170 protein-coding genes, 5 tRNA genes and 12 pseudogenes are annotated in these 205,285 nt (G+C 39.2%); 105 read left to right on the forward strand and 82 right to left on the reverse strand.

The window, feature by feature from the left end:
- Positions 1-809, forward strand: a pseudogene (locus AB1A03_RS05985) (NAD-glutamate dehydrogenase); the annotation flags it as partial.
- A 35-nt stretch (positions 810-844) separates the two neighbouring features.
- Here the strand turns inward: AB1A03_RS05985 and tcdA are convergent.
- Positions 845-1,621 carry a tRNA cyclic N6-threonylcarbamoyladenosine(37) synthase TcdA gene (gene tcdA / locus AB1A03_RS05990; RefSeq protein ID WP_354623711.1) on the reverse strand — a complete coding sequence of 259 codons (777 nt, stop codon included), beginning with the start codon at positions 1,619-1,621 and terminating at the stop codon, positions 845-847.
- A gap of 161 nt (positions 1,622-1,782) precedes the next feature.
- Here tcdA and AB1A03_RS05995 point away from each other — a divergent pair, with 161 nt between their 5' ends.
- The 4 genes from AB1A03_RS05995 (at position 1,783) to AB1A03_RS06010 (ending at position 6,780) form a co-directional block, all read left to right on the forward strand.
- On the forward strand, positions 1,783-3,033 hold the full coding sequence (locus tag AB1A03_RS05995; protein WP_354623713.1) for a TIGR03862 family flavoprotein: 1,251 nt from the start codon (positions 1,783-1,785) through the stop codon (positions 3,031-3,033).
- Positions 3,034-3,114: 81 nt separating this feature from the next.
- Positions 3,115-3,432: a quaternary ammonium compound efflux SMR transporter SugE gene (gene sugE, locus AB1A03_RS06000; RefSeq protein ID WP_354623715.1), complete on the forward strand. Its 318-nt coding sequence runs from the start codon at positions 3,115-3,117 to the stop codon at positions 3,430-3,432.
- Between the two features lie 399 nt (positions 3,433-3,831).
- Complete coding sequence (locus AB1A03_RS06005; protein WP_354623717.1) at positions 3,832-5,934, forward strand: alpha-amylase family glycosyl hydrolase; 2,103 nt, start codon at positions 3,832-3,834, stop codon at positions 5,932-5,934.
- A gap of 234 nt (positions 5,935-6,168) precedes the next feature.
- Positions 6,169-6,780, forward strand: a complete 612-nt coding sequence (locus AB1A03_RS06010; RefSeq protein WP_354623719.1) for a MarC family protein — start codon at positions 6,169-6,171, stop codon at positions 6,778-6,780.
- Positions 6,781-6,838: 58 nt separating this feature from the next.
- Here the strand turns inward: AB1A03_RS06010 and ilvC are convergent, their stop codons facing one another.
- On the reverse strand, positions 6,839-8,320 hold the full coding sequence (ilvC, locus tag AB1A03_RS06015) for a ketol-acid reductoisomerase (protein ID WP_354623721.1): 1,482 nt from the start codon (positions 8,318-8,320) through the stop codon (positions 6,839-6,841).
- 214 nt (positions 8,321-8,534) lie between these two features.
- Between ilvC and sseA the strand changes: the two genes are divergently transcribed.
- The 5 genes from sseA to AB1A03_RS06040 all read left to right on the forward strand — a co-directional run bounded on the left by sseA (position 8,535) and on the right by AB1A03_RS06040 (position 18,526).
- Positions 8,535-9,389, forward strand: coding sequence for a 3-mercaptopyruvate sulfurtransferase (gene sseA / locus AB1A03_RS06020; RefSeq protein ID WP_354623723.1), 855 nt, complete (start codon positions 8,535-8,537; stop codon positions 9,387-9,389).
- Positions 9,390-9,392: 3 nt separating this feature from the next.
- Complete coding sequence (gene ilvY / locus AB1A03_RS06025; RefSeq protein WP_354623725.1) at positions 9,393-10,286, forward strand: HTH-type transcriptional activator IlvY; 894 nt, start codon at positions 9,393-9,395, stop codon at positions 10,284-10,286.
- Positions 10,287-10,861: 575 nt separating this feature from the next.
- Positions 10,862-15,379, forward strand: coding sequence for a glutamate synthase large subunit (gene gltB, locus AB1A03_RS06030; RefSeq protein WP_354623727.1), 4,518 nt, complete (start codon positions 10,862-10,864; stop codon positions 15,377-15,379).
- Entirely contained in the window at positions 15,379-16,848 is a 1,470-nt protein-coding gene (locus tag AB1A03_RS06035) for a glutamate synthase subunit beta (protein ID WP_354623728.1), read from the forward strand. The genes gltB and AB1A03_RS06035 overlap by 1 nt, the downstream gene beginning before the upstream one ends.
- A 106-nt stretch (positions 16,849-16,954) precedes the next feature.
- On the forward strand, positions 16,955-18,526 hold the full coding sequence (locus tag AB1A03_RS06040) for a Na+/H+ antiporter NhaC family protein (RefSeq protein ID WP_354623730.1): 1,572 nt from the start codon (positions 16,955-16,957) through the stop codon (positions 18,524-18,526).
- A 75-nt stretch (positions 18,527-18,601) separates the two neighbouring features.
- Here the strand turns inward: AB1A03_RS06040 and lipA are convergent, their stop codons facing one another.
- From lipA to AB1A03_RS06060, 4 genes are all read right to left on the reverse strand, one after another.
- Positions 18,602-19,570 (reverse strand): lipoyl synthase, encoded by a 969-nt coding sequence (gene lipA / locus AB1A03_RS06045; protein WP_354623731.1) that lies wholly within the window; start codon positions 19,568-19,570, stop codon positions 18,602-18,604.
- A complete protein-coding gene (gene lipB / locus AB1A03_RS06050) occupies positions 19,570-20,211 on the reverse strand; it encodes a lipoyl(octanoyl) transferase LipB (protein WP_354623732.1) in 642 nt (213 codons plus the stop codon). Before lipB ends, lipA begins: the two co-directional genes overlap by 1 nt.
- 15 nt (positions 20,212-20,226) lie before the next feature.
- Entirely contained in the window at positions 20,227-20,496 is a 270-nt protein-coding gene (gene ybeD / locus AB1A03_RS06055) for a DUF493 family protein YbeD (protein ID WP_354623733.1), read from the reverse strand.
- Positions 20,497-20,568: 72 nt separating this feature from the next.
- The gene (locus tag AB1A03_RS06060) at positions 20,569-21,726 is read right to left on the reverse strand and encodes a serine hydrolase (protein ID WP_354623734.1); all 1,158 of its coding nucleotides are present in this window, start codon (positions 21,724-21,726) and stop codon (positions 20,569-20,571) included.
- 519 nt (positions 21,727-22,245) lie between these two features.
- Here AB1A03_RS06060 and AB1A03_RS06065 point away from each other — a divergent pair.
- Together AB1A03_RS06065 and AB1A03_RS06070 are read left to right on the forward strand one after the other, a co-directional pair.
- The gene (locus AB1A03_RS06065) at positions 22,246-22,584 is read left to right on the forward strand and encodes a P-II family nitrogen regulator (protein ID WP_354623735.1); all 339 of its coding nucleotides are present in this window, start codon (positions 22,246-22,248) and stop codon (positions 22,582-22,584) included.
- Between the two features lie 32 nt (positions 22,585-22,616).
- The gene (locus AB1A03_RS06070; RefSeq protein WP_354623736.1) at positions 22,617-23,834 is read left to right on the forward strand and encodes an ammonium transporter AmtB; all 1,218 of its coding nucleotides are present in this window, start codon (positions 22,617-22,619) and stop codon (positions 23,832-23,834) included.
- Between the two features lie 91 nt (positions 23,835-23,925).
- On the opposite strand, the gene glgA is transcribed toward AB1A03_RS06070, so the two are convergent.
- The 4 genes from glgA to rsmC all read right to left on the reverse strand — a co-directional run bounded on the left by glgA (position 23,926) and on the right by rsmC (position 29,142).
- Complete coding sequence (gene glgA, locus AB1A03_RS06075) at positions 23,926-25,398, reverse strand: glycogen synthase GlgA (protein WP_354623737.1); 1,473 nt, start codon at positions 25,396-25,398, stop codon at positions 23,926-23,928.
- 91 nt (positions 25,399-25,489) lie between these two features.
- Positions 25,490-26,713: a glucose-1-phosphate adenylyltransferase gene (gene glgC / locus AB1A03_RS06080; RefSeq protein ID WP_354623738.1), complete on the reverse strand. Its 1,224-nt coding sequence runs from the start codon at positions 26,711-26,713 to the stop codon at positions 25,490-25,492.
- A gap of 63 nt (positions 26,714-26,776) precedes the next feature.
- A complete protein-coding gene (gene glgC, locus AB1A03_RS06085) occupies positions 26,777-28,000 on the reverse strand; it encodes a glucose-1-phosphate adenylyltransferase (protein WP_354623739.1) in 1,224 nt (407 codons plus the stop codon).
- Positions 28,001-28,095: 95 nt separating this feature from the next.
- Positions 28,096-29,142, reverse strand: coding sequence for a 16S rRNA (guanine(1207)-N(2))-methyltransferase RsmC (gene rsmC, locus AB1A03_RS06090; RefSeq protein ID WP_354623740.1), 1,047 nt, complete (start codon positions 29,140-29,142; stop codon positions 28,096-28,098).
- Positions 29,143-29,512: 370 nt separating this feature from the next.
- Here rsmC and AB1A03_RS06095 point away from each other — a divergent pair, with 370 nt between their 5' ends.
- The 10 genes from AB1A03_RS06095 (at position 29,513) to AB1A03_RS06140 (ending at position 38,777) form a co-directional block, all read left to right on the forward strand.
- Positions 29,513-30,388: a hypothetical protein gene (locus AB1A03_RS06095; protein ID WP_354623741.1), complete on the forward strand. Its 876-nt coding sequence runs from the start codon at positions 29,513-29,515 to the stop codon at positions 30,386-30,388.
- Positions 30,385-30,990: a PilN family protein gene (locus AB1A03_RS06100; protein WP_354623742.1), complete on the forward strand. Its 606-nt coding sequence runs from the start codon at positions 30,385-30,387 to the stop codon at positions 30,988-30,990. The genes AB1A03_RS06095 and AB1A03_RS06100 overlap by 4 nt, the downstream gene beginning before the upstream one ends.
- Entirely contained in the window at positions 30,987-31,661 is a 675-nt protein-coding gene (locus AB1A03_RS06105; protein ID WP_354623743.1) for a hypothetical protein, read from the forward strand. The genes AB1A03_RS06100 and AB1A03_RS06105 overlap by 4 nt, the downstream gene beginning before the upstream one ends.
- Entirely contained in the window at positions 31,654-31,977 is a 324-nt protein-coding gene (locus tag AB1A03_RS06110; protein WP_354623744.1) for a hypothetical protein, read from the forward strand. The genes AB1A03_RS06105 and AB1A03_RS06110 overlap by 8 nt, the downstream gene beginning before the upstream one ends.
- Before the next feature lie 28 nt (positions 31,978-32,005).
- The gene (gene mshL / locus AB1A03_RS06115) at positions 32,006-33,679 is read left to right on the forward strand and encodes a pilus (MSHA type) biogenesis protein MshL (RefSeq protein WP_354623746.1); all 1,674 of its coding nucleotides are present in this window, start codon (positions 32,006-32,008) and stop codon (positions 33,677-33,679) included.
- Positions 33,676-34,581 (forward strand): ExeA family protein, encoded by a 906-nt coding sequence (locus tag AB1A03_RS06120; protein ID WP_354623748.1) that lies wholly within the window; start codon positions 33,676-33,678, stop codon positions 34,579-34,581. Before mshL ends, AB1A03_RS06120 begins: the two co-directional genes overlap by 4 nt.
- The gene (locus AB1A03_RS06125; RefSeq protein WP_354623750.1) at positions 34,578-35,036 is read left to right on the forward strand and encodes a hypothetical protein; all 459 of its coding nucleotides are present in this window, start codon (positions 34,578-34,580) and stop codon (positions 35,034-35,036) included. Before AB1A03_RS06120 ends, AB1A03_RS06125 begins: the two co-directional genes overlap by 4 nt.
- Complete coding sequence (locus AB1A03_RS06130; RefSeq protein ID WP_354623751.1) at positions 35,036-35,749, forward strand: tetratricopeptide repeat protein; 714 nt, start codon at positions 35,036-35,038, stop codon at positions 35,747-35,749. Before AB1A03_RS06125 ends, AB1A03_RS06130 begins: the two co-directional genes overlap by 1 nt.
- 155 nt (positions 35,750-35,904) lie before the next feature.
- The gene (locus AB1A03_RS06135) at positions 35,905-37,557 is read left to right on the forward strand and encodes a GspE/PulE family protein (RefSeq protein WP_502945928.1); all 1,653 of its coding nucleotides are present in this window, start codon (positions 35,905-35,907) and stop codon (positions 37,555-37,557) included.
- Positions 37,557-38,777 (forward strand): type II secretion system F family protein, encoded by a 1,221-nt coding sequence (locus AB1A03_RS06140; RefSeq protein ID WP_354623753.1) that lies wholly within the window; start codon positions 37,557-37,559, stop codon positions 38,775-38,777. The genes AB1A03_RS06135 and AB1A03_RS06140 overlap by 1 nt, the downstream gene beginning before the upstream one ends.
- Before the next feature lie 113 nt (positions 38,778-38,890).
- Here the strand turns inward: AB1A03_RS06140 and AB1A03_RS06145 are convergent, their stop codons facing one another.
- Positions 38,891-39,937 carry a CNNM domain-containing protein gene (locus tag AB1A03_RS06145; protein ID WP_354623755.1) on the reverse strand — a complete coding sequence of 349 codons (1,047 nt, stop codon included), beginning with the start codon at positions 39,935-39,937 and terminating at the stop codon, positions 38,891-38,893.
- 193 nt (positions 39,938-40,130) lie between these two features.
- Between AB1A03_RS06145 and AB1A03_RS06150 the strand changes: the two are divergent.
- Together AB1A03_RS06150 and AB1A03_RS06155 are read left to right on the forward strand one after the other, a co-directional pair.
- A pseudogene (locus AB1A03_RS06150) lies at positions 40,131-41,748 on the forward strand (NAD(P)/FAD-dependent oxidoreductase).
- 183 nt (positions 41,749-41,931) lie between these two features.
- Positions 41,932-42,858, forward strand: coding sequence for a D-2-hydroxyacid dehydrogenase (locus AB1A03_RS06155; protein ID WP_354623756.1), 927 nt, complete (start codon positions 41,932-41,934; stop codon positions 42,856-42,858).
- A gap of 59 nt (positions 42,859-42,917) precedes the next feature.
- Here AB1A03_RS06155 and AB1A03_RS06160 read toward each other — a convergent pair whose 3' ends face one another.
- The 7 genes from AB1A03_RS06160 to queF all read right to left on the reverse strand — a co-directional run bounded on the left by AB1A03_RS06160 (position 42,918) and on the right by queF (position 53,298).
- Positions 42,918-44,213, reverse strand: a complete 1,296-nt coding sequence (locus AB1A03_RS06160; RefSeq protein WP_354623758.1) for an NCS2 family permease — start codon at positions 44,211-44,213, stop codon at positions 42,918-42,920.
- Positions 44,214-44,420: 207 nt separating this feature from the next.
- Positions 44,421-46,151: a hypothetical protein gene (locus AB1A03_RS06165; RefSeq protein ID WP_354623760.1), complete on the reverse strand. Its 1,731-nt coding sequence runs from the start codon at positions 46,149-46,151 to the stop codon at positions 44,421-44,423.
- A 167-nt stretch (positions 46,152-46,318) separates the two neighbouring features.
- Positions 46,319-47,104 (reverse strand): flap endonuclease Xni, encoded by a 786-nt coding sequence (gene xni, locus AB1A03_RS06170; RefSeq protein ID WP_354623762.1) that lies wholly within the window; start codon positions 47,102-47,104, stop codon positions 46,319-46,321.
- Between the two features lie 35 nt (positions 47,105-47,139).
- Positions 47,140-48,459: a nucleotide 5'-monophosphate nucleosidase PpnN gene (ppnN, locus tag AB1A03_RS06175; RefSeq protein WP_354623763.1), complete on the reverse strand. Its 1,320-nt coding sequence runs from the start codon at positions 48,457-48,459 to the stop codon at positions 47,140-47,142.
- A gap of 149 nt (positions 48,460-48,608) precedes the next feature.
- A complete protein-coding gene (locus AB1A03_RS06180) occupies positions 48,609-50,075 on the reverse strand; it encodes a GGDEF domain-containing protein (RefSeq protein WP_354623764.1) in 1,467 nt (488 codons plus the stop codon).
- Positions 50,076-50,218: 143 nt separating this feature from the next.
- Positions 50,219-52,408 carry a tetratricopeptide repeat protein gene (locus AB1A03_RS06185; protein WP_354623766.1) on the reverse strand — a complete coding sequence of 730 codons (2,190 nt, stop codon included), beginning with the start codon at positions 52,406-52,408 and terminating at the stop codon, positions 50,219-50,221.
- Positions 52,409-52,440: 32 nt separating this feature from the next.
- Positions 52,441-53,298, reverse strand: coding sequence for an NADPH-dependent 7-cyano-7-deazaguanine reductase QueF (gene queF / locus AB1A03_RS06190; protein ID WP_354623768.1), 858 nt, complete (start codon positions 53,296-53,298; stop codon positions 52,441-52,443).
- Positions 53,299-53,391: 93 nt separating this feature from the next.
- Here queF and syd point away from each other — a divergent pair, with 93 nt between their 5' ends.
- Both syd and add read left to right on the forward strand, forming a co-directional pair.
- On the forward strand, positions 53,392-53,943 hold the full coding sequence (syd, locus tag AB1A03_RS06195) for a SecY-interacting protein (protein WP_354623769.1): 552 nt from the start codon (positions 53,392-53,394) through the stop codon (positions 53,941-53,943).
- 128 nt (positions 53,944-54,071) lie between these two features.
- The gene (add, locus tag AB1A03_RS06200; protein ID WP_354623771.1) at positions 54,072-55,076 is read left to right on the forward strand and encodes an adenosine deaminase; all 1,005 of its coding nucleotides are present in this window, start codon (positions 54,072-54,074) and stop codon (positions 55,074-55,076) included.
- 86 nt (positions 55,077-55,162) lie between these two features.
- Here add and AB1A03_RS06205 read toward each other — a convergent pair whose 3' ends face one another.
- The 5 genes from AB1A03_RS06205 to AB1A03_RS06225 form a co-directional block, all read right to left on the reverse strand.
- Positions 55,163-56,053 carry a hypothetical protein gene (locus tag AB1A03_RS06205; protein WP_354623773.1) on the reverse strand — a complete coding sequence of 297 codons (891 nt, stop codon included), beginning with the start codon at positions 56,051-56,053 and terminating at the stop codon, positions 55,163-55,165.
- 328 nt (positions 56,054-56,381) lie between these two features.
- Positions 56,382-57,221, reverse strand: a complete 840-nt coding sequence (locus AB1A03_RS06210; protein WP_354623775.1) for an ABC transporter ATP-binding protein — start codon at positions 57,219-57,221, stop codon at positions 56,382-56,384.
- 25 nt (positions 57,222-57,246) lie between these two features.
- Positions 57,247-58,242 (reverse strand): ABC transporter permease, encoded by a 996-nt coding sequence (locus AB1A03_RS06215; RefSeq protein ID WP_354623777.1) that lies wholly within the window; start codon positions 58,240-58,242, stop codon positions 57,247-57,249.
- 75 nt (positions 58,243-58,317) lie between these two features.
- Positions 58,318-59,703, reverse strand: coding sequence for a CmpA/NrtA family ABC transporter substrate-binding protein (locus tag AB1A03_RS06220; RefSeq protein WP_354623779.1), 1,386 nt, complete (start codon positions 59,701-59,703; stop codon positions 58,318-58,320).
- 81 nt (positions 59,704-59,784) lie between these two features.
- Positions 59,785-60,411: an ANTAR domain-containing response regulator gene (locus AB1A03_RS06225; RefSeq protein ID WP_354623781.1), complete on the reverse strand. Its 627-nt coding sequence runs from the start codon at positions 60,409-60,411 to the stop codon at positions 59,785-59,787.
- A 294-nt stretch (positions 60,412-60,705) separates the two neighbouring features.
- On the opposite strand from AB1A03_RS06225, the gene AB1A03_RS06230 reads away from it, so the two are divergent.
- Genes AB1A03_RS06230 through AB1A03_RS06240 form a run of 3 tightly spaced genes read left to right on the forward strand, consistent with a single transcriptional unit; the run spans position 60,706 to position 61,713 of the window.
- On the forward strand, positions 60,706-60,834 hold the full coding sequence (locus tag AB1A03_RS06230) for a hypothetical protein (RefSeq protein ID WP_354623782.1): 129 nt from the start codon (positions 60,706-60,708) through the stop codon (positions 60,832-60,834).
- 29 nt (positions 60,835-60,863) lie between these two features.
- Complete coding sequence (locus AB1A03_RS06235; protein WP_354623924.1) at positions 60,864-61,328, forward strand: MarC family protein; 465 nt, start codon at positions 60,864-60,866, stop codon at positions 61,326-61,328.
- Positions 61,329-61,386: 58 nt separating this feature from the next.
- Positions 61,387-61,713, forward strand: a complete 327-nt coding sequence (locus AB1A03_RS06240) for a YqfO family protein (RefSeq protein ID WP_354623784.1) — start codon at positions 61,387-61,389, stop codon at positions 61,711-61,713.
- Here AB1A03_RS06240 and AB1A03_RS06245 read toward each other — a convergent pair.
- The gene (locus AB1A03_RS06245; RefSeq protein ID WP_354623786.1) at positions 61,710-62,189 is read right to left on the reverse strand and encodes a YcxB family protein; all 480 of its coding nucleotides are present in this window, start codon (positions 62,187-62,189) and stop codon (positions 61,710-61,712) included. The two genes, AB1A03_RS06240 and AB1A03_RS06245, sit on opposite strands and share 4 nt — an antisense overlap.
- 94 nt (positions 62,190-62,283) lie before the next feature.
- On the opposite strand from AB1A03_RS06245, the pseudogene AB1A03_RS06250 reads away from it, so the two are divergent.
- Positions 62,284-63,467, forward strand: a pseudogene (locus tag AB1A03_RS06250) (cystathionine beta-lyase).
- Between the two features lie 70 nt (positions 63,468-63,537).
- Here the strand turns inward: AB1A03_RS06250 and AB1A03_RS06255 are convergent.
- Entirely contained in the window at positions 63,538-64,431 is an 894-nt protein-coding gene (locus tag AB1A03_RS06255; protein ID WP_354623787.1) for a glucosaminidase domain-containing protein, read from the reverse strand.
- Positions 64,432-64,675: 244 nt separating this feature from the next.
- On the opposite strand from AB1A03_RS06255, the gene AB1A03_RS06260 reads away from it, so the two are divergent.
- Positions 64,676-65,467, forward strand: a complete 792-nt coding sequence (locus AB1A03_RS06260; RefSeq protein ID WP_354623788.1) for a M48 family metallopeptidase — start codon at positions 64,676-64,678, stop codon at positions 65,465-65,467.
- A gap of 116 nt (positions 65,468-65,583) precedes the next feature.
- Here the strand turns inward: AB1A03_RS06260 and AB1A03_RS06265 are convergent, their stop codons facing one another.
- The 4 genes from AB1A03_RS06265 to AB1A03_RS06280 form a co-directional block, all read right to left on the reverse strand.
- On the reverse strand, positions 65,584-66,861 hold the full coding sequence (locus tag AB1A03_RS06265; RefSeq protein WP_354623789.1) for an outer membrane protein transport protein: 1,278 nt from the start codon (positions 66,859-66,861) through the stop codon (positions 65,584-65,586).
- Positions 66,862-67,111: 250 nt separating this feature from the next.
- On the reverse strand, positions 67,112-68,002 hold the full coding sequence (locus tag AB1A03_RS06270; protein ID WP_354623791.1) for a DMT family transporter: 891 nt from the start codon (positions 68,000-68,002) through the stop codon (positions 67,112-67,114).
- Positions 68,003-68,062: 60 nt separating this feature from the next.
- Entirely contained in the window at positions 68,063-68,815 is a 753-nt protein-coding gene (locus AB1A03_RS06275) for a substrate-binding periplasmic protein (RefSeq protein ID WP_354623793.1), read from the reverse strand.
- A 111-nt stretch (positions 68,816-68,926) separates the two neighbouring features.
- Positions 68,927-70,756 (reverse strand): ABC transporter ATP-binding protein, encoded by a 1,830-nt coding sequence (locus AB1A03_RS06280; protein WP_354623795.1) that lies wholly within the window; start codon positions 70,754-70,756, stop codon positions 68,927-68,929.
- A 266-nt stretch (positions 70,757-71,022) separates the two neighbouring features.
- Between AB1A03_RS06280 and AB1A03_RS06285 the strand changes: the two genes are divergently transcribed.
- From AB1A03_RS06285 to AB1A03_RS06305, 5 genes are read left to right on the forward strand one after another with little or no spacing between them, the layout of a single operon-like run.
- Positions 71,023-71,214 carry a hypothetical protein gene (locus tag AB1A03_RS06285; protein ID WP_354623797.1) on the forward strand — a complete coding sequence of 64 codons (192 nt, stop codon included), beginning with the start codon at positions 71,023-71,025 and terminating at the stop codon, positions 71,212-71,214.
- A 17-nt stretch (positions 71,215-71,231) separates the two neighbouring features.
- On the forward strand, positions 71,232-72,224 hold the full coding sequence (locus tag AB1A03_RS06290) for an adenosine deaminase (RefSeq protein WP_354623799.1): 993 nt from the start codon (positions 71,232-71,234) through the stop codon (positions 72,222-72,224).
- A gap of 42 nt (positions 72,225-72,266) precedes the next feature.
- Positions 72,267-73,307: an acyltransferase gene (locus AB1A03_RS06295; RefSeq protein ID WP_354623801.1), complete on the forward strand. Its 1,041-nt coding sequence runs from the start codon at positions 72,267-72,269 to the stop codon at positions 73,305-73,307.
- 13 nt (positions 73,308-73,320) lie between these two features.
- Complete coding sequence (locus AB1A03_RS06300) at positions 73,321-73,623, forward strand: hypothetical protein (protein ID WP_354623803.1); 303 nt, start codon at positions 73,321-73,323, stop codon at positions 73,621-73,623.
- The gene (locus AB1A03_RS06305; RefSeq protein ID WP_354623805.1) at positions 73,560-74,645 is read left to right on the forward strand and encodes a transglycosylase SLT domain-containing protein; all 1,086 of its coding nucleotides are present in this window, start codon (positions 73,560-73,562) and stop codon (positions 74,643-74,645) included. Before AB1A03_RS06300 ends, AB1A03_RS06305 begins: the two co-directional genes overlap by 64 nt.
- Positions 74,646-74,776: 131 nt before the next feature.
- Here AB1A03_RS06305 and AB1A03_RS06310 read toward each other — a convergent pair whose 3' ends face one another.
- Positions 74,777-75,262, reverse strand: a complete 486-nt coding sequence (locus AB1A03_RS06310; protein WP_354623806.1) for a VOC family protein — start codon at positions 75,260-75,262, stop codon at positions 74,777-74,779.
- A 123-nt stretch (positions 75,263-75,385) separates the two neighbouring features.
- Between AB1A03_RS06310 and AB1A03_RS06315 the strand changes: the two genes are divergently transcribed.
- Positions 75,386-76,288, forward strand: coding sequence for a LysR family transcriptional regulator (locus tag AB1A03_RS06315; RefSeq protein ID WP_354623807.1), 903 nt, complete (start codon positions 75,386-75,388; stop codon positions 76,286-76,288).
- Between the two features lie 73 nt (positions 76,289-76,361).
- Here AB1A03_RS06315 and AB1A03_RS06320 read toward each other — a convergent pair whose 3' ends face one another.
- From AB1A03_RS06320 to cmoA, 5 genes and pseudogenes are all read right to left on the reverse strand, one after another.
- A complete protein-coding gene (locus AB1A03_RS06320; RefSeq protein ID WP_354623808.1) occupies positions 76,362-78,224 on the reverse strand; it encodes a methyl-accepting chemotaxis protein in 1,863 nt (620 codons plus the stop codon).
- 82 nt (positions 78,225-78,306) lie between these two features.
- A complete protein-coding gene (locus AB1A03_RS06325) occupies positions 78,307-78,777 on the reverse strand; it encodes an NUDIX hydrolase (protein WP_354623809.1) in 471 nt (156 codons plus the stop codon).
- Positions 78,702-78,953 carry a hypothetical protein gene (locus AB1A03_RS06330; RefSeq protein ID WP_354623810.1) on the reverse strand — a complete coding sequence of 84 codons (252 nt, stop codon included), beginning with the start codon at positions 78,951-78,953 and terminating at the stop codon, positions 78,702-78,704. Before AB1A03_RS06330 ends, AB1A03_RS06325 begins: the two co-directional genes overlap by 76 nt.
- A complete protein-coding gene (gene cmoB, locus AB1A03_RS06335) occupies positions 78,954-79,940 on the reverse strand; it encodes a tRNA 5-methoxyuridine(34)/uridine 5-oxyacetic acid(34) synthase CmoB (RefSeq protein ID WP_354623811.1) in 987 nt (328 codons plus the stop codon).
- A 2-nt stretch (positions 79,941-79,942) separates the two neighbouring features.
- Positions 79,943-80,678, reverse strand: a pseudogene (gene cmoA, locus AB1A03_RS06340) (carboxy-S-adenosyl-L-methionine synthase CmoA).
- A gap of 157 nt (positions 80,679-80,835) precedes the next feature.
- Here cmoA and aspS point away from each other — a divergent pair.
- From aspS to AB1A03_RS06355, 3 genes are all read left to right on the forward strand, one after another.
- Positions 80,836-82,605 carry an aspartate--tRNA ligase gene (gene aspS / locus AB1A03_RS06345; protein ID WP_354623812.1) on the forward strand — a complete coding sequence of 590 codons (1,770 nt, stop codon included), beginning with the start codon at positions 80,836-80,838 and terminating at the stop codon, positions 82,603-82,605.
- A gap of 202 nt (positions 82,606-82,807) precedes the next feature.
- Positions 82,808-83,296 (forward strand): hypothetical protein, encoded by a 489-nt coding sequence (locus AB1A03_RS06350; protein ID WP_354623813.1) that lies wholly within the window; start codon positions 82,808-82,810, stop codon positions 83,294-83,296.
- Positions 83,297-83,470: 174 nt separating this feature from the next.
- Positions 83,471-84,838, forward strand: coding sequence for a type 1 periplasmic-binding domain-containing protein (locus AB1A03_RS06355; protein ID WP_354623814.1), 1,368 nt, complete (start codon positions 83,471-83,473; stop codon positions 84,836-84,838).
- Positions 84,839-85,095: 257 nt separating this feature from the next.
- Here the strand turns inward: AB1A03_RS06355 and AB1A03_RS06360 are convergent, their stop codons facing one another.
- The 3 genes from AB1A03_RS06360 to xylF are packed head-to-tail and all read right to left on the reverse strand — an operon-like array spanning position 85,096 to position 88,880.
- Positions 85,096-86,268, reverse strand: coding sequence for a sugar ABC transporter permease (locus AB1A03_RS06360; RefSeq protein WP_502945930.1), 1,173 nt, complete (start codon positions 86,266-86,268; stop codon positions 85,096-85,098).
- 38 nt (positions 86,269-86,306) lie between these two features.
- The gene (locus AB1A03_RS06365) at positions 86,307-87,833 is read right to left on the reverse strand and encodes a xylose ABC transporter ATP-binding protein (RefSeq protein ID WP_354623815.1); all 1,527 of its coding nucleotides are present in this window, start codon (positions 87,831-87,833) and stop codon (positions 86,307-86,309) included.
- 51 nt (positions 87,834-87,884) lie between these two features.
- On the reverse strand, positions 87,885-88,880 hold the full coding sequence (gene xylF / locus AB1A03_RS06370; RefSeq protein WP_354623817.1) for a D-xylose ABC transporter substrate-binding protein: 996 nt from the start codon (positions 88,878-88,880) through the stop codon (positions 87,885-87,887).
- A gap of 740 nt (positions 88,881-89,620) precedes the next feature.
- Between xylF and AB1A03_RS06375 the strand changes: the two genes are divergently transcribed.
- Together AB1A03_RS06375 and AB1A03_RS06380 are read left to right on the forward strand one after the other, a co-directional pair.
- Positions 89,621-91,111 (forward strand): L-fucose/L-arabinose isomerase family protein, encoded by a 1,491-nt coding sequence (locus tag AB1A03_RS06375; protein ID WP_354623818.1) that lies wholly within the window; start codon positions 89,621-89,623, stop codon positions 91,109-91,111.
- A gap of 94 nt (positions 91,112-91,205) precedes the next feature.
- Complete coding sequence (locus AB1A03_RS06380; protein WP_354623819.1) at positions 91,206-92,243, forward strand: aldose epimerase family protein; 1,038 nt, start codon at positions 91,206-91,208, stop codon at positions 92,241-92,243.
- 76 nt (positions 92,244-92,319) lie between these two features.
- On the opposite strand, the gene AB1A03_RS06385 is transcribed toward AB1A03_RS06380, so the two are convergent.
- Positions 92,320-93,537: a XylR family transcriptional regulator gene (locus AB1A03_RS06385; protein WP_354623820.1), complete on the reverse strand. Its 1,218-nt coding sequence runs from the start codon at positions 93,535-93,537 to the stop codon at positions 92,320-92,322.
- 522 nt (positions 93,538-94,059) lie between these two features.
- On the opposite strand from AB1A03_RS06385, the gene xylB reads away from it, so the two are divergent.
- From xylB to tkt (AB1A03_RS06400), 3 genes and pseudogenes are all read left to right on the forward strand, one after another.
- On the forward strand, positions 94,060-95,511 hold the full coding sequence (gene xylB, locus AB1A03_RS06390) for a xylulokinase (protein ID WP_354623821.1): 1,452 nt from the start codon (positions 94,060-94,062) through the stop codon (positions 95,509-95,511).
- A 102-nt stretch (positions 95,512-95,613) separates the two neighbouring features.
- A pseudogene (tal, locus tag AB1A03_RS06395) lies at positions 95,614-96,590 on the forward strand (transaldolase).
- Between the two features lie 48 nt (positions 96,591-96,638).
- A pseudogene (gene tkt, locus AB1A03_RS06400) lies at positions 96,639-98,634 on the forward strand (transketolase).
- A gap of 84 nt (positions 98,635-98,718) precedes the next feature.
- Here the strand turns inward: tkt (AB1A03_RS06400) and AB1A03_RS06405 are convergent.
- The 3 genes from AB1A03_RS06405 to AB1A03_RS06415 all read right to left on the reverse strand — a co-directional run bounded on the left by AB1A03_RS06405 (position 98,719) and on the right by AB1A03_RS06415 (position 103,183).
- On the reverse strand, positions 98,719-100,329 hold the full coding sequence (locus AB1A03_RS06405) for a glycoside hydrolase family 43 protein (RefSeq protein ID WP_354623822.1): 1,611 nt from the start codon (positions 100,327-100,329) through the stop codon (positions 98,719-98,721).
- A gap of 314 nt (positions 100,330-100,643) precedes the next feature.
- Positions 100,644-101,690 (reverse strand): glycoside hydrolase family 43 protein, encoded by a 1,047-nt coding sequence (locus tag AB1A03_RS06410; RefSeq protein ID WP_354623823.1) that lies wholly within the window; start codon positions 101,688-101,690, stop codon positions 100,644-100,646.
- Between the two features lie 95 nt (positions 101,691-101,785).
- The gene (locus AB1A03_RS06415; RefSeq protein WP_354623824.1) at positions 101,786-103,183 is read right to left on the reverse strand and encodes a glycoside-pentoside-hexuronide (GPH):cation symporter; all 1,398 of its coding nucleotides are present in this window, start codon (positions 103,181-103,183) and stop codon (positions 101,786-101,788) included.
- 527 nt (positions 103,184-103,710) lie between these two features.
- Between AB1A03_RS06415 and AB1A03_RS06420 the strand changes: the two genes are divergently transcribed.
- The 6 genes and pseudogenes from AB1A03_RS06420 (at position 103,711) to AB1A03_RS06445 (ending at position 111,634) form a co-directional block, all read left to right on the forward strand.
- Positions 103,711-104,808, forward strand: coding sequence for an AraC family transcriptional regulator (locus AB1A03_RS06420; RefSeq protein WP_354623825.1), 1,098 nt, complete (start codon positions 103,711-103,713; stop codon positions 104,806-104,808).
- Positions 104,809-104,993: 185 nt separating this feature from the next.
- A complete protein-coding gene (locus AB1A03_RS06425) occupies positions 104,994-107,369 on the forward strand; it encodes a glycoside hydrolase family 3 N-terminal domain-containing protein (protein WP_354623826.1) in 2,376 nt (791 codons plus the stop codon).
- 426 nt (positions 107,370-107,795) lie between these two features.
- On the forward strand, positions 107,796-108,752 hold the full coding sequence (locus tag AB1A03_RS06430; RefSeq protein ID WP_354623827.1) for a glucokinase: 957 nt from the start codon (positions 107,796-107,798) through the stop codon (positions 108,750-108,752).
- Positions 108,753-108,848: 96 nt separating this feature from the next.
- Complete coding sequence (locus tag AB1A03_RS06435) at positions 108,849-109,877, forward strand: glycoside hydrolase family 3 protein (RefSeq protein WP_354623828.1); 1,029 nt, start codon at positions 108,849-108,851, stop codon at positions 109,875-109,877.
- Between the two features lie 44 nt (positions 109,878-109,921).
- Positions 109,922-109,981, forward strand: a pseudogene (locus tag AB1A03_RS06440) (hypothetical protein); the annotation flags it as partial.
- A gap of 48 nt (positions 109,982-110,029) precedes the next feature.
- On the forward strand, positions 110,030-111,634 hold the full coding sequence (locus AB1A03_RS06445; protein WP_354623829.1) for a glycoside hydrolase family 3 protein: 1,605 nt from the start codon (positions 110,030-110,032) through the stop codon (positions 111,632-111,634).
- A 403-nt stretch (positions 111,635-112,037) separates the two neighbouring features.
- On the opposite strand, the pseudogene AB1A03_RS06450 reads toward AB1A03_RS06445, so the two are convergent.
- A pseudogene (locus AB1A03_RS06450) lies at positions 112,038-113,422 on the reverse strand (carbohydrate porin).
- 1,561 nt (positions 113,423-114,983) lie between these two features.
- Between AB1A03_RS06450 and AB1A03_RS06455 the strand changes: the two are divergent.
- Positions 114,984-116,147, forward strand: a complete 1,164-nt coding sequence (locus tag AB1A03_RS06455; protein ID WP_354623830.1) for a glycoside hydrolase family 5 protein — start codon at positions 114,984-114,986, stop codon at positions 116,145-116,147.
- Positions 116,148-116,404: 257 nt separating this feature from the next.
- On the opposite strand, the gene AB1A03_RS06460 is transcribed toward AB1A03_RS06455, so the two are convergent.
- The 4 genes from AB1A03_RS06460 to AB1A03_RS06475 form a co-directional block, all read right to left on the reverse strand.
- Positions 116,405-117,331: a glycoside hydrolase family 5 protein gene (locus AB1A03_RS06460; protein ID WP_354623831.1), complete on the reverse strand. Its 927-nt coding sequence runs from the start codon at positions 117,329-117,331 to the stop codon at positions 116,405-116,407.
- Entirely contained in the window at positions 117,276-117,716 is a 441-nt protein-coding gene (locus AB1A03_RS06465; protein WP_354623833.1) for a hypothetical protein, read from the reverse strand. The genes AB1A03_RS06460 and AB1A03_RS06465 overlap by 56 nt, the downstream gene beginning before the upstream one ends.
- Before the next feature lie 175 nt (positions 117,717-117,891).
- Positions 117,892-118,866 (reverse strand): glycoside hydrolase family 9 protein, encoded by a 975-nt coding sequence (locus AB1A03_RS06470; RefSeq protein WP_354623835.1) that lies wholly within the window; start codon positions 118,864-118,866, stop codon positions 117,892-117,894.
- Entirely contained in the window at positions 118,797-120,269 is a 1,473-nt protein-coding gene (locus AB1A03_RS06475; protein WP_354623837.1) for a glycoside hydrolase family 9 protein, read from the reverse strand. The genes AB1A03_RS06470 and AB1A03_RS06475 overlap by 70 nt, the downstream gene beginning before the upstream one ends.
- A gap of 756 nt (positions 120,270-121,025) precedes the next feature.
- On the opposite strand from AB1A03_RS06475, the pseudogene AB1A03_RS06480 reads away from it, so the two are divergent.
- From AB1A03_RS06480 to AB1A03_RS06535, 12 genes and pseudogenes are all read left to right on the forward strand, one after another.
- Positions 121,026-122,068: pseudogene (locus AB1A03_RS06480) on the forward strand (aldose epimerase family protein).
- A gap of 53 nt (positions 122,069-122,121) precedes the next feature.
- The gene (locus AB1A03_RS06485) at positions 122,122-123,210 is read left to right on the forward strand and encodes an ABC transporter ATP-binding protein (protein ID WP_354623838.1); all 1,089 of its coding nucleotides are present in this window, start codon (positions 122,122-122,124) and stop codon (positions 123,208-123,210) included.
- Positions 123,211-123,356: 146 nt separating this feature from the next.
- Positions 123,357-123,899, forward strand: coding sequence for a type 1 periplasmic-binding domain-containing protein (locus AB1A03_RS06490; RefSeq protein WP_354623839.1), 543 nt, complete (start codon positions 123,357-123,359; stop codon positions 123,897-123,899).
- Positions 123,853-124,455: a helix-turn-helix transcriptional regulator gene (locus AB1A03_RS06495; protein WP_354623840.1), complete on the forward strand. Its 603-nt coding sequence runs from the start codon at positions 123,853-123,855 to the stop codon at positions 124,453-124,455. Before AB1A03_RS06490 ends, AB1A03_RS06495 begins: the two co-directional genes overlap by 47 nt.
- A 675-nt stretch (positions 124,456-125,130) precedes the next feature.
- Positions 125,131-126,225: an AraC family transcriptional regulator gene (locus AB1A03_RS06500; protein ID WP_354623841.1), complete on the forward strand. Its 1,095-nt coding sequence runs from the start codon at positions 125,131-125,133 to the stop codon at positions 126,223-126,225.
- A gap of 170 nt (positions 126,226-126,395) precedes the next feature.
- Positions 126,396-128,690, forward strand: coding sequence for a glycoside hydrolase family 3 N-terminal domain-containing protein (locus AB1A03_RS06505; RefSeq protein ID WP_354623842.1), 2,295 nt, complete (start codon positions 126,396-126,398; stop codon positions 128,688-128,690).
- Between the two features lie 141 nt (positions 128,691-128,831).
- Positions 128,832-131,345, forward strand: a complete 2,514-nt coding sequence (locus tag AB1A03_RS06510; protein ID WP_354623843.1) for a 1,3-beta-D-glucan phosphorylase, GH149 family — start codon at positions 128,832-128,834, stop codon at positions 131,343-131,345.
- Positions 131,321-132,247 carry a GH149 family glycoside hydrolase gene (locus tag AB1A03_RS06515; RefSeq protein WP_354623844.1) on the forward strand — a complete coding sequence of 309 codons (927 nt, stop codon included), beginning with the start codon at positions 131,321-131,323 and terminating at the stop codon, positions 132,245-132,247. The genes AB1A03_RS06510 and AB1A03_RS06515 overlap by 25 nt, the downstream gene beginning before the upstream one ends.
- A gap of 482 nt (positions 132,248-132,729) precedes the next feature.
- Positions 132,730-133,776 (forward strand): ABC transporter ATP-binding protein, encoded by a 1,047-nt coding sequence (locus tag AB1A03_RS06520; RefSeq protein ID WP_354623845.1) that lies wholly within the window; start codon positions 132,730-132,732, stop codon positions 133,774-133,776.
- Positions 133,777-133,787: 11 nt separating this feature from the next.
- Positions 133,788-135,044, forward strand: a complete 1,257-nt coding sequence (locus AB1A03_RS06525) for an ABC transporter substrate-binding protein (RefSeq protein WP_354623846.1) — start codon at positions 133,788-133,790, stop codon at positions 135,042-135,044.
- 54 nt (positions 135,045-135,098) lie between these two features.
- Entirely contained in the window at positions 135,099-136,082 is a 984-nt protein-coding gene (locus AB1A03_RS06530) for a carbohydrate ABC transporter permease (protein WP_354623847.1), read from the forward strand.
- A complete protein-coding gene (locus AB1A03_RS06535) occupies positions 136,082-136,912 on the forward strand; it encodes a carbohydrate ABC transporter permease (RefSeq protein WP_354623848.1) in 831 nt (276 codons plus the stop codon). The genes AB1A03_RS06530 and AB1A03_RS06535 overlap by 1 nt, the downstream gene beginning before the upstream one ends.
- Positions 136,913-137,867: 955 nt before the next feature.
- On the opposite strand, the gene AB1A03_RS06540 is transcribed toward AB1A03_RS06535, so the two are convergent.
- Positions 137,868-139,043, reverse strand: coding sequence for a hypothetical protein (locus AB1A03_RS06540; RefSeq protein WP_354623850.1), 1,176 nt, complete (start codon positions 139,041-139,043; stop codon positions 137,868-137,870).
- Between the two features lie 833 nt (positions 139,044-139,876).
- On the opposite strand from AB1A03_RS06540, the gene AB1A03_RS06545 reads away from it, so the two are divergent.
- From AB1A03_RS06545 to AB1A03_RS06555, 3 genes are all read left to right on the forward strand, one after another.
- Entirely contained in the window at positions 139,877-142,135 is a 2,259-nt protein-coding gene (locus AB1A03_RS06545; RefSeq protein WP_354623851.1) for an endo-1,4-beta-xylanase, read from the forward strand.
- 156 nt (positions 142,136-142,291) lie between these two features.
- On the forward strand, positions 142,292-143,554 hold the full coding sequence (locus AB1A03_RS06550; protein WP_354623852.1) for a HAMP domain-containing protein: 1,263 nt from the start codon (positions 142,292-142,294) through the stop codon (positions 143,552-143,554).
- A gap of 17 nt (positions 143,555-143,571) precedes the next feature.
- Positions 143,572-144,276 carry a methyl-accepting chemotaxis protein gene (locus AB1A03_RS06555; protein WP_354623854.1) on the forward strand — a complete coding sequence of 235 codons (705 nt, stop codon included), beginning with the start codon at positions 143,572-143,574 and terminating at the stop codon, positions 144,274-144,276.
- 182 nt (positions 144,277-144,458) lie between these two features.
- On the opposite strand, the gene AB1A03_RS06560 is transcribed toward AB1A03_RS06555, so the two are convergent.
- Positions 144,459-145,112, reverse strand: a complete 654-nt coding sequence (locus AB1A03_RS06560) for a hypothetical protein (protein ID WP_354623855.1) — start codon at positions 145,110-145,112, stop codon at positions 144,459-144,461.
- A gap of 513 nt (positions 145,113-145,625) precedes the next feature.
- Here AB1A03_RS06560 and AB1A03_RS06565 point away from each other — a divergent pair.
- The 4 genes from AB1A03_RS06565 to AB1A03_RS06580 all read left to right on the forward strand — a co-directional run bounded on the left by AB1A03_RS06565 (position 145,626) and on the right by AB1A03_RS06580 (position 148,648).
- On the forward strand, positions 145,626-145,889 hold the full coding sequence (locus AB1A03_RS06565; RefSeq protein WP_354623857.1) for a hypothetical protein: 264 nt from the start codon (positions 145,626-145,628) through the stop codon (positions 145,887-145,889).
- Positions 145,890-146,068: 179 nt separating this feature from the next.
- Positions 146,069-147,808: a diguanylate cyclase domain-containing protein gene (locus AB1A03_RS06570; protein ID WP_354623858.1), complete on the forward strand. Its 1,740-nt coding sequence runs from the start codon at positions 146,069-146,071 to the stop codon at positions 147,806-147,808.
- Complete coding sequence (locus AB1A03_RS06575) at positions 147,778-147,993, forward strand: GGDEF domain-containing protein (RefSeq protein WP_354623859.1); 216 nt, start codon at positions 147,778-147,780, stop codon at positions 147,991-147,993. The genes AB1A03_RS06570 and AB1A03_RS06575 overlap by 31 nt, the downstream gene beginning before the upstream one ends.
- A 160-nt stretch (positions 147,994-148,153) precedes the next feature.
- Positions 148,154-148,648 carry a GNAT family N-acetyltransferase gene (locus AB1A03_RS06580; protein ID WP_354623860.1) on the forward strand — a complete coding sequence of 165 codons (495 nt, stop codon included), beginning with the start codon at positions 148,154-148,156 and terminating at the stop codon, positions 148,646-148,648.
- An 83-nt stretch (positions 148,649-148,731) separates the two neighbouring features.
- Here the strand turns inward: AB1A03_RS06580 and AB1A03_RS06585 are convergent.
- The 7 genes from AB1A03_RS06585 to dnaQ all read right to left on the reverse strand — a co-directional run bounded on the left by AB1A03_RS06585 (position 148,732) and on the right by dnaQ (position 151,504).
- A tRNA-Asp gene (locus tag AB1A03_RS06585) sits at positions 148,732-148,808 on the reverse strand.
- A gap of 78 nt (positions 148,809-148,886) precedes the next feature.
- A tRNA-Asp gene (locus AB1A03_RS06590) sits at positions 148,887-148,963 on the reverse strand.
- 76 nt (positions 148,964-149,039) lie between these two features.
- Positions 149,040-149,116 (reverse strand) — tRNA-Asp (locus tag AB1A03_RS06595).
- A 39-nt stretch (positions 149,117-149,155) separates the two neighbouring features.
- Positions 149,156-149,232, reverse strand: a tRNA-Asp gene (locus tag AB1A03_RS06600).
- Between the two features lie 56 nt (positions 149,233-149,288).
- Positions 149,289-149,366: transfer RNA gene (locus tag AB1A03_RS06605), tRNA-Asp, on the reverse strand.
- Between the two features lie 198 nt (positions 149,367-149,564).
- Positions 149,565-150,797 (reverse strand): hypothetical protein, encoded by a 1,233-nt coding sequence (locus AB1A03_RS06610; RefSeq protein WP_354623862.1) that lies wholly within the window; start codon positions 150,795-150,797, stop codon positions 149,565-149,567.
- Positions 150,785-151,504, reverse strand: coding sequence for a DNA polymerase III subunit epsilon (gene dnaQ / locus AB1A03_RS06615; RefSeq protein ID WP_354623863.1), 720 nt, complete (start codon positions 151,502-151,504; stop codon positions 150,785-150,787). Before dnaQ ends, AB1A03_RS06610 begins: the two co-directional genes overlap by 13 nt.
- A 59-nt stretch (positions 151,505-151,563) precedes the next feature.
- On the opposite strand from dnaQ, the gene rnhA reads away from it, so the two are divergent.
- Complete coding sequence (gene rnhA, locus AB1A03_RS06620; protein WP_354623864.1) at positions 151,564-152,025, forward strand: ribonuclease HI; 462 nt, start codon at positions 151,564-151,566, stop codon at positions 152,023-152,025.
- Here rnhA and AB1A03_RS06625 read toward each other — a convergent pair.
- Positions 152,022-152,738 carry a class I SAM-dependent methyltransferase gene (locus AB1A03_RS06625; protein ID WP_354623865.1) on the reverse strand — a complete coding sequence of 239 codons (717 nt, stop codon included), beginning with the start codon at positions 152,736-152,738 and terminating at the stop codon, positions 152,022-152,024. The two genes, rnhA and AB1A03_RS06625, sit on opposite strands and share 4 nt — an antisense overlap.
- Positions 152,739-152,777: 39 nt before the next feature.
- On the opposite strand from AB1A03_RS06625, the gene gloB reads away from it, so the two are divergent.
- Both gloB and AB1A03_RS06635 read left to right on the forward strand, forming a co-directional pair.
- Positions 152,778-153,548, forward strand: coding sequence for a hydroxyacylglutathione hydrolase (gloB, locus tag AB1A03_RS06630; protein WP_354623866.1), 771 nt, complete (start codon positions 152,778-152,780; stop codon positions 153,546-153,548).
- Positions 153,549-153,651: 103 nt separating this feature from the next.
- Entirely contained in the window at positions 153,652-155,277 is a 1,626-nt protein-coding gene (locus tag AB1A03_RS06635; protein WP_354623867.1) for a lytic transglycosylase, read from the forward strand.
- Positions 155,278-155,488: 211 nt separating this feature from the next.
- Here AB1A03_RS06635 and hemB read toward each other — a convergent pair whose 3' ends face one another.
- From hemB to ubiE, 8 genes are all read right to left on the reverse strand, one after another.
- A complete protein-coding gene (gene hemB, locus AB1A03_RS06640; protein WP_354623868.1) occupies positions 155,489-156,499 on the reverse strand; it encodes a porphobilinogen synthase in 1,011 nt (336 codons plus the stop codon).
- An 11-nt stretch (positions 156,500-156,510) separates the two neighbouring features.
- On the reverse strand, positions 156,511-157,296 hold the full coding sequence (locus AB1A03_RS06645; RefSeq protein ID WP_354623869.1) for a TatD family hydrolase: 786 nt from the start codon (positions 157,294-157,296) through the stop codon (positions 156,511-156,513).
- A gap of 10 nt (positions 157,297-157,306) precedes the next feature.
- Positions 157,307-158,083, reverse strand: a complete 777-nt coding sequence (gene tatC / locus AB1A03_RS06650; protein ID WP_354623870.1) for a twin-arginine translocase subunit TatC — start codon at positions 158,081-158,083, stop codon at positions 157,307-157,309.
- Positions 158,080-158,445, reverse strand: coding sequence for a Sec-independent protein translocase protein TatB (tatB, locus tag AB1A03_RS06655; RefSeq protein WP_354623871.1), 366 nt, complete (start codon positions 158,443-158,445; stop codon positions 158,080-158,082). The genes tatC and tatB overlap by 4 nt, the downstream gene beginning before the upstream one ends.
- 25 nt (positions 158,446-158,470) lie before the next feature.
- The gene (gene tatA, locus AB1A03_RS06660) at positions 158,471-158,707 is read right to left on the reverse strand and encodes a Sec-independent protein translocase subunit TatA (RefSeq protein ID WP_354623872.1); all 237 of its coding nucleotides are present in this window, start codon (positions 158,705-158,707) and stop codon (positions 158,471-158,473) included.
- Positions 158,708-158,774: 67 nt separating this feature from the next.
- Positions 158,775-160,415: a ubiquinone biosynthesis regulatory protein kinase UbiB gene (ubiB, locus tag AB1A03_RS06665; RefSeq protein ID WP_354623873.1), complete on the reverse strand. Its 1,641-nt coding sequence runs from the start codon at positions 160,413-160,415 to the stop codon at positions 158,775-158,777.
- The gene (locus AB1A03_RS06670; RefSeq protein WP_354623874.1) at positions 160,408-161,034 is read right to left on the reverse strand and encodes a ubiquinone biosynthesis accessory factor UbiJ; all 627 of its coding nucleotides are present in this window, start codon (positions 161,032-161,034) and stop codon (positions 160,408-160,410) included. Before AB1A03_RS06670 ends, ubiB begins: the two co-directional genes overlap by 8 nt.
- 31 nt (positions 161,035-161,065) lie before the next feature.
- A complete protein-coding gene (ubiE, locus tag AB1A03_RS06675) occupies positions 161,066-161,821 on the reverse strand; it encodes a bifunctional demethylmenaquinone methyltransferase/2-methoxy-6-polyprenyl-1,4-benzoquinol methylase UbiE (protein ID WP_354623875.1) in 756 nt (251 codons plus the stop codon).
- Between the two features lie 287 nt (positions 161,822-162,108).
- Between ubiE and pgi the strand changes: the two genes are divergently transcribed.
- The 4 genes from pgi (at position 162,109) to AB1A03_RS06695 (ending at position 167,067) form a co-directional block, all read left to right on the forward strand.
- Positions 162,109-163,761 (forward strand): glucose-6-phosphate isomerase, encoded by a 1,653-nt coding sequence (gene pgi / locus AB1A03_RS06680; RefSeq protein ID WP_354623876.1) that lies wholly within the window; start codon positions 162,109-162,111, stop codon positions 163,759-163,761.
- Between the two features lie 244 nt (positions 163,762-164,005).
- The gene (locus tag AB1A03_RS06685; protein ID WP_354623877.1) at positions 164,006-165,007 is read left to right on the forward strand and encodes an NAD-dependent epimerase; all 1,002 of its coding nucleotides are present in this window, start codon (positions 164,006-164,008) and stop codon (positions 165,005-165,007) included.
- Positions 165,008-165,124: 117 nt separating this feature from the next.
- Positions 165,125-166,561, forward strand: a complete 1,437-nt coding sequence (locus AB1A03_RS06690) for an LTA synthase family protein (protein WP_354623879.1) — start codon at positions 165,125-165,127, stop codon at positions 166,559-166,561.
- A gap of 38 nt (positions 166,562-166,599) precedes the next feature.
- Positions 166,600-167,067 carry a hypothetical protein gene (locus AB1A03_RS06695; protein ID WP_354623880.1) on the forward strand — a complete coding sequence of 156 codons (468 nt, stop codon included), beginning with the start codon at positions 166,600-166,602 and terminating at the stop codon, positions 167,065-167,067.
- Positions 167,068-167,091: 24 nt separating this feature from the next.
- Here AB1A03_RS06695 and lpcA read toward each other — a convergent pair whose 3' ends face one another.
- The 5 genes from lpcA to AB1A03_RS06720 are packed head-to-tail and all read right to left on the reverse strand — an operon-like array spanning position 167,092 to position 170,640.
- The gene (gene lpcA / locus AB1A03_RS06700) at positions 167,092-167,673 is read right to left on the reverse strand and encodes a D-sedoheptulose 7-phosphate isomerase (protein WP_354623881.1); all 582 of its coding nucleotides are present in this window, start codon (positions 167,671-167,673) and stop codon (positions 167,092-167,094) included.
- A gap of 42 nt (positions 167,674-167,715) precedes the next feature.
- A complete protein-coding gene (locus AB1A03_RS06705; RefSeq protein ID WP_354623882.1) occupies positions 167,716-168,297 on the reverse strand; it encodes a glycosyltransferase in 582 nt (193 codons plus the stop codon).
- Positions 168,294-168,776 carry a glycosyltransferase family protein gene (locus AB1A03_RS06710; RefSeq protein ID WP_354623883.1) on the reverse strand — a complete coding sequence of 161 codons (483 nt, stop codon included), beginning with the start codon at positions 168,774-168,776 and terminating at the stop codon, positions 168,294-168,296. Before AB1A03_RS06710 ends, AB1A03_RS06705 begins: the two co-directional genes overlap by 4 nt.
- An 8-nt stretch (positions 168,777-168,784) precedes the next feature.
- Positions 168,785-169,573, reverse strand: coding sequence for a glycosyltransferase family 2 protein (locus AB1A03_RS06715; protein ID WP_354623884.1), 789 nt, complete (start codon positions 169,571-169,573; stop codon positions 168,785-168,787).
- Positions 169,574-169,581: 8 nt separating this feature from the next.
- Positions 169,582-170,640 (reverse strand): glycosyltransferase family 9 protein, encoded by a 1,059-nt coding sequence (locus tag AB1A03_RS06720; RefSeq protein ID WP_354623886.1) that lies wholly within the window; start codon positions 170,638-170,640, stop codon positions 169,582-169,584.
- Between the two features lie 100 nt (positions 170,641-170,740).
- On the opposite strand from AB1A03_RS06720, the gene AB1A03_RS06725 reads away from it, so the two are divergent.
- Positions 170,741-171,445, forward strand: a complete 705-nt coding sequence (locus tag AB1A03_RS06725; protein WP_354623887.1) for a 3-deoxy-D-manno-octulosonic acid kinase — start codon at positions 170,741-170,743, stop codon at positions 171,443-171,445.
- Here the strand turns inward: AB1A03_RS06725 and waaA are convergent.
- Both waaA and waaF read right to left on the reverse strand, forming a co-directional pair.
- Positions 171,440-172,705 (reverse strand): lipid IV(A) 3-deoxy-D-manno-octulosonic acid transferase, encoded by a 1,266-nt coding sequence (gene waaA, locus AB1A03_RS06730; RefSeq protein ID WP_354623888.1) that lies wholly within the window; start codon positions 172,703-172,705, stop codon positions 171,440-171,442. The two genes, AB1A03_RS06725 and waaA, sit on opposite strands and share 6 nt — an antisense overlap.
- 26 nt (positions 172,706-172,731) lie before the next feature.
- Positions 172,732-173,759 (reverse strand): annotated as a pseudogene (gene waaF / locus AB1A03_RS06735) (lipopolysaccharide heptosyltransferase II).
- 143 nt (positions 173,760-173,902) lie between these two features.
- On the opposite strand from waaF, the gene AB1A03_RS06740 reads away from it, so the two are divergent.
- The 3 genes from AB1A03_RS06740 to AB1A03_RS06750 are packed head-to-tail and all read left to right on the forward strand — an operon-like array spanning position 173,903 to position 176,117.
- Positions 173,903-175,015, forward strand: a complete 1,113-nt coding sequence (locus tag AB1A03_RS06740; protein ID WP_354623889.1) for a glycosyltransferase family 9 protein — start codon at positions 173,903-173,905, stop codon at positions 175,013-175,015.
- On the forward strand, positions 175,012-175,413 hold the full coding sequence (locus AB1A03_RS06745; RefSeq protein WP_354623890.1) for a hypothetical protein: 402 nt from the start codon (positions 175,012-175,014) through the stop codon (positions 175,411-175,413). Before AB1A03_RS06740 ends, AB1A03_RS06745 begins: the two co-directional genes overlap by 4 nt.
- Before the next feature lie 26 nt (positions 175,414-175,439).
- Positions 175,440-176,117 (forward strand): glycosyltransferase, encoded by a 678-nt coding sequence (locus AB1A03_RS06750; protein WP_354623891.1) that lies wholly within the window; start codon positions 175,440-175,442, stop codon positions 176,115-176,117.
- Positions 176,118-176,242: 125 nt separating this feature from the next.
- Here the strand turns inward: AB1A03_RS06750 and AB1A03_RS06755 are convergent, their stop codons facing one another.
- The 5 genes and pseudogenes from AB1A03_RS06755 to rfaD all read right to left on the reverse strand — a co-directional run bounded on the left by AB1A03_RS06755 (position 176,243) and on the right by rfaD (position 180,679).
- Complete coding sequence (locus AB1A03_RS06755) at positions 176,243-177,325, reverse strand: glycosyltransferase family 9 protein (RefSeq protein ID WP_354623892.1); 1,083 nt, start codon at positions 177,323-177,325, stop codon at positions 176,243-176,245.
- Between the two features lie 14 nt (positions 177,326-177,339).
- The gene (locus AB1A03_RS06760) at positions 177,340-177,594 is read right to left on the reverse strand and encodes a glycosyltransferase (RefSeq protein ID WP_354623893.1); all 255 of its coding nucleotides are present in this window, start codon (positions 177,592-177,594) and stop codon (positions 177,340-177,342) included.
- Positions 177,595-177,598: 4 nt separating this feature from the next.
- Entirely contained in the window at positions 177,599-178,426 is an 828-nt protein-coding gene (locus tag AB1A03_RS06765) for a glycosyltransferase family 4 protein (RefSeq protein WP_354623894.1), read from the reverse strand.
- A 3-nt stretch (positions 178,427-178,429) separates the two neighbouring features.
- Positions 178,430-179,638, reverse strand: a complete 1,209-nt coding sequence (locus AB1A03_RS06770; protein WP_354623895.1) for an O-antigen ligase family protein — start codon at positions 179,636-179,638, stop codon at positions 178,430-178,432.
- Between the two features lie 91 nt (positions 179,639-179,729).
- A pseudogene (rfaD, locus tag AB1A03_RS06775) lies at positions 179,730-180,679 on the reverse strand (ADP-glyceromanno-heptose 6-epimerase).
- A 177-nt stretch (positions 180,680-180,856) separates the two neighbouring features.
- Here rfaD and glpE point away from each other — a divergent pair.
- The 8 genes from glpE to AB1A03_RS06815 all read left to right on the forward strand — a co-directional run bounded on the left by glpE (position 180,857) and on the right by AB1A03_RS06815 (position 187,779).
- The gene (glpE, locus tag AB1A03_RS06780; protein WP_354623896.1) at positions 180,857-181,171 is read left to right on the forward strand and encodes a thiosulfate sulfurtransferase GlpE; all 315 of its coding nucleotides are present in this window, start codon (positions 180,857-180,859) and stop codon (positions 181,169-181,171) included.
- 17 nt (positions 181,172-181,188) lie between these two features.
- Positions 181,189-181,539, forward strand: coding sequence for a DUF6572 domain-containing protein (locus tag AB1A03_RS06785; RefSeq protein WP_354623897.1), 351 nt, complete (start codon positions 181,189-181,191; stop codon positions 181,537-181,539).
- Between the two features lie 262 nt (positions 181,540-181,801).
- Positions 181,802-183,790, forward strand: coding sequence for a transketolase (tkt, locus tag AB1A03_RS06790; protein ID WP_354623898.1), 1,989 nt, complete (start codon positions 181,802-181,804; stop codon positions 183,788-183,790).
- A gap of 586 nt (positions 183,791-184,376) precedes the next feature.
- Positions 184,377-184,742, forward strand: a complete 366-nt coding sequence (locus tag AB1A03_RS06795) for a type IV pilin protein (protein WP_354623899.1) — start codon at positions 184,377-184,379, stop codon at positions 184,740-184,742.
- Between the two features lies 1 nt (position 184,743).
- Positions 184,744-185,199, forward strand: a complete 456-nt coding sequence (locus AB1A03_RS06800; RefSeq protein ID WP_354623900.1) for a GspH/FimT family pseudopilin — start codon at positions 184,744-184,746, stop codon at positions 185,197-185,199.
- Positions 185,196-185,609 carry a type IV pilus modification PilV family protein gene (locus AB1A03_RS06805; RefSeq protein ID WP_354623901.1) on the forward strand — a complete coding sequence of 138 codons (414 nt, stop codon included), beginning with the start codon at positions 185,196-185,198 and terminating at the stop codon, positions 185,607-185,609. Before AB1A03_RS06800 ends, AB1A03_RS06805 begins: the two co-directional genes overlap by 4 nt.
- A 5-nt stretch (positions 185,610-185,614) precedes the next feature.
- Positions 185,615-186,190, forward strand: a complete 576-nt coding sequence (locus tag AB1A03_RS06810) for a PilW family protein (protein WP_354623902.1) — start codon at positions 185,615-185,617, stop codon at positions 186,188-186,190.
- 14 nt (positions 186,191-186,204) lie between these two features.
- Positions 186,205-187,779: a DUF7305 domain-containing protein gene (locus AB1A03_RS06815; RefSeq protein WP_354623903.1), complete on the forward strand. Its 1,575-nt coding sequence runs from the start codon at positions 186,205-186,207 to the stop codon at positions 187,777-187,779.
- A gap of 253 nt (positions 187,780-188,032) precedes the next feature.
- On the opposite strand, the gene AB1A03_RS06820 is transcribed toward AB1A03_RS06815, so the two are convergent.
- On the reverse strand, positions 188,033-189,181 hold the full coding sequence (locus tag AB1A03_RS06820; protein ID WP_354623904.1) for a flagellar assembly protein T N-terminal domain-containing protein: 1,149 nt from the start codon (positions 189,179-189,181) through the stop codon (positions 188,033-188,035).
- Positions 189,182-189,335: 154 nt separating this feature from the next.
- On the opposite strand from AB1A03_RS06820, the gene AB1A03_RS06825 reads away from it, so the two are divergent.
- Positions 189,336-190,064: a FlgO family outer membrane protein gene (locus tag AB1A03_RS06825; RefSeq protein ID WP_354623905.1), complete on the forward strand. Its 729-nt coding sequence runs from the start codon at positions 189,336-189,338 to the stop codon at positions 190,062-190,064.
- Between the two features lie 120 nt (positions 190,065-190,184).
- Entirely contained in the window at positions 190,185-190,679 is a 495-nt protein-coding gene (locus AB1A03_RS06830; RefSeq protein ID WP_354623906.1) for an LPP20 family lipoprotein, read from the forward strand.
- Positions 190,680-190,736: 57 nt separating this feature from the next.
- Here AB1A03_RS06830 and AB1A03_RS06835 read toward each other — a convergent pair whose 3' ends face one another.
- The 3 genes from AB1A03_RS06835 to flgA form a co-directional block, all read right to left on the reverse strand.
- Positions 190,737-191,156, reverse strand: a complete 420-nt coding sequence (locus AB1A03_RS06835; RefSeq protein WP_354623907.1) for a flagella synthesis protein FlgN — start codon at positions 191,154-191,156, stop codon at positions 190,737-190,739.
- A 24-nt stretch (positions 191,157-191,180) separates the two neighbouring features.
- Entirely contained in the window at positions 191,181-191,495 is a 315-nt protein-coding gene (gene flgM / locus AB1A03_RS06840) for a flagellar biosynthesis anti-sigma factor FlgM (protein WP_354623908.1), read from the reverse strand.
- A 76-nt stretch (positions 191,496-191,571) separates the two neighbouring features.
- Entirely contained in the window at positions 191,572-192,027 is a 456-nt protein-coding gene (flgA, locus tag AB1A03_RS06845; protein ID WP_354623909.1) for a flagellar basal body P-ring formation chaperone FlgA, read from the reverse strand.
- A 356-nt stretch (positions 192,028-192,383) separates the two neighbouring features.
- On the opposite strand from flgA, the gene AB1A03_RS06850 reads away from it, so the two are divergent.
- The 10 genes from AB1A03_RS06850 (at position 192,384) to AB1A03_RS06895 (ending at position 200,908) form a co-directional block, all read left to right on the forward strand.
- Positions 192,384-193,295 carry a chemotaxis protein gene (locus AB1A03_RS06850; protein WP_354623910.1) on the forward strand — a complete coding sequence of 304 codons (912 nt, stop codon included), beginning with the start codon at positions 192,384-192,386 and terminating at the stop codon, positions 193,293-193,295.
- Between the two features lie 36 nt (positions 193,296-193,331).
- Positions 193,332-194,159, forward strand: a complete 828-nt coding sequence (locus tag AB1A03_RS06855; protein WP_354623911.1) for a CheR family methyltransferase — start codon at positions 193,332-193,334, stop codon at positions 194,157-194,159.
- 230 nt (positions 194,160-194,389) lie between these two features.
- Positions 194,390-194,791 (forward strand): flagellar basal body rod protein FlgB, encoded by a 402-nt coding sequence (gene flgB / locus AB1A03_RS06860; protein WP_354623912.1) that lies wholly within the window; start codon positions 194,390-194,392, stop codon positions 194,789-194,791.
- A gap of 21 nt (positions 194,792-194,812) precedes the next feature.
- Positions 194,813-195,232: a flagellar basal body rod protein FlgC gene (gene flgC, locus AB1A03_RS06865; protein WP_354623913.1), complete on the forward strand. Its 420-nt coding sequence runs from the start codon at positions 194,813-194,815 to the stop codon at positions 195,230-195,232.
- A 10-nt stretch (positions 195,233-195,242) separates the two neighbouring features.
- On the forward strand, positions 195,243-195,941 hold the full coding sequence (locus AB1A03_RS06870) for a flagellar hook assembly protein FlgD (RefSeq protein WP_354623914.1): 699 nt from the start codon (positions 195,243-195,245) through the stop codon (positions 195,939-195,941).
- Between the two features lie 12 nt (positions 195,942-195,953).
- Positions 195,954-197,351 carry a flagellar hook protein FlgE gene (gene flgE, locus AB1A03_RS06875; RefSeq protein ID WP_354623915.1) on the forward strand — a complete coding sequence of 466 codons (1,398 nt, stop codon included), beginning with the start codon at positions 195,954-195,956 and terminating at the stop codon, positions 197,349-197,351.
- Between the two features lie 156 nt (positions 197,352-197,507).
- Positions 197,508-198,254: a flagellar basal body rod protein FlgF gene (locus AB1A03_RS06880; RefSeq protein ID WP_354623917.1), complete on the forward strand. Its 747-nt coding sequence runs from the start codon at positions 197,508-197,510 to the stop codon at positions 198,252-198,254.
- Between the two features lie 56 nt (positions 198,255-198,310).
- Complete coding sequence (gene flgG / locus AB1A03_RS06885; protein ID WP_354623919.1) at positions 198,311-199,099, forward strand: flagellar basal-body rod protein FlgG; 789 nt, start codon at positions 198,311-198,313, stop codon at positions 199,097-199,099.
- 11 nt (positions 199,100-199,110) lie between these two features.
- Positions 199,111-199,782 carry a flagellar basal body L-ring protein FlgH gene (gene flgH, locus AB1A03_RS06890; protein ID WP_354623920.1) on the forward strand — a complete coding sequence of 224 codons (672 nt, stop codon included), beginning with the start codon at positions 199,111-199,113 and terminating at the stop codon, positions 199,780-199,782.
- 25 nt (positions 199,783-199,807) lie between these two features.
- Complete coding sequence (locus AB1A03_RS06895) at positions 199,808-200,908, forward strand: flagellar basal body P-ring protein FlgI (protein WP_354623921.1); 1,101 nt, start codon at positions 199,808-199,810, stop codon at positions 200,906-200,908.
- Positions 200,909-200,977: 69 nt separating this feature from the next.
- On the opposite strand, the pseudogene AB1A03_RS06900 reads toward AB1A03_RS06895, so the two are convergent.
- Positions 200,978-202,297, reverse strand: a pseudogene (locus tag AB1A03_RS06900) (Na+/H+ antiporter family protein).
- A 155-nt stretch (positions 202,298-202,452) separates the two neighbouring features.
- Here AB1A03_RS06900 and flgJ point away from each other — a divergent pair.
- From flgJ to AB1A03_RS06915, 3 genes are all read left to right on the forward strand, one after another.
- Entirely contained in the window at positions 202,453-203,457 is a 1,005-nt protein-coding gene (gene flgJ, locus AB1A03_RS06905; RefSeq protein ID WP_354623922.1) for a flagellar assembly peptidoglycan hydrolase FlgJ, read from the forward strand.
- Entirely contained in the window at positions 203,450-204,250 is an 801-nt protein-coding gene (flgK, locus tag AB1A03_RS06910; protein ID WP_354623923.1) for a flagellar hook-associated protein FlgK, read from the forward strand. The genes flgJ and flgK overlap by 8 nt, the downstream gene beginning before the upstream one ends.
- A 2-nt stretch (positions 204,251-204,252) precedes the next feature.
- A partial coding sequence (locus AB1A03_RS06915; protein WP_502945929.1) for a FlgK family flagellar hook-associated protein occupies positions 204,253-205,285 on the forward strand: 1,033 nt, incomplete at its 3' end.

Raw genomic sequence — 205,285 nt, forward strand, 5'->3', positions numbered from 1 at the left:
CTTTTAATATAATGGGGCCAACCTTTGCGTATCGTATTATGTCTAGCTCGGGCTGTTCATTTTTAGACCTGAGTAAGGCGTGGATTGCTAGTCGGGATATTTTTGTACTTAACAATATTTTGCAGGAGATAGAAGCCTTATATTATAAGGTTGATTGTGCCCTACAGAACGATATGATTTTTAAACTGCAAAGTATGATTTATCGCAGCACGCGTTGGTTGATACGTAATCATCGTGATGAATTAGAGACTGGTAAGTTAATACGTCAATATCAACAGCCCTTGCAATCGGTGGCGGCTAATATTGAAAAAGTCTTAATGGGCAATGTGGTTGATTATCGTATTGCTGCTATTAATCCTCTTTTAGAAGCTTCTGTTCCTGCTTCTTTGGCGGCAAAAATCTCCTGTACGGAGCAGTTTTATGCCTTATTGAGTGTGATTTCTGTGGCGCTAAAACTACAGGTTGATCCCCATTTAGCAGCTAGAGTCTATTTTTATGCATCTTACAAATTGAAGTTATTTGATATTGCTAAACAGCTCAATTTACTGCCCGTTGATAATAATTGGCAATCATTGGCTAAGGAGGCGATGTGTGATGACCTTGAATGGCAACAGCAACGTATTGCGAGGACGTTGTTGACGATGATGAAAGGGGAGGATGTTGAGCAAACCTTTAATGACTGGGAAACGCAGTATGAAAATCTGGCACAACGTTGGTATAAAATGGCAGATTCATTATTGGCGATTAAAGTGCCTGAGTTTAGTATGTGTCAGGTTGCACTGCGTGAATTATTAGACTTAAGTAAGTAGTGGCATGGGCGCTTTAATTTGTTAAAGCGCCTCGTTTATTTACTGGCTATTTTTTTCAGTATAAACGCGCTGCCAACAAAGGCAAAACTGCCCGTTACCATGGTAGATGCCCCGAAGCCACTGGCACAATCCATTTTCATGTTACCATCGGATTCCGATTTCTGATGACAAACTTCACCATTCATATCAGGGTAACTCAACTGCTCCGTGGAAAAAACACAATCAACGCGAAATTTCCGTTTGGGGTTTTTGCTAAAGTTAAAATGGCGGCGTAGCTCTGAACGCACTTTCGCGGCGAGCGGATCTTGAATCGTGCGGGATAAATCGGTAATTTGAATCTGTGTGGGATCTAATTGTCCACCGGCACCACCACAGGTAAGCAAGGGGTATTTATTACGTTTACAGTGGGCAATTAGTGCCACTTTTGCTGGGATGCTATCGATGGCGTCAAAGATATAATCAAATTCACTGGAGAGGTATTCAAAACAGTTCTGTTTGTCGATAAAATCATCGATTAAATTAAGTTTAATCTCGGGGTTAATTAACCGACAGCGAGCGGCCATCGCCTCAATTTTGGTTTCACCAATACTATTGGCGAGCGCATGTATTTGCCTATTGGTATTAGTGACGCAAATATCATCCATATCAATCAAAGTGAGTTGACCAATCCCAGAGCGAGCGAGGGCTTCAACAACCCATGAGCCAACGCCACCGATTCCGATTACACAAACGTGACTCTGTTGAAACTTATTGATAGCTTGTGTGCCGTATAAACGTTGAATGCCGCCAAAGCGATGGTGATAATTAGACATGCTGAACTCCAAAATTAAGCAGGCGCATTATACCTAATGTAGATAAAAATACGAGATATGCAGACGATTTCGTTTTGCTCTCATATTTTCAGTGAAACCAAGTATTGATTCATATACCCTATACCTCAATAGATGAGGATATATTTTAAGCGGGGCAGTCGGTGACGAAACAAAAAGTGGTTGTAGTAGTGGGAGCCGGACCTGCGGGGTTAATGGCTGCTGAAGTGATTAATGCCGCTGGTTATCAAGTACAAGTTTTTGATGCCAAACCAAGTGCCTGCCGTAAGTTTTTATTGGCTGGAGTCGGGGGCATGAATATCACTCATTCTGAGCCCTATGATGAATTTATTAAACGTTATTATGAAAAGTTGCAATGGTTGGATAAAGCGATTAGTGCCTTTGATGCACGCGCTCTGCGTCACTGGATAAAAGGGTTAGGGATTGATACCTTTGTCGGTAGTTCTGGACGTGTATTTCCGAGCGATATGAAAGCCGCTCCGCTGTTACGGAATTGGTTAAAACGATTACGGGAATCAGGCGTCACTTTCAACATGAATCATCGCCTCATTGATATTAAAGGTGAGCTATTATCTTTTCGCCATGCTGGTGATAGTGTCTCTGTGCATGCCGATGCCGTGGTGCTTGCGATGGGCGGAGCAAGTTGGCCAAAATTAGGTTCAGATGGAGCGTGGCAAAGTATGTTGTCTGCCGCCAATGTGCAGATACAACCATTACAGAGCGCTAATTGCGGTTTTTATAGTCAATGGAGCGACCATTTACAAAAAAATCATGCCGGTAGTCCGGTTAAGAATATCGCTTTTCGTTTTAAGACCCTAGCAGGCGAGGATATATATCGTAAGGGCGAATGTATTGTTAGCGAAGATGGTATGGAAGGCAGCTTGGTTTATGCTTTTTCGAAGCATTTGCGTGATGCGATAAATCACCATGGGGCAGCCCATTTGCAACTCGATTTATTACCCGATTTAAGTGAACAACAGATAGTTAAAAAATTGCAGCTTAAGCAGGGGAAAGACTCTTTTAGTAAATATTTAAAACGCTGCTTAGGCATCAGTGGGGTTAAAGCGGCCCTGTTATACGAGAGGTGCAGCAAGGATCAATTACAAGATGCGCAATCCTTAGCTGAGTCGATAAAAAAATTACCGATCACCTTTAATAAAGTAAAAAGTATTGAGCAAGCCATCTCAAGTGCTGGTGGTGTTTGCGAAAGCAGTGTTGACGGCTACTTTATGTTAACGCAATTGCCCGGCGTCTTCTGTGCTGGTGAGATGCTTGATTGGGAAGCGCCAACCGGAGGGTATCTTTTAACGGCCTGTTTTGCGACGGGACGGTTAGCTGGGATGGGGGTGTGTGAATATTTATCGTTAAATTCTCCTGCCGGCATTTCTCTTTAGAGCGATAACGGTGTTGAAGTGAGGACGACCTCACCGCTCTATTTCATCGGGGGACGGCCCAAAACTAATCAAGAGGTATCTATGAGTTGGGTTATTTTATTTGTCGCTGGTCTTTTGGAAATTTGTTGGGCTATTGGGTTGAAGTACACCGATGGTTTTACGAAACTCTGGCCGAGTGTTGCGACGGTAGGTGCGTTAATTGCCAGTTTTCTATTGTTGGGTCTTGCTCTGAAAACATTGCCAGTTGGCACTGCCTATGCAATATGGGTGGGGATTGGTGCCCTTGGAACCGCTATTTTTGGGGTTATATTGTTCGATGAAGCCACTGACGCTTTAAAAATAGTGAGTTTGGGGTTGATTTGTGCGGGTATTGTTGGCCTTAAATTAGCGCATAGCTGAAAAATACTATCTCTGTGCACATGCATATTCGCTTTTGTGGTTGATATGCATGGCAATAGCTGTTTTCCCTTCGCTCGTTAAATCATTTCTACAACAAGCTAGGTAGTGCTATTTTTGCGTGCTTTAGTGGTTGCTTTAGCATGTTGTTTGTTGCGCTAATTATCAAAAATGTAAACGTAACCATTTGAATTTTAAGTGGTAAATTGTCGCTGGTTAATAGCTCATCGACGTTTAAATATGGACTATATTTTTTTTAGAAGTCAGGGTTTGATCACGGTATAGGTAAATGAAAGGCCTTGCTTCTGGTAAATCCATCTGCTCATATTGACAGGATTTTTCACCCCCATATACTCGTGAGAATTTTTTTATTTTTAATGGTTATATTCAGGGGAAGAAATAATGCAATTTGAAAAGTCTTTATTAGCACTGGCGTTAACAACCGTATTGACAGCCTGTGGTGGTGGTGGCGGTGGCGACACTCCCCCAACTCCTCCAACACCTGAATATCAGGCCTATGCATGTGATAGCACGCTATATGAAAAAGCTAATCAACTGCGTATCTATCAAGTGATGAGCGAATCCTTTGTTGATGGCAATGCCAATGCTGATTACAACATGGCTTATGGTAACAGTGAGCATAAAGGTGATATCCAAGGCGTGATTGACTCACTTGATTATATTGAGTCTCTGGGTATGAATGCTATCTGGATGACGCCGATATTCCAATCCGTTGAGTTATCAAGTCAGGATGAGTGGGCAGATCGTCTCGATGGTACTGGTTACTTTGCCTCTAACTATTTTGATGTGGATCCTAAATTTGGTACTAAAGCGGAATTGCAAACCTTAGTCAACGAAGCACATGCACGAGGTATATATGTGATCCTTGATGGTGTTTTTGGTCATTTCAAGACCAACGCCACTGATTACCCTTCACCGACAGGGCTGACCGTTTCGACTAATGGTCCAGGGCAAAGTGCAACTGGCCGACAAGCGGTCTATCCGAATGATTTAGCCTTTTTTAAAGAAGTGGCCAGTTACTGGATCACTGAGTTTGGTATTGATGGTTGGCGTTTAGATCAGGCCTATCAGGTACCTGTTGGTGCGTGGGGAGAATCACGTAAAACGGTTGAAGATGCGGCTAAGAGCGTGACCTATACAATGAAGGGCGAGACTGTTAATCCATTGGGGTATATGGTCGGGGAGATATGGAGTAGTGCCGGTGAGATTGCCAACAATGGTTATGGTAATACTGCGATGCCTGGTCTTTGCTCGAACTTCGATTTCCCAATGCGTTATAGCATTACACAAACCTTAGCTGTAGAAGAGAGTGGTGCGGGTGGGCGTGATGCGACTAACTTAGCTGCTGGTTACGCTACGCATATTGTTTATCCTGATTTTGCGGCGCCGAATGGCTTTTTAACTAATCACGATTTAGTCCGTTTTGGTGACTTATTACAGCGCGGTAATATTGCAGAGCCAGGTACAACGGAGTACTCACAACGTCATAAAGCGGCCTATGCGCTTTTAGCCGCCTATACTGGGCCTATCACCATGTATTACGGTGATGAGATTGGTGATGAAGTGGCTGGTTTTGCGGATCGTGTGGATTGTGCGAATGATAACGGTGCGAATGCGCGTGCCGGATTATGTGATGACCATGTTTCGCGTTCACCTGCTAAGATTGAAGGTATTGCCGCTGTTATCGGTGACACTCCATTCAGTGCTGATGCAGAGCAAAAATCGCTACGCGATTACATTACCGAAGTGATGAATCTTCGTGCAACTCAACCAGCGCTTTATAATGGTGTGCGTACACATCTTAATACAGATCAAGACGCTGTTGTTTATATTGACCATAAACAAGCTGGTAATGATGCGGTACTGTTTGTTTTGAATACGAGCAATAGTGACAAAACAGTGACATTTACTGCTGCTCAATCGGGTAGTGAGGGTGATTTGGTGGATTTGCAAACGGCAGAAGTCATCAAGTCTGTTAGCGATGAATATTCCGTGACATTAGCACCACTACAGGCTCGCTTTTTAGATATTGTCACTCCAAGTGCTGAAGGGCCAAATGTGGGGGATGGCGATAATCTAGTTGGAACGGGGCCATTGGCAGATTGTAATGCCGCCGATGAGGATGAAGTTGGACCTTTAGGTAAAGAGATGTGGATCCGTGGTACTTATACTCCCGATGGTTTCGATGCGACACCAGATAGTCATAAATTTAGCTACAAGGGAGATAATATCTATCAAGTAGTGGTTAATGAGAGTGTCCCTACTGCATTTTCATTTAAATTTGCAGCAGGTGATTGGAGTTCTGAGTTTGCCGTAGCCAATTCGGCTCCCGTTGTTATTGCCAGTGAACAAAACATGACTATAGCTTCAGGACCTGGTACCGAGTCAGCAATTACTATCCCTGTAGCTGGAGATTATGTTTATAGTTTCCGTATCAATGCGAATAATGATGGTGGTGAATTAATGGTCAGTAAGTGTAATTAAACAGCATTAATGTAAACAAGGAGGTTTAACCTCCTTGTTTTTTCTAGCCTTCCTAATATCTCCGTCCTCCTATTGATCAAACCTCCATGTTTTACTGTTAATCATTTCTATTGTTCAGCGTGTGAATTTTTTAAATAATAAAACTGTATATTCAAATCAAATAGCTATATCGTATTGCCGATTTCAGTAATCAATACGTTTTGAAATATTATTTATTGACAAGGATGGTGGCGAATGGAGACAACTTTTCCGATCTTCTCAACAGCAGTACTCATATTTTTTATTCTCGATCCCTTTGGTAATGTCCCTTTACTTTTAAGCATTCTAAAGAATATTGATAAGCAAAGGCATACTCAGATCATTGTGCGAGAAATGCTAATTGGCTTTTTAATTTTGGTTGTTTTCTTGTTTTTTGGCGAACAATTTTTAAGTCTATTCCATCTCGAAACACAGGCAATCACGATTGCAGGTGGGATTATATTTTTCGTGATCTCATTAAAGATGATTTTTCCAAGTCCGCATGGGGGAGATATGTTTGCCACTAAAGTTGGTGATGAGCCCTTGGTCGTCCCTATTGCATTGCCTATGATTGCTGGGCCTGCTGCGTTGGCGACATTATTAGTATTAGCAAAAACCAATGCTGACCATTCCGGTGCACTGTTTATTTCGCTGTTTTTGGCTTGGATTGCCTCTGCGGTAATAATGCTTTCGTCGACTAAACTCTACAAAATTTTAAAGGTGAAAGGCTTGACTGCATTAGAGCGTTTAATGGGGATGTTATTGTTAATTATGTCCGTACAAATGTTTATTAATGGTATTCGAGATCTGTTACCGACCTTTTCTTAATAGACAAAAAAGCCAAGGTAAATACCTTGGCTTGATGATGTGCTAGCGATTGGCTTTATTAAGATGCAGAAACAATCGTTTTCATATCTTTCATGTAACCACGTAGTTTCTTACCAATAATTTCTACTGGATGAGTACGGATAGCTTCATTAACTTCAATTAAACGCGCGTTATCTACAGAGTTAGATTTAACTTGTAGTGCTGAGCCTAAGAATTGTGGGCTCATCGCTTTAACGAAATCAGCAAGTAGTGGTTTAGCAGCATGGTCGAACAGGTAACAACCGTATTCAGCTGTATCAGAGATAACAACGTTCATTTCGTAAAGTTTCTTACGTGCAATGGTATTCGCAATTAACGGTGTTTCATGTAGTGACTCGTAGTATGCAGACTCATCGATAATGCCAGATGCAGTCATCGCTTCAAATGCAAGCTCAACACCCGCTTTGATCATCGCTACTAAGAAGATACCGTGGTCGTAGAACTCTTGCTCGCCAATCTCCATGTCGCCAGCTGGTTGTTTTTCAAAGCCTGTTTCAGCCGTTGCTGCGCGCCATTTAAGTAGGTTTACGTCATCGTTAGCCCAGTCTTCCATCATTGTTTTAGAGAATTCGCCTTCAATGATGTCATCCATGTGCTTGTTAAATAGTGGGCGTAGAATATCTTTAAGCTCTAAAGACATATCAAATGCTTTGATTTTAGCTGGGTTAGATAGACGATCCATCATGTTGGTGATGCCACCATATTTTAGACCTTCAGTAACTGTTTCCCAACCGTATTGGATTAATTTAGATGCGTAAGCTGGCTCTAAACCGTCCGCAACCATTTTTTCAAAGCCTAAGATTGCGCCAGTTTGTAACATACCACATAGGATAGTTTGCTCGCCCATTAGGTCTGATTTAACTTCTGCGATGAAAGAAGACATTAAGACACCAGCGCGGTCACCACCAGTTGCAGATGCATATGCTTTTGCCCATGCAAGACCTTGGCCCTGTGGATCATTTTCTGGATGAACCGCGATCAGTGTTGGTACACCGAAACCACGCTTGTATTCTTCACGTACTTCAGTACCTGGGCATTTTGGTGCGCACATGATAACAGTGATATCTTTACGCACTTGCATGCCTTCTTCAACGATATTGAAACCGTGTGAGTAAGCGAGTGTCGCACCGTCTTTCATCAGAGGCATAACCGCGCCAACTACAGCTGTATGCTGCTTGTCAGGTGTTAGGTTACATAGAAGATCGGCTTGTGGGATTAACTCTTCGTAAGTACCTACAGTGAAACCATTTTCCGTTGCATTTTTCCAAGATTGGCGTTTTTCTGCGATCGCTTCTGCACGTAATGTGTAAGAAACATCAAGGCCTGAGTCACGCATGTTTAAACCTTGGTTTAGACCTTGAGCACCACAACCGATGATCACTACTTTTTTACCTTTTAATGCTTCACAGCCGTCAGCAAATTCGCTGCGATCCATAAAACGACATTGACCTAGTTGGTTTAGTTTTTCACGTAGAGGAAGAGTATTAAAATAGTTAGCCATGTGGTGACACTCCAAAAATTGACAAATAAGGGACAATACGAGTCTAAAATCCTTTTTTAAGGTAGACTTTAATTTTCGACGCTAACTATAGCGCATAAGTGTTGTTGCGCAAAATGATATATTGGCAATGTTATGTTGCGAATTTTGCAATATAATAAGCACAGTTTAGATAAAAGTTTATAAGCCAATGTCATTGGCTTTGTAAGGAATAGATATGTCAGTATTAACATTACCGAGTCCATTGGTGACCGCTGAGTGGTTACAAGTGAATTTTCACTATCCAGAATTAATTATTTTAGATGCGAGTTGGTTTATGCCCAATACCAATCGCGATGGAAAATTAGAGTGGTTTGAGGCACGTATTCCCGGTGCTATCTATTTTGATTTTGATCGTGAAATTTGCGCTCATCATAGTGATTTACCCCACATGATGCCAAATGCAGCTGATTTTCAAACATCGGTACGTCATTTGGGCGTTAATCAAAATAGCATTATTGTTATTTACGATACGTTGGGTATTTTTTCTAGCCCGCGCGTTTGGTGGATGTTTAAAGTGATGGGATTCAATAACGTTGCGGTATTAGATGGCGGTTTGCCTGCATGGCAAAAGCGAGATTTAGCCATTGAAAACGGGCCGCAAAAAGATCCTATTACTGAAGGTGATTTTGTGGCTAATTATCAAAGCCATCTTATCTGTAATGCTGATGAAGTTTTGCAGGCTACAGAAGATGAAAAACAAGCGATCCTTGATGCCCGTTCTGCAAATCGTTTTTATGCAAAGGAAGCAGAGCCTCGAGCGGGAGTGCGTTCTGGACATATTCCCAATAGTAAGAATTTACCTGTGGCGGATATAATTAAAGATCAAAAGATGCAGGATGCCTATCAGTTAGCCTTAATATTTGAAGCAATAGCGCCTAAAAATAAGCGTGTTATTTTTAGTTGCGGTTCTGGGGTGACAGCCTGTATTCTTGCCCTTGCTGCCACTTTAGCCGGCTATCAAGATTTATCTGTTTACGATGGCTCATGGAGTGAATGGGGAAGTCGAGATGATTTACCGGTGGTAAGCTAAGTTGTGGATATACGTACCTTAGAGTTGTACCTGCATCTGGCGAACAGTTTGCACTTCACTAAAACGGCGCAAGAAAAACATGTTAGTCCATCAACCTTAACGCGTTCAATTCAGCGTATAGAGGAAGAAGTTGGTGAGCAGCTGTTACTGCGTGATAACCGTTCCGTCACCTTGACGGAAGCGGGATTGTTATTTAAGCAATATGCATTACAACAAGTCGAACAGTGGCAATTGATTAAACGGACGATTAAACAGAGCAATAGTGAGCTAGAAGGACAAATCAATATCTATTGCTCGGTCACTGCCGCTTATAGCCATTTACCCCCCATTTTAGAGCGTTTTCGCGTACTGCATCCGAAAGTCGAAATAAAATTAACAACGGGAGATAGTGCGGTCGCCGTTGATCATGTTCTTAAGGAGCAAGTTGATTTTGCTATTACTGCCTATCCTGAGCCCTTTCCTGCCCGTTTACACTTTATTAAATTGGCGGAAATTCCACTCTCTATCATAGGTCCAACTATTCCCTGTACCGTTACTCAACAAATAAAAAACAGTGAAATCGATTGGAAAAAAATACCTTTTATTTTACCTGAGCATGGTTCTGTACGACGACGATTTGATAATTGGTATCGCTTATTGAAAGTGGGAAAACCTTTCATTTACGGCAAAGTGGCAGGGCATGAAGCGTTGATCAGTATGGTTGCGCTTGGTTGCGGTGTCGGCATTGCCCCCGATGTCGTGATTGAAAACAGCCCTGTACGGGATCGCGTACAAAGTTTAACAACAAGGCATCGTCTGCAATCTTTTGATTTAGGTTTATGCTGTTATAAAACGCAAATTGAAAAACCTCTGATTAGTGCATTTATTAGCTGCGTTGCAGGCGAATTAAGTCATTAATTTTTAATCATTTAAAAGATAAAAACCGCTCTAAAATGAATTTATATTCACTTTTTCTGTATAAATATTATTGTTCTTTTAGTGGCTTTGTTGTTTAATTGTTAATCTTGAGTCTGGTTGTGGATATAGCTGAGCGCATAACTGTACCGATAAGATCCTGTTGTTTTTGCTTAACTCATTGTTATTTATCTGTTTTTGTTTTTTATTGGCGGTTTTGTAAAAGTTTATTTTAATTTTACAAAAAACTAACATTAAGAATTGTGTGTTAAAAATAAGAAAATTGGATTTTATGCGTTTGAAACGGTAGAATGCCTGCACAGTTACGTCTGCTTGGCTGCTATTAATAAGAAATAATGTATGAGCACTGCGCTTATAGGGATGTTTTGCGTGTTATTTCTTACTAGGGAAATTATTTAAAAGTGCGAATCAGTACGATAAAGTTAGTTTCCTTTACCAAAAAAGTAAAATTGAATTGCCTATTTTTTGTTTATTTAAATAGGTTATGTACAGCACTTTGAATATTAAAACTAAAAGGGTAAAGGTCACTTTACTGTTTTATCTTGAAGGACATGTTTATGACTAATAAAGAGCAAAACGCTCAAGGCCTTTATGTGCCAGAGATGGAGCATGATGCGTGTGGTATCGGCTTCGTCGCTCATTTAAAAAATAGAAAATCACATAAGATCGTGACGCAAGCATTAGATATGCTAGCACGTATGGAACATCGTGGTGGTCAAGGTTGCGATCCTTGTAGTGGTGATGGTGCTGGTATTCTTTTACAAAAACCACATGAGTTTTTAGTAACTGAAGCCCTTAATGTTGGGATTACGTTACCTCAGTTTGATCAATACGGTGTCGGTACGATTCTATTTCCAAAAAATGCTAACCAACGTCATGAATGTCGTGAAATATTAGCCCGAACTGCAGATAGTTTAGGGCTAGAAGTGTTAGGTTATCGTGTTCTTCCTACTGATAATTCAATGATCGGTGCTGATCCACTAAGTAGTGAGCCTCAATTTGAGCATATGTTTGTGACGGGTGGTATTGATATGCCTCCTGCAACACTTGAGCGTAAATTATTTATTTTACGTAACTATGCAACTCGAATCTGTTTACAAGCGGTGACAGGTATCGAAGACAATTTTTATATTAACACCTTTTCATACAAAACCATTGTTTATAAAGGTCAGTTAACCACTGAACAAGTTCCGCAATATTTCCTTGATTTGCAGAACCCAAGTATGGTCACGGCGTTAGCCTTGGTGCATTCTCGTTTCTCTACCAATACTTTCCCGCGTTGGCGCTTAGCGCAACCTTTCCGTTATATTGCACACAATGGTGAAATCAATACAGTTCGCGGTAATATCAACTGGATGAAAGCACGAGAAGCGTTACTTGAAGCTGAATTCTTCACCCGTTCCGAATTAAACATGTTAATGCCTATTTGTACTGAAGGTATGTCGGACTCTGCTAGTTTTGATATGGCATTAGAGCTACTTGTTCTTTCTGGTCGTAGTTTACCTCATGCATTAATGATGATGATCCCTGAAGCTTGGCAAGAAAACAAGAATATGGATCCAACTCGTCGTGCATTCTATCAGTATCATGCCAATTTAATGGAGCCTTGGGATGGCCCCGCTTCAGTTTGTTTCACCGATGGTGTGCAGGTTGGGGCGACACTTGACCGTAATGGTTTACGTCCTTCACGTTACTGTGTGACTAAAGATGACTTTCTGATCATGGCATCGGAAAGTGGTGTTGTTAATATTGAGCCAGAAAACATTAAATCACGCGGTCGTTTACAACCAGGGCGTATTTTTGTTGCTGACCTTGAGCAAGGCCGCATTATTTCAGATGATGAAGTTAAAGGCACGATTGCAGCAAGACAACCCTATGAAACATGGCTTGCTGATAACTTAGTTAAATTAGAGAAACAACCAGCGGCATTAGAGCGTAATTTACAACCTAAAGATGGTCATTTATTACGTCGTTTACAAGCGTTTGGTGTTAGCTCTGAAGAGATAAATGAAATCGTACTGCCGATGCTAGTTGATGGCAAAGAACCGCTTGGTGCGATGGGCGTAGATTGGCCTCTTGCGGTGCTTTCACATCAATCACAGCATCTGTCGCATTACTTTAAACAGCTTTTCGCACAAGTAACCAATCCACCTATCGATCCGATTCGTGAACGTATGGTTATGTCGCTTAATACCTACATAGGTAAAGATCAAAATCTATTATCTGAAACACCGGCGCACTGCCATAAAGTTGAATTAGAATCGCCAGTATTAAGCAATGCAGAATTACAAAAAATCAATGCCTTAGATGATAAACATTTACAGGCAAAAACATTAGAAACCTTATTCCCTGCAACGGGTGAGCCAGGGCGACTAGCGAAATCATTAGATCGTATCTGTCGCTATGCTGAAGATGCTATCCATGATGGCTACTCGATTATTATTCTATCGGATCGTAAGGCAAGCTCAGACCATGCTGCTATTCCTGCGATGCTAGTTACGGGCGCTGTTCATCACTATCTTATTAAGCGCGGTCTACGTGCGCTGTGTGACATTGTTGTCGAAACGGGTGATGTGCGTGAAACGCACCATTTTGCGACGGTCATAGGTTACGGTGCATCTGCGGTAAATGCGTATCTAATTGAAGAGATGATCGTTGATTTACAAGCGAAGAATCGTCTACCAAAAGATAAAAGTGTTGCTGAAATCTTTAAATCTTATAAATACGCAATCGATGCGGGTCTGTTGAAGATCTTCTCGAAAATGGGTATTTCAACGATTCAATCCTATCAAGGTGCGCAAATATTTGAAGCGCTAGGTGTTAGCAAAGCGGTTGTCGATAACTACTTTAAAGGCACCGTGACCCGTATTGGTGGTTTATCCATTGATGATATCGCCACTGAAATTTTAGTGCGTCATCGTTTTGCTTACCCATTACGTGAAGTGCCTGTATCTCGCCTAGACGTTGGTGGTGTTTACCAATGGAAGCAGCGTGGTGAAAAACATCTATTTAACCCAACAACTATCTCATTATTACAGCAGTCAACACGTAGTAAAAACTACCAGCAGTTTAAAGAGTATGCGGCGGCAGTTGATAACCAAGGTGAGAATGCGGCGACATTACGTAGTCAGTTTGATTTTGTTGCTAATGCAAGTGGTCCAATTCCGCTTGACCAAGTTGAATCAGCAGAAAACATTCTCAAACGTTTTGCGACGGGGGCAATGAGCTTTGGTTCTATTTCACACGAAGCACACTCAACGCTTGCTATCGCGATGAACCGTATTGGCGCAAAATCTAACTCCGGTGAAGGTGGTGAAGATCCAATTCGTTTCTTGCCAAAAGAGAATGGTGATTGGGAGCGCTCTGCGATTAAACAGGTGGCTTCTGGCCGTTTTGGTGTGACCTCGTACTATTTAACCAATGCAGCTGAAATACAAATTAAAATGGCACAGGGGGCTAAACCGGGTGAAGGTGGACAACTTCCAGGTCATAAAGTTGATGATTGGATTGGTCGCACGCGCCACTCAACTCCGGGTGTTGGTCTGATTTCACCGCCACCACATCATGATATTTACTCAATTGAAGATTTGGCTCAGCTAATTTTCGATTTGAAAAATGCCAACCGTAAAGGTCGTATTAACGTTAAATTGGTATCAGAAGCGGGTGTTGGTACGATTGCATCGGGTGTTGCTAAGGCAAAAGCGGATGTTATCTTAATTGCTGGATTTGACGGTGGTACGGGTGCTTCACCATTATCATCTATTCGTCATGCCGGTTTACCATGGGAATTAGGTTTATCTGAAGCACATCAAACATTGCTTAAAAATGGCCTGCGTAATCGCGTTGTTTTACAAGCAGATGGACAGATGAAAACACCACGCGACTTAACTATTGCAGCACTGCTTGGTGCTGAAGAGTGGGGCGTTGCAACTGCAGCTCTTGTCGTAGAAGGTTGTATTATGATGCGTAAGTGTCATTTAAATACCTGCCCAGTTGGTATTGCGACACAAAATAAAACATTACGTGAGCGTTTTGATGGCCGTGTAGAAGACGTTGTCACTTTCTTCTCTTACCTCGTTGAAGGTATGCGTGAAAATATGGCAATGCTAGGTTATGCAACGATCAATGAAATGATTGGTCAAACGCAAAATCTAAAAGTGCGTGATAATATTAGCAACTGGAAATACAAAAACTTAAATCTTAGCACTATCTTGTTTAAAGAAACGGCGAAAACTGAAGATGGTATGTATAACCAAATTGCGCAAAATCATAATTTGGAAGCCGTTTTAGACCGTCAATTAATTGCCTTAGCGAAACCTGCTCTGGAAAATGGTGAAGCCGTGTCGGGTGAGTTTGCTATCGTCAATACCGATTGCTCCTGTGGCACTATGCTCTCTAATGAGATTTCGAAAGTCTATAACGACCAAGGTTTACCAAAACCAATGCAAGTTAAATTCACCGGTTCTGCGGGACAATCCTTCGGCTGTTTCCTTGCTAAAGGGGTTGAGTTTACCGTTGAAGGTGATGCCAATGACTACTGGGGTAAAGGTTTATCTGGTGGTCAAATTGTGGTGTACCCTTACCGTAATTCAACGCTTGTTGCGAAAGACAATATCATTGTCGGTAACGTTTGCTTCTACGGTGCAACTTCTGGTGAATCCTACATCAACGGTGTAGCGGGTGAACGTTTCTGTGTGCGTAACTCTGGTGCTGAAGTAGTTGTGGAAGGTGTGGGCGATCACGGTTGTGAATATATGACTGGTGGTATTGCGATTATCCTTGGTGTAACTGGACGTAACTTTGCAGCAGGTATGAGTGGCGGTGTTGCTTACGTTTGGGATCAAGATGGAACATTTGCTAGTAAATGTAATATGGAACTGGTTGATTTAGATCCACTAGAGCAAGCAGATAAAGAGTTAATAATTGCAAAAGTAACGAAGCATTTAACGCTAACCGAGTCGAATGTTGCAGCAGCATTCCTAGATGATGTTGAAGCAAGCTTGGCGAAAATTGTTAAAGTTATGCCGCGTGATTATAAAGCGGTATTAGCGGCTCGAGCGGAAGGAGAAGCATAATGGGTAAACCTACAGGTTTTTTAGAATTAGGTCGTGAATTACCGGGCAAATTGCCAGTACAAGAGCGTCTAAAAAATAATAAAGAGTTCGTATTAAACGACGAGTTTGGTACAAAAATTAATGACCAAGCATCTCGCTGTATGGATTGTGGTGTACCGTTTTGCCATAGTGGCTGCCCTATTGGTAACATTATTCCTGAGTTTAATGATGCAGTGTATCGTGAAAGTTGGCTAGAAGCATGGGATATCCTAAGCTCCACAAATAATTTTCCAGAGTTTACTGGGCGTGTTTGCCCTGCACCTTGTGAATCATCCTGTGTGCTCGGCATTAATCAAGATCCGATTACCATCTGTAACATAGAGAAGACTATCGTAGAAAAAGCCTACGAGAAGGGCTATGTTAAGCCTAAAATCCCGACAGCTCGTACAGGTAAAACTGTCGCTATCATCGGTAGTGGCCCAGCAGGCCTTGCTGCTGCAGAGCAACTAAACAGTGCAGGCCATACGGTAACCGTTTATGAGCGTGATGAAAAAGTAGGTGGCCTATTACGTTTTGGTATCCCTGATTTTAAATTGGGTATGGACGTGATTGACCGTAAAATTGCGGTAATGGAAGCTGCTGGTATCAAAATGGTCGTTAATGCGCATATTGGTGTTGATTTCGATGCCAGAGAGCTGCGTAAACAGTTTGATGTTGTACTACTTACCGGTGGTTCAACGGTGCCGCGTGATCTGCCTATCCCGGGGCGTGATTTAAAAGGCGTCCATTTTGCCATGGAGTTTTTAGGGCAAAATAACCGTCGTGCAAATGCAATGGATCTTAAAACTGAAGAGATTCATGCTGCTGATGATCATGTAGTTGTGATCGGTGGTGGTGATACGGGCTCTGACTGTGTTGGTACCTCTAATCGTCATGGTGCAGCATCTGTTACGCAGGTGGAAATTATGCCAGTACCACCTGAGAAGCGCACAGTGAATATGCCATGGCCTTCATATCCAATGATTTTGAAAACATCAACGTCTCATGAGGAAGGGGTGGATCGTCATTGGTCAATCCTAACAAAAGAGTTCATCGGTGATGAAAATGGCCAGGTTAAAGAGCTTGTGATTGCTGATATTGAGTGGGAAGAGGCACAACCAGGTCAACGTCCTAACTTTAAAGAGATTGAAGGGAGCGTTCGTTCAATACCTTGTACTAAAGCATTCTTGGCAATGGGCTTTTTACACCCAGAACCAACGGGTGTGTTAGCTCAGTTAGCGATTGGACTTGATGAGCGCGGTAATGTTAAAACTAACGATTATCAGACGACTCAAGAAGGTATCTTTGCTGCTGGTGATATGCGCACAGGCCAGTCATTAATTGTGCGTTGTATTAACGAAGGTCGTGAAGCTTCTCGTGCCATTGATGCTTACTTAATGGGTAATACAAATTTAGAAGCAATTAATGATTCTTTAATGCTTATTGATTAGTGAATCAGTTTTAAGCTGTAATTATTTGTTTTTACAGTTTATTTTGTGCTAAGCCTCGATTTATAAAAAGAATCGGGGCTTTTCTTTTTTAAAGGTAAAAAAATAAATGACATTGATAGACTTTACTACATCACCGCTAGCTATTTTGCCAGCTCTTATTGCATTAGGCTTAGCCGTTATTACACGTAGGGTATTAGTATCATTAGGTGTAGGTATCGTTTTAGGTGCTTTGCTATTGGCAGATTTTTCATTAGCTAATGCCGGCACTTATTTATTCAATACCGTCAAAGGTGTGGTCATTGAAGAGGGAGGAATCAACAGCTGGAATATGAGTATTGTTGGCTTTTTACTCCTACTTGGCATGATGACCGCGTTATTAACGCTCTCAGGTGGTACTCGCGCTTTTGCTGATTGGGCGTTAGATCATATTAAAGATAAGCGTGGTGCTTCATTCTTGGCTGCATTTTTAGGGGTATTTATCTTTATCGATGATTATTTTAACAGTCTCGCCGTTGGCTCGATTTCTCGTCCGGTGACCGATAGATTTAATGTATCACGAGCAAAACTTGCTTATATACTTGATTCGACTGCCGCACCGATGTGTATTTTGATGCCTGTTTCAAGTTGGGGGGCATATATCATGACTATTATCAGTGGTATTTTAGTGGCTCATGGGATGACAGAATATTCACCATTGGGTGCTTATATCGCCCTCATTCCAATGAATTTTTATGCTGTTTTTACACTATTAATGGTGTTTGCAGTTATCTATTTTAAGCTTGATATTGGCCTGATGAAAGAGCATGAAATTGAAGCTGAAAAAAGTGGCGCTAAGCATGCTGGGGATAAAAATGCAGCTAATCTTCATGATGAGCTCGGTATTGCGGAAAGTGAAAAAGGTAAAGTAAGCGATCTCATCTATCCTATTTTAGCGTTGATTGCCGGCACCCTGTTTTTTATGCTCTATTCTGGTGGCCAATCTCTCGCCGAAAAAGAAATACCTTTACCATTTTCTGTGTTGGGCGCCTTTGAGAATACCGATGTCGGCTCTTCATTAATATATGGTGGTCTAGTTGGTTTACTCATTACCCTAACAACGACTTTTAAGCAGAAGTTGCCACTAAAAGAGATTGCTTTTGCGGCTTGGATTGGCGCTAAATCGATGTTTGGTGCGATTATTATTCTGTTCTTTGCTTGGTCGATTGGTGCAGTGATTGGCGATATGAAAACTGGTGCGTACTTATCAAGTCTTGTACAAGGGAATATTGGCCTACATTGGTTACCTGTTATTCTGTTTGTCTTGTCGGGCTTAATGGCATTTTCAACGGGCACATCATGGGGGACGTTTGGTATCATGCTGCCGATAGCTGGCGACTTAGCGGGGTCAACGGATTTAACCTTAATGCTACCGATGTTAAGTGCGGTATTAGCTGGCTCTGTTTTTGGTGATCACTGTTCACCGATCTCCGATACGACAATTTTGTCATCCACAGGGGCGCGTTGTCAGCATATTGATCACGTGGCGACGCAATTACCCTATGCGTTAGTAACGGCATTAATCTCTGCGCTTGGCTTTACTATTATCGGTTTTACGGGGTCAATTTTTTATTCACTAATGGCATGCTTTGCTATGTTTGCTGTGACTATTCTAGTAATGAAGGTTGTTGCCAAAAAATAGGTTTATTGCTATGCATAAAAAATCCCCTTAGCTAAGGGGATTTTTTATTTTAAAGCCACTATTTTTAAGTCGCGATTATTTAACTTCTTTGCCTGCTGCTTGCAAGTCTGCATGGTAAGAGGATCTAACAAAGGGGCCGCATGCAGCATGAGTGAATCCGATCGCTTTGGCTTTTTCGCCCAATTCATCAAATTCCGCTGGCGGTACATAGCGTTCAACAGCGAGGTGATGAGGGCTTGGTTGTAAATATTGTCCCAAAGTCAACATGGTGACGCCATGGTTACTCAGATCCGTTATTACTTGTTCAATATCTGCATTGCTCTCGCCTAACCCCATCATTAACCCCGATTTAGTTGGGATCTCTGGATGCTGCTCTTTAAATTTTTGCAGTAAGGTCAATGACCATTTGTAATCAGCACCAGGACGCACTTGTTGATATAAATGTGGTGCGGTTTCTAGATTATGATTAAACACATCTGGTACATCTTTCTCAAAGCAAGCTAATGCTTTATCCATGCGCCCTTTAAAATCAGGAACGAGAATTTCAATTTTTATTTCAGGATTAAGCAGGCGAATCTCGCGAATACAGTCGGCAAAATGTTGTGCCCCTCCATCACGCAGATCATCCCTATCTACGGAGGTGATAACCACATATTTAAGCTTCATATCACGAATGGTTTCAGCCAGTTTCTTGGGTTCTTCGGTATCAACGGCAAGCGGTTTGCCATGACCAACATCGCAGAATGGGCAGCGTCTTGTACAAATATCACCGAGGATCATAAACGTCGCTGTACCGTGATTAAAACACTCATTTAGGTTAGGGCAGGATGCTTCTTCACAAACAGAATGGAGTTTGTTTTTTCGTAGCGCTGCTTTGATCTCATTAACTCGGCTATTATCTGATTTGAGTTTGATTTTCATCCATGAGGGCTTTTTCAATGCAGTGCGACTATCCGTAGGAATCACTTTGATTGGGATATGAGAAAGCTTATCGGCATCACGTAGTTTTTTTCCTGGGGTTAACTGGCTTGGTTTATTGCTCATCAAAAACTCTCTATCTGTGAATAGTTTAATTGTGTGGTTAATTTATCAAGAAGCAGTGGGGCTAACTTATCTACACCTAGCATTATTCCTTCATTGCAACATTGTGTCATCTCTAGCCCGGCATATCCGCAGGGGTTTATTGCAAGAAAAGGGGATAGATCCATATCGATGTTTAATGCTAAACCATGAAAAGAACAGCCTTTACGAATTTTTAATCCAAGCGAGGCAATTTTTTTTCCTTTAACGTAAACACCTGGCGCATCGGGTTTTGCCTCTGCTAACACATGGTAATCAGCTAATAAATCAATAATGCTTTGTTCAATCCCCGATACTAATGTGCGAATATTAAATGCTTTGCGGCGAATATCAATGAGCAAGTAGGCGATGAGTTGCCCTGGGCCATGATAGGTTACTTGCCCCCCTCGGTCGCTTTCTACAATGGGAATGTTAGTTTCTTTTAATAGGTGCTCCGCTTTACCCGCTCTTCCTTGAGTAAATACGGGGGGGTGTTCTACTAGCCATATCTCATCTATGCTGTTTTTATCACGTTGCTCTGTAAACTCACTCATTGCTTGCCATATTTTTTGATATGGCTGTAAACCTAGATAGCGAACGCAAAGTTGTTGATTGATATCAGTCATTTTATAGCACGCAGATTAAAGAATGTAACGAACCAGTTCAAGGCTATTTAATTCAGTATAAATCGTTTCAATATGTTCTTTGCTTGTCACGATAACCGGGATACTTAATGCGTGATAATTACCCTTTGAGCTTGGGGTGACACGTGGAGAATAGTCGCCCGGTGCGTGTTTTTGCAATACAGTCACGACATCATCGATTAATTTAGGATCTGCGACTCCCATAACTTTAAACGCTAAACTACATGGAAATTCTAATAGTTGGTCGAAATTGGTATTTAATGCCATTGGCACCTCCAAAAATAAAAAAGAAAATGAGGTGTATCGCCCCATTTTCTGTATGAATGGTGAAAGTTACTATTAACCAAACCAACCGATAAATAATAATTTAATGTAATCAATGAGGCGACTGAATAATCCACCTTCTTCTACTGTCTCTAAGGCCACTAAGTTATAGCTGGCAATAGACTCGTCATCCACGGAATAGTTTACTTGGCCAACCACATCCCCTTTTTGGATCGGTGCACGTAACTCATCGTTTATAACAAAATCGGCCTTAAGATTTTTAGCTTGGCCTCTTTGTAATGTGATTGTTGTATCAACATTAACCCCTAAGCCGATCATCTCTCTATTCCCCATCCAAACACGTTCAGTGGCAAGTTGATCTCCTGCATTATATGGCGTTAATGTTTCAAAAAATCGGAATCCCCAGTTAAGTAATTTCTTACTTTCAACTTTACGTGCATCTTCAGATTTAGTTCCCATGACGACGCTAATTAAACGCATGCCATCTTTCGTTGCTGAAGAAACTAAGCTATATCCTGCATCGCTGGTGTGACCTGTTTTTATACCGTCAACATTTAAGCTTTTATCCCATAGAAGCCCATTGCGGTTGTATTGTAAGATACCGTTATACTTAAATGATTTCTCGCTGTAAATTTTGTACTCATCAGGCACGTCAGCGATCAATGCTTTGGCGAGTATCGCCATATCATGAGCACTGGTATAATGGTCCTCTGAATGTAAACCGTGGCTATTAACGAAATGTGTATTTGTCATGCCTAATTGCGCTGCCCATGAGTTCATTAGGTCAGCAAAAGCACTTTCACTTCCTGCGATATGTTCAGCCATTGCAACACAGGCATCATTGCCAGATTGTATAATAATACCGCGATTAAGATCTTCAACACTAACTTCTTTACCCACTTCAATAAACATCTTTGAAGAGTCTGGGAAATTTTTAGACCATGCTTTTTCTGAGATGATTACTTTATCTGTCGGATTTAAGTTTCCTGATTTTAACTCTTGACCAATAATGAAACTGGTCATCATTTTAGTCAAGCTTGCTGGGGCTAATCTTTCTTCACCGTTACTTTCTGAGAGTATTTTTCCTGAATCATAATCGATCAACAAATAAGCTTTTGCAGAAATAGCGGGGGCATTTGGAACCACCTGTGGAGCTGCGAACGCATTAAAACTTAATATGCAAGTGATTAACAGTAGGCCTATTTTTTTCATCGGTTTTACCTTTGAATAGTTATATGAATGTCATAAGTGTAAATTAATGGTGATGATAGCAGATGCTTTAGTGTGAGGCTAAATGATTTATCTTTTAGCCTCTCCTCATGATTAAAATAATCTTAGCGGTGTATTTTATGCTATCTATCTATATTTGCCTATGCACTGCAATTGTGCAATTACAATATTAACGAATGTATCAATATAGTAACTGTTTTCATTGAAATTTTTTTGTCTTTATTAAGTTTATTTATTATGCAAATGCATGTTGTTGCTGAATTGTTACTAACTTGGTGCATAACTCTTTTTTGATGGTTCAATATGGTGCGAAATATGATGTTGCATTCCTTTGTTTTTGATTAAGTTGTTGTTATTTAATGGTTTTTAACTTTGGCATGCTATTTGTATTTGTAGTCGTAAGTTATCAATTTTTAGTTATGTGTCAGTTGGGTTGTTCACCATGATGTTTGACTAACACATTTAATGTTCGATTTAATTTTCAATAAAAAAGGAATTATCATGAAAATGTTAACCGCAATAATTAAACCATTTAAATTAGATGAAGTACGCGAAGCAATCATGAATGCAGGTATTGCCGGCGTTACTGTTTCTGAAGTGAAAGGGTTTGGTCGTCAAAAGGGGCATACAGAATTGTACCGTGGCGCAGAATACCAAGTCGATTTTTTACCAAAAGTAAAATTGGAGATAGCGGTAAAAGATGAAGAGGTAGACATCTTAGTGGAAGCAATCACAAGTGCTGCTAATACAGGGAAAGTGGGCGACGGTAAAATATTCATCCAATCACTTGAGCAAGTAGTGCGTATTCGTACCGGTGAGCTCGATGATGAAGCACTTTAATTTAGTTTAAGAATTTAAAGAAGGGAATTATTATGGAAAATACAGTAACAGAACTTAGATTTGCGCTTGATACCTTTTATTTTTTAATATCGGGTGTCTTGGTTATGTGGATGGCTGCGGGATTTGCCATGTTAGAAGCTGGACTTGTTCGCTCTAAAAATACCACTGAGATTTTAACTAAAAATATCGTGCTATATGCTATTGCTTGTACGATGTTTTTATTAGTTGGTTATAACATTATGTATGTTGATAACGCTGCCGGTGGGTGGTTGCCATCATTAGGTGGATTGATTGGCACGCAGGCTGCTGATGCAGACCATTCTCTTGAGTCCGACTTCTTCTTCCAAGTGGTTTTCGTGGCAACGGCGATGTCAATTGTATCGGGTGCCGTGGCTGAGCGTATGAAGCTTTGGGCATTTTTAATCTTCTCTATTTTCTTAACTGGCTTTATTTATCCAATGGAAGGTTACTGGACATGGGGCGGTGGCTTTTTAAGTGAAGCTGGTTTTAGTGATTTTGCTGGTTCAGGTATCGTACATATGGCGGGTGCAGCTGCCGCATTAGCAGCCGTGATCCTACTTGGTGCACGTAAAGGCAAATTTGGTAAGGATGGTTCAATTCACCCAATTCCAGGTTCAAACATGCCACTTGCAACATTAGGTACACTTATTCTATGGATGGGTTGGTTTGGTTTCAACGGTGGTTCGCAACTCGCATTGTCAAATGCTGAAAATGCAACTGCAGTGGGTCTTATCTTTGTTAATACCAATGCAGCAGCAGCAACGGGCGCAATTGCAGCAATGTTGGTCAGTAAAGTAAGATGGGGTAAAGCAGATTTAACTATGATTCTAAATGGTGCATTAGCTGGGTTAGTTGCTATTACGGCGGATCCTCTTTCTCCAACACCTCTATTTTCAGCAGGCATTGGTGCAGTTGCAGGTATCCTAGTTGTATATAGCATTACAATGTTTGATAAATTAAAGTTAGACGATCCAGTGGGTGCATTATCAGTACATGGTGTGTGTGGTCTATTTGGTCTGTTAGTTGTACCGATGAACAATGAAGGTGCATCATTTGCTAGCCAGTTATATGGTGCTGCAGTTATCTTTGGTTTTGTCTTTATTGCTTCTTGGATTGTTTGGGCGATTATCAAAGTAACCATGGGTATCCGCGTTAGCGCAGAAGAAGAAGAAACGGGTATGGATTTACACGATTGTGGTGTTGAAGCTTATCCTGAGTTTACAAAGTAATTAAATAAATAATAATAAACAGGTTATAACTTTTTGCCCCTGACTTATCCTTGAGTCAGGGGCTTTTTCTTTTAATAAATAGGAGTTGCTATTATATCTTATGGGAAAAAAGGGCGTTGTAATAAAGGTGTTGATAATGTCTAGCGGCATCAGACCAATAAAAATGGCTGCGCATCGCCTGTTGTTTTAAACGTTGTAGCTCTTCCGGGTGCTCGATGTAGAGTAGCAATACACGACGTAATAAATTCAACAGTTGATTTGGGTTTATATCATGAAACATAAAACCATTTGCGTTGTCAGGATCTTGGTCATAGTCGATGACGGTATCTTTTAATCCACCTACACCTCGCACGATAGGAAGAGTCCCATACGCTAAGCTGTAGAGTTGGTTTAGACCACAGGGCTCAAAAATGGATGGCATGAGGAAAAAGTCAGCACCGGCTTCTATCATATGTGAAAGCCTATCACTGTAGGCATCAATAAATTTGAATTTATCGGGGTAATGTTTGGCGATTGCGCTTAGGTGGCCTGTAATCCCTGGATCGCCTGAACCTATAATCACCAATTGTACGTTATGTTTTAAAAAGCGATCCAGCATTGGTATTATTAAACCAAAACCTTTTTGATCTGTTAAGCGACATATCATCCCAAATAACGGGTTGTCATTGACAGGCAAACCCACTTTATTTTGTAGCGATTTTTTGCATAATGCTTTGCCTGTGAGATCATCTGCGGAGAAATTATCTGTAATCAAATTGTCGCTTTGAGGGTTCCAATCTAGGTAATCGCAACCATTTAGTATACCTTCAAAATCATGCATACGAGCAATAAAATGTTCTGACATTCCATGCGAACCAAGTACGGTTAATAGTTCACTGGCATAGTTAGGACTAACTGTATTAATTTTATCGCTGTAGGTAACACCGACTTTCAAGTAATTAATATAATTATAATTCTCTAAAACTCGTTCATCCATGCAAGCGCTTATTTCTGGTATTAAGTTAAGTTGAGACTTATCAAAAATACCTTGATAACAGGCGTTATGTGTTGTGAGCACTGTTTTCGTGAAAGTAAAACGAGAGCTATCATGGTAACGCGTTTTTAGTAAATAAGGGACTAAGCCTGTATGCCAATCGTTACAATGGATGATATCGGGGGTATAGTCACACGCTTCGCAAGTTTGCAACGCAGCGAGGGCAAAAAAAGCAAAACGCTCTCCATTATCAGGGTAAGCCTTATTCTCTTCTCCGTATAATCCGAGGCGATCAAAGTAATGCGCGTTATCAATGGCTAATACTTCAATACCATCTAAATGAAGAGACTGTACATTAAATTTAACATCGGGACGACAGGCATCGGTATTTAATGTTAAGGAGTGCCTATGTTGAGCTTCTTCACGATGTTCTATAGTGCCGTAAAAGGGGGTGATGATAGTAACATCATGGCCTAAATCGCGTAATTCAATGGGGAGTGCTTTGGCGACATCTGCTAAACCACCTGTTTTAGAAAAACCGTCTACTTCTGATGAGATGAAAATAATTTTTAATTTTCTATGATTATTCAATGAAAAACTCCTTGGGCAATCGCATTGCCATGTACAATAAGTTTAAGCCCTCAATAGTGATACTATGAAGAGATTGTTTTTGTTAAATTTGTTATGCCGTGATTCTGGCCCCTTTGGGAATAACCACAATGCCTTCATCGGAGACGGTAAAACGCTTTTTATCCTCTTCAAGATTAAAGCCGATATTGATGTTATCGGCAACATGAACATCTTTATCAATGATCACTTTATGGAGCTTACAATTTTTACCAATTCTAATGTCGCCAAGTAAAATTGATTCTGAGATATCGGTATCTTTTTCGACAACACAGTTAAAACCTAAGACAGACTTTGTAATCATCGCCCCGATGATAAAACATCCATCAGAAATAAGCGATTTCCGTATCGAACAATTCGCATCTTCGGCATTTTGAAAATGAGCGGGTGGTAATGCAGGATAATAAGTATGCATTGGCCATTTATGGTTATAAAAGGAGATGGGGGGCGGATATTGGATTAAATCCATATTCGCTTGCCAGTAAGATTCAATGGTGCCGACATCACGCCAATAGGTTTCACCATCTTCTTCTTGTATGGTGTTGTTAGTAAAGTCATAGACAAAGACGTTACCCTGTGGATAAAGATAGGGAATAATATCTTTACCGAAGTCATGGCTAGAATCAGCAATTGCGGCATCACGTTTTAGCTCTTCCTGAAGCGCTTTGGAGTTAAAAACATAATTACCCATTGAGGCAAGCACATGTGTGGGATCATCTGGAATTGTTTTTGCTTCTTGCACCCTCGGTTTCTCAACAAAGCCTATCATGCGGCCATCTTCATCCACTTCAATAATACCAAAATGGTGGGCTTGTTCTTTGGGAAGTTTAATAGCTGAAACAGTCAAAACAGCCTTTTTATTTTCGTGATAGGTGATCTTTTGACGAATATCCATTTTATAAATATGGTCGCTACCAAATACGCAAACTATATCGGCTTCATCGGATTCAATAAATTGTAGGTTTTGATAAATAGCATCAGCAGTACCGCTATACCAATGCTTGCCTATTCGCATTTGTGCCGGTATTGCATCGATAAAGGTATCGGTAAAACTATTTAGCTCCCAAGCATGATGTAAATGTTTATTAAGAGATTGAGATTTGAATTGAGTTAGTACATATATTCTAATTAAATCTGAATTTACAAAATTATTGAGTACACAATCGATTAGGCGATAGCTACCACCAAAAGGTACAGAAGGCTTGGTGCGATATTGTGTAAGCGGATAAAGTCTCGAACCTTCTCCACCCGCTAAAATCATTGAAAGAATTTTTGCCATAATTGCAACCTATATTTAAAGTTAATATACCCATAAAACCTGAGTTAACAGATATCAGCGGGATTAAAAGCCTACTTTACTGTTTTTACCTATCACAATGATCCCATTTTCAGTGACGGTATATTTTTTACGATCTTCCTCTAGGTTTTCACCAATAATGGTACCCGGTGCGATCTCAACGTTTTTATCAAGAATAACTTTAGTTAAACGGCAACCTTGCCCGATTTTCGTGTTACTTAGAAAAATACAGCCGTCAATAGTGGCATCTTGATAGACATGGCTACGGAACCCTAAACAGGAATTTCTAATCGTAGCGCCGTTGATATAAGAGCCTGCTCCAATGAAGGATTGTGTTATATGAGTGACATAATTAGTTGACTCGCTAAATGTTGCGGGAGGCAGAGGTGGATGATAGGTATGCAGTGGCCAATGTTTATTATAAAGTGAAAAAGGTGGATTTGGGCGCAACATATCCATATGAGCCTCCCAATAAGAATCTATCGTGCCGACATCTCGCCAATAGGCGATTGCTGGTTCGTCTTGAATAAAATTATCACTTAATTTGTAAACAAAAACAGCATTATTAGCGAACAGTTTAGGAATGATATCTTTACCGAAGTCATGACTAGAATTGATATTTTTTGCATCTGCGTAGAGCTCTTTCAGTAACGTTTTCGTTTCAAAAATATAGTTACCCATTGAAGCTAAGACATGGTCAGGATCTCCGGGAATTGTTTTAGCATCCTGTACAGCGGGTTTTTCAGCAAAACCGATTACCCGTCCATCTTCATCAATTTCGATAATACCAAAGTGATAGGCTTGTTCCTTGGCAACGCGAATCGCGGAGATAGTGAGGCATCCTCCCTTGTTTTTATGGTGCTCAACCATTTGTTGAACATCCATTTTATAAATATGATCACTCCCAAAAATACAGACGTGTTCAGGTGAATTTTGTTTAATAAAACGTGTATTTTGGTAGATAGCATCAGCTGTACCAATATACCAATTTTTATTAACGCGCTGCTGTGCTGGGATTGGCTCGATAAAACGTTTAGTTATGTTAGAGAGCCGCCACGCTTTACGTAAATGTAAATTTAGAGATTGAGATTTGAATTGCGTAAGCACATAAATTTTTAATAAGTCTGCATTCACAAAATTATTTAATGCGAAGTCAACAATGCGATAATTTCCTGCAAACTGGACTGCTGGTTTCGTTCTTGTCTCTGTCAAAGGGAAAAGGCGAGCGCCTTCCCCACTGGCTAAAATCATTGCCAGAATACCAGCCATAAATATCTCCAAAGTAAAATGGTGAATAAATGTTATTTACCATATAAAAATTAGCAGAAATTCACTAAAGAGATACTTTTACGGATAATATATATCTATTTATTGAAGCTAGTTATTACTTTGAATTTATTATTCTCAGCGATTGTTGTTACCGTTGAAAACACGTTGTTGAGTAGTGGTTCATAACGGAGAAATTTATTGGCTACTATGGACATTCTTCCTCCATTGTTAAGGTGTAAACTTGCCTCTGCAATAAAGGTCTCTGCAGCACTATAATCGGTTTTTTGACCTGAATGAAAAGGGGGATTAGAGAGGAGTAGGTCATATTTATCTGATACATCCGAAAAAACGTTCGATGCAAAAACATTCGCTTGGAGTTTATTTTTAGCTAATGAGAGTTTGGCGCTCTCTATTGCATAAATATTGATATCGACAAGATTTATTTTTAGGTTTGCATGTAGGCTTAATATATAACAAGCTAAAACACCTGCGCCACAACCAAAGTCAAGTACAGTGCCACTCATTTCATTGGGTAAATTCTGTAATAGTAATTCACTGCCTTTATCTAACTCACCATAGCTAAAAACACCGGGTAATGAGCAGATATCGATGCTGACCTCATTAATATTTAGCGTGTATGTTTTGATCCACTGTTGTAGTTCAAAGGGTTTTACTTGATGGGTTAATTCAGCGAATATGATGCTGCAATGACGAGCCGAATCAATGGTATTAACGGTGGGTGAATAGGGGGTTAATAAGGAACCGGCACTTTTTATGCCACACTTTTTTTCACCAACGAGAATAATGGCTGCACCCGGTAGCAAATGGGGCGTTAAATTAGCTAATAGATATTGGCTTTCTTGTTTAGATTTAGGTAAAAAAATCAGTAATAAATCAAATTTTTGATTGCTTTGAAAGTTAGCGCAGAAATGTACTTCTGAACTGTTTAATTTACCTTTTAAGGCCGTATAATACCGATAGTCACTAAAACAAAAAGTGCTGGAATTTGCTAATGTCTGCAGCTGTACTGGATAATCATCATCTATGTTACCGGCTACCAGTATATTTTTATTTTCAAAGAGTGCTTCATTGCGCTGTAATACTTGGCTGGTATTCGAGTAAATTTTATTCGCAGGTGACATTATTTTTCCTATGTGATGAATTCACCAGACTCTCGCAATTATTCCGGTGAAATGGGTATTAGTGACCTATTATACTCGTTATTAGAGAAAATGTATTTATCCACTAATCAGGTACTAGCTCGCAACTCTCCTGCGTTGTAACCATAGAAAAGTGCATCATGTTACGTCTTGCTCTGGTATCCGAACTCAGCGCCTGACAAAGCATCTTGAGGTAACATGGGGATATTAGGTAAATAATAATGGGAGGTGACTCCCTAATTGAAAGGAAACATTATATTTTCGGCACATATCAACGATATTTTAGAAAATCTATGTTCTAATGATTATTTAATAAAGATCAATTATTTTTTGTTGGGAAAGTAAAAGCAAGATGCTTAAAAAGTTTTTTTCTAAAAAATCATCGTCTCAAATTAGCGTATATTTAGGGACGAATAGAGTCGCTATTTGTGGCATGGCAGATGGACGTGTTGATTTGCTTGCACAGGCGCGCGTTGCCACTGATCAAGAATGGGGCGAAGCCTTATCCTCATTAGTACAGCAGCATAAATTACAACATCATCAAGTGCGAGTGGTGTTAAGTCGCGATTTTTATCAAACCTTTGATATAGAAAAACCGAAGGTTGAAGATAGTGAGTTATTAGCCAGTATCCCCTTTGCCATAAAAGATTTGGTATCAGAAAGTATTTTTGATCTTGTTGTTGATTATTATGATATTCCGCTACAACAACATAAAGGCGAGCAAATTACCGTGGTCTGCACGGCGATGAAATTGGTTATTCATATCCGTGATTTACTACTTAAGTGTGAAATGGAATTAAAGGAGATTAGTACCGAAGAGTTATCATTAACGGCACTTTTAAATGTAGAAAACGAAACCAATGCATTACTCTCTGAAGAGAGGAATGCCTTAGTCTTTACCGTCGTTAAAAATGGTCAGCTCTATTTTTCGCACCGAATTCGAGGCTTTAATGATTTATTAGCGCTACCACTTGGTGAGCAGGAGAACGTACTTATCGATGGGTTAAGTTTAGAATTACAGCGCGCGCTTGACTATATTAATTCGCAATTACGTATTGCATCAATAAATCATTTATATGTGGCTTTATCTTGCCCCGATATTAATGCCTTAACCAGCCAATTAGGGGCAAATCTGGCTCGCAAGGTTGAACCCTTTGGTGAAGCGCAACAATATGACTTTAGTAATATTGTTGCCTATGGACTATTGATGGATGAGTTAGGTAAATGAAAACGAAGATTAATCTATACCAACCTAGTTGTTATCCTAAACGCGAAAAAGCGACCTTTAAGCAGTTTTCGTTAGTGGCTGCGTTATGCGTGCTGAGCCTTGTTATTACTCCCTTTATTGTTAATCAGGGAATAGAACATGTGCAAAAGAAATTACGTGTACATGAATCGGTATTAACAGATAAACAGAATGAACTGTCTGCACTTGTGGTTGAGCTACAAAAGAATAGGGCTCCTGAACATAAAGTGCGCAGACAGCTTGCATTACAGCAAGAGATTAATGCTAAGCAGCAATTGTTGGCGAGCTTAGATATCATTGATATTGACGTAATGAGCTTTTCTGTTCTGATGAAAGGGCTATCATTGGCAAGCACCGATGCGGTTAGTATTGATAACTTTTCTATTATTAATGGGCGACTCAATATCTCCGGATATGCAAAACAGAGTGATTCTGTGCCGCTGTGGTTAAGTAAAGTACAAACAACGGATGAGTTATTAGATATTGCCTTTGAGCAGATCAATATATCAGAGAGTGACAACGGCTTTAATTTTATATTAAGTAATATGGTTAAAAAAGAAGATAACAAACGGGGGCAAAAATGATAAAAGCCCACATTAATAAATTAGAAAAAGCATTCAACGCCATAACATTGCGTGAACGGGTGATTATCTTTGCTGGATTGCTTTTTTCTATTTTGGTTATTAACTATTATTGGATCATTGAACCTGCGCAGCTAAAACAGGTGAAAATAGAGAAAACGTTGGCGCTAAGTTATAAAAAAGAGAATGAATTAAACAAAGAGGTTGCAAGAGTAAAAGGTGAATTAAAGAAAGACCCTCTACAGGAGATAAATACGCAAATAGCATTTTCTGAGCGAACATTAGTTAGCTTGGACAAAACTCTTGATGAAAAATTAGTTAAATTTATTCGAGCGCAAAAGATGCCTATTGCATTAACGAAAGTGCTTAGTAAAAGCACTGGCGTTAAGATAGAGTCACTCGTTTCATTGCCTGTTAAAGCGTTCAACGCAGAGAACTCGCAGGCCGGAAGTGATATGACTAAAACTCTACAAAACCCATTTTATAAACATACCTTGGCGGTAACGTTATCGGGTGATTATAACGCTATTTATCGATATCTGGTTAATTTAGAAAATATACCAGAGAAGTTTTATTGGTCGGCTCTTACTTATCAAGTCACTCACTACCCCTTAGCGCAGGTGACGATTGAAATTTATACACTTAGTGATCAACAGGATTTAGTCAGTGGTTAAATATATTTTTTTATTGGCTTGTATGAGCAGTTTCCATCTCAATGCCGAGGAGGTGTTGGTTGACCCAACAACCCCGCTTGATTATAAAGCAAAGGTAGTGAAAAAAGCTGGGCGGCCTGCGTTACCAAGGTTAACTAGTATTTTTATTGGTGAAAACAAGCAGACTGTGATTTTAAATAATAAGCTATATAGCCAAAATCATTGGGTTAATGGTTATCAGATCGTCAAAATTGATCCGGATGCGGTTTTATTACGTTACGCCGAAAAGCTATATAAATTAAATTTATATAGCAACAAAGAGCAATTTATAAAGTAATCGCAATATGTATTATGGAAAATAGAAAATGAAAAAAATGATTTCGATAGGTTGTTGTATTTTATTGTTAACAGCTTGTCAAACAACGAAAAAAAACACCGCGTCAGAGCAGAAACAAATATTACAAGAGGGCATCGATCAGCAAGTTCAAAATCTTGAATTGCCGAGTGATGTTGCCGATGAGCTCTATGCCGATTTATCCGAATTGTCGGAATCGACCTTTGTGGCGGAAAAACGTATCGATATTTCCGCAAGGGATGTTGATGCTGGCGTATTTTTTTCGTCATTAATTCGAGACTCATCCTATAGTGTTGCTATTCATCCGAATGTTAGCGGAAAAATAACCCTCTCTTTAAAACAGGTTACGTTACCCGAGGCGCTTGCCGTCATCGAAGATATGTATGGTTACGAAATTAAGCTTAAAGGTAACGTTTATCATATTTATCCTGTCGGAATGCGTATCGCGAGTTTTACATTGGACTATTTATTTATGAACCGTATGGGGGGGGCTAAAGTTACCGTATTAGCAGGCCATTTAAGTAGTTCGGCTGATAATCAAGATAACGATAATAATAACGATAATAATAATAACAACAATAATAGTGCTAATAACAACTTTACTGGAGACTCTGAAACTGGTGGTGATGAATTTACTGGTGATTTTGCTTCCAGTAGCCTAGATGATGGCACTGAAATTGTGACAGTGACTAGCACCAACTATTGGGCTTACTTAGATAATAAAATAAGAGCTTTATTAGGAGGAAAAACAGGGCGAGATGTTATTGTTAGCCCGATGTCAGGGACGATCACTATCCGAGCATATCCTGATGAAATTCGTAATGTTAAAGAGTTTTTAGAGAACGAAACCGATCACTTAAACCGTCAAGTAATACTTGAGATGCAGCTCATTGAGGTCACATTGAGCGACCGTTATCAACAGGGGGTTTCTTGGCAGAGCGCTAACGCCAGTATTGGCGGGTCCGATTTAGTCTTTGATAGTGTATCTAAGATAGCTGATAACGTGATTCAAACTGCGATTGGTGGGGGGGGCGCTTTGACGGTGAGTAAAGGATCATTTAGCGCGGTTCTTTCACTATTAAAAACACAGGGCGATGTAAATGTGCTCTCCAAACCTCGCATCACGGCAATGAATAATCAAAAAGCGTTAATTAAGATTGGTGGTGATGAATACTTTGTCACCGATGTTTCCACAACAACGGTGACTGGTAATGCGACAACCTCAACCCCGAATATAGAGTTGACGCCATTTTTCTCGGGGATAGCTGTTGATGTCACGCCGAAGATTAATAACGATGATTCGGTTTTATTACATATCCACCCTTCAATTATTGATATTCAAGAACAGAATAAAACCATCGACTTTGGGACTGAACTTGGCTCACTAACGCTTCCTTTAGCGAAAAGTGAAGTGCGGGAGTCGGATACGGTGGTTAAATCAAAATCTGGGGATGTCATTATTATTGGTGGTTTAATGAGCCAGATTGAACAGGATGTCGTCTCTAAAACGCCGATACTTGGTGATATACCTTGGTTAGGTGAATTCTTTACTAATCGAGACAAAAAGAACGAAAAGGTTGAATTAATCATTTTAGTTAAGCCACAAATTGTTAAGCAGAATACCTGGAAACAAGAGTTGGTGAAATCCTCTGAATTGATTGAAAAGTGGTATCCGTCAGAATGATATATTTACAACATTTTGGATTAGCTGAAGTGCCATTTTCTTTAACTGCCGATCCTAATTTTTATATTGATTTTACGCCGCACAAAGAAGCATCAGAAGTGATTGTTACTGCGCTTTCACTGGGCGAAGCGATTTTAAAAATAACCGGAGAGGTTGGCACGGGTAAGACGCTTTTATGTAATAAAATCCAACGTGACCTCGCGGATCAATACATTATCGTGAATATCGACAATCCTTACCTGAGTGCACATGAGTTACGCTCTGCTTTGGCTAATAAAATAGGTGTCGACCCGAGCCATTTGCAGGAACAGTTTCTGTTAACTGGAGAGATTAAAACGCGGTTATTGTATTTACTTGAGCAGGGAAAGAAGGTGTTGGTGCTAGTTGATGAGGCACAGGCGATTCCTGATTCAACGCTTGAAGCGTTGAGATTGTTCTCCAATTTAGAAACGGGGTCGCAAAAATTATTGCAAGTAGTTTTGTTTGCACAACCGGAATTGGATGTTCGATTAGCACAAAGTAATTTACGGCAATTGCGTCAACGGATCTCGTTTTCTTACCAATTACGGGCGCTGTCCGATGATGAGATTGAACGATATATTTCCCAACGTTTACAACAAGCTGGTTATCGTGGTGCGTCATTATTTACTCCTCAAGTATGCCGAAAAATAAGCCGCGCTAGCCGTGGCATCCCGCGTTTAATTAATATTTTATGCCATAAAACATTAATGCTTACCTATGGGCAGCAACATTATAAAATTAACAATAAACTGGTAGCCCAAGCTATTGATGATACTGAAGATGCCTATGCATTAGATAAATTGAATCGTTGGTGGTTGTTGCTAGCCTTCTTTGTCATATTTAATGGTGTTTTATTTTGGTGGTGGAAAGGTGGAATATGAGCATTATTAATCAAATGTATCAAGATTTTGAAAAATCACAGCATGCACAACCCGTATTAAGCGGTATGCCGAAAAAAAATAACAAAAAAAAACTAGCAATCATATTTTTTATTATCCTATTAATCGGCTCATCATTGGGCCTCTCTTATCTTATCTTTACGCAAAATAACGGGTTAGCCGATCCCTCTTTAGTGAGCGCGCCTCCGAGTATTGATGAAGGTAATAATAAGCGATTAGTGGCGCCACCCAGCAATGCTAACGCACCTCTTGAAAGTGTTGAGCAAACATCAGCAATAACGCCCCCCTCCATGAATCAGGTCGCCACGCCAGAAAAAAACAGCCTGCGGTCATTAATAACGTCGCACCTGTCGCACTGGTTGAACCTAAACCTAAACCTAAACCTAAAATTAAACCTCAAGTACAACCTGTTGTCTCAGAGAAAGCAAACACGTTGATGAGTCCACCTGCGAATCCGCCAACCTTGGCTGATAAAAAAGTAACCGCTGTGGCAGTCACTCCGCTAACAACAGAGAGTAGTGAAGAAAGCACCTTTTTAGAGATAAAACCGGCGCAGCTAAGTGCATCAGAATTAGCACAAATTTATTTAAAAGAGGCCGATAAAGCCGAAGCTAAAGGGGACTTGAATTTAGCCGCTAATAAGCGTGAACAGGCACTTTCTGTTCAGCCTGAGCTTAATGAAGTGCGAAAATCCTTAGCGCTTTATTACTATAGTGTTGGGGATGTCTCTAAATCACAACGTTTATTACAACAAGGGGCGCTAACATCTCCACACTATTCCGATTTCAACTTGATATTGTCACGGATGGCGTTAAAAGAGGGAAATGAAGAAAAAGCCTACCGCTATCTGGCGCATAACCCACCCAATGTTGCAGGCCATTTGGATTATTATGTTAGTTTTGCTGTGTTAGCGCTTAAGCTAAAAAAATATGCACAAGCGGAACAATTATATCAGGATTTGCTATCGCAACAGGTTAATAATGGTCGCTGGAGAATGTCATTAGCGATAGCGCAGGATAAACAAATGAAAAGAGAGTTGGCGATTACAAGCTATAATTTTGCGCTATTGCAACATGACTTATCAAGTAAAGCGAAGGATTATATTAATCAACGGTTGCGTTATTTAGATCAACATAGGGGCATGCAATGAAACCTAAATTAAAGAAACGCCTCGGTGATTTACTTGTTGAAGAGCAACTAATTAGCCCATCACAACTAAATGACGCGTTGCAGGAACGCTAAGGCAAATTAGGGCTTAAATTAGGGGCAACGTTAATCCATTTAGGTTATATCAGTGAAGATCAAATGCTGACCTTTTTATCTCGTCAGTTAGATATAAAAATCGTTGATCTAAGCAAAGTCAAAATTGACCATAATGCCGTGCAATTAATTCCTGAAGTACATGCGCGTCGTATGCGTGCTTTAGCGATTCATGATAACGGTAATATGATCACCTTAGTTGTTTCTGATCCTGCCGATTTACATAACTTAGAAGTTTTATCTGGCCTATTAAAGGGGCGTCCCTTTGAGCTATTGATCGCTCGCGAAGATCAAATCATAGAGTCATTTGACCGTGTTTATCGACGTACTAAAGAAATCGCCTCATTCGCCGTAAAACTTAGTGAAGAACATGGTGAAAGTTCCGCATTTGATGCAACTTCAAATTTAGATATGACCGAAGGGTCCGATGCCACAGTTGCAAAACTGATCCAATCTCTGTTTGAAGATGCCGTGCAGGTTGGCGCATCGGATATTCATATCGAACCCGATAAGAAAGTATTGCGTATCAGGCAACGTATTGATGGTGTCTTACAGGAGACGTTATTACCAGAAAATAGTATCGCCAGCGCCTTGATATTACGTTTAAAGTTAATGTCACAATTAGATATTTCGGAAAAACGTTTACCACAAGATGGCCGATTTAATATCAATATTAAAGGGCGCAGTATTGATGTACGTGTTTCAACCATGCCGATTCAAGATGGAGAATCGATGGTTATGCGTTTGCTTGATCAATCGGCAGGGGTGCTATCCTTTGAAGAGATTGGCATACCTGACCATTTACAAGCACGTTTTGAGTTACAGTTGCAGCGTCCAAATGGTTTGATATTAGTAACGGGGCCAACGGGTAGTGGTAAAACGACGACGCTCTATACCGCTCTTAGCACATTAAATTCGCCCGGAAAAAAAATTATTACCGTTGAGGATCCCGTTGAGTATCGTTTAGATCGTGTCAATCAAGTACAGGTCAATAGCAAAATAGGGTTAAATTTTTCAACGGTATTACGTACCGCTCTGCGCCAAGATCCAGATGTTTTATTAGTGGGCGAGATGCGCGATGCGGAAACCATGGAAATTGGTCTACGTGGTGCTTTAACGGGCCATTTAGTGCTTTCAACCTTGCATACCAATGATGCGATTAGTAGCACTCTACGTCTATTAGATATGGGCGCGCCGGGGTATTTAGTCGCCAGTGCATTGCGTGCTGTGATTGCACAACGTTTAGTGCGTCGATTATGTGGTAACTGTAAAGTCTCAGCAGCCCCTGAAGTATCACAACAGATTTTACTTGAACAACTAACGGGTGATGCTCACCAACAATTACAATTCCATTCTGCGATTGGCTGCCAACGTTGCAACTTCACTGGTTATAAGGGGCGAATCGGTGTGTTTGAGTTATTGGAATTAGACGAAGATATGATCTCTGCATTACGTTTAGATGATACCGATGCATTCTCTAAAGCGGCGCAGGTTTCGCCCAATTTTAAATCATTGGCTTTGTCTGCACTCGATTATGCAAAACAGGGGATCACCTCTTTAGAAGAGGTCTTTAAATTGGTCGATCGATTTGAGCGGGGAAAGGCCGTTGACGCAATTTCAGAGCAAGCTAGTACGAGTAGTAATTTAGCGCAGCCAAATAGCATACCTTTAACACTAGATGATGGATTTAAAAATTAATGGCCATCTATAAATACACGGGGCGAGATAGCCAAGGCAACAACGTTAAAGGGGAGATTGAATCTACTTCTAAGGAATCCGCTGCTGATATGATAATGCAAAAGGGGATCTTGCCTAATGCATTAAAAGAGGTTGCGGCTAAAGGCGATGGCCTAGATTTTTCGAAAATTTTTGTATCACAGGTTAAATTAGCGGATCTAATCATTTTCACTCGACAAATATATTCATTAACTAAAGCTGGCATTCCCATTTTACGTGCGCTCAATGGACTTGCTGATTCGAGCCATTCAAAACTGTTAAGTGCGGCTTTACATGATATTTTGCAGCGTATGCGTAATGGTTACTCATTATCTGCAAGCATGAACGCTCACCCACGTGTATTCTCGCAACTGTATATATCGCTGGTGCAAGTTGGCGAGAATACCGGTCAGTTGGATCGCATTTTTTTACAGCTATCGGAATACATCGAACAAGAAGCAGAGACGATTAGAAGGGTTAAAAGCGCCATGCGTTACCCTAGTTTTGTACTGATTGCTTTGTCGGTTGCCATGGTTATTTTGAATATTTATGTTATCCCTGTTTTTGCCAATATGTTTGCAAAATTTAATGCCGAGTTACCTTGGACCACGCAAGTTTTATTAGCGACCTCGGCATTTTTTGTTAATTATTGGTACTACTTACTGTTCGGCTTAATTGCCATATTCATTGCTCTTAAAATCTGGCTAGGATCAGATAAAGGCGGCTATTTATGGGATAAATGGAAACTACGTATTCCCGTTGTGGGCTCTGTGATTGAACGATCTTTGCTAGCTCGCTTTTCACGTAGCTTCGCAATGATGCTAAGTGCTGGAGTGCCGTTAAATAATGCCTTATATTTGATTGCTTTTGCGGTTGATAATGAATATCTCAAAGCTAAAATATTAACCATGCGCGGCAGAATTGAGTCAGGCGAAACGCTATTAAATACCGCTAATGCAGCGGGGCTGTTCACGCCGTTGGTATTGCAAATGATGGCGGTTGGTGAAGAGACGGGGCAAGTTGATGAATTACTTAATGAAGCTGCTGACTTCTATGAGCGCGAAGTGGATTATGAATTAAAAAATATGACCGCGAAAATCGAGCCTATTTTGATCTGTATTGTAGCAGGCATGGTACTGATTTTAGCCTTGGGTATCTTTACCCCAATGTGGGATATGATGGGGGCAATGAAAGGGCGATAACCTTTACTTTCCCCCCTATTGAACAGCGGACTTCAGTCCGCCTTTGCACGATTGTATTGAGCTGCCGAGGGCGTTATTGAGCTGTAATTAAGCTAACTTGATGGCTGTTAATACTACTCTACATCCCCATTTTTTTCTGTGCGTAAGCGTTCTCGATAATTCCCTCTGGCTAACGCCTGTAAGTCGGTTACCGTATCGCTTTCGTCAATAATTTCACGACCTAGTAAGGTCTCAATCGCATCTTCTAGCGATACAATTCCTGCTGTTTGTCCGTATTCGTCTTCAACGAGGAATAAGTGAATATGGTTTTTTATAAACCGATCCAGTAATTTTTGCACCGGTAATTTTTCAGATACTCGCATCAGTGGCACAATATAGTCACTGAGAGGGTGGTCGCCACACCCTGACCGTTCAGCTTCAAATAACTGGTTACGTAATACCATGCCTACAATGTTATCGATATTTTCCCTGTAAATTGGGATACGTGAAAATTGCCGTGTTTCAGCTAAATTGAGCGCCTCTGTAACAGTCATCTCTTGATGTAACATGTGTACAACGGTGCGAGGAGTTAAAATATGTTCAGTCTTGAATTCGCGTAATTTTAACAAATTCGATAAATACTCATTTTCTTGGGCAAACAATGCACCATCTTTATGCCCTAAAGAAGCCAATGCAATGATCTCTTCCCGGGTGATCTCATTTTCTCTATCTTTACTAAATAGTTGAGTGATCCTAGTTGATAGCCAGACTAGAGGGTAAACAAGTTTGATTAACCAAGATATGGTGTAGGCAGCTGGTGTCGCGAGATTACGCCAAAAAGTTGCCCCTAAGGTTTTTGGTATTATTTCTGATAAATATAAAATAGCTAAGGTTAATAACACGGCAATCAGTGTTTCCCATTGTTCTCCAAAAATACGAATTGCTTGGCCGCCAACACCGGCTGCACCGATAGTATGTGCAAAGGTATTTAAAATGAGAATACTTGAAAGTGATTCGTCTAAATTAGTTTTTACCTTAACTAATATTTTACCTGAACGAGAATTATCTGCGGAAATTTGTTCGATATAGCTTGGGGTAATCGAAAGCAACACGGCCTCTAAAATGGAGCATATAAATGAAATGCCAATAGCAATAGATAAGTATAAAATCAACAGTGTCATGTAATATTCCGATAAATGAAAAACTAAACAATATCATTACATCATAGTTGATAGCGTTAATCTAATGGTTTATCAGACATTCCTTGTGCCATATATTATTTACTGATTTCCAGCCCCTCTGTTTTCATTTCATCTTAAGATAACGTAAACTACGCGCTTTATTATTGTGCTCTATTTTTACTCAGGTGACCCCATGATACGTCTCAATCAAGTTAAACTGCCACTGGATCATAGTGAAACGGCTTTGCAGCAATATGTACTCGAGAAGCTTGCTATTTCAGCAGAGCAATTGGTTGATATTCATATTTTCAAACGCGGTTACGATGCACGTCAACGTAATGTAGTGATATTAATTTATACCCTTGATGTTACGTTAAAAAATGTTGATGAAGAGGATATTCTGCAGCGTTTTGCAAAGGATCCAAATGTGCGTTCCTCCCCCGATACCCGTTATCAATATGTGGCTCAAGCCCCTGAAAATATGAGAGAGCGACCGATTGTTGTCGGGATGGGCCCCTGTGGGTTATTTACAGCACTGATTTTAGCGCAGATGGGCTTTAAACCAATTCTTATTGAGCGTGGTAAGTCAGTACATGAGCGTGCCAAAGATACCTTTCGTTTTTGGCGTACTAGCGAGCTCAATACCGAATCAAATGTGCAGTTTGGTGAAGGTGGCGCTGGTACTTTTTCCGATGGTAAGTTATATAGCCAAGTGAAAGATCCCGGTTTCTTAGGTTTAAAAGTAAAACAAGAGTTTGTTGCAGCGGGAGCGCCTGCGGAAATTATCTATGTCAGTAAGCCGCATATTGGTACTTATAAATTAGTCACCATGGTGGAAAAAATGCGCAGTAAGATCATTGCTTTAGGTGGCGAAATTCGTTTTCAAACGCGAGTTGAGGAGCTTAATATTGATGAAAACCGTCAGGTGACAGGGGTAACCCTGAGTGATGGTGAAGTAATTGATTCTCCCTATGTAGTCATGGCAATCGGACATAGCGCCCGCGATACTGTGCAGATGCTCCATGACAAAGGGGTACACCTTGAGGCACAATCTTTCTCGATGGGATTCCGCATCGAGCATAAGCAGGAGATGATTGATAAAGACCGTTTTGGTATCAATGCAGGACATCCTATTTTAGGGGCGGCGGATTATAAACTGGTGCATCATTGTAAGAATGGTCGCTCTGTTTACAGTTTCTGCATGTGCCCCGGTGGTGTTGTTGTTGCGGCAACCTCGGAAAAAGAGGCGGTAGTGACTAATGGAATGAGTCAATACTCACGTAGTGAACGAAATGCGAATAGTGCGATTGTGGTAGGTATTGCGCCGAGTGATTTTAATAATGACCCATTACAGGGGATTGCACTACAGCGTAAGTGGGAGCGTAATGCGTACATTATGGGCGGCAGTAATTATGATGCGCCTGCGCAGATGGTCGGGGACTTTCTAGCGGCAGGTAAAGGTAAGCCCTTTGAAAATGTTGAACCTTCCTATAAACCCAATGTAAAAATGACCGATTTGAGTGAAGCGCTGCCCGAATTTGCGATTGCTGCAATTCGCGAAGCTCTACCCGCTTTTGCTAAAAAAATACGCGGTTTTGATAGTAAAGATGCGATGTTAACGGGGGTCGAAACCAGAACCTCATCACCGGTGCAAATAAAACGCGGTAATGACTTCCAAAGCATTAATACCAAAGGGTTATATCCTGGTGGTGAAGGTGCAGGCTATGCCAGGCGGGATATTATCAGCGGGTATTGATGGTATAAAAATAGCACAAGCTGTCGCCTTAGATATGTTAAAGGAGCACGCCTAGATCCTTTCTGGTAAGAGGGCAACCTCTTACCTTTTTATTTGCATGGATACCCGCGCAACAATTATCAACTTCCCGAACTCGTCCATTTTTATATTCCTACTTTAGCCATAATGTGATGGATACTCGAACCTTTCAATATGCTATTTTATAGCTAGTATTCAACTCATAGGAATAGGAGGAATAATGAAAATAGTCTTACTTGATGCACAAACCCTAGGTGAGTGTGATTTAACTTTATTTACGCAACTGGGTGACTTTAATGCTTATCCGTTGACATCAACAGAGCAACGTTTAGCGCATATTGGTGATAATGAGATTATTATCACCAATAAAGTGGTGATTGATGAACAGGTCATTAAGGCAAACCCACAACTTAAATTGATCTGTATTACTGCGACGGGGACTAATAACGTTGATTTAATTGCCGCCGAAAAAGCCGGTGTTGTGGTTAAAAATGTGGCGGGTTATTCAACGGAAAGTGTCGCGCAATCGACCTTTTCGATGCTTTTTCAATTAGTACATCAAAGTCGTTACTATGATAATTACACGCGCTCTGGTGGGTGGTGTAGCAGTCCCATTTTTACCCACCTGCAGGACTCTTTTTTTGAAATCAAAGGCAAGCGCTGGGGAATTATTGGTTTTGGCGCGATAGGACGTCGAGTTGCAGATATTGCAACAGCCTTTGGTTGCGAGGTCTGTTATTTCTCAACATCAGGGAAAAACAGTCAACAGGCTTATCAGCAAGTTGATTTAGCAACGTTGCTTTCGAGTTGCGATATTATTTCTATCCATGCGCCACTTAATGAACAGACCTTAAATTTAATCGATGCGCAAGCATTGGCGCAAGTGAAAGAAAAAACCATTATTCTTAATTTAGGCCGTGGTGGCATTATCGATGAGTATGCGATGGCAAAGGCGATTGATAATGCTGGGCTATATCATGGTACCGATGTGTTAGCTGAAGAGCCAATGGTAGAAGGACACCCTTATTTATCCGTGCAAGCTAAGGCCCGTTTAGTGATCACGCCGCATATTGCATGGGCAAGTCGAGAGGCAAAGGAGACCTTAATTAAGGCCGTTGCTAATAATATTAAATCGACCTTTATGTAGATAAAAAAAGCCATTTATAGCATGGCTATAAATGGCTTTTTGATACTGAAAATAGTTATTTAACCAGGAAAGAACAGTAATTTAGCGAGGAACAATGCAGCTAAGAACCAAACACTTGCGCTCAGTTCTTTGGCTTTACCGCTGAATACTTTAATCGCAGCGAAGGCGATAAAACCAAGTGAAATACCATTAGCGATAGAGAAGGTTAATGGCATCATCAATGCGATAATGACCACGGGTGCCGCTTCTGTAATATCATCCCAATTGATTGATTTTAGTCCGCCAACCATCAACACTGCGACATATAATAATGCGCCAGCCGTTGCGTAACCTGGGATCATGCCAGCTAGAGGGGCAAAAAACAGTGACGCTAAAAAGAGTAAACCAACGACAACTGCCGTGAGACCTGTACGGCCACCTTCTGCAACACCAGCAATACTTTCAATGTAACTGGTTGTCGTTGATGTACCTAACATTGAGCCTGTAATAGAAGCACCACTATCTGCTAATAGTGCACGGTTTAAACGTGGTAAGTTACCCTGTTTATCGAGTAATTTTGCTTTATCTGCAACCGCAATGAGGGTGCCTGATGTATCAAATAGGTCGACAAATAGGAAGGCAAAGACAACACTTATCATGGCAACATTAAATGCACCAGCGATATCCATTTGCATGAAGGTTGGTGCGATGCTTGGTGGCATAGATATTATACCGGTGTAGTGCACATCTCCAACAATAATACCGATGATTGTAACGGCTAAGATAGCGAGCATAACGCCACCTTTAACTCGAAAATGCATTAATGCAATAACGAGGAAGAAACTTAAAGAAGCAAGTGCTGCCGGTAATGACTTCATATCTCCAAGTGAAACTAATGTCGCTGGATTATCTACCACAATACCTGAATTTTTAAGGGCGATTAATGCTAAAAATAGACCGATACCTGCGGCAATACCTTTACGCATTGGTAGTGGAATTGAATTAATTATCCACTCGCGAATTCTAAATAAGCTTAATACGAGGAAACAGCAACCGGATAGGAATACAGCGCCTAGAGCCACTTGCCATGTATAACCCATATCAAGTACAACGGCATAGGTGAAGAAGGCATTTAAACCCATACCCGGTGCTAGTGCAACAGGGTAGTTTGCATAAAAGCCCATAATAAAACAGCCTAGCGCAGCAGCCAGACAGGTTGCCACAAAGACTGCTCCTGAATCCATGCCCGTTGCAGATAACATTTGTGGATTAACAAAAATGATATAAGCCATGGTTAAAAAGGTGGTAAATCCCGCAACAACTTCCGTTCTTATTGTTGTGCCGTGTTCGCTTAATTTAAAAAATTTATCGAGCATAATATATCCATATTTATAGGGGTAAAATGTAAGCTATGTTTTAAAAGGTTTGTTTAAAAAATGGTCGGATTATAGGGGGATGTGTGAGGATAATCCAGTTATTAAAGTTTTTTTATTTCTCTTACGAGTTATTAGATTAATTAATGAACAATTAACTCGCACTGCATAGCTGATTGATTCGGCTATGCAGTGACGAAATGGGCTAGGTTAATTAGCGGCTTTGCTATTTACTCTGGATTCGAAAATAATACCTTGCGCATTAATATCGAGATTCATTTTCATGCGTGAGTCATAATCCATTAAAAATTCAGCCTCTTCAGGTATGCTTTCTGCCAGTTCTGCTGCAGATATAAGTGGATTAAACATCTTTTTAAAATCGACGGTAACACTATATAACCCATTTGCAGTAAGTTGTTCGGTTGCCAGTGTATCAGCGATTTCATTGCCTTTTTTGCCAGTATAAATAACGATATGTTTCCCTTTAATCGCCAGTTTAGGATCAATATTATACTCCTGCGGAATAGCTACAAATTCTTTTAAGTTTACGGGAGTGCCATTATTTTCAAGTTGGATAGTTTGTAGTTGGGGGATAAACATTTTAAGTGAGTTGAATAACAGCTGAGGTTGATCGGTTGATATTGTGACTAAAGCATCAAGATTTTCCAATATAGGTAATTCTTCTTCCTGATTTAATTGATAATCGATAAGGGCAACACTTAATCCTTTCATGCTATTTACCATAGCAGTTCCCATGCTGACCATGGTGACAGATTCTCCTGCGAGACTAATTTCGCTTTGCACTTGTGCAAGTAATGGACAGGTAAAGCTTGGTGTTTGTAGATCGCTCCAAATGGTATTAAGCGTACTACCCAATTGACTAACATCGATTCCTAAACCCATGGCAAACACATTATTATTGATATCATTTGCAAAGTTTGGAATATATCCTCGCAGACTGTTTAATGCATCAAGAATGACTTGATTCTTACTTTCAATAACCGTTGCGATAGTCACATCAGAGACTTTTTCATTAATGGCTAGTTGTGTATAACCAAATACTGTATTTGGCCAATTATTTGCAATACTCATTAATTCAGAGGCACATTCAGGTGTATGTAATTCAGCGAGGGCGTTTTCTTCCGCAAACTGTTTTTCTAAAGAAGTGATTTGACCCGCAAGTTGATTTGCGTTCTTGGTTGTCATCCCTTTAATTATTTCGACATGGTTAATAAAGCCAACACTCGCACGAGAAAAATCATGTGTTTTAATGATCTGTTCAATTTTGCCTGATTGGGCTAGGGAGTTATCTACTTTTGTTAGCCCAAGTGCTGTTGATAGCAATGTCGCTTCTTGATAAGCACTATTCATTGTTACTGTTAACATGCCATTATTAATCGCAACAATAAGCGCGAGTTTTGCTGGATCATTTGTCTCAGATAAGAGATAAGAACGATAATTTACCTTCTCCAAGGTGCCCATCGTAGAGGTAAAGCCCGTCTCTTGTTCATTTTTATCGAGCAATGCCCATAGCGCTTGTTCATCTTGCACTTCTATTTTAAATACAGGTAGCAGTCCTAACGTATAAAAATAGGCGCGTAATTTATCAGGAAAACCAAATGTTTTTAGCAGTTGTTCGGGATTTTGCAGCCCCATTTGATAACTTTTAAAGAGATTGAGGAAAAAGTTAACACGCGGATCATCATCAGAGTAGAGTGTTTCCATCGCTTGTGGCGAATCGGGTATGTTCATAGCTGGCAGAGAAGCAAGATACTCTTTTAAAGGAAATGGGTCGAGCATGCCTGTAAAAATAGGCGTATCTGCAGGGACATATTCTAAGATATTGTTTACATCGGCTTTAGATGGCGTTTGTTGTTGATTAAAAAGATAAGCACCAGCGCCGGCGGCCGCGACAATAGCGATGAGTAATATTTTTTTCACTGAATTCTCTCTAAGTTATGCATTGGTTGGTGTTGGATATTGCCATGTGACCTCAATATGTTGACTATGCATCTGAGATAACATGGATATATTACTGAAATAATGAAAAATAGTCTTGATTTATATCTATTTGTGACTTTTTGTTGTTGCTGGTTTGTGACAGTGCATCACATTTTTTCTTGATAGCGTAAATCGTGTAAGTTAAAGCCTAGGGTCATGGAGGTTTGCAGCGTTACTAGCTGCTTAGCAAGCAACGCCTGTTGTTGCTGTTGTAAAACTTTTTGGACGCGCTTGTCAGTTGTCTCGAGTGGTTGTTGTAAAATATTTTGTAAACTAGAATAGCTTTGTAACAATGCTAATGCTCCTTTACTACCGACCCCTTCAACGCCTTTAATTGCGCTGCCTGTGATACCTGTGATTGCCCAATAATCACATAACTGTTGACAGGATAACGTCATTTTATTTTTAACGCGTAGCGCATCAGTATAGGTTTGCTGAAAATAGTCATAGATAATGATATGGCTATTTAACAGCTGATAGAAGCCTTTGTCGGTTGATACAATAATGCATTTTTGTTGATTGTAGGCCATTTTATGTGCAAGGGTCGCGATAAGGTCATCCGCTTCATCCTGCTCAGTGACTAATGAGTCGACTCCTATTGCAAAGAATTGATCTTGTATCTGCTGTAAATTATTTTTTAGCAGGGAGGGGATCGGTTTTCGCCCCTGTTTATAGTTCGGATAGAGTTCATGACGCCAACTGTGGCTATGGCTATCAAAAACACAAATAGCATGGCTAGGTTGATGTAACTGTAATAATTTTTTTAATGCGTTACAGGCGGTTACTTCTGTTGCCAAAATGGCAGCTTGTGTTTCTCCATGTTGTTTTTCTTGTACGGCGTAAATGCGCCGCACAAGATTCATTGCATCTATTACAAGTAACGTTGATAGCATCTTTACTTGATAATCTCATAACAGGGGGTGTAAACCTAACCGGGTAATTTCATACGCCCTTGTTTAATAAAACTTTGTAGTAATTTATCAATTTTTTGCATTAGTGCTTTATCTCCTTTTATTTTAAAGGGGCCAAATTGCTCGACAGATTTGATCCCTTCATCTTTAACATTACCGCCTACAATACCTGAGAATAGTCGGCGCAAATTAGCGGCAAGTTGGTCGATAGGCTGATTGGCATCTAATTGAAGATTGGCCATATTTTCATGGTTAGGAATAAATGGGTGCTGAAAAGCATGATCTATTTTTAAAGACCAATTAAATGAGTAAGCATCACCAATGGCACGACGATAATCAGTCACTTTTTGCATGGATCTTTTAATAGTCTGTGCTACCAAGGCTGGGTCGGCTATGATTATTTCATAATGTTGTTGTGCTTCTTCACCGAGCGTATCGCCAATAAATTGATCTATTGCTTTAAAATAGGACTCACTCTCCTTGGGGCCCGTTAATATAATCGAGAAGGGCTGGCGTTTATTTTCAGGGTGCATCATTATCCCTAAAATATATAATAATTCCTCCGCTGTGCCGGGCCCGCCTGGGAAAATAATAATGCTATGAGCGATACGCACAAAGGCTTCTAGGCGCTTTTCAATATCAGGTAAAATAACTAATTCATTGACGATCGGGTTTGGTGGTTCAGCCGCGATAATACCCGGCTCCGTTAGACCAATATAGCGGCCATCATTGACACGCTGTTTTGCATGCCCAACAGCAGCGCCTTTCATTGGGCCTTCCATTGCACCCGGCCCACAACCGGTGCAGATATTAAGTTCTCTTAAGCCTAATTGGCTACCCACTTCTTGAGTGTAATGAAATTCGATATCATTAATTGAATGACCTCCCCAACATGCGATTACGGAAGGTTCTACACCTGCTCGTAAGGTATTGGCATTACGCAAAATAGAAAAGATCAAGCTGGTGGTCTGTGCAGAGTCATGTTCGTTATATTCAGAATGATAAATTTTTGAATTAACATATAAAATATCACGTAATACGGAGAATAAATTTTCTTGTATCCCTTTAATAAGCTCCCCATCGACAAAAGCCTCTTGAGGTGGATTTTTTAATTCAAGTTTCATCCCTCTCTCTTGGCGTAATACTTTGATTTCAAAATCGCTATATTTTTCTAAAATTTCTTTACTGCTATCGGTATGACTACCGGAATTTAATACCGCAAGAGAACAGTTACGAAAAAGTTGATAAATTTCACTGCTTGCACTGTGTGTTAATTGGTTTACTTCAAGCTGAGAAAGTAGTGCCATGCTGCCTACTGGACTGATATGGGAAATCATAATATGGCCTCTGTCTGTGATTAGATTTAATACCTATAGCATAAGCTAAAAAAATTTATTTACATTTTTATATTTAAAGCAATGAGTTATAGGTGCTACATCTTGATAAAAGAAATTGCACTTATTATCCGAATCTAGGGGTAAATAAGTTATGCTTCTTCTTTAAAAGTAATATAACAATCTCTGCCATTATCTTTAGCGTGGAAAAGTGCCTTGTCCGCGCGCTCAAAAGCTGTCTCAATACTATCCCTTTTTGTAAAGCTAGTGCAACCGATGGAAATCGTAATACTGATATTCTCTTTTTTGAATTTAAAGGGAATCGACCGTATTTTCTCACAGAGTTTATCTAATAAGTTCTGTGCTTGTTGCTGATTGGTCTCTGGTAGTAAAAGTACAAATTCATCACCACCGTAGCGAGCAATAAAGTCTGTATTACGCAATGATTTTTGTAGCATTAATGCCACGACACTAATTACTTTATCTCCTGCAACATGGCCAAAGGTATCATTTATTTTCTTAAACTTATCAACATCTATAATAGCGATGCTCAGGTCATTGTTATAACGGGTATAACGATTATATTCTATCGATAAACGTTCGTTCCATGCGGCTCTATTGGGTATTTTTGTTAAGAAGTCTGTTTGTAATTGCTTCTGTTGATCTTTTAGTGTGCGTTGATAATGTTTAGTTTTATTCTGTAGATCTTTTATTTCCCGTGCCATGGTATGAAATTTTTGCAGTACTTGTGCCTGTTTTTGTTCGTCATCCGTAGCTTGTGTTAAGTAACTCATCGTTTCAATATAAGAGATGATACCTGCTTGTAAAGAAGAAAAATCGGTATGTTGTCGGACTTCATGGCTTAATCTATCGACTCGTTTGTGCATTTTTTTGATGCACTGAGATTGATCTGCGAATAATCCATCTGCTTGTTTAAGGTTGTCGGTAAAATCAATATTAAACTTTGTTAGACTGTCGTTAAGCGTGTAAAGAAAATGGCGGGATGAGCGCCGCTCTTCACGCGTGCTATCGATGATAATTTCAATGATACGGATACATGATTCAGGTAATTGCTGTAAGCAGGTACTTTTTTCCATTGTTTGATGGATATGCTTAATTTTATTCAAATAGGCACTGTCGATATCTAAGGAGAGAATGAGTCGTAGTAGTTCTTCATTGAACTCATAAAGTATCTGTTGACTATCAATATGCGGCACAAGGGAACTGCTTTTGTTATTCAATTGATTGATAACGCGTTGATATAGTCTGATTATTTCAGAAAGCTCATTATGGTGGTCAATAATGGTGTAGGGGCATTGAGTATTTTTTGTTTGTGTTAGCTTATTTAGAATAGCATCGGGTAATTCGGGAATTTTTTGTATCTGTAATTGCGATTGAGAAACTAATAAACGTCCCTCTGAGAGGGTTTCTTGTAATGGATATTCTGTTGCATCTAGCTCTTCTAAGCACTCTTTTGCTAGGGCTTGGGTGGTTGCATTAGATGCACTGTTTTGTAATTTATTTAATAAATTTACTTTGTAGCTATCAAAAGATTTGCTTTGTAGAGAGGCTCTTTCTAATAATTTTTTGAGTAAATTGATAACATCCACTGTTAACATAAAGGGTATTCCATTTCTAAAATTAAATTGCAAATATGATTATCAGTAACTTTGCTTATGGGGGCAAGGAACAGTAAATCATATTTACTATTAAAAGCACAATAATTAAATAATTTGTGTGAATCTAAGAGCAATTAAAACAATTAATCCTTTAGAGCTGGCCAGGTAAACGTATAGTCTGGGTGGCTACTATTGATTTTAATCAACCCTTTGTTAATTGCTATTTGCGTTGCATTCCATAAATCGCCATCTAAAAATGCAGGTTGTAGGTTATCAATTGCATAAAGTTCTACCCAGCTATTTTTATGTAAAGTGTGACCAATTTGATTCGCTGCAGACATCGCTAGAATGCTTAGTTTTAAGGTACGATTTGCAGACAGTGCTCTACTTGAATTTTTTAAAAAAGGAAAGGTAACAAGACCACAGGCGATACTATTATCTATCTGATTATCTTCACTAAAAACAGTAAAAAAAGTTTCTATTTGGTCAAATAGTGCTTGTGCTGAACCATATTCCTTTTGCTTACCCACAAACAGTATTTGGTTATCTCGTAATTGAAAAAATGCCATGTTATTGAGAAATTGTTTTTTTATGGCCGCACCAAATCGATGCTCTATTTTAGAAGCTTCATTACTGCCTTTTAATTCATTTAAATTATTTAAAAATGGGAAATTGACCAACATGTAGTAAAGAGGTTCACCGTCGTATAACGTATTGAAATTATTATTTCTTGCATATTGTAAAGGTAATTTAGTGCGTTTATGTATTGCTAATTGTTGCTGCTTGTGGCGATTACTTCTATTGAGATTTTTATTTCTGGTGACGGTATAAAAATATAGAACACTCACTAAAATTAATAGTAGTAATGCACAGTTAGCTAATGTCTTTTGTTCTGAACTAAGCTGCCGTAGGTGTGTATTCTGTGCTTCTAACTGTTCTTGATTTTGAGTTTTTTCAAAAAGTTGCAGCTGTTCGCTAATTTGTAATTGTTGTAATTCTAACAGCCCTTGTTTGATGCGATTCTGTAGCGCATGAAAGTTTTTAAAATGTAAAATGGCGAGCTGTAAATTGCCAGTTAGCTCATAGCTTAACGCTAACATTTCAAAGGCTTGTGCACGTAATGGTAGATATTTGTTATCACTTAGTTGGAGTGCTTTTTCGAGCTGAATAATCGCGAGAGCGGGATCCTTATTCATGATATTTAGCTGTGCAAGAAGTAATAAACACTCTATTTGAAAATGAGTTAGCTTTAAACGTTTAAAGTGGTAGCGTGCATTTTGTAGGTATTTTTGTGCGAGTTGAAACTGTTTAGCATCATTATCTTTTTGCCCATTGGCAAGATAGGTGCGACCTATCTCAAGATAAATATGTGGCAGTAGCGAGTTATGTTTATTTATTTGAACTAATTCAAGGGCATTAAAAAGATAAATGAGAGATTCATTAGTCCCATTTTTTTGTCTTTCTAAAATGGCATATTCGATTAGGCTATCTGCTTGTTTGACATTGTTTTTAGTTTTTAAATAAAATTCGATACGTTGTTTAGCAAAAACCAACGCCGTTGATATGCGATATTGTTTTGCATAAATTTCTACTAAACTTTTTTTTACTAAACCATTCAGTTCTACTAATGTATTTTGTTCTGCTAGTTTATTCGCTTGCATAAACGCTGAATTGGCGAGTTGTGGTTGATTGATTTGATTGTAATAGAGGCCGTAGTAATAGATCAACCAAGCCTTTAACTTGGAGTCATTATTGTCTTTTATGCGTTTTTTTATCTCTTCTAGGGCATTTAATGTATCTTGATATAAATTTTCCTGTAATGATAAATTAACGATGGCAAAGAGTATCTCTATGGTGAGATTAGGCGAATCAGAAAAAGCCCCAGTTTCAAGGTTATTTAGGCTATCATGTAACATTTTTAATAGTGTTGAGTTGGTTAGCTGCGACCTATTTTGTGGTGGTATGGTTAAGGCAATTAAATTTAATATATTGATATTGTCACGAGTAAAACCATTATTTTGTAAAATGGGATGCAATAAGTTAATTGCATCTTCGTAATTTTCTAATTGTGTATAGCAAAATGCCAGTAATTGCACCGCGCCTAGATTGGCTATTTTCTTAGGCACATTGTCATTGTGCTGTGGCCATGAATTTAATTCGAAATATTTTTGTTGGCTAATATAACGCTTGGTTTTTTCTACGCAATTTAATGGATCATTATAACGATCATTACTCGCCTCTCTCAATGGCATACTAACCGATGTTTCTACCAGTTCAAACGCACCTACAGTGAGGCTGATTTGCAATAAAAATAGCGCAAACATTGTGCGCATATATAAGCCAATATATTTCATAACATCCGATTTTATTGTCGTAATAAACGTAGATTATTAACACTTTCGATGCTGTTCGTCGATCGTAATGGGTTGATATCTAAACCACCTCGGCGAGTATAACGCGCATAGACTGAAAGCGAATCTATTTGTGCAAATTTCATGAGGTCGCAGTAAATTCGTTCGACACACTGCTCATGGAATTCATTATGCTGACGAAATGATATTAAGTAACGTAATAATTTTTCTCTATCAAGCTTTTGTCCTGTGTAGCTTATTTCTACACTTCCCCAATCCGGTTGGTTAGTGATTAAACAGTTTGATTTTAAAAGATGTGAATATAATGTTTCTGTCACTATTTGATTACCACCAATGTCCTGCAAGTAGTCACTTGTGAATTGGTAGTTATTAACCGCTATATCCAAATCATCGATGCAATGCCCCTTGAAGGTGCCTAACTTATCCGTAAATTTATCTAAATTGTCATTAATTTCAACACGCACGCTTTTGTTGGCGACCTTTGACAAATCTGTTGTTAATCTTTCTTGCACTTCAGTGAGGCAAGAAAATTGAGTTTGATTAAAGCTATTTAGATAGAGTTTAAAAGATTTTGATTCAATTAAGTTGTCACTATCAAAGGGGATAGTGACAACCGCCGTTGCAACAACCGGTTTACCTTTGCTATTTAACCAAGATAATTCATAAATATTCCATAAATCATAGCCAACAAAGGGTAAATTATCGGCGCTTATTTTTAATTCATCGCGATTCAAACTACGGGGAACTCCCTGTAACAAAGACGCATCATAGTGATCTTTATATTCACTGTTCTTTCCTAGAGAGAGGTTTTGTAATGCGCTACTATTTTTGTAAAGGTGCTTATCGGTCATAATGGGATCGCTTTTTGAAATTTTTCAGCTAATTAAATTGAGTTTGAGTATACAATAATGCCATTGTAAACAAACTATAGAAATATTCGAGCAATGAATACTCCAACTGAGCAACAATTATTGGCACTTTTAGATCGTCAAAAAGCGCTTTGGCAAAGTGAAAAAAAGTGTCTTCCTCAATTGCCCTTTGATGAACAATGGCGATCACCCTGTGAAGTCGGCGAAGAGCAGAACGGTTATATCTCTTGGGCAGCGGTTAAGCGTGACACAAATACGGATTTGCATAATATCGAAGAAGCACTGGGTATCGAGCTTCATCCTACGATCAGCGTTTTCTTTTGTAGCGTCTATGCGGGGGAGTTACCCTGTACCTTTGATGGTCATCCCATTCAATTAATTCAAGTTTGGAATGAAGAGGATTTTAGGTTATTACAGGAGAATATGATTGCTCATTTTATGATGCAAAAACGGTTAAAAAAACCAGCGTCGATGTTTATTGCCAGTTGTAGTGATGAGATGCAGATCATCTCTATTTTAAATGAAACAGGGCAAGTACAGTTAGAGACACTTGGTAAAGGGCAGGAAGCTGTTTTGGCGGAAAATTTGGCTGATTTTTTAGCACAATTAACCCCTGTTATTGAATAACAACAGATTTTGTAATGAATATGCTTCACTCCTGTTAAAAGTAACCGATTAGTTATTTTTACTAGAGACATGCGCAGTCGGTACTCCCTATACTGTAAGTAGCATTTCGCTTTCAGGGAGATAGAATAATGATTACTAAAACACTGCCGTTAACCGATTTACATCGCCATTTAGATGGCAATATTCGTATTAATACCATTTTGGAGTTGGGACAGCACTTTGCATTAGCGTTGCCTGCAAATACTATTGAGGCGCTTCGTCCTCATGTTCAAATTGTTGAAACTCAGCCCGATTTACTTGGATTTCTTGCAAAATTGGATTGGGGGGTAGCGGTATTAGGTGACTTAGATGCGTGTCGTCGTGTTGCCTATGAAAATGTTGAAGATATAAAAAATGCGCAAATTGATTATGCTGAATTGCGTTTTTCGCCTTATTATATGGCGCTTAAACATAACTTGCCCCTTGCCGGTGTTGTTGAAGCCGTTGTCGATGGTGTGCAGGCCGGCTGTCGAGATTTTTCTGTAAAGGCCAATTTAATTGGGATTTTAAGTCGTACCTTCGGTCAACATGCTTGCCAGCAAGAACTCGATGCGTTGTTAACACAAAAAGATAAGTTAGTAGCCATCGATTTGGCGGGGGATGAACTTGGACAGCCGGGGGATTTGTTCACTCAACATTTTCGTCGTGTTCGCGATGCTGGCTTACAGGTTACCGTGCATGCCGGTGAAGCCGCTGGTGCTGCCAGTATTTGGCAAGCGATTACTGAATTGGGGGCGACGCGAATAGGCCATGGTGTTAAGGCGATCGAAGATCTCCGTTTGATGGAGTACTTAGCGACGCAGCAAATAGGTATTGAATCCTGTATCACTTCGAACATACAAACAAGTACGGTAAAAAGTTTTGCCGATCACCCCATCCATCATTTTTTACAGCAGGGGGTGCGAGCTTGTTTAAATACCGATGATCCCGCTGTCGAAGGTATTGAGTTAGCGCATGAGTACCACATAGCATCTAGTAAAGTAGGGTTATCTGAGGGCGCGATTCGTCAAGCGCAGGTCAATGGGTTGGAATTGGCTTTTTTATCTGTTTCTGAGAAACAGGCATTACGGGCAATCGCGGCTAAACGTGGTTAATTTGTTATTGATGGCCATTTTACCTTTGCTACGTCAAGGTGCATAGTCAGCAAGAGCAATAGCCCTATGTTGTAAGTGATTAACGCTTATCTATAGTGACCTCTTGCTCTTGTCTCCGAACTAATGGCTGATGAAGCATCTTGAGGTGATTTAGGGCTCTGTTTTTTTGTGCTAATGCCTGTTTGTAGTTCATCGATATAAATATCAAATTTATCCAATACTATATCTAATGCTGAGGTCGCCAAATTAAAAAAGGCTTCAGCGGATATGTCCACTCTTTCACTTAATATTTTCCTATTGATTGTCTGTAAAAGTTCTTTTAACAATTGTGTATTGAGCGCATGGTTTTGCTGTGTTAAAAATTTATCGATGCAGTTTTGTAGATAATTAAGCTTTATTTTTTGAGAGGGGGAGTAAATTTTAGCCGCTGCGATGCTGGTTCCGATTGCTCGAACTTGTCCGATATGTTCTGCCGTGGTCAGTAATTGTGACCAGAGAAAGTTGGCGTTATCTTTATCACTGGTCAGCAGTTCCTGTAAATGATGATTATCTGCGCACTCTTCTATAAGATTAAGTATATTAATAATTAAGTTGCCATGTTGTCTAAAGTTATGAGAGCTTTCATATTTTGTATAATTAATGGAAAGACGTAACCAGTGATCATTTATGCCGTTCCAAATTTGATTGTCGCTGACCCATCCCTTTTTAATATTTATCTCTTTTATCTGTTTATTTATCGCTTCCTTAATGATATTTATGCGCGGTAATAATGAGCTGTCTCCATGTAAATAGCCCATGGTTAAGCCTCTGTGCTGTTGGATATTAGTCAATAACGCTTTAAAGGTTTTTAACCAGAGCAGCCCCTGTAAATAACGTTGTTTTTGATTTTCCTTTATTTTTCTTTGGTGAAGAAAAAGGGGCAGGAAAGTGACGCTAAAAATTAGCAATAACAATATGGCTATATTAATGAATGACATGGCAATCTCCATCATCGACTATAAATAAGCTGCGTTGGTCTGTGACATCGTCAATATGAATACCAATCTGCGTAACTGTTCGAGCTTATTGGTTAGAATAATAAGTAGCTGGGTTGCATTCAATCGTAATAGTCTGCTATTACTCAATCATGCGCCTTGCTCTCTCTCTTTTCCTTAACAAGCTATGACTACAATATTATCCAGATTGGTATCATCCCCTAATGGTAAGAGAAGGTTTGTTTTGTGCTGCATTTTGCTGCGCAAGTAAGCGAGTGACATTTAACGGCAACTCTAACTAGAATGCTAACCTTGTTTATCACTTAATTGTTTAAGCCGTTGCGCTATTTATTGCCGCTTTTTTTACCGTTGCTGGTTTGATCATTTCGACTTTACGTTGTTTCTCGTATAGGAAGGTTAATACCTCAGAGCGCAGTCGGTTGTATTCGGCGTCCTTAGAAAGGCTCAGTCTGTCTCTTGGGCGTTCCAATTCAACTTGCAATATTTCACCAACCGTTGCCGCAGGCCCATTGCTCATCATGATGATCCGGTCTGAGAGCAGCACTGCTTCATCAACATCATGGGTTATCATTATTACCGTATTATTGAGTTCATTTTGAATTTCCATTAGAGAATCTTGCATGTGCGCCCTTGTTAGTGCGTCTAATGCGCCGAAGGGTTCATCCATAAGTAACACTTCGGGTTGCATTGCTAGCGCGCGAGCAATACCTACTCGTTGCTTCATGCCTCCGGATATTTCACTCGGGCGCTTATCCATAGCATGATCCATATGTACTAGTTTGAGGTTATGCTCTATCCACTCGCGTTTTTCAGACTTGTTCATTTTTCCGGCAAAAACCTCATTAACCGCTAATTCAACATTTTGATATGCTGTTAACCAAGGCAACAGCGAGTGATTTTGAAAAACCACTGCGCGTTCCGGTCCCGGTTCCCTCACTTCTCGACCATTGAGTATGATGCCACCTTTAGATGCTTGATAAAGACCTGCGACGACATTTAGTACCGTGGATTTTCCACAGCCAGAATGGCCAATTAATGAGACAAACTCTCCTTTTTTTATTTGTAAATCAACATCCTTAAGGGCTGTGAAATCGCCAGTCGGTGTTGGGAAAACCATATCAATATGGCTAATATCAAGAAATGCTTTCATTATTATTATCCTTAATGTGAATGCGTTAAACGGTGACCGTCGATTTATCCCAAGATGCCATACGTTGTAATTGCAACATGCCTCTATCGAGAATAAAACCAATGAATCCAATGACAATGACCGCCGCCATAATACGGGCTAATGAATTTGAACTGCCATTTTGGAATTCGTCCCAGACAAACTTTCCTAGCCCTGGATTTTGTGCCAACATTTCGGCGGCAATAAGTACCATCCAAGCAACGCCAAAGGATAAACGCATGCCGGTAAAGATCATTGGTATTGAAGCGGGTAGGACAATTTTTTGAATATGTTTGTGCATCGGTAGACGCAATACACGGCTGACATTTTTTAAATCTTGATCTAGTGTAGATACACCAATCGAAGTGTTAATGACCATTGGCCACAAACTACATAATGTTACCGTCATCATTGAGTTGAGAAATGATTTTGATAACATGGGATCATCGGAAATATACAGCGCACTGACCACCATCGTCACCAACGGTAACCATGCAAGCGGTGATACAGGCTTAAATATTTGTATAATAGGGTTGACCGCTGAGTTTAAGTTTTTACTTAATCCCATTGCAATACCTAATGGAATTGCAATAATTGCTGCGAGTAAAAAGCCACTACTCACGGTAATTAAACTGGTGACGATTTGATCGAAAAAAGTCTCTTTACCCGTGTATTTTCGATCCTTTGCTTGATAGCTTGGATCTTTGGCTATTCTGGCATTATTGCGTACCTCTTGGCGTTGGTAGAACTTTTGTGCTTTTTCTCTTTCCGTTTGATGCTCATCGTATAATGTCTGAAATTGTTGTAAAACAGCCGTTGGGCCAGGAAAATCGCCCAATGATGTGTGAATGTTTTTGGCTGTAATTGTCCATAGTAGTAAAAATATCGTAATACCTAAAAATGGCAGAAGTAGTAACTGACAAACAGACTTAAATAGGCGTTGTAGATTAGCGCTAGAAGATGTCGCTGTGACTAATTTATTGGTCAGTGAGCTAATTGTCATAATAAATCATCCTTTTGGTTAGACCAACATTTGTTAAGCGGTTGGTCTAACTGATTTGCTGTTATTTTGCTGAAATTACAGTTTGTTATCTTTTTTAAGACCAATTTTAAAAGAATCTATGTAAGCATTTGGTGTATTGCCGTCATAAACTAAATTGTCAATAAAGTGTGTTTGTGGTGCTCTAAAACCGGTTTCTGTTTTAAAGTCAGGAAAGTCTTTTGCATCGGCTAACTTCTCCTCAATTAATGATTGTGCTGCTAATTGGTATATATCAGGACGATAAACTTTTTTCGCTAAATCCTTATACCATTGGTCGCTTTTTGCCTCTGAAATTTGTCCCCAGCGACGCATTTGTGTTAGATACCAAATTGCATCGGAATAGTAGGGGTAGGTTGCGTTATAGCGGAAGAATACATTGAAATCTGGTACTGAGCGTTTATCTCCTTTTTCATATTCAAACGTCCCTGTCATGCTGTTAGCGATAACATCATAATCAGCCCCCACGTAATTTGACTGCGATAATATTTTGACCGCTTCAGGGCGATTAGCATTATTGTTATCATCTAACCAAATCGCCGCTCTGATCAGTGCTCGGGTTAAGCGAATGGTGGTATTCGGATATTTTTTAGCAAATTCAGCCGTTACGCCAAACACCTTTTCGGGATTGTTTTTCCATATCTCATAATCGGTAACAACGGGTACGCCAATACCTTTGAATACCGCTTGTTGATTCCAAGGTTCACCGACGCAGTAGCCGTATATTGTGCCCGCTTCTAAAGTGGAAGGCATCTGTGGTGGTGGCGTCACAGAAAGGATTGCATCGGCACTAATGTGGCCACTTGTATCGCCTTTGTGGGGAGCATAGTATCCGGGATTAATGCCACCAGCTGCTAACCAATAACGTAGTTCGTAGTTATGCGTAGAAACGGGAAAAACCATACCCATATTAAAGGGTTTACCCTGTGCTTTGTAAGCATCGACGACAGGCTTTAATGCATCGGCTTTTATCGGATGAACGGGCTTCCCATCAGCTTGCTTGGGGATATGAGGTTTCATTTGAGCCCAAATGTCATTCGATACGGTAATCGCATTACCGTTTAGATCCATGGAGAAGGGCGTAATAATGTCTGCTTGAGTGCCATATCCCATCGTTGCAGCAAGGGGTTGTCCTGCTAGCATATGTGCGCCATCTAGAGTGCCATCAATTAAGCCGTTGAGTAAAACCTTCCAGTTAGCTTGCGCTTCGATAGTGACGTATAGCCCCTCATCTTCAAAGTACCCCTTTTCATAGGCGATGGCGATAGGCGCCATATCGGTGAGCTTGATGAAGCCGAATTTTAGTTCATCTTTTTCTGGCATGCCTAGCTTTTGACTTTGCGCAGTAGCAATCAGCGAAGCTGAAATTGCAAAGCTTATGATTAATTTCTTAAATACAGATTTAATCGGTTTTGTCCCACTCATAGTAAAGTCCTTTTATTCTTATTTAATGTTGTATGATTAATAGTATTGTGGCGAATGTTCTTATTTTTATATTGTCACCTCCTAGTGCTTTATTTTTATCTGTAACAGACCGCTGACTTCAATAACGTTATGCGCAATAACCGCTAAGGATTGCCCATTATCTATTGCCATTTGGCGTAAGTTTTCATCTGCTTGCTGCTCTGATATGTTTTTTTGTTGCATAAGTAATCCTTTTGCTTGTTCTAATAATTTTCGTGTTATCAGCTCTGTCTTGGCCTGCTCTAATGCTTCACGCAGTGCTTGATGTTCTACAAATCGTTGTTGTGCCACTGAGATGATGCTATTGAGGCGATCAGCTGGCACCTTATCGACGATATAACTACTGACGCCTGCTTTTATTGATGCTTGCATTGATAGGGGGCAATCTTTTTCAGCAAAAATAATTACGTTTAATGGCGCTAATTGATGTATTTTTGCCAGTTCATGTAATGTTTTTTGGCTAGGCTGAACAATGTTGAGGAGTAGTAAATCGGGTTCATATTTACTGATCTCCTCATAAAGAGTCGTTTCCCCATGAAGGTGCTTACAAATAACATATCCAGAATTTTCTAGCGTCTGTTTCAAAATAGAGTGATGCGTGAACTGCTCCTCCACCAGCAAAATAGAATTACTTTGATGTTGATGATTTTCTCTATCTGTCTTATTCATTTCATTGCCCATCAATTTAATTAATAAATGCGTAACAATTATTTAACACTCTCTTGTTGGGTTAATAGCAAATCTGATGCCACTTATTTATTTTCTTTAATATCAGTGTGTTGCTTTGTTTTGTGGTTTTTTAGTATAGATAGATGCACCACGGTTAATGATTTTTAATCGAATTGCACCAGAATGGTTAGCATGTGGGAAGTCGGTAAGTTTTTTTAGGGTATTGATTATTTGGCTTTTTTTTTTGTTACTATTATAGTTTTTAACTGTGAACTTTTTATTAGAGGAAAAATGATGAGTGATTTTATAAACCATGCGGTGACGGTTTTTTTGGGTTTTTTTGCAATTATGAATCCAATTGCCAACACTGCGATTTTTGCAGGTTTGGTGGCGAACGAAATCGCCCCGAACAGATTAAAATAGCGATCAAGTCGTTGTTTGTTGCCTTTTTAGTGATTGTTGCATTTGCTGCCCTTGGTAAGGCTATCTTCCATCTTTTTGGGATCACTATGCCAGCCTTACGAATTGCCGGAGGTATTTTGGTCTTCTTGATTGGTTATCATATGTTACAAGGTAGTAATTCTAAAATGCATGATTCAGAGTCAGCCGATGAAGATGATGATATTGCTATTTCACCGCTGGCTGTACCTCTTTTAGCGGGGCCAGGAACAATAGCGACAGCGATGAATTTTGCAGCTTCAAAGGGGATGACTGAAGTTGGGCTGACGATTGCCATGTTTGCCGTGCTTTGTTTGATAACCTTTGTCTGTTTTATGTTTAGTGCCAGAATTGTCGCTGTTCTTGGTAAAGGTGGGTTAAGTATTGCCACTCGTTTAATGGGATTGATTCTTGCTGTTATTGGTATACAGATGCTTTTAGAAGGTATCTCAGGTTTTGTTCATTTTATTAACCTGTAGTATGGTGTTGGTTTACTCTCTCTCATATTAAATGAAATTGTTTATGTAGGGGAATTGTTTGTATCAACTTATTTTTTATGTGCCTAGCACTCATCTTGAGCAAGTTAAAAGCGCGCTTTTTAAGGCTGGGGCTGGAAAAATAGGCCATTATGATTGTTGTGCTTGGCAAACTTTAGGTACTGGTCAATTTAGACCGCTCTCCGCTAGCTCCCCGTTTTTGGGGAACATTGATCAGTTAGAGTGTGTCGCGGAGTATAAAGTCGAAATGGTTTGTGCTAAGGCATCAATAAAAAACGTTTTACAGGCGTTGATTGCTGAGCATCCCTATCAAACACCAGCTTATAGCGTCCACGCTATGATGACCTTAGCGGATTTTGATGATTAATGTTCAGGCTGAGTATGTTCAATAATGAACGCTTTTGCCTGTTCACTGATTGTGCTTTTGGAAATATAATGGCTTCCCCCATTGTTAGCTATTAACAGTAATCCTTTGCTTGTCTCTTCAACGTTAGCAATATCTCCCCAAAGCAGTTGACTGTTATTGTATACACTTTTTATTTCAATGCCTTTATCATCAATAATTAAATGGATAGTATTGCCTGAATTTCTGCTCCATACCTGTCTAGTAAGCCACCACGCTCGTCGATAGCGAAAGCTAAACCACTCTACTATGACCAATGCTAAGAGAAAGTAGCCTAATATATCTTCATCATCAGTGAAAATAAAAATGGCAATAGCCGCAGCAATGAGTAGTGCCATAAATTTATATCGTGGCGTCTTATTTTTGCTAAATGGTAAAGATTCATCATAGCACTCTTGCAGATGTTCGCGGTTGAGTGAAAACTCTGATTGAAAACGCATAGTTAGGCCTTATACTGTTCATCGATTATTTAAATGGTAACATGTTTTTACTAAATAACGCGATGTTAGCAATATTTAAAGGTGGAAGAATAAAATGGAAAAAGAGACAAAAATAGTGAGTCTAGGCCGCGATAAAAAATGGACCAATGGGGCTGTGAATCCGCCTGTATTTAGAGCTTCAACTATTTTATTTGCAAGCATGGAAGAGATGAATTACGCGGCTAAAAATCGTGCCAATGGTGAACCTTTTTACGGACGTCGCGGTGGGCCAACTCACTTTGCCTTCCAGGCTGCAATTTCTGAACTCGAAGGCGGGGTGGAACTGCACTCTACCCATCGGGCAGTGCAGCAATCAGTGCGTCATTATTGAGTTTTTTAAAGTCTGGTGATCATCTATTAATGGTTGATAGTGTTTATGAACCGACTCGTGCGTTATGTGACAATTTATTAGCCGGATTTGGTATTGAAACAACCTATTATGATCCATTGATTGGTGCGGGTATCGTTGATTTAATAAAAGAGAACACCAAGGTGTTATTTTTGGAATCTCCGGGCTCAATTACCATGGAAGTGCAAGATGTACCGACATTAAGTGCGATTGCACATGATCACGATATGGTTGTGATGTTAGATAATACCTGGGCATCACCTATCAATTCTCGCCCCTTTGATATGGGGGTTGATATATCAATTCAAGCTGCAACTAAGTACATTGTTGGGCATTCTGATGTGATGATAGGTACAGCCACTGCCAATGAAAAATGTTGGGATCAACTTCGTGAGAATAGCTATTTGCAAGGGCAATGTACTTCTCCTGATGATGTGTATCTAGCTAGTCGCGGTTTACGCACACTGGCTGTGCGTATGGCGCAACATGAAAAAAATGCACTGCAGGTCGCTAACTGGTTAGCTGAACGACCAGAGGTCGATAGTCTTCGTCACCCCGCTTTTCCTAGTTGCCCAGGACATGAATTCTTTAAACGTGATTTTAGTGCTTCGAATGGGTTATTTTCTTTTATTTTAAAAGAGGGAAATCAACGGGCTGTGACCGCTTTTGTTGAGAATATGAAACACTTTAAAATGGGGTTTTCATGGGGAGGTTATGAAAGTCTTATTTTAGGTGTGTTTGGCATTGATAAATTGCGTAGTGCAACACAATGGGATAGCAGTAAACCTCTTATTCGTTTGCATATTGGCCTTGAAAATGTTGATGATTTAATTGCCGATTTAGAGGCCGCTTTTGTGCGTTTTAATGGTGCATTAAATAACGGTAAATAAAGAGGTAAAGAAGCGTACTTTAGTACGCTTCTATTTGTCGCCATGGGGCGCGTTTATTATAATAGATGACCTATTCGTTAATTAAATGGATAAGTGGCTCTTTAGCTAGATGGGCTTTATCAATTTGTTGCAGTTTGTTATGGCTTATCATAGCTCGTATCCCGTCAATATATGCTTGCCCACGTTCCGAGTAGTTATGCAGCGTACCCGCTAAGAGGTAACCTGTGATCGATTTTTTTTCAGCGCGTAATTTACTGCGTAAAGTGCGTAAGCTTTGATAAGCATTATTGCTGTTAACATTTAGCATATAAGCCTCAACGGAAGCGAGTGGGCTATCAAAACGTGCCACACCATAATTCCCCAGCTCGCTTCTTTGTGCCAGGGGCTTCATCCCTTTACCGGTAAAATCCCATTGACCAAAAAAGGCATTGCCCTCTAGGGTAAAACGAGATGTTGCCCAACCACTCTCTTCAGCGGCTTGTGCCAGCACGAGGGAGGGCGGTAGGATATCAACGCGTTTTAATAATGTTTTACGCGCATTTTCATCGATCTGTTTTGTTTGATCGTCAATCACTTTATATTTTAATGCGAGATCTCTTAGTTTTTCTGAGTTTAATGGACTCGTTTTGACTATTTTTCGTTCAGCTAAAATTTGTTCGTTGGCCATCAATGCAAGTGGTGCCATAAGGCGAAAAAAGACCATTTTTTTCGTTTGTACTGGTAGGTTTTTTGAGCTTTCAGCCCATTTTTCTCCAACGCCTGCAAATGTCATTCTAGGGATTTCATGATTTCCCTCAGTCCATTGCTGATCGGTGTATTGGTATTTATCAAATAAGGTATATAAATCATCTAATGAAGAAATAGGCACATTGATGACTTGTTTATCACTGTTTTCAGAGCAAGCTGTGATAAACAAGCCTCCTGCGATAACTAAAGCAATGCAAGCGAATAGGCGTTTTTTCATAGTATGAGTTCCTCGTTTATAAAAATTATTTTATGGTGAGCTGGATAACATGAGCCATATAATATTCCCAGTGAACGTTATTTGTTTACAAATCATATTAGTTCAAATTTTTTACTATGGCTGCGTCACGAAATGGAGTGGATTATAATTGAATTAGGCGATTTGTGTTTTTTATTTATTAAATAGTTATAATAGCGAATAGGATCAATACTTATTTTACAATACTTATGGAAGGAGTCCCCCTATGCGCCCATTGCGTCCTCTATTTAAATTTTCGTTACTTGCGGTAATATTAGGAGTGGCGGCATGCTCTAGTTCTCCGACGGGGCGGCAGCAAGTTTTACTGTTTTCTGGTAACGATATGTCACAACTTGGAGCACAATCATTCTCTGAGTTAAAAAAACAGGAGAAGATTGAGAGCGATCCTAAAATAAATAAGTATGTACAATGTGTTAGCTACGCAATTACCCGCACGTTGCCTGCACCCAAAGATTTTAACGAGTGGGAGGTGGTGGTATTCGATAGTGAACAAGTTAATGCTTTTGCATTACCAGGGGGGAAAATAGGTGTATATACGGGTCTTCTTAATGTAGCTAAAAATCAAGATCAGTTGGCCACGGTCATTGGCCATGAAATTGCTCATGTCCTTGCTAATCACGGTAACGAAAGGCTATCTCAAAGTCAGGTAGTCGATATGGGGTTACAACTTTCTAGCGCCGCAATGAGCGGAAGTGAATATCAAGGCATGGCGATGGCCGGACTTGGGCTAGGGGCTCAATATGGGATTCTTATGCCCTATGGTCGAGCACAGGAGTCTGAGTCTGATATTCTTGGTTTACGTTTAATGGCTGCAGCCGGGTTTGATCCGCAGCAGAGTGTGGAGTTATGGAAAAATATGGCAGCGGCTTCGGGGGGGAACCAACCCCCTGAGTTACTCTCAACACATCCATCTCATTCCACTCGAATTGAAGATTTACAAAAAGAGATTGCCAAACTTTCTATAACCCCTGTCAAACGTCAAAATTGTCAGCAATAAGATTGTAATGACCATAATATTTGTCAGGTGCTCGCTCAGGTGTTAGAGCGTGTTGTGACACGAGGGGATGCGAGGTTGATAACGATAAATCAACCTCACTCTATTTTTGATTTTAGTTAAAATTGCTGGCTATATTGTAGCGCGAGTAGTATTGCATTGGCATGCGTCGTTGCATGTAAGTCAGATATTTCTACACCGTCACTTTCCGTTGATTCATTTACCTTGACGTCTTTACCCAGTAAGTAAGTTGCACCAAAATCAACATTTGCGTTCTCATCAATATGGTAGCTAACACCTGCTGAGAACCATTGGCGATCTGAGTCCGGTACAGAGACTGATGTGACTTTATTTTGTGCGCTCTGATCGTACATATAGCCGCTACGTAGTGTCCATTTACTGTTTAAGTAATAGGTTGCGCCTAAGGAAAAATGCATGGCATCTTGCCACTCATAATTATTAATTGTCGCAAACTCTTTTGAATCTAGCGTATCGAAGGCAGACCAACCTATCCATTGCACGCTATAGTGGACGGCAAATTGTGTTTGTGGAATATGGTGATAACCAGAAAATTCAGCCATATCCGGTAAGGGTACATAGACGGTATCATTGTGCTGTTCAGCTCCATTATAGCTAACATCCCCCTTGCCATGAACTCTGGGGCTGTAACGATAGGATAAACCGAAACGGTTATTTTCATCGAGTTCAAATACAGTGCCAATATTAAACCCCAAACCGACACCCTCAATATCCGCATCTAGTACTTTTTTGGATTGCAAGATAGAACCATCGATGGGTGAGTATACGTTGAGATTACGTTTCAGTTTGCCTTCGCCATATATGACATCTAATCCTGCGCCAAAGCTCCATTGACTATTTAAACGGTAAGCGCCACTTAGTCCTAAATTGATCGTTTTAAGTTCAGTGTGTCCTCCGTATTCAGAAGCGACAAAAGTATTATTAAACTCAGTCTTTGTGCCAAAGTTTGAGTAAAGATTAACGCCGACTGCAAACCTTTCATCAATAGGTACGATTAAATGGATATTCGGTGCGTATGAAGTATCACCGGCATTGTTATAGTCAGCGCTATCTCGGTAACCAACACCGGGAGCAATGATATGTTGTTGGTTATACGTTGCATCTTTTACTTGAATATCCGTCTTTATCAAATTTAAGCCCAAGGAGAGTGATGTTTTTTTAAATAACATCATTGCCGCGGCGTTTCTTGCCATAACCGAAGCGTTATCGGCAATTACAGCATCACCGGCAAAAGCGCGTCCTAATCCCGTTGCAGACTGGGCATTTAGCTGAAACCCAGCTGCATAAAGAGGTTGAAAGAGAGTGCTTGATAGGGCGGTCATCAGCAAAGATTTTTTAACATATCTGATATTTTGCATTATCCGTTTAATTACCTTCTTTACTTATATTAATATAGTGGGTGGGGGATAGGTGTTGCTGAAAAATAATATAGTCGCTGCTAAACAATAGCTATATTGTAATACTCATGGTGTGTTTAAATGTTAACTTTTTGTGAGTTATTTATAATTTATTTGTTGCTCTCTTTATTCCGATTGCTATTAGAGACGGCTCCAGACTTATTTAGCCTAGATTATTGAGTTTGATAGCGTTATCTGATTGAGGTGAAAGTTACCTTGATTTGTTACTTTTTATTTGTTGAATCAGCAATCCGCTGATAATAAATAGTAAGCCAACAATGGTTGCAGGATAGATGGGCTCTTTAATTATCCAATTTAGTAATAACAAAGAAATAAAGGGAGATATGAAAATTAAGTTACTTATTTGCGCTGTATTTTGTGCATAACGCAACGCCGTTAACCATGCCACGAAAGCAAAACCCATTTCAAATAAACCAATATAAATAGCACCTATCCATCCTTGCCAATCTGGCATGATAAAATCACTCATTAACGGGGTAGCAATGATAATTACTGGTAGAGCAAGTACAAAAGAGAGTAGTAACGATACAATAGGATCTGCGCTATTTTTACTATTTAAAATCCAATACATGGCCCATAATAGCGTACTAAACAGTGCAAGAAAGACCCCTAGTGGGCTGCTGAAATTTAAACTTAATAACTCACCTCTGGTGGCGATAATCATCGCGCCAAAGTAGCCAAGTAGAATTGCTGCAATATCTTTTTTATGTAATTTTTGCCCGAGAAAAGGAACTGCTAAAATGCTCAAGGTTATTGCCCATGTGTAATTTAGCGTTTGCGCTTGTTGTGCAGGCAATAAATCGTAAGCAGCAAATAGGATCAAGTAGTAAAGAAATGGATTAATTAAACCCAGGGTTAAATAGTAAAAGGGCCTCTTTAAGAAGTAATGTTTAACCAGATGGAGTTTATTTTGTAGATAACAGATACAAGTCAATGCCAAAATGGTGGTGCTTGAGGAGACAAGTAGCATCTGTATGGGAGAAAAGTAAGCGAGGGTAAGCTTAAAAGCGCTAGCAACAGTGGACCACATTAACACTGCCGTCAATGCAAAGAGTATCGCTTTTTTTTGATTCTTTATCATGTTTAAGGGCTGCTACATTACAGGTGATATGGATAGGCTAGCATAGTCAAATTGGGTGGATTAATATAAATATTTTTTCTCAATCGCTTTAAACACCCCATTTTCACGTGCTTTTTTCATTGATTGATTAAATTTTTTAAGGAATGCTTTGTGATTACTTTGTTTAGAGAAGCCCAAGTAGTTAGGATTGACAAAAAATTTTTGGGGTGAGATATAAAGCAGCCTTTTCAGGCTAAGCATCTCTGGATTATCATCAAAGACACTATTAAAGGCATGCAAGCCAGGGCTAATAATAGCGAGATCGATGCGCTCTTTAGCGACCAATTTTAAGCGGTGAGCGGGATCGCCATTATCAGCGATAAAAGTGAATACATTATCTTTTATCGCCTGTTCAAATTCATCGCTATACATTGCACTGCGTGATGCAGCCAATTTTTTTTCACTTAAATCATTGATATTTTTGTAATTAAGCGGTGAGTTGATGTGGCTTACTAACAAAATATCTTCATTATACATCACGTCTGAATAATCAATAAGCTGCTCTCGAGCATGAGTAAATGAAAGACCAATTACCCCTCCTTTTCTATCAAGCATATTTTTATAGGCGCGTGCCCATGAGGATAAATGATAGCTGAATTTGCAGTTTATATCTGCACCGATGTAATCCATCATATCAATCAAAATCCCCTTAGCTTGGCCATTTTCTAAGTAGACTTTCGGTTTCATATTTTCATTGGCAAAAATATTCACATGACACGCGAACACGTCTGTTATGGGTAGCAATAAAGATATAAAAATGGCCGGGATTTTCATTGCATCTAATTCTCTAATAAAATTAATTATTTATACTATAGCGCTATAATGTTGCAAATATGTAAAATTTATTTGTATTTTTATGTAAATCTACATTTAATAACTTTAAATTTAGTCAATACCTAAAAAACCGCCAGTTTGATGAGCCCATAATTGGGCATATACGCTATTTTTGTGGATTAGTTCTTCATGGCGGCCTTGTTCAATAATCTTACCATTATCAAGGACAATTAAGCGATCCATCGCGGCAATAGTTGACAAGCGATGTGCAATAGCAATAACTGTTTTCCCCTGCATCAGTTCATACAAACTTTCTTGAATAGCGGCTTCAACCTCTGAATCGAGTGCTGAGGTTGCTTCATCTAATACTAAAATAGGGGCATCTTTAAGTAGCACGCGAGAAATTGCAATACGTTGGCGTTGACCTCCAGAGAGTTTAACGCCTCGCTCACCAACCTGTGCATCATAGCCTTTATTGCCTTCACTATCGGTTAATTCGAGAATGAAATCATGTGCTTGAGCCTGTTTGGTGGCTTTGATCATATCTTCTTCGCTGGCATCTGGGCGTCCGTAGAGAATATTCTCTCGGATGGAGCGATGTAATAGTGAGGTATCCTGGGTGACCATGCCGATTTGAAGACGCAGACTCTCCTGTTGAACCTGTTTGATGTCTTGATTGTCGATGATTATCTGCCCTTGTTCAAGGTCATAAAAACGTAATAGTAAATTGACCAGTGTTGATTTTCCGGCACCTGAGCGTCCGACTAAGCCTATTTTCTCTCCTGCTTTAATGGATAAGTTAAAGTGATCGATGACACCTTTTGCCTCACCATAATGAAAACTGACATTATTAAAGTTTATACGTCCATCAGTAACGGTTAATGGTGGGGCATTGGCTTCGTCCTCAATGATATTGGGTTTAGCCAAGGTAGACATACCATCTGCTACGGTGCCGATGTTTTCAAATAACGCGCTTAATTCCCACATTATCCATTGTGACATACCATTAAGGCGCAGGGCTAAGCTGATAGCGATAGCGATTGCACCAACGGTAATCGCACTTTGCATCCATAGGGCGATTGCAATTGCTGTAATGGAAAATGCCAACAGATAATTGGATATTTGTACGGAGACGCTAATGCCCGTTGCTAAGCGCATCTGTCGATATACTGTTTGCAAGAATTCTTGCATACCCTGTTTGGCGTACTGTGATTCTGAATCCGTATGAGCGAATAATTTTACCGTTGAGATATTAGTATAGCTATCTACTATACGTCCTGTCATCGTTGAACGGGCATCGGCTTGCTCCGTGGAAACCCGTTTTAAACGCGGGATAAAATAATATTGCAGTGCAGCGTATACGATAAACCAAACTAACATGGGAATGGCTAACCGTAGGTCAGCTTTGGCTATCATAACGACCATGGCAATGAAGTAGACAAAAACATAAACGAGGACATCTAATAATTTCATCACGGTTTCACGCACCGCGAGTGAGGTTTGCATCACTTTAGTGGCTATTCTTCCGGCAAAATCATCTTGGTAAAAAGAGACACTTTGCTTAAGCAGATAGCGATGTGCAAACCATCGAATTGACATCGGGTAATTCCCTAATAATACCTGATGCACGACCAGTGCATGTAATAGGGTTAATAGGGGAATGACGACGAGTATTAATATCGTCATTAATAGCAATGTGGAGCCTTCATCCTGTAGTAATGTTTCAGGGTTTTTACTGACTAACCAGTCCACTAATTGCCCCATAAAAGCAAATAAGGAAACTTCAAGAATAGCTAATAAAGCCGACAAAATGCTCATAATGAGCAGTGCTATTTTATAGCCTTTGGTGTAATGCAAACAAAAAGCAATTAAAGTATTGGGGGGCTGTGATGGAGCCTCATCATTGAGTGCTGGCACTAATCTTTCAAAAAACTTAAACATACCTATTCCTTATATTTTTGACACGCTCATTGGATAGCGTGATCTTGTGCCAGTTAACCTTGTTGCTTTTTGGATACTATTATACATAAGTATCTGATCTATCTTGTTGGTTAAAATAATAGATAACAGCATTGCATTCAATCGTAATAGGTTGCTCTTACTCAACCATGCGTCTTGCGCTGTATCATTTATCCTCTACAGGCTATGACCATAATTATGCGAATTAATGGTATTAGAAAGCATAGTATTATAATTAAGGAATAAGAATGACTAAAATAAAACGCACTGTAACTATTTTTTTATCGCTATTGATTATTGGCTGTGGGGCAGAAGAGCCAAAACAAGTGATTATTCCTGATGTACAGTTAGATGCGTTGCAGAAAGCTAAAAATTTACAAAATGATCTACAAAAAATGCAGCGTCAGCAACAAGCTAAATTAACCGAGCAGGGGTTGTGAAAATTGAAAGGATGATTATGCAACAGAATAATTTTGAGTGGATAAATAAATTACCGAAAGTAGAGCTGCATATACACCTTGAAGGTAGTTTAGAACCCGAGTTGATGTTTGCATTAGCTAAACGCAATAATGTCGCCATTCCCTACGCTTCTATTGATGAGGTGAAGTGTGCTTATCAATTTAATAACCTACAAGATTTCTTAGATATTTATTACCAAGGTGCGAATGTCTTAATTGATGAACAAGATTTCTATGATTTAACTTGGGCATATTTACTAAAATGTAAAGAACAAAATGTGATTCATGTGGAGCCGTTTTTTGATCCTCAAACACATACTGCACGTGGCGTTGATTTTGCTACGGTTATCGGTGGTATTGACCGTGCTTTGCAAGATGGAAAAAGCAAACTCGGCATAAGTAGTGAGCTCATTATGTGCTTTTTACGTCATCTTAGCGAAGAAGATGCCTTGGTTACGCTACAGCAAGCCATGCCTTATCTAGATAAAATTATCGCCGTTGGTTTAGATAGTTCGGAAAATGGGCATCCTCCCGAAAAATTTACTCACGTTTTTGCTAAAGCAAGGGGGCTTGGATTATTAGCCGTTGCCCATGCGGGTGAAGAGGGGCCCGCAGAGTACATCTGGAGTGCATTAAATGATTTGCATGTTGCGCGTGTTAATGCCATCAGTGACCCCGTACTGATGACACACTTACGAGAAAAGCAGATCCCATTAACGGTTTGCCCATTATCGAATACTAAATTGAAAGTATTTGCAGATATGGCTGACCACACCATATTACAGATGTTATCCCAATGTATTTGTGTGACGGTTAATTCAGATGATCCTGCCTATTTTGGAGGGTATCTAACAGAAAACTTTATGGCCTTAGCCAATTCTTTAAGCATGACCGAAAAACAGGCTAAACATTTAGTGGTAAACAGTATTAATGGTAGCTTTACTTCTCTTAAAAATAAGCATCAAATGCTTGAGAAGTTGCTAGCCTATTAATAGTTATCAATATTTATCTTAATTTATTTTACAAGGGATCACATGAAGTCAACGAGCTCTTCTATTTTTTATATCGACTTATTGCGCACAATGGCCGCCTTTGCCGTTGTTTCTATTCATGTTTTAGGGCCATTTCGTTATCTATATGGTGATATTCCCGAATCAGATTGGTTAGCTGCGATGGGCATTAATAGTGTCACGCGTTGGGCTGTACCGGTGTTTGTGATGATAAGTGGTGCGCTGTTGTTATCTAGTCAGCGCCCCTTTAACTGCGAAGTATATCTGAGCAAACGTATTTCGAAAGTTGTTATTCCATTTGTTGCTTGGACCTTAATTTATGCTTTTATTGCTGGATTTATGGTAGATGATCTGTTTACTGGGATCTGGTCTAGCGAGATAACGTGGTCGATGATTGCAGCGTCACCCAATGATCCAACGTGGTATCATCTCTGGTTCTTTTATGATTTTATTCCGCTCTATTTTTTAATTCCCTTGTTACAGCCGATATTAAAAAAATTGCCCGAGGAGTTGTACAAATTCATTGTGGTTATTTTTCTGTTACTGTTTTTAATGAAATGGCTGAAAGTAGAAAGTTTTCTGCAAGAAAATCTTATTTTATATACGGGGTACTTGTTGCTCGGGCACTATCTATTTAGCCATGATAACAGTCAAACACGTAAATACTGGTTAATTGCAGGCGTGGCAATGTTGTTATTAAACTTCTTTGGCAGTTGGCAATTAACTATAGATACAGGTGAATATAGTAGTTTTTATATGGGTTATAAAACGCTCAATACAGCGGTTATTGGCGCGATGATCTTTGTCTATGCGCAGCATTATGGGGATAAAATAGAGGGCAAGTTACGTGCCTTGATATCGCTCATTGCTAAATATAGTTTGGGAATTTATCTGCTACATCCAATACTATTAATTCCTGTACGTCATTTAGATAATGGTTTTTATCAATTTTTTCACAGCAATTGGTTGGCGATTCCTCTGCTAACCATTGTGATACTTTTTATCTCTTTGCTATGTACAATGTTGTTAGCAAAAATACCTGTGGTGAAACATCTTTTACCCTAAATAAGGAGATGATATGAAATGGTCTAATTTTCTTTTTTTTAGTAGCGTAGTTATTAGTTGTCCCACATATGCAAATGATCCCTTTGCTGAGTTGGATCAAGAGATGGCCGTTTATGATGATCGCTCTGGTGATTCAGTGGCATTAGAAAAAGAGTTTCAAGCATTTCTTATTGAGCAAGAGAAGCAGTATCAAGCTTGGTTAGTGGCCTATTTAAAGGAATTCGACCAGTTTCAGCAAACATTAGTTAGTAAATGGGGGAAGGGGATGTTTCTCAGTCAGATCGAAACGTTGAATTTAGTGATGACCAAAATGTGAAATCCGTGGTTGACTATGAAAATGAAGAGCTGAGTGTTGCTGTCTTAGTCGATAAAAACCTCTCTCAACAGGAAGTTGAAAAGGTGGTACAGGATAAAATTGAGACCCTGTTACAGGATAAAAAATCGAATATTGCACGTCTTTTTGGTGATCGAGAATTTATTAAAAAAGGCCATGTTACGGTTGATCAAGTGGCATTTTCTGAAAATAAAAAACAACAAGTTAAAGAACGTATCATCAAACAAACCCAAGCGCAGATCCAACAAATTGATAAACAAGCCGATAGAGTTCAACTTGCTAATGATCAAGTTAGCGAAGATAAATCTCAACAAATTGCGATTCAGGAGAAAGCGGAGCTTATCGAGTTAACAAAGCAACGCATGAACAAGGCCGATAGCACTTATCAGGAGGCTCAAAGAAAGAGTAAAAATGACAAGAATATTGCCGTTTATAAAGTGCAGTTACCTAAAAATAGCTTACAAGATAGAGCTAAAAAATATGTAGATATGGCAGAAAAAGAGGGCAAGGCGCGTGATATTTCCCCCGCATTAGTGATGGCGATTATGCATTCTGAGTCGGCCTTCGATCCTCGCGCAACTTCGCCGGTTCCTGCCTATGGATTAATGCAAATCGTGCCTCGAACAGCAGGGCATGATGTTAATCGTTTGCTGCGTAATATTGATAAACCGATGCAAAAAAATGACCTTTATATTCCTGCTGTTAATGTAGAAACGGGGACGGCCTATTTAGATATTTTAGACAAACGTTATTTAAAAGCGATCAAGGATGACCGTAGCCGCCTATATTGCACTATTGCTGCCTATAATACGGGCGCCGGTAATGTCGCACGAGTGTTTAATAAAAATGGCTCGCGCAATATTAATCAAGCGGCGACGGAGATTAATAGATTATCTGCCGATGAAGTTTATAAACAGTTAATCACTAAATTACCCTATGATGAAACAAGGCAGTATTTACGTCGCGTTAACTCTCGTATTGCACTTTATCAAGTGAAAATATAAGAAGGGGCATTGTGTGAGTAAAATCGATGAATGTTCTTAACTTAACAAGAAGAGGGGGCGGGTATCGAGAAAGTCAGATTGAGGCGTAGTTGCCTCAATCTGTTTATTTGTCTTGTTGTTTATGTCAAAGATTACTCATATTCTGCAGCGTAAGTCTCTTCATAGGTGTGTGAGTAAAGCTCAAATAAGTTACCAAATGGGTCTTCTAAGTAAACCATTTTAGCTTGGTTGTTATCATCTTCTGGGTGATAACGCATGATATCCATTCTCACTTTGCCGCCAAACTTTTCAGTTCTTTCGATCGCGCCATGAAAGTCATCAGTTTGTAAACAAAAGTGGAAAATACCTAATCGAGAAAAATCCACCACATGGCGTTCTGCACGCTCTTTCATTTCAAACATCTCAACACCAATACCATCGCTAGTTACTAAGTGTGCGATATTAAAGCCCTTGAAGCCTTCACCAAAAACGGCAATACACATTCTGCCTATTGCAGTTTCACGCTCTTCAGTGACTTTGGTATTTCCCATAACAACTTTAAGGCCAAGCGCTTTAGTGTAAAACTCAACCGCTTTATCCATATCACCTACCATTATACCGACATGATTCATTTTCATAATTTGCTCCAATCTCTGTTATTTAATTTGTAACTTGTTTTGATGGGATAAGTATATGAGATCTGTTTTATTATTTAAAATTATGAATTATAATCATTACTATAATTTTTTGTTATGGTGGAGGTGGCTATTTTAAATCCTAACTGGCTCAATACCTTTGTAACGCTGATTGATACCGGTCACTTTACTAAGAGTGCTGAAAAACTATTTATGACTCAGCCTGGTGTTAGCCAACATATTAATAAGCTTGAAGATGCCTGTGGGCATCCGCTTATTCGCCGTGATAAAAAAAGTTTTGAACTCACTGAGCAAGGCCGCCTAGTTTATGAATACGCAAGGCAGTTAGCAAATAACGAACATCAATTATTGGAAAAGTTAGCCTTTGATGATCCCTTTAGTGGACGTGTCACCATCGCCTGTTCTGGTGCGCTGGCATTGATTCTTTATCCGCTGTTATTGGATTTACAAACCTTGCATCCCCAACTTGTGATTCAGTTAAAAGCAGCACCGAACCAGCAAATATTAAATGAAATACAAAAAGGGCTCATTGATATTGGTATTGTTACCCATATCCCTAATCATAGCCTGTTTGATGTGCAAGAACTTGGTTGCGAGCAGTTATGCTTAGTGTTTCCCGCTAGTGTTGAGTCTGATTGCATTGACGTGAATTTATTAACATCGCTTGGGCTGATTAATCACCCAGATGCTGAACATTATTTGTCGCTTTACGTTGCAAAAAGTCAGGATTCCCATTTTAACACATTGAATATTAGCGCCCTGCCGGTATCTGGTTATATCAATCAAATAAGTCAGATATTGCAACCCGTCGCGAGAGGGCTGGGGTTTACCGTCTTACCAAAAAGTGCCATCGATAGTTTTCAAGATCCTCAACATTTAAAAATATTTGCATCACAAAAGCCGGTTATGGAAGATCTATATTTAGTGAAAAAGAGAAACCGCCTACTGCCAGCTAGATTTAAGACCGTCAATGCAAAGTTACAAGCACATTTTCACTCTCTATTGTAAATGATTTCGATTGCGATGATAAAAAAGCCTCCTAAGTATCATGGCGATATTTTCCCTGGAGGCCCTTTTAAAGTTAGAGCGTAAAGTGTTGCGTTTGTTTAGCTAATACATTTGCTTGCTCGACTAACTCATGGCTAATTTTTTCATTTTGTAATGCCGACTTGCTGGCATCTTGTGCAACATCGCGAATAGATACAACATGTTGATTGACCTCTGCAGCAACGGCACTCTGCTGTTCAATTGCCGTAGCAATCGCAGTATTCATATCTGAAATAACCACAACATCGGCGTTAATCGCATCGAGCATGGCACCCGCCTTGGCTGCTTTCATGCGACTTTCTTCACCTTCATGGTTACATTCACCCATTAATGTGACAATATCATGGGTTCTATTTTGTAATTCAGCAATAATCACTTCTATCTCTTTGGTTGAGGTCTGTGTGCGGCTAGCTAAGGTACGTACCTCATCGGCAACCACGGCAAATCCTCGCCCTTGCTCACCCGCTCGTGCCGCTTCAATAGCGGCGTTTAATGCCAATAAGTTCGTCTGTTCGGCAATGGAGCGTATTACATCGAGGACACTGGCAATATTTTTACCGTCGCGTTCGAGTTCCTGTACCACGGATTCTGATTGTATCAACTTGTCAGATAAGCACTGAATTTGCTGGATGGTTGCATCTACTTCATCTTTACCTTGAATAGTATTCTGATTGGTCTGCTGCGCTTTGTCTGCTGCATCCTGTGTATTTGAAGCGATCTCTTCAATGGTTGATAACATTTCTGTTACCGCCGTAGCAACCATATCTGTCTCTTGCAGCTGTGATTGCACGCCTTTATTGGTCTGGCGAATATTATCGGTGAGAGAGTGGCTTACGTGGGTAACACTGCTGACCGATTGATTAACCGAACTAATTAACCCTTTAAAGTTATTTAATACGTGATTAAAGGCATTCGCTATGGCGGCTAATTCATCATTTGTATTTTTAGATTGGATAGGGGTACTTAAATTATTAGTGTCGGCAATGGTTAGCATGGAACGTTGTATTCCATTAAGTGCAGTGATTATATTATGTACGATGAACCACGTGATAAATGCAATTAATAATATCGATATTATCCCAATGGCATAGGTCATTTGTTTACTTGCAGCCATATAATCGACCGAAGTATCATAAACGTGCTGCTTCACTTTTGCTAATTGTTCATCAAGTAGGTGAACGCTCGTGCGCATCTCGTTTAGTAAACCTTGATTGGCGTTGTAACCGAGCTTTTTTTGCTCTTTAACTAAATCTAAAAAAGCCATTTTGTACAGATCTAAGCTTTTATGTAATGCCTCCTTTTGGTCTTCTAAGGAGGCTGTATATTCAATGATATTGGCTAAATTGTTACTGTTTTCTTCAAATTTTTGTACGTATTTGTCATCAATACGTAACATGTAATCTTTTTCATTGCGGCGTAATTGCAACATAATACTTAATACTTCAAAGTCAATGTTAGCGATTTTCTCTTCAGCATCATGTACGGCGTTTCTTAGTTCGCCATATAAACCCGTAGTTGATGTTAACCCGATAGTTTTTTTCACATTCACAACAGCACTAAACTTTTCTTCATAGGTTGCTAATATAGTCTGAAGTTGTTGTACTTCAGTTGACGCAACGCCAATATCGAGTAATTGGCTAGCTAAAACGCTCAGTTTATCTCTGTTTAAGTTGCTTAATTGTTCAAACTGCTGCTGGTATTGTAGGTCGTTGCGGGCAAGAAAATCTTTCTCATAACGGCGTAATTGCAATATATCATTTTCCACTTCCCCTACACTGGTGACTAAAGCGAGATCTTTTTGCATTGTCGTCGATGATAGGGTTATGAGTAATAGCATTCCTAGCATGGCGATAATTGATATGGAGGCATTTAGTACCAATTTGTGTTTTATAAGCATGTTAAAATCCTAAACAAGTCGCAATTATTGTTAAGTTTAATGTTAATGTTAAAATAATGTTAGCAATTTAAGCGTAAATGTATCAAAGCGCGACATATAAATGGTGTATTGGTTTATATTCGTCTGGAGTATAAAGATTATTGCCATATTTGTTGTTGTAAATTGTGTAAAATTTGTGCGGTTGCCCCCAGATTAATCTATTTTGATAGCGAATACAGAAGGTATAGTGGCGTTGTTTATTGGCGACAAGATGCTGTTTATGGAAGTTTTTACTGTCGAGTAAATAACTAAGTGGTACTTCAAAAACACTACGCACTTCTTGTTTATCAATGCTGAGTTGGTAGTCACTATCAATAAACCCCAAGTAAGGGTTGATAGTAAAACCACTAATGGTGGAGAGAGAGGGTAAGCGTCCGAAAATATCGACTTGCCCTTGTAAAATCCCAATCTCTTCTTCAGTTTCCCGCAATGCGGTATCTAACAGGCTATTATCTGACGCTTCATGCTTGCCACCGGGAAAGCTAATTTGTCCAGGGTGGTGGCGCAGGTGCAAGGCGCGTTGGTAAAGAGGATATTAATCCCCGTTGCGCTATTAACAAAGGGGATTAATACTGCGGCCTGTTTAAAGCCTTTTTGTTGTTTATAAATACTCTTTTTACTGCTGTGTAAATCTGTATCAAGCTGTTGCTTGAATAATATAAAACGATTTAAAAAGGGTTGTTTATCCATTTATGATAACGGCTTAAAGGCTTTTTTAGCGATTAACAGCGCGCGCTTCGGCGCAGGGTGCCCTTCGATGGTTTTACTGGGATCGTCAGGATCTAAATAATCCTGTAGTGATTCGTTGGTCATCCATGCAGTGCTGCGTTGTTCTCCCGTTAGGGTATCGTTAATATCAACAATACGTACATCTTCAAAGCCACATTTTTCTACCCATAATTTAAGTGCTTCTGCGCTGGGTAAAAACCAAATATTACGCATTTTGGCATATCTATCCTGCGGCACTAACACCGAATTTTCATCGCCAGCAATCACTAAGGTTTCTAACACTAATTCGCCGCCTTCAACGAGTTGATCCTGCAATTGAGTAATATGATCCATCGGTGATTTACGATGATATAGTACGCCCATTGAAAAGACCGTATCGAAGGCCGCCAGCTTAGGTAGCTCTTGGATGCCCAGAGGCAGTAGGTGGACATTTTGCTCTTTATTGGCAAAGTGACGTATCGCTTCAAATTGACATAAAAAGAGGTCACTAGGGTCGATGCCAACAACAAACTCCGCACCTTCACCTAGCATGCGCCACATGTGGTAACCACTGCCACAACCTACATCTAATACATAGCGGTATTTAAGTGGGCTAATATGGGGTAAGACGCGATCCCATTTCCAATCACTTCGCCATTCGGTATCAATGTGAATGCCGTGAATAGTAAATGGGCCTTTGCGCCAAGGGTGAAATTTTTGCAGTAGACTCTCTATTTTTTTACTTTCGCCCAGTGCAAGCTCGCCTTCACTACCTATTTCAACTCTCTCTTTGAGTTCGATGGATGCTGTTTTAATAGCGGGAAGTTTATTTAATACGCGTATCCAACCAGCGAGTTTTCCGTGTACGTGGCTGTTTTCCCACTCATGCAGCTGTGTTGGCAGTACACGTAGCCAGTGGCTCAAACGATTTTTTGCAATAATGCTGTAGAAATGACTAAAGTCGATCATAATTACTCTTTAATACTGATAATAGAGCCAAAGTTAAAACATTGGTACCATAGATTGTTGTGTTTAAAACCAGCCTGTTGAAGGCGTTGATAGTGCTGTTCAACGGTCTCTGCGATTAATACATTATCCAATGAGGACCGTTTTTGGCTGATCTCTAGTTCACTATAGCCATGACTACGTTTAAAATCTAAGTGCAGGTCGATTAATAGTTGATGGCTGGTGGCATCCTCAAAGATAAATTTTTCCGATAAGACCAATACCCCACCCGGTAATAACCCCTTATAGATATTACGTAATAATGTTAGCCGTTTCTCAAGTGATAAAAACTGTAGGGTGAAATTGAGCACCACCACGGAAGCATTATTAATGTCGATATTACAAATATCATCACACAGAACAGTAACAGGTGTTTCTGACTTATAGGCGTTAATGTGTTGCTGACAACGTTCAACCATCGCCTGCGAGTTATCGACGGCAATAATTTTACAACCACTTTTATTAGTCAAACCTCGTCGCATCGAGAGTGTTCGCCGCGCCCAATGAACAGCCTAAATCATACAGGTTGCTGTTTTCTATCGCGCAGCGCTGAGTGATCATACCGATCGTTTGGATGATCTTCTCATAGCCCGGGACAGAACGCTTGATCATGTCAGGGAAAACTTGCACAACCTGTTCATTAAAGGTAAATCCACCTATTTGTTCAAGTGGCTGACTATAAATATTGTCTGTTTTACTCATGGGGGTGGCCTATTCGTTTAAAACTGGGTATTTTTAAAGGCGCATTTTACTCAAAATAGCGCAGACGGTCATTTTTTTATTTAGCCGTATGCCTAAAGGTCATTTTCTTTTATAATGCAGCAATTATTTTGTAATGTATTTAAAACAGGAATCGATAATGCGCACTATGTATTGTGGTGAAGTGACCGAAGCAAATATTGGTCAAGAAATTGAGTTAGTGGGTTGGATAAATAAGCAACGTGATTTAGGTGGAGTAACCTTCCTCGATATGCGTGATCGTGCGGGTATTGTGCAGGTCTTTTTTGATGGTGATACGCCAGAAGCAACCGCTATTGCTGCAACAGTACGTAATGAATTTTGTATCAAAATGAAAGGTCAAGTTCGTGCTCGTCCTGAAGGGCAAGTGAACAAAGAGATGACCACAGGTGGTATCGAAATCCGTGGTCTTGAATTAGAGATCTTAAATCGCAGTGAGCCATTACCCCTTGATAGCAACCAACAAAATAGTGAAGAGCAACGTTTACGTTACCGCTATTTAGATTTACGTCGCCCAGAAATGGCTGCACGTATGCAGTTCCGTGCCAAAGTGAGTAGCTTTGTGCGTCGCTTCCTCGATGACAATGGCTTTTTAGATGTTGAAACGCCAATCTTAACCAAAGCCACTCCAGAAGGTGCGCGTGATTATTTAGTGCCAAGTCGTACTCACAAAGGTCAGTTTTTTGCATTACCGCAATCTCCACAGCTCTTTAAACAACTGTTGATGATGTCTGGTTTAGATAAATATTACCAAATCGTTAAATGTTTCCGCGATGAAGATTTACGTGCCGACCGTCAACCTGAATTTACCCAAATCGATATTGAAACGTCATTCATGACGGCAGATCAAGTGATGGATAAAACAGAAGAGATGATCGTTAAGCTGTTCAAAGAGATGCTTGATGTTGATTTAGGCACTTTCCCGAAAATGACCTATGCCGAAGGGATGCGTCGTTTTGGTAGCGATAAGCCAGATTTACGTATCGACTTTGAATTAGTCGATGTAGCAGACCTGTTAACTGAAGTTGAATTCAATGTATTCTCTGGCCCTGCTAACGATCCTCAGAGTCGTGTTGCGGTGATCTGTGTGCCTGGTGGTGCTGCACTGTCACGTAAAAATATTGATGAATACGGCAAATACGTCACCATCTATGGCGCGAAAGGACTGGCATGGATGAAAGTGAACGAAGTCGCAAAAGGGTTGGAAGGGGTGCAATCGCCGATTGCTAAATTCCTATCGGAAGAGATCGTTGCTGAGATCCTCAAACGTAGCAATGCCCAAGATGGCGATATCATCCTATTTGGTGCCGATAAAGCGAATGTTGTGGCTGAAGCCATTGGTGCATTACGTCTTAAAATAGCGGAAGATTTAGGTTTAGTGAAAGATGAGTGGAAACCGCTTTGGATCATTGATTTTCCTATGTTTGAACCATTAGAAGATGGCTCTCTAACACCTTTACATCATCCATTTACCGCACCAATCAATTTAACGGCAGAAGAGTTAGAGGCTAGCCCTGTTGGAGCTATCTCTAATGCCTACGACATGGTATTAAACGGTTGTGAGCTTGGTGGTGGTAGTGTGCGTATTCACAAACAAGATATGCAAGCCGCAATTTTCCGTATCTTAAATATATCCGATGAAGAAGCACAGGATAAATTTGGTTTCCTATTAGAAGCATTACAATTTGGTGCGCCACCACATGCAGGACTTGCATTTGGTTTAGACCGTTTAGTGATGCTAATGACGGGCACAAGCTCAATTCGTGAAGTGATTGCCTTCCCGAAAACCGCGTCAGCAGCTTGTCCACTAACCAATGCACCGGGTGTTGCTAACCCAGCGGCACTTGCAGAGTTAAATATTGCAGTCGTTAAAACAGAAAAAAAAGCGTAAGCAATAACGTTTAGTAGTTTGCTAGGCGTAATCAGTGCTATCAACAAAGCGGCTTAAGGCCGCTTTTTTATTGCGTTGTTATTGGTGATTTTTTACGAAAGTGAGTTCAACAATACAAGATAGTTGTAGCTATACAATCGCGTTGTTGCTAGATTTGTCAGCAAATAAATACTGTGTTTAAGCCACTATCTATGGGTGCTGTATGCCGCTAATTAAAAAATTAATGCTATTTCCGCTCGTATTATCTATGTCATCCTTTGCCGCTGAGCAACAATCTATCAGCAAAAGTTATCTCTATGGAGATTGGCATTGCCAATATGAAGGCGTTGATACTAAAACAAAAATGAAAGCGAAAATTGACTATAAGATCAATTTTATGCGCACAGGGAAGACAAGTGGAGGTGGTTCGCTTTTATTGAGTGTGCCTAATTTTCCTCAATTAGAATATCGTCTTACGGATAACTCAGCGTGGCAGATTAATGGCAGCAAATTAACATTATCCTCGACGGATATTAGCGCTGTTAATGTTAGCCATCCCGAATTAGATAAGTTTTTTAACTTAAAGAAAATTATTCCAAGCAACATCAGCGAATCATCAACAGTAATAACCCTAACTAAAGCGCACCTTAAGGTACAATCTGACTCGGATGGTCGAATTTATAGCTGTAATAAAATAGCCAGCAAAGGGTAACAAAATGACTTCAGTAACTTGGTGTTTTATTGAATGCTATGGCTGGATGTAAATTGTTTTTGGCGTGATCTATAAACATTGATTTAGTTGGATAAGTGTATTGGGTTCATTGATTATACTATGTTAATTTAATTCATGGATGATATGTTGACCTATTTGTTGACGAGAATGTATATGGGAGAGTTTAATGAAATGTATATTGTTCGTACCTCTTTTTTGGTATTTGGTTCTCTGGTTGGTTGTGCAACGCTACATGATGAACTTGTTGAAAACCCGACATTATCCACAGTTCAAAGAGTTGAGCGCATCGCTGTTGAAACTAATTCAGATGTGTTTGATATTGACAATGAGACATGTACCTCTCTGCTTGAATGCGCGGTATATTTAAATGATTATGCACTTGCTGAATGGATAGTAAATAACATTAAGCTCCGACAATATTATATTGCCAGTGAGTGGAAATTTAAAAGCCACATCATCTACGCACCTCTAAGGTACAATCTATCGGATGCAGAAGCCAGCAGGTACTTTAAACTGTTTATTTCACATGGGTTTAATCCCAATGTTTGTGACTATGGCAGTGTCCGCCCCATTACCTTTGCGTTTAGAAAAGGTTATATTGAATCGTTCAAAGTTTTATTGGCTGAATCAGATATTTTATTAAATGGGCAAAAAAAACAACAACTTACTCATTGTGCTGATACAAGCCTCTATATAGATGACCTATTCCGGTTGGATTTTTCAAAAGAGTTACGTAGAGAACTCACAAACGACGCAATATGGAAAGCGACTAAGGGATCACTACTATCATCTATTATTCGAGTATATGACAAGGCGACCCCTTCTCAAGCAGAAATGCTGTTTTTGTTACTCGAAGCAATGAATAATCCTGATCAGATATACATTTATCATAATACATACCGATGTGACCATTACTCTAGCGATTCAGCCCTTGCTTATGCAACTTGCCTATCAAAAAATGAAGTTGTTAACCTCCTTACTGCATATTACTTGAGTACCAATAAATTTACAGACGATTATAGGCAATATGTATTTCGTAGCGCAGACAGCACAATTAAAGCAACACTTTCTGATGCCGAGCTCAGAGCTAAAAACGCTAAGATTGCGCGAGAAAATGAAGCGTACAGAAGAAAGCTTAGGAAGCAGTTTGATAAAGCGTTTAATGAAGAGCCTGCAAGTTATAATCTGAGTGAGTTTCGTTCTGTTTCTGAACAGTTAGGGACGGATAGTTTTTCTAATATCGATGTTAATTCGTCCGCTACTCAAAATAGTAACAAGTTAGTAGATTTTGACTTTCACTTGTATGTCGATTCAGTCGGGGTGAAAGAAAAACCAGAGCAAAAGAAAACATATTTCGTGGGTGAGACCTGCAAAAGGTATCCGTGGGCTTCAACCTGTCAAAATAAGGTAAATAAACCGAATGTTGAAGAGGGCTACTGGGATTGTAATGTATTTGTAAAAGGTAAAAAAACGGCAGAAGAATCGCAAAAATCACAACGAGGCAAGGTTTGTGTAGAATAAAATAAAAAATTGGGATATTCATGGATTTAAAACGTTAAGTTGTTGATTTGTTTTAACCCCATGTTGAGTCTCCCCAAACCTTGAATTCAAGAATATAAAAAAGCCCAAATGAACTGACCCCCAATAGTTGGACAACCAATTACTGAGGGGCTTTTTTATGTCCAAATATAGTCGTGAGTTAAAACTCATCATCGCAAAAGAATGCCTAGGTGGTAACTCATCTAGGAAACTAGCAAATGAATTAACAATATTTTTGATTAACGTTTTTGTTTACTTGCACTGTCCATCCATACTGCTAGTAATAAAACGCCACCTTTGACTATATATTGCCAGAAGGTTGGGACATCCATCATGCTCATTCCGTTATCAAGTGAGGCCATTATAAAAGCGCCAATAACAGCACCCATAACCGTACCAACACCACCAGACATACTGGTGCCCCCGATAACACAGGCCGCAATCGCATCAAGTTCGGCAATATTACCCGCCGAAGGTGAACCTGCCCCTAAACGAGAACTTAATATTAAGGCAGAAACAGCGACTAGGAATCCATTCATTGCATAAACGGCTAACTTAGTGCGTTCGACATTGATGCCGGATAAACGACTTGCTTCAATATTACCACCAATGGCGTAGATACGGCGTCCAAAACGCGATTTTGTTGCCATAAAAGTACCAACAAGTGCGAAGAATATAAGTAATAAAACAGGAGTCGGTACACCACGGTAATCATTAAGTAAGAATATAACCGTTAAAACGGCGATACCCATGATAGCGTTTTTCATTAAAGAGCGCTGCATACTTGGCACTGATAACTCATATTTTTTACGCATACCATTACGCTTCTGTTGCCAGCCAAAATAAGCTGCAAGGCAACCAACACCAATCACTAAGCTAACCATGCTAGGCAGATAACTTTGCCCGATAACACCCATTGCATTTGAAATGGGTGCGACTGTTGTACCATCTGTTATACCAATTAAAATACCTCGAAATGCCAAGTAACCAGCTAAGGTAACAATAAAAGAGGGGACTTTGCGATAAGCAATCCACCAACCATTCCAAGCACCTAAAAGTACACCCGTGGTTAATGTTATGATGATTGTTAAAGGAAGAGGAAAACCAAACCAGACATCTAAAATAGCTGCTATCCCACCTAATAACCCCATTAGTGAACCAACAGAAAGGTCAATTTCGCCACTAATGATGACAAAAACCATCCCTATTGCCAAAATACCCGTGATTGCAGTTTGTCTAAAAAGGTTAGAAATATTTCTGGGTGTTAAATAACTCCATTCTGTCATAATGCTAAAGAAGAGCATGATGAAAATAATAGCGGCAACCATAACGAACATTTGGATATTAATATTTTTTATTCGTTCCATCAGCTTTAAATTATTTGCTGTTTTGATGTTGTTTATTCCACTCATTGGACTTTCCTGTTTGTTTAATTCACTTGAATTTTCCATCACGCTGCCTCTCCTTTTTCTGATAATGCACAATCCATAATTATTTTTTGTGATAAGTTGTTGTTGATTAAATCGCCTTTAATGATTCCTTCGTGCATCACCAATACTCGGTCGCTGATACCAAGCACTTCAGGTAACTCTGAGGAGACCATAATGATACTGAGTCCTGTTTTGACGAGTTGAAACATCAATTTATAAATCTCGTATTTAGCACCGACATCGATACCTCGCGTCGGTTCATCAAGAATTAAGATACTAGGATTGACCATTAAGAATCTTGATAAAATAGCTTTCTGTTGATTACCACCGGATAAACTGCTGATAGCAATTTCCGTGTTGGGGGTTTTTACCGTTAATCTTTTAACGCCTTCTGCAATGGTGTTGGCTTCTAAGGTGTCGTTTAATACTCCTGCTGAGGTAAATTGATCAAGTGCCGCTAAAGACATGTTTTGTCCAACCGACATAACTGGGACAATTCCATTATGTTTTCGGTCTTCAGGAACCATTGCTATACCTGCTTCTAGGGCATCGCGGCTATTTTGAATAAGGAGTTGTTCGCCATTTAAATAAAATTGACCTTCATATTTACCTTGATAACACCCATATAAGCATTCCATTAACTCGGTTCGACCTGCACCAACGAGCCCTGAAATACCGAGAATTTCTCCTTTGCGAAGTTCAAAACTGGCATTTCTTACTTTCGGAATGGATGAGTTTGATTTATCCCAGGCATTGACATTTTTAACCTCAAGTACGACCTCTCCAATGTCATGTTCTTCGCGTGGGAAAAGTTGCTTCATTTCTCGTCCGACCATCATGGTGACAATATCATCGGTTGTCATATTTTTGGCTTCACGAGTTCCAATAGGTACGCCATCTCGAATAACGCAAATGTGATCGGAAATCTCCTTCACTTCACTAAGCTTATGGGAAATATATATACAACTAACGCCTGAGTCTCTAAGCTCTTTTACTAAGGTGAGTAAAATCTCGGTTTCTGATTCGGTGAGGGGGGCTGTCGGTTCATCGAGTACTAAGAGCTTGGCATTTTTAGACATTGCCTTGGCAATTTCAACTAATTGTTGTTGACCTACGCCTAAATCACCAACTTTAGTTTCGGGGGATACTGATAGTTTTACTTTGCTTAATAATGCTTTAGCTTCGTAATGCATTAATTCGAAATCCATCATGCCGAAATTACAGATCTCTAATCCAAGAAAAAGATTTTCGAGAATACTTAACTCTTTTACTAATGTGAGTTCTTGGTGAATAATGGCGATACCTAAATCTTCCGTATCTGATATTTTCTTTGGTTCTATTTTTTTACCTTTGTAAATTATTTCACCTTCATATTCACCGTGAGCGTAAATACCGCAAAGTACTTTCATCAAGGTTGATTTTCCGGATCCATTTTCCCCACATAACGATAAAATTTCACCTTTATCTAATCTAATGCTAACGCCATCCAAGGCTTTTACCGAACCAAAGCATTTTACGATATTACGCATTTCTAGCAGTGGATACATAAATTACTCCTTATAAAAAACGCTAAGTTTTCACTTAGCGTTTTATCTGTTTTATTTGCTATAAAGTTCTTCTTTAGAGTGGAAGCCATCTGCCACGATAGTTTCTTTTATGTTAGTCACATCAACGGCTATCGGCTCTAATAACCAAGCAGGAACGTCCTTCATGCCGTTATTTAATTTCGCGTTTTGTTTTGGAGTATCGCCATTACCTAAGGTTACCGCAATTTCAGCTGCACGCTGTGCTAGTGCAACGATAGGTTTGTATACCGTCATGGTTTGGGTACCAGCAATGATTCTGCGTACTGCTGCTAAGTCAGCATCTTGTCCTGAAATAAATACTTTACCTGCTAGACCTTGTGCTTCTAAAGCTTGAATAGCACCACCTGCAGTAGAGTCATTAGAAGCGACTACAACGTCAATATCGTTATTATTAGCTGTTAGCGCATTTTCCATTATTTTTAATGCATTTTCTGCTAACCAGGCATTAACCCATTGATCACCAACAACTTTGATATCGCCTGAATCAATTTTAGGCTGTAGAATGTTCATTTGTCCTTGACGGAAAAGTTTTGCATTATTATCAGTTGGCGAGCCACCCATTAGGAAATAACGACCAGATGGTTTTGAAGCGAGCATTGATTTTGCTTGCATTTCACCGACTTTCTCATTGTCAAAGGAGAGGTAAAAATCAATGTCTGCATTGTTGATCAGGCGATCGTAAGAAAGTATTTCAATACCATCAATTTTTGCTTCTTTGATTACATTAGAAAGCACCTCTCCGTTTGTAGGTATGATAACCAACACATCAACACCACGAGAGATCATATTTTCAATTTGCGATATTTGTGTTTGTTCATTTCCGTTTGCAGACTGGACGTATACTTTAGCGCCTAATTGTTCTGCTTTCGCCACAAAAATATCTCTATCTTTCTGCCAACGTTCTAAACGAAGATCGTCAATTACCATGCCTATTTTCACTGTTTTAGCAAAGATAGGCGTACTAATACTCATTAAAACTACACATAAGAGGGTGATTATTTTACTCATTATCCTGTCCTTTTGTAATGTTGTATAAATGTTGTCTATTTGTGGTTTACATTCACATGCGCGGTGAATATTTAAACAATATGCCGATCTGTTTATAAAGTCTTTTCATGAATTTTATTTCTCTTTTGTTATTTTTTGTTTATTTGATTTATTGTGATCCTGCGCATGCGTGTGATTGGTAGGTGTTTTATTTAAGAGGTATTACAGAGTCAAAAAGGTTGTCGTATTTATAAACCGGAACGGGAATATGCTCGCGTATTGTATTTTAGGTCAATAGTGAAAAAGTTTGTTTTGATTTAAAATCAATAGCTTAAGTTTTTTTGTAAGCGTGATTCTGTTATTGTCAAATTTCACATTTAAATCAAGCGTTTTATTATTCGTAAAGTTTATATCATCCATTTAAAAAATTAGTGTAAAAATAGAGTGTGGCATGTTAAGCCTTATATATCGGTTTTTTCATTTAGAGAGATGGTTAGATTGAAACATAAACAATTCTTATCAATCACACTCTTAATTATTTTTGATATTTATTCATAAAGGAGTGGAAGGGGATAGCAAACGTTATTTGGGTCATAATGCAACTCACAGCACTATTTTTGTGATCAATGTAATTATTTTCGGCCTATCTTTTAGTAAAACTAAAAAACAGAAATGGTTTGTTATTTTTCACAATATTTTTTTTCTCTACAACTCTTCATAGTGTCTCCAACTTAATTCATTAACACATATTTGGAGCTATTATGATCAATATTCCACAGGTAAAGCTAGGTATCGTAGCCGTTAGCCGTGACTGTTTTCCTATCCGCCTTTCAGAACAACGTCGCCAAGCTGTTGTTGCTTCTTGTGCCGAAAAAGAGATTAGCATTATAGAACTAAGCACTATTATTGAAAACGAAAATGATATGCTTAAAGCGTTAGCTGAAGCAAAAGAGCTTGGGGTAAACTCGCTAGTTATTTACTTAGGTAACTTTGGCCCTGAAGGTCCGTTAACACAAATGGCACAACGTTTTGATGGCCCAGTGATGTTTGTTTCTGCTGCTGAAGAATCAACTGCATGCCTTGCAGATGATCGTGGTGATGCATACTGTGGTATGTTAAACGCATCATACAGCGCAGGTTTACGTAATATCCGTCCTCATATTCCAGAATACCCAGTGGGAACACCATCAGAAGTGGCAACAATGATTGCCGATTTCGTACCAGTTGTACGTACTATTCTTGGCCTTAAAGGGCTTAAAATATTCAGCTTTGGTCCTCGTCCACAAGACTTTGTTGCCTGTAATGCACCAATTAAAGCGTTATTCGACCTTGGTGTTGAGATCATGGAAAACAGTGAACTTGATCTGTATGACCTATATCTACAAGCTGAAGGGCATGCTGATATTCCTGCGATTATTGCAGATATGGAAGCTGAGCTAGGCGATAATAACCCATACCCAGATCTATTGCCTAAACTAGCACAATACGAAGCCGCATTATTAGATTTCCATAAAGCAAATCTTGGTGCATCAAGCTTTGGTGTATTTGCTAATAAATGTTGGCCTTCATTTGAAAAATTCTTTGGGTTTGTGCCTTGTTATGTCAATGCTCGCTTAGCAGACCGTGGTATTCCCGTTGCATGTGAGGTAGATATCTACGGTGCTCTTTCTGAGTACATGATCACTTGTGCAACTAATCAAGCTGCAACCTTACTCGATATCAATAACTCTGTACCAACCGATATGGTTGAAGCAAATGCTGAAATCATGGGCGATTACACTGCAAAAGATCTCTTTATGGGCTTCCATTGTGGTAACACCGCTTCGAGTTGTATGAAAAATTCACAATTGCGTTTCCAAAAAATCATGCACAGCTTAATGGAACCTGGTCAAGAGCCAAATATCACGCGTGGTACGCTTGAAGGTCAAATTAAACCGGGTGAAGTAACATTATTCCGCTTACAATCAACGGCTGATACTAAGCTTCGTGCTTATGTTGCACAGGGGGATATTCTAGACATCGATCCACAATCTTTTGGTTCAATTGCTGTTTTTGCTATTCCAGAAATGCAACGTTTTTACCGCCACGTGTTAATTCAAAAACGTTACCCTCATCATGCTGGTATTGCGTTTGCGAAAGTGGGCAAAACAATGTATCAAGTGCTTAATTTGTTAGGGGTTACCGATATTGATTATAACCAACCGGCATCAGAGCGTTATCCAAATGAGATCCCTTGCACTTTCTTAAACTAAAACTGCAAGACGCTTAAATCGTTTCAATACAGATAGTGCATGCTGCTTGGCACATGCACTTTTTTTATACCATTTATATGCATAGGAGAAAGCTATGCCAGCAGTAACGACTTCAGGAATCATTAAACAGACATGGGGTGATACTCACCTTTATTCATTAAAGAATGCACAGGGTACCCAGGTTGATATTTCATCACTGGGTGCGACTATTGTTAACTTTTTTGTTAATGATAAAAATAATAAGCGCCAGAATATCGTATTAGGTTTCAATCAAGCGCAAGATTATTTAGATACTAAAGCGTATATTGGTAGTGTGGTCGGACCGTGGGCAAACCGTATTGCTGGCGGTAAGTTTCCATTGAACGGAGAAATTATTTCATTAGAATTAAACGAAGGCACTAATCACTTACACGGTGCATCTATTCATATGGATAAGCAAGATTGGTCTGTTGAGTCGTTTTCTGAGCAATCGATTTGCCTTGCATTACGAACAAAAGAAGGCGATTCTGGCTACCCTGCAAATATCAATTTTACCGTTGAGTATGTATTAAACGATGATAATGAATTATCCATTGAGTACAGCGCGACGACGGATAAAGCGGTACCGATCAATGTTACTCAACATACCTACTTTAATTTATCGGGTTGCCATGAAAAAATTGTTGATCACCGTATCTCTATCGATGCAGATCACTACCTGAAAATAGATGATAAATCAATTCCAATGAGCAAAGAGTCAGTGGGAGAAACCGCAATGGATCTTCGTACATCAAAATTGATTCAAGAAGGCTTGCTTGCTGATGAACAGCAAATTAAATTGGTTAATGGTTACGATCACTGTTGGTGTTTAAACCAAGATGATTTTGCACTAGCAGCTCAAGTCAATTGTGACTCTACAGGTTTACAAATGCAGGTTTTCACCGACCAAAATGCAATTCAGTTATATACGGGTAATGCATTACCGGGGGAGATTGGTCGAGAAGGTCAGGCTTATGATGCTTATTATGGGCTATGCCTTGAGACGCAACATTACCCAAACCAAGTAAATATGCCAGACATTGCAGAGCAGTGCATCTATACGCCTGAACGTCCTTATAGTCATAAAACGATGTTTAAAATAGCTGTGAATTAAAAATTCATTCGAATGAATATCGTTAACAGGTGAAAAGCCGTTACACTATTTTAAGTTTAACGGCTTCATTATGTGCTTAGATTAATGAGCGAGCATGATTAACTCGATAGTCTTTTGGCGTCATATTGATATCTTTTTTAAACACAGTATACATGTATTGTAACGATGGATAACCGCACAACCCCGGTATTTCAGCAATCGATATATTCGTTGATGCGAGTAACTCACAAGCACGTTTTAGTTTGGCATTATGGATCTCTTGGTGTACCGAATGGCCGCGCTCTTCTTTAAAGCGAGCTTCAAGGTTAGAACGAGATATCATTAGTGCATCTAATACTTGGTCTACTTTGATGCCGTTAAAGGCATTGTTACGAATGTAGTGCATCGCCTTAATTACATAGGGGTCGTTAACCGCCTGATAATCGCTGCTTTGTCGAGCAAACACCTCTGCAGCAGGTACAATAATACGGGGGTAAACGATATCTGTATCTATGTCATCTTCATGGATTTGTTGTTCATTATCCTTCACTTTTAGTAATTGTTTGTGAAGCATTTTAGCGGCAGCGTAACCCATTTGTTTACACCCTTGGCCCACTGTACTTAATGAGACATGGGTTAAATAACTGGTTAGCTCTTCGTTATCTATGCCTATTATTGCAATATCATCAGGCACCATCAAATCAAGGTGATCACATTGTTGTAATAAATGACGAGCACGAGCATCGGTTACTGCAATAATCCCAACGGGTGTAGGTAAGCTTTGTAGCCATTCGGCGAGGTGCTCCATATCATCTTGCCATGTTTGTGGTGTAGTATGATAGCCGCGATAAATGGAGGCATTATATTCTTCATCGGCAATCAACTGGCTAAATGCTCTTTCTCTTTCAATTGCCCAGCGTGAAGAGTGACTCTCTGGTAATCCGTAGAAAGCGAAATTTTCTAACCCTTTGTCTTTAAGGTGATTAAATGCATTGCTAACTAAACTGACGTTATCCGTTGCGATATAGGGCATAAAAGGATAATCATTCTCATTAGCATAGGAACTGCCAATCCCGACCACAGGGGTTTTTAACTTTGAGAGTAATAATTCTATTTCAGGATTATCTAAATCCGCAATAATGCCGTCACCAACCCAGTCTTGAATATTATCTAGATTGGTACAAAAATCTTCTTCAAAAAAGATATCCCAATGACATTGCGTCGCTTGGAGATACTCTCCAATACCTTGGATTATTTGCCGATCATATGCTTTATTAGCGTTAAATAACAATGTAATACGGTAATTTTTTTTCATAAATAATGCTTTAATTATTTGGGATTGCAAGTGCAATCCATCTTAAATGTTAAGGATAGCGGATCTTTAACGACTTTTTAAAATTAATTAGCTATTTCTATAAAGTAAAGCTTTTCTTCCTGTGCTTACTCTACATAAACAGATGAAAATTAACTGAAAAAGGTCCACAAATACGAGTAATTGGAACAATATTTTAGTTTCTAACATTGAGCGAAATTTAAATAGAAAATTCTGCACTCTACACCTCGCTAATATTCATTTACAGCTACGCCTAAATAGGAGGCTACACTCATCAATAAGCTTAAATGAGGACTCGGGTTAAGAGTTTTTATCAGTAACTATTCTAGTCTCTGTTTGTGATCTAAGACACGTTCACTAAATCAATGAAACAGTGTACTAAAAAACGTAATTGTTAAGACCTACAGCGAGAGCGTATTCTTTGAATTACAAAAAACCCTCAAACGCATATTAATTTTGCTGAATTAAAGCATATTTACTGCATGAATAAAAAAGGAACGTTGTATGTTTATTGGTATTGATCTTGGAACATCTGGAGTTAAGGCTATTTTACTTGACCAGCGTGGTCTTATTTTAGGAACCAAAACCGTTTCAATCTCTATTTCACGACCTGCGCCACTATGGTCTGAGCAAGATCCTCAAGAATGGTGGAGTGCAACAGACCAAGCCATTATCGCGTTATCAAAAGAGATTGATCTCTCTGCCGTTACTGCGATTGGTATAGCGGGACAAATGCATGGTGCAACACTATTAAATAAAACAGGTGAAGTGCTACGTCCTGCCATTTTGTGGAACGATGGCCGTTGTTCGGAAGAGTGCTTAGAGATTGAAAAATTAGTGCCAACGAGTCGCGAAATAACGGGCAATATCATGATGCCTGGATTTACTGCGCCAAAATTAAAGTGGGTACAAAACCACGAGCCAGAATGTTTTGCACAAATAGATAAAGTTTTATTACCAAAAGACTATCTACGTTACTGTATGACTGGAGATTTTGCATCGGATATGTCTGATTCAGCCGGCACAATGTGGTTAGACGTTGCTAAACGTGACTGGAATGATGAACTGTTAACGGCAACGGGGCTAACACGTGCTCAAATGCCTAAATTATATGAAGGTAGCGAGATAACAGGACATTTATCAGAAGACGTTGCAAAGCGCTGGAATATGCCCTGTGTACCTGTTATTGCTGGCGCTGGTGATAATGCCGCTGGCGCGATTGGTGTTGGTCTTACACAACCGGGGCAAGCGATGTTATCGCTAGGCACATCAGGTGTTTATTTCGCGGTTACCGACGGTTTTGCTGCAAATCCAGAATCAGCATTACACACTTTCTGCCATGCTTTACCTGCTTCTTGGCACTCAATGTCAGTTATTTTAAGTGCTGCATCTTGCCTTGATTGGGTTGCTAAATTAACAGGGTCGGAGAGTGTGCCTAAGATGCTTGCTGAGATCGAAGCAGAAGCAAGTGCTGACTCTGATGTTATTTTCCTCCCTTATTTATCGGGTGAGCGTACCCCGCATAATAACCCAGAAGCTAAAGGTGTGTTCTTTGGAATGACGCATGAAACTTCACGACCAGAGTTAACTAAAGCGGTCTTAGAAGGGGTTGCCTTTGCTTTTGCTGATGGCTTAGATGCACTCCATATCACTGGCAATGAACCTGAAGAAATTTCGCTTATTGGTGGTGGTGCACGAAGCCCTTACTGGCGTCAGATGTTAGCTGACGTATTCAATAAAAAGCTTGTCTATCGTGCTGGTGGGGATGTTGGCCCTGCATTGGGCGCCGCACGCCTTGCTCACTTAGGTACAATTGCAAATGCGAAAATAGAAGATGTTTGCCCTGTGCCGGAGTTAATCCAAACACATATTCCGGATAGTCAAAACCATGCAAGTTATGCACTGAAACGACAAAAATTCCAACAACTTTACGTACAGTTGAAAGATCTTTTCTAACTAATATTTTTTGACAGTGCTGATATCGTTGAAATGCACTAAGTTTAATCGCTTAATGATGAATATCAGCCTGCTAAGCAAGAACTTAAAAAGAGTAAATTAATGAATCAATTACAGCAATTACAACAAATGACAACAGTCGTGGCTGATACCGGTGAGGTGGATGCCATTTTAAAATATAAGCCTGAAGATGCAACGACGAACCCATCTTTAATATTAAAAGCGGCACAATTAGAAAGTTATTCTGATCTGATTGATGCGGCAATGGCTTATGCAAAAGAGCAGAGCACAGATAAAGCGCAACAAGTTGTCGATACTTGCGATATGTTAGCAGTTAACATAGGCAAAGAAATATTAAAACAGATCCCTGGTCGTATCTCCACCGAAGTTGATGTTCGCTCTCATACGATACTGAAAAAACAGTACTTAAAGCACGTAAACTTATCAAAATGTATAACGATGCTGGCATCGCTAACGATCGTATTTTAATTAAAATCGCCTCTACTTGGGAAGGCATTCGTGCTGCTGAAATTCTAGAAAAAGAGGGGATCAACTGTAACCTAACACTTTTATTCTCTTTTGCTCAGGCGCGAGCTTGTGCTGAAGCGGGAGTTTACCTTATCTCTCCATTTGTTGGCCGTATCATGGATTGGTATAAAGCTAAAGAGGGGCGTACATTTGAGGCCGTTGAAGATCCTGGTGTGATTTCTGTTACTAATATTTTTAACTACTACAAAGAGCATGGTTACAAGACGGTAGTTATGGGGGCAAGTTTCCGCAACCTTGGTGAAATAACAGAGCTTGCTGGTTGTGACCGTTTAACCATTAGCCCTGCTTTATTACAAGATTTAAGTGAATCCACAGAGCCACTTGTTATAAAACTTGTTGATAACGGTGCGACTAAAGTACAGCCTGAAAAGATTACGCAATCAGAGTTTTTATGGCAGCACCAACAAGATCCTATGGCATTTGAAAAACTAGCCGAAGGTATACGTGGCTTTGCTGTTGATCAAGTTAAGTTAGAAGCGATGATTGAAGATTATTTGCAGCAAGATGTTACCGCAAAGAAATTTGCATAAGTAGACAAACATATAAACTCACAATAACTTAGTGTTAAAAATAGGCATATTATGAACCGAAAAAAACTGGCTAATGCAATTCGTGCATTAAGTATGGATGGCGTACAACAAGCCAATTCAGGTCACCCCGGCGCGCCAATGGGCATGGCTGATATTGCAGAGGTATTATGGCGAGGACATTTAGACCATAATCCACAAAACCCCAATTGGGCAGATCGCGACCGCTTTATTTTATCTAATGGTCATGGCTCGATGTTGATTTACTCTTTACTGCACTTAACGGGTTACGAACTTTCGATCAATGATCTGAAAAATTTCCGTCAACTGCATTCTAAAACACCTGGGCATCCTGAGTATGGCTATGCTCCCGGTATTGAAACAACGACCGGTCCACTAGGGCAGGGGATTGCCAATGCGGTGGGTATGGCAATGGCTGAGCGAGCATTGGCTGCACAGTTTAATAGAGAAGATCATGAGATCGTTGATCATAATACCTATGTGTTCATGGGTGATGGTTGTTTGATGGAGGGCATATCGCATGAAGTTTGCTCTCTCGCAGGCACATTAGGTTTAGGTAAGTTAATCGCATTCTGGGACGACAACGGCATTTCAATTGATGGTGAAGTGGAAGGTTGGTTTACTGATGATACTGTTCAACGTTTTGAATCTTATGGTTGGCATGTTATTCCTTCTGTTGATGGCCATGATGCAGAGGCGGTCAATAAAGCAATTGAAGCGGCTAAAGCTGAAACGGGTAAACCGACACTTATTTGCACTAAAACCATTATTGGTTTTGGTTCTCCAAATAAAGAAGGATCTCACGATTGTCACGGAGCACCACTTGGTAATGATGAGATATTAGCCGCACGTAAAAAATTAAATTGGGAGTATGAATCTTTTGAAATACCGTCGGAAATCTACGCTGAATGGGATGCGAAAAAAGCAGGCGCAGATAAGGAAGCTGCGTGGGATAAGAAATTTTCAGCTTACCAGGCAAAATATCCTGAGTTGGCGTTAGAATTTAAACGTCGTGTAAGTGGTGAACTTCCTAATGATTGGGAAGCAAAAACCAATACAATTATTGCTGATTTACAGGCAACGCCTGCGAATATTGCATCACGTAAAGCATCGCAAAATGCATTAGAAGCCTTTGGACCTATGTTGCCTGAATTTATGGGGGGATCTGCTGATCTTGCACCTTCAAATCTAACCATATGGTCGGGCTCTAAATCATTAACAGCGAATGATTTTTCAGGTAACTATATCCATTATGGTGTACGCGAATTTGGTATGACAGCAATCATGAATGGTATTGCGCTGCACGGTGGCTTTGTCGCATACGGTGCTACCTTCTTAATGTTTATGGAGTATGCTCGTAATGCAATGCGCATGGCTGCTTTGATGAAGGTGCAAAATATTCAAGTGTACACCCATGATTCAATTGGTTTAGGTGAAGATGGGCCTACCCATCAACCTGTCGAGCAGATTGCTTCATTGCGCTTGACACCCAATATGAGCACATGGCGACCGTGTGACCAAGTAGAATCGGCTGTTGCTTGGAAATTAGCGATTGAACGTAAAGATGGCCCTACGGCGTTAATTTTCTCTCGTCAAAACCTTGCGCAACAACCGCGTGATGCCGTGCAGTTAGCGAACATCACTAAAGGTGGTTATATCCTTAAAGATTGTGTCGGCACACCCGATTTAATATTAATTGCAACGGGTTGAAGTTGAGCTAGCAGTTTCTGCTGCGCTAGAGTTAACCGCGAATGGTAAGCAAGTGCGTGTTGTTTCGATGCCTGCGACGGATGTATTTGATAAGCAGGATGCGGCCTACCGTGAATCAGTCTTACCTGCTAATGTGACGGCTCGTATTGCGATTGAAGCTGGTATTGCTGATTTCTGGTATAAATACGTTGGGCTAAACGGGCGTATTGTTGGTATGACAACATTTGGTGAATCAGCACCGGCTGATGAGCTGTTTAAAATGTTTGGTTTTACTGTTGAGAATGTCGTTGAACAAGCAACTCAATTGCTTGCTTAGTAGGTTGATTCCTTAGAATGCTAAAAATAAAACCGATCTTAAGATCGGTTTTATTTTTTCAGGGAAATTTAATAATGAGGCTGGCTAAAATTCTAAATACTCTAAATAATCAAAATCAGCCGCTGTATTTTGACCACTAATATCTGCTGCAAATAATGCAACAAAACTACCTGTGAAACGAAATACATCGGGCCCACCTTCATCAGATAATGGAGTACTATTCAATGCCGGACCGATCCTGTACCAAGTTTTTGCATCAAGAGAATAACTATATTTATACCACTGCTCCTCTAAGGTTAAGCGCATGTATACTTGACTTATATTACCAATGCTAACCTCTTCAGAAAATTCTCTATAATTGTCATTGATATTACCGACAATTTGTAGCACTCTCTCGCCTTCATCTGTTGCGCTCATTTTAAGAAAATAGTGACCATTTCGTGCATAATAGGCGCATAAACCTGCCATCTGATATGGTGTTTCTGGTTTAAATTGCATTTTAGTTTCTGCACGGGCGGAGTGAGATTGAAAACGTCTCGCTATTAAACTTTGTTGATAGCGAGAGGATAAATAATGGCGTCCCTTTAAACGTAAATACCCTGGACGCTCTGTTAACGAAATCCATTTTTCATCAGCAGGTTCGCGCAAGGTTTGATAATCTAAACGTAGCTTTGTATTATCGAAGTCATCAAGGGCATTTTGTACTGGCCATGGACAAAACGGTAAATCTGGCGCAGGCACTTCCACAACGGGTGTTTTGCCGCTGCTCACGTATGGCCAACCATCTTCCCAGTGGGCTTTTTGTAAAGCAGTTTCTCGCCCAAGTGGCGAGTAAAGATTATTGTATACGGGCATAAACTGATAGCCCTCTGGATTGACGATACCACGACTACAAAGGTGGCTTAGGTACCATTCTCCATCTTGAGTTTCCACAAAAAAACCATGCCCTGCACGCTGTAAAGGCGCATCCTCTTGAAAACGACTTGTTAAAATAGGGTTATTGGGGTGTACTTCATAAGGCCCATCTATATTTTTAGAGCGACATACGGTGACTGCATGATCAATACCAGTACCGCCTTCCGCGGTGATTAAGTAATAATAATCACCTTTTTTGAGCATTTGAGGACCTTCAGTACAACCCAATCGAGTGCCCTTAAATATATTTTTTGCTTTGTTGAGTAGTTTGCCTGAGTCGGGATCAAACTGCTGCAGCATAATACCGCCAAAAAAATTTTTATCCGCTCGGCCATCCCAGACCATATTAAGCATATATTTTTTGCCGTCATCATCATGAAATAGAGAAGGATCAAATCCATAATTACCAATAGAAACAGGATCGCTCCAAGGGCCTGTAGGTGCATCTGCAGTCACAACAAAAGAGGGGGTCGCCATCCAATTTCCACCTCGGCATGCATGGACATTAGAAAAACAGAGCCAAAATTTTCCATCTGAGTAAGTCAGTGCAGGAGCATAAACACCTTCAGAATTATCCATGCCTTTCATATCAAGTTGTGATGTACGCGTCAATGCGTGCCCTATTAAGTGCCAATTGATTAAATCTTTGGAGTGATGAATCTGAATACCAGGAAACCACTCAAAGGTAGATGTAGCGATATAATAATCATCACCAACGCGGATGATAGAAGGATCTGGATTGAAGCCTTTTAATATAGGGTTAAATATTTTGTTAGTCATCATTTTCTCGAGTAAGTGAATCCTCACTTTTACTATCAGCTAATGAGTAAATAGTAGAGAGGAATTAATAGATTTTATTACACTTATATAACGCTGTTTACTCATTCAATTCAATTATGAAATTTAGTCACTTAGTTCATCAATCTGTTAAATGTGTGATAACTCTCGTGATTACTCATGACCTGTTTTTAAATAGCAAAGATTTAAACATTGGTAACAATAAAGCAAAGGAGTGCTATGTGCGACATGAGCGAAGCATACGAAAAAGGTGAGTCAGAGCTCACCTTTCTATGTTGATATGGAAAATCAGTAATTTAACCGTAAGGCTTAATGGTTTGTATGCTGTTATCAGGATTATGAGTAAGCTCAGTCATCTTGATATTTCTTAAGTGTGTTTGGCCACCAGAAAGAGAGCTGTCGTGGTAGAAAAGGTACCATTTACCTTCAAATTTAGCGATTGAGTGGTGCGTTGTCCAACCAATAACCGGTTCAAGAATAACCCCTTGGTAGGTAAATGGCCCGTAAGGAGAATCACTTGTTGCATACACTATTTTGTGACTGTCGCCAGTTGAATATGAGAAGTAATAGATACCATTATGTTTGTGCATCCAAGGACCTTCGAAATAACGACGATTGATGTCTCCTGCGCGTAATAAGTCACCATTTTCATCTACAATATCGATTTCACACGGAGCTTCTGCAAGGTCAGTCATGTTCTCTGCAAGCTTAGCAATAATCGGTTTTAATGCGGCTTCATCATCAGCTGGATAAATCTCTTCACCAAATTCACCATTGCGCCAATTTTGTAATTGCCCCCCTGAGATACCACCAAACAATAAATAATATTGGTTATCATCATCTTGGTAAACTGCGGGGTCAATACTAAATGAACCTGCAATATGGGTATCTTCAGGTACAAAAGGACCTTCTGGTTGGTCTGCAACTGCAACTCCGATGTGGAAAATTCCTTGGTAGTTTTTAGCTGGGAAATAGAGATAGTATTTACCATCTTTTTCGGCAGCATCTGGCGCCCACATTTGACGTTCGGCCCATTTCACATTTTTAACATCAAGTACATTGCCATGGTCAGTTACTTTACCATGTGGTCTATCTAGCGAAAATACATGGTAATCACGCATATCAAAGTGATCCCCATCATTGCCCAGTGGTAAATCATTTTCAACGTCGTGAGAAGGGTAGATATAAATCTTATTATTAAATACGTGTGCAGAAGGATCTGCTGTGTACATATGCGTTACTAGCGGTGCTGAAAGAGCATTTGTAGAATGGGTTGCTTCAATTCCTTGAGTAACGGTATTCTGTTCTTCTTGCTGATCGTTGGTTGTGTTGTTGTTATTCATAAACTGCCTCGTTATTTTTGTCTGTAAGCACCTTGAATATAGTGCGGATTAACAATTAGGCTGGTGAGTAACCAGCCCGTTGATATAGGCTCTATTTAGCTAAGCTCTACAGTATGCACTAGTGGTTTCATCCCTTCTTTTTCTTTTGCATCCAATACCAGTAGGGCTTTGATTTTCGCTAGTTTGTCATTATCAAGTGTATAGAACATCATTATCGCAGCTAGTACTGCGAACATAACACCAGGGATAACAGTAAATAATAGGTTGATTACATTAACAACCTCAGGTGTTTGCATCTCTGCGCCACCAACGTATCCAGAGTAAGCAAGAATCCAGCCTACTGATGCACCGCCAATTGCAATACCGAGTTTAATTGCGAAGAGATTCGTTGAGAAGATCATGCCACTTAGTGAACGATTGCTACGCGTTTTTTCATGGTCAACAACATCAGACATCATGCTCCATAGGATTGGCGTTGTACTTGTTTGCACCACACTTAAAGCAATGACTAATGTAAATAATAGCGTTAAATTAGTTGGATCAACAAAGTAAAGGACTGCACATAAGAAACCAGAAAGGGAGATTAAAATACGGTAAACAGTAGGTTTATTGTATTTGCCTAACAGGGGACCGGATGCCAGCGCGCCAATAATGCTGGCTACCATACTAACAACCATGAATATAGTGGCTAAATCTGGGCGACCCATTACATTATTTACATAATACATTGTAGTTGCGCCTTTGAGTACAGCCCCCGTTAATAGTATAACGTTTAGAATGAACAGCACACGCCATTGATTATTTTTCATTAGTAGAGCAAGGTCTTTCCATACAGACTGCTTAATCTCTGTCTCTTCAGGCGTCACATTTTCTTTGGTTGTAGAAAAACAGATAAAGAAGAAAGCAATAGCGGCAAGGCCCATCACACTCATCGCACCAAGATACCCTTTTTGTACATCACCTTGACCAATAATATCGACTAATGGTAGTGCAACCATCGCAACCACTAATCCTCCTGCAGTGCTTAATGCAAAACGGTACGATTGCAGTGATGTTCGCTCTTCTGAGCTGTTGGTCATTGCATTTGCCATCGCACAGTAAGGTACATTGATAGCGGTGTACATCAATGTTAAGAAGATATAAGAAGCGTAAGCGTAAATAATTTTACCAGTTGGGCCTAAATCAGGAGTAAAGAAAGCACACATACATGCCACACCAAATGGAACTGCCATCCACAGAATGTAGGGGCGGTAGCGACCATATTTAGTCTTGGTACGATCAACTAAAGAGCCCATTAGTGGATCTGTAACAGCATCAATAAATCTAACTAGAAGAAACATGGTGCCCATGTGAGCAGGGGATAAACCGTAAATGTCTGTGTAGAAGTAAGCAAGAAATAACATCACTGTCTGCCAGACTAAATTACAGCCTGTATCGCCCAATCCATAGCCGATTTTTTCTTTGATTGATAACTTGATAGTGTTCATTTTCATGTAACTCCGATTAACTTTAGGATGGGATTATTATTCTCGTCACCCCCTTATTTATCAATTAGTGTAAATTGGTAATCTCTTTATGATATTTGGTATGTGTGGTTTTTATCATAACGAGATAGTGCAAAAAAAAACAAAAGCTTTTTAAAATTAATGGTTTATATTTTTTGGAGTTAAAAGCTGAATGATTTTTTATTCGTTATTTTTGGGATGTAGCGCACGTAATGTGCAGTGTGTGAACGTTTGAATATATGCGCTTGGTATTTTATTTGTTATTTTCTTTTGTGAAGTGTTAATTAGATGTTTCTTTTATCATATTTCATAGCTAAATTTATAAGTGCTTCTGCAAAATATTACAATGGCATTGTATTATGAATACTAACCGAGGAGAATAATTGGTTTGTCGTTATATACTATGACAAAATTAGTATAAATTGCATTTAACATGCATTTTTTCACGTGGTTTTAGCTTCATTAACGCTAGCCTTATATTCTTTATTGTATCTTTTAAGCTCGGATCCATCACTATGCATAAGTTGCTTCTATTAATTGACACAATGTTTTATTACGATCGTGAGATACTAAAAGGTATCACCTCAAAAGTTAATGAATATCAACTGAAAATTTCCATTCATATTGAGTCAATAGAAAATGTCGATGATATTTTATCTCAGCAATGGGATTACGTTATTGCAGATTTTGATAAAGCAGATCATCATGAAGTGATTCCTCGTTTAACTGGTAATATACTTCTTTACTCGAGTTATCAGATAGATAATGTACCGCCATTAGTGTCAACATTAGTGAATGATAACGAACATATCTCTTCTTTAGCACTTGGACAGTTCGTACAAAATAATATTAAAAATGTCGCTTTTTATACATATCCTAGTGAGGCTAATAGTGGCTGGGCACTTGAAAGAAAACATTATTTTGAACAACATGCACAGTTAATGGCGCTTAATTACTTTAAAGATGTACGGCAGGCTGTTGCGTTACAACAATATCCTCTCGGTGTCTATTGTGCTTCAGATCGCGCAGCGCGAAAATTGGTTAACTTCTGTGTGACACACAATATTGCTGTTCCCAGTGAGATCTCAATTATCGGCACCGATTATGATGATGCGGAGCGTAAAATGTCGGCGATGCCGTTAAGCTCTATCAATGTCAATCCTTATAACCTAGGGCGACGTTGCATTGAAGTGCTTGTTAAGGCTAAGCGATTTAACAAAATATTAGCAGAGAAGTACCAACCTACTGATTTAATAAATGAATACTCGACCATCGTTGAAGAGAATCAAGATCAAATTGTTAATAATGCGCTATATTATCTGCATAATAATTTTCATTTGAATATTAAGGTGCAGCAGGTTGTAGAATTTTGTAAGACATCACGGAAAACGCTAGATAACCGTTTTATTGCCTGTAAAAATATCACAGTACATCAGTATTTGTCTGACCTAAGAATTGCTAAATCAAAAAAATTATTAAGGATGAGTAGCGATTCCATTGAATCTATTGCACTACAATGTGGTTACCCAAACCTGAGTTATTTATATCAAGTATATAAAAAAAAGTTCGATTATACTCCCTATGAATATCGTCAAGATATCGATTTAATTTAATTTCACCTAAAGCAATATACCGTTATAAATGTTTGATTTTTGTTCGATCATAATGTTCTTTTATTGTGCTATTTGGTTGTTGAATTTAGTTATTTGGCAAACATGATCTAGATTTAATATTCACTTTTTTAAATCATTCATATTACCCCTCACTAAATAATCAATCGACTAATGAGAACCATAATATGAGCATTTATAAAAACCCCAATCATAGCGTTCAAGAGAGACTTGAAGACTTAATGAGTCAAATGACTTTGACTGAAAAAATAGCGCAGTTAGGTGCTCAATGGTTAATTTTAAGTCCTGATGGTGACCATCAAGATCGTGAATTAGAGATGGCTTCCGGGGATGCTCGTAAACCGATTGATGAACGTTTAAAACATGGTTTAGGGCAAATTACACGTCCTCTTGGAACACATACTATTGCAGCAGAAGAGGGTGTTAAAGCGCTTAACTTACTGCAAAAATATTTAGTGGAAGAGACCCGCCTTGGTATACCAGCAATGTCTCATGAGGAGTGTTTAGTTGGCCTTATGGCAAAGGGCGCAACGCTGTTCCCGTCATCACTTAATTATGGTCACACCTGGAATCCTGAGCTTATCGAAGAGATGGGGAGAATTATCGGGGAAGAGGTACGTCAAGTAGGTGCGCATCATGGCTTGGCTCCTGTTCTTGATGTTTCCCGCGACGTGCGCTGGGGTAGAACAGAAGAAACGTTAGGTGAGGATCCATACCATGTTGGTGTACTTGCAACCAGTTATGTGAAGGGGCTGCAAACTGAAAAACGTGATTTATTAGCAACATTAAAACATTACGTTGGACATTCATTCAGTGAAGGTGCGCGTAACCATGCTCCTGTGCACCTTGGATTTAAAGAACTAAATGATACTTTTATGCTGCCATTCGAAATGGCGGTTAAGTTAGCAAATGCAGGCTCAGTTATGCCTGCTTACCATGATATTGATAATGAGCCATGCCATAGCTCAGAATATTTACTGACAACGGTATTGCGTGATCAATGGGACTTTGATGGCTTAATTGTTGCTGATTATGGCGGTATTGAATTACTCGCTTCTCATCACGGCATTGCAGCGGATCGCACAGAAGCGGCTGCTCTCTCTTTTAATGCGGGCCTCGATATTGAATTACCAGATGATGCCTGTTCAAGTTATATTCAAAATGCAATGGATAGAGGGTTGATCTCATTAGAGAAAATTGATGAAATTGTTGCTCGTATATTAAAAGTTAAGTTTGAATTAGGTTTATTCGAAAATCCATACTGTAAAGAAGAGAACATTGAACTTCAAACTGAAGAAGCAAAAAAAGTTGCTTATCAAGTGGCTTCTCAATCAGCGGTTTTAATGGAAAATGATGGTACGTTACCGATTAAAACAGATCAAAAAATAGCCGTAGTGGGACCAACTGCCGACGATCAGCTTGCTCTACTGGGGGGATATAGTTTCCCGATTCACCTTATCCTTAGTAGCATGGATGATGGGGAAAAAGTATCAAAAACCATTTTAGAAGCAGTTAAAGATCAATTTACTGATGTTTCATATCTTAAAGGGTGCGAAATATTAACAGAACGCCACGCAAACGCCCCTGTTTTCCCTGGTGATGTTGATATGGCAATGGGGCAGAAGTTAGAGTCTCCTGTATCAAAAGATACGAGTCAAATTGCAGCAGCTGCAAAGCTGGTTGCAGAAGCCGATATTGCATTAGTTTGTGTTGGTGACTTAGCAGGCTTATTTCAAACAGGTACGATTGGAGAAGGCTCTGATACCGATAGCCTAGATTTGCCTGGTGTACAACAAGCGTTGATTGATGCTGCGATTGCTACTGGCAAGCCAGTTATAATCTTAGTAACAGGTGGTCGTCCCTATAACCTAAATGGCGCTGAAGAAAAAGCTGCTGGTGTGATTTTTGGTTGGGCCCCTGGACAAGAAGGTGCCGATGCAATCATTGATATCATAACTGGTAAAGTAGCGCCATCTGGTCGTTTAACGTTATCTATCCCTAAGAATGCAGGTGCAGTACCTTATTACTACAATCATAAATTAAAGAGTGGTGGAACACCGATTGCTTATCATTTTGGTTCTAAATATAACTTTGGTTACGGGCTAACGTATTCAAGTTTCGACTATAAAAACATATCCATTGATAATCACTCTGTTGATATTAATGGAACGATTAATGTGTCAGTCGAAATTGAAAATACCAGCGCTGTTGACGGCTGTGAGGTTGTTCAATTATATGTTAAAGATAAACTGTGTTCTTTAGTAAGACCTATTCGAGAGTTAAAAGGTTTTGTTAGAGTAGATATCAAAGCAGGTGAAACAGGTATTGTAAATTTCTCATTGCCTGTTGATATGCTTAACTTTACTGACAACATGCATCGTCGTGTAGTTGAGCCCGGTGACTTTGAAATTATGATTGGTCGTTCAGCTACAGATATCGTGTTTAATGAAACCGTAACAGTAACGGGTGAACTTAATGTATTACCTAAATACTGGAAGATGATCTGTGAAACAGAAGTAATGACTGAAAAAAAAGATAGCTAAAACATATAAATAGTCACTCCCGTTTCGGTAATTTTTACTAAGATTGGAGTGACTCATGATAACAAAGTTTAATTTAAGTGGTTAAAGAGACCATCTATCTATTTATTCCAATTGGTATCACCCGAACACTATAATTTTCACCTTACCCTTTCCTCCTTCGTATTGTCTGTAACTGAAAATACAACATATTGAACAGCCCCTCTTTTATATAGCGCAACTATTAATCTGTGCTGCCTAGAAAAGAGAGATACCAAATCTCATATAGAAGATACAAGTTTTCACTATTTAAATGCTCATCGTTCACTGGCATCATTGTTGATAAAATTTAGATGACGTATTTGACTATTACAGTTGTCAACAAAAGGTCACTGGCGCAATAATCAGTGCTTGTAAAAATAATTAAAGTTTACTATTTAGGGGAAAAACATGTTATCAGTCGTTGCTGATGTTGGTGGTACAAATATTAGGCTTGCCGTCTGTAATCTTGACTCAGGAGAGTTGGGGCAGTTAAAAGAATTTGCCTGCCAGGATTTTGCAACACTTGAAGCGGCTCTTGTTTACTATTTTTCTGAATTACAAGGTCAAGTTAAACATCTTTGTATTGGCATTGCTTGTCCTGTTGAGGACGATTATATCGCAATGACTAATTTAAAATGGGCTTTTTCACAAAAGGAACTTAAAGAAAAATTACAATTAACGTCTTTATATTTGCTTAATGACTACACAGCCATTTCATTAGCAGTACCGTTTCTCTCCGCAGAAGAAAAAATTCAGATTGGTGGGGGAAACGCTCAAACAGATGGTCTCACTGCGGTGTTTGGTCCTGGAACGGGGTTGGGCGTATCACACATTGTCAAACTAGAAGGTAAATGGGTGAGCTTGGACGGAGAAGGTGGCCATGTCAGCTTTACAGTTAATACACGAGAGCAATCTGAGGTTTTATTTTTATTACAGGAACAGTTTGGACATGTTTCAGCTGAGCGTATTTTATCTGGGCAAGGGTTAGTAAATTTATACCAAAGTCTTTGCCTCTTGTCTCATCAACCAGCAAAATTTGACCAACCTAAAGAGGTTACGCAAGCTGCATTGGATGGTAGTTGCGTTATTGCGCGAAGAAGTTTGGATGTTTTTTGTCAGGTTATGGGTGGCTTCGCGGGCAATATAGCTTTGAATTTGAACTGTACGGGGGGCGTTTATATTGCCGGAGGTATTGTGCCTCGCTTTATAGACTTTTTTCAATCGAGCGAGTTTAGATATTATTTTGAAGAAAAAGGGCGATTTAAAGACCATCTTTCAACCATTCCTACCTTTTTGATAACTAATGCTAACCCAGGGTTATTGGGGGCAAGTATTTATCTTCGCCAGGAGTTGGCGTTTCTTTAATAGTTCATATTGAGTTTGAATGCATTGTTATAGGCTCATAACGACCTTCGATTTATTGATTTATTACAAATTTTTAATAATAGTAGAGAATAGTATATGCAAACTAAAATGATAAGCTTGGCACAGGAAAAGCTTATTCCCATAAGCCGGCAATTGGCTTGTGAAGGAATAGTCCTTCTTGAGAATCGCAATGCCGTACTTCCTATCAAAAAGGGAGAAAAAATATCCTTATTTGGACGTTGTCAGGTCAATACCTATCGAAGTGGTACGGGATCTGGCGGGGCTGTTAACGTTCATTATGCTGTGAATGCGTTAGAGGGGCTGCGCAGTAATCCTACCATTGACATTAATGAAGAACTGGCTGCTGTCTATGAAGAATGGATCAAAGTAAATCCTTTTGATGATGGAGGTGGTGGTTGGGCTGCTGAACCTTGGTTTCAGCAAGAGATGCCTCTGAATACCGAACTTGTCGAACAAGCTGCGAAAAATTCAGATAAAGCGCTTATTTTCATTGGTCGTACTGCTGGTGAAGATCAAGATAACGCTGATGCTCCAGGTAGTTACCGTTTGACAGAGCAAGAAGAAGCGATGATAACTGGCGTCACAGCTCAGTTTGATAAAGTGATTGTGATCCTTAACATTACTAATATTATGGATATGTCTTGGCTGAATACCATAGATAATAAAGAATCGATTCAGGCGGTTATTTACAGTTGGGCTGCAGGGATGGAAGGTGGGCATGCTCTCGCTGACGTTATCTCCGGAAACGTATCTCCAAGTGGAAGAATGTGCGACACCGTTGCCTATCAGTTATCAGATTATCCTTCATCAGCTTATTTCGGTCGTAAAGATTATAATTGTTATGTTGAAGATATTTATGTCGGATATCGTTATTTCGAGACCTTTAAGCCGCAAGCAGTACAATATGAGTTTGGCGCTGGGCTTTCCTACACCGAATTTAGTCGGGAATTACAGTCCTATTCAATTGAAGGTACGGGTATAGAGCGTATACTTCATTTGGATTTTTCACTGCAAAATATAGGTGAAGAGTACACCAGTAAAGAAGTGCTGCAAGTATATTGCGAAGCGCCACAAGGGCATCTTGGTAAGCCTGTTGAGTACTAGCTGGCTTTGCTAAATCTGAGGCTCTTAAGCCTGGTGATGTACAAATTCTTCGGGTTTCTATTGCACTTAAGTCCCTCGCCTCCTATGACGATAGTGGTGTCACTGGGCATCGATCCTGTTATGTTCTGGAAGAGGGGAGTTACCAGTTTTACGTGGGGGGCAGTGTACGTAAAGCAGTTCCAATTCCCACAACAATAGAGCTAGATGAACTTTTAGTTGTTGAAAATCTAACTGAAGCTTTAGCACCTATCTACCCATTCAAACGCTTGAAACCAGGCGCTCTTAAGGAAGATGGTACTTATGAAGAAACCTATGAAGCTGTACCTCAAAGAGCCATCTCTCTCAAGGAAAGAGTTGAGTCTGCAATGCCTGCTGCTTTGAAGTTAACGGGCTATCAGGGGATTCAACTTAAAGATGTTAAAGAAGGGCAAAATAGTATAGAAGAGTTTGTTGCGCAGATGAGTTGTGAGGAGTTAGCCTCTTTAGTTCGAGGTGAAGGGATGTGTAGCCCTAAAGTTACGCCTGGAACCGCGGCCGCTTTAGGCGGTCTTAGTGATAACCTTTTTCATCTTGGCATTCCTGCTGTTGCGGTAGCTGATGGGCCTTCAGGTATACGTATGGATAGTGGTCACAAGGCAACTCAAGTTCCGATAGGTACTTTGCTTGGATGTACTTGGAACAAAGCACTAAATGAGGAGCTTTTCTTCCTGATTGGTCAAGAGCTTTGTGCTAATAAAATCGATAGTCTTTTAGGCCCTGGCATTAATATTCACAGACACCCGTTGAATGGCCGTAATTTTGAATATTTTTCTGAAGATCCTTTGATGACGGGAGTCATGGGCGCGGCTCAAACTCGCGGCTTAAAAAAAGCAGGAGTATCTGGAACTATTAAGCATTTTGCCGCTAACGATCAGGAGACTGCGCGAGTTGATGTAGACAGTATTGCATCGGAGCGCGCCTTGCGTGAAATTCATCTTAAAGGTTTTGAGATGGCAGTCAAAGAAGGAGAAGCATCTTCTATCATGACCTGTTATAACCCAATAAATGGTCATTGGGGCGCTTCTAATTATGATCTCAATACTTCTATTTTGCGTGGCGAGTGGGGCTTTAGCGGTCTGGTTATGACGGATTGGTGGGCGAAGATGAATGATCCCATTGAGGCCGGAAAAGAAGATAAGAGATTCACTTCTTTTATGATTCGCGCACAGAACGACATTTACATGGTTGTTGAAAATGATGGTGCCGAATCTAATAGTATGAAAGACAATACGTTAGAGGCTTTGCAGCAGGGCACGTTGATGTTAGGTGAATTACAGCGTTCAGCGATAAATATTTGTCGATTTATCATGGCAACTCCTGCTATGGATAGACCACTAGAAGCCTATGATCCGATTAAGACGTTTATCGCACAAAGTAATACTTCTAATGTTGCAGCAAAAGCTATGCAAGATGAACTCGTTATCAATACTAAAGTCAATAAATCAATGATGATAGAAGTGCTTGAAGCTGGTGTGTATCAATTTAGCGGTGTTGGCCATTATGATCGCAACTCTCAGGCACAGTCATCTTGTAGCATCAGTCTTAATGGCGTTTTTGCTATGTCTCTTCCCATGAATGGGACTAGCGGCGAAAGTATTGTTGTAGAGGGACTGGAGGTAAGGCTGGGTAAGGGATACTACGAACTCACCCTCGATTTCGTGAAACCGGGGTTAGCGTTAGAGCGATTGATGTTTACCAAAAAGGAAGCTTTAGATTGAGCAAAGATGAATTGATTCGCATGATTTAGTAACCTAACTTAAAAAGGCAGAATAGTTTAGACTAATCTGCCTTTTTTAGATTAATGGGGAGCTTATACCAATTCCGATAAATAGCTGATTCTATTTTACTGGTTAAAACCACTTACTGCTGCGTTGTAATTTTCGCAAAGGGAATAACCATTTACGTCAAATTACGCCTTGAATTAAGCTGTTTTTCCTACGCGAAATTTAGATCACATACTTACCGGAGTTGGTATTACCACTGTTTGCTCAAGTCCGCCTGTTCTAGCAGAGTATGATTCGTCAACTGAGAGAATCCGAGATGCCAACTCTAACTAGATTTAGAGATCGCCAGATTGAAACGATCTCTATGAATCATACATATATTTACAGTATGAGGGGATTACCACCAAGCTTCAAACATACCACCAAAAGTCGCAGTATCTAAATTAGAAGAATCATAGCTATTATCATCCCTCATTCCGATATACTCATTATCTGCATTCCCAATAGTTGCAAAGAAACGTATCATTGGTCTAGACCATGTTTCAGGCCCGATTGCAATATTTTGTGATATCGTGAATTTCCAAGATTTATTAGTCGCATCTAAATCCCCATAATCAACAACACTGTAGCCAGCTTCTAGCCATGTAGAATGTATATCATTCCATTGGTATGTAGGGCGAACTATCATATTGTAGCTTTCACTATCTTCTATTTTGGTAATGATTGTTCCTTGATCTGAGCCATCACTTACCTTATAGGTACCTTTAGCACCATTTACATCTTGATAAGATGTAAGATACTGTAGGCCAATTTTGTCAGTAAATTTGAAGTTGCCTTCAAGACTAAATAATAGCGCATCGACACCGTCTGCTAAATCAAACGTGCTATTTACTGCATTACTTGAATAACGAACAACCAGGTGTTGATTATGTATCTTTCCTTCAGCAGCTATTTGGTAGGCATTGCTAGAAGTATTTTCAGATCCTTCTTCATCTTTTTTTATTTGATCAGATGAAAAACCGTAGTTGGCATAAAAAGCAAGATTAAGGAATCACCAATTGTAATATTGCTTAATTTACTGGTGATTGCATATCTGCCATTATCTCCAACCATATCATCATCAACTTGTGCCACAGCGGATAAGTCGAATTTCAGCTCATCAATATTTAAATTATAGAAACCAAAGCCCTGTCCATCATGCATCATCCAAAAATAATCATTAATATCAAACTGAGGGCGTTGATGAAAATCACGTCCAGCCCAAACATATAGATCGGGTTGTGATTCAAATATATTTGTAGCACCCGCATACATTTTTTTAACTTGAACACCACCATCATCAGCCCATTCTCTATCAGCCCAATGATCAACCATGAAGACTAAATCCCATTTTGTGTTATTTGCACCTTCAAATACTTTAGCAAATTGGTACTCCCCCCCATTTTGCTCATTACCTAAACGGCCTGTTGCATTACCAAGCGATGAACCGTGGCTTCGAACTGTTTTTGCATCACTATTTTGAAAGTTAGCCCCATAACGAGCATAGCCTGAAAATACGATACCATGTTGAACTGGTGTCTCTGGCGTTAATATTGCGGGTTGTTGATCATCTTTATAATTAATTATTTGTAATTTTTTCTCGAGTTCATCAAGTCGTTTTACAAGAGTATCTATATTCTCTTGCTCGTTAGCTTGGTCAGTATTTTGATCAGCTAACAATGAGGTAGAGGTTAGTGCAGAAAGAATAGCAAGGGTTAAATTTAAATGTTTGATTTTATTCATGTTATGTCCAGTATGATTAATTAGCTTTCGCAATGCTATGAAAGCTATTTCATTTATGTATGTAAAAATTTTAAGCAATGCCTTGAAATGTTAAGAAATATCAAGTTAATTTTTTGAGTGATTAGAAATTCGGGGATAATGCGTTATCGCCTGCTATGCGATCTCTTCCTTCTGTTTTTCAGAATTGGTCGCATTCAAATCATGTAGGTCAATATCATTAAAAGTCACATTTACCTCACAAAATAAAAACTGATATAACATCAATCCCATCATTATCTAGTCATTAATTGTTGTTAAAATGAATGCTGGCTTTTATTTGTTTTGCAATTAAAACAGCTGGTTACTGAAATAAATAGATAGCGTTCACCTCTGTAGTGGTTGTAGCTGCTCTTTCATTCATTTGATATTCCGGAAAGCATAAATATCAACAGGAACAGAATGCTGCTAGCTCACGCATTTATGTTAACCAATAAAGAAGTGGGCATACTTACGGTACAAAACAAATATATTTTATTTATTCATAGTAAGGCTCCTAATTTAATTCAATATACGACTGGTGCGGGATATAACAGCTGACAAAAATGCGCAACTCTAATCAGCCCCAGTTCATTCCTCTTTAGCTGTAGCTTCCAAGTCATTCCCTAGGTTAAGTTATCAGCCCAATTGTGTTTGTTGTAGACCTCTGGACCATTCCATGAATAAAGATCTTTATAATAACTTTCGGATAAGAGGATAGAGTTATCTGCAGAAGTAGAGTCTTCTCTCTTACGCCCGATTAAGTTGTATAATGAAGCTAGTAAATATTAAAAACACCCAATAGCGCGTTTGAAAAATATTCATTATAAATCCTTATAAAGTCATTAATTACAGCATCGAAAACGTTTTCATTCTATTCCAACAATATCAATTAATTAAAAGCGTGTGAATGCTGTAAATTAGTATTGTCGTTGTGATATTTAGTATAAAAATGTTCATAATGACGAGTGTCTAGAATTGAATTAAAAGCAGATAATTGAACGCCCTCTTTTTTCCGTAGCACATTGATTTGGTCACCTAAGTAGAGGTGATATTTTTCATTTCAATAATTTTGTTGGTGGTTGAAATCTGCACTATGGGCAAGTGAAATTTCACTCTAAAGTTTCGATTAGAGTCAGCACAATGAGTTGTTGAGCAGGGCTACTCGGTACGTAAATCAGTAACAGCGATGAACGTCGGTGAATCAGAAAAAAACACCCCGTATTGAAGAAGATAAAACTATGGTTGAGATTCAAAATATATGTCATTTCAGTAAAATAGAAGTATCTTCTTGTACATAGCGGTTTTATCGCAAGGTGCTATTTTCTTTGCCCTTGGGGACGCTAGCTCGAAATTCTACATTTCCTTGAAATACCTGCTTTAAATTAGGCTATTCGTTCCCGTCATTATTAACATTTTTATGCTAAAGGTTACAACGATAATACTAATTTCTATCATTCACACGAGCTCAATTAATTGATATTGTTGTTTAAATAGGATGGAAGTGTTTTCGCTGCTGTAATTAATTACTTTATAAGGATTTATCATGAATATTTTTCGAACACACTATTTGATGGTTTTAATATTTGTGGGTTGCATTTATAATTTAGTCGGTTGTAACGGGGGAGATTCTACTTCTACTTCTGTAGATAATTCAGTCGTCTTATCCGAGAGTTATTATAAAGATCTTTATTCATGGAATGGTCAAGGGGGGCTGCAACAAACGCAATTAGGCCGAGGACTTAACCTAGGAAATTATTTAGAAGCGCCAGCTGAAGGTGAATGGACTGGTGGGCGTTTACTCGTTGAAGAAGACTTACAACGAATTTCTGATGCCGGATTTAAAACTGTACGAATCCCTGTTCGCTGGACTGCTCATACCGAGCTGGAATCTCCTTATGCCATTGATTCTGTATTTATGGAACGTGTAAAAGAAGTTGTTGGCTGGGCAAATAACGAGGGCCTTAAAGTTATCTTAAATGTTCATCACTATGAAGAAATGATGAATGATCCTGAAAATATGCAATCAAAACATGTCTTACGTTTGCAGAGTATATGGCAACAAATTAGCGAACAATTTCCTCTCTATGAATATCCCCGTGACAATCTTATTTTTGAGTTATTAAATGAGCCTAATGGCACCATAGATTACAGTGATTGGAACAATATAATTGCAAAATTGTTAAATGTTATCTGGAGTGATATGGCCACGCAACAAAATAACGGTACAGAGCAGCGAACTGTGATGATTGGCACCGCCAATTGGGGGCATCCAGATGGCTTAACTAAATTATCATTGCCAGATACGGTGAACGCAACTAATACAATTATTACTGTTCATTATTACGAACCTTTCCATTTTACTCATCAAGGCGCTGAATGGGTTGCTGGTGCAGATAAATGGGTTGGCACTCCTTGGCTAGGAACCGCAAGTGAACAAACGCCTTTGATCGCGTTGTTTGATAGAGTAACCACATGGAATAATCAAGCTAATCGTGGCTTTGAAATATTTATGGGGGAATTTGGTGTTTATTCTCAATTCTCAAATCCATTACATCAAAAGGCATGGACGGCATTTATTGCCCGTGAAGCAGAAAAAAGAAATATTAGTTGGGCATATTGGGAATACGCATCCGGTTTTGGTGCCTATGATGCGAGTACGGGGCAATGGCGAGAGCAACTAATTAATGCCCTTATTCCGATACAATAGTTTGTGAATAAATGTATTCAGTAATAACTATATACTGAATATAATAGATTTCCCGCTTGAATAAACAGCCTTAAGTTAGGTCGTTTATTCAAGCGCAGTGTATGTTATGGTGCAAAGATTAAGCGATACCCCTATATTTCAACGTGCAAACTCTCTCATTCATTTTTCCTCCACAAGCTATGACCATAATATTATGTGTACTCCCTATATATTGGCAATGAATAGCTAAAAAGCGCTGTTAAGGCGATATTAATAACTTAATCTGTTGAGGGGGAGGAAGGATTAATTGCTTGAAAAAAATCTTCATGCCACTCTAGTTGAGGCGATCCATTGCGGATATTTTTTTGCGTGAAAGAGATTATTTCATCGTATAAATCAGTCGGGGCTCGTTGGTTATTATTAATGTATGACTTCAATTTATTATAAGCAGTAGTTGAAGGGATGGTCCAAAGGGTTTTGTCATGAGATATTTTCTTAAATGACCAAGGAAAGTAACCCACGAGCTCTTTTTTTGCCCAGCTAGATATGGCAAGTAAGTTATTGTTATCACTTTCGCCAAACTCTCCCAGAATTAATGGAATGTTTAGATTATTGGTGATCTTTTCACGACCAAAGGTATCACTAGCTGGACCATAGTGATGAATTTCATAGACGAGGTTATCATCCCATTGTGAATTGATTCCGGTCTTTTCTTGAACCAAGGGATTCGTCCAATCAATTTTGCTTAAGTCTGAGCTCCACCAGGATGTTTCAGCGACAATAATGTGATTATTGTCAACTTCACGGATCGCATTACGTATCTTAATTAGTGACCCTAGTAGTTCATATTCTCGACCGTCTTGTGGCACCGGTTCATTAAGTAAGTCGTAGCCCCAAATAACGGGTTCTTCTTTATAGCGCAGGGCAATATGCTGCCAAACTTTGCTGGTGATTTGAATATACTCATCTTTATCCCAAAAATAAACACTACTTCTGGGTTGTGTAGCATTTGAGTCTAAGTTATCACAATGGTCCCCTGGATTTTGGTAACCTGGGGCTGCGTGCATGTCGAGCAACACATAAATATCATGTTTACGAGCTGCATTAATTAATAGGTCAAAATATTGAAAACCATCATCGCTTAACTGGTTATTTTTCCAAAACATATTGTAGTGAAATGGCACACGAAGCAGAATTAAAGCCAAGTTGTTTTAACTCCTTTAACGTTTGTTCATTGACATAATTTAGGCGCCATTGATGTTCAAATTCAGCCGATTTATCTGCACTGCCAAATACGGTCGTTAATGAGTTAAGAAACTGTGTATGGGTGCGATATTTATAGTCTCCCATCATCAAATATCCTTCCCATAATAACCAATTTCCTAAGTTAATTCCGTAAAGGTAGAGTGGGTGATTATTTTCATCCAGAATCTTTTTTCCATCGGTGTGCACAAAATGAGGGAAAGAAGGTGTTGATGTTGAGGCCAATGCGGATGTACTCAGCAAAACGCCAAGTAAAGCGCTAGCAAAGCTAAATATAATGGATTTCTTGACTGGGATAATTGGCTTGACCATCTTTTTTTGTCTCATTTGTTTTCGAATATGAGATTAATAGCAACGCCAATTTCGCCTAAAATATAACCTGTAAATGTTCTTGAATTGATATCACTACAAACTAGTTGTTTCGTGTTGGCGGGCATATTAGCCATTTTTGTTGAATCGTTGCCGACCACGATAGGTGGTCGGCGGTGAGTTAAAGCGACGTTTATTGATTTAAACGCTTTTCATCTAAAACTGTTGTTATCCAAACAAGCGGAGAGTTCCAGTTGATGGTTATTTCATTTAGTGTCCACGCTCCAATATCATCAACAAAACACGTTTGTCCAATACATTTACCTTTGATAGTCGCAGCTATTGGGTCAGAAAAGTTTATTGAGTTTGGACCGCCAGACATTGCGCCTGGCGCTGGTTTTGGTGAGTTATTATCCGCTTGGAAAGACCAGAAGCGATGATGAGGGTTTTGAAGAGCATTTTCACCGTACCCTGAGATATACGACTTATCTAGCGGGTTATTACCAAGGATATAATTCATACCATCTGCTGCTGCCTGTAGGTATTTTATATCACCAGTAAAATCTGTTGCATAACTTAAGAAAATACCGTTATTGAGGATTTCAGAATTCGATCCCCATGGGTACTCTTCGCTAGTGTAAGGAATATTATAACCTTCTTCATCAACTGATTTTAGGTAAATATCTGCTGTTTTCTGAATGTTTTTACGTGCTTGTAGAATATCATTTTTTGGTAATTCATTTGGTACTAGTGCTAAACTAAGCGTACCAGCAGAAGCAAGATTACCCCAGTATAAACCATTTGATGACTCTTTATCATCACTTGGAGAAACTAAATATAGTGGCGATGCTTTAATTGCTTTTAAGTATTTGGCTTCACCCGTTGTGATAAATAATTCAGCACCTGCCCAGTAGAACTCATCTGATAAGTCAGTATCCCCATATGGGCCAGATCCTGTGAAGTTATCATAAGCTAATACTTCTGGGTGGGCATTTGCAGCATCCCAAGCTCGTTGTGCAGCCGTTAAACATTGACCAGAAAATGCGGGATCAATATCTTTCCAGATACGCGCACATTGTGCCGCTGTAGCAGCTAGATTTAATGTTGCAGATGTCGTTGGATAAAAAATAGCACGATCCATTGTATCTTTATGTGGTGGTAGTGGCATGCCGTTGATTTTTCGTCGGCTACTTTATGAAAAGCCAAGCCTGATGCGTCAATTTCAGTTAATTTTAATTGATTAAGATTCGCTGATTGATCTCCCTCTGGTACTGTTACTTTTTTACCATTTGGAACTTGCATTGCCATCATGAATTCAACATTCCAACGCACCTCATCTAATAGGTCATTAACGTTGTTATTTGTTTCTGGAATAGTCTGGGTACCGTCCGCAAAAGGAACTTTTGCATCTTTTATCCATAAAGAGCGCTCGTAGAGGTTTAGTAAAGTCCATACACTAATACCACTGTTTACAACATATCGACCGTGATCGCCGGCATCATACCAACCACCAGAAACGTTCAATTCGAAGTCACAACCAGGCCATTTATTACCTTTTGCATCTGTTTTATTGAAACAGGTAACTGTCTCATTAGGATGGCCAGCAGGGCGAGCTAAATCAGCGCGTTGAACATATTCAGGCTTAATTTCAATACCGCTTCGGTTTTGATAAAAATAAGCAAGTGCATCATATTTTAATTCAGTGTAGATATCATCAGCAATGCGGAAAGGGTGGCTAGCTTCCCCATTGACGACAAGTACTATCTCTTTGCTTGGTGTTGTTAATTTGCTGAAATCAGCTTTATGAACAGACTCGCCAGAGCTTTTATTTAAACCGAATACCGTTGTCATACCCGTTAAAATAATTTTTCCGTTAGCATCTTTTATTTGCCATGCAAGAGGTTCTTTTGAATCACTTTTAATTGTTGCTATTTTTTCAGCTTTAGGAAAATAGCCAATTTGGTTTACATGAACTGTTGGTATAATGACTTCTTTTTTGAAGCTTTTTCCTTTTAACGAGACGTCACTAAAACAAATATCAGCTTTTTTTTGTGCACCTAGCTGAAATTGGAATCCGGTTTTAGCATCACTTGGCTCTTTTTGGGTGAAATTAAAGGAATATGTTTTTGCCGTTGGACCAACAGAAATATCTTCATTAAAGTAACCAGTGTAGGGAGCGCCATCATGTTGAATTAATGCTTTAAATTTAGTTTCAACAGAAGAACGTGCGGTGAAGTTGACTTGATATGATTGTCCATTTTCTAGACCGAGACCACCTTGACCTAAAATCACATCCCAATTATTAGAACCTGGCTGTGTAATATTAACACAAGCTTCGCCATTTTTTACTGCTAGTTGACCACCTGAAACCCACCAACTTTCTTCTCCCTTTTTAAATTGAGGGTTTTGTAATAACTCCCCACTCTCACTTTGTTTTGATTGGGAATTATTTGATAATTCTTCTTTTTTTGCTGTAGAACTGTTTCCAGTCGTAACACAGCCAACCACTAAACCCGCTGTTAGAATAGTTGCTATCCCTTGACCTACTATACTTTTTCGATAAATAGTCATGAAAAACTCCGTTATATGATGCGATAAATTTTATCCGAAATAAAAAGCTAAATGGTTAGTTGTTTTATTAACTTCAAATAGTGAGGATATATTTATCCTTTTAGTTATTTTCTTCAATTGTGATATTTGATAACGGAACTCGTCTATTTGGTAATTGTGATTTGCATCTTCGACCAGAAATATGCGAGCGATGAATCTAGTCTATTAGTCTGTCTGAGTGGAAAAGTATAACAATAGCGTGTTTTTATGAAGCTTAAAATATATGTAGTTAAACGATGAAACGTCCAAAGCTAAGAATGTCTCTTAACTGAGCATTTCAGACGCTCTTACTTGCTACAAGGGCAAGAACCCATGTTCGAGAAGTGGATATTAATCCGATTTGCGATTTTACAATTCCCCAAAATGGCCTAAAAACGGTCATTATTCAACCCATAACATAGCCTCACAATGTGGTTATACAAAGCAAAATTATCTTTATCAACGCTATCGAAAGCAATTCAATTATGCGTCGTTCGAGTATTGAAAGAGAGCTCCGTCGTATATTATTTTGTTGAAAGAGGGCAAAAAGAGGGAGATTTTGTAATTATTTTATTGTGATATTTGGTTCATTGATTCACTAATTTTGTAATTGTGCGCCGGATTTAGATTAATTTTTTCGAATCACTCATATTACTACCACTTAAGTTTAAATTTATTAAAAAGGTCCAACAAAATATCATTGTTGTTGCCCTTTGAAATAGGGAGTTAGGAAACGTTATGTTACTCAAAGAGAGGCGGCAAATTAAAAGTAAGCCTTGGGGTGAATACCAATTATATACACTGTCTAATGATAATGGTATCCAAGTTGACATATCAAATTTAGGGGCAACTATCGTTAATTTATATGTTAAAGATAAAGTAGGAGACATAAAAAATATTGTACTGGGATATGACTCTCCTCAAGAATATTTAGATGGTGATGTTTTTCTTGGCTCTGTTGTTGGTCCTTGGGCTAATCGTATTGCACAGGGAAAATTTGAACTCAATGGTGAGCAAATTGTTGTTGATCAAAACGAGGGCCGCAATCATTTGCATGGAGGCTCATGTGCTATCCATAAAAAGAAATGGGTACTGGAAGCGGTATCAGCAACTTCTGTTACCCTAAGAACAAACATTGCTTATCTTGAAGGTGGTTTTCCTGCGACATGGAGATTTACGTCTCATATACGTTGAACAATGATAATGAATTAATGGTTGATTACTTAGCAAATGTTGATCGTGATACCCCTGTTAATTTAACACAACATACCTATTTTAATCTTAATGGTGGAGGTGATGTACTTGATCATTCGCTTACTATTAATGCTGAAAAATACTTCGTAACGGATGATTTTTCTATCCCGGTTGATAAGTGTGCCGTAGAAAATACCGTGATGGATTTCCGTAAACCTAAAAAATTACGTAAAGATGTTCTTGCTCAACCTCGTGAATTAGCGAGAACCAAGGGCTTTGACCATTGTTGGTGTCTTGAGGGAGAAGGCATTCAATTTGCTGCCACTGCGTATAGTGCGAAAAGTGGGCTATTTTTGAGAGTTTATGCGGATCAAAGTGGTCTTCAGTTTTATTCAGGAAACTTTTTAAAGAATGTTACTGGTCGAAATGGCCAAACATACCAGCAATATGCTGGTTTGTGTTTAGAAACTCAGCATTATCCAGATCAAATCAATATGGATACGTATAAAAAGCAATGCATTTATACACCTCAAAGACCTTATAAGCACAAGGTTATATTCCAATTGATATCCAATGAAAATTCATAAAATTTAAACTAAATAATGTTAATTCGATAGACTAAATTAAGGTAGAAATGAGAATGGCTTCAATAGAATTCAAAAATATAGATAAAATTTATCCTGGCAATGTACACGTTGTTAAAAATTTCAATTTAAAAATAAAAGAAGGGGAGTTTATTGTGTTCCTTGGTCCTTCGGGCTGTGGAAAATCAACAACATTACGGATGTTAGCTGGATTGGAAGATATTTCTGGTGGCGATATTATTATTGGTGATGATGTTATTAATGATATGGAGCCTAAAGACAGAAATATTGCAATGGTATTCCAGAGCTATGCTTTATACCCTCATATGACTGTTTACGATAATATCGCATTTTCTTTGAAGCTTTCTGGTTTAAAGAAAGCTGAAATAGAAAAAAAGGTTAGACCTATCACGGATATGCTGCAATTAACTCCATTATTAAACCGTAAACCCAAAGCATTGTCTGGAGGGCAGAGACAACGTGTTGCGATGGGCAGAGCCATGGTACGTACACCAGAGGTGTTTTTATTCGATGAGCCTCTTTCTAATTTAGATGCAAAGCTGCGCAATGCGATGCGCAGTGAAATTAAAGAGCTCCATAGAAAAATAAAGAAAACAACAATTTATGTTACACATGACCAGGTCGAGGCTATGACATTAGCTGATCGAATTGTGGTTTTACATGGTGGGCATATCGCACAAGTTGGTACGCCTGAAGAGATTTATAATAGACCCGCGAATAAATTTGTGGCTGGTTTCATTGGTAGTCCATCAATGAATTTACTCGAAGGTAAAATACAACAAGCGGAAAGTTTATATATTGAAGTTGCGGGTGAAACGCTTCCTTTGCCAACAAACAGTATGCAAGTTCAGAAAAATCAAAATGTATTAATTGGCATACGCCCAAGTGACATACATTTATCTGCAGAGTTACTTGAAGATTCGGTCGCTATTAAAGTGAAAGTGGAAACATTCGAATTATTGGGTGCTAACATACATTTAGAAACACAGTTTGGTAAGTGTATATTGACCGTTGAAACGCTATCCAGTGATTTAATCGAAGAGGGGCAGATAATTGATCTGTATATTGATAAGACAAAAATGCATCTTTTTGATTCACAAACTGAAGAGGTGATCGCGAGATAATTTTGAATGTTTAATATCCAAATTTCTCTAGTTATGAAGTCGTTTGGGTATAAAGAGCGTGTTTTCTTGCTTTCGGTAATTGGCATGCTCTGCTTTATTTTGATCGTGATTAAGTTAATAAATAGATATATTAAATGGATATTAATATGAATAAATTATTATTGTTGATTGATACTAGGTTCTATTATGATCGAGAAATATTAAAAGGTATTAAAGCCAAAATTGACGAATATCAATTAAAATTGACGATTGCTATTGAATCTATCGAACATGCCGATGAGATTTTGTCCGAGCAATGGGATTACGTTATTGCTGATTTTGATAAAGGAGATTGCCACCGAATTATTCCGCGTTTAAATTCTAATGTCCTTATATATTCTAGTTATGCCATTGAACACCCTCCAGAGTCTGTATCGACCTTGGTTAACGATAATGAACAGTTTGCTTGCTTAGCATTAGGACAATTCCTGCAAAATGATATTCATAATGTTGCATTTTACATGGAACCCAGAGAATGCAATGCAGGTTGGGCGAATGAACGAAAACAAACGTTCGATAATCACGCGAATCGGCTCGAATTTAAATATTTTGAAAATGTCAAAGAAGCGATTGCTTCAAGGCAATTTCCTTTAGGGGTTTACTGTGCTTCCGATCGTTCGGCAAAGAAAGTTGGTCAACTTTTGCACTGAAAGAAATATTGCAGTGCCAACGCAGGTTTCTATTATAGGGACAGACTGTGACGATGCTGAACGTTCTATCTCTCCTTTGCCGTTAAGTTCCGTTAACCATGACCCTTATATGTTAGGACAGCGCTGCATGGATGTGCTACTTAAAGCAAAACGATTCAAAAGAGTATTGCATGAGAAGTTTCAGCCTGCTAGTTTAATGAATAAAAAATCAACACAAGAAGAGATAAATCAGGATCACATTGTAAACAAAGCACTTTATTATTTACATAATAATTTTCATTTCAATATAAAAGTTCAACAAGTTCTTGATTATTGTAGAGTATCTCGTAAGACGTTAGATAATCGCTTTATTAAATGTAAAGGGGTAAGCGTACACCAATATTTAGCGACTTTGCGTATTCTTAAGTCTAAAAAACTACTCAGGAATAGTAAAGACTCGATAGAGAGTATCGCCTTACAATGTGGTTACCCTAATCAAAGTTATCTGTATCAAATCTATAGAAAACAATTTGATTACACTCCTTGTGAGTATCGTCAAGGACTTAATGCAATGTAAATTAACGGCCTGGGCATTCAGTTAGTTGAAGGTTTTATTAAAGTCGGGATCAGATTTTACATGATTCAAAGTTTGGGCACTGCAATAAATTAAAAACAGTGTAACTGCTTATTTATACCAACAGATATGTTAATCGAACGATTTGGCAAGGTAAGCAGTTATGGCCATCGCTAATAATTGCTATTAATAATCCTTTAGTTCGAATTAAACGCATCAGGTTATCAATTCACTCCTTAATATCGGTTAATAAAAAACTCAAGCTATTCCCACCAAATGATTTACGTGAAAAATTATATTGCTGTGATGGATGCATCAAAGTAATGGATAATACCAATTAGAAATTTGAATATATCCTTAAACCCCCTTATTCTTGGGTGGCTAACTGTACGGTTACAAACAGCCTTGATGAATCGACCAATATTGATAAAAAGCTCAAGGAATGAATATCAACAAATCAGCTGGAATGTCTTGTTATTTAACAGATTTCTAAAGCTGTTTACTGGTGTTATGGTAACAAAAATGGTTAGAAGATAAGGAGATCAATAGCCTTCTAGTTTGTCGATTTTAGCCTGACAGCACATCTCATAACCATTATTATTCACGTTAATTTATTCATTAAAAATTATTATTGCCTCTATGTAGGCCTCCATTTTACTGACACTGTATGGTATACCTATGACTAAATTATTACTGTTGATCGATACAATGTTTCATTTTGATAGGGAAGTGTTGAAAGGTATAAAATCAAAAGTCGATGAGTATCAATTGAAGTTTACTATCACTATTGACTCGATTGAGCATGCTGAAGATATACTTTCCCAGCATTGGGATTATGTGATTGCAGATTTTGATAAGGGAGATCGCTATAGAGTTATTCCCCGCTTAAATACGAATATTCTGATCTTCTCTGGTTATAGAATACAAAATCCCCCTGAATCTGTGTCAACGTTAGTGAATGATAATGACCACTTTGCTTGCCTAGCATTAGGGCAATTTATGCAAAATGACATTGAGAATGTTGCATTTTATATGGAGCCTCGGGAGTGTAATACGGGATGGGCGACTGAAAGATTAGAGTGCTTTGAGAAACACGCCAATGAATTAGAGTTTAAGTACTTTAATGATATACATGAGGCTATCGCGTTGAGGAAATTTCCTCTAGGCGTTTATTGTGCGACAAATCGCTCGGCAAGAAAGTTAGTTAATTTTTGTATTGAAAGAAATGTAGAAGTGCCAAAGCAAGTCTCGATTATCGGTACGGATTGTGATGATTCAGAGAATGCTATTTCAGCCATTCCATTAAGCTCTGTTAATCATGATCCCTATGAACTTGGGCAACGCTGTGTAGAGGTTTTAGTTAAAGCCAAACGTCTTAAACGAATAGTGCACGAAAAGTATCAGCCTGTGAGTTTAATACATGGAAAGTCAACGATAACCATGGAAAGTCAAAATGATATTGTCAGTAAAGCCCTGTATTATTTGCACAATAATTTTCATATGAATATAAAAGTTCAACAAGTTGTTGATTTTTGCCGGGTATCTCGCAGGACTTTAGAGAATCGTTTCATTGCTTGTAAAGGGGTAAGCGTACATCAATATTTATCAGATTTAAGACTTTCTAAGTCTAAAAAATTACTCAGAAGCAGTCATGACTCAATCGAGAGCATCGCCTTACAATGTGGCTATCCAAATCTAAGTTATTTTTATAAAGTATATCGAAAGCAATTTAATTATACGCCGTTAGAGTATCGAAAGGGAACAATGGCTTAATCTTCTTCTGTGAAAGAGAACCATATAAAAAATTCGTAGCTGCGTCACATTGTGATATCTGGTTGATTGATTCACTGATTTGGCAACTGTGCGCTAGATCCTGATTAAATTTTTTGAAATCGCTCATATTATTGCCACTTTAAGTTTTAATAAAAAAAGGTGCAGCCTGTATGAGTATTTATAAAAACCCGCATTATTCAATTCAAGAAAGATTGGATGATTTAATGAGCCTGATGACTATGGATGAAAAAATTGCCCAGCTAAGTGCTCAGTGGCTACTTTTAAGTCCAACGGGAGAGCATAAAGATCGTGAATTAGAAATGTCTACGGGAGATTCCCGTAAGCCAATTAAAGAGCGCTTAAAGCATGGCTTAGGTCAAATTACTCGCCCTCTTGGTACATATACGATTAGTGCAGATGATGGTGTAAAAGCACTGAATTTGCTTCAGAAATTTCTCGTGGAAGAGACACGTTTAGGCATTCCTGCGATGTCTCATGAAGAGTGTTTAGTGGGGCTTATGGCAAAAGGCGCTACGTTATTTCCTTCGTCACTTAATTATGGTCATACTTGGAATCCTGATCTGATTGAAGAGATGGGCCAAGCAATTGGTAAGGAAGTTCGCCAAGTAGGGGCACATCATGGTTTAGCTCCAGTTCTTGATGTATCACGTGATGTTCGCTGGGGAAGAACAGAAGAGACACTAGGGGAAGATCCCTACCATGTCGGTGTGATTGCTACAAGTTATGTTAAAGGTCTTCAAGGTGATAAACGTGACGTATTAGCGACATTAAAACACTATGTAGGGCATTCATTTAGTGAAGGTGCGCGCAACCACGCTCCGGTACATCTGGGTTTTAAAGAACTCAATGACACATTCTTACTCCCCTTTGAAATGGCCGTTAAATTAGGTAATGCTGGTTCTGTTATGCCTGCTTATCACGATATCGATAATGAACCTTGTCACTCTTCTAAATACTTATTAACAACTGTTTTGCGTGATCAATGGGGATTTGATGGTTTGATTGTAGCCGATTACGGTGGTATTGAATTATTGGTTTCTCATCATGGAATTGCAGCAGATAGAGCTGAAGCCGCTGCACTAGCTTTTAATGCAGGTTTAGATATCGAACTACCGGATGATGCTTGTGCTACTCATATTCAAGACGCGATGGAAAGAGGGCTTATCTCTGAAGCCAAAATTGATGAGATAGTTGCACGTGTTTTAAAAGTTAAATTTGAACTTGGTTTATTTGAAAATCCTTATTGTTCGGAAGATCATATTGAAATTCAGTCACAGCAAGCCATCGATGTTGCCTATAAAGTCGCGTCTCAGTCGATAGTCTTATTAGAAAATGATGGCACTCTGCCACTTAACTCGCAGAAAAAAATAGCCGTTGTTGGGCCAACCGCAGATGATCAGCTGGCTTTACTCGGTGGCTATAGTTTTCCTGTTCATCTTATACTGAGTAGTCTTGGCGATGACGAAAAAGTATCAAAAACGATATTAGAAGCCGTTAAAGATCAATTTGAAAACGTTGAATATATTAAAGGCTGTGAAATATTGACGGAACGTCATGCGAATGCACCGGTTTTTCCTGGTGATGTCGATCTGGCTATGGGGCAAAAAATGGAATCCCCTGTATCGCAAGATATTAGTCAAATATCTGCAGCCGCGGCAGTGATTGCAGATGCTGATATCGCATTAGTTTGCGTAGGAGACTTAGCTGGTTTATTCCAAACGGGTACCATCGGGGAAGGCTCTGATACTGATAGTCTCGATTTACCTGGCGTACAACAAGCGCTAATTGACGCCGCGCTTGAAACAGGTAAACCTGTTGTTATTCTTGTTACAGGCGGCCGTCCATATAACCTCAATGGTGCAGAAGAAAAAGCAGCTGCTGTTATTTTTGGTTGGGCTCCTGGCCAAGAAGGTGCCGATGCAATTGTCGATATAATAACGGGTAAACAGTTGCCATCAGGCCGTTTGACGTTAACTATACCTAAAAATGTTGGGGCGGTACCTTATTACTACAATCATAAATTGAAGAGCAGCGGTACACCGATAGCCTACCACTTTGGTTCAAAATATAATTTTGGATATGGTTTAACCTATACGAATTTCGATTATAAAAATATGTCGATTGAAAACTCAATTGTCGATATTAATGGCGTTATAAAAGTATCGGTTGAAATTGAAAATACGGGGGCTATGGATGGTTGTGAAGTTGTGCAGCTATACGTAAAAGATAAGTTATGTTCTTTAGTCAGACCTATTCGTGAATTAAAAGGTTTTACAAGAGTAGATATTAACGTTGGCGAAACAAAGCAAGTCACCTTTGAATTACCCGTTGATATGCTTAACTTTACGGACAATCAGCATCAACGTGTTGTCGAGCCGGGTGAATTTGAAATTATGATTGGTCGTTGGCAACCGATATTGTATTTACAGAAACCGTCAATGTAACGGGTGAGCTAAAACTATTACCCAAATATTGGAATATGCTATGTAACACGGTTGTCCAATAACACTCGCAATAATTTCCTTCATAAAATTCCAAATAACAAACTGTTATTTGGAATCACCTACTTAAATTCGAGTTTTACCATGAAAAATAACAATAGAGCCAACTTATTGGCAGAGATATCCGGAAAATTTGTTACTGTCGATGGTGATAAATACTATCAAATTAGCAACGCTGACCAGATGAAACCCTTTTTTATTAGTGTGGTATCGGCAAGTGATCACTGGTTATTTATTTCATCGACGGGGAGCTTATCTGCGGGAAGAATTCGCCCTGAAAATGCATTGTTCCCATATAAATCTGTAGATTGCATTCACGAAAGTGCGGAAAATACAGGTAGCAAAACCATTGTGCAAGTGCATACCGAAAATGGTGATAAACGATGGGAACCCTTTAATCTTCAGCATAATAGCCTTTATCAAGTGCAGCGCAATATTTATAAAAATGTGACTGGCGATAAAATTATTTTTGAAGAAATCAACCTAGATTTGGGATTGACTTTTAAATATCAATGGGCAACGAGTGAGCAATTCGGTTTTGTCCGTACCTCTACTGTAGAAAATAATGCTCAACAGGCTGTTGAATTTGAAATCGTTGATGGTATTCAAAATATTTTACCGCCTAATGCACCGCTTGCTGTTATGCAGAATGCAAGTGCGCTACTGGACGCTTACAAATGGAATGAGCTATTACCTAACAGCTCACTGGCAAGCTATAGCTTATACGCAAAATTAAGTGATCGTGCTGAACCTGCCGAATCGTTACTGGCAACAACGGTCTTCAGTATTGTTGATGATTGCCAGTCTATTTTGCTCTCAAGTGAGCAGTTAAGTGCCTTCCGTCAAGGTAACAAAATGTACAATGAAACCTTGCGTCGAGGTTTACGTGGTGCCTATTTTATTAATAAAAATTGTAAGCTTGCTGCTAATCAAAAAGAGAGTTGGCTGATTGTTGCTGATATCGATAAAACCCATAGAGAGATTGTTGAGTTACAACAGAATTTATGCAAAGAGAAAATACAAAAATCGGTCGAAATTAATCATCAAGAATTGCTGATGTTGATGGCTGGCAGTGATGCTTTCCAAAAAACAGCACAAGAAGAAACGACGGTACACCATTATGCCAATGTGCTGTTTAACAATATGCGTGGTGGTGTTGTTGTTGATCAATATTGGGTGGATAAAAATGACTTTGTAAAAACGTTGACGAATGCGAATAGAGTAGTCGCAAAACAACATGCCACCTTTCTTGCGAATTTATCAGATCGCATAGATTATCAGGAGTTGATTGCTTTAGCTGCAAAAGAAAACGATGCTCAATTAGTGCGTCTTTGTCATGAGTATTTGCCCCTAACCTTTGGTCGCCGACATGGTGATCCTAGTCGACCATGGAATCATTTTGAGATAAAACTAAAAGATGAAAAGGGCGACCGTCTACTATCTTATCAAGGTAATTGGCGTGATATTTTTCAGAATTGGGAAGCTCTTGGTTTGAGTTATCCAAACTTTGTGAAATCTTTTATTTCTAAGTTTGTGAACGCATCGACTATTGATGGCTATAATCCTTATCGTATAACCAAAGCGGGTATCGATTGGGAACTCTTAGAATCAGATGATCCGTGGAGTAATATAGGTTATTGGGGCGATCATCAAATTATTTACTTATTGAAGTTTTTAGAGTTATCTAAGAAATACCAGCCACAAGAGTTAACTGCATTGTTAAATACTGAAATATTCAGCTATGCAAATGTGCCTTATGAAATTGGGGAGGCTGAGCAACTATTTATTGATGCTAAAAATACTGTAACTTTCAACGATGAAAAACAAGCGCTAATTGAAGATCGGATTGCACAGCTAGGCAGTGATGGGCGATTGTTGCTAGATGCTAATAATAACGTTTATCTAGTTAACCTAACAGAAAAACTATTGGTACCCTTATTAGCTAAATTGAGCAATTTGGTCATTGATGGTGGTATCTGGTTGAATACACAACGTCCTGAGTGGAATGATGCGAACAATGCAATTGTCGGCACAGGCCTGTCTATGGTTACCTTGTATTACATGCGTCGTTATGTCATTTTTTTACAGGCGTTATTAAAAGACTGTAATGATACGGTGGTTCTTTCCGTAGAGGTAGCGCAGTGGCTGACTGTAACAACGCAAATTATGCAAGAAGCGCATGAAATTCTGAATCAAGGGGTTATCAGCTGTGAAGCACGCAACACCGTACTTCGTAAACTGGTTAGTACGGCTGCAGGTTATCGCGCAATTGTTTATAAAAAAGGTTTTTCAGGCAAAGCAACAGTAGATAACTCATCAATGATAGAACTGCTTGAAACAAGCTTAAAAGTTATAGATGAAAGTATTGAAACTAACTTGCGCAAAGATGGTTTGTACAATGCTTATAATATTATTGATTACACTGAAGATTGTGTGGATATTGATTTTCTTTATCCGATGCTTGAAGGTCAAGTCGCGGTATTATCTGCAGGAGTATTATCGCCTAAACAAGCAATTTCTTTGTTGGATAATCTTTATGCTAGCAACATGTTCCAGAGGATCAGAATACATTTATGCTTTATCCTGATCGTGATTTGACTCGTTTTGAAAATAAAAATCGGATACCTGCACAGCGTGTAAATGGCAATGCTTTGCTTAAAAATATGATCGAAATAGGTGATCGCACTATTATTGAGGTAGATGCACAGGGGGATTACCACTTTAATGCCACCTTTGAAAATGGCCGTTTTTTAGCGGCTGCTCTTAAAAAGAGTGGATCTAAAGATAGTAATGCCATCGCAGATGTATTAACAATTTATGAAGACGTATTTAATCATCAGGCGTTTACAGGCCGTTCAGGGGCAATGTTTGGTTATGAAGGCCTTGGCTCTATTTACTGGCATATGGTCTCAAAATTATTACTTGCTGTGCAGGAAAATTATTTCTCCTCTTATGAACAAGATCCGACGTTTCAGGAAACCAAAAAACTCGCAGAATACTACTATAGAGTGCGTGCTGGTATTGGATTTAATAAAACGCCAGATGTTTATGGTGCGTTCCCGACTGACCCATATTCTCATACCCCTAAGCAGGCGGGGGCTCAACAACCCGGTATGACGGGGCAGGTAAAAGAGGAAATATTAACCCGTTTTGGAGAGTTAGGCCTATTGGTTAAAAATGGTCAAATTTATTTCCAACCATCATTACTTAAACAATCTGAGTTTTTAGTGGACGAGAGTAAATTTGAATTTATTAATATTAATGGTGAGTATGAAACAATATCATTGGCACCCAAATCATTAGCATTTACTTACTGCCAAATACCTTTTATTTATGAGATTGCTAATGCTGCTCAGATAGTGGTGCAAATGACAAATGGTGAAGCGCTTTCGTTAGCGAGTTTAGAGCTAGATACAGAAATGAGTCGTTTGATATTTTCTCGTCGGGGTGATATCAAACAAATACGCATTGCGCTTCAATCAAGCATGTTATTACCATGAAATAGGGCTAATCCATTGACCTATTGAAGGTCTTTGGATTCCTCGCATATTTATTGACAGTTGGCTTTCAGAGATAAATAGTTCTAATTACTAATTGTACTAATTGCAAAATAACTAACTTGAAGTGAAACGCCGTTTCATTTCAAGTTAGCATTCATATTAACAAGCTCAGTAGTCTGGGATATCAGGTCATTATGTTTCCTGTTGGCAGCCCATAACGCATCTCTGTTAGATGTATATACGCCATTATTAGGTAGCCGGCTCTCCAAAACATGCTCTAATATCATCTTGAATGAGCACTTAACAAAACAGAAATAGATCGCTAATCACAGTTGTTACTTCTCATTAAAGGATCTAAATCACAAATTATTATCCGTGGGTAAATACTACAATCAACATGCCAATTATGGTAAAGCTAAACTTCATTTTTAAGCAGACAATAGGTTTATTGCTTAACAACAAAGATTATAAAGGTGATTGGTATGGCATCGGTACAATTCAAAAATTTGGAAAAAAGCTATGGCACTACGCCGGTAGTGAAAAATATTGATTTAGATATTAAGCATGGCGAGTTCATTGTTTTACTTGGGCCATCTGGTTGTGGGAAATCGACCACATTAAGAATGCTTGCAGGCTTAGAAGATATATCTGGAGGTGAAATACTTATAGGAGATCAGGTGGTTAATGATCTTCATCCGATAGAACGAAATATTGCCATGGTATTTCAAAGTTATGCACTTTACCCCCATATGACAGTGGCACAAAATATTAGTTTCAGCCTTGAAAATATGAAAATTGACGCTTCAGAAAGAGAAGCAATGGTAAAAAAAGTAGCTGAGATTCTAGAGCTTACTGAGTTGCTAGATAGAAAACCTAAAGATCTTTCTGGTGGGCAGCGGCAACGTGTTGCAATGGGAAGAGCAATGGTTAGAACGCCAGAGGTGTTCCTATTTGACGAACCATTATCAAACCTTGATGCTAAATTGCGCGGACAAATGCGCAAAGAAATTAAGGCATTACATCACAAAGTTAAAACGACTGTGATTTATGTGACTCATGATCAAGTTGAAGCTATGACATTAGCCGATAGAATCGTGATTCTTAACCAGGGGAAAATTGAACAGGTAGGTACGCCTAAAGAGATTTTTGACTCACCGAAAAATGAATTTGTTGCAAGATTCATTGGTGCACCAGAAATGAATATTTTTCCCCTATTAAACGCGAAGATGCTGAGTGATTTTAACTTTAATTCTTCTTTAGATACTTGTAATTCAATAGGTATAAGACCACAACACCTGCACTTTAATAAAGAAGAGGTTTCTGGTCATGACGTGCTATTTATTGATGTGCATGTCAAAGCGAGTGAATTACTCGGTTCGACTTCACATATAGAATGCGAATATCAAGGCAACAAGCTTATCGTTGACACAGCAAATTTAAATACTTTTGTTAAAGGAAAGGCTCGCCTGTTCTTTAATCAAAGCAAGGTTCATCTTTTTGATGAAAACAACAACATCACTTCAAATTAAGGAAAATAAATATGATTATCTTTAAAAAGAAAGCTATTTTTACTGCTCTATGCGCTAGTTTAGTGACTAGCATGGCGACTGCGGAACAGGTCGAATTGACTATTGCTAGCTTCCCTAATTTTAATAAAGCCGCAGAAGCTGCTGCGCCTTTATTCGAAAAACAGTATCCAAATATTAAGCTGAAGTTTGTTAATATGGCTTACTCTGATCACCATAATGCAATGACAACAGCTATGGCTACAGGAGCTAACTTGCCTGATGTTATGGGCGTTGAAGCCAACTTTATTGGTCGTTTTGCTGAGTCTGGAGGTTTAGAACAACTTAATGCGGCTCCTTATAATGCAGGTGAATTTACGCAAAAGATTGTACCGTTTACATTAGGTCAAGCGACAGACTCCGATGGTGCATTACGTGCTATGCCTGCTGATATCGGTCCCGGTGCACTCTTTTATCGAAAAGATGTGTTAGAAATTGCTGGCGTTACTGAAGAAGAGCTTATAAAGGATTGGGATTCTTTTATCCAAGCTGGGGTTAAAGTTAAAGCGAAAACTGGTAATTATTTAATTGCCAATGCTACTGATATTAAGAATATTTATATTCGCTCAGAGTTAAAAGAAGGAGAGGGTATTTACTTTGATAAAGAGCATAATATTTTAGTAAACACTCCGAGATTTAAAGAAGCATTCAGGTTATCAAAAGTAGCGCGAGATGCAGGTATTGATGGAAAAATTTCACCTTGGACAAACGAATGGACGGAAGGGTTAAAGCGTGGAACGATTTCTGTTCAAATGATGGGCGCATGGTTAGGTGGTCATTTACAAGATTGGATTGCACCTGATGATGCTGGTAAATGGCGTTCAGCAGATCTACCTAATGGATCATTTGCTAGTTGGGGTGGATCATTTTTCGCCATTCCTGCAAAAGCAGAGCATAAAGCAGAAGCTTGGGAATTCATTAAATTTATGTCGACTAATAAAGAAGTTCAATTATTAGCATTTAAAGAGATCAATGCTTTCCCTTCACTAATTGAAGCTCAAACCTGCCCAATGTTTGACGAAGAAATTGCCTACCTTGGTGGTCAAAAAGCGCGTCTTCAATGGAAAAAAGCTGCTTTAAAAATTCCATTTGTTGCAATGGATTGCTATGACGAAGTGGCTCGTCAAATCGTTGATGATGCATTAGAGCAAGTATTAGAGCACGATGCTGATATTGATAAGGTTCTAGCTGATGCTGAGAAGCAAATTAAGCGAAGAGCTCGTCGTCGTTAATTTTTAAAAATAGAGGGTGAGCTATCGTTTGCCCTCTCTTATTAGGTACAGGTTATGACATCTATGACATCTATTAATTCAACCAAAACTACTCCCCCAAAAAGTACCTTTTGGTTACGTAATGGTAATAAAATAGCGCCCTATATTTTTATTAGCCCATTTTTTGTTTTATTTCTTATATTTGGTTTTTTTCCACTTCTATTCTCGTTATATCTTTCGTTTCATAATTGGGAGCCCGCGGCGGGACTCTCTGCTATGGAGTGGATTGGAATAGAAAACTATACATTTGCATTAGGAGATGAGTGGTTTCATAAGTCGATTTATAACACCTTTATTATTGCGTTAAAATCAGGTATACCTCAACATGCAATAGCTATTCCGTTAGCCTTTTTTATTCACACTAGTTTTTCAAGGTGGCGTAATACGGTTATAGGCGTCTATTTTGTCCCTTATATTACCTCTACAGTGGCAATATCATTGGTATTTAGTACTCTGTTTTCGCGTGACTTTGGTATGGTAAATCAAGTACTGACATATTTTGGTAATTTCACCATTGCTGACATTAAAGTGTTTAGCTGGTTATTCCCGGTTGATAATGTTGATTGGGCTAGACCTGAATATACTAAGAATATGATTTCATTTGTTGTATTTTGGCGTTACGTTGGATGGAACACTGTACTTTATTTATCAGCTTTACAAACAATCCCTAAAGATTTGTATGAAGCTGCAATTATTGATGGTGCAAATCGTTATCAACAATTTTGGTATGTTACCTTGCCGCAGCTTAAACCAATGGCTTTCTTCGCCGTGACTTTGAGTATTATTGGTAGTCTGCAGTTATTTGAAGAACCATTTATTATTACAGGTGGTACGGGAGGTATTGATCAGGCGGGTAAAACAGCAGCGATGCATATGTATATAACTGCATTCGTGGAAAGTGATTTTGGTACCGCATCAGCAATTTCATGGATTTTATTTATGATGATTGCAGGATTGACATGGCTGAATCATAAACTATTAGGTGGGAGTAATCATTAATGATTAAGGTAAAAAAAGATCAATTTATAGCCTATATTGTGGTTGGGTTGGGTGCAGTTATAATGCTCGCTCCATTTTATTTTATGTTTGTGTTCGCTTCACATTCAAACTCAGGAATATTATCTGTTCCACCGCCTATATTATTTGGCGATTATATAGTCGAAAACTTTAATAAATTAATTAGTTTTCTACCTTATTTTTGGCATAACTTAGCATTAAGTTTATTTGTTGCAATCGCTGTAACAGCACTTAATTTATTATTCTGTTCACTGGCAGGTTATGCTTTTGCCATGTTTGAATTTAAATTTAAGAACTTTTTGTTTGTTTGTATTATGGCGACTATGTTATTGCCTCCATTCTTAGGGATGATCCCAACAGCGATGATTATGTCGCAAATTGGATGGATGAATGATCCTAAGGCTCTTATTATTCCTGCTGCATGTGGAGCAATGGGTATATTCATGATGCGCCAGTATATCTCAAGCTCCATTCCTAAAGAGTTGGTTGAAGCTGCTCGCATGGATGGATGCCGCGAATTCAAAATTTACTGGAGAGTGATCGTTCCTTTAATAACTCCTGCATTCGGAACACTTGGTCTGATAACTTTCATCGGAACCTGGAACAATTTCATGGGGCCTTTGGTTGTTATGAATGATATGAAAATGTTTACGATTCCATTAGCTTTGCGTTCTTTACAAGGTACTGGACAAGTGCCATGGGGAGCGGTAGCTATTGGTGCGGTAATTGCAGTTCTACCACTTCTTGTTCTGTTTGTTATGACATCAAGACGTTTGATTGATGGCTTAACCTCTGGTGCGGTTAAAGGTTAATATCAATTTCAAATAACAGCCATTTTATGTGACTGTTTTAAAAGAAATAGGGGCTTATTAACAAAGATAGCAAACGCAAACAGCGTCACTGTTTTCTTGTTAGATAAGCCCTATTTATTTGCTTCTCTGTCACCTATAATTATTCTTCTACCGTTATGCTGATGCTGCCAAGCTTGGCTGTAATATCCTGCCACATAACCGTTATTGTATGCTTTTCCTCTTTGATTATGCAGCGATGGATCTTGACGCGTTACAACAATCATTACCAACACAATCGGTACCCTCTCTGTATCTTTTATTCAGATAAAAGAGCGCCCATAAGTCAGCGCATAAACTCATTAAAATACGGTGCTGTTTGATGCTTGCAAAGGTCTGTTATACCAATCCGTTAGACCGATATCGTTGCAATTATATTGCTCTGATGATGTTTGTAGATGTAGCTACTCTCTATTTATGTGTTGACACCATTATTTATCGTAAAGCGATTAGTGGGTAAGCGGCTTGGTAAAAACGGCGCTTGAATAACTTCTGTTTCCCTGATGCGCTATTTCTGTTTGATCATCGAGGCCGTGACAAAAGAAAGTTACTATATCTGGATAATACAGACTTTGCGTTGGGGTATCAGCAAATAGTGTTTATGTGCAAAAGCAGAGTCAGCGATGTCAATAATTGCAATAACGTTTGATAGGAGCGGATTTGTAGTATCGTTTTTTAGATGCCAACCGGCATAAGTGTTTGATTTATTTTCTTGATTAAGATAATAGATAGCGGCGTTGCATTCAATCGTAATAGCCTGCTATTACTTAATCATGCGCCTTGTTTTTTCTCATTTTTCCTCAACCAGCTATAACCATCATATTATGGTATTCATAAAAATAAATTTTTATTTAATTGAGGGTAAAAAAAAGCCTTCGGCAGAGCCGAAGGCTGGTTAATATTTAAAATAATTTACGGTTTATTCTGTTACAGATGCGGTTACTTTTACGTTGTCGATATAAATAATTGCATCCTCAAGTCCAGCGCCATCAGCTGCTGTGAATTCAAGCTTCACCTGATTTATATCTGTACCATCGAAATTAGCTTGAGCATAATAAGCTTGAATCGATTCTGGTGTAATGTTCTGAATAGTAAATGTTTCCCATGTACCATCAGTTTTAGTGGGCTGAGATTCATTAAATAAACCCATAGAATCAGCTCCACCAGTAGCAAAAGCAGTTTTTACTGATAACTGCCCAACTTGTGCTGCAGATACTTTTATATCAAAGGATAAATCAACACCAGCTGTTGCATCGATAGAACTATCAGTGTCGACAAGTATCACATGGTTTGATGAACCTGTATCTAGCCAGTTGATATCCACTTTCATGGTTCCATCATCAAAAGCTTGAGTCCCAGCAGCAGTGCCCCATTCAGTTGTCCAATTCACGGCATCGGTAAATGTATCTTCGAATAATGCACTTGGAGCTGCTGGTGGTGGAGGTGGTGTTGCACCTGTATCTTCTTTGTGTGCGGTGATTTTTACGTTGTCGATATAAATAATCGCATCCTCAAGTCCAGCACCATCAGTTGCTGTGAACTCAAGTTTCACCTGATTTATATTTGTACCATCGAAATTAGCTTGAGCATAATAAGCTTGAATCGATTCTGGCGTAATGTTTGTAATAGTAAATGTTTCCCATGTACCATCTGTTTTGGTGGGATGAGATTCATTAAATAAGCCCATAGAATCAGCTCCACCAGTAGCAAAAGCGGTTTTTACTGATAATTTGCCAACTTGTGCAGCAGTTACTTTTATATCAAAGGTAAAATCTACGCCAGCAGTTGCATCAATAGAACTATCTGTATTAACCAGTATTACATGGTTTGATGAACCTGTATCTAGCCAGTTGATATCCACTTTCATGGTTCCATCATCAAAAGCTTGAGTCCCAGCAGCAGTGCCCCATTCAGTTGTCCAATTCATGGCATCGGTAAACGTGTCTTCGAATAATGCGGGACCTTCAACAGGAGGTAGCTCTACAACAGGAGGCAGATCTACAACTGGAGATGTCGTGTCCTTGTTCTCATTTAAAATACAGCCATTTAACAACAGGCAAACACTTAATAGCGGTACTACTCTACTCTTTTTCATAACTTACCCTCAATAATAATATTACATTTGCAGGAACATCCTTGCCTAACCGCTATAAATATTCTTCTTTTTAATAGCTTAAATCATTCACCTTTTTGGTAAAGAGGGTTATATATTTTGCAGCGTAGTTAGAATTGTGAGCTATGTAGATGATTTGGATAATGACAATATTCAAGCTCGTTTACCAGTGATTTGTGGGTGATATTTGTTTGATATTGCTGGGTGTCATTAAATCGTATTTACTGCGATGTGATCGATATTTTTTATGGTAACCAACACTTAAATTATTTGAACTTAATCGCAATTACTCATGTTGCGGGGAAAATCATAAATTGATTTGCTAAATACGGTAAAGACGATAAAAAACTGCTCGTTCATAGTTGTACATAGTAATTACTAAATAGCTGCATTATTTTAACAATAGCGCCTGATATTTTTATTTCCGTTGATATTAATTGATAGGCAACTTAATGAATACCGGGAAATTAATGAAGCTATGCAATATTGTTGTTATTTTCATCTCATGTGGTTTCCGCTTGAGTATCTAAACATTAGTTTTATAGAGTGATTTTGCCAATTAGAGATGTGAGTAATTTTTGTTATCGAAAATCGAAGCCTATCTGCAATGTGGTAAATTTTTTGATTAGGTTTCGTACATGGAGGTAATCAATAGGTATATCGAAGCATTTTTTTTTATTAGATGCTTTATTTGTTGGTTTTTAATATCAATAAATTTTAATTGTCAGCTTACTGCGAGCCTGAGTAGAAGGTGCGAAGTTGCAAGGCAATTAGAAATTAATTTGATGATCTGATATTTTACATAAGGAATAATAATGAAAAAAGTAATGTTACCCGCTTTGGTTACCATGCTGTTAGTTGGCTGTGTGAGTAGTCAACAAGAGCAAACCGGTAATCAAATTACCACTTCTCCAATAAACGCAGACACACCATTACGAGTCGAAACACCATTAAGAGAGTTGGGAGATAGAGCTAATCTTGCCATTGGCGCAGCGTTCGAAACGCGTCACTTAAACGATCCGCTCTTTAGAGAGACATTAATCCGTGAGTTTTCGCAAATAACACCTGAAAATGAGATGAAATGGTCATATATAGAGCCAAAAAAAGGTGAGTTTGATTTCTCAAAATCTGATCAACTTGTTGATTTTGCAATCGAGCATGGGATGGTGGTCAGAGGGCATACGCTCGTTTGGCATATACAAAACCCAGACTGGCTAGAAAAAGGGAATTGGTCGAAAGATGAGCTAAGCGATATTTTGGAAAATCATATCAGAAATGTGGTTGGTCATTATAAAGGCAAAGTTGCTTATTGGGATGTAGTAAATGAAGCGCTAGATGATAATGGTGGTTTTAGAGATACCATTTGGTATCGTACATTTGGTGAAGATTATATTGAAATGGCTTTTCGCTGGGCTCATGAAGCAGATCCTGACGCACTTTTATTTTATAACGACTATTCCACTGAAGGGATGAACGCTAAGTCGAATGCGGTTTACCGATTAGTAAAAAAATTGGTTGATAAAGGTGTTCCTATTCATGGTGTTGGCACTCAGTTACATTTAACAGTTGATAGTCCAATTAGCGACGCATCAATTGCACGTAATATCGAACGGTTAACAGAAATGCAATTAAGCTTTCACTTTACTGAAGTCGATGTGCGAGTGCGAGATGGTGATGAATACGCATTAGATGAGCAAGCGAAGCGTTATGAAACACTGGCTAAACTTGCTGCATATTACCCTGACGTCGATATGTTTACGATGTGGGGGCTTACGGATAAATATTCTTGGGTGCCGAGTTGGTTTAAGGGGTATGGGCGTGCCTTGATATTTGACGAAAACTATCAGGAAAAACCTGCTTATTGGGCTTTGAAAGACGTGTTAGTTGATGTCGCTGCTAACCAATTTAGTTACGAACCAATGACGGATTTAAGTAAAATACAACGTTTTATACAACCATTTAACGCAAAGCAACTTGCCTCAAATACATTTGATCCTAAACAAGTCGTTTTTTATCCTTTTGCATATAACCAGCTTGATGTGAAGAACCAAACATTGCCTCCACGTAGTTCGATTGATGGTAAATGGGGCGTGGGTTTTTATATGAACAGCTTAATCGGGCAAGTTATTCGTCATGATAATAAAACGGTTACTGATCAAAAAATGGCGCACGAGAATGATAATGTAGAAATCTTTATCCGCATTGGAGAGCAATTCTGGCAACTAAGATCGATTGTTGGACAAGGATTTGCCCCATCAAACTTCCCTGGAAAAATTATGGGCAAGTGGAGTGATGACGGAAAGGTATTTGATTACAGTATTGAATTCACTGATTTTAAAGATTTAGTTGGAGAGACTATTGGTTTTAATATCGCGTTATCTGACAACGATGGCGATACTGAAAGTGGTGGTCGTAATGCGCAGCTTTATCCGCTTACGGGTAATAATATCGGTTGGCAGGGTGAAGAGTTTGGTGAGTTGTTCATGAATGGGCAAAATGCAGTTATAAAAGCGATCCCTGTTTCTACTCCTCCTGCATTTAAAGCTATAAAGTTAGCGACTAAACCGCAAGATGGTAATGATCCTGTCTTTCATGGGTACACTTATTCTTTAGCTTTTAACCAACTTAATCAGCAAGATATGACAATTGCCCCTGGCGATGATTTGAGTGGTAATTGGACTGTTGGTTACCATGAAAACTGGTTGTATGGCGTGGTTAATCGTGTCGATGATATAACGGTTACATCAATGAAGCAGACATACGAAAATGATAATGTCGAAATTTTTCTACAAAGCGGTGATGCTCCGATGACGCAATTCCGTACCGTTATTGGTCAAGACTTTGAATCGAATCATTACGCTAAACATTATCATGCACAATGGAATGAATCTGGCACGCAGCTGTTCTTTGCTATCGAGTTAGAATCCGCTATAAAATCTGGAGACAGTTTTATGTGGAACATTGCACTTTCAGATAACGATGATGGTGAAAAGCGTAAATATCAACTCTATCCTGTAGCGGGTAGTAATATTGCTTATCTAGGAGAAGAATTAACAAAGCTTATTGTTGAGTAATTTCGATTAGAAGTTAAAAAAGGGGGGGACGTCCCCTCCCTTTTTATTACTGGCTTTATTGTATTCAATTAAAAGCAAGTCTTACCTACTCACCGAGAGTTACCGTTAATTGGATCACCAGCTCTTACTCTACTTCTTTTAAGTTAAGGAAAACTAATGAAACATTCAGGTATAACTATTAGTCGTTTGTTGTCGATTATCTTTGTTGTTTTTATTATTACTATTTTGGCATTGGGCTATATGTTTACGGCTCAATTTAATAAGACTAAAGTCGCCATTATGGAAGTTACAGATACAACCTTCCCATTGTTACAGAATGTCAGTCGTATCGACCATTCTATCGGCCTGTTGGAAGGGATTGTTAATCGAGCGCTTTTATCTAATGATGATAATCATATTGAAAATAGTATTAAATTAATCGAAAACTTGAAGTTAGATAAAGTAGATGAAAAAACCAGTAAGATTTCTGATAGCGATCTTGAACTGTTGACTCAACAAGCGTTAGTCCTACTCAAAAATCATAAAAAAGAGTCCCTAGATTCTGTCACCTTTGCGAGTAAAAATTCTGCATTCCAACTAATGTGCCAACGTTTTGGTGTTTTAATTGCTCAAGAGTTTAAGTTTGATCCAAAGGCTCAATCCGAACCATCAACCAATGAACAACTTTTGCTAGACGCTATCCTTGAAGAGGTAATGGCAATGCAAGTCGAATCAACACATACACTTAATCAAGTTGACCTTAATGAAATTGAAAAAACACTTAAAAATAATAAAGAAAGTGCTGAGTTTATCGCCAGTGATTTTGCGGAATATTTGGAATTAAAAGTATCGGATGGCATTCAAGGAAGCTCTGAACTGGCATCAAATCTTTCATGGATTCTCAATGAAGCAAGTGAGACATCGGGGGTATTGGCGTTTTACTTACAGTTACAAAAAATTAAAAAAACAAATATTACTCAGTTGTCACAATTCGAATTGTCGCTAGATACCATAAAAAAAGGCATTATGTTGGCCTCAGAAGAGAGCCAAACTGTCACCGCTTCTCAATTGGCTGATACCGTTAAAGGTATTAATCTTGTCCTCACGAGTAGTAAATTTATTTTGTTAGTCGTATTTTTGCTTTGTTTGGGTATTAGCTTCTGGTTACAAAGGGTAATAAAAAAACCTTTACAACAAATCGTCTCAACATTGCATCGCTTATCTCAAGGTGATTTAACGGTACGCTGCACTTATGATAAGGATAATGAGTTTGGGCTGATTGCTGAAAACCTTAATTTAGCGATAAATAATCAGCAGAAAGTGATTAAGGATATCTCGGCGAAAAGTGAAAAAATAGATAACATCTCTGAAGACAACTTAAATTTGGGAAACAAATTGTATGCGCGTTCCAAAACGCAAAAAGAAGCTGTTCTTCGATAGCTGAAGCCTTAATTGAAATGGATGCAAGTGTTAAAGATATTGCTAATAGAGCAGAGGATGCTTCAGAATCAGTGACAAACATTGATATTAACATTAAAGAATGTGTTGATGTGTCTGAATCAGCTTATAAGCTTAATATAAACCTATCTGATGAACTACAGCAAGCCAAACTGGTTATGCAAAAAGTATTGCAAGGTAGCCACTCTATTTATTCTATTCTCGATGTAATCACGAAGATCACGGAGCAAACTAATTTACTTGCCCTCAATGCAGCAATCGAAGCAGCGAGAGCAGGAGAGAGTGGACGAGGGTTTGCAGTTGTAGCTGATGAAGTGAGAAAGCTTGCTCATAGTACTAAAGACTCTACGGTTGCAGTTAAGAGTGTGATCGAAGAATTACAGAGAGATATCGCATTAGCTGGAAAACAAGTGCAGCTTTGTAATGACAATATGAGCGAAAATGTGCAAAGTTTTAATACAATTCAAAATCAGATCACTCGGGTCAATGAAAGCGTTTCGGTACTCGCACAATTAAATAATGGGATGAGTGTTTCAACAACACAGCAATCCAATGTGTGTAATAATTTAACGCAAGATATGGAAGCTATTTTGTCCGCAGCGGAGGCGACATTAACAGCTACATCTGACGTCAAAGAAATAAGTAATCGTCTTATATCGATTGCCAAAGAGCAGGCCATCGTTATTGAAGTTTTTAAGCATTAACTTGATATAGTTGCTCAGGCTTAATCTGTGCCCCTTGAACAGCCAATTAACGGATTGTTTGATTTTTCCTTACTCCGTTTAATACAGAAGGGGCGCTGACGTTAGTTCGCTTTGCTAATTTACAGTGTAAGTATTAGGCTTTAAAGTGATTACAAAAAAACTATCAATATTAACATTGTAAATTACCCACCGGATCGAATCAGTAATTCTAGATTTGCCGTTGGCATTGGTATTTCTTTCTTTGTTTTTTGCCAATCGACATCAGGAAACTTTTTTTTCATCATGTCGATATCTCTTTCAAAGAAATCATAAATATACCAAGTGCCACCGCTGAGTACTTCTTTTTCTACTCCAAACCATTCGAACATAAAGGTATTGGCGATTAGCCTAAATTCACCTAAATAAAATTTCTCTCCACCGCTAACTTGAAAGGGGACTGAGAAGTCACTCTCTGCAAAATATGTCGTTGAGGCACCAGAAGGCTCAAGTTCATATAGGTTAAAATTATATATTTCATACTTTCCTTCGGGAAGCAATAGGGCAAAACTGGAGCCTGTAACTCTGCTATCGTTGTTGGTCGGAAGATTGTGAAAATCCACAAAGTCACCAGTCAGGTCGGTATAAATTTTGTGGTTTTCCTCCGTCTCAATATTTCTTATATAAAGTCCGTAAGCGGTATAAGCAGGCTGCAATGGATTTCTTGTTATGGTACCAGTTATTAAGCCAGTTGAGCCGCTGATATCTGCATTTGCCAATGTAGTTGGCATAGGGGGCTTGCCTGCACAACCTACCAGAGTAAGCATTAACATGCAGAATATTGATTTCAAAATCAACATAATACTTCCTTGTATCTAATGTAAATAAAGCGTCAAAATATAGTTAACAAGTTTACTTTTCAATCGTTTAACGTAAAGATAAAACATAAATCACAAACAGTGATAACAATCCCTCTAATTGTATGATTTATTCCCCTTAATACATAAGGTGTGTAGATTGAAATTAGGTAAATAAAATATTACGCATATCACCACGCGGGCAGAAGACCGCGTGACAAAAGTATAAATGTCCTCGATCTCATTTTCGCTCAATTTAATCAGCAGCTTAGTGAAAATACATTATCATATAGAATATCAACAAATTGTGAAATGCTGTGTTTTATTTTAAATAATTAGGTTGAAAATGAAAAATTATACAGTGTCGCTATGCAGCTAAGGTGATTTCATGTTTTTTACTAAATTGACGATATATTTGGAAGTTTATGAAGGTAAGGTAAGGTAAAAGCGACTGAATTATACACGGGTCTCTCAGTTGAATCTGCTTGCAGTGGTTTAAGTCATCAGAGAACATTAATGGGGGATTTTTTTAGTGTCGAGAAATGTTTCAAAGAAGTCGTTAGTAAGTTATGCCCCAAAAAGTTTTTCTGCACTCCGCCCATTATCTATATTCATTTATTGGCTAAAAATGAAGGCGGATATACAAATGTTGAAGTTAAAGCATTTACTGAGGCTGGTTTGGGCGCAGGCGGAAGATTTGTGAAGCTCATTGACAGTAAAGCTGTAATTAATAAAGAATTGCTACTTAAAGAGCAATTTTGCGAATTAAAAGGTGCATAACAAACAACAGTTGGTGTCGCGCATCCGATACCTTATTTAGGTGTGGAACAGCATAATGGGTCGTTGCTGCTCTTTATCGTAAATAGTGATTATTGCAAGTTTGGCTATGCTTTTCGCTCTAACTCAGGTTAAAATTTTCTCGGATCACTTTTATTCCCGCATATAATGGACTAATAATCATGCAGAAATCAGTCACTATCCAATCATTGATTTATCGAAATTATCTGAAAAATTCACTTGTGCCGTTATTGCTGATTGAAGTCGTTATTATTGCCCTTTACTTTGCCATTAACTTTTACATGTCAGAAAAAACGCAGCAGGTGTTGCTTAAAGAGGTCTCCCATAACCTGCAAGAGGTAAGCTCACGAGAAGCTAATAATATTAGGAATCAACTACAAGCTATCTCTAATTATGCCCTATTGATACAGCGTGATCAGGAGTCCTTTTTTGCTGATTCCGAGGCATGTTTTTTTCCTTATAATGCTCCTGCATTTTCCACACATGCAAATGGAGCCTACTATAAACTTAAGGATAATGGTGGTAGCAGCGTCTATTATTCGAGTAGCAGTACCTTGGGGGAAGCGCAAAGTCGTAAAGCACACTGCAGTGAGATGTTAGATCCCATTTTGGTCTCCATTGTTGAGACCAGTCCTATCGTCACACAGGCTTATCTTAATACTTGGGATGGTATGAACCGCATCTATCCCTTTATTGAAGATTTACCTGCTCAATATGGGCCTGTCCTGCATATGCAGGAGTTTAACTTCTACTATCAAGCCGATAGTCTGCATAACCCAGAGCGAAAACCTGTCTGGACGGGAGCTTATCTTGATCCAGCAGGGCAGGGATGGATGGTCTCCAATATTGTACCTATTTATCGTGATGATTTTTTAGAGGGGGTGAGTGGGCTTGATCTGACTATTGAATCGTTTTTAGATAATATCCTAAATTTGGATATTCCGTGGAATGCGACCACTTTTATGGTCGATAAGAACGGTATGATTTTAGCGATGCAGGCAAAAATCAAGGAGCTGCTTAAGCTTAAGGGGTTAAATACTTATATTGAGGGGGAAAAGATCCTCACTACGTTGGAAAAACCAGATCAGTATAATATTTTAAGTAGTGAAAATGGGGCATTCCAACAGCAGATGCAGTTTATTTTTGACTCCCAGCTGAGTATCAGCAAAATAAATATCGATGGAATAACCTATATTGTTAGCCAAGAGGTGATTCAGGAAACGGGCTGGCGGTTGATCTCGTTGGTGGAAGAAGCATTGGTTCTGCAGCCGATAGTTAATATTAAGCAGCTAAGTAAAGAAGTGGGGTATTTAATTATTGCCGCTATGTTACTTTTTTATGCCATCTTTTTTCTATTTTTATTGCGTAAATCTCGTCAGCTGACATCCAGAATAGCGACGCCTATTGAGCAACTTTCAACAATGACCCGTGGATTGGGTAAAAATATCGGTTCACAAGAAATAGCGGAAGTAGGGATTGTCGAGATAGATCACCTAAGTAATAACTTCAATGAGATGGTTGATCAGCTTGAGACAAGAACGGATGCCTTGGTTGCTTTGCAACTCAGTGAAGAGGTTAGAGCGAAAGAAGCTGAGCTCCTAGCGCGATTGGCATTAACGGATAGCTTAACTAATTTGGGTAATCGCCGCAAACTTGATAAAACACTGACCGCTGAGAATGATCGCGCGATTAGGTTTAATCATGCCTATGGTGTGCTGCTTTTAGATATCGATTACTTTAAGCAGGTTAATGATCCTTATGGACATCAAGTTGGGGATCAAGTGCTGGTCGAATTGGCTAATCTTCTGAAAACATTGATAAGAAAAACCGATACTCTTGGACGCTGGGGTGGCGAGGAGTTTCTTATTATTTGTCCGGAAATAGATCAAAATGGGATATAAAGCTTGCTGAAAATATCCGCGAGCAGATCGATTGCCATCAGTTTCCCGTTATTGGCCACATGACAAGTAGTTGTGGTATCAGTCTTTATCAAGTGGGAGATGAACCTGAAAGTATCATCTCCCGGGCAGATAAAGCTTTATACGGAGCGAAGTGTCAGGGCAGAAATTGTACTAAATTTTTGTAGCTACGACTGCTACCAATTCCATTCAATCGTGATAGCAGACTATTACGATTGAATGCAACGCTGCTACCTATTATACCAACAAGATAAATCCGATACTTATACGGATTGATATTATTAGGCGACAATTAACATAATGACCTGTTAACCCCAAGGAATTGAGATGAGTATTGAAATTAGGCAAATAGAACACAAAGATATCCGAGGTTTTTATGATGCTCTATGTAATGTGGCTAGCGAAGGGGTTTATCTCCTTACCACAACACCTCCTCCCTATGAAAAAATGGAGAACTTTGTTCTCAATAATATCGAAAATAATCATGCTCAGTATATTGCCATACACAACGAAAAAGTAATTGGGTGGGCTGATATTATTCCATTAGAGCGAAATACAATGACCCATGTTGGGCACCTTGGGATGGGGATTGTATCCGATTTTCGCGGCTTAGGGATTGGAACTGATCTGCTGAAAAAAACGATTGCCCACGCGTGGAGTCAAGAGTTAAAACGTCTGAAACTGGAAGTGTTTTCTGATAATGAAATTGCTATTAAATTATATGAAAAGTGTAGTTTTGAAATAGAGGGAGTGAAAAAAAGAGCTCGATTCTTTGAAAACAGGTATCAAGATATAATAATAATGGCGCAATACAGTATTTAGTCTGCGAATTAATAACTAACATTGTCGATAGAGGGATTTTTACTTGAATATTTAAAGCTAGATGTTGAATAATAAAAGAATATTGGCGGAGTGGACGGGACTTGAACCCGCGACCCCCGGCGTGACAGGCCGGTATTCTAACCAACTGAACTACCACTCCGCGAAAATCTTTTTATTCTATAACTCACATTATAGTCTGACTGTTATACACATCGTTCTTTTCATCCAAGGATGAAGTTGGCGGAGTGGACGGGACTTGAACCCGCGACCCCCGGCGTGACAGGCCGGTATTCTAACCAACTGAACTACCACTCCACGAGTGTGTTACAGCTTTCTTCATTTATCTGTTGGCTACAGATAAATAGTACATCTACTTGATACATAATACTGTTGGCGGAGTGGACGGGACTTGAACCCGCGACCCCCGGCGTGACAGGCCGGTATTCTAACCAACTGAACTACCACTCCACGAGTGTATTACAGTCAAGCTTTGATAATTATCGATGTTGGCGGAGTGGACGGGACTTGAACCCGCGACCCCCGGCGTGACAGGCCGGTATTCTAACCAACTGAACTACCACTCCACGTGATAATCATCAGTTCAACATTTTGCTAACTTTCACCATCATCTTAAGATGATTGGCGGAGTGGACGGGACTTGAACCCGCGACCCCCGGCGTGACAGGCCGGTATTTGTAACCAACTGAACTACCACTCCAGTTAGCATCGGCAGTGTTTAAGACCACCTCTGTTGAGGCGCAGATAATACGGAGTTGCCTTTGCTGAGTCAATAAGGAAAAACAAAAAAAAACTATTATTTACAGCTTAAGTGAATCAACCGCTTATTTTGTATTCAAATTTAGTTCGTTTTATCTATTGTGCTAATTTTTGCGTCGTTTTTTTAAGCAGTGCATTGCTATTTATCATTTAAATTAACGGGGGCAAATAAATCATTATCAATATTCAACTGTATTGATGCTTGCTTTTTTTTGATTATCCGGCGTATCACAAAGAATATTAACAACATGACAATGAGTAATATGCTGACGATTATTCCAGTAATAACCCAAACGTTACTCCATATGGAGGTTTCTTCAGGAATGATTAACTCGGTTTCTTCTATAACAACAGTTGGCGAGAGGGAGGGCTCGACGATCATCGGGAAGAGCTCAAAGGCTGCATCGGCTAATTGTAATTCAATTTCTCTACCTGCCACTGTCGTTGCAAATACTTCTGTTTTGAGGAGTAAACGGTCGTATTCCATCTCTTGGCTTGTATAGTGTAATTTATTCTCACTCATATCATTTTTATCTGCAATAACCTGTGCAACAACTTCGTTTTTCATATTTGTAATGATGCCGTTGATAATGACCGATTGCGCATCTATCTCCGTTGTATCAATCTCATATTCGAGGGAGATGGTTTTGTCGCCTGCATAGGGGAGATTAACTTTTTGTATGATAGGCTGTGGAAAAACTACTGCATCATAGTTATTGTTACGAATAAATACATCATTTTTCGTTTTAATATTTAATAGATAACGATCCGGCACTAAGTCAATAAATACGCGCGCGGTTAATTCGCCATCGAAAGGGAGGGCATCGTACCCTTTACCGTCATCTTGGTATAATGTCAGTTGCTTAATCGCATTACCGACCAGTGAAATAGATAGTTTTGCGCCATCGAGATAATGCTCATCTCTCATCACTTTCCCCTCATGGTAGAGAGAGGCGTAGGTGGTTATATATTCTCGGCTATATAATTTTAACGGTAATTTTGACGTTTTTAATTCAACTTTACTGAGTATTTTAATGCGATTATCGCCATCTAATTTAGCAATTGCTTGCCAAGGGCCGGGCATGGGATTATCAATGGTAATAATATCGGTTGTTTTAGTGCTTACCCAAGCAACAGATTCAGGGCTACGGCGTTGATAGAGCTTGCTGCCATCGGGACGAACTAAGACAACGCGTTGCGGGCCGTGTGAATGGTTAAGTATAAAAGTGACTTGTTCGGCATTGGGGTCAATTCTAAAGCGGTTATCTAATAGGGGAATATCATTGGGGGCATAAACGCTGTGCGCCAATGAAAAGCATGATGTGAATAATAGTAGTAAACTAAAAATGCCCTTTGTCATTATTTTCGCCACAAGCAACTCCCTGATTTATCAATGATATCTAAACGTTTTTGATGCGCTTCATTTTCTTCATCCGTGGCACAAATAATGGTTAATGGTGATTGAACTTGCCGTGGTCGACGTGTTGTATCACTATCATTAACACTGGAAGTTGAAAGATTTAGCTTGGTTTGCCCACCCGTCATTAGTAGGTAGACATCTGCTAATATTTCCGCATCTAATAATGCACCATGTAATACACGATGTTTATTGTCTATGCCGTAACGGTCACATAATGCATCAAGATTATTTCGTTTCCCTGGAAATAATTTTTTTGCCATCACTAAAGTATCGGTCACGGTTGACATTTCTTCAGTGGTTTGTGTCTTTTTATTTAAAAAACGGAACTCTTGATCCATAAAACTGACATCAAAGGGGGCGTTATGAATAACTAAATCAGCACCTTTAATAAAATCGATAAAATCATCTGCAATCTCAGTAAAGGTGGGTTTGTCTTGTAAGAATTCATCTGTGATACCATGTACGGTGATCGCTTCGGGATCGACGGCTTGTCCTGGATTGATGTAAACATGAAAATGACGCCCAGTTAATCGTCTATTAATAAGTTCAACGCAACCGATCTCGATAATTCGGTGACCTCGGTAAATCATTCCATCCTTATTCATCCCAGTGGTTTCTGTATCTAACACGACTTGGCGAATGAGTTTACTTGTGTTCATGTTGATCTCTATTTATAGTTGCTAAAGAATTGAGTTTAACAAATTTTGCGATGGTCATAATGAAAAAAATCCAACTTTATACAGATGGTTCATGTTTAGGAAATCCAGGACCGGGTGGTTATGGTGCTATTTTAATTTACAAGCAACACCGTCGTGAACTCGCCGAGGGTTTTTTACGCACAACCAATAATCGTATGGAGATGCTAGCTTGTATAAAAGGGTTAGAATCCTTAACAGAGCAATGTGTTGTTGATATTACAACAGATAGCCAATATGTGCGCCAAGGTATCACGCAATGGATCCACAATTGGAAAAAAAGAGGCTGGAAAACCGCTGCTAAAGCACCGGTTAAAAATGTTGATTTATGGAAGGCGCTTGATGCTGCACAGGAAAAACATCAAATTACTTGGCATTGGGTCAAGGGGCATTCAGGACACCCAGAAAACGAACGCTGTGATGAGTTAGCAAGGCAGGCTGCAGAGGATAACCCAAGCCAAGAAGATGTCGGATATGATGGCTAACGCTGTCGTGTGACGGCGGCTTGTTCGGCGATGATTGTTTTTTTAAATTCAAAATGTGATTTAATTGGGGTCATTGGGATGCTCTGTTTTTTGGCAATGATAAAATAGACACTACATAAATAGGGTAAAAATTGCTGGCCTATTTTTTCAATATATGCGGAGAGTTGGCCATCTTCACCATTAGCAATAAAATCAAAGTGTTGTTTTTGTTTGATTTCAAAGCCTAACAAATGTAGCCAGTCAATGACCCTGTTTGGGAAAAAGAGTCGTGCTCTTTGGGATTTTTTTTCGGTCACTAAGGTGCGTAATCCAAATAGGCTAATTGGGTTATAACCACTTATTATGAGTGTGCCATCTAAGGCTAACACGCGATCGATTTCACGCAGTAATTGGTGGGGATCGCTGGAGAAATCAAGTTCATGGGCAAGCACACAGAGGTCGATACTACAGTCTTGAAAAGGTAGTTGATGTAAATCTGCTATTAGGGTAACCGCGTTACCGTTTGCCGCACAGCTAATTTGATGGGGAATTGGTGAGCGGCTAGTATTAAGTTGGCAACTTAATTGTCCTAATTTTAAAAGGTGAGAGCCGAAGCATTTAGGCAGATGGTTATCAATATGCAGCTGAGTTTGATAAAGTAGTTTATTGCCGTTAGGTAACTGTTGCCAATCATCAATCGAGGTTAATATGCGTGTTGTTTTCGCTCTCTTCATAGCTTGTTCACCGAAAATTACATAGTTTAGGAATCTGTCATGATCAATATTCTCACCATTCAGGCGTTTAATGATAACTATATTTGGCTTATTAAAGATAGTCAAAGTCCGCATTGTATTGTTGTAGACCCTGGTGATGCACAGCCTGTTTTAGAGATTTTAGCCGCGCAGCAGTTAATCGTGGATGCTATTTTAATCACACATCATCATCATGATCATATTGGTGGCGTTAAACAAATAGTCGCAACGAGTGATAGTGAGGTTTTACTCTATAGTAAAGCGGCGTTATTCGACCAATCGATATTAGTTTCACAGGGCAGTTCATTAACCTTCTTTGAGGGGCGTTTAACACTTTCGGTGATGGAGGTGCCTGGTCATACGCTTGATCATGTTGCCTATTATAATGAGTCCCTATTATTTTGTGGCGATACACTCTTTTCGGGGGGATGTGGACGGGTTTTTGAAGGGACACATGAGCAGATGTTAGATTCCCTAATGCGTTTGCTTGAGCTAAATGATGAGACGAAAGTTTATTGCGCCCACGAATATACACAGAGTAACCTTATTTTTGCATTACAAGTAGAGCCAAAAAATAAAGAATTACTTAATTATATCCAACAGGTGAGTAAATTACGCCAACAAGGCGTGCCAACAATACCTACCACTATCGCCCGTGAAAAAGCCATTAATCCTTTTTTGCGTTGTCAAGAACCTTCACTTATCAATGGCTTGCAAAACTGCTTGCATATGGAACTAAATGATCCCCTTGCGACTTTTAGGGCATTGCGTCAATACAAGGATCGCTATTAAAGAAAAATGGCTAAAAATTTAACGGAAAGGATCGCCTGTGATAATGAATTGTTCTCTCTTTTACGGTAAGCTACGCCCCTTCATTTTTGCAAACGGTCCTTTTATGAAATTTTATTGTCTTTTTTTTGCGGTGTTATTTTTAAGCGCTTGCCAAACAACCCAAAATAGCAATATTGCTAGTGAAAGTAATACGTCCACTCTTTCCGATAGAAATGAAGAGCTTGCAGAAAAACAGATGCAAGATATTGAGTTTGAAGAAGGGCTAAGCCATTTAACAGAAAATGTACAAGTGTTAAATGAGGAAGAAAATAACGCCGCAAATTATAAAAATATTTGGCGTAAACTGGCTAATGGTTTTCAGTTTGAAGTGCCTGATAATAGCCGTATTGCAGAACAGCGAGATTATTATTTAAAACACCCTAACTACTTAAAGCAGGTATCAAAACGGGCAGAGCCATTTTTGTATCTGATTGTCGAACAAATCGAAGCGAATAACCTCCCCCTTGATTTAGCATTATTACCCGTGGTTGAAAGCACCTTTGACCCCTTCGCCTATTCACCCAGTCGTGCATCAGGTTTATGGCAATTTATGCCCATTACCGGTGAACGATTTGGACTACAACAAGATTGGTGGTACGACGGGCGTCGTGATGTTTATGCCTCTACCGATGCTGCTCTAAGTTATATGGAGTTCCTGTATAACTTTTTAGATAATGATTGGCTACATGCGCTTGCTGCTTATAATTCTGGTGAAGGTCGTGTTCGTAACGCCGTGCGCAGCAATCAAAGAAAAAATAAAGCGACAGATTATTGGCAACTCTCTTTACCACGCGAAACCGAAAATTATGTCCCGAAATTATTAGCCCTCGTCGATATTTTGCGTAATCACGAAAAATATGGTGTGGAATTGCCTTTTATTGCTAATCAACAGGTACTGAGTTATGTCGATACTGGGTCGCAGCTTGATTTAGCCTATGCAGCAGAGCTCGCTGAGTTATCGGTTGCAGAAATTCAACTGCTAAACCCCGCTTTTAACCACTGGGCGACCTCTCCTGACGGACCTCATAAATTATTGATACCTACCGTTATCGAAGAGCAGTTTAATGAACAGTTAAGTGCCATTGATAAAAGCAAGCGTATTCAATGGCAGCGCTATAAAGTGCGCAAAGGCGATAGTTTAAGTGTTATTGCTAAGAACCATGCGACCACCCAACGGGTATTAAAACAGATAAATAATCTCGATAGTTCTTTTATTAAAATTGGCCAAGCACTACTCATCCCTGTTTCCAGTGCCCAGGAAGGAGATTATATTTATACACAGGCGCAACGTTTTGCCCGGGAAAAAAATAAAAGTCGGCAGGGTAAACGCAAGGTTGAGCATACTGTCGTAGAGGGGGATACCCTTTGGGATATCAGCCGCCGCTATAATGTAACAACGAAAGAGATTGCCCAATGGAATAAGATAAGTAGCACGAAAACGTTACGTTTGGGTAAACAGCTGACTATTTGGCAAACCGCAGTCGCTGCAACTAAAAGTAAAAAAACCAATAAAACTACCCGCTCTATTACCTATAAGGTGCGCTCGGGGGACTCATTACACGCCATTGCCATGAAGTTTAATGTCAGCACTTCGGATTTAGTGCGCTGGAATCAGTTGGCCAATAAAAAATATATTCATCCAGGACAAAGTTTGAAAGTCTATGTCGATGTACTTAAATCAAGTACCTAATACCAATTCCGATAAATAGCTGATCTATTTTACTGGTTAAAACAACTTACTGCTGCGTTGTATTTTTCGCAAAGGGAATAACCATTTACGTCAAATTACGCCTTGAATTAAGCTGTTTTTCCTGCGCAAAATCTAGATCACATACTTACCGGAATTGGTATAATAATAAGTCAGCGGCGATACCATAAATTTGCCGCTGACTTATCTATTCTTACTTATTATCTTCCTTTAGCCAGATAGCAACCTGCTTGGCAAAATAGGTCAAAATGCCATCTGCGCCCGCTCGTTTAAAGCAGAGTAGTGATTCCAAAACCGTCTCTTTTTCCTTTAGCCAACCATTAGCAATAGCGGCTTTATGCATTGCATATTCACCACTGACTTGATAGGCAAAGGTCGGTACTTTTAGCTCTGTTTTGACACGGCGGACAATATCGAGATAGGGCATGCCGGGTTTAACCATCACCATATCGGCACCTTCTTGAATATCAAGAGCAACCTCATGAATAGCTTCATCACTGTTAGCTGGATCCATTTGATAGGTAGATTTATTAGCGCCCTTTAAATTGCCTGCGCTACCGACTGCGTCGCGAAATGGGCCGTAATAATTGGATGCATACTTGGCACTATAGGCCATGATTTGTGTATTGATGTAACCTGCGTTTTCAAGTGCCTCACGGATTGCACCAATCCGTCCATCCATCATATCTGAAGGTGCGACAATATCGGCACCCGCTTGTGCATGGGAAAGGGCTTGTTTGACCAGTATTTCGGTGGTGATATCATTGAGCACATAACCATCGCCATTAATGATGCCATCTTGTCCGTGAGTGGTAAAGGGATCAAGGGCGACATCGGTTATGACACCGAGTTCGGGACAGGCTTCTTTAATAGAGATAACTGCTCGTTGTGCTAGGCCCGCGCTATTATAGGCCTCTTCTGCCATTTCACTTTTAAGATCTTCTGGCACAACAGGGAATAGGGCGATGGCAGGAATACCTAATTCAACGAGTTGTTTTGCTTCTGTGACTAATTGATCTAATGATAAACGTTCAATACCGGGCATGGAGGCAATTGCTTCACGGCGATTTTCGCCTTCAATAACAAACATCGGATAGATAAGATCATTAACGCTAAGTTGATTTTCTGCCACCAAACGTCGTGAAAAGTCATGTTTACGTAAACGACGTAAACGACGAGCGGGGAATTGTTGAGAAAGTGTCATTGCGACTCCTATCAAAGGGGTAAATTAAAAAATGCTTGGCTATTTTTTTGTGTGTTTCGGATAACCGTTTGTACAGATTGTTGACGCGCCAAAGCAATCGTTTGTGCAATATAAGGGAGATATTTAGGTTCATTGCGACTTGATTTTGGTTTAGGCCGCATACTTCTTGGTAACAGATAGGGGGCATCCGTTTCGATCAGCAAACGATTATCTGGAATTAACTTTACTAAGTCGAATAGCTCACTGCCACGACGTTCATCGCAAATCCAACCGGTAATACCGATGTGTAAATCTAATGCTAAGCAGCGCTCTAATTCAGTTTCATTGCCTGTAAAACAGTGTAGTACTGCATGGGGAAGTTGCTGCCGATAGGGTGTTAATAATTCGATAAAACGGGCATTAGCATCGCGTTCGTGCATAAAAACGGGCAGTTGTAATTGCACCGCCAATTCCAGTTGTTGCACAAAGGCATACTCCTGCTCTGCTGGGGTTGAATAATTACGATTAAAATCTAAACCGCATTCACCAATCGCTTTAACCTGTGGATTTTCAGCTAATTGGGCAAGCTTAGCAAGGCTGTGGCTATCAAAGTTACTGGCATCATGGGGGTGAATGCCGACGGTGCAAAAGAGAAAATCCTGTTCAGTTTGTGCTAATGCAATCGCTTTTTCGCTACTTTCAATATCCGTTCCCGTGATGATCAGTGCAGATAATCCCGCCTGTTTTGCATTATCAATCACCTCATGGAGATCGTTTTGGAAACGTTTATTGGTCAGATTGACACCGATATCTATCATGATTTTTGTTCTACTCTGGCGTTTGTTGTTCTTCTATCTGCTCTTCTTTTGGAACATAAAAACGAGCAAACAGTAGACCAAGTTCAAATAATATTAACATCGGCACCGCGAGTAACGTTTGGGAAATAACATCTGGAGGCGTTAACAGCATACCAATGACAAAAGCAGTGACGACAATGTAAGGTCTTTTTTCTTTTAATTTTTTAGGGGTTGTCGCACCAGTCCAGCATAATAATAGCGTGGCAATGGGGATTTCAAAGGCTAAACCAAAGGCAAAAAATAGTTTTAATACAAAGTCGAGATAACTGCTGATATCAGTTGCGATGGTGACACCTTCCGGTGCGGTGCTAGTAAAGAATGAGAATACCAAGGGAAAAACAACATAGTAAGAAAAGACCATACCTAAATAGAAAAGTAGGGCACTGGTTACCACCAAAGGGGCTACCAATTTACGTTCATGTTTATACAAGCCCGGTGCAACAAAAGCCCATATTTGATAGAGGATCACAGGTATCGCAATAAAAATTGAGATGACAATAGTCAGTTTTATTGGTGTGAAGAAAGGGGTAGCAACTCCCGTTGCGATCATGCTGGAGCCTTCAGGTAGTTGGCTCGTTAGTGGAATAGCAAGGTAGTGGTAGATATCGTTAGAAAAATAGACCAAGCTTAGAAATATCACCATCACGACAGCGACAATGCGTAATAATCGATCACGTAACTCTAATAAGTGAGAGATTAGCGGTAAACTATGCTGTGAATTTGCATGGTCATTTTGTTGAGTGCTCATTCACTTTTACCCTCGGTTTTGATTTGGCTTGGATCACTCTTAGTTGTTTCGCTAAGTGTTTCACCGTCACTTTGATAAGGGCGACTCAAATCTTTAGCAGCTTGTTTCATTTCATCAATGGATTGTTGCAGTTCGGGATCGAGATTATGCAGCCCATTTTTACTGGCTTTTATCATATTTTCATTCATCTCATGCAATTTCAGTTCATGTGAAATATCACTTTTGACCGAATTAGCCATACTTTTGGCAGTGTTTATCCATTTGACCACACTACGAATAGCCGTTGGTAGACGTTCTGGGCCAAGAACAATCAAACCAATAACGGAAATAACAACCAGTTCCCAAAAACCAATATCAAACATTTAATTTGAACCTTTTATGAGAAAATTATTCCTGCTCTTTCTGTTTTTCTTTTGTATCTGTTTTATGCTCTGTTTTTAATTGTTGCTCAGTACTTTTATTTTCAACTTCCTTAGCGGCGCTTTCTTCTTCACTCATCGCTTTTTTAAAGCCCTTAATTGCACCTCCTAAATCACTTCCTATGCCACGTAATTTTTTGGTGCCAAAAAGTAAAACTACAATAACTGCGATAATGATTAATTGCCAAATGCCGATGCCGCCCATAATATTTATCCTCGATGATTATATTTGAATTAAATAGTTAACAAGTTGTAATGCGTTATAACAAAGTTTACAACTTATTGGAATGGTGCCAAGTGATTAACCAAGCAAAAACAGTTGGAACTGCTGTTACTAATGCAAGATTTTGATCTGACAGTAAATACGCCAAGGTAGTTACTATGGTTAAGGCGATGCTGACTGCAATATAAAAATTGTTCTTTTGCTTTTTATGCAGTTGTTTATTGAGCGATTCCGTTAACAACTGCAGCTGTTTTTGTTGCGATTTTGTTTGTGATAAATGTTGATGAATCAGCTCAGGAATTTCTGGCAATTTTTCTAGCCAAAAAGGGGCTTTTAGCTGAATTGATTTGAGTAATTTTGCAGGGCTTATCTGCTCTTTCATCCAATTCTCGAGGAAGGGTTTTGCGGTGTCCCATAAATCTAATTGTGGATATAACTGTCTGCCTAAGCCTTCAATGTAGAGTAATGTTTTTTGCAACAAGACTAATTGTGGTTGCACTTTCATATTATAGCGTCGCGCAGTGTTGAATAGATTAATTAACACCTGTGCAAATGAGATTTCTGCGAGTGGCTTTTCAAAAATAGGCTCACAAACAGCACGAATAGCAAATTCAAACTCTTCTACGGGGGTATCTGCTGGTACCCAACCCGAATCGACGTGTAATTGTGCCACTTGGCGGTAGTCGCGATTGAAAAAGGCTAAGAAATTTTCAGCAAGGTAGCGTTTATCTTCATTATTAAGTGTACCCACAATGCCACAATCAATACCAATCCAGAGCGGATCTTCTGGATGTTCATAGGAGACAAAGACATTACCGGGATGCATGTCCGCATGGAAAAAGCTGTCTCTAAACACCTGTGTGAAAAAGGCTTCTACCCCCCGTTCAGCAAGCAGTTTAAGATTAGTGCCCTGTGCTTGTAATGATTTTATGTCGGAAACCGGGATACCATAGATACGTTCCATCACTAGCACTTTTTTGGTGCAGTAGTCGGGATAAATCTCAGGTACATAGAGTAACTTTGAGTCTAAAAAATTGCGCCTAAGTTGAATCGCATTAGCGCCTTCGCGCATTAAATCAAGTTCATCTAATATGGTTTTTTCATATTCTTGCACTACTTCAACGGGACGAAGTCGTTCCGCTTCTTTTATGAAGCGTTGCATGAGTTGGGCAAGCCATTTCATTAACTGTAGATCCGCTTTGATGGTTTTTTCAATGTCGGGGCGGATCACTTTTATAACCACTTCACGGTTATCTTCACGAAGAATAGCGGTATGTACCTGTGCGATTGATGCAGAGGCCAGTGCTTCAATATCAAAATCAATGAAGAGCTCTTCAATGCTTTTTCCTAATGAAGATTCAATCTCTTTAATCGCCAATTCCCCTGCAAAGGGGGGAACATTATCTTGCAAATAAGCAAGTTGATCGGCATAGGCTGGTGGCAATAGATCTCGTCGAGTTGAGAGCATCTGACCCAGTTTTATATAAATAGGTCCAAGAGATTGAAGTGCTAAGCGTAATCGTTGAGCTATTTCTTTCTCTTTGTGCTTGTTGCGTAGCCAAAATAGCGCCACTCGGAATAAGCGGTAACTAAGGGGAATATGCTCTTTGGTTATTAATTCAATTAATCCATATTCAATGATGGTTTTATTGATTTGATATAGTCGTGAAATCTCTTTTAGTTTAATCATTAACCGTTCCGTTAAATTTTTCAGTACAACGTTTTAAACGGGCTTCAAGTTGTGCACACTGTTTTTCAACGTCACTGACTTGATCGCAAAAATAGGCTACCTGTAATGGACCAGGGGCTATTTTTAACTCTTCAGTAACAATTTGCGCGCCGTGAGACTGTAATTTAATGAGTTGTTGATTAATATCTTGCTTGGCTGATTTTAAGTGATAACAAATTTTATGTGCGAGTACATCACCGACTTTCGTTGACAGAAACTCTTCCCAATCAATATTCATTTCAGTTAATAGCTGAGCGAACTGCTGGACAAGTTTTATATCTCCTTGTACTTCTAACTGTTCTGTTTTAATTAAGTGGGTAAGTTGAAGGTTATTCTGAAGCTCGGGTAAAGCGGATATATTTACGTTGATAGAACAGTCTATAGTTCCTTCAAATTGGCTTAATATATCGATTTGTTGTGCACTAATCACAAAATATAGAGGTTTATTTAGCTCTTTAATCAAGACAGAGAAAATGGTCCCATCAAGTTGCTTACGGCGTTGTTCAGCACAGGCATCAAGTTGATGTATTTTATTGACCGCTGTTTCAAGTAATCCGCAAAATAAGTTATCTAATGGCATAGTTATCTCTGTTTTGTAAGTAGGGCGTTATCTAGTATTTATATCCACGGTGAAGCGCCACGATGCCCGCGCTTAAATTAAAGTATTCACTTCCTTCAAAGCCGACATTTTCCATCATCTCTTTTAGTGTATCCTGATTTGGATGCATGCGAATACTTTCTGCAAGATATTGATAACTATCACTATCATTAGCAAATAATTTGCCCAATTTTGGGAGGATATTAAAAGAATAGAAATCGTAAAATTTACTAACAGGCTTATATAGTGGCTTGGAAAACTCGAGCACTAATAAACGGCCACCGGGTTTTAAGACGCGATAGATAGAAGCTAATGCTTTATCCTTATCGGTGACATTACGTAAACCAAAGGCAATGGTGACCAAATCAAAATGGTTATCGGGAAAAGGAAGTTCTTCTGCGTTGGCCTGTACATAATTAACATTGCCGACAATACCAAGGTCACGTAATTTGCTACGGCCAACTTTAAGCATTGATTCATTGATATCCGCTAAAACAACGTGACCATTTTTACCGACAATACGGGAAAACTTTGCCGTTAAGTCGCCTGTTCCACCGGCTAAATCTAATACCTTTTGGCCTTGACGAATACCAGAACAATCAATTGTAAATCGCTTCCATATGCGGTGGATACCCATCGATAAAACATCATTCATCAGGTCGTACTTAGCCGCAACAGAGTGGAATACATCGGCAACTAGCTCAGCTTTTTGGTTTTCCTGAACCGTCTTAAAGCCAAAATGAGTGGTGTTTTCTTGTGTGTTACTCATATTTCTCTCTTATTTTATACTAATTTAAGGCGCTTAAATGAGATCGAAGATGATACCTTATTTTATAAAAAAGGGGATATTTATTGTTATATTGGCCATTATTTGGCAATTGCTACCCGCTGATAGCGCTATTGTTGATTTAAATTAAATTTTTGTGCGATGCAAGTCAAAATTTTTACGTTATAATCATGCCATTCAATGAATTTAGTAATAGCTCTAATTAATGAGTTAAAAAGCTATTCGTTATTGTGAATCAAGTTTCTAAACATAACTTTTGGGATACAACAATGCTAAAAAATATCAATCCAACGAAAACAGCGGCATGGTCTGAATTACAAGCTCTATTTGATGCTAATTCTGATATGCAAATGGCGACACTTTTTGCTAATGATGCAGACCGTTTTAAGGCATTTTCTTGTCAGTTTAACGATGAGATTTTAGTCGATTTTTCTAAGAACTTAATCACTAAAGAGATTTTTGCAAAACTGTTGCAACTTGCTGAAGAAGTGGATCTTAAAGGTGCGATTAAAGCACAGTTCGCGGGTGACAAAATCAATGTGACTGAAGACCGTGCTGTTTTACATACGGCGCTTCGTAACCGTAGTAACACTCCCGTTATGGTTGATGGCGAAGATGTTATGCCAAAAGTGAACGCTGTTCAGGAAAAAATGAAAGCATTCTGTGCGAAAGTACATTCAGGTGAATGGAAAGGTTACACGGGTAAACGTATTACAGATATCGTTAATATCGGCATCGGTGGTTCTGACTTAGGCCCATTCATGGTAACTGAAGCACTTCGTGCCTATAAAGTAGATGGCATCGAAGCACATTTTGTATCGAATGTAGATGGTACGCACATCGTTGAGACGTTAGCGAAACTGGATCCTGAAACCACACTATTCTTAATTGCTTCAAAAACATTTACCACGCAAGAGACAATGACCAATGCACACAGCGCACGTGATTGGTTCTTAAATTTTGCGCAGGATGAAGCCTTTGTTGCTAAACATTTTGCTGCACTATCAACTAATGCAAAATCGGTTACGGAATTTGGTATCGATGTTGATAACATGTTTGAATTCTGGGATTGGGTAGGTGGTCGTTATTCAATTTGGTCTGCAATTGGTTTATCAATCGCATTGACCATTGGTTATGATAATTATGCAGATCTACTTGCTGGTGCTCATGACATGGATAAACACTTTGCTGAGACTGATTTTGCCAACAACATTCCGGTTATTTTAGCAGTTATTGGTATTTGGTATAACAACTTCTACGGCGCAGAATCTGAAACTATTCTGCCTTATGACCAATATATGCACCGTTTCCCTGCTTATTTCCAACAGGGTAATATGGAGTCAAATGGTAAATCAGTGGATCGCAATGGCGATGTGGTTGATTATCAAACGGGTCCAATCATCTGGGGTGAGCCGGGTACAAATGGCCAACACGCTTTCTATCAATTAATTCATCAAGGCACTAAATTAATTCCTTGTGACTTTATTGCACCAGCGATAAGCCATAACCCGACTGGCGATCACCATACTAAACTGCTATCTAATTTCTTTGCACAAACAGAAGCGTTAGCCTTTGGTAAAAGCCAAGCACAAGTGGAAGCTGAATTTGCAGCGGCAGGTAAAGCTGCGGCGGATGTGGCGCATTTAGTACCTTCTAAAGTGTTTGTTGGTAACAAACCAACTAACTCTATTTTAGTGAAGCAAATTACGCCAACAACATTAGGCCAATTAATTGCGATGTATGAGCAAAAAATATTCGCGCAAGGTATTATTTGGAATATCTTCTCATTTGACCAATGGGGTGTGGAACTGGGTAAACAACTTGCGGGACAAATTCTGCCTGAATTGAATACAGCAGATGACGTTGCAAGCCACGATAGCTCAACAAATGGTCTAATTAATACTTGGAAAGCTTGGAAATAAGCGATTCTAGTGACCATAAAAAACCGCTTTTTTAAGCGGTTTTTTTATATCTATCCATTTATTTTTTGCCAATTTAGTTATCTCCATTCGCATAATATGATGGTCATTGCTAATAAAATGCTTATACCTTTTAGATTTTTACGATAGGGCTTATACTGCGCTAACATGGATATAAGTAATTCGACTGGGTGGCAAATAAAGACTGTTGTGCCCTAGATTTAGATGTTAACGAGATAGGCTTATTATGAAATATTTAGTAACAGGTGCGGCAGGTTTTATTGGAAGTGCGGTTGTTGAACGGTTGACTGCTGCAGGGCATGAGGTTATCGGCATTGATAATCTAAACGATTATTATGATGTTAGCTTAAAAACCGCGCGTTTACAGCGGATTGAACATCCCCTATTTACTTTTATTAAATTAGATTTAGCTGATAGAGAAGGCATGCCTGCTCTTTTTGCTACGCATCAATTTGATCGCGTTATTCACCTCGCCGCGCAGGCTGGCGTTCGTTACTCCATCGATAATCCCTTAGCCTATGCCGATAGTAACTTAGTGGGACATTTAAATGTATTGGAAGGTTGCCGCCATCATAAAGTGAAGCATTTAATTTATGCCTCATCGAGTTCAGTTTATGGGTTAAATGGTAAGGTGCCATTTGCGACCAGTGATTCAGTGGATCATCCTATTTCACTCTATGCTGCGACTAAAAAATCCAATGAATTAATGGCGCACACTTACTCACATTTATATGATGTGCCTACTACAGGATTACGGTTCTTCACTGTTTATGGCCCGTGGGGACGACCTGATATGGCGCTATTTAAATTCACCCAAAAAATAGTCAATGGTGATGTGATTGATATTTATAATCAGGGGGATATGCGCCGTGATTTTACCTATATCGATGATATTGTTGAGGGTATTATGCGCATTCAAGATGTTATACCGACCAAAAATAGTGATTGGACAGTGGAAACTGGCTCGCCTGCAACGAGCTCGGCTCCCTATGCCGTTTATAACATAGGTAATGGCAATCCCGTTAAATTAATGGATTTTGTCAGCGCATTAGAAACTTCACTGACAATGCAGGCGAAGAAAAACTTTATGCCAATGCAGGCCGGGGATGTTTATCAAACCTATGCCGATACACGCGATCTCTTTAATGTGACTGGCTATCAGCCTAAGGTGGGCGTTGCTGAAGGCGTGGAAGCTTTTGTGCAATGGTATCGATCATTTTATAAGTAACCTTAGGCTATTTATTTTCCCGATGGAGTAGTGATGTTTCAGTGCAATTTTTACAGGCTAATACGACTGATTTTTATTCAAGTTTTATTATCTATCTTGTTTCTATCGGCGTTTCGCTTGTTTTTTCTGTATAAAATTGCTGATAGCGCTACTTTACTTGCCTATATCAATGATTTACCCCTAATGGCGCTAAGGGGGCTACGATTTGATTTAAAAGTCATTTGTATCGCTTTTTCTCTTCCTCTTTTAATTGGCTTAGTGACGGCTAAATCAGAACGATTTTTTAATCTGTATCTACGCTTTTCGCTTGCCTTTAGTGCTCTGATCTATTTTCTTATTTGTCTCTTTTCGATCGTTAACTTTTATTATTATCAAACCTACGGCAATTATATTGATCTCTTTATTTTTGGGCTTTTTGATGATGATACTTCCGCTGTTATTGATAGTATCTGGACAGATTACCCGGTTATGTTGGGGCTTAGTTTTAGTGTGCTGATCAGCTTTTTGTTTACTTATTTAACTAAAAAAAGCTTGGTCACGGAGCTGCAACTTAAGCAAATACGTCGTCAAAAAAATCGACCTTATTTGACAGGTTGCGCGGTTTTTCTCTGTATTGCTCTGTTTTTTCTGTTTGCACGCGGAACCTTGGGGAGCCATCCCCTTAAACGATACCATGCTAATATCTCTGACAATGTAAAACTCAATATTGTTACTCCAAATCCATTTATGGCGTTAGATTGGGCTAAGTCTGATTATGAGCAGCAGTTCACATTCAGAGCCGTTAATGCAAAAGAGTTACTTGCGAGTATTGAACAAGTTGTCAAAAGTGATTCGTTGCAACAACAAACTCCCGTTAATCCTTATTTGGTGAGTAACCGTCCCAATGTTGTCTTTGCTCTGATGGAGTCGATGGCAACCAGTATTCTTGATGAAGATGACATTGTAAATAATGATGTATTGGCAAGCCTACGTCATCATTTTCAGAACGATTTTTTATTTAAACGTTTTTACGCTGAAACATCAGATACCAATGCCACGATTGTTAATCTCTTTGTGCACAGCAGTGTCCCTAATATCAGTCATTCCACGGCAGCAAAGGTAAAAATGGCCGACAGCGCGGTTATTCCTTATAAAAATGCAGGATATGAAATCATCTTTGTTAATGCAGGTAATGGCATGTGGCGCAATTTATTTAATTATCTTCCCCTGCAAGGATTTGACAAGGTTTACGATGAAAACAGTATTGCTAAGTATTTTCCAGAGGCTGCAGACTATGCCAGCTCTTGGGGAGTGCCCGATGAATTTGTATTTAAGTTTGTACAAAAAATCCTAGCCGAAAGTGATAAACCTGTTTTTATCTGCCTATTAACGGTCGGTAATCACTCTCCATATCAAACGCCAGATAATTATCAGCCAAAAGTGGTTAAACCAAGCTTGAATTTACAGGAAAAAACAGAGCTGTCGCCCGAACAGCAAATGCAAATGTTACAAACCTATCAGTATGGTGCCGACGCTTTAGGGAAATTTATCAGCCATATTAAGGGGGGGAATTAGCCGACAATACTATTGTGGTTGCGACGGGTGATCACCGTTTGCGTTCTATGAAAACGCACAATAGACAAGATGTTGCGAGTAAGTCACAAGTTCCTTTTTATCTGTATGTGCCGCAGCAAATATTGGGTCATATTGATTATCAGTATTCACCGATGAGGGTGGGTTCGCACAAGGATATTTTTCCTACTTTGTATCATTTGAGCTTGTCGAACGCAACCTATACCACCCTTGGCGGAAATAACTTACTCTCGCAGGATGATGATAAAATATTTTGGGGCTATTCTCAGGAAGGTCTTGCATTTACTGATGGTTTTGTCGCCAATAGTGATGCCAAGCGGCGATTACAGTGGCAGCGGGCGAGCCATTTATTTAGCAGTGATGCGCAAGCCGATCCCGAACTTCCATTCACCTATAACGATGTGAATCGGCTTCGGGATCTCTATATCAATAACGAAGTGATTACCAATAACCAAGTGATTACCAATAACCAAGTTACGGCTCAGTGAGGTAATTTGGGATTCAATTTAAATTTATTTAGCCATTTCAATTTCGATTAGGCGAATAATAATATGAATCACTTTAATATGTATCTCTTGAATACGATCCGCATAACCAAAGTGGGGGACGCGAATTTCGACATCGGCACAGCCTGCCATCTGCCCACCGTCCTTACCCGTTAATGCGACAACGGCGATCCCTTTTTTCTTGGCCGCTTCAATGGCAATCAGTATATTTTTGGAATTTCCTGATGTGGATAGGCAAAAGAGAACATCGCCAGTACGACCAACGGCTTCAAGATAACGTGAAAATACATAATCATAGCCAAAGTCATTACTCACACAGGATATATGGCTTGGATCTGAAATAGCTATGCCTGGATAACCAGGGCGATTATCTCGATAACGACCCGTTAGCTCTTCGGCAAAATGCATGGCATCACAGTGTGATCCTCCATTGCCGCATGACAATACTTTTCCACCTGCTTTGAAGGCGTTGGCAATTAATTTCGCGGCGTTTTCGATATTGGCAATATTTTTATCATCTTGCAAAAAAGCATCCAATACAACGGCTGCCTCTTGTAAATCATTTATGATTATCTCTTTGTTGCTCATAACTTTCTCACTTTGTAAGGAATTGGCGAATACCAAGTAAAATTATTGTCCAATAACATTTTCAATTTGTTTATAAATGTCATCACTGTTGAAGTTTTTTCGTGCAAACTGACGTGCTTGAGAGCCCAATTTATCCCTTAAATCAGCTGATGAAATTAATGCTTTCAGCGCATCGCAAAATTCTTGGTCGTTGTTCGCTAATAACCCCGTCTCATTATGAATTATCATTTCCGGCATGCTACTGCGATTATAGGTGACGCAGGGGAGCCCTTTAGCCATCACTTCTACTAATATATTGGCACTTCCTTCATATAGAGAAGGAAAAGCAAAAATGTCAATCTGCTCTAGAAATTCATTAATATCCTGACTAAATCCAAGTAGATGGATATGTTCTTGCATACCTGATGCGAGGATTAATTGCTTGAGTTTTTCTTCTAGCTCACCTTTTCCTGCTATTAGAAGTTTTATATTGAGTCCCGCAGCAACGAGTTGTTTGACCATCTCTATTAGTACGATTTGGTTTTTTTGCGTCACTAATCGTCCTGCACAGCCTAGAGTAATTTGCTCTCTAGTGTGTTTTATTTTTTCCGGAAAATGTTCAATATTAACGCTGTTGTAGATCACCTTAATTTTTTCCTTGGGAAATAGATCCTGCTTTTAGCCAATAGAGAGCGTTTTATCTCTTGAGAGTTGGCTATGATATCGGTGACCACATGTTTGAATAAAAAACGATTTAACAGGCTATTTTTAATGGGGTTAGGCATGCCGCGTCGATAAACAATGTTTTTTACCTTAGCAAGTTTCGCCGCTATACCCGATGTTTTGACATCGGAGGGGAGGTTTAAAACAATGCTATTCACCTGCTCTTTTTTAAAATAGTGGTAGAGACGATAAATTTTATATGGATTTAAAAAGCTGAGGTTGCTAATCGCTACAGGAAAACAAGGGATATCAGAGTGAGACCGTTGATATAATTCACTTTTCTGATTTGTCACCATGCAAATATCATATTTCTGAGAGAAAAACTTAGCCGTTGTGTAATGCCACTTTTCACCTCCGCCCCAGACTGAACAGGTATTAATAAAGCATATTTTATTTTTCATAAAGTAGTCTACTTTTTGCTCTGTTGTTTTTTCATATATTCTCTCAGCCATAAGTCAGCATAGCGAGTGAATGTGGTATTGGCACTTAATATAGCAAGTAATAATCCGTGGCGGCCATCTAAGAAACCGCGTTTGATAATATACATTTTTATAAAACGAAACAAACCATGTGCAATCGCACTACCTAATGAAGCACTTTTTTTTCCTTCCCTTTGATCCGTCCATGACTTCATATACAGTGCGGTTTTGTTGCGATATTGGGTTAGCGAATCGAAAGTATAGTGGAGTAGGTCACCCTGTAGGTGTTGCACCTCGAAGTTTTTTGGAACAATAACACTTTCATGTACTAAGGCATCATTATATTGTGTTGCTTGTCGAGGGTAGAGTCGGATAATTTTATCTGGATACCAGCCTGAGTGCCTGATAAATTTACCCAGCGCATAGGTTAAGCGATTAAGTGAATAACAGGTATTGCTTGGATTATTTTGTACGGCTGCAAGTATGCTGTTTTTCAGTTCATCCGATACACGCTCGTCGGCATCTAAGGGCAGTATCCAATCGCTGCTCATCTGCTGCTGCGCGAATTGGCGTTGTTTACCAAAACCTTGCCAATCATGCTGGGCAATAAATTTGTCGGTATATTGGCGGGCAATTTGCTCGGTATTATCATCACTACCTGAGTCTACAATGACAATTTCATCCACCCAACCTTTAACGGAATCAAGGCAGGCAGCGAGATGCTTTTGTTCATTTTTTACAATCATTAAGACACCGATGGTTGTTTTATTGGTACTCATAAAAACCCTTAATTTAAATGATGTTGCTGAGCAATTAATTGATCGATTTTATGTGTGACAGCGCTAATGCTAATGTCGGCCATAATATCACTGCCTTTGACTCGCGTACTCCAGGGAAGCTGTTCAAGCGGTTTACCCTGCTGGTGTTCAACGTGTTGTTGATAGACACTGACAATCCATTGTTGACTGAAATAGGGCCCTGTGCGTTTGGGATTACTGTGTCCATACAACCCGATTACTGCGGTTCCTTGAGTGGTTGCTATATGTGCCGGGCCTGAATCTGGCGCAAGCACGATCTCGGCTTGTTTAAGCACGGCTGTCAGCTGTTTTAACGAGGTTTTCGCAATCAAATTAGTTACTTGATGGCGCATCTGTTGCTCGATTTGTTGGCCTAGTGTTATTTCCCTTGGTGCAGGAGAGCCGCACAGTACCACTTGATAGCCCTGTTCCGTAACATAATCGCCAATCGCCGCATAACGTTCACTTAGCCAGTTGCGTTCATCTTTACTGGCGGCAGGAGAGATAACAAATAGCGGTTTATTGTCTGTGCTAATTTGCTGTGCAAACTCAATGTCAGCAGTCGGCAAAGGAATATTCCACGTTGGCGTAGTTTGCTGGATGCCTAAGTAATAGGCGAATTCATAAAAGCTGTCGAGAACGTGTGCTGATGCGGTATCTGTAATGCGTTTATTGGTGAACAACCATTGTAACTCTTTAGCGCGTTTAAAGTTAAAACCGACTTTATACTTCGCCTTGATCCCCAGTGTTAATAAACTTGCTCTTAGCGCAAGTTGCATATGTAGCAAAGCGTCAAACTTTTGCTTGCCTAACTGTTGCCAAATTTTACGCATGCCTGCGAGGCCAGCTTTTTTATCGTAAACAACGATATTAATATCGGGGAGATCAGCCACAAGTTGCGCTTCGATTTTGCCAACGATCCAAGTTATCTCAGTTTTTGGCCACTGTTTTTGAATCGCCTGTACCATCGCAACAGCATGGCAAACATCGCCAATAGCGGAGAGGCGTAGAATACAGAGTGAATTAGGTGCTTGAGTAAATAGTGCCATTCATTATTCATTGATTAGTTTACATTTGCTAAGTATACAATAAGCAAAAGATTTTTTTGATTTAGATTGCTAAACTTAGAAAAAATTGAGAGATGAGCATATGATCCAACGTTACCAGCAGGGCAAAAACTATATTATTTATGATGATGAATTGATTAATGATAATTTAAGTGATTGTTTTTCAATTGACTATTGGCAAACCAAAGCATGCGTTGTGGGTTCTGCTACTGGGCGAGGCACGACCTGGTTTATTCAATTAGCTAATATACAGGGGGCACTGCGACATTATCGCCGTGGCGGTTTGTTTGGCAAAATAGTCTCTGACCATTATATTTTCATGGGGCTTGAAAAAACGCGCTGTATCGCTGAATTTCATCTTTTACATCAATTGGCTGAGTCTGGCGTACATGTTCCGCGCCCGATTGCAGCACGAGTGAAAAAAAGAAATTTTTGTTATCAAGCGGATCTTCTTTCTGAAAAAATAGCTAATGCGCAGGATCTTGTCGCCATTTTGCAACAGCGAACGTTAACGGAAATAGAATACGTTAATATTGGTCAGCAAATAAAAAAAATGCATGCGGCACAGGTTAACCATACGGATTTAAATATCCATAATATTTTATTGGATGAGCTGGGCAAGGTTTGGTTAATCGATTTTGATAAGTGCTATCAACAGCGCGGAGAAAATTGGCAAGAGGGGAATTTACAGCGCCTATTGCGATCTTTTAATAAAGAACGCAACAAACGCGCCATTAAATGGTCTGAACAGGATTGGCTGTTATTGCTAAAGGGGTATCAGTCATAAGAAATAACTTAAAGTCCTCTGCACCGCCCCTTTACTTTTATTGACCAATGCAAGGGCATTATTTCCCTGCGTTTTTCTAATGTCAGGGGCGTTAAATAGGGTAAGGAGTTGCGTGCTTATCTCGCTGCTATCGTGGCAGACGGTACATGCCCCTAGTGCGATTAGTTGCTCACTAATTTGTTGGAAATTAAAATAACTAGGCCCGATTAAAATCGGTTTAGCAAGGGCGGCTGGCTCTAGCACATTATGCCCGCCAACGGCGTTACCCAATAAACTTCCCGCCATAAAGCAGATATCGGCAGCCCCAATAAGGGTTAACATTTCCCCCATCGTATCGCCCAAGTAAACCTGAGTATCGACATCAATGGGCTCTTTGTGACTTCGTCTTGCGACCTTTAGGTGCTGCGCTTGGCACATAAAATAAACGGCATCAAAGCGCTCAGGATGGCGCGGTACAATGATTAACAGGGCATTTGGAATCAGTTCAAGTAATTGTTTATGTGCGGCAACTATTTTTTCATCTTCACCATGATGCGTGCTGGCGGCAATCCAGACAGGGCGTGTAGTGGCTAATTCTTTTCTTAAATCCATGCCGCGCTGTTTTATCGCATCGGTGATCTCTATATCAAACTTTATCGATCCAGTTACATGGATTTTCTCCTGCGCAACGCCTAATTGTGCAAAGCGCTGAGCATCATCCTTCGTTTGACAAAGAATCGTTTTGATATTGCTAGACAATAAATCAAATACAGCTTGAAATTTTTGATAGCGAGAACAGGAACGCTGCGATAGACGTGCATTGATGATGGTAATAGGGATACCCGATTTTGCCGCATAATGCAGAGTATTGGGCCAAAGCTCGGTTTCCATAATGATTAATTTCATTGGGCGAATTGCTTTTAGGAATCCCTTTACGGCAAAGGGAAGATCTAAGGGCATATACCGATGTTCAATCAGTGGCGCTAATTTTGCTATTTCTGCCGCGCCAGTGCTGGTGGTGGTGGTGACCACAATAGGCGTGTTAGGGTGCTTCGCTTTTAGTGTTTTGATAAAGGGGGTTGCGGCAATGGCTTCGCCCACCGAGACAGTATGAATCCAAATGGGCTTGCCATTTGGGTCATTAAGTTTCGGCGTAAAACCAAAATGTTCAACCCAGCGTTCAGCGAAGGCGGGTTTGTTAGGTTTTTTTTTATACAAGCCATATAAAAAAAATGGCGCAGCCAAGGTTATAAGCAAGGTATATAATAGACGTATCAGCATAATTAGCGTTTCTTAGCCATCAAAGTTTAACCCTTTAACTCATTAATCGCTGCGAACACTTGATCCGCTGATATTTCCGTTAAACATTTAAGGTGCTTAAGGGGACATTCCCTTTTAAAACATGGGCGACATTCAATATCGGTGTGTAAAATTTTAACTTTTTCTGTTAATGGTGGGGTGTAGCCTGGCGATGTTGAGCCATATAGGGCGACAACTTTACAGCCAACGGCTGCTGCAATATGCATGAGGCCCGAGTCATTACTAACAACTGTATTACAAGCCGCCATTAAATCAACCGCTTCAATAAGGTTGGTACGTCCCGCTAAATCAACACACTGTTTTTGTTGTTCAGGGGAAAGCGTCGCTTTTATTTGTTCAGTAACCGGTTATCTTTCTCGGAACCGAATAACCATACCTGCTCACCTTGCTCAATTAACATCTTAGCCAGTGTTGCAAAATGGCCTTCAGGCCAACGTTTAGCTGGACCAAATTCAGCGCCTGGACATAGGCCGATAATATTCTCACTGGCGGTTAAAGCGAACTTGTTAAAGCATGCTAATTGCGCCTCTTTATCAATAAACAGTGAGGGAGAGGGCAATTTTTTGATAGACCCAGAGCCTGTCATCTCGGCTTTTGGATAAGCGAGGGCAATATAGCGTTCAATCATCAATGAAAATGCTTTACGATTAGTGCGCAAATCGGTCAATAGCCCATAGCGAAACTCTCCTTTCCAGCCGATACGTTTTGGGATATTAGCAAAAAATGGAATGAGGGCTGATTTGGCTGAATTGGTTAATATAAAAGCTTGCTGATAATTGTTTTTTATCAGAGCTTTGCCTATTTCACGACGTTTAAAAAAAGAAAATTGACCATGCCCTAGTGGCATCTCTATAATATTTTCTATTTCCACCATCCGACTAAGAATGGGTTTGCACCAGTTAGGTGCTATTACATCTATGCTACAATTGGGATATTGCTCTTTGAGCGTGGTATATAGTCCTTGAGACATCACCATATCACCAATCCATGATGGGCCAATAATTAGTATTTTCATAGACTCTCTACCAATAAAAATTTAAAAAGTGCTAATATAGCAGGGGTTTATTGTAAATTATATACAATAGACAATAGATCTTTATTTTGGCAGTTGCTTTATAGAAATAATCCGATTAACTGCACGTATTGGATAGAAACAAGATGATCAGAACGGTAAAGTTAATATGGCGGTTTATTCGCAATAGTAAAAAAGAGATAAAACTGAATTTATTCTCGCTTTTATGGGATAAAAAGCCAAACAGTAAACTGGCATTTAAGGATGTGCGTTCAGTTTGTTTATTACGTTGGGATAATAAGTTGGGGGATGCCGTGATGTGTAGCGCCCTTATTGATTGTTTAAGTCAATATCGTCCCGATTTAAAATTGAGTGTGATAACGGGAAATGCGAGTGCCGCTTGGTTAAACGAAGTGAGTCATATTAATATTATTCAGTCACCACGACGTAGTATGCAAACCGCGAGAAGTTATAGACAATATGCGGGTATGTTTGATGTGGTTATCGATATTAGCAATGGTTTTAGTGAAAAAGAGCTATTAGCGTTACACTCATTAAATGCTTCTTATTATGTGGGCTATGAAAAACAGCGCTACAATATTTTTAATGTTCATATTGAACAGAAGTATGTTAATTTTTTTCAGCGTTATCATGCCGTTGCCAAGCTCTTTATCGATACGCCTAATTTTGCATATAAATTTCCCTTGCCAAACTATGCAAAGGAAACAAAACAATTTCAGACGATTATTGAGCAAACTAAAAAAAGTAAAGGCTATTTAGTGGCGATGAACTTTTTTGGTTCAGGGAAAAATCGTTGTTTCTCATTTGAGCAAGCATTGCGTTTGGTTAATCGTTGGACTGAGGAAAATGGCGAGGACCATTTACTACTCATTCCAGTGCCGGAGAAAAATGATTTTTTACGCTCTTTAAAACAGCGTTGTCGTCATCCTGAACGTCTCATTTACATTGATACCCCCTGTAGTATTAACAATACCTTAGCGTTATTAACTTTTGCTGATTACTGTTTTACTCCAGATACTTCCGTTGTCCATATGGCTAGTGCTACGAATACGCCTGTATTGGCCATTTATGGTGGTAGTCAACGAAATTATGAAGAGTGGAAGCCACTGGCTAAAGGTAGCCAAGTTATTTTTAACCCCCAGCCTAAAAATCGCCATGATCGCATTTCAGTTAATCACTTTGATTGGCATGAATTGATGCAAGCACGTGCAAAATTATTGCAAGGAAGTGGGCTGTGAATATCTGTTTTTTTATCCGCGATTTAAAAATAGAAGGGGTACAGGTTGTGACTATTCGTTTAGCAGAAGAAATTGCTAAGCATGGACACCATGTCACTATATTAACCGTAACCGATGAGCATGAATTAACCGTTGCCTCGTCGATTAATGTCGAATTTTTAAGCAAGCAAGAAAATGTACATGGTTTGAATTTAAAAAATGTTCATCATCAATTCATTGCGTGGTTAACTGAAAAAGAATCACACTCTACTTTTGATGCCATCATTGCTAGCCACAGCGAAACAATAAAAATAACGGCGGGTTTGGTCCTCGTTTTATTGCTTATATCCATAACTCCGATGAATATACTTACCATAATAAATCTTGGTATAGAAAATACCGTTTTAGGGCGAAGTTAAAAAATGCCTTAGCAAAACGGCATGTATTGACGGTCTCAAAGGGGATTCAAAACTTTATTAACCGCATCATACCCAATGTTGCAAGTAGTGTGGTGAATCTTGTTAACCCCTTTGATATTCGCGCCTTGCAACGACAAGGTGAGGACCCGCAAATAATTAACCCAATCAATGGTCGATATCTTATTTTTATTGGACGTTTAGTAGCGCAAAAAAGGGTTGACCGTCTATTGGAGGCTTTTGCTTTATTGGACGATAAAGAGATTAAGTTAATGATCATCGGTGAAGGAGAGCTTAAGGCTGAGCTGGTCGATTATGCAAAAACCTTAAAAATTGACTCGAGAATTGTTTTTCTCAATTTTATGGTTAATCCTTACCCTTTACTTAAGCAAGCGGAATTATTGGTATTATGTTCAGACCATGAGGGGTTGCCTACGGTGATGATTGAATCTTTAATCATGGAAACACCCGTGGTGGCGACAAGCTGCCCGAGTGGGCCTGCGGAAATTTTGGGTGATTTTTTGCCGGATCATTTGGTTATAGATAACTGCCCGTCTAATATCGCAAGGTGCATTGATGCTGCACTTAAAGATCCTCGCAAAATTTGTTACGCTCAGGGATATCAAAAATATGCTAATCAGGCTGTTTATGATCACTTTGTTGCATATTTAAAGCAGCGTAATTTGATAAAAAGCAATGAAAATTAAGGCGCTAGCGCAGATAGCAGAACAATACATCAGGTAACGCAGGGGGCTAGCTAGCCCCTTAGGTTAAGGGACTATCACCAATCTGCGTTGTAATAAAATATTTATGTAGAATAAATATACTGCTACTATTTTTCTTTGCTGCGATGTAATTGCACTAAATTGATGATTTTGTCTATGCTGACATCTTCAATAGTGCCGTTATTTTCCGCTGCTGCAATTAGCGCATTTCCAGATAAGGGATCACCATCCGCACGCCACGCTTCATCTGCTCTAATAATAACGGTTTTAATACCTAAAGCCGATGAAATATGGCCGATGGATGTATCCGTTGTCGCTGTTAATCCGATATCCATAATGGCGTTACACGCATCGATAATTGATGTACTTGAAATAAAGTTAAGTTTACTTATGGCATTTTCTGTTAAGCATTTTCTGACTTCATCTCTTGCAAATACATACACCTGATAGCCATGCTCAATGAGTGCATTAATAATTTCATCTGATTTATCTGCAGATAATGTATTACCTGATTGTGTGCCGCATGGATTGAACAATATTGAATTATCAGCAACTTGTTTTATTATTACCTTTCTCGGAATATTCAAATCATAATTAAATTCACCACTTCCTTCTATGCCGATATCGGGGAGAATTGATACCATTCTTTTGGTAAATTGTCGTGTCTCATCGCGGTTTTTACCGATATAGCGATGGAACACATTTGATCCAATCAGGTCTATTCCCCTCTCGCTTAACCCTTTTACTGGCAATGCTAAACGTTCATTAGCGTGTAGCTTTAGGATACGGTAAAAAACTGGCCACTTCATTGCTTGACCAAGGTATAAAACCTTATCGTACTTTTGTTTGTATAATGTTTGTAGTGCCAATTTATCTTGTTTATTTAATGACAGCGGTTTGGCCTGAAAGTTAATATTCCAAATCACATCTATAGCGCTATGATTTTTAATTATATCAATGTTTCTATCTCTGCATATAAAATCAACAGACCATTCAGGCCTGGCTTTTTTTATAGCATGAAACAGAGGGGCAGTAGCCACGGTGTCGCCAATTGCATCATAGGATATAATTAACAATCGTTGTTTTTGTTCATTTTCAATCGGCTGTATTGGCGTTGCAATACGTTTGAAAAACCAAAATAAGAATTTGTATTTAATGTTTTTTATAAGGTTGATTTTTTGCTTTTTCATAATAAATCAGATAATTAATTATTTATAAGGGAAGCAAAAAAATGTAAGTGCTTCTCAACTGTTTTTGCTAAGGAAAATTCTTGATGCATAAATTGCTGTGCTTTTATTCCCATCTCTTTAGTTGCATTGGGATTTTCTACAAAGAACTTTATTTTGGCAGCGAGTGCATTGACATCCTTGCTTGGGATAATAAAACCACTCTCGCCATCCTTAACTAATTCTGGAGAGCCACCCGTTGTGGTTACTATTGAGGGTAATGCATAAGCCATCCCTTCAATCACCGTTTTCGGTAAGCCTTCCCCGCTGATTGAAGGTTGTATTTGCAGATTCTGCCGCCATTAATCCCGGCACGTCATTACGATATCCGGCCACGTGAATGCGTGCTCTCATGGCATTATTGGCAATTAATTCGCTATAAGGAGACTTATCTAAATCGCGACCAACCACGAGTAGGTGAAAATTGCTATAATCAGCAAGTTGATTAACCGCTTCTAGAAGTACAGCGACCCCTTTACTTGGTCGGGCATTGGCAACGCAAATGGCGACAAAATCCTCTTTCTTAATGGCAAACTCACTCAAATCTGAAGGGGTATCTTTGAACCATTTTGGATCGTGGCCTTTATAAATAGTGACCACGTTTTTTTTGTTTTTCCACACCTGTTTCTGCACATCTTCTTGCACGGCTTTGGCAACACAGGATATACCATTCACGCGAGGATTTAGCTGCGTTAAATAAGCCGTTGGGTCGTGGCGATATAAGCCTCCAACGGTGCCTCGATAGGCGATCAGTTTTGCTTTAAAACCCAGGCAAGCGAATGCGGCATTCGGAATAGTTTTCGAATTCATCGCGTACACTATATCGTAGTCATCATTACGCATTTCATTACGTATGGTTTTAATAGTACGACAGCAAATTTTACGCGTTGGGTAACAATCAATGATATTGATATTATGCTCACGAAAGCGCGACACGTATTCGGCATCACCCTGCGTGACAATGGTTATTTCATGGCCCATCTTTGCCATTTCGATAAACATTTCTGCTTCTGGGCGAACACTGTTCCAAGCATCCCGATAGGAGCTATGAATAAGAATTTTCATATTTTATACCACTGTTTTTGTATTAAATAAATTATTAATTCCGAGAAATAAAAGCATAAATAGTAGATAAACGACCGGTAAATGGGCAAAGGGAACATCGGTTAACGCGGCAATACCAAGGGATGCAATAATCATCGTTATCGGGAGTGTTTCGCATACCTTGCTGATCAAGGCAAGGTATAAACAGTAAAGAAAAATAGATAACATAAGCAGTAAACCAATAAAGCCCGTTTTCACTGTCGTATCAATAAATTGATTATGGTAGTGCATCGGATTAAATTTAACGACCTCTTCACTGGTGAGCCCTTGTTCATATTGTTTGCTTATCTCATTGCGAAATGCTTTAGTTCCGACGCCTAAAAATGGATGATCATTGATGGTATAGATGGCGCTTTTCCAAAATTGTAACCTTAATCCTACTGAGGTATTTAAATTGTCATTAGAGATATTCTGTATCTCATTTGCCGTTCTTTGCCACATGGTTGTTAATACGCGTTGATTGGCGATTGCGACCATTATCAACAGCAGAATAAGTGTACCGCCCACTTTTAAATTTATCTTTTTATGTAAGTTTATTATTAATAAACAAGGGATGATGGCTATTAGCACCCCCCGCGTCCCCGTTAAAAACGTACAAAATAAAGCGACGAGGCTAGCGAGTGTAAAAATAATAAATTCTTTTCTACACTGCGTATTATTGGCTATTAGTGCGGCACTAATAGAGAGTAACATACAGCATGTGGCAAAGGGGATTGCATTCATCGGTTCACCAATGCGTGTAATACCTAATAGGAACGCTTGCCAATAGGCAAAACAGGCTAATAGGGTAGTACCAATAAGAATTGAGGCTTTTAACCAATTAATATGGTATCGATTAACGGGATAAAAATAAAAATAGAGTGATGAAACAAATAGGGTGCGAATAAATCCATGATCGACATGATGAATAACTTTGCTTAGCAACAAATAGATAATATTTAAACCAATAAAAAAAATAAAATAGCGATTTTTTTTGTCTTTATAAGTGCCTGAAAAAATTGACTTTCGACCAATATAGATAGCCGTTATAACGGCAACGACAAGAATGCGAGTCATGATTGAACGGCCATCTTGAAGCATCATTAACCCTGAAAACATCCATAACAGAGGTAGGTGAAGCAAAAAATTTTGCACGAATGTAATGGCTTGTTGACTGCTATGTTGAGATTTCATCAATTATCTTAATTTATATTTAAATTTATGTGAAAGCATTTCCCAAGTGAGGGTATTCAATTGGGAAATTTCTGTGAATGAAACTTGGAGCTTATTCATTTAAGATAGTCATGTATTCCATGACACCTTGTGCGACTGATTTAAACTCACCCTCATAGCCAGCAGCTCGTAACTTTGTTAAATCCGCTTCGGTAAAACTCTGGTAACGCCCCTTGAGATGGTCGGGGAATGGGATGCGTTGAATAGTGCCCGTATTGCCTAATTTTTCATTATGATAGCTAACAACGGCTTTCCCCACTTCTAAGAACGATTCAGCTTTACCGGTACGAGATTATAGATTCCCGAGATGTTGTTATCAAAGAACCATAAATTAACTTTACAAACATCACTAACATAGATGAAATCACGTTTGTGGTCACCTTCAAACAATTTTGCATTTTCACCTGCGTTGAGCTGATTGTTAAGGTGGAATGCAACACTTGCCATACTGCCTTTATGTTGTTCTCGAGGCCCGTAGACGTTGAAATAGCGAAAACCAACAATTTGCGGCAATATTTCGCCGTGTGCTTTGGCATCTGCCCAGAGATTACGAACATATTGATCAAATTGGAACTTTGAGTAGCCATACACGTTGAGCGGTTTTTCAAAGGCGAGTTCCTCTTTGAAAGTGTCATTACCACCATAGGTTGCAGCAGATGATGCGTATAGAAAAGGAATATCTCGTTCTATGCAGTAATGGAGTAGATCTTTTGAGTATTCATAATTATTTTCCATCATGAACTTGCCATTCCACTCAGTAGTTGCAGAACATGCCCCTTCATGAAAAATCGCCTCTATATCACCAAAATCTTGGCCAGATACAATCTGATTGATAAATTCATCTTTGTCCATGTAGTCCATAATTTGTAAATCAACGATATTGACAAATTTGGTGCCATCGGTGAGATCATCAACAACAAGGATCTCAGTAATTCCACGGTCATTTAATGATTTGATAATATTACTACCAATAAAGCCTGCACCGCCTGTTACTATAAACATCTCATCTCCTCGGTTCTACGTCGCATTTTAGCCAATTCATAACGCTTTATATTAACACGTGATCTGGTTTTATGCGTGGGTTAATCGTGCATTATGTGTTGCAAAATTTACTGGTAATGGAAGGGTATTTGTTGCAATAATGTAAATTATGTAGGATTTTTACAGGTTTTAGGGAACATGTCACAGTTTAAATTAATAAGTGCCTATGATGCTTATCAGCGTTTAGCGACGGAAAATATCCAAGTGGTGGATATCCGTGATGAACGCTCCTTTGCAAATGACCACGTAGAAGGGGCTTTTCATCTCACCAATAATAGCATTGCCCAGTTTATTGCAGAGGTTGATGTTAAGACACCCGTCTTTGTTATTTGTTATCATGGTAATAGTAGTAAAGGTGTGGCGCATTATCTCAGCGAGCAGGGCTATCTGGATGTTTATAGTGTTAATGGTGGTTTTGCTGACTGGCGAGTGATTGAGCCGCTAAATGAATAAGGTGTAAAGGTATAAACATGAGTGTAGTGGATACAGCCTGTATTGATGCCATTGGCATAGAAAAAGAAGTAAAACGCGTTTTTTTAACTATTATCGATCCCTTATTGTGGGATCAGGACAATGTTCATCTTTTTACTCTGCAGGAGAAAATTAATACTTACCTATTTTTTATTGAATCCGGTGAGCTATATAAATCATTTCCCGATAGTAAAGGGTTTGATATCGCGATTGAGTTGATTTTAAAACATATGCCAACGAGTGAAGCGATTACTTTTTTTGATAAAACATCGCAAATTCTATTGGAAAAAAACATCGTGTTTGTATTTGGACCCAATAAAGAGCATGGCTATGCAGAGCAGCAAAGTTAGCAACTGTTCATCATAAAGGCGGCGAAAGCCGCTTTTTCTTTTATTTTGTAAGCTGTCAATTTTAGCTAAATTAGTTTGCAATTTATTCAATAGAGGGGGATTTGATAAGGTAACTTGCCCACATCGAGTGATTTATGAAAATATGTGATGAATTTGTTGCTTTTTTCATTGCCAGTGACCTAGTTCATTTGGGATAATCCTTATTTATATTACAAATAATAGCCGTAATTGAATTTCACTACACCCAAATCAGGAGAAACAAATGCCTTCTCGTCAAGAGTTAGCTAACGCAATTCGAGCCCTTAGTATGGACGCCATTCAAAAATCAAACTCTGGTCACCCCGGTGCACCGATGGGGATGGCTGATATCGCTGAAGTTTTATGGCGTCACTTTTTAAAACATAATCCAAGCAACCCACAATGGGCTGATCGCGATCGTTTTATTCTCTCTAATGGTCATGGTTCAATGCTGATTTATTCGTTATTACATTTAACGGGTTACGATCTCTCTATTGAAGATATTAAATCATTCCGCCAATTACATTCAAAAACACCAGGTCACCCTGAATATGGCTATACAGCCGGTGTTGAAACAACAACAGGTCCATTAGGACAAGGTATTACTAATGCTGTTGGTATGGCGATTGCTGAAAAAGCGTTAGCGGCACAATTTAACCGTGAAGGTCATGATATTGTTGACCATTACACCTACACTTTCTTAGGTGATGGCTGTTTAATGGAAGGTATTTCTCATGAAGCCTGCTCTTTAGCTGGCACATTGGGTTTAGGTAAGCTGATTGCATTCTGGGATGATAACGGTATCTCCATCGATGGTGAGGTTGAAGGTTGGTTTAGCGATGATACGCCTGCTCGTTTCGAAGCTTATGGTTGGCAAGTAATTTCTGTTGATGGCCATAACAGTGCTGAAATTCAAGCAGCTATTGAAGCGGCTCAAGCTGAAACAAGCAAACCGACGATGATTTGTTGTAAAACGATTATTGGTTTTGGTTCTCCAAACAAACAAGGTACACATGACTGTCATGGTGCACCGCTTGGTGCGGCTGAAGTTATTGCTACTCGTGAAGCATTAGGTTGGAACTACGGAGACTTTGAAATTCCTGCTGATATTTACGCGGCTTGGAATAATAAAGAGCAAGGCTTGGCTGAAGAAGCTTCTTGGAATGAAAAATTCGCAGCCTATGCGGCCGCTTATCCGGAGCTTGCTGCTGAATATAAACGTCGTATTAACAATGAATTGCCGAGTGATTGGGACGTTAAATCAACGCAATACATTGCTGATTTACAAGCGCATTCTGATAATATCGCGACACGTAAAGCATCACAAAACTGTATCGAAGCATTCTCTGCGATGTTGCCTGAAATGTTAGGTGGATCGGCGGATTTAGCGCCATCAAACTTGACCATGTGGTCTGGCACAAAAGCGATCACTGCCGATGATGCATCGGGTAACTACTTACATTATGGCGTGCGTGAGTTTGCGATGTCTGCCATTGTAAATGGTATGGCGCTGCATAAAGGTTTCATTCCATTCGGTGCAACATTCTTGATGTTCATGGAATACGCGCGTAATGGCTTACGTATGTCTGCATTAATGAAGCAACGTGCGATTCAAGTCTTTACCCATGATTCAATTGGTTTAGGCGAAGATGGCCCGACACATCAACCTGTTGAGCAAATTGCAAGCTTACGTTTGACACCAAACATGAGCACATGGCGCCCATGTGACAGTGTTGAGTCTGCTGTGGCATGGAAAACAGCGATTGAGCGCGTTGATGGCCCGACCTCGCTTATCTTTAGTCGTCAAAACCTAAAACCACAAGCGCGTGATGCGCAGCAATTAGCCGATGTTGCCAAAGGTGGTTATGTCTTACTAGACTCTGCAACGCCTGCTGAAATCATTCTTATCGCTACAGGCTCTGAAGTTGAGTTGGCGATGCAAGCGGCTGCTGAGTTGACTGCACAGGGCAAAGCAGTACGTGTTGTATCACTACCTTGTACAGACCTGTTTGAAAAACAGAGTGCTGAATATAAAGAATCTGTATTACCGGCAAATGTGACAAAACGCGTTGCTATTGAAGCGGGTATTGCTGATTACTGGTACAAATATGTAGGCTTAAACGGTAAAGTGATTGGAATGACAACATTTGGTGAGTCAGCGCCTGCTGAACAACTATTTGAGATGTTTGGCTTTACGGTTAAAAATGTCGTAGATACTGCCAACACTTTATAATGTTACTTTAACCTCGTGAACGATAAAAAACCGCATTTTTGCGGTTTTTTTATGTCATCTATTTATAACAATGAGTACCATTAATAAGATTTGCTATAAGTCATCAAATCCTATTAATGGTACTCATTGTGTGATTATCTCTGAATATAGTCAGGACAATATCTGCATTTCCTGTTATTGATAAAGAGGGATTGATTAAACAGTGATGTTGTATTGTGGTTGTGTAGCACTGTTTCACTCCTGAATTGTTATTGATGGCGTCATTTGAATGCGCATCCTTAAACCGTAATAGCAATTTGTATAAATATCTTATCTATCTTTATTGTATGTTTTGCAAATGGAACAGATGTTCACATCAAAGTACGCCTCTAATAAAGTAATTTTTTCTGCGTAAAATTCTCATCTTATACTTATTACAGTAAGTATTAATGTCTCTTGGTTTTTATTTGGCTTTAATTTGACCTGCGATAATTTTTTTTGGACACACTATGTTAGGCGTTTGACTATAATGTAAGTATGTTGAGTGGTTAGCAGTGGGATGGTATATGGATATAAGGTGGTATTCATACTATTTAAATGAGGTTTTATGAAAAAGTTTACAGGATTCACGCTTATTGAAGTTTTAATCGCCATTGCTATTGTTGCTATATTATTTGGCATTGCCTTCCCTTCATACCAAAGTCATATCCAAAAAAGTAATCGTATTGCTGCACAACTTGCCTTAACAAAATTAGCGCAGGAGTTTGAGCGCGTTAACGCTCGGCAAGGTGCTTACCCAACGACGTTACCAACTATTGATGCGACAGATTCTTATACATACGCACTTCCATCTGTCACTGATGACACCTTTACTATCACCGCGACACCCAAAATGAGTGACGAATGTGGCACTTTGAGTATTACGCAAACAGGAGAAACCGCTTCAAGTAAATCGAGTGGTTGTTGGGATTAATATGAAGCTTCATAGCGTAAAAAAAATAGAGGGAATGACATTGATGGAGTTGCTAGTGACGCTAGCGATTATGGTTATTCTGGCTTTCATTGGTGTGCCTAGTTATCAGCAGTTTGTTGAAAATGAACGTTTTGCCGTGGCAACCAATGAACTCTATAAAGCCTATCGCTTTGCGCGCAATGAGGCGATAAAAACATCAACGCCAATGACATTAGAAGCCAATCCAGGCGGGTGGGCTAATGGATGGTCAGTCAAAGATAGTAGCGCTAATGTACTGTTTGTTAGTAAAAAACCGCGAGCAGGAATTACCGTTTCCGGTGCTTCAATTACCGTTTTTGGAAGAGGTGCTTTATCTGGCGGTAATGCGGCTTTTTCAATTAGTAGCAGCAGTAAAGCCCGTTACCTTTGCGTACTTTCCAGTGGTCAAAGTATATTACAAGATGGGAACTGCCCATGAAAGATAGAGAATATGGATTTACCTTATTTGAAGTGTTAGTAGCGATGTTTATAACGGGAGTCGCTTTATTAGGGTTAGCCCAGTTAGAGGTGTATATACTTAAATCCTCTCAGTCGAGTTTTAATTATACCGTTGCCTCAATCAGAGCCAATAGTTTTGTTGATGCTGTTTGGATGGATTTATGTAATGCACAAGATGTTACATCGGCGAGTACTTATACACAAATTCGTAGTAACTGGGTAAATGATTTAAGTGCAGCAGGTATGACGACAGATGAAAATAGTCCGCCAGCTAGCATCACGCAAGATATCTCTGTCACTGTCAAATGGAGTGATCCGCGTTTTATTGATGAGGATGAGAATAATACATTAACCTTAGAAACGACATTCCCTGATAGCGGTTGTGGGTGAGCAATATGTATATTAAACGGTTTCCTAAGAGTAAGTTAAAAACTAAGCAAGTAGGTTTTACATTGATAGAATTAATGGTTGCGATGACGATTAGTTTAAGCCTCGTTTTTGCCTGTACCACATTGTATGGGTCATTAAAAAACAGCATCAATATTGCACAAAACTTGAGTAATGCACAGGAGTCATTACGAGGTGCTTTTTATTTGTTGTCTCGCTCAGTGCACCAAGCCCAGGGGATCAATATTAATGGAGTTAATACAGCTAACCAAGAGTTAGTGGTTACCTACGGGGAGCCGCAAAGTGGCGGGATACTCTATGGCTGTTTAGGTAATAGCATGGTTTCTGGTAGCAGCGATACCTATTATTCAGATGGTGCGGGGCTCTACTGTGATGATGGTAGTGGGGCTCAGTTAATTACCTTAGATGTAGAAAGGTTACGTTTTGATAATATAACTGGTACCAATGAAGAGGGACTAATCGTTAAGTTAAAAGTAACAGGCATGCCTGATTCTTTGGGAAATGATGGGGTTACATTTAAATTAGCATTGCGACAAAAAATATTAACAAATTTACTCGAGTAAATTTAGGAGGCTTTATGCAAAAGCAACAGGGGTTTGTTCTCCTATCCGTGCTAATTATTACGACTATTATTACAATATTGGCATTTTCACAAATTAGTGAAAATCGTTTACAGGAACGTATTGCGGGTAATCAACAGAAAGAGATCAATGCGCGGCTTGCCTCAGAACAAGGCATTATTAAAGCCTATGAATATATTAAAGAGCAAAATGCGTTGTCTGTACCTAATGCAACCATAGAAAGTAATTTAAAAGCCAACTCATTCGTACCGGTCGGTGCTAATTACTCTTTGCCTGCACAGTACATTAATTTAAATGGTTCAACATTTACCTTGGTGAGTATGGGAAGCTATCAAGGTGCCACTGCGTATTTGAAAACAGAAATAGAGGCGATTGAAATAACAGGGAAAAGCCTTTTTACTGATGCGGTAGCTGGTTGTGATGGGGTTTATGTGGGACAAGGTGGAGGCACGGTAGATAGCTATAATTCTAGCCTTGGTCCATACGATCCCAATGCACATAATGATAAAGGTAATGTCTCCACTATTAATAGTGGCGCGGATATCGAACTATCCGGTAGTGGTAGCATTTATGGTAATTTAACATCAAACGGGAGTATTTCCACAGGGACGTCAAGTGGTAGCTCTATCTCAGGGGCTGCCACCGCGGCTAATAATATACAATTTAAAGGGATTACTTCTACCTCTAATATTCATGCTGGTGGCAACTTAGATTTTAAGGGGTTAATTGCCACGGGGCAAGAGATCACCGTTGGTGGCGATTTATACGGTGATAATGGTAAGGATATTAGCAGCTCCGTAATATATGGTGGAGAAAACCATAGTAATTTAAAAACGGCAATACATAGTGACCAGATTTTGCCACCTGAAATTGATTTTGGAGAATGTGATCCGCTTGATATTGTCACGGAAATGACAGCCATGAAGGGGCAAGTTCCATCGGGTTCAACCAATAGTTACAGCGCAACAATGATTGGCAGTAATTTGCAATTCAATGGCGCAGAGGTCTCTTCCGATGGTACGCCTATTGCGGGTGTCGCGCCTGTCACCCTTGATGTGTTTGGTGAACCCACCGAGGTGTACATCTTTGATGAGTTTACACCGATAGGGCAGGATATCACTATCACGGGGGATATAACCCTATTGATAACCGGGGATATATTGACTAAAAACAGTAACTTTGTCTTTGCTGACGACACGAGCTCATTGACGATATTGACCGATGGTTCGGTAAATCTTGATTCATTGACGGATCTTTTTGCTGATGAAACGGTTAACTCTGAGGGGGAGGCTCCACTCACCATATATTCATCATATGAAAGCAGTAATGATTCGGATATGGCTGTGACAGTGGGAAGTAATGCTGATATGTACGCCAGAATTTATGCTCCGAATGGTAATTTAGATTTAGGCGGCGGTGGTGATATTATGGGGGCCGTGCGAGGCAAAGAGGTTAATGTTTCTGCTGGTACAGGTATTCATTATGATGAAATGCTATCGGATATGATTGATATCCCCGATGAGGAGCCGACGGCAGCGTCATTTACTTCTGTGCACTATTTTTATCCGTAGCCAGACCCTTTTTCATGTAAAAAAGCCCCTGAACAATTGTTGTTTTAGGGGCTATTTATTTTAATTTATAGCATTATACCAATCGGAATAAATAGCTGATCTATTTTACGGGTTAAAATAACTTACTTTTTTGTTGTAAGTTTCGCAAAGGGAGCAACCATTTTCGTCAACTTACGCCTCAAATTAAGCCATTTTTCCTGCGCAAAATTTAGATCACATACTTAACCCAATTGCTATTACAATGGGATATCTATTATTTAATTTTTGCTAAATCATTAATTTGTATATTACCTAACGGGTAATTATCAATGGTGCGAAGGATCGCACTACTATCATGAACTTCAATAACTTGCATCGGATCTTGGTATTGAGTTTCTGCATTGCGCTCGATGCCAAATTGATCTTTATAATTACTGCTATAGAAAAGAGTGAGTGTCTCGCCTTCTTTGAGACCATTGCGTTTACCTAGGTTAATTTGCACGCTGTTATTTTTTACTGAAATCACTCTGGCGATCGGGAGCATGCATTGCAATTGTTTATTGATATCTTCATTAACATTAGCGAGCAGGTTAATAATTGCTTGCCCATACTCCCTTTGCCAAAACAGTTTACTCTGTAAATCAGCACTTTCATGCATACCATATTCCCATTTAGCTTCGGTGCGATATTGCTTGCTCATGACAAGGGTCCCCTGTAGAGCATCATAGAGATAAACGGTCATATAAAAATTTCGTAGTGGGTCAACAAGCCAATAGTTAATCGAATTTTTGCTGTCAAAATCAACGGATAGATCATTGATCTCGGCGTAAAAAATATATTGGCTATCGGTTTGTGTTGCCATCGTTGATAGAGTATTAGAGATATTTTGCAGGCTATAATGTTGCCCTAATCGGACCGGAATATCGATTAATTCTCTAACATCTAACTGTTGAGGTGATAATTTTAAGCGGTTAAATAACGTTTGCGTTATTTGCTTATTAATGGTGTGTATCTGGCCGTCAACGGCATGATTGGGATTGTTTAATTTAAAACGTGTAATGGCGATCGATTTTGGATACTGGGCTCCTTGGCAACTATTATGTGAGAGTTCAATATCGACACTGATAGTGACCATTAATTTATCTTCTTTTACATTTTCATCGATGATGGTTAGTGAATTAATTTCGCCTTTACTGTTAAATACCAATTTATTTTCAACTAACACCCCATTGTTGACTTGCTGCAGAATGGATATTGGCCCCCCAGAATAAATTAATGCATTTTTTAGCGCCTCTTTGATCGCCACATCTCGGGCGCTATCGATATCCTGCTTAATAATAAAAGCTTCTCCGGATGACGTAAATAGCTTTGCATTGACACTGCAGCAGCATAAAGCCAAAGTGAAAAGTATATATTTTAACATAGAGAACCTTTAACTTAAAAAATAAACCTGTCATTATATTAAGCAATTTTCGAACCAATATTTTAAATAAATTTGGATGATAAAGTTTACTAAAGCTTTTTGCCCTGTTGCCGATACCTTCTATGAAAGTTAAATCTGTCCAAGGTAGGTAAGAATGAATAATTTATTGGTACTGGCAGGGGCTGCCTTGTTATTACAGGGATGTGCGTCAACAGCTCCCGAGCAAACAAGCGCGGCACGTAATATAGAAACGACTGCCGTTGTAAATACTCGCAGCGTTAGCAAAGATGATCATCTCTATTATTATATTGCTCGTTCTTCAGCGAATAGTGATGCTGCTTTAGGGGAGGTTAATGCGAGTATAGTGAATAATAATAGCAACTCGGATATAACTTCCTTTGTTGGTGAGCGATCTTTTGTTCTTTCTGAAGTCGTCAGCGATATGGCAGAGCAACTTATTATTAATCTCCCTTCGACATCTCGTCATCAGGCAATCGCCTTGACATCTATTGTTGATCTACATAACCATCAAACCACCAACTGGCTAGGGCAAACTATCTCAGAGCAGTTTATCCATGAATTGCATATTCGTCATATTCCCATTGTTGACTTTAAAATAACTGGCAATATTCAGTTAACCCCTGAGGGTGAATTTGCGTTAACACGCGATTGGAAAAGGTTGAATAAAGACATAGATGTTAACAGAATTTTGACAGGTACAATGTCTCGTAATGAAGAAGGGGTGATGCTAAACATTCGCATTGTTAACGCTAACAATAATTTGGTTGAATCGACTAGTAGTGCTTTTCTCCCTAATAATATGTTTGTTGGTGGGAATTATGATTATCAAGAAAAAAATATATCTCACGTAATAGTACATTAAGTGATAAAAGTTTGAAATTAGTACAGATTGTAAAATGAAACTAGGATTATGCTTTTAAGTGGCTCGATTTTTGCTTTGTATGATTAACTCTGCAAGAAACACAAAGTAAGGAATATTATTATGTCACATGGGATTAATCGTTTCATCTCTTCGCTCTTAATGGTTGTCGCTATCTTGTTGTTAAGTGCCTGTGCGAAAACCAATGGTCAGCAACAGAATATGCTGTTTAGTAGTAATGATCAGCCATACATTATGACTTCTATCGGTTATGCTCCAATTGCCGCGCAGCAAGGTGAATCCTTTGATCTGCAAATGTTGAATGCAATTAAGGCTTCTAAATTAGAGGCTTATAAAGAGTTGGCGGAACAAATCTATGGTGTGTTATTGAGTTCGGAAAATGCAGTCAATGGCTCACGTTTGCTTAACGATTTGATTCAAGCGCAAGTGAACGGTTTGGTCAGAGGGGCGAAGGTGCTAAAAAGTTATCATGAAGGGGATCTCTATATTACAGAACTTGCATTGGATATGCGTAGCGTCTCATTATTAAAGGAGTCAGGTATTAGCTATAGTAAGCAAGAGCCTGCCGTTAATGTTGAACAGCAAGTGTTTTATTAGTTTGCGTGTTGTTGGCTAGGTCGTGTGGTATAGAGGTAAATAAATATTGCTCGTTGTTTATGCCTTAATATCTTGACCTAACAGAGATGCACTTGTCAGGGAGCCCTTGTTATTATAAGTGACGCTGTTTTTGCCCGTTTCTTGTTTTAAAATCTGCATTAAATGTTTATTGCTTTTCATGCTCAATGTGACTAGTTGGCCATTAATGTCGTTACTTTTTTTGCATGAGCGAAGCTGTTTATCGATTTCTTGTTTTAACTGTTGTAACTTTTCATTTTCCGCTAGGGCTTTTTGTAAGCCGTTTTTTATCAAGCTGTCATCGATTGAGGCGATCTGTTGCAAGGCATTTTGTTTGTCAGACAAAATTTCTTTTAATGAAGAAAAATTTTTTTCTTTGAGACAGGTAGTTTCCGCCTCGAGGATTGATTGTAAGGTATTAATTAGGGTCAGTTGTTGCTGTAATTGCTCTGCTAGCATTTAAATATCTTCCACTATCGATTATTAGCTAAATGCTTTACTAAAGTCACCTTCAAATTTACTTAATTTTTCAGCCAAGCGTTCGGTATTGATTTTGTAATCACCATTCAAAATTGCAGCTTTAAGAGATTCAATTCGTTGTTTATTCACTTGAGGCTCCGAAGATGATTGTTTTTCTAGTTTATTTAAATTCAACGCTTGTGAAGTTAACTGCACGGAATCTTTGCTACTCGCACTTGTTGTTTGGGATTGTTCACCTAAAGATTGTTGTTTTTGTGCCTTATTTTGCTCAACAATGATGTTTTTTTGTACGCCTGATCGATTTATATTTATACTCATGATCCTATCCTTAAAGTACTACATATTTAACTTATCGGCCGTATTTATAATTTCTTGAGTACTAAATTACAAAAAATTAGAAAGACACTTGAACTTCCTTTAGCCCTGATACTGTCCCAACAACTATTCGTTGTGTGCGTGAATTTTTAACTCTTACAGTGCCTCCAATATTAGCATCATTTAAAGCAATACCTGAAGTTTTTATTAGTAGCCCTTTGTTATTTGCTTTGATCACTACCTTGTCATCTTTGCAAACAAAACAGACGTCTCTTTCGGTGATTATTTTTTCGTTAGATAGATTACGTTTTAATCGCGTGCCGATAAGTACGCTTAATTCATCGAAACTACCATTTTTGGCTTGATATTTAGTCACATAGCTTAATTTTATATTATCGGCTGTTAATCTATTGCCCTTGATCAGTGACGTGCTTGTCATTACTCTCGGTATTAATATCTTAACCTGTGCTCTGACATAGGTTGTCCATGGCTTTGGATCTGTACAGGTGATTTTTACCGCTGTATTTTTTTTCAAGGTGTCACCGATAACCTCCCCAATCAATTCACTTGCACAGGGGATAAAGTTGTGACGATTATCAATTGGGGAAATGTTAATTTGCAATTTCTGTTTGGTGTTTGTATCGTATGAAGTATCATATTTGGATGAAATAATGGATTCTGCAAAATTTTCTATCTTTTTTCTGTAATTGCTCTCAGCGAAACTATACGAACAGTTTATAATAAGCAAGATGAGGAAAAAACGTATCAAAATATTCACCTTATTCGTTGATTATTTATTTATTGCTTAATTAAGAAACTTAGTTTAATGGATTTCCCTTCATTATAAAACTACTTGTTTTTGCTAAGCACTATAACAAAAAGGATTTAAACATGGCCGGCATTTTAGACTCTGTGAATCAGAGAACACAATTGGTGGGGCAAAATCGTCTTGAGTTGCTTTTATTTAAATTGGGTGGAATTCAACGTTATGGGATTAACGTATTCAAGGTAAAAGAAGTTTTACAGTGCCCACCTTTGACAATGCTTCCTAAATTACATCCTTCCATTCGTGGTGTCGCTCATATACGAGGACAAACTATTTCTGTTATTGATCTGAATTTGGCGACAGGTGGACGCGCTATCGATAACGTTGAAGAGCGCTTTATTATCATCACAGAGTATAATCGTTCAATTCAGGGGTTTTTAGTGGGCTCGGTCGAGCGCATTATAAATATTAACTGGGAAAATGTGTTGCCGCCTCCTAATGGTGTTGGCCGTTCAAATTATTTAACCGCAGTTACGGATATAGAAGGAACATTAATTGAGATTTTAGATGTTGAAAAAGTGTTAGATGAAATTGCGCCCGTTAATGCTGAAGTTAATGCGGATATTATTGCACAGGGTATATCTGAAAAAGCGATGAATAAACGCATTTTAGTCGCTGACGACTCGACCGTTGCGCGTAAACAGATTCAAAAAGCGATATCAACACTTGGTTTTGAATGTGATTTAGTTAAAGATGGTAAAGAGGCGCTGGATTTGCTCAAGGAAGTATCCAAAACACAACCTGTTACGGACCGTTACGCTTTAATGATTTCTGATGTAGAAATGCCAGAAATGGATGGCTACACATTAACCGCTGCGGTTAAAAAAGATCCTGATTTATGTGGATTACATATTATTCTGCATACTTCATTAAGTGGTGTTTTCAATCAATCAATGGTTGAGAAAGTTGGGGCCGATGATTTTATTGCTAAATTTAATCCCGATGAATTAGCTTTAGCAGTGCAACGTTTCTACTAACTTAGATAAATAATATTAATAAGTGAGATACTATTTGTGAGATCCCTTTCTGACGATATTTATAAGCAGTTTTCTAATTTTCTTGAGCAACAATGTGGTATCGTTCTCGGGGAAAATAAGCAATACCTTGTAAAAAGTCGATTAATCCCTTTGATGGCTCAATTTTCAATTCAATCACTGACTGAATTAATCAATCAATCAATGAGTTATAAGAATAGATCATTGAGAACCGCCGTTATTGATGCAATGACGACTAATGAAACATTGTGGTTTCGTGATAAGTATCCTTTTGAGTTGTTGCCACAAAAAATATTCCCAGAAATACTAGCCAATAAAAAGAGTATTAAAATTTGGTCTGCAGCGAGTTCATCGGGGCAAGAAGCTTATTCGATAGCAATGACCGCCATTGAGTATCAAAAAGCGAAGTCTATATTAGGCATGAATGTGCAAATAATTGGCACGGATATCTCTAATACAATGCTGCAACAGTGTAACAGCGGTGTTTATGACACATTAGCACTTTCACGTGGTTTATCTCCAGAGCGTAAAAAACAGTTTTTTGAACCGCTTAAAGATGGCTCGGCTAAAATGCAAGTTAAAGCAGATGTCAAAAAATTGACCAGCTTTAGAAATTTTAATTTGCTTGATAGCTATGCACTGCTAGGTAAGTTTGATGTCATTTTTTGCCGTAATGTCCTTATCTATTTTTCAGCAGATGTTAAATCTAAGATATTAAATCAGTTTGCTAATGCTTTAAATCCAGGTGGATATTTAATTCTGGGGGCTTCTGAATCAATAACGGGCTTAACGCCTCGTTTCGATATGATACGTTGTAATCCCGGCATCATTTATAAACTTAAATAATTAAAATTGCCTCTTTCATTATGAAGAGGCAATTTTTGCCACTTTGCTCGCGACGACAGCCGCAAATGAATCGTTTATTAACCGACTCACTTTACTTCCCCCTACTGTAAGTTTTGTTTATTCATCTTGTATGGCGATGTTGCCATACCAACTCATAAAATAATTGAAAAAAATCCCATTTAATAATTTTTGGCCTACTATTTGCATTTGTTCGTAGAGAGGAGAAATTTATGGCGATTAACTTTGACAAAGCACTCGGTATTCATCAACACACGTTAGGTGTGCGTGCCCAACGTTCTGAAATATTGGCGAGTAACCTAGCGAATGCAGATACCCCTGGATATAAAGCGCGTGATATTAACTTTAAAGATGCATTGGCTAATGCGACATCACGTACTGGTGTTTCATTAACTCGTACCAATGATAGTCATAAATTTGCTCAAAGTTACTCCATGGCTCAGGCTGGTGAAATGTATCGAATCGGCAATCAACCCGATACGGGTGACGGCAATACCGTTGATGCAGAAGTGGAGCGGAATTTATTTATGAAAAATAGTTTAGAGTATCAAGCCAGTTTAGATTTTTTAAACAGCAAAATTTCAGGTTTGCGCAAAGCAATTAAAGGGCAATAACAGCTTGTTAGGAGTATCACTATGAGTTTATTAAGAGTATTAGATGTATCCGCAACAGGTATGAGTGCGCAATCTGTACGTTTGAATACAACCGCAAGTAATTTAGCTAATGCTAATAGCGTTAGCAGCAATAGAGATGAAACATATCGCTCACGTCAGCCAATTTTTGCCGCAGAATTAAACCGCGCTAATAGTGGTTTAAGTAGTAGTGTTGGCGTTAAAGTACAAGGCATTATTGAGAGTGATGCGCCTTTGCAAACGGAATACGCTCCGAATCATCCTAAAGCTGATCAAGATGGGTTTATCTATCATTCCAACGTTAATGTCATGGAGGAGATGGCGAATATGATTAGTGCTTCTCGTTCCTATCAAACTAATGTTCAAATTGCCGATGCAGCCAAACAGATGTTAAGTCGCACATTACAAATGGGCAAAAGTTAAGGGGTAATCTATGGCATCAATTAATAATTACAGCTCATTAAATTTAAACGTTCCGTTAACGCCTGAACAAGTTGCTGCGAATAAAGCGGTCGATGCACAACAGCAACTTAATCAAGAAGATTTTTTTGCTTTGCTTTCGCAACAGTTGGCTTATCAAGATCCTTTCAAACCGGTTGATAACTCAGAAATGATTGCACAAATGGCTTCATTTACTACTGCTGAAGGCATTACCACCATGGGTAATGAATTTGCGGGAATGAAAGCGGTATTAAGTTCTAGTCAAGCATTAGAAGCTTCTTCATTAGTTGGTAAAAAAGTACTCATTCCAAGTAATCAAGCTTACTTGGATACCGAAGGTGGAGCATCCGGATCAATTAATACTGCGACAGGTGCTTATAACGTCATGGTTACCGTTGAAGACTCATCAGGGAATATTATTCGCTCTATTAGTTTAGGTGATATTGGTGCGGGTAATAAAGGTTTTTCATGGGATGGCTTAGATTCTCAAGGGAATAGAGCACCAGAAGGACAATATACTTTAAAAGCTAACGGTGTTGTTAATGGGCAAGGTGAAGAGTTAACAACAGCGTCATACGCACACGTACAAAGTGTTAGTTTAGGTGGCGGCACTGCTGGGGTTAATTTAAATCTTAAAGGCCTAGGTGGTATTAAACTTACAGATGCAATTGAAGTTGCAGAAAATAAATAAGAGGGAATAATTATGTCTTTTAATGTTGCATTAAGTGGTATTGCTGCGGCTCAAACGGATCTCGATACAACGGCAAATAATATTGCCAATGTCGGTACCGTTGGTTTTAAAGAATCTCGTGCAGAATTTGACAGTGTTTATGCAAATTCACTATTTTCTAATAGCAAAACTAAAACAGGTGATGGTGCTTCTATTGCAGCCGTTGCACAACAGTTTCATCAAGGAAGCTTGAAATTCACACAGAATCCATTGGATTTAGCGATTACTGGTAGTGGTTTTTTTGCTACCTCAGGAAACATAGGAGATAGAGATTTAAGTTATACGCGAGCAGGTACTTTCAAACTTAATAGTGAGAATTTCATTGTCGATAATAGTGGTAACTATCTACAGGCATTTCCTGTTAACTCGGATGGTAGTTCTTCATCGGTAAGTTTAAGTACAACTGAGCCTATTCAAATTCCTGAAACAGCAGGAACACCAGTATCAACAAGTCAGCTTGGTATTACCTTAAATTTACCTGCTGGCGATCCGACTCTTGATCCTGCTAATTTTGATCCACAAGATCCTGCTACTTATAATAATGCCACTTCGATAACCATTTATGATTCATTAGGGCAATCACATATTGCCAGTACCTATTATATTAAACCTGAAAATGCTTCCTATACTGGAACGAATCAGTGGATTACTTTTATGACTGTTGATGGTATTCCGGTCGATGCCTGGGATAAATCCGCAGTTCCTCCTGCTGAAACATCAGGCGTCTATGATATCGATGCCGATGGTGATGGCTTGCCTGATGGTACGCCGCAAACGGCTACTTATACCGATGCGGCAGGGGTTACCCATACTGGTATTGTATTGACCTTTGATGACACTGGTGCCTATAGCGGATCAGATCCTGCAGATTTAGATTTTGAGCCACTTGGCGTGAATGGAGCTGGGGTATTGCCTCCTGGTGCCGATGGTAGTCAAGCGCTTAATTTAAATTTTAGAGAACCAACACAGTTTGCGTCGTCATTTGAGGTAACGGCGTTAGAGCAGGATGGTTTAACCGTGGGACGTTTAACGGGTGTTGAAATCGGTAGTGATGGTTTAGTAAAAGCGACCTACAGTAACGGTACTTCTCAACCTCTCTCACGTGTCGCTATTGTCCGTTTTCGTAATGAACAAGGTTTGACACAAACGGGATCGAATTGGATCGCTTCACAAAATTCAGGTGATCCAATTGCTGGAGAGGCCGCTTCTGGCTCCTTTGGTGCGATTAATTCGGCAGCTTTAGAGCAATCAAACGTCAATTTAACGACAGAGCTGGTTGATTTGATCACTGCACAGCGTAATTTCCAAGCCAATTCGCGTGCATTAGAAATAAATAATACCTTACAACAGACAATCCTGCAGATCAGATAATTTATTTACTGCAACTTACCCCCAGAAGCGCACCTTTTTAGGTGCGTTTTTTTTGTTTGCTTACCTGCTTCTTATATATTGGCATATATGTTGCTTTAATTAGTTGTAAATCTCTATTAAAAAATCGCACTGCCCGTGCTTGTTTAAGGAATTAAAATGGATAACTTTCTTTATATCTCAATGTCAGGTGCCAAAGAGAGTATGAATGCTTTGGCAATCCATGGTAATAATTTAGCAAATGCCAATAAAACCGCTTTTAAAGCGAGTTTTGAACAGGCTCGCAGTATGCAAGCTTATGGTCAAGGCTTGCCTACGCGGGTGTTTTCAATTACCGAAGAGCCAGGGCAAAATTTTGACAAGGGGACGTTGCAAATGACCGGACGTGAGCTTGATGTTGCCATTCAAGGGGATGGCTGGCTTGTGGTTGAATCGCAGCAAGGTGGGCAAGCGATGACGCGTGATGGAGGTCTAAATCTTGATCCAACGGGTTATTTAATTGATTCTAAGGGTAATCAAGTTGTTGATATACAGGGCGGACCCATTTTCATTCCGCTCCCTGTAGAAAAATTTAGTATCCGCAGTGATGGTATGGTTGAAATTCTTCCATCTGGCGCACCCGCTGAAGCGATGGAAGAAATCGCGCAGATTAAATTAGCGAATCCAAATAATGCAGATATTGTACGTGGCAAAGATGGTCTATTTAGACGGATAGACGGTGCTGAACCAATTGAAAGTAATCAAGTGCAGCTGATAAGTGGTTCACTTGAAGCATCTAATGTGAATCTCGCGAGTGAATTAACCAGTTTAATTAACTTGCAACGGCAGTTTGAGATGCAAATTAAAATGATGAAAAAAGCGGAAGAGATGGACAAAGCGTCTGAATCTCTACTACGTGTTGTTTAACTTAGCCTACGGCGCAGTGTAAACAATCACTATTAAAGTATTTAAGGAGAAAAATTATGCATCCCGCTTTATGGATAAGTAAAACTGGATTAGATTCCCAACAGACGAATGTGGCTACTATTTCTAATAATTTGGCGAATGCCAGCACTGTCGGTTTTAAAAAGAGTCGCGCCATATTTGAAGACTTACTCTATCAAAATATTAATCAGCCAGGCGCCAGCGCTTCTGAGAACAGTAAGCTACCTTCTGGATTAATGATTGGGGCGGGTTCTAAAGTCGTTGCAGTACAAAAGAATTTTTCACAGGGTAATGTGCTCACAACCAATAACTCTTTAGACATTATGATAGACGGTAGCGGTTTTTTCGAAATAGAGATGCCAGATGGTAGCTCTAGTTATACACGTAATGGTCAATTTCAGCTTAACGAAGATGGCATTATTGTTACCCCTGGTGCGGGCTACCCACTTTTACCTCAGGTACAAATTCCGGCTAATGCACTCTCTATTAGTGTTGGTGCTCAGGGTGAGGTCTCGGTACGTATTCCTGGGCAAGCAGAGAATCAAGTGGTGGGGCAGTTGAATGTTAATGATTTTATTAACCCTTCTGGCCTTGAGCCGATTGGTGAAAATTTATATACGGAAACCGGAGCCAGTGGCGCGCCACTTCAAGGAGTGCCCGGTAATGATGGTATGGGTTTTTTACGTCAAGGGATGTTAGAAACCTCTAATGTTAATGTGACCGAAGAGTTAGTTAATTTGATTGAGAGTCAACGTGTTTATGAGATGAATTCTAAGGTAATTTCAGCAGTTGATGAAATGCTATCCTACGTCAGTCAACAGCTATAATGGAGGATATGATGCGTAAATTGATAATATGTTTAAACTTAATGGTACTGGCTGGCTGTACTTCGTTACCGAATCAAGCCTCGAAAGATGATCCTGAGTTTGTTCCTGTTGAGCCGATTGAAGCTGATTATAACGTCGCTGCAACGGGATCTCTGTTTCAAGATAGCTATGCTAATAATCTCTATTCAGATATTAAAGCACATCGAATAGGTGACATTATCACCGTCTATTTAGAAGAGGCAACCACGGCAAAGAAAAAAGCAGGGAGCAGCCTAGAGAAGAAAAATGGGTATGATTTAACGGTCGCAGAATCTGACCTGCCTCATTTTGGAAAAGTTTCTGGAGCAAGTATTGGTCTCTCAGGAAAAAGTAAATTCGAAGGTGATGCAGATGCCGACCAAAGCAATAGCTTAAAGGGGAGTATTACCGTCAATGTGACGCGAGTTTTGAGTAATGGTAACCTTGAGATCCGCGGCGAAAAATGGTTGATGCTCAATAATGGAGAAGAGTTTGTTCGTATCAAAGGGGTTATTCGCTCTGAGGATGTTCGTTCAGATAATTCAGTGTCATCGATGCGAGTTGCTAATGCACGTATTCAGTATGGTGGTACGGGCGATTTTGCTAATACTCAACAACAGGGCTGGTTAACTGCATTTTTCAATGGCCCATACTGGCCAATTTAATGTACTTAGCAAGTAAGGGTAAGATATGAAACTATTAACAAAATTATTATTTACTAGCCTGTTGATTGCATCAGTCGGCAATAGTTATGCAGCGCGTATTAAAGATTTAACCAGTGTGCAAGGCGTTCGTAGTAATCAGTTGGTTGGTTATGGTTTAGTGGTTGGTTTACCGGGGACTGGTGAAAAAAGCAGTAAATTTACTGAGCAATCCTTTGCGACAATGCTGCGTAATTTTGGTATTAATATTCCTGAGGGTGAAAGCTTAAAAATCAAAAATGTTGCCCCAGTGGCAATCACGGCGGAATTAAAGCCTTTTACTAAAGCGGGTCAGAAAATTGACGTTACTGTCTCAGCGATTGGGGAAGCAAAAAGTTTACGTGGTGGGGAATTGTTACAAACCTTTTTAAAAGGGGTTGATGGTAATGTGTATGCGCTTGCCCAGGGGAGTCTTGTGGTTGGTGGTCTTGGTGCTGAAGGTGCCGATGGTTCAAAAGTGGTGATTAACACGCCAACAGTAGGGCGGATCTCTAATGGGGCTATTGTTGAACGTGAGATAAAATCCTCTTTTTCACAGGGTGATAGTATTACCTTAAATTTACATCAATCGGATTTTACCACGGCAAAACGAATGGCCGATGTTATTAATAATCTGGTTGGTCAGAACACGGCAACCTTATTGGATGCGACTTCAGTTAGAGTACTTGCACCGAGAGATCAATCTCAGCGAGTTTCTTATCTTTCTACATTAGAAAATTTAGAAGTTGAGCCTGCTCGTGCTAAGGCAAAGATCATTGTTAATTCACGGACTGGCACCATTGTTATTGGCCAAGATGTTAAATTATTACCTGCGGCTATCACGCACGGTGGAGTGAGTGTTACCGTGAGTGAAAATAAAGAGGTGTCGCAGCCAAATCCCTTTGCGGGAGGGAGAACGGAAACGACAGATAATAGTACAATTAATATCACGCAAGAAAACAGCCGTATGTTTAAATTTGATTCAGGCGTCAGTCTTAATGATTTAGTGCGAGCTGTAAATGAAGTTGGTTTAGCACCGGGTGATTTAATGGCGATTTTAGAGGCATTAAAACAAGCTGGTGCATTACAGGGCGAGTTAATTATTATTTAATCAGTTAGCAAGAACCATTGTTAACTTGCTAAAAAGGGGAAGCAGTTAGTCGCTTTCCCTTTTTGCTTTTTATAAGCTCATTGCCGCAATCCAACCAAATATAATGAGTGGTAAATTATAGTGAATAAAAGTTGGTACAACACTGTCCCATATATGGTCGTGATTATTATCAGCATTTAACCCTGAAGTTGGCCCAAGCGTTGAGTCAGAGGCGGGTGAACGGGCATCTCCGAGTGCAGCTGCTGTGCCGACAAGGGCAATAATGGCCATTGGCGAAAAACCAAAGGCGATGGCTAAGGGAACATAAATAGTTGCAATAATTGGAATCGTGGAAAAAGACGAGCCAATTCCCATGGTGACTAATAAGCCAATAATAAGCATTAGTAACGCGGCTAATGGTTTGTTGTCGCCGATGCTTGTTGATAGCATTTGCACTAATGTTTCGACTCCTCCAGAGGCTTTCATCACCGCTGCAAAACCTGCTGCAGTGATCATAATAAAGCCTATCATTGCCATCATATGAACTCCTTTAGTAAATACATCTTGCGTCTCTTTCCACGCAATAACGCCACCTAAGGTAAACACCATAAAGCCAGCTAAAGAGCCGATGATCATTGAGCCAGACATTAATTGAATCGCTAATGTTGTGATAATAGCGACAGCGGCAACGATCAGATGACTTTTTTGTAACTGTTTTTTTTCCGCTTTTATGGGGGTATTCGTTGGCGTGTAGTCACGAGGTTTACGGTAACTGAAAAATACCGCAATCAATAATCCAGTCAGCATGCCTAATGCGGGAAGTATCATCGCATAGGGGAACTTGGTCTGCGGTTACCTGTAGACCATTATCATATAAGTTTTTTAATAGAATATTATGCAAAAAAATGCCACCAAAACCGACTGGTAGAACCATATAGGGAGTCACTAACCCAAAAGTCAGTATACAGGCAATTAAGCGACGATCTAAACGCAATTTATTAAACACTTCTAGTAGTGGCGGAATCAAAATTGGGATAAAGGCAATATGTACAGGAATGATATTTTGCGAAGAGATAGAGATCAATAAAATGACACTGAGTAGTATGTACTTAATGACATAGGTTAGATGATCAGGGTGCTGCCGTGAATACGCTTAATAATCGTTTGCGAAAGTAAATCAGTGATGCCTGATTTCGATATTGCCACGGCAAATGCACCGAGCATGGCATAGCTGAGGGCAATGGTTGCGCCACTGCCAAGTCCACCTTCAAAAACAGCAACGGTGTCTGTCAATGACATACCCGCACTTAACCCCCCTATCATGGCACTTAATGAGAGGGCGATGACCACATTTACCCTCATTAAAGAGAGGGCAAGCATGACTGAGACAGACAATAAAACAGGGTTAATCATAGTGAGTCCAAGGTTATTTTAAAAAAGTGAAGTTTACGCGACTATTACATGTGCTAAAAGTGAATAAACAGAGATATTTTAATAACGACAGGTTTGTATTTTTGGCACTTTTTTTGCTTTGTTTAGTTAAATGAAAATTAACGGGGCTGACAATGGCTAATCAAGCAGTGACGCAAGCGAGTAATTACTTTGATTTACAAGGGTTAGATCAGTTGCGTCAAAAAGCACAAGGTAATAGTAAAGAGTCGATTCGTGAAGTTGCTAATCAATTTGAATCGATGTTTGCCACTATGCTTATAAAATCAATGCGTGAAGCTAATGAAGCCTTTGAAACAGATAGTCCTTTTAATAATAAACAAACTAAATTCTATACAGACATGCAAGATAAACAACTCGCCCTTGATATCAGTCGTCACGGTTCACTCGGCCTTGCAGATGCCTTGGTGAGACAGCTTGATCCGAATTCCATTGTTACGCCAAAATCACTGCCAATAGAGCAGTTAAACATGCCTAATAGTCAACTTGATAAAATGCATTCATTAGAAAAAGAGGCGTTGATTAAGGAATTTAATAAACCAGATCAATCTCGTTTTGCTACGCAATTTGTTAAGTCGCCAGCGACATCAGCTAATATTTCAACAGATTCGGCTAATAACGCTCCTGAGTTTAGCGGCAAAACATCCTTTATTAATACCCTAATGCCATACGCCAAAAAAGTGGCACAGGCATTAGGTGTTTCTCCTGCTGTTTTAATTGCACAATCTGCATTGGAAACGGGCTGGGGGAAAAAAATAATTAATAAAGATGCCAATCAAAGTAGTTTTAACCTTTTTAATATTAAAGCAAATAAAAGCTGGCAGGGCGATAAAGTCAGTAAAGATAGCTTAGAAGTTGAAGATGGTATTGGTATTAAGCGTCGTTCGGACTTTCGTGCCTACGAAAATATTGCCGCTAGCTTTGCTGATTACCAAGATTTTATCGTCAACAATAAACGTTATAAAGGGGCGCTAAAAGAAGGCGCTAATAGTGAACATTATATTGAATCGTTGCAGCAAGCAGGGTACGCAACTGATCCTCAATATGCTGAAAAAATAAAACAAATCATGCGCAATGAAGAGTTCCAACAGATTATTGCAGGAGACGATTTTAATGGCTGATTTATTTCAAATTGGTTTATCGGGCATCTATTCATCACAAGCGAGTCTTGCGACGACTGGTCATAATATTGCTAATGTGAACACGCCTGGATATTCTCGGCAATCAGTGGAAGTCGCGACGGCTGGTGCGGATCGTTATGGGGAGTATTTCCTTGGTCGCGGTTCGATTGTTAACGGTATTGAACGTGCCTATGATAAATTTGCCTTTAACGAAAATGTTATCAATACATCACAATTTGGCTATGCGAAAGAGGTTTATGCCCAGTCAAGTCAGATGGATATGTTACTTTCCACTGAAGGCACATCGGTTACAAAACCGGTATTAGCGACATTTGAGTCGATTAATAATGTTGCTGATCACCCTAACATGCTTGAGTCTCGACAAGTATTTCTTGAATCAGCGACTAATATGATAAACCAATATAACCGTCTCTATGAAAATATTGATATCCAATATAATAGTATTAATACTGATATTAGTAATACAGCTAAAGCAATTACCACCATTGCGGATAATTTGGCGAATATTAATAAACAAATCTCAGCTGTCTTAGGGAGTGGCGGCAGTAATAATGCTAATGACTTAATGGATCAACGCGATCAAGCCATTACCGCATTAAGTGAATACGTAAATGTTTCAGTGGTGCCTGCTGATAACGGTATGATTAATGTGTACATGGGCAGCGGGCAGGGATTGGTGATGGGGGCTGAGTCACTTAATATCGTTTCTATCAATGGTAATCCAGATCCCTCTGTAAAGAGCTTGCTATTAATATCAATGGTAGCCTTGTGAGAATGGATGGCGAAAGGTTAGGCGGCAAGGTAGCGGCAATGTTTACCACGCGTCGCGATGTGGTTGAACGTGCTTTTAATCAGTTAGGACAAAATATTATTGGTTTAACCCACTCAATTAATGAGCAGCAAAAGCAAGGGCAGACTCTCGACGGTGCGATTGGTGATAATCTGTTTAATGATATTAATTCCATCGAAACGATGCAAAAACGTGTCTTATCCCATAATGATGGGTTGGGCAGTGCGCAATTAAGTTTACGTGTTGATGATCTTAGCCAATTGAGTGCCGATGAATATGGGTTAGTGGTCAATAGCTATGATACGACAACGCCTCCTGGTACGATTGAATTTACAGTCACCAATGCATCAACGGGCGAGTCACAAATATTAACCGTTGACCTAAGTTCGACAGAGCGTATTGATATTCCCAATAGCGGCTTAAGCTTAGGGATTGATGCTATTATTGCCACTGATCCCCAACCAGGCAAAACATTTACCCTTAGACCAACCCGTTTAGCAGCAATGGAGGCGAGTTTAGTCGAAACGAACCCTGCTAAAGTTGCAGCTGCCGATGCACAGATAAAAGCCAATGCGGGTGAGACCGAACAGTGCGGAGATGCCACAATGCGTGTTTCTGCATTGAATAACAGCGCAGATCCGCTTTATATGGATGCCGATAACCCATTACAGATTAGTATTACCAGTAATATTGCGGGGGTGATAACCTATGAAATTGTCGATAAAAATGGCACTCCCGTTACTTTGCCTACAGGCTCTACTGGCAATTTTGTGCCCCCTAAAGTTCCTGGCGACGTACTGACTGGATTGACGGTGACGCCAGACTTACTCACAGGAAAGGCGATATTTAATTTTGCTGGTATTGAAGTTGAATTGGAAAGGGGGCAGCCTGCAAGCGGTGATACCTTTGACTTGACCTACAATGAAACGGGCGATGGTGATAATCGTAATATTCTCGCGATGGGGGAATTACAGAACAAAAAAATAATGAATGGTAATAAGGCAACATTTCAAGATG

The sequence above is a fragment of the Psychromonas sp. MME2 genome, assembly GCF_040566515.1.
Lineage (GTDB): Bacteria > Pseudomonadota > Gammaproteobacteria > Enterobacterales > Psychromonadaceae > Psychromonas.

What these genes read in the sequence shown, in the direction of transcription:
- tcdA (WP_354623711.1), bottom strand. Translation starts at nt 1,621, where the DNA reads ATGTCTAATTATCACCATCGCTTTGGCGGCATTCAACGTTTATACGGC.
- sugE (WP_354623715.1), top strand. Translation starts at nt 3,115, where the DNA reads ATGAGTTGGGTTATTTTATTTGTCGCTGGTCTTTTGGAAATTTGTTGG.
- AB1A03_RS06005 (WP_354623717.1), top strand. Translation starts at nt 3,832, where the DNA reads ATGCAATTTGAAAAGTCTTTATTAGCACTGGCGTTAACAACCGTATTG.
- AB1A03_RS06010 (WP_354623719.1), top strand. Translation starts at nt 6,169, where the DNA reads ATGGAGACAACTTTTCCGATCTTCTCAACAGCAGTACTCATATTTTTT.
- ilvC (WP_354623721.1), bottom strand. Translation starts at nt 8,320, where the DNA reads ATGGCTAACTATTTTAATACTCTTCCTCTACGTGAAAAACTAAACCAA.
- sseA (WP_354623723.1), top strand. Translation starts at nt 8,535, where the DNA reads ATGTCAGTATTAACATTACCGAGTCCATTGGTGACCGCTGAGTGGTTA.
- gltB (WP_354623727.1), top strand. Translation starts at nt 10,862, where the DNA reads ATGACTAATAAAGAGCAAAACGCTCAAGGCCTTTATGTGCCAGAGATG.
- AB1A03_RS06035 (WP_354623728.1), top strand. Translation starts at nt 15,379, where the DNA reads ATGGGTAAACCTACAGGTTTTTTAGAATTAGGTCGTGAATTACCGGGC.
- AB1A03_RS06040 (WP_354623730.1), top strand. Translation starts at nt 16,955, where the DNA reads ATGACATTGATAGACTTTACTACATCACCGCTAGCTATTTTGCCAGCT.
- lipA (WP_354623731.1), bottom strand. Translation starts at nt 19,570, where the DNA reads ATGAGCAATAAACCAAGCCAGTTAACCCCAGGAAAAAAACTACGTGAT.
- lipB (WP_354623732.1), bottom strand. Translation starts at nt 20,211, where the DNA reads ATGACTGATATCAATCAACAACTTTGCGTTCGCTATCTAGGTTTACAG.
- ybeD (WP_354623733.1), bottom strand. Translation starts at nt 20,496, where the DNA reads ATGGCATTAAATACCAATTTCGACCAACTATTAGAATTTCCATGTAGT.
- AB1A03_RS06060 (WP_354623734.1), bottom strand. Translation starts at nt 21,726, where the DNA reads ATGAAAAAAATAGGCCTACTGTTAATCACTTGCATATTAAGTTTTAAT.
- AB1A03_RS06065 (WP_354623735.1), top strand. Translation starts at nt 22,246, where the DNA reads ATGAAAATGTTAACCGCAATAATTAAACCATTTAAATTAGATGAAGTA.
- AB1A03_RS06070 (WP_354623736.1), top strand. Translation starts at nt 22,617, where the DNA reads ATGGAAAATACAGTAACAGAACTTAGATTTGCGCTTGATACCTTTTAT.
- glgC (WP_354623738.1), bottom strand. Translation starts at nt 26,713, where the DNA reads ATGGCAAAAATTCTTTCAATGATTTTAGCGGGTGGAGAAGGTTCGAGA.
- glgC (WP_354623739.1), bottom strand. Translation starts at nt 28,000, where the DNA reads ATGGCTGGTATTCTGGCAATGATTTTAGCCAGTGGGGAAGGCGCTCGC.
- rsmC (WP_354623740.1), bottom strand. Translation starts at nt 29,142, where the DNA reads ATGTCACCTGCGAATAAAATTTACTCGAATACCAGCCAAGTATTACAG.
- AB1A03_RS06095 (WP_354623741.1), top strand. Translation starts at nt 29,513, where the DNA reads ATGCTTAAAAAGTTTTTTTCTAAAAAATCATCGTCTCAAATTAGCGTA.
- AB1A03_RS06100 (WP_354623742.1), top strand. Translation starts at nt 30,385, where the DNA reads ATGAAAACGAAGATTAATCTATACCAACCTAGTTGTTATCCTAAACGC.
- AB1A03_RS06105 (WP_354623743.1), top strand. Translation starts at nt 30,987, where the DNA reads ATGATAAAAGCCCACATTAATAAATTAGAAAAAGCATTCAACGCCATA.
- mshL (WP_354623746.1), top strand. Translation starts at nt 32,006, where the DNA reads ATGAAAAAAATGATTTCGATAGGTTGTTGTATTTTATTGTTAACAGCT.
- AB1A03_RS06120 (WP_354623748.1), top strand. Translation starts at nt 33,676, where the DNA reads ATGATATATTTACAACATTTTGGATTAGCTGAAGTGCCATTTTCTTTA.
- AB1A03_RS06125 (WP_354623750.1), top strand. Translation starts at nt 34,578, where the DNA reads ATGAGCATTATTAATCAAATGTATCAAGATTTTGAAAAATCACAGCAT.
- AB1A03_RS06130 (WP_354623751.1), top strand. Translation starts at nt 35,036, where the DNA reads ATGAGTCCACCTGCGAATCCGCCAACCTTGGCTGATAAAAAAGTAACC.
- AB1A03_RS06135 (WP_502945928.1), top strand. Translation starts at nt 35,905, where the DNA reads ATGCTGACCTTTTTATCTCGTCAGTTAGATATAAAAATCGTTGATCTA.
- AB1A03_RS06140 (WP_354623753.1), top strand. Translation starts at nt 37,557, where the DNA reads ATGGCCATCTATAAATACACGGGGCGAGATAGCCAAGGCAACAACGTT.
- AB1A03_RS06145 (WP_354623755.1), bottom strand. Translation starts at nt 39,937, where the DNA reads ATGACACTGTTGATTTTATACTTATCTATTGCTATTGGCATTTCATTT.
- AB1A03_RS06155 (WP_354623756.1), top strand. Translation starts at nt 41,932, where the DNA reads ATGAAAATAGTCTTACTTGATGCACAAACCCTAGGTGAGTGTGATTTA.
- AB1A03_RS06160 (WP_354623758.1), bottom strand. Translation starts at nt 44,213, where the DNA reads ATGCTCGATAAATTTTTTAAATTAAGCGAACACGGCACAACAATAAGA.
- xni (WP_354623762.1), bottom strand. Translation starts at nt 47,104, where the DNA reads ATGCTATCAACGTTACTTGTAATAGATGCAATGAATCTTGTGCGGCGC.
- ppnN (WP_354623763.1), bottom strand. Translation starts at nt 48,459, where the DNA reads ATGATTTCCCATATCAGTCCAGTAGGCAGCATGGCACTACTTTCTCAG.
- AB1A03_RS06180 (WP_354623764.1), bottom strand. Translation starts at nt 50,075, where the DNA reads ATGTTAACAGTGGATGTTATCAATTTACTCAAAAAATTATTAGAAAGA.
- AB1A03_RS06185 (WP_354623766.1), bottom strand. Translation starts at nt 52,408, where the DNA reads ATGCGCACAATGTTTGCGCTATTTTTATTGCAAATCAGCCTCACTGTA.
- queF (WP_354623768.1), bottom strand. Translation starts at nt 53,298, where the DNA reads ATGACCGATAAGCACCTTTACAAAAATAGTAGCGCATTACAAAACCTC.
- syd (WP_354623769.1), top strand. Translation starts at nt 53,392, where the DNA reads ATGAATACTCCAACTGAGCAACAATTATTGGCACTTTTAGATCGTCAA.
- add (WP_354623771.1), top strand. Translation starts at nt 54,072, where the DNA reads ATGATTACTAAAACACTGCCGTTAACCGATTTACATCGCCATTTAGAT.
- AB1A03_RS06205 (WP_354623773.1), bottom strand. Translation starts at nt 56,053, where the DNA reads ATGTCATTCATTAATATAGCCATATTGTTATTGCTAATTTTTAGCGTC.
- AB1A03_RS06210 (WP_354623775.1), bottom strand. Translation starts at nt 57,221, where the DNA reads ATGAAAGCATTTCTTGATATTAGCCATATTGATATGGTTTTCCCAACA.
- AB1A03_RS06215 (WP_354623777.1), bottom strand. Translation starts at nt 58,242, where the DNA reads ATGACAATTAGCTCACTGACCAATAAATTAGTCACAGCGACATCTTCT.
- AB1A03_RS06220 (WP_354623779.1), bottom strand. Translation starts at nt 59,703, where the DNA reads ATGAGTGGGACAAAACCGATTAAATCTGTATTTAAGAAATTAATCATA.
- AB1A03_RS06225 (WP_354623781.1), bottom strand. Translation starts at nt 60,411, where the DNA reads ATGAATAAGACAGATAGAGAAAATCATCAACATCAAAGTAATTCTATT.
- AB1A03_RS06230 (WP_354623782.1), top strand. Translation starts at nt 60,706, where the DNA reads ATGAGTGATTTTATAAACCATGCGGTGACGGTTTTTTTGGGTTTTTTT.
- AB1A03_RS06245 (WP_354623786.1), bottom strand. Translation starts at nt 62,189, where the DNA reads ATGCGTTTTCAATCAGAGTTTTCACTCAACCGCGAACATCTGCAAGAG.
- AB1A03_RS06255 (WP_354623787.1), bottom strand. Translation starts at nt 64,431, where the DNA reads ATGAAAAAACGCCTATTCGCTTGCATTGCTTTAGTTATCGCAGGAGGC.
- AB1A03_RS06260 (WP_354623788.1), top strand. Translation starts at nt 64,676, where the DNA reads ATGCGCCCATTGCGTCCTCTATTTAAATTTTCGTTACTTGCGGTAATA.
- AB1A03_RS06265 (WP_354623789.1), bottom strand. Translation starts at nt 66,861, where the DNA reads ATGCAAAATATCAGATATGTTAAAAAATCTTTGCTGATGACCGCCCTA.
- AB1A03_RS06270 (WP_354623791.1), bottom strand. Translation starts at nt 68,002, where the DNA reads ATGATAAAGAATCAAAAAAAAGCGATACTCTTTGCATTGACGGCAGTG.
- AB1A03_RS06275 (WP_354623793.1), bottom strand. Translation starts at nt 68,815, where the DNA reads ATGAAAATCCCGGCCATTTTTATATCTTTATTGCTACCCATAACAGAC.
- AB1A03_RS06280 (WP_354623795.1), bottom strand. Translation starts at nt 70,756, where the DNA reads ATGTTTAAGTTTTTTGAAAGATTAGTGCCAGCACTCAATGATGAGGCT.
- AB1A03_RS06285 (WP_354623797.1), top strand. Translation starts at nt 71,023, where the DNA reads ATGACTAAAATAAAACGCACTGTAACTATTTTTTTATCGCTATTGATT.
- AB1A03_RS06290 (WP_354623799.1), top strand. Translation starts at nt 71,232, where the DNA reads ATGCAACAGAATAATTTTGAGTGGATAAATAAATTACCGAAAGTAGAG.
- AB1A03_RS06295 (WP_354623801.1), top strand. Translation starts at nt 72,267, where the DNA reads ATGAAGTCAACGAGCTCTTCTATTTTTTATATCGACTTATTGCGCACA.
- AB1A03_RS06300 (WP_354623803.1), top strand. Translation starts at nt 73,321, where the DNA reads ATGAAATGGTCTAATTTTCTTTTTTTTAGTAGCGTAGTTATTAGTTGT.
- AB1A03_RS06305 (WP_354623805.1), top strand. Translation starts at nt 73,560, where the DNA reads ATGGGGGAAGGGGATGTTTCTCAGTCAGATCGAAACGTTGAATTTAGT.
- AB1A03_RS06310 (WP_354623806.1), bottom strand. Translation starts at nt 75,262, where the DNA reads ATGAAAATGAATCATGTCGGTATAATGGTAGGTGATATGGATAAAGCG.
- AB1A03_RS06320 (WP_354623808.1), bottom strand. Translation starts at nt 78,224, where the DNA reads ATGCTTATAAAACACAAATTGGTACTAAATGCCTCCATATCAATTATC.
- AB1A03_RS06330 (WP_354623810.1), bottom strand. Translation starts at nt 78,953, where the DNA reads ATGGATAAACAACCCTTTTTAAATCGTTTTATATTATTCAAGCAACAG.
- cmoB (WP_354623811.1), bottom strand. Translation starts at nt 79,940, where the DNA reads ATGATCGACTTTAGTCATTTCTACAGCATTATTGCAAAAAATCGTTTG.
- aspS (WP_354623812.1), top strand. Translation starts at nt 80,836, where the DNA reads ATGCGCACTATGTATTGTGGTGAAGTGACCGAAGCAAATATTGGTCAA.
- AB1A03_RS06350 (WP_354623813.1), top strand. Translation starts at nt 82,808, where the DNA reads ATGCCGCTAATTAAAAAATTAATGCTATTTCCGCTCGTATTATCTATG.
- AB1A03_RS06355 (WP_354623814.1), top strand. Translation starts at nt 83,471, where the DNA reads ATGGGAGAGTTTAATGAAATGTATATTGTTCGTACCTCTTTTTTGGTA.
- AB1A03_RS06360 (WP_502945930.1), bottom strand. Translation starts at nt 86,268, where the DNA reads ATGAGTGGAATAAACAACATCAAAACAGCAAATAATTTAAAGCTGATG.
- AB1A03_RS06365 (WP_354623815.1), bottom strand. Translation starts at nt 87,833, where the DNA reads ATGTATCCACTGCTAGAAATGCGTAATATCGTAAAATGCTTTGGTTCG.
- xylF (WP_354623817.1), bottom strand. Translation starts at nt 88,880, where the DNA reads ATGAGTAAAATAATCACCCTCTTATGTGTAGTTTTAATGAGTATTAGT.
- AB1A03_RS06375 (WP_354623818.1), top strand. Translation starts at nt 89,621, where the DNA reads ATGATCAATATTCCACAGGTAAAGCTAGGTATCGTAGCCGTTAGCCGT.
- AB1A03_RS06380 (WP_354623819.1), top strand. Translation starts at nt 91,206, where the DNA reads ATGCCAGCAGTAACGACTTCAGGAATCATTAAACAGACATGGGGTGAT.
- AB1A03_RS06385 (WP_354623820.1), bottom strand. Translation starts at nt 93,537, where the DNA reads ATGAAAAAAAATTACCGTATTACATTGTTATTTAACGCTAATAAAGCA.
- xylB (WP_354623821.1), top strand. Translation starts at nt 94,060, where the DNA reads ATGTTTATTGGTATTGATCTTGGAACATCTGGAGTTAAGGCTATTTTA.
- AB1A03_RS06405 (WP_354623822.1), bottom strand. Translation starts at nt 100,329, where the DNA reads ATGACTAACAAAATATTTAACCCTATATTAAAAGGCTTCAATCCAGAT.
- AB1A03_RS06410 (WP_354623823.1), bottom strand. Translation starts at nt 101,690, where the DNA reads ATGAATAACAACAACACAACCAACGATCAGCAAGAAGAACAGAATACC.
- AB1A03_RS06415 (WP_354623824.1), bottom strand. Translation starts at nt 103,183, where the DNA reads ATGAAAATGAACACTATCAAGTTATCAATCAAAGAAAAAATCGGCTAT.
- AB1A03_RS06420 (WP_354623825.1), top strand. Translation starts at nt 103,711, where the DNA reads ATGCATAAGTTGCTTCTATTAATTGACACAATGTTTTATTACGATCGT.
- AB1A03_RS06425 (WP_354623826.1), top strand. Translation starts at nt 104,994, where the DNA reads ATGAGCATTTATAAAAACCCCAATCATAGCGTTCAAGAGAGACTTGAA.
- AB1A03_RS06430 (WP_354623827.1), top strand. Translation starts at nt 107,796, where the DNA reads ATGTTATCAGTCGTTGCTGATGTTGGTGGTACAAATATTAGGCTTGCC.
- AB1A03_RS06435 (WP_354623828.1), top strand. Translation starts at nt 108,849, where the DNA reads ATGCAAACTAAAATGATAAGCTTGGCACAGGAAAAGCTTATTCCCATA.
- AB1A03_RS06455 (WP_354623830.1), top strand. Translation starts at nt 114,984, where the DNA reads ATGAATATTTTTCGAACACACTATTTGATGGTTTTAATATTTGTGGGT.
- AB1A03_RS06465 (WP_354623833.1), bottom strand. Translation starts at nt 117,716, where the DNA reads ATGAGACAAAAAAAGATGGTCAAGCCAATTATCCCAGTCAAGAAATCC.
- AB1A03_RS06470 (WP_354623835.1), bottom strand. Translation starts at nt 118,866, where the DNA reads ATGCCACTACCACCACATAAAGATACAATGGATCGTGCTATTTTTTAT.
- AB1A03_RS06475 (WP_354623837.1), bottom strand. Translation starts at nt 120,269, where the DNA reads ATGACTATTTATCGAAAAAGTATAGTAGGTCAAGGGATAGCAACTATT.
- AB1A03_RS06485 (WP_354623838.1), top strand. Translation starts at nt 122,122, where the DNA reads ATGGCTTCAATAGAATTCAAAAATATAGATAAAATTTATCCTGGCAAT.
- AB1A03_RS06490 (WP_354623839.1), top strand. Translation starts at nt 123,357, where the DNA reads ATGAATAAATTATTATTGTTGATTGATACTAGGTTCTATTATGATCGA.
- AB1A03_RS06500 (WP_354623841.1), top strand. Translation starts at nt 125,131, where the DNA reads ATGACTAAATTATTACTGTTGATCGATACAATGTTTCATTTTGATAGG.
- AB1A03_RS06505 (WP_354623842.1), top strand. Translation starts at nt 126,396, where the DNA reads ATGAGTATTTATAAAAACCCGCATTATTCAATTCAAGAAAGATTGGAT.
- AB1A03_RS06510 (WP_354623843.1), top strand. Translation starts at nt 128,832, where the DNA reads ATGAAAAATAACAATAGAGCCAACTTATTGGCAGAGATATCCGGAAAA.
- AB1A03_RS06515 (WP_354623844.1), top strand. Translation starts at nt 131,321, where the DNA reads ATGCTTTATCCTGATCGTGATTTGACTCGTTTTGAAAATAAAAATCGG.
- AB1A03_RS06520 (WP_354623845.1), top strand. Translation starts at nt 132,730, where the DNA reads ATGGCATCGGTACAATTCAAAAATTTGGAAAAAAGCTATGGCACTACG.
- AB1A03_RS06525 (WP_354623846.1), top strand. Translation starts at nt 133,788, where the DNA reads ATGATTATCTTTAAAAAGAAAGCTATTTTTACTGCTCTATGCGCTAGT.
- AB1A03_RS06530 (WP_354623847.1), top strand. Translation starts at nt 135,099, where the DNA reads ATGACATCTATGACATCTATTAATTCAACCAAAACTACTCCCCCAAAA.
- AB1A03_RS06535 (WP_354623848.1), top strand. Translation starts at nt 136,082, where the DNA reads ATGATTAAGGTAAAAAAAGATCAATTTATAGCCTATATTGTGGTTGGG.
- AB1A03_RS06540 (WP_354623850.1), bottom strand. Translation starts at nt 139,043, where the DNA reads ATGAAAAAGAGTAGAGTAGTACCGCTATTAAGTGTTTGCCTGTTGTTA.
- AB1A03_RS06545 (WP_354623851.1), top strand. Translation starts at nt 139,877, where the DNA reads ATGAAAAAAGTAATGTTACCCGCTTTGGTTACCATGCTGTTAGTTGGC.
- AB1A03_RS06550 (WP_354623852.1), top strand. Translation starts at nt 142,292, where the DNA reads ATGAAACATTCAGGTATAACTATTAGTCGTTTGTTGTCGATTATCTTT.
- AB1A03_RS06555 (WP_354623854.1), top strand. Translation starts at nt 143,572, where the DNA reads ATGGATGCAAGTGTTAAAGATATTGCTAATAGAGCAGAGGATGCTTCA.
- AB1A03_RS06560 (WP_354623855.1), bottom strand. Translation starts at nt 145,112, where the DNA reads ATGTTGATTTTGAAATCAATATTCTGCATGTTAATGCTTACTCTGGTA.
- AB1A03_RS06565 (WP_354623857.1), top strand. Translation starts at nt 145,626, where the DNA reads ATGGGGGATTTTTTTAGTGTCGAGAAATGTTTCAAAGAAGTCGTTAGT.
- AB1A03_RS06570 (WP_354623858.1), top strand. Translation starts at nt 146,069, where the DNA reads ATGCAGAAATCAGTCACTATCCAATCATTGATTTATCGAAATTATCTG.
- AB1A03_RS06580 (WP_354623860.1), top strand. Translation starts at nt 148,154, where the DNA reads ATGAGTATTGAAATTAGGCAAATAGAACACAAAGATATCCGAGGTTTT.
- dnaQ (WP_354623863.1), bottom strand. Translation starts at nt 151,504, where the DNA reads ATGAACACAAGTAAACTCATTCGCCAAGTCGTGTTAGATACAGAAACC.
- rnhA (WP_354623864.1), top strand. Translation starts at nt 151,564, where the DNA reads ATGAAAAAAATCCAACTTTATACAGATGGTTCATGTTTAGGAAATCCA.
- AB1A03_RS06625 (WP_354623865.1), bottom strand. Translation starts at nt 152,738, where the DNA reads ATGAAGAGAGCGAAAACAACACGCATATTAACCTCGATTGATGATTGG.
- gloB (WP_354623866.1), top strand. Translation starts at nt 152,778, where the DNA reads ATGATCAATATTCTCACCATTCAGGCGTTTAATGATAACTATATTTGG.
- AB1A03_RS06635 (WP_354623867.1), top strand. Translation starts at nt 153,652, where the DNA reads ATGAAATTTTATTGTCTTTTTTTTGCGGTGTTATTTTTAAGCGCTTGC.
- hemB (WP_354623868.1), bottom strand. Translation starts at nt 156,499, where the DNA reads ATGACACTTTCTCAACAATTCCCCGCTCGTCGTTTACGTCGTTTACGT.
- AB1A03_RS06645 (WP_354623869.1), bottom strand. Translation starts at nt 157,296, where the DNA reads ATGATAGATATCGGTGTCAATCTGACCAATAAACGTTTCCAAAACGAT.
- tatC (WP_354623870.1), bottom strand. Translation starts at nt 158,083, where the DNA reads ATGAGCACTCAACAAAATGACCATGCAAATTCACAGCATAGTTTACCG.
- tatB (WP_354623871.1), bottom strand. Translation starts at nt 158,445, where the DNA reads ATGTTTGATATTGGTTTTTGGGAACTGGTTGTTATTTCCGTTATTGGT.
- tatA (WP_354623872.1), bottom strand. Translation starts at nt 158,707, where the DNA reads ATGGGCGGCATCGGCATTTGGCAATTAATCATTATCGCAGTTATTGTA.
- ubiB (WP_354623873.1), bottom strand. Translation starts at nt 160,415, where the DNA reads ATGATTAAACTAAAAGAGATTTCACGACTATATCAAATCAATAAAACC.
- AB1A03_RS06670 (WP_354623874.1), bottom strand. Translation starts at nt 161,034, where the DNA reads ATGCCATTAGATAACTTATTTTGCGGATTACTTGAAACAGCGGTCAAT.
- ubiE (WP_354623875.1), bottom strand. Translation starts at nt 161,821, where the DNA reads ATGAGTAACACACAAGAAAACACCACTCATTTTGGCTTTAAGACGGTT.
- pgi (WP_354623876.1), top strand. Translation starts at nt 162,109, where the DNA reads ATGCTAAAAAATATCAATCCAACGAAAACAGCGGCATGGTCTGAATTA.
- AB1A03_RS06685 (WP_354623877.1), top strand. Translation starts at nt 164,006, where the DNA reads ATGAAATATTTAGTAACAGGTGCGGCAGGTTTTATTGGAAGTGCGGTT.
- lpcA (WP_354623881.1), bottom strand. Translation starts at nt 167,673, where the DNA reads ATGAGCAACAAAGAGATAATCATAAATGATTTACAAGAGGCAGCCGTT.
- AB1A03_RS06710 (WP_354623883.1), bottom strand. Translation starts at nt 168,776, where the DNA reads ATGAAAAATAAAATATGCTTTATTAATACCTGTTCAGTCTGGGGCGGA.
- AB1A03_RS06715 (WP_354623884.1), bottom strand. Translation starts at nt 169,573, where the DNA reads ATGAGTACCAATAAAACAACCATCGGTGTCTTAATGATTGTAAAAAAT.
- AB1A03_RS06720 (WP_354623886.1), bottom strand. Translation starts at nt 170,640, where the DNA reads ATGGCACTATTTACTCAAGCACCTAATTCACTCTGTATTCTACGCCTC.
- AB1A03_RS06725 (WP_354623887.1), top strand. Translation starts at nt 170,741, where the DNA reads ATGATCCAACGTTACCAGCAGGGCAAAAACTATATTATTTATGATGAT.
- waaA (WP_354623888.1), bottom strand. Translation starts at nt 172,705, where the DNA reads ATGCTGATACGTCTATTATATACCTTGCTTATAACCTTGGCTGCGCCA.
- AB1A03_RS06740 (WP_354623889.1), top strand. Translation starts at nt 173,903, where the DNA reads ATGATCAGAACGGTAAAGTTAATATGGCGGTTTATTCGCAATAGTAAA.
- AB1A03_RS06755 (WP_354623892.1), bottom strand. Translation starts at nt 177,325, where the DNA reads ATGAAAAAGCAAAAAATCAACCTTATAAAAAACATTAAATACAAATTC.
- AB1A03_RS06760 (WP_354623893.1), bottom strand. Translation starts at nt 177,594, where the DNA reads ATGGCTTATGCATTACCCTCAATAGTAACCACAACGGGTGGCTCTCCA.
- AB1A03_RS06765 (WP_354623894.1), bottom strand. Translation starts at nt 178,426, where the DNA reads ATGAAAATTCTTATTCATAGCTCCTATCGGGATGCTTGGAACAGTGTT.
- AB1A03_RS06770 (WP_354623895.1), bottom strand. Translation starts at nt 179,638, where the DNA reads ATGAAATCTCAACATAGCAGTCAACAAGCCATTACATTCGTGCAAAAT.
- glpE (WP_354623896.1), top strand. Translation starts at nt 180,857, where the DNA reads ATGTCACAGTTTAAATTAATAAGTGCCTATGATGCTTATCAGCGTTTA.
- AB1A03_RS06785 (WP_354623897.1), top strand. Translation starts at nt 181,189, where the DNA reads ATGAGTGTAGTGGATACAGCCTGTATTGATGCCATTGGCATAGAAAAA.
- tkt (WP_354623898.1), top strand. Translation starts at nt 181,802, where the DNA reads ATGCCTTCTCGTCAAGAGTTAGCTAACGCAATTCGAGCCCTTAGTATG.
- AB1A03_RS06795 (WP_354623899.1), top strand. Translation starts at nt 184,377, where the DNA reads ATGAAAAAGTTTACAGGATTCACGCTTATTGAAGTTTTAATCGCCATT.
- AB1A03_RS06800 (WP_354623900.1), top strand. Translation starts at nt 184,744, where the DNA reads ATGAAGCTTCATAGCGTAAAAAAAATAGAGGGAATGACATTGATGGAG.
- AB1A03_RS06805 (WP_354623901.1), top strand. Translation starts at nt 185,196, where the DNA reads ATGAAAGATAGAGAATATGGATTTACCTTATTTGAAGTGTTAGTAGCG.
- AB1A03_RS06810 (WP_354623902.1), top strand. Translation starts at nt 185,615, where the DNA reads ATGTATATTAAACGGTTTCCTAAGAGTAAGTTAAAAACTAAGCAAGTA.
- AB1A03_RS06815 (WP_354623903.1), top strand. Translation starts at nt 186,205, where the DNA reads ATGCAAAAGCAACAGGGGTTTGTTCTCCTATCCGTGCTAATTATTACG.
- AB1A03_RS06820 (WP_354623904.1), bottom strand. Translation starts at nt 189,181, where the DNA reads ATGTTAAAATATATACTTTTCACTTTGGCTTTATGCTGCTGCAGTGTC.
- AB1A03_RS06825 (WP_354623905.1), top strand. Translation starts at nt 189,336, where the DNA reads ATGAATAATTTATTGGTACTGGCAGGGGCTGCCTTGTTATTACAGGGA.
- AB1A03_RS06830 (WP_354623906.1), top strand. Translation starts at nt 190,185, where the DNA reads ATGTCACATGGGATTAATCGTTTCATCTCTTCGCTCTTAATGGTTGTC.
- AB1A03_RS06835 (WP_354623907.1), bottom strand. Translation starts at nt 191,156, where the DNA reads ATGCTAGCAGAGCAATTACAGCAACAACTGACCCTAATTAATACCTTA.
- flgM (WP_354623908.1), bottom strand. Translation starts at nt 191,495, where the DNA reads ATGAGTATAAATATAAATCGATCAGGCGTACAAAAAAACATCATTGTT.
- AB1A03_RS06850 (WP_354623910.1), top strand. Translation starts at nt 192,384, where the DNA reads ATGGCCGGCATTTTAGACTCTGTGAATCAGAGAACACAATTGGTGGGG.
- flgB (WP_354623912.1), top strand. Translation starts at nt 194,390, where the DNA reads ATGGCGATTAACTTTGACAAAGCACTCGGTATTCATCAACACACGTTA.
- flgC (WP_354623913.1), top strand. Translation starts at nt 194,813, where the DNA reads ATGAGTTTATTAAGAGTATTAGATGTATCCGCAACAGGTATGAGTGCG.
- AB1A03_RS06870 (WP_354623914.1), top strand. Translation starts at nt 195,243, where the DNA reads ATGGCATCAATTAATAATTACAGCTCATTAAATTTAAACGTTCCGTTA.
- flgE (WP_354623915.1), top strand. Translation starts at nt 195,954, where the DNA reads ATGTCTTTTAATGTTGCATTAAGTGGTATTGCTGCGGCTCAAACGGAT.
- AB1A03_RS06880 (WP_354623917.1), top strand. Translation starts at nt 197,508, where the DNA reads ATGGATAACTTTCTTTATATCTCAATGTCAGGTGCCAAAGAGAGTATG.
- flgG (WP_354623919.1), top strand. Translation starts at nt 198,311, where the DNA reads ATGCATCCCGCTTTATGGATAAGTAAAACTGGATTAGATTCCCAACAG.
- flgH (WP_354623920.1), top strand. Translation starts at nt 199,111, where the DNA reads ATGCGTAAATTGATAATATGTTTAAACTTAATGGTACTGGCTGGCTGT.
- AB1A03_RS06895 (WP_354623921.1), top strand. Translation starts at nt 199,808, where the DNA reads ATGAAACTATTAACAAAATTATTATTTACTAGCCTGTTGATTGCATCA.
- flgJ (WP_354623922.1), top strand. Translation starts at nt 202,453, where the DNA reads ATGGCTAATCAAGCAGTGACGCAAGCGAGTAATTACTTTGATTTACAA.
- flgK (WP_354623923.1), top strand. Translation starts at nt 203,450, where the DNA reads ATGGCTGATTTATTTCAAATTGGTTTATCGGGCATCTATTCATCACAA.